Source organism: Leptotrichia sp. oral taxon 498, assembly GCF_002240055.1.
Lineage (GTDB): Bacteria > Fusobacteriota > Fusobacteriia > Fusobacteriales > Leptotrichiaceae > Leptotrichia > Leptotrichia rugosa.
On record NZ_CP016753.1, the window covers coordinates 1,095,758 to 1,326,443 of the forward strand.

At 29.4% G+C, this 230,686-nt stretch carries 226 protein-coding genes, 6 tRNA genes, 3 rRNA genes, 4 pseudogenes, 1 CRISPR repeat array and 1 riboswitch (2 of these 241 cut by a window edge); of the genes and pseudogenes, 159 read left to right on the top strand and 80 right to left on the bottom strand.

Annotation, left to right across the window (positions count from 1 at the left end):
• The 8 genes in view from BCB68_RS05410 to BCB68_RS10525 are tightly spaced (at most 17 nt apart) and all read left to right on the top strand, a layout consistent with a single transcriptional unit that may run on beyond the window.
• Positions 1–255: the 3' portion of a hypothetical protein gene (locus tag BCB68_RS05410; protein ID WP_094079855.1), read on the top strand. Its footprint begins 75 nt before the window's first position; 255 of the gene's 330 nt are visible here — the last part of the coding sequence; its start codon lies off the left edge, out of view; it ends in the stop codon at positions 253–255.
• 12 nt (positions 256–267) lie between these two features.
• Positions 268–840 carry a hypothetical protein gene (locus BCB68_RS05415; RefSeq protein WP_094079856.1) on the top strand — a complete coding sequence of 191 codons (573 nt, stop codon included), beginning with the start codon at positions 268–270 and terminating at the stop codon, positions 838–840.
• The gene (locus tag BCB68_RS05420) at positions 837–1,301 is read left to right on the top strand and encodes a hypothetical protein (RefSeq protein WP_094079857.1); all 465 of its coding nucleotides are present in this window, start codon (positions 837–839) and stop codon (positions 1,299–1,301) included. The genes BCB68_RS05415 and BCB68_RS05420 overlap by 4 nt, the downstream gene beginning before the upstream one ends.
• The gene (locus tag BCB68_RS05425; RefSeq protein ID WP_018450284.1) at positions 1,301–1,540 is read left to right on the top strand and encodes a hypothetical protein; all 240 of its coding nucleotides are present in this window, start codon (positions 1,301–1,303) and stop codon (positions 1,538–1,540) included. Before BCB68_RS05420 ends, BCB68_RS05425 begins: the two co-directional genes overlap by 1 nt.
• A complete protein-coding gene (locus tag BCB68_RS05430; RefSeq protein ID WP_094079858.1) occupies positions 1,540–2,985 on the top strand; it encodes a phage tail sheath protein in 1,446 nt (481 codons plus the stop codon). The genes BCB68_RS05425 and BCB68_RS05430 overlap by 1 nt, the downstream gene beginning before the upstream one ends.
• A gap of 13 nt (positions 2,986–2,998) precedes the next feature.
• The gene (locus BCB68_RS05435) at positions 2,999–3,526 is read left to right on the top strand and encodes a phage major tail tube protein (protein WP_094079859.1); all 528 of its coding nucleotides are present in this window, start codon (positions 2,999–3,001) and stop codon (positions 3,524–3,526) included.
• Positions 3,527–3,536: 10 nt separating this feature from the next.
• On the top strand, positions 3,537–3,866 hold the full coding sequence (locus BCB68_RS05440) for a hypothetical protein (protein ID WP_068154658.1): 330 nt from the start codon (positions 3,537–3,539) through the stop codon (positions 3,864–3,866).
• Between the two features lie 17 nt (positions 3,867–3,883).
• Positions 3,884–4,039 (top strand): hypothetical protein, encoded by a 156-nt coding sequence (locus BCB68_RS10525; protein ID WP_157697353.1) that lies wholly within the window; start codon positions 3,884–3,886, stop codon positions 4,037–4,039.
• A 10-nt stretch (positions 4,040–4,049) separates the two neighbouring features.
• Here the strand turns inward: BCB68_RS10525 and BCB68_RS10530 are convergent, their stop codons facing one another.
• Positions 4,050–4,256: a hypothetical protein gene (locus BCB68_RS10530; RefSeq protein WP_157697354.1), complete on the bottom strand. Its 207-nt coding sequence runs from the start codon at positions 4,254–4,256 to the stop codon at positions 4,050–4,052.
• 63 nt (positions 4,257–4,319) lie between these two features.
• Between BCB68_RS10530 and BCB68_RS05450 the strand changes: the two genes are divergently transcribed.
• The 11 genes from BCB68_RS05450 (at position 4,320) to BCB68_RS05500 (ending at position 14,103) form a co-directional block, all read left to right on the top strand.
• Entirely contained in the window at positions 4,320–7,397 is a 3,078-nt protein-coding gene (locus tag BCB68_RS05450) for a phage tail tape measure protein (protein WP_094079861.1), read from the top strand.
• Positions 7,397–7,618, top strand: coding sequence for a tail protein X (locus BCB68_RS05455; RefSeq protein ID WP_094079862.1), 222 nt, complete (start codon positions 7,397–7,399; stop codon positions 7,616–7,618). Before BCB68_RS05450 ends, BCB68_RS05455 begins: the two co-directional genes overlap by 1 nt.
• Positions 7,619–7,620: 2 nt before the next feature.
• A complete protein-coding gene (locus BCB68_RS05460; RefSeq protein WP_094079863.1) occupies positions 7,621–8,484 on the top strand; it encodes a phage late control D family protein in 864 nt (287 codons plus the stop codon).
• 9 nt (positions 8,485–8,493) lie between these two features.
• Positions 8,494–9,045, top strand: coding sequence for a hypothetical protein (locus BCB68_RS05465; protein ID WP_094079864.1), 552 nt, complete (start codon positions 8,494–8,496; stop codon positions 9,043–9,045).
• 132 nt (positions 9,046–9,177) lie between these two features.
• Positions 9,178–9,954, top strand: a complete 777-nt coding sequence (locus BCB68_RS05470) for a hypothetical protein (RefSeq protein WP_094079865.1) — start codon at positions 9,178–9,180, stop codon at positions 9,952–9,954.
• A gap of 157 nt (positions 9,955–10,111) precedes the next feature.
• Positions 10,112–10,570: a phage baseplate protein gene (locus tag BCB68_RS05475; RefSeq protein WP_237048565.1), complete on the top strand. Its 459-nt coding sequence runs from the start codon at positions 10,112–10,114 to the stop codon at positions 10,568–10,570.
• Complete coding sequence (locus BCB68_RS05480) at positions 10,567–11,097, top strand: phage tail protein (protein ID WP_018450268.1); 531 nt, start codon at positions 10,567–10,569, stop codon at positions 11,095–11,097. Before BCB68_RS05475 ends, BCB68_RS05480 begins: the two co-directional genes overlap by 4 nt.
• The gene (locus BCB68_RS05485) at positions 11,081–11,395 is read left to right on the top strand and encodes a hypothetical protein (protein ID WP_094079867.1); all 315 of its coding nucleotides are present in this window, start codon (positions 11,081–11,083) and stop codon (positions 11,393–11,395) included. The genes BCB68_RS05480 and BCB68_RS05485 overlap by 17 nt, the downstream gene beginning before the upstream one ends.
• Positions 11,388–12,506, top strand: coding sequence for a baseplate assembly protein (locus tag BCB68_RS05490; RefSeq protein WP_094079868.1), 1,119 nt, complete (start codon positions 11,388–11,390; stop codon positions 12,504–12,506). The genes BCB68_RS05485 and BCB68_RS05490 overlap by 8 nt, the downstream gene beginning before the upstream one ends.
• Positions 12,503–13,141 carry a phage tail protein I gene (locus tag BCB68_RS05495; RefSeq protein WP_094079869.1) on the top strand — a complete coding sequence of 213 codons (639 nt, stop codon included), beginning with the start codon at positions 12,503–12,505 and terminating at the stop codon, positions 13,139–13,141. The genes BCB68_RS05490 and BCB68_RS05495 overlap by 4 nt, the downstream gene beginning before the upstream one ends.
• Before the next feature lie 8 nt (positions 13,142–13,149).
• Positions 13,150–14,103 (top strand): phage tail-collar fiber domain-containing protein, encoded by a 954-nt coding sequence (locus BCB68_RS05500; RefSeq protein ID WP_237048566.1) that lies wholly within the window; start codon positions 13,150–13,152, stop codon positions 14,101–14,103.
• Here the strand turns inward: BCB68_RS05500 and BCB68_RS05505 are convergent.
• Positions 14,100–14,375, bottom strand: a complete 276-nt coding sequence (locus tag BCB68_RS05505; protein WP_094079870.1) for a hypothetical protein — start codon at positions 14,373–14,375, stop codon at positions 14,100–14,102. The two genes, BCB68_RS05500 and BCB68_RS05505, sit on opposite strands and share 4 nt — an antisense overlap.
• A 49-nt stretch (positions 14,376–14,424) precedes the next feature.
• On the opposite strand from BCB68_RS05505, the gene BCB68_RS05510 reads away from it, so the two are divergent.
• The 11 genes from BCB68_RS05510 to BCB68_RS05555 all read left to right on the top strand — a co-directional run bounded on the left by BCB68_RS05510 (position 14,425) and on the right by BCB68_RS05555 (position 20,543).
• Complete coding sequence (locus BCB68_RS05510) at positions 14,425–15,378, top strand: tyrosine-type recombinase/integrase (RefSeq protein WP_094079871.1); 954 nt, start codon at positions 14,425–14,427, stop codon at positions 15,376–15,378.
• 236 nt (positions 15,379–15,614) lie between these two features.
• Positions 15,615–16,181 (top strand): hypothetical protein, encoded by a 567-nt coding sequence (locus BCB68_RS05515; protein WP_094079872.1) that lies wholly within the window; start codon positions 15,615–15,617, stop codon positions 16,179–16,181.
• Between the two features lie 90 nt (positions 16,182–16,271).
• Positions 16,272–16,790: a glycoside hydrolase family 108 protein gene (locus tag BCB68_RS05520; protein WP_094079873.1), complete on the top strand. Its 519-nt coding sequence runs from the start codon at positions 16,272–16,274 to the stop codon at positions 16,788–16,790.
• A 183-nt stretch (positions 16,791–16,973) separates the two neighbouring features.
• Entirely contained in the window at positions 16,974–17,147 is a 174-nt protein-coding gene (locus BCB68_RS10630) for a hypothetical protein (protein WP_169720573.1), read from the top strand.
• A gap of 112 nt (positions 17,148–17,259) precedes the next feature.
• Positions 17,260–17,559, top strand: coding sequence for a hypothetical protein (locus BCB68_RS05525; protein ID WP_094079874.1), 300 nt, complete (start codon positions 17,260–17,262; stop codon positions 17,557–17,559).
• 12 nt (positions 17,560–17,571) lie between these two features.
• The gene (locus BCB68_RS05530; RefSeq protein ID WP_094079875.1) at positions 17,572–18,273 is read left to right on the top strand and encodes a Rha family transcriptional regulator; all 702 of its coding nucleotides are present in this window, start codon (positions 17,572–17,574) and stop codon (positions 18,271–18,273) included.
• A gap of 77 nt (positions 18,274–18,350) precedes the next feature.
• A complete protein-coding gene (locus BCB68_RS05535; protein ID WP_094079876.1) occupies positions 18,351–18,677 on the top strand; it encodes a universal stress protein in 327 nt (108 codons plus the stop codon).
• Between the two features lie 8 nt (positions 18,678–18,685).
• Entirely contained in the window at positions 18,686–19,060 is a 375-nt protein-coding gene (locus tag BCB68_RS05540) for a hypothetical protein (RefSeq protein WP_068154687.1), read from the top strand.
• Complete coding sequence (locus tag BCB68_RS05545) at positions 19,038–19,349, top strand: hypothetical protein (protein WP_232052747.1); 312 nt, start codon at positions 19,038–19,040, stop codon at positions 19,347–19,349. The genes BCB68_RS05540 and BCB68_RS05545 overlap by 23 nt, the downstream gene beginning before the upstream one ends.
• A gap of 163 nt (positions 19,350–19,512) precedes the next feature.
• Complete coding sequence (locus tag BCB68_RS05550; RefSeq protein ID WP_157697355.1) at positions 19,513–19,881, top strand: helix-turn-helix domain-containing protein; 369 nt, start codon at positions 19,513–19,515, stop codon at positions 19,879–19,881.
• 62 nt (positions 19,882–19,943) lie between these two features.
• The gene (locus BCB68_RS05555; RefSeq protein WP_094079879.1) at positions 19,944–20,543 is read left to right on the top strand and encodes a BRO family protein; all 600 of its coding nucleotides are present in this window, start codon (positions 19,944–19,946) and stop codon (positions 20,541–20,543) included.
• Here the strand turns inward: BCB68_RS05555 and BCB68_RS10535 are convergent.
• Positions 20,524–20,673 carry a hypothetical protein gene (locus tag BCB68_RS10535; RefSeq protein ID WP_157697356.1) on the bottom strand — a complete coding sequence of 50 codons (150 nt, stop codon included), beginning with the start codon at positions 20,671–20,673 and terminating at the stop codon, positions 20,524–20,526. The genes BCB68_RS05555 and BCB68_RS10535 overlap by 20 nt on opposite strands.
• 304 nt (positions 20,674–20,977) lie before the next feature.
• On the opposite strand from BCB68_RS10535, the gene BCB68_RS05560 reads away from it, so the two are divergent.
• Positions 20,978–21,304, top strand: a complete 327-nt coding sequence (locus tag BCB68_RS05560) for an FxLYD domain-containing protein (protein ID WP_094079880.1) — start codon at positions 20,978–20,980, stop codon at positions 21,302–21,304.
• Between the two features lie 37 nt (positions 21,305–21,341).
• Here BCB68_RS05560 and BCB68_RS05565 read toward each other — a convergent pair whose 3' ends face one another.
• The 6 genes from BCB68_RS05565 to BCB68_RS05590 form a co-directional block, all read right to left on the bottom strand.
• Positions 21,342–22,088: an amino acid ABC transporter ATP-binding protein gene (locus BCB68_RS05565; protein WP_094079881.1), complete on the bottom strand. Its 747-nt coding sequence runs from the start codon at positions 22,086–22,088 to the stop codon at positions 21,342–21,344.
• On the bottom strand, positions 22,088–23,659 hold the full coding sequence (locus BCB68_RS05570; RefSeq protein WP_094079882.1) for an ABC transporter substrate-binding protein/permease: 1,572 nt from the start codon (positions 23,657–23,659) through the stop codon (positions 22,088–22,090). The genes BCB68_RS05565 and BCB68_RS05570 overlap by 1 nt, the downstream gene beginning before the upstream one ends.
• An 8-nt stretch (positions 23,660–23,667) precedes the next feature.
• Entirely contained in the window at positions 23,668–24,669 is a 1,002-nt protein-coding gene (locus tag BCB68_RS05575; RefSeq protein ID WP_094079883.1) for an aspartate-semialdehyde dehydrogenase, read from the bottom strand.
• 235 nt (positions 24,670–24,904) lie between these two features.
• Entirely contained in the window at positions 24,905–26,002 is a 1,098-nt protein-coding gene (locus BCB68_RS05580) for an RNA-guided endonuclease TnpB family protein (protein ID WP_094079884.1), read from the bottom strand.
• 4 nt (positions 26,003–26,006) lie between these two features.
• Positions 26,007–26,405 carry an IS200/IS605 family transposase gene (gene tnpA, locus BCB68_RS05585; protein WP_094079885.1) on the bottom strand — a complete coding sequence of 133 codons (399 nt, stop codon included), beginning with the start codon at positions 26,403–26,405 and terminating at the stop codon, positions 26,007–26,009.
• A 289-nt stretch (positions 26,406–26,694) separates the two neighbouring features.
• Positions 26,695–26,868, bottom strand: a riboswitch (Lysine riboswitch).
• A 207-nt stretch (positions 26,869–27,075) separates the two neighbouring features.
• Complete coding sequence (locus BCB68_RS05590) at positions 27,076–27,600, bottom strand: PepSY domain-containing protein (protein ID WP_094079886.1); 525 nt, start codon at positions 27,598–27,600, stop codon at positions 27,076–27,078.
• A gap of 591 nt (positions 27,601–28,191) precedes the next feature.
• On the opposite strand from BCB68_RS05590, the gene BCB68_RS05595 reads away from it, so the two are divergent.
• From BCB68_RS05595 to BCB68_RS05630, 7 genes are all read left to right on the top strand, one after another.
• Positions 28,192–29,289 carry an RNA-guided endonuclease TnpB family protein gene (locus BCB68_RS05595; RefSeq protein ID WP_094079887.1) on the top strand — a complete coding sequence of 366 codons (1,098 nt, stop codon included), beginning with the start codon at positions 28,192–28,194 and terminating at the stop codon, positions 29,287–29,289.
• Positions 29,290–29,536: 247 nt separating this feature from the next.
• Positions 29,537–29,830, top strand: a complete 294-nt coding sequence (locus tag BCB68_RS05600) for a hypothetical protein (RefSeq protein ID WP_094079888.1) — start codon at positions 29,537–29,539, stop codon at positions 29,828–29,830.
• Positions 29,827–30,342, top strand: a complete 516-nt coding sequence (locus BCB68_RS05605; RefSeq protein WP_094079889.1) for a hypothetical protein — start codon at positions 29,827–29,829, stop codon at positions 30,340–30,342. The genes BCB68_RS05600 and BCB68_RS05605 overlap by 4 nt, the downstream gene beginning before the upstream one ends.
• Before the next feature lie 401 nt (positions 30,343–30,743).
• Entirely contained in the window at positions 30,744–32,012 is a 1,269-nt protein-coding gene (locus BCB68_RS05610; RefSeq protein WP_157697357.1) for a hypothetical protein, read from the top strand.
• Complete coding sequence (locus BCB68_RS05615; RefSeq protein ID WP_018497864.1) at positions 31,993–32,262, top strand: hypothetical protein; 270 nt, start codon at positions 31,993–31,995, stop codon at positions 32,260–32,262. The genes BCB68_RS05610 and BCB68_RS05615 overlap by 20 nt, the downstream gene beginning before the upstream one ends.
• 574 nt (positions 32,263–32,836) lie before the next feature.
• Positions 32,837–33,136 carry a hypothetical protein gene (locus BCB68_RS05625; RefSeq protein WP_157697358.1) on the top strand — a complete coding sequence of 100 codons (300 nt, stop codon included), beginning with the start codon at positions 32,837–32,839 and terminating at the stop codon, positions 33,134–33,136.
• Positions 33,137–33,144: 8 nt separating this feature from the next.
• Complete coding sequence (locus BCB68_RS05630; protein ID WP_094079893.1) at positions 33,145–33,552, top strand: hypothetical protein; 408 nt, start codon at positions 33,145–33,147, stop codon at positions 33,550–33,552.
• Between the two features lie 114 nt (positions 33,553–33,666).
• Here BCB68_RS05630 and BCB68_RS05635 read toward each other — a convergent pair whose 3' ends face one another.
• Positions 33,667–34,392 (bottom strand): phosphatase PAP2 family protein, encoded by a 726-nt coding sequence (locus BCB68_RS05635; protein WP_094079894.1) that lies wholly within the window; start codon positions 34,390–34,392, stop codon positions 33,667–33,669.
• Positions 34,393–34,566: 174 nt separating this feature from the next.
• Between BCB68_RS05635 and BCB68_RS10870 the strand changes: the two genes are divergently transcribed.
• From BCB68_RS10870 to BCB68_RS05645, 3 genes are read left to right on the top strand one after another with little or no spacing between them, the layout of a single operon-like run.
• A complete protein-coding gene (locus tag BCB68_RS10870; protein ID WP_237048567.1) occupies positions 34,567–34,974 on the top strand; it encodes a response regulator transcription factor in 408 nt (135 codons plus the stop codon).
• Between the two features lie 36 nt (positions 34,975–35,010).
• A complete protein-coding gene (locus BCB68_RS10875) occupies positions 35,011–35,214 on the top strand; it encodes a helix-turn-helix domain-containing protein (RefSeq protein WP_237048568.1) in 204 nt (67 codons plus the stop codon).
• Positions 35,211–36,524, top strand: coding sequence for a sensor histidine kinase (locus BCB68_RS05645; RefSeq protein ID WP_094079895.1), 1,314 nt, complete (start codon positions 35,211–35,213; stop codon positions 36,522–36,524). The genes BCB68_RS10875 and BCB68_RS05645 overlap by 4 nt, the downstream gene beginning before the upstream one ends.
• A gap of 58 nt (positions 36,525–36,582) precedes the next feature.
• On the opposite strand, the gene BCB68_RS05650 is transcribed toward BCB68_RS05645, so the two are convergent.
• Together BCB68_RS05650 and truA are read right to left on the bottom strand one after the other, a co-directional pair.
• Positions 36,583–37,053 carry a GNAT family N-acetyltransferase gene (locus BCB68_RS05650; protein ID WP_094079896.1) on the bottom strand — a complete coding sequence of 157 codons (471 nt, stop codon included), beginning with the start codon at positions 37,051–37,053 and terminating at the stop codon, positions 36,583–36,585.
• Between the two features lie 120 nt (positions 37,054–37,173).
• Positions 37,174–37,911 carry a tRNA pseudouridine(38-40) synthase TruA gene (gene truA / locus BCB68_RS05655; protein WP_094079897.1) on the bottom strand — a complete coding sequence of 246 codons (738 nt, stop codon included), beginning with the start codon at positions 37,909–37,911 and terminating at the stop codon, positions 37,174–37,176.
• Positions 37,912–38,141: 230 nt separating this feature from the next.
• Here truA and BCB68_RS05660 point away from each other — a divergent pair, with 230 nt between their 5' ends.
• Complete coding sequence (locus BCB68_RS05660; RefSeq protein WP_237048724.1) at positions 38,142–39,125, top strand: S66 peptidase family protein; 984 nt, start codon at positions 38,142–38,144, stop codon at positions 39,123–39,125.
• Between the two features lie 57 nt (positions 39,126–39,182).
• Here the strand turns inward: BCB68_RS05660 and BCB68_RS05665 are convergent, their stop codons facing one another.
• Positions 39,183–39,854 (bottom strand): DUF3298 domain-containing protein, encoded by a 672-nt coding sequence (locus tag BCB68_RS05665; RefSeq protein WP_094079898.1) that lies wholly within the window; start codon positions 39,852–39,854, stop codon positions 39,183–39,185.
• Between the two features lie 168 nt (positions 39,855–40,022).
• On the opposite strand from BCB68_RS05665, the gene BCB68_RS05670 reads away from it, so the two are divergent.
• From BCB68_RS05670 to queA, 13 genes and pseudogenes are all read left to right on the top strand, one after another.
• Positions 40,023–41,036 (top strand): DUF3829 domain-containing protein, encoded by a 1,014-nt coding sequence (locus tag BCB68_RS05670; RefSeq protein ID WP_094079899.1) that lies wholly within the window; start codon positions 40,023–40,025, stop codon positions 41,034–41,036.
• Positions 41,037–41,312: 276 nt separating this feature from the next.
• Positions 41,313–42,824: ribosomal RNA gene (locus tag BCB68_RS05675) — 16S ribosomal RNA — on the top strand.
• 38 nt (positions 42,825–42,862) lie between these two features.
• Positions 42,863–42,939: transfer RNA gene (locus BCB68_RS05680), tRNA-Ile, on the top strand.
• Between the two features lie 9 nt (positions 42,940–42,948).
• Positions 42,949–43,024: transfer RNA gene (locus tag BCB68_RS05685), tRNA-Ala, on the top strand.
• A gap of 68 nt (positions 43,025–43,092) precedes the next feature.
• Positions 43,093–45,995 (top strand): 23S ribosomal RNA (locus tag BCB68_RS05690).
• 51 nt (positions 45,996–46,046) lie between these two features.
• Positions 46,047–46,159, top strand: a 5S ribosomal RNA gene (gene rrf / locus BCB68_RS05695).
• Together the 16S, 23S and 5S rRNA genes with 3 tRNA genes alongside form the textbook arrangement of a ribosomal RNA operon.
• A 14-nt stretch (positions 46,160–46,173) precedes the next feature.
• Positions 46,174–46,250, top strand: a tRNA-Asn gene (locus BCB68_RS05700).
• 86 nt (positions 46,251–46,336) lie between these two features.
• Positions 46,337–47,416, top strand: a complete 1,080-nt coding sequence (gene prfA / locus BCB68_RS05705) for a peptide chain release factor 1 (protein ID WP_094079900.1) — start codon at positions 46,337–46,339, stop codon at positions 47,414–47,416.
• Positions 47,409–48,512 (top strand): peptide chain release factor N(5)-glutamine methyltransferase, encoded by a 1,104-nt coding sequence (prmC, locus tag BCB68_RS05710; RefSeq protein WP_094079901.1) that lies wholly within the window; start codon positions 47,409–47,411, stop codon positions 48,510–48,512. The genes prfA and prmC overlap by 8 nt, the downstream gene beginning before the upstream one ends.
• Before the next feature lie 93 nt (positions 48,513–48,605).
• Positions 48,606–49,610, top strand: coding sequence for a hypothetical protein (locus BCB68_RS05715; RefSeq protein WP_094079902.1), 1,005 nt, complete (start codon positions 48,606–48,608; stop codon positions 49,608–49,610).
• Between the two features lie 79 nt (positions 49,611–49,689).
• Positions 49,690–49,953: pseudogene (locus BCB68_RS11050) on the top strand (S-adenosylmethionine:tRNA ribosyltransferase-isomerase); the annotation flags it as partial.
• Positions 49,954–50,620: 667 nt separating this feature from the next.
• Entirely contained in the window at positions 50,621–51,868 is a 1,248-nt protein-coding gene (locus tag BCB68_RS05730) for an RNA-guided endonuclease InsQ/TnpB family protein (protein WP_094079904.1), read from the top strand.
• 66 nt (positions 51,869–51,934) lie between these two features.
• Positions 51,935–52,723 carry a tRNA preQ1(34) S-adenosylmethionine ribosyltransferase-isomerase QueA gene (gene queA / locus BCB68_RS05735; protein WP_335621981.1) on the top strand — a complete coding sequence of 263 codons (789 nt, stop codon included), beginning with the start codon at positions 51,935–51,937 and terminating at the stop codon, positions 52,721–52,723.
• 198 nt (positions 52,724–52,921) lie between these two features.
• Here the strand turns inward: queA and BCB68_RS05740 are convergent, their stop codons facing one another.
• Positions 52,922–53,755, bottom strand: coding sequence for a TetR/AcrR family transcriptional regulator (locus tag BCB68_RS05740; RefSeq protein WP_094079905.1), 834 nt, complete (start codon positions 53,753–53,755; stop codon positions 52,922–52,924).
• Between the two features lie 276 nt (positions 53,756–54,031).
• Here BCB68_RS05740 and BCB68_RS05745 point away from each other — a divergent pair, with 276 nt between their 5' ends.
• The 3 genes from BCB68_RS05745 to BCB68_RS05755 are packed head-to-tail and all read left to right on the top strand — an operon-like array spanning position 54,032 to position 55,979.
• The gene (locus BCB68_RS05745; RefSeq protein ID WP_094079906.1) at positions 54,032–54,952 is read left to right on the top strand and encodes a manganese-dependent inorganic pyrophosphatase; all 921 of its coding nucleotides are present in this window, start codon (positions 54,032–54,034) and stop codon (positions 54,950–54,952) included.
• Between the two features lie 24 nt (positions 54,953–54,976).
• Positions 54,977–55,324: a hypothetical protein gene (locus tag BCB68_RS05750; protein ID WP_094079907.1), complete on the top strand. Its 348-nt coding sequence runs from the start codon at positions 54,977–54,979 to the stop codon at positions 55,322–55,324.
• A gap of 13 nt (positions 55,325–55,337) precedes the next feature.
• Entirely contained in the window at positions 55,338–55,979 is a 642-nt protein-coding gene (locus tag BCB68_RS05755; RefSeq protein ID WP_094079908.1) for a peptidylprolyl isomerase, read from the top strand.
• An 82-nt stretch (positions 55,980–56,061) separates the two neighbouring features.
• Here BCB68_RS05755 and BCB68_RS05760 read toward each other — a convergent pair whose 3' ends face one another.
• Entirely contained in the window at positions 56,062–56,811 is a 750-nt protein-coding gene (locus tag BCB68_RS05760) for a gamma-glutamyl-gamma-aminobutyrate hydrolase family protein (RefSeq protein ID WP_094079909.1), read from the bottom strand.
• A gap of 262 nt (positions 56,812–57,073) precedes the next feature.
• Here BCB68_RS05760 and carA point away from each other — a divergent pair, with 262 nt between their 5' ends.
• The 11 genes from carA (at position 57,074) to BCB68_RS05815 (ending at position 68,908) form a co-directional block, all read left to right on the top strand.
• Positions 57,074–58,156, top strand: coding sequence for a glutamine-hydrolyzing carbamoyl-phosphate synthase small subunit (carA, locus tag BCB68_RS05765; RefSeq protein WP_094079910.1), 1,083 nt, complete (start codon positions 57,074–57,076; stop codon positions 58,154–58,156).
• Between the two features lie 130 nt (positions 58,157–58,286).
• Positions 58,287–61,469, top strand: coding sequence for a carbamoyl-phosphate synthase large subunit (carB, locus tag BCB68_RS05770; RefSeq protein WP_094079911.1), 3,183 nt, complete (start codon positions 58,287–58,289; stop codon positions 61,467–61,469).
• Positions 61,470–61,533: 64 nt separating this feature from the next.
• The gene (locus BCB68_RS05775; protein WP_094079912.1) at positions 61,534–62,283 is read left to right on the top strand and encodes a glycosyltransferase family 2 protein; all 750 of its coding nucleotides are present in this window, start codon (positions 61,534–61,536) and stop codon (positions 62,281–62,283) included.
• A 28-nt stretch (positions 62,284–62,311) separates the two neighbouring features.
• On the top strand, positions 62,312–62,986 hold the full coding sequence (locus tag BCB68_RS05780; RefSeq protein ID WP_094079913.1) for an HAD family hydrolase: 675 nt from the start codon (positions 62,312–62,314) through the stop codon (positions 62,984–62,986).
• A 237-nt stretch (positions 62,987–63,223) separates the two neighbouring features.
• Entirely contained in the window at positions 63,224–64,522 is a 1,299-nt protein-coding gene (locus tag BCB68_RS05785; protein ID WP_094079914.1) for an adenylosuccinate synthase, read from the top strand.
• An 85-nt stretch (positions 64,523–64,607) separates the two neighbouring features.
• Positions 64,608–65,096, top strand: coding sequence for a hypothetical protein (locus BCB68_RS05790; protein ID WP_094079915.1), 489 nt, complete (start codon positions 64,608–64,610; stop codon positions 65,094–65,096).
• Positions 65,097–65,129: 33 nt separating this feature from the next.
• Complete coding sequence (locus tag BCB68_RS05795) at positions 65,130–65,813, top strand: tetratricopeptide repeat protein (protein ID WP_094079916.1); 684 nt, start codon at positions 65,130–65,132, stop codon at positions 65,811–65,813.
• 32 nt (positions 65,814–65,845) lie between these two features.
• Positions 65,846–66,046 carry a hypothetical protein gene (locus tag BCB68_RS05800; protein ID WP_060917939.1) on the top strand — a complete coding sequence of 67 codons (201 nt, stop codon included), beginning with the start codon at positions 65,846–65,848 and terminating at the stop codon, positions 66,044–66,046.
• Positions 66,047–66,068: 22 nt separating this feature from the next.
• Entirely contained in the window at positions 66,069–67,511 is a 1,443-nt protein-coding gene (gene purB / locus BCB68_RS05805) for an adenylosuccinate lyase (RefSeq protein WP_094079917.1), read from the top strand.
• Positions 67,511–68,371 (top strand): GIY-YIG nuclease family protein, encoded by an 861-nt coding sequence (locus tag BCB68_RS05810; RefSeq protein WP_094079918.1) that lies wholly within the window; start codon positions 67,511–67,513, stop codon positions 68,369–68,371. Before purB ends, BCB68_RS05810 begins: the two co-directional genes overlap by 1 nt.
• A gap of 39 nt (positions 68,372–68,410) precedes the next feature.
• Positions 68,411–68,908, top strand: coding sequence for a very short patch repair endonuclease (locus tag BCB68_RS05815; protein WP_094079919.1), 498 nt, complete (start codon positions 68,411–68,413; stop codon positions 68,906–68,908).
• 280 nt (positions 68,909–69,188) lie between these two features.
• Here BCB68_RS05815 and BCB68_RS05820 read toward each other — a convergent pair.
• The 3 genes from BCB68_RS05820 to BCB68_RS05830 all read right to left on the bottom strand — a co-directional run bounded on the left by BCB68_RS05820 (position 69,189) and on the right by BCB68_RS05830 (position 69,429).
• Positions 69,189–69,264: transfer RNA gene (locus BCB68_RS05820), tRNA-Phe, on the bottom strand.
• Between the two features lie 4 nt (positions 69,265–69,268).
• Positions 69,269–69,345, bottom strand: a tRNA-Asp gene (locus BCB68_RS05825).
• Positions 69,346–69,353: 8 nt separating this feature from the next.
• Positions 69,354–69,429, bottom strand: a tRNA-Val gene (locus BCB68_RS05830).
• Between the two features lie 212 nt (positions 69,430–69,641).
• On the opposite strand from BCB68_RS05830, the gene BCB68_RS05835 reads away from it, so the two are divergent.
• The 3 genes from BCB68_RS05835 to BCB68_RS05845 all read left to right on the top strand — a co-directional run bounded on the left by BCB68_RS05835 (position 69,642) and on the right by BCB68_RS05845 (position 73,069).
• On the top strand, positions 69,642–70,139 hold the full coding sequence (locus tag BCB68_RS05835; RefSeq protein ID WP_094079920.1) for a hypothetical protein: 498 nt from the start codon (positions 69,642–69,644) through the stop codon (positions 70,137–70,139).
• Positions 70,140–70,393: 254 nt separating this feature from the next.
• Positions 70,394–71,734: an electron transport complex subunit RsxC gene (rsxC, locus tag BCB68_RS05840; protein ID WP_094079921.1), complete on the top strand. Its 1,341-nt coding sequence runs from the start codon at positions 70,394–70,396 to the stop codon at positions 71,732–71,734.
• 3 nt (positions 71,735–71,737) lie between these two features.
• Positions 71,738–73,069, top strand: coding sequence for an RnfABCDGE type electron transport complex subunit D (locus BCB68_RS05845; protein ID WP_094079922.1), 1,332 nt, complete (start codon positions 71,738–71,740; stop codon positions 73,067–73,069).
• Between the two features lie 158 nt (positions 73,070–73,227).
• On the opposite strand, the gene BCB68_RS05850 is transcribed toward BCB68_RS05845, so the two are convergent.
• A complete protein-coding gene (locus BCB68_RS05850) occupies positions 73,228–73,464 on the bottom strand; it encodes a hypothetical protein (protein ID WP_094079923.1) in 237 nt (78 codons plus the stop codon).
• A 160-nt stretch (positions 73,465–73,624) separates the two neighbouring features.
• Between BCB68_RS05850 and BCB68_RS05855 the strand changes: the two genes are divergently transcribed.
• The 3 genes from BCB68_RS05855 to BCB68_RS05865 all read left to right on the top strand — a co-directional run bounded on the left by BCB68_RS05855 (position 73,625) and on the right by BCB68_RS05865 (position 76,829).
• Complete coding sequence (locus tag BCB68_RS05855) at positions 73,625–75,169, top strand: flotillin family protein (protein ID WP_094079924.1); 1,545 nt, start codon at positions 73,625–73,627, stop codon at positions 75,167–75,169.
• Positions 75,170–75,381: 212 nt separating this feature from the next.
• Positions 75,382–75,807, top strand: coding sequence for a hypothetical protein (locus tag BCB68_RS05860; protein WP_094079925.1), 426 nt, complete (start codon positions 75,382–75,384; stop codon positions 75,805–75,807).
• A gap of 116 nt (positions 75,808–75,923) precedes the next feature.
• Entirely contained in the window at positions 75,924–76,829 is a 906-nt protein-coding gene (locus tag BCB68_RS05865) for a CorA family divalent cation transporter (protein ID WP_094079926.1), read from the top strand.
• Between the two features lie 316 nt (positions 76,830–77,145).
• Here BCB68_RS05865 and BCB68_RS05870 read toward each other — a convergent pair whose 3' ends face one another.
• On the bottom strand, positions 77,146–77,889 hold the full coding sequence (locus tag BCB68_RS05870; RefSeq protein ID WP_060918378.1) for an SDR family oxidoreductase: 744 nt from the start codon (positions 77,887–77,889) through the stop codon (positions 77,146–77,148).
• 175 nt (positions 77,890–78,064) lie between these two features.
• On the opposite strand from BCB68_RS05870, the gene BCB68_RS05875 reads away from it, so the two are divergent.
• The 10 genes from BCB68_RS05875 to BCB68_RS10885 all read left to right on the top strand — a co-directional run bounded on the left by BCB68_RS05875 (position 78,065) and on the right by BCB68_RS10885 (position 86,138).
• Positions 78,065–78,772: a GntR family transcriptional regulator gene (locus BCB68_RS05875; RefSeq protein WP_094079927.1), complete on the top strand. Its 708-nt coding sequence runs from the start codon at positions 78,065–78,067 to the stop codon at positions 78,770–78,772.
• A 211-nt stretch (positions 78,773–78,983) separates the two neighbouring features.
• Positions 78,984–80,222 (top strand): pectate lyase family protein, encoded by a 1,239-nt coding sequence (locus tag BCB68_RS05885; protein ID WP_094079928.1) that lies wholly within the window; start codon positions 78,984–78,986, stop codon positions 80,220–80,222.
• 285 nt (positions 80,223–80,507) lie between these two features.
• Positions 80,508–80,756, top strand: coding sequence for a type II toxin-antitoxin system Phd/YefM family antitoxin (locus BCB68_RS05890; RefSeq protein ID WP_094079929.1), 249 nt, complete (start codon positions 80,508–80,510; stop codon positions 80,754–80,756).
• Entirely contained in the window at positions 80,740–81,015 is a 276-nt protein-coding gene (locus tag BCB68_RS05895) for a Txe/YoeB family addiction module toxin (RefSeq protein ID WP_094079930.1), read from the top strand. Before BCB68_RS05890 ends, BCB68_RS05895 begins: the two co-directional genes overlap by 17 nt.
• A gap of 177 nt (positions 81,016–81,192) precedes the next feature.
• Positions 81,193–82,401, top strand: coding sequence for an ATP-binding protein (locus BCB68_RS05900; protein ID WP_094079931.1), 1,209 nt, complete (start codon positions 81,193–81,195; stop codon positions 82,399–82,401).
• 162 nt (positions 82,402–82,563) lie between these two features.
• On the top strand, positions 82,564–83,229 hold the full coding sequence (gene deoC, locus BCB68_RS05905) for a deoxyribose-phosphate aldolase (protein ID WP_094080786.1): 666 nt from the start codon (positions 82,564–82,566) through the stop codon (positions 83,227–83,229).
• 38 nt (positions 83,230–83,267) lie between these two features.
• The gene (locus BCB68_RS05910; protein WP_094079932.1) at positions 83,268–84,089 is read left to right on the top strand and encodes an SH3 domain-containing protein; all 822 of its coding nucleotides are present in this window, start codon (positions 83,268–83,270) and stop codon (positions 84,087–84,089) included.
• A gap of 153 nt (positions 84,090–84,242) precedes the next feature.
• Positions 84,243–84,956 carry a DNA-3-methyladenine glycosylase gene (locus BCB68_RS05915; protein ID WP_094079933.1) on the top strand — a complete coding sequence of 238 codons (714 nt, stop codon included), beginning with the start codon at positions 84,243–84,245 and terminating at the stop codon, positions 84,954–84,956.
• A 69-nt stretch (positions 84,957–85,025) separates the two neighbouring features.
• Entirely contained in the window at positions 85,026–85,760 is a 735-nt protein-coding gene (locus tag BCB68_RS05920) for a DKNYY domain-containing protein (RefSeq protein WP_094079934.1), read from the top strand.
• A 213-nt stretch (positions 85,761–85,973) separates the two neighbouring features.
• Complete coding sequence (locus BCB68_RS10885) at positions 85,974–86,138, top strand: hypothetical protein (RefSeq protein WP_237048569.1); 165 nt, start codon at positions 85,974–85,976, stop codon at positions 86,136–86,138.
• Positions 86,139–86,383: 245 nt separating this feature from the next.
• On the opposite strand, the gene nagB is transcribed toward BCB68_RS10885, so the two are convergent.
• Positions 86,384–87,220 carry a glucosamine-6-phosphate deaminase gene (gene nagB / locus BCB68_RS05930; protein WP_094079935.1) on the bottom strand — a complete coding sequence of 279 codons (837 nt, stop codon included), beginning with the start codon at positions 87,218–87,220 and terminating at the stop codon, positions 86,384–86,386.
• Between the two features lie 147 nt (positions 87,221–87,367).
• Positions 87,368–87,916, bottom strand: coding sequence for a hypothetical protein (locus BCB68_RS05935; RefSeq protein ID WP_094079936.1), 549 nt, complete (start codon positions 87,914–87,916; stop codon positions 87,368–87,370).
• A gap of 220 nt (positions 87,917–88,136) precedes the next feature.
• Between BCB68_RS05935 and mnmA (BCB68_RS05940) the strand changes: the two genes are divergently transcribed.
• The 7 genes from mnmA (BCB68_RS05940) to BCB68_RS05970 all read left to right on the top strand — a co-directional run bounded on the left by mnmA (BCB68_RS05940) (position 88,137) and on the right by BCB68_RS05970 (position 95,762).
• Positions 88,137–89,201, top strand: coding sequence for a tRNA 2-thiouridine(34) synthase MnmA (gene mnmA / locus BCB68_RS05940; RefSeq protein WP_094079937.1), 1,065 nt, complete (start codon positions 88,137–88,139; stop codon positions 89,199–89,201).
• A 141-nt stretch (positions 89,202–89,342) separates the two neighbouring features.
• Positions 89,343–89,810 (top strand): precorrin-2 dehydrogenase/sirohydrochlorin ferrochelatase family protein, encoded by a 468-nt coding sequence (locus BCB68_RS05945; protein ID WP_094079938.1) that lies wholly within the window; start codon positions 89,343–89,345, stop codon positions 89,808–89,810.
• Between the two features lie 33 nt (positions 89,811–89,843).
• Entirely contained in the window at positions 89,844–90,812 is a 969-nt protein-coding gene (gene hemB, locus BCB68_RS05950) for a porphobilinogen synthase (RefSeq protein ID WP_094079939.1), read from the top strand.
• A gap of 113 nt (positions 90,813–90,925) precedes the next feature.
• On the top strand, positions 90,926–92,278 hold the full coding sequence (gene trkA / locus BCB68_RS05955; RefSeq protein WP_094079940.1) for a Trk system potassium transporter TrkA: 1,353 nt from the start codon (positions 90,926–90,928) through the stop codon (positions 92,276–92,278).
• A 37-nt stretch (positions 92,279–92,315) separates the two neighbouring features.
• Positions 92,316–93,764, top strand: coding sequence for a TrkH family potassium uptake protein (locus tag BCB68_RS05960; protein ID WP_094079941.1), 1,449 nt, complete (start codon positions 92,316–92,318; stop codon positions 93,762–93,764).
• Between the two features lie 127 nt (positions 93,765–93,891).
• Positions 93,892–95,076: an elongation factor Tu gene (gene tuf / locus BCB68_RS05965; RefSeq protein ID WP_094079942.1), complete on the top strand. Its 1,185-nt coding sequence runs from the start codon at positions 93,892–93,894 to the stop codon at positions 95,074–95,076.
• A 209-nt stretch (positions 95,077–95,285) separates the two neighbouring features.
• Positions 95,286–95,762 (top strand): lysozyme inhibitor LprI family protein, encoded by a 477-nt coding sequence (locus BCB68_RS05970; RefSeq protein ID WP_094079943.1) that lies wholly within the window; start codon positions 95,286–95,288, stop codon positions 95,760–95,762.
• A gap of 168 nt (positions 95,763–95,930) precedes the next feature.
• Here the strand turns inward: BCB68_RS05970 and BCB68_RS05975 are convergent, their stop codons facing one another.
• The 4 genes from BCB68_RS05975 to BCB68_RS05990 form a co-directional block, all read right to left on the bottom strand.
• Positions 95,931–96,566: a GyrI-like domain-containing protein gene (locus tag BCB68_RS05975; RefSeq protein ID WP_094079944.1), complete on the bottom strand. Its 636-nt coding sequence runs from the start codon at positions 96,564–96,566 to the stop codon at positions 95,931–95,933.
• Between the two features lie 140 nt (positions 96,567–96,706).
• Positions 96,707–97,189 (bottom strand): GyrI-like domain-containing protein, encoded by a 483-nt coding sequence (locus tag BCB68_RS05980; RefSeq protein WP_094079945.1) that lies wholly within the window; start codon positions 97,187–97,189, stop codon positions 96,707–96,709.
• Between the two features lie 101 nt (positions 97,190–97,290).
• Entirely contained in the window at positions 97,291–97,866 is a 576-nt protein-coding gene (locus BCB68_RS05985; RefSeq protein ID WP_094079946.1) for a hypothetical protein, read from the bottom strand.
• A 186-nt stretch (positions 97,867–98,052) separates the two neighbouring features.
• A complete protein-coding gene (locus BCB68_RS05990; RefSeq protein WP_237048570.1) occupies positions 98,053–98,958 on the bottom strand; it encodes a helix-turn-helix transcriptional regulator in 906 nt (301 codons plus the stop codon).
• A gap of 125 nt (positions 98,959–99,083) precedes the next feature.
• On the opposite strand from BCB68_RS05990, the gene BCB68_RS05995 reads away from it, so the two are divergent.
• The 4 genes from BCB68_RS05995 (at position 99,084) to BCB68_RS06010 (ending at position 104,449) form a co-directional block, all read left to right on the top strand.
• Positions 99,084–99,761 carry a hypothetical protein gene (locus BCB68_RS05995; RefSeq protein WP_094079947.1) on the top strand — a complete coding sequence of 226 codons (678 nt, stop codon included), beginning with the start codon at positions 99,084–99,086 and terminating at the stop codon, positions 99,759–99,761.
• A gap of 162 nt (positions 99,762–99,923) precedes the next feature.
• Complete coding sequence (locus BCB68_RS06000; RefSeq protein WP_094079948.1) at positions 99,924–100,970, top strand: hypothetical protein; 1,047 nt, start codon at positions 99,924–99,926, stop codon at positions 100,968–100,970.
• 197 nt (positions 100,971–101,167) lie between these two features.
• On the top strand, positions 101,168–102,799 hold the full coding sequence (locus BCB68_RS06005) for a L,D-transpeptidase family protein (RefSeq protein WP_237048571.1): 1,632 nt from the start codon (positions 101,168–101,170) through the stop codon (positions 102,797–102,799).
• A 21-nt stretch (positions 102,800–102,820) separates the two neighbouring features.
• The gene (locus tag BCB68_RS06010) at positions 102,821–104,449 is read left to right on the top strand and encodes a L,D-transpeptidase family protein (RefSeq protein ID WP_094079949.1); all 1,629 of its coding nucleotides are present in this window, start codon (positions 102,821–102,823) and stop codon (positions 104,447–104,449) included.
• 90 nt (positions 104,450–104,539) lie between these two features.
• On the opposite strand, the gene BCB68_RS06015 is transcribed toward BCB68_RS06010, so the two are convergent.
• The 15 genes from BCB68_RS06015 to BCB68_RS06080 all read right to left on the bottom strand — a co-directional run bounded on the left by BCB68_RS06015 (position 104,540) and on the right by BCB68_RS06080 (position 124,046).
• Positions 104,540–105,994 (bottom strand): ComEC/Rec2 family competence protein, encoded by a 1,455-nt coding sequence (locus BCB68_RS06015; protein WP_094079950.1) that lies wholly within the window; start codon positions 105,992–105,994, stop codon positions 104,540–104,542.
• Positions 105,995–106,537, bottom strand: coding sequence for a type II secretion system protein (locus BCB68_RS06020; RefSeq protein WP_094079951.1), 543 nt, complete (start codon positions 106,535–106,537; stop codon positions 105,995–105,997).
• 167 nt (positions 106,538–106,704) lie between these two features.
• Complete coding sequence (nifJ, locus tag BCB68_RS06025; protein WP_094079952.1) at positions 106,705–110,274, bottom strand: pyruvate:ferredoxin (flavodoxin) oxidoreductase; 3,570 nt, start codon at positions 110,272–110,274, stop codon at positions 106,705–106,707.
• Between the two features lie 284 nt (positions 110,275–110,558).
• The gene (locus BCB68_RS06030) at positions 110,559–111,392 is read right to left on the bottom strand and encodes a sulfate ABC transporter permease (RefSeq protein ID WP_237048572.1); all 834 of its coding nucleotides are present in this window, start codon (positions 111,390–111,392) and stop codon (positions 110,559–110,561) included.
• 96 nt (positions 111,393–111,488) lie between these two features.
• Positions 111,489–112,352: a sulfate ABC transporter permease subunit CysT gene (gene cysT, locus BCB68_RS06035; RefSeq protein WP_094079954.1), complete on the bottom strand. Its 864-nt coding sequence runs from the start codon at positions 112,350–112,352 to the stop codon at positions 111,489–111,491.
• Between the two features lie 43 nt (positions 112,353–112,395).
• Positions 112,396–113,433 carry a sulfate ABC transporter substrate-binding protein gene (locus tag BCB68_RS06040; protein ID WP_094079955.1) on the bottom strand — a complete coding sequence of 346 codons (1,038 nt, stop codon included), beginning with the start codon at positions 113,431–113,433 and terminating at the stop codon, positions 112,396–112,398.
• A gap of 16 nt (positions 113,434–113,449) precedes the next feature.
• Positions 113,450–115,138: a sulfate adenylyltransferase subunit 1 gene (locus tag BCB68_RS06045; protein WP_094079956.1), complete on the bottom strand. Its 1,689-nt coding sequence runs from the start codon at positions 115,136–115,138 to the stop codon at positions 113,450–113,452.
• Complete coding sequence (gene cysD / locus BCB68_RS06050) at positions 115,138–116,040, bottom strand: sulfate adenylyltransferase subunit CysD (RefSeq protein WP_094079957.1); 903 nt, start codon at positions 116,038–116,040, stop codon at positions 115,138–115,140. The genes BCB68_RS06045 and cysD overlap by 1 nt, the downstream gene beginning before the upstream one ends.
• 707 nt (positions 116,041–116,747) lie before the next feature.
• Entirely contained in the window at positions 116,748–116,876 is a 129-nt protein-coding gene (locus BCB68_RS10970; protein ID WP_257789796.1) for a hypothetical protein, read from the bottom strand.
• 134 nt (positions 116,877–117,010) lie between these two features.
• The gene (locus BCB68_RS06055; RefSeq protein WP_094079958.1) at positions 117,011–117,337 is read right to left on the bottom strand and encodes a 4Fe-4S dicluster domain-containing protein; all 327 of its coding nucleotides are present in this window, start codon (positions 117,335–117,337) and stop codon (positions 117,011–117,013) included.
• The gene (locus BCB68_RS06060) at positions 117,321–119,018 is read right to left on the bottom strand and encodes an adenylyl-sulfate reductase subunit alpha (RefSeq protein WP_237048573.1); all 1,698 of its coding nucleotides are present in this window, start codon (positions 119,016–119,018) and stop codon (positions 117,321–117,323) included. Before BCB68_RS06060 ends, BCB68_RS06055 begins: the two co-directional genes overlap by 17 nt.
• A gap of 24 nt (positions 119,019–119,042) precedes the next feature.
• The gene (locus BCB68_RS06065; RefSeq protein ID WP_094079960.1) at positions 119,043–120,107 is read right to left on the bottom strand and encodes a sulfate/molybdate ABC transporter ATP-binding protein; all 1,065 of its coding nucleotides are present in this window, start codon (positions 120,105–120,107) and stop codon (positions 119,043–119,045) included.
• A gap of 24 nt (positions 120,108–120,131) precedes the next feature.
• Positions 120,132–121,841 carry a nitrite/sulfite reductase gene (locus BCB68_RS06070; protein WP_094079961.1) on the bottom strand — a complete coding sequence of 570 codons (1,710 nt, stop codon included), beginning with the start codon at positions 121,839–121,841 and terminating at the stop codon, positions 120,132–120,134.
• A 176-nt stretch (positions 121,842–122,017) separates the two neighbouring features.
• Entirely contained in the window at positions 122,018–122,689 is a 672-nt protein-coding gene (locus tag BCB68_RS06075) for a potassium channel family protein (protein ID WP_094079962.1), read from the bottom strand.
• 16 nt (positions 122,690–122,705) lie between these two features.
• Positions 122,706–124,046, bottom strand: a complete 1,341-nt coding sequence (locus BCB68_RS06080; protein ID WP_094079963.1) for a TrkH family potassium uptake protein — start codon at positions 124,044–124,046, stop codon at positions 122,706–122,708.
• A 199-nt stretch (positions 124,047–124,245) separates the two neighbouring features.
• Here BCB68_RS06080 and BCB68_RS06085 point away from each other — a divergent pair, with 199 nt between their 5' ends.
• Together BCB68_RS06085 and ppc are read left to right on the top strand one after the other, a co-directional pair.
• A complete protein-coding gene (locus BCB68_RS06085; RefSeq protein ID WP_157697359.1) occupies positions 124,246–125,622 on the top strand; it encodes a carbohydrate porin in 1,377 nt (458 codons plus the stop codon).
• Between the two features lie 229 nt (positions 125,623–125,851).
• Positions 125,852–128,665: a phosphoenolpyruvate carboxylase gene (ppc, locus tag BCB68_RS06090; protein ID WP_094079965.1), complete on the top strand. Its 2,814-nt coding sequence runs from the start codon at positions 125,852–125,854 to the stop codon at positions 128,663–128,665.
• Between the two features lie 92 nt (positions 128,666–128,757).
• Here ppc and BCB68_RS06095 read toward each other — a convergent pair whose 3' ends face one another.
• Together BCB68_RS06095 and BCB68_RS06100 are read right to left on the bottom strand one after the other, a co-directional pair.
• The gene (locus BCB68_RS06095) at positions 128,758–133,296 is read right to left on the bottom strand and encodes a PolC-type DNA polymerase III (RefSeq protein ID WP_094079966.1); all 4,539 of its coding nucleotides are present in this window, start codon (positions 133,294–133,296) and stop codon (positions 128,758–128,760) included.
• An 85-nt stretch (positions 133,297–133,381) separates the two neighbouring features.
• Complete coding sequence (locus tag BCB68_RS06100) at positions 133,382–134,128, bottom strand: class I SAM-dependent methyltransferase (protein ID WP_216639341.1); 747 nt, start codon at positions 134,126–134,128, stop codon at positions 133,382–133,384.
• A 257-nt stretch (positions 134,129–134,385) separates the two neighbouring features.
• Here BCB68_RS06100 and BCB68_RS06105 point away from each other — a divergent pair, with 257 nt between their 5' ends.
• From BCB68_RS06105 to BCB68_RS06115, 3 genes are all read left to right on the top strand, one after another.
• Positions 134,386–135,255 (top strand): tetratricopeptide repeat protein, encoded by an 870-nt coding sequence (locus tag BCB68_RS06105; protein WP_094079967.1) that lies wholly within the window; start codon positions 134,386–134,388, stop codon positions 135,253–135,255.
• A gap of 20 nt (positions 135,256–135,275) precedes the next feature.
• On the top strand, positions 135,276–136,223 hold the full coding sequence (locus BCB68_RS06110) for a DUF4037 domain-containing protein (protein ID WP_094079968.1): 948 nt from the start codon (positions 135,276–135,278) through the stop codon (positions 136,221–136,223).
• Positions 136,224–136,332: 109 nt separating this feature from the next.
• Positions 136,333–136,965, top strand: a complete 633-nt coding sequence (locus BCB68_RS06115; protein ID WP_094079969.1) for a DUF4125 family protein — start codon at positions 136,333–136,335, stop codon at positions 136,963–136,965.
• Positions 136,966–137,026: 61 nt separating this feature from the next.
• Here the strand turns inward: BCB68_RS06115 and BCB68_RS06120 are convergent, their stop codons facing one another.
• The 3 genes from BCB68_RS06120 to BCB68_RS06130 form a co-directional block, all read right to left on the bottom strand.
• Positions 137,027–138,082, bottom strand: a complete 1,056-nt coding sequence (locus BCB68_RS06120; RefSeq protein ID WP_094079970.1) for a hypothetical protein — start codon at positions 138,080–138,082, stop codon at positions 137,027–137,029.
• Between the two features lie 164 nt (positions 138,083–138,246).
• The gene (locus BCB68_RS06125) at positions 138,247–138,813 is read right to left on the bottom strand and encodes a cob(I)yrinic acid a,c-diamide adenosyltransferase (RefSeq protein ID WP_094079971.1); all 567 of its coding nucleotides are present in this window, start codon (positions 138,811–138,813) and stop codon (positions 138,247–138,249) included.
• Between the two features lie 77 nt (positions 138,814–138,890).
• Positions 138,891–140,438, bottom strand: a complete 1,548-nt coding sequence (locus tag BCB68_RS06130; RefSeq protein WP_094079972.1) for a YifB family Mg chelatase-like AAA ATPase — start codon at positions 140,436–140,438, stop codon at positions 138,891–138,893.
• 202 nt (positions 140,439–140,640) lie between these two features.
• Here BCB68_RS06130 and guaA point away from each other — a divergent pair, with 202 nt between their 5' ends.
• The gene (gene guaA / locus BCB68_RS06135; RefSeq protein ID WP_094079973.1) at positions 140,641–142,194 is read left to right on the top strand and encodes a glutamine-hydrolyzing GMP synthase; all 1,554 of its coding nucleotides are present in this window, start codon (positions 140,641–140,643) and stop codon (positions 142,192–142,194) included.
• Positions 142,195–142,350: 156 nt separating this feature from the next.
• Here the strand turns inward: guaA and BCB68_RS06140 are convergent.
• Positions 142,351–143,557, bottom strand: a pseudogene (locus BCB68_RS06140) (IS256 family transposase).
• 223 nt (positions 143,558–143,780) lie between these two features.
• A pseudogene (locus BCB68_RS06150) lies at positions 143,781–145,371 on the bottom strand (malolactic enzyme).
• A gap of 245 nt (positions 145,372–145,616) precedes the next feature.
• Here BCB68_RS06150 and mnmA (BCB68_RS06155) point away from each other — a divergent pair.
• Positions 145,617–146,402, top strand: a complete 786-nt coding sequence (gene mnmA / locus BCB68_RS06155; protein ID WP_442915278.1) for a tRNA 2-thiouridine(34) synthase MnmA — start codon at positions 145,617–145,619, stop codon at positions 146,400–146,402.
• Here the strand turns inward: mnmA (BCB68_RS06155) and BCB68_RS11055 are convergent.
• The 22 genes and pseudogenes from BCB68_RS11055 to coaE all read right to left on the bottom strand — a co-directional run.
• A pseudogene (locus tag BCB68_RS11055) lies at positions 146,400–146,504 on the bottom strand (hypothetical protein); the annotation flags it as partial. The gene mnmA (BCB68_RS06155) and the pseudogene BCB68_RS11055 sit on opposite strands and share 3 nt — an antisense overlap.
• A 23-nt stretch (positions 146,505–146,527) precedes the next feature.
• A complete protein-coding gene (locus BCB68_RS06165; RefSeq protein ID WP_157697360.1) occupies positions 146,528–147,160 on the bottom strand; it encodes a hypothetical protein in 633 nt (210 codons plus the stop codon).
• A gap of 107 nt (positions 147,161–147,267) precedes the next feature.
• Positions 147,268–148,290 carry a hypothetical protein gene (locus BCB68_RS06170; protein ID WP_094079976.1) on the bottom strand — a complete coding sequence of 341 codons (1,023 nt, stop codon included), beginning with the start codon at positions 148,288–148,290 and terminating at the stop codon, positions 147,268–147,270.
• Positions 148,291–148,304: 14 nt separating this feature from the next.
• Positions 148,305–149,510: a hypothetical protein gene (locus tag BCB68_RS06175; protein WP_094079977.1), complete on the bottom strand. Its 1,206-nt coding sequence runs from the start codon at positions 149,508–149,510 to the stop codon at positions 148,305–148,307.
• 225 nt (positions 149,511–149,735) lie between these two features.
• Positions 149,736–150,368 (bottom strand): NUDIX hydrolase, encoded by a 633-nt coding sequence (locus BCB68_RS06180; protein ID WP_094079978.1) that lies wholly within the window; start codon positions 150,366–150,368, stop codon positions 149,736–149,738.
• A 142-nt stretch (positions 150,369–150,510) separates the two neighbouring features.
• Entirely contained in the window at positions 150,511–150,738 is a 228-nt protein-coding gene (locus tag BCB68_RS06185; protein ID WP_094079979.1) for a hypothetical protein, read from the bottom strand.
• A gap of 241 nt (positions 150,739–150,979) precedes the next feature.
• Positions 150,980–152,077, bottom strand: coding sequence for an RNA-guided endonuclease TnpB family protein (locus BCB68_RS06190; RefSeq protein WP_094079980.1), 1,098 nt, complete (start codon positions 152,075–152,077; stop codon positions 150,980–150,982).
• Between the two features lie 229 nt (positions 152,078–152,306).
• Complete coding sequence (locus BCB68_RS06195) at positions 152,307–152,822, bottom strand: hypothetical protein (RefSeq protein WP_094079981.1); 516 nt, start codon at positions 152,820–152,822, stop codon at positions 152,307–152,309.
• 53 nt (positions 152,823–152,875) lie between these two features.
• Positions 152,876–153,679, bottom strand: coding sequence for a hypothetical protein (locus BCB68_RS06200; RefSeq protein WP_094079982.1), 804 nt, complete (start codon positions 153,677–153,679; stop codon positions 152,876–152,878).
• Positions 153,680–153,837: 158 nt separating this feature from the next.
• Positions 153,838–154,935 carry an RNA-guided endonuclease TnpB family protein gene (locus BCB68_RS06205; RefSeq protein WP_094079983.1) on the bottom strand — a complete coding sequence of 366 codons (1,098 nt, stop codon included), beginning with the start codon at positions 154,933–154,935 and terminating at the stop codon, positions 153,838–153,840.
• A gap of 137 nt (positions 154,936–155,072) precedes the next feature.
• Entirely contained in the window at positions 155,073–156,197 is a 1,125-nt protein-coding gene (locus tag BCB68_RS06210) for a phosphopentomutase (protein WP_237048574.1), read from the bottom strand.
• Between the two features lie 131 nt (positions 156,198–156,328).
• A complete protein-coding gene (locus tag BCB68_RS06215) occupies positions 156,329–156,907 on the bottom strand; it encodes a hypothetical protein (RefSeq protein WP_094079985.1) in 579 nt (192 codons plus the stop codon).
• A 21-nt stretch (positions 156,908–156,928) separates the two neighbouring features.
• Positions 156,929–157,426, bottom strand: a complete 498-nt coding sequence (locus tag BCB68_RS06220) for a DUF2262 domain-containing protein (protein WP_237048575.1) — start codon at positions 157,424–157,426, stop codon at positions 156,929–156,931.
• A 22-nt stretch (positions 157,427–157,448) separates the two neighbouring features.
• Complete coding sequence (locus BCB68_RS06225) at positions 157,449–157,847, bottom strand: immunity 51 family protein (protein ID WP_237048576.1); 399 nt, start codon at positions 157,845–157,847, stop codon at positions 157,449–157,451.
• 171 nt (positions 157,848–158,018) lie between these two features.
• Positions 158,019–158,906 carry a hypothetical protein gene (locus BCB68_RS06230; protein ID WP_094079986.1) on the bottom strand — a complete coding sequence of 296 codons (888 nt, stop codon included), beginning with the start codon at positions 158,904–158,906 and terminating at the stop codon, positions 158,019–158,021.
• 95 nt (positions 158,907–159,001) lie between these two features.
• Positions 159,002–159,688: a hypothetical protein gene (locus BCB68_RS06235; protein WP_094079987.1), complete on the bottom strand. Its 687-nt coding sequence runs from the start codon at positions 159,686–159,688 to the stop codon at positions 159,002–159,004.
• Between the two features lie 81 nt (positions 159,689–159,769).
• Positions 159,770–160,771 (bottom strand): Fic family protein, encoded by a 1,002-nt coding sequence (locus BCB68_RS06240; RefSeq protein ID WP_094079988.1) that lies wholly within the window; start codon positions 160,769–160,771, stop codon positions 159,770–159,772.
• A 7-nt stretch (positions 160,772–160,778) separates the two neighbouring features.
• The gene (locus BCB68_RS06245; RefSeq protein ID WP_094079989.1) at positions 160,779–162,104 is read right to left on the bottom strand and encodes an ATP-binding protein; all 1,326 of its coding nucleotides are present in this window, start codon (positions 162,102–162,104) and stop codon (positions 160,779–160,781) included.
• A 297-nt stretch (positions 162,105–162,401) separates the two neighbouring features.
• Positions 162,402–162,605 carry a winged helix-turn-helix transcriptional regulator gene (locus BCB68_RS06250; RefSeq protein WP_237048577.1) on the bottom strand — a complete coding sequence of 68 codons (204 nt, stop codon included), beginning with the start codon at positions 162,603–162,605 and terminating at the stop codon, positions 162,402–162,404.
• Between the two features lie 174 nt (positions 162,606–162,779).
• Positions 162,780–163,370 (bottom strand): ribosome biogenesis GTP-binding protein YihA/YsxC, encoded by a 591-nt coding sequence (gene yihA, locus BCB68_RS06255; RefSeq protein WP_094079991.1) that lies wholly within the window; start codon positions 163,368–163,370, stop codon positions 162,780–162,782.
• 109 nt (positions 163,371–163,479) lie between these two features.
• Positions 163,480–164,289 carry an LCP family protein gene (locus tag BCB68_RS06260; protein WP_094079992.1) on the bottom strand — a complete coding sequence of 270 codons (810 nt, stop codon included), beginning with the start codon at positions 164,287–164,289 and terminating at the stop codon, positions 163,480–163,482.
• A 1-nt stretch (position 164,290) separates the two neighbouring features.
• Entirely contained in the window at positions 164,291–164,896 is a 606-nt protein-coding gene (gene coaE, locus BCB68_RS06265) for a dephospho-CoA kinase (protein ID WP_094080791.1), read from the bottom strand.
• A gap of 210 nt (positions 164,897–165,106) precedes the next feature.
• On the opposite strand from coaE, the gene BCB68_RS06270 reads away from it, so the two are divergent.
• From BCB68_RS06270 to BCB68_RS06285, 4 genes are read left to right on the top strand one after another with little or no spacing between them, the layout of a single operon-like run.
• Positions 165,107–165,646, top strand: coding sequence for a hypothetical protein (locus BCB68_RS06270; RefSeq protein ID WP_094079993.1), 540 nt, complete (start codon positions 165,107–165,109; stop codon positions 165,644–165,646).
• A 24-nt stretch (positions 165,647–165,670) separates the two neighbouring features.
• Positions 165,671–166,558, top strand: a complete 888-nt coding sequence (locus tag BCB68_RS06275; RefSeq protein ID WP_094079994.1) for a hypothetical protein — start codon at positions 165,671–165,673, stop codon at positions 166,556–166,558.
• A 28-nt stretch (positions 166,559–166,586) separates the two neighbouring features.
• The gene (gene pfkB / locus BCB68_RS06280) at positions 166,587–167,504 is read left to right on the top strand and encodes a 1-phosphofructokinase (protein ID WP_094079995.1); all 918 of its coding nucleotides are present in this window, start codon (positions 166,587–166,589) and stop codon (positions 167,502–167,504) included.
• A 34-nt stretch (positions 167,505–167,538) separates the two neighbouring features.
• Positions 167,539–169,515: a PTS fructose transporter subunit IIABC gene (locus BCB68_RS06285; RefSeq protein WP_094079996.1), complete on the top strand. Its 1,977-nt coding sequence runs from the start codon at positions 167,539–167,541 to the stop codon at positions 169,513–169,515.
• A gap of 403 nt (positions 169,516–169,918) precedes the next feature.
• Here BCB68_RS06285 and BCB68_RS06290 read toward each other — a convergent pair whose 3' ends face one another.
• Positions 169,919–170,311 carry a hypothetical protein gene (locus tag BCB68_RS06290; RefSeq protein ID WP_094079997.1) on the bottom strand — a complete coding sequence of 131 codons (393 nt, stop codon included), beginning with the start codon at positions 170,309–170,311 and terminating at the stop codon, positions 169,919–169,921.
• Positions 170,312–170,817: 506 nt separating this feature from the next.
• Between BCB68_RS06290 and BCB68_RS06295 the strand changes: the two genes are divergently transcribed.
• From BCB68_RS06295 to BCB68_RS06375, 17 genes are all read left to right on the top strand, one after another.
• Entirely contained in the window at positions 170,818–171,564 is a 747-nt protein-coding gene (locus BCB68_RS06295; RefSeq protein ID WP_094079998.1) for a class I SAM-dependent DNA methyltransferase, read from the top strand.
• An 18-nt stretch (positions 171,565–171,582) separates the two neighbouring features.
• Complete coding sequence (locus BCB68_RS06300) at positions 171,583–171,939, top strand: AtpZ/AtpI family protein (protein ID WP_094079999.1); 357 nt, start codon at positions 171,583–171,585, stop codon at positions 171,937–171,939.
• A 9-nt stretch (positions 171,940–171,948) separates the two neighbouring features.
• A complete protein-coding gene (locus BCB68_RS06305; protein ID WP_094080000.1) occupies positions 171,949–172,341 on the top strand; it encodes a hypothetical protein in 393 nt (130 codons plus the stop codon).
• A gap of 237 nt (positions 172,342–172,578) precedes the next feature.
• Positions 172,579–173,484 (top strand): F0F1 ATP synthase subunit A, encoded by a 906-nt coding sequence (gene atpB, locus BCB68_RS06310; RefSeq protein ID WP_094080001.1) that lies wholly within the window; start codon positions 172,579–172,581, stop codon positions 173,482–173,484.
• A gap of 78 nt (positions 173,485–173,562) precedes the next feature.
• The gene (atpE, locus tag BCB68_RS06315) at positions 173,563–173,808 is read left to right on the top strand and encodes an ATP synthase F0 subunit C (protein ID WP_068156643.1); all 246 of its coding nucleotides are present in this window, start codon (positions 173,563–173,565) and stop codon (positions 173,806–173,808) included.
• 24 nt (positions 173,809–173,832) lie between these two features.
• A complete protein-coding gene (locus tag BCB68_RS06320; RefSeq protein WP_094080002.1) occupies positions 173,833–175,164 on the top strand; it encodes a hypothetical protein in 1,332 nt (443 codons plus the stop codon).
• A gap of 30 nt (positions 175,165–175,194) precedes the next feature.
• The gene (gene atpF, locus BCB68_RS06325) at positions 175,195–175,689 is read left to right on the top strand and encodes a F0F1 ATP synthase subunit B (RefSeq protein WP_094080003.1); all 495 of its coding nucleotides are present in this window, start codon (positions 175,195–175,197) and stop codon (positions 175,687–175,689) included.
• A gap of 4 nt (positions 175,690–175,693) precedes the next feature.
• Positions 175,694–176,218 (top strand): ATP synthase F1 subunit delta, encoded by a 525-nt coding sequence (atpH, locus tag BCB68_RS06330; RefSeq protein ID WP_237048578.1) that lies wholly within the window; start codon positions 175,694–175,696, stop codon positions 176,216–176,218.
• Positions 176,219–176,235: 17 nt separating this feature from the next.
• Complete coding sequence (gene atpA / locus BCB68_RS06335) at positions 176,236–177,741, top strand: F0F1 ATP synthase subunit alpha (protein ID WP_094080005.1); 1,506 nt, start codon at positions 176,236–176,238, stop codon at positions 177,739–177,741.
• 14 nt (positions 177,742–177,755) lie between these two features.
• The gene (gene atpG, locus BCB68_RS06340; protein WP_094080006.1) at positions 177,756–178,616 is read left to right on the top strand and encodes an ATP synthase F1 subunit gamma; all 861 of its coding nucleotides are present in this window, start codon (positions 177,756–177,758) and stop codon (positions 178,614–178,616) included.
• A 42-nt stretch (positions 178,617–178,658) separates the two neighbouring features.
• Positions 178,659–180,056, top strand: a complete 1,398-nt coding sequence (gene atpD / locus BCB68_RS06345; protein ID WP_094080007.1) for a F0F1 ATP synthase subunit beta — start codon at positions 178,659–178,661, stop codon at positions 180,054–180,056.
• Between the two features lie 73 nt (positions 180,057–180,129).
• Positions 180,130–180,519 carry an ATP synthase F1 subunit epsilon gene (gene atpC / locus BCB68_RS06350; protein WP_094080008.1) on the top strand — a complete coding sequence of 130 codons (390 nt, stop codon included), beginning with the start codon at positions 180,130–180,132 and terminating at the stop codon, positions 180,517–180,519.
• Between the two features lie 49 nt (positions 180,520–180,568).
• Positions 180,569–181,579, top strand: coding sequence for a DUF4912 domain-containing protein (locus tag BCB68_RS06355; RefSeq protein WP_094080009.1), 1,011 nt, complete (start codon positions 180,569–180,571; stop codon positions 181,577–181,579).
• Between the two features lie 68 nt (positions 181,580–181,647).
• On the top strand, positions 181,648–182,403 hold the full coding sequence (locus BCB68_RS06360; RefSeq protein WP_237048579.1) for an NAD-dependent protein deacylase: 756 nt from the start codon (positions 181,648–181,650) through the stop codon (positions 182,401–182,403).
• A 69-nt stretch (positions 182,404–182,472) separates the two neighbouring features.
• Positions 182,473–183,525, top strand: coding sequence for a phosphomevalonate kinase (locus tag BCB68_RS06365; protein ID WP_094080010.1), 1,053 nt, complete (start codon positions 182,473–182,475; stop codon positions 183,523–183,525).
• 99 nt (positions 183,526–183,624) lie between these two features.
• Positions 183,625–184,626 (top strand): type 2 isopentenyl-diphosphate Delta-isomerase, encoded by a 1,002-nt coding sequence (gene fni / locus BCB68_RS06370; protein ID WP_094080011.1) that lies wholly within the window; start codon positions 183,625–183,627, stop codon positions 184,624–184,626.
• A 14-nt stretch (positions 184,627–184,640) separates the two neighbouring features.
• Positions 184,641–185,303, top strand: coding sequence for an HAD-IB family phosphatase (locus tag BCB68_RS06375; RefSeq protein WP_094080012.1), 663 nt, complete (start codon positions 184,641–184,643; stop codon positions 185,301–185,303).
• A gap of 131 nt (positions 185,304–185,434) precedes the next feature.
• On the opposite strand, the gene alr is transcribed toward BCB68_RS06375, so the two are convergent.
• The 6 genes from alr to recA all read right to left on the bottom strand — a co-directional run bounded on the left by alr (position 185,435) and on the right by recA (position 189,732).
• Entirely contained in the window at positions 185,435–186,574 is a 1,140-nt protein-coding gene (gene alr, locus BCB68_RS06380) for an alanine racemase (protein ID WP_094080013.1), read from the bottom strand.
• Entirely contained in the window at positions 186,574–187,170 is a 597-nt protein-coding gene (locus BCB68_RS06385) for an XTP/dITP diphosphatase (protein WP_094080014.1), read from the bottom strand. The genes alr and BCB68_RS06385 overlap by 1 nt, the downstream gene beginning before the upstream one ends.
• A 47-nt stretch (positions 187,171–187,217) precedes the next feature.
• Complete coding sequence (locus BCB68_RS06390) at positions 187,218–187,961, bottom strand: lysophospholipid acyltransferase family protein (protein ID WP_094080015.1); 744 nt, start codon at positions 187,959–187,961, stop codon at positions 187,218–187,220.
• A gap of 42 nt (positions 187,962–188,003) precedes the next feature.
• Positions 188,004–188,267: a hypothetical protein gene (locus BCB68_RS10890; RefSeq protein ID WP_442915273.1), complete on the bottom strand. Its 264-nt coding sequence runs from the start codon at positions 188,265–188,267 to the stop codon at positions 188,004–188,006.
• A 95-nt stretch (positions 188,268–188,362) separates the two neighbouring features.
• The gene (locus BCB68_RS10895; protein WP_237048580.1) at positions 188,363–188,563 is read right to left on the bottom strand and encodes a hypothetical protein; all 201 of its coding nucleotides are present in this window, start codon (positions 188,561–188,563) and stop codon (positions 188,363–188,365) included.
• A gap of 53 nt (positions 188,564–188,616) precedes the next feature.
• Positions 188,617–189,732, bottom strand: a complete 1,116-nt coding sequence (recA, locus tag BCB68_RS06400) for a recombinase RecA (protein WP_094080016.1) — start codon at positions 189,730–189,732, stop codon at positions 188,617–188,619.
• A 183-nt stretch (positions 189,733–189,915) separates the two neighbouring features.
• Between recA and dapB the strand changes: the two genes are divergently transcribed.
• The 3 genes from dapB to BCB68_RS06415 all read left to right on the top strand — a co-directional run bounded on the left by dapB (position 189,916) and on the right by BCB68_RS06415 (position 192,646).
• Complete coding sequence (gene dapB / locus BCB68_RS06405; RefSeq protein WP_094080017.1) at positions 189,916–190,659, top strand: 4-hydroxy-tetrahydrodipicolinate reductase; 744 nt, start codon at positions 189,916–189,918, stop codon at positions 190,657–190,659.
• 91 nt (positions 190,660–190,750) lie between these two features.
• Complete coding sequence (gene dapD, locus BCB68_RS06410) at positions 190,751–191,449, top strand: 2,3,4,5-tetrahydropyridine-2,6-dicarboxylate N-acetyltransferase (RefSeq protein WP_094080018.1); 699 nt, start codon at positions 190,751–190,753, stop codon at positions 191,447–191,449.
• A gap of 54 nt (positions 191,450–191,503) precedes the next feature.
• Positions 191,504–192,646 (top strand): tetratricopeptide repeat protein, encoded by a 1,143-nt coding sequence (locus BCB68_RS06415; protein ID WP_094080019.1) that lies wholly within the window; start codon positions 191,504–191,506, stop codon positions 192,644–192,646.
• 386 nt (positions 192,647–193,032) lie between these two features.
• On the opposite strand, the gene BCB68_RS06420 is transcribed toward BCB68_RS06415, so the two are convergent.
• From BCB68_RS06420 to BCB68_RS06430, 3 genes are all read right to left on the bottom strand, one after another.
• A complete protein-coding gene (locus BCB68_RS06420; RefSeq protein ID WP_094080020.1) occupies positions 193,033–193,449 on the bottom strand; it encodes a MarR family transcriptional regulator in 417 nt (138 codons plus the stop codon).
• A 180-nt stretch (positions 193,450–193,629) separates the two neighbouring features.
• Complete coding sequence (hcp, locus tag BCB68_RS06425) at positions 193,630–195,288, bottom strand: hydroxylamine reductase (protein WP_172826465.1); 1,659 nt, start codon at positions 195,286–195,288, stop codon at positions 193,630–193,632.
• A 176-nt stretch (positions 195,289–195,464) separates the two neighbouring features.
• The gene (locus tag BCB68_RS06430; RefSeq protein ID WP_094080022.1) at positions 195,465–196,961 is read right to left on the bottom strand and encodes a UDP-N-acetylmuramoyl-L-alanyl-D-glutamate--2,6-diaminopimelate ligase; all 1,497 of its coding nucleotides are present in this window, start codon (positions 196,959–196,961) and stop codon (positions 195,465–195,467) included.
• Positions 196,962–197,116: 155 nt separating this feature from the next.
• Between BCB68_RS06430 and pepT the strand changes: the two genes are divergently transcribed.
• The 32 genes from pepT to BCB68_RS06590 all read left to right on the top strand — a co-directional run.
• Complete coding sequence (gene pepT / locus BCB68_RS06435) at positions 197,117–198,349, top strand: peptidase T (protein ID WP_094080023.1); 1,233 nt, start codon at positions 197,117–197,119, stop codon at positions 198,347–198,349.
• 3 nt (positions 198,350–198,352) lie between these two features.
• Positions 198,353–199,105, top strand: coding sequence for a hypothetical protein (locus BCB68_RS06440; protein WP_094080024.1), 753 nt, complete (start codon positions 198,353–198,355; stop codon positions 199,103–199,105).
• Positions 199,106–199,126: 21 nt separating this feature from the next.
• Positions 199,127–199,879: a 3-oxoacyl-ACP reductase FabG gene (gene fabG, locus BCB68_RS06445; protein ID WP_094080025.1), complete on the top strand. Its 753-nt coding sequence runs from the start codon at positions 199,127–199,129 to the stop codon at positions 199,877–199,879.
• Between the two features lie 169 nt (positions 199,880–200,048).
• Positions 200,049–201,524 (top strand): IMP dehydrogenase, encoded by a 1,476-nt coding sequence (gene guaB, locus BCB68_RS06450; RefSeq protein ID WP_094080026.1) that lies wholly within the window; start codon positions 200,049–200,051, stop codon positions 201,522–201,524.
• 78 nt (positions 201,525–201,602) lie between these two features.
• Positions 201,603–202,190: a viral A-type inclusion protein gene (locus BCB68_RS06455; RefSeq protein ID WP_094080027.1), complete on the top strand. Its 588-nt coding sequence runs from the start codon at positions 201,603–201,605 to the stop codon at positions 202,188–202,190.
• Positions 202,191–202,363: 173 nt separating this feature from the next.
• Positions 202,364–202,645 carry a cupin domain-containing protein gene (locus tag BCB68_RS06460; protein WP_094080028.1) on the top strand — a complete coding sequence of 94 codons (282 nt, stop codon included), beginning with the start codon at positions 202,364–202,366 and terminating at the stop codon, positions 202,643–202,645.
• A gap of 39 nt (positions 202,646–202,684) precedes the next feature.
• On the top strand, positions 202,685–203,314 hold the full coding sequence (locus BCB68_RS06465) for a TraX family protein (RefSeq protein ID WP_237048726.1): 630 nt from the start codon (positions 202,685–202,687) through the stop codon (positions 203,312–203,314).
• 37 nt (positions 203,315–203,351) lie between these two features.
• Positions 203,352–203,996 (top strand): endonuclease III, encoded by a 645-nt coding sequence (nth, locus tag BCB68_RS06470; RefSeq protein WP_094080030.1) that lies wholly within the window; start codon positions 203,352–203,354, stop codon positions 203,994–203,996.
• Positions 203,997–204,027: 31 nt separating this feature from the next.
• Complete coding sequence (locus tag BCB68_RS06475) at positions 204,028–205,491, top strand: D-alanyl-D-alanine carboxypeptidase family protein (protein WP_094080031.1); 1,464 nt, start codon at positions 204,028–204,030, stop codon at positions 205,489–205,491.
• A gap of 125 nt (positions 205,492–205,616) precedes the next feature.
• A complete protein-coding gene (kdsB, locus tag BCB68_RS06480) occupies positions 205,617–206,363 on the top strand; it encodes a 3-deoxy-manno-octulosonate cytidylyltransferase (protein ID WP_094080793.1) in 747 nt (248 codons plus the stop codon).
• 99 nt (positions 206,364–206,462) lie between these two features.
• Complete coding sequence (locus tag BCB68_RS06485) at positions 206,463–207,101, top strand: hypothetical protein (RefSeq protein ID WP_094080032.1); 639 nt, start codon at positions 206,463–206,465, stop codon at positions 207,099–207,101.
• 26 nt (positions 207,102–207,127) lie between these two features.
• Entirely contained in the window at positions 207,128–207,700 is a 573-nt protein-coding gene (locus tag BCB68_RS06490) for a hypothetical protein (protein WP_094080033.1), read from the top strand.
• Complete coding sequence (locus BCB68_RS06495; RefSeq protein WP_094080034.1) at positions 207,697–208,281, top strand: hypothetical protein; 585 nt, start codon at positions 207,697–207,699, stop codon at positions 208,279–208,281. Before BCB68_RS06490 ends, BCB68_RS06495 begins: the two co-directional genes overlap by 4 nt.
• A gap of 9 nt (positions 208,282–208,290) precedes the next feature.
• On the top strand, positions 208,291–209,739 hold the full coding sequence (locus BCB68_RS06500; protein WP_094080035.1) for an alpha-amylase: 1,449 nt from the start codon (positions 208,291–208,293) through the stop codon (positions 209,737–209,739).
• Positions 209,740–209,786: 47 nt separating this feature from the next.
• Entirely contained in the window at positions 209,787–210,005 is a 219-nt protein-coding gene (locus tag BCB68_RS06505) for a hypothetical protein (RefSeq protein WP_094080036.1), read from the top strand.
• A gap of 44 nt (positions 210,006–210,049) precedes the next feature.
• Entirely contained in the window at positions 210,050–211,192 is a 1,143-nt protein-coding gene (gene proB / locus BCB68_RS06510) for a glutamate 5-kinase (protein ID WP_094080037.1), read from the top strand.
• A 146-nt stretch (positions 211,193–211,338) separates the two neighbouring features.
• Positions 211,339–212,598, top strand: a complete 1,260-nt coding sequence (locus BCB68_RS06515; RefSeq protein WP_094080038.1) for a glutamate-5-semialdehyde dehydrogenase — start codon at positions 211,339–211,341, stop codon at positions 212,596–212,598.
• 58 nt (positions 212,599–212,656) lie between these two features.
• Positions 212,657–213,463 carry a pyrroline-5-carboxylate reductase gene (gene proC / locus BCB68_RS06520; protein ID WP_094080039.1) on the top strand — a complete coding sequence of 269 codons (807 nt, stop codon included), beginning with the start codon at positions 212,657–212,659 and terminating at the stop codon, positions 213,461–213,463.
• Between the two features lie 292 nt (positions 213,464–213,755).
• A CRISPR array of direct repeats spans positions 213,756–214,530; the repeat unit is 37 nt; unit sequence GTTAAAGTAGTTTATCCATTAAAACAAGGATTGAAAC.
• Between the two features lie 314 nt (positions 214,531–214,844).
• Positions 214,845–215,537, top strand: a complete 693-nt coding sequence (locus BCB68_RS06525; protein WP_094080040.1) for a GTPase family protein — start codon at positions 214,845–214,847, stop codon at positions 215,535–215,537.
• Between the two features lie 324 nt (positions 215,538–215,861).
• On the top strand, positions 215,862–216,866 hold the full coding sequence (locus tag BCB68_RS06530; protein ID WP_094080041.1) for a GTPase: 1,005 nt from the start codon (positions 215,862–215,864) through the stop codon (positions 216,864–216,866).
• A gap of 113 nt (positions 216,867–216,979) precedes the next feature.
• A complete protein-coding gene (locus tag BCB68_RS06535; RefSeq protein WP_094080042.1) occupies positions 216,980–217,180 on the top strand; it encodes a hypothetical protein in 201 nt (66 codons plus the stop codon).
• Between the two features lie 169 nt (positions 217,181–217,349).
• The gene (csx2, locus tag BCB68_RS06540; RefSeq protein ID WP_094080043.1) at positions 217,350–219,464 is read left to right on the top strand and encodes a TIGR02221 family CRISPR-associated protein; all 2,115 of its coding nucleotides are present in this window, start codon (positions 217,350–217,352) and stop codon (positions 219,462–219,464) included.
• A 107-nt stretch (positions 219,465–219,571) separates the two neighbouring features.
• Positions 219,572–219,955 (top strand): CRISPR-associated protein Csx20, encoded by a 384-nt coding sequence (csx20, locus tag BCB68_RS06545; protein ID WP_237048581.1) that lies wholly within the window; start codon positions 219,572–219,574, stop codon positions 219,953–219,955.
• Between the two features lie 45 nt (positions 219,956–220,000).
• A complete protein-coding gene (locus BCB68_RS06550) occupies positions 220,001–222,133 on the top strand; it encodes a TM1812 family CRISPR-associated protein (RefSeq protein WP_094080044.1) in 2,133 nt (710 codons plus the stop codon).
• 111 nt (positions 222,134–222,244) lie between these two features.
• Entirely contained in the window at positions 222,245–224,377 is a 2,133-nt protein-coding gene (locus tag BCB68_RS06555; RefSeq protein WP_094080045.1) for a hypothetical protein, read from the top strand.
• A 187-nt stretch (positions 224,378–224,564) separates the two neighbouring features.
• Entirely contained in the window at positions 224,565–225,026 is a 462-nt protein-coding gene (locus BCB68_RS06560) for a 4Fe-4S single cluster domain-containing protein (protein WP_094080046.1), read from the top strand.
• On the top strand, positions 225,016–226,614 hold the full coding sequence (gene nrdD, locus BCB68_RS06565; protein WP_094080047.1) for an anaerobic ribonucleoside-triphosphate reductase: 1,599 nt from the start codon (positions 225,016–225,018) through the stop codon (positions 226,612–226,614). The genes BCB68_RS06560 and nrdD overlap by 11 nt, the downstream gene beginning before the upstream one ends.
• A 162-nt stretch (positions 226,615–226,776) precedes the next feature.
• The gene (locus BCB68_RS06570) at positions 226,777–227,889 is read left to right on the top strand and encodes a GTPase family protein (RefSeq protein WP_094080048.1); all 1,113 of its coding nucleotides are present in this window, start codon (positions 226,777–226,779) and stop codon (positions 227,887–227,889) included.
• 146 nt (positions 227,890–228,035) lie between these two features.
• Positions 228,036–228,650, top strand: coding sequence for an EcsC family protein (locus BCB68_RS06575; RefSeq protein ID WP_094080049.1), 615 nt, complete (start codon positions 228,036–228,038; stop codon positions 228,648–228,650).
• A gap of 139 nt (positions 228,651–228,789) precedes the next feature.
• Positions 228,790–229,761, top strand: coding sequence for a CRISPR-associated endonuclease Cas1 (gene cas1 / locus BCB68_RS06580; RefSeq protein ID WP_094080050.1), 972 nt, complete (start codon positions 228,790–228,792; stop codon positions 229,759–229,761).
• 59 nt (positions 229,762–229,820) lie between these two features.
• Positions 229,821–230,111 carry a CRISPR-associated endonuclease Cas2 gene (cas2, locus tag BCB68_RS06585; protein ID WP_094080051.1) on the top strand — a complete coding sequence of 97 codons (291 nt, stop codon included), beginning with the start codon at positions 229,821–229,823 and terminating at the stop codon, positions 230,109–230,111.
• Positions 230,112–230,126: 15 nt separating this feature from the next.
• On the top strand, positions 230,127–230,686 hold the 5' portion of the coding sequence (locus BCB68_RS06590) for a CRISPR-associated protein Cas4 (RefSeq protein WP_094080052.1). It continues 88 nt past the right edge of the window; the window shows 560 of its 648 coding nt (coding positions 1–560); its start codon is at positions 230,127–230,129; the stop codon falls past the right edge of the window.

Consider the following 230,686-nt stretch of genomic DNA (forward strand, 5'->3'; position numbering starts at 1 on the left):
AATTTGAATGGGACTGATGTTATTTGTGTGACAGATGAGGACAGTTTTCAAGAAAAAGAAATTAGTGGAAAATTAACAATAGAAAGTGGATTTTACAAGGAAGGGATTACGGTGTTTATTGATAAAAAATATTTGAAGTATAAACCTGAGGGTAATATGAGGATAGATTTTGATGATAAAGAATGGATAGTTGCAAACTGCAAGGAAAACTTTGGTATGTATGAACTCGATTTGTATAGATACACTGATTATTAGGAGTTGATTTAGATGTTTACAATTCAATTTGATGAAACTTTATTAAGTAATATAGAACAGAAGTTTGAGGAATTTCCAGAAGAAGCGCATCGAGGATTTGCACTTGCCATAAATAGAGTTTCAAACATGGCTAAAACTCGAATGATAAGGAATGCGACAAAAACATACACAGTAAAATATGGCGAATTATTGAAAAATTTAACTGTCAGAAAGGCTTTTCCACATCAATTGATAGGGCAAATTCATTCGCGTGGAAACTATTTAGGATTAGATAATTTTCAATTAAATCCAAGTACTAGGCAAGGGCGAACATCTGTTACAGCAGCTGTGAAATCAGGAAGTGCATTTTCTTTAAATGATAATACATTTATAGCTTATAGAGATGGGCATTTGGGAGCATTTGAAAGAACAGGAAGTGGAAGATTGCCAATTCAAAGAAAATATGGACCTTCTGCTCCACAAATGTTGGGACCTACGAATTCTTTGCCTGATTTGGAAGAATTTATAAATAAAAAAACTGAAGAAAGATTTTTTCATGAACTTTCTAGAATTTTATTAGGAATAGGTGGAAGAAAGAAAATATGAGTATTAAAGCAATTGAAAAAAGTTTGTATGATTTTTTGTGTGAGGAATTTAAGGAAGCTGAATCTCAAATACAAATATTTCGTGGAGCATTGCCTATCAGGAGATATAGTGAGATTGATAAAAATAGTGGACAAAGAAAGCCACTTTTTCCTTGCGTGACTTTGAGATTATTAAATTCCAGACAAATTACGGAAGGAATGGACAGTTATGATTGCGATGCTACTTTTGAAATAATCGTTGGTACTAAAAATGAGGATTATATTGACAATCTTTATAGATGTGAGGAAATTAGAAAAAAACTTTTAGGTAAAGTTTATGATGAAAACGGCTGGGCGATACGGGAAGATAAAGAATTTAAGTATGAGTTATATTGTGACGAGTTTGGAGATTTTATATTTTCAAGAATTACATTTACAGTTTGGGATTATCCTGTCGAGCCTGAAATTTTGAAGGAGGAATAATGGAAGATAAAAAGCAATATATTTATTTGGGAGATACACTTGAATTTAAAGATATTAGATTTACAAAAGGTGTTATTTACTACAGCAATGAAGTAATTGAAGCAAAACTTGAGAAATATCCGCTTTTGAAAAGAACTTTGGTGGATGTTAATCAAGCTAGTGAAGCATTACAAAATGAAAAATTGCTTGAAACGGTAACACAGCAAATTAAAGACCAAATAAGAGAGGAGGCTGAATAATGGGTTACAAACACGGAACTTATCAAACTGAGACATCGAGTGACATATCACTACCGATAGTGCTGGATTATGGGCATTTTATTGTAGGGACTGCACCGATGAATAAAGTGAAAAAAGAAAACAGAAGAGTGAATGAAATTGTAAGGCTAGGAACTTATAAAGAAGCTATTCAGTATTTTGGAGACACTTACGATTTGGATTTTTCAATTTCACAAGCGATAAAAGTATTTTTTGAGTTGTATAAAGTAGCGCCACTTTATGTTGTGAATATCTTGGATCTCGAAAAACATAAAACGGTTAAAAAAACTCAAAATGATTTGAGTTTAACAAATGGTAAAGTTGTTATTCCAAACCACAAATTGATAACAGATACATTAGTGGTTAAAGAAAATGCGACATCACAAGTTATTTCAGACGCTGTAACGATGTGGACAGATGAAGGACTTGAAATATATGCTAAACCGTCAAATGGGACTAAAATTGATATTGAATATGAAGAAATTGACTTGTCAAAAGTAACGAAAGCACAGGCTTTAGGCGGATACGATATTTCAACAATGAAAAGAACTGGATTAGAATTATTAGATGAAGTTTATTTAAAATATTCGGAATTACCAGCTTTCATTGATATTCCAGATTTTTCAAGCGATAGTGAAGTTGCTGCAATTATGCAAACAAAAGCTAAAAATATAAACGGGAATATGTTTGAAGCAGTTGCATTGATTAATGCGCCGATTGACAAGCCTTATGACCAAATCCCAAAATGGAAAGATGACAACAATATTAACGGAAATGACCAAATTGTGTTGTATGGAACATTGGGATTGGCTGGTAAAAAATATATTCAGTCTATTCAGTATGCTGCTTTGTCGTTATCAGTAGATAATGAAAATGGTGGAGTGCCATCACAAACTCCGTCTAATTATTCATATAAATGCGACAGTTTATATTGGAAAAATTCGAGTGGAAATCTTGAAGAAATAATCTTAGACAAAGAGCAACAAGCTAATTTATTAAATAAAAATGGAGTGGTAACTGCTATTAATTTTAAAGGTTGGCGTTGCTGGGGGTCTGAAACAGCACTTAATCCAATGGCAACAGATCCGAAAGACAAATTTATATACACTCGTAGAATGTTTAAGTATATAGGGAATGAATTGGTTATAAGCTATTTTGATAAAGTGGATAAGAAATTTTCTAAAAAATTAGCCGAAACAGTAACAAAATCAATGAATATTAGATTAAATGCTATTGTGGCTAGAAATGATTTGTTAAGTGCAAGTGCGACTTTATCAAGCGAGGATAACGACCCTATTAACGTTATGAATGGTGATATAACTTGGGTTATTAAGCTAGGAGTAATTCCAGGCATGAAATCAGCAACATTTAAGAAAAAATATGATGTAGACGCATTGACTGAGTTTGCGAAGAGTTTAGGAAAATAGGAGGAATGAAGAAATGGCTAAAAAGAAACTGCCTTTAGGAATTGTTGACGCTGACCTTTATGTCAATGGTTCAAACGCATTAGAAGGAGTTGGAGTAGTAGAACTTCCGAATGTAGAATCAGCAACAATAACAACTGAACAATTTGGTATGGCTGCTGAATTTGAAGCTCCGTTAATTGGACATTATAAAAAGATGTCGGCTAAGGTAAAAATGGACAGTATGAATGACACATTATTAAATTTTAATAATAATGACTCAATCACACTAGAGTGTTTGGGAGCTTTGCAACAGTTAGATAGAATGACGCACTCACCAAAAATAACTGGTGCAGATGCAACATTAAAGGGATTTATCACAAAATTTGATGGTCCAAAAGTTGAAAATGGTAAAAAATTTGAAGGTTCGTTTGATTTGAGTATTACTTATTATAAATTAACGATAAATGGTAAAACAATCATTGAAATTGATGTATTGAACGGAATTTCAAATGTAAATGGAAGTTTTAACAATATCATAAGACAATTATTAGGACATATTTAGGAGGATAAGAATGATTATAAAATTAACAAAAGAATATGAATTAGGAAGTAAAAAATATAAAGAAATAGATTTAAAACTGGATAATTTAACAGGAGCAGATTTATTAGAATGTGGAAAAGATTATAAATCAAGAATGAAATCTAATGCTGAAAACTTTAAAGATTTTGATGACGCTTGGGCATTGACTGTAGCTGAAAGGGCATCAGGTATTAAATATGGGCATTTAATGACCTTAGGTGCTGAAGACTTTTTAAAAGTGGTAAATCAAACTAAGAATTTTTTAGTAAAAGGTTGGGGAACGGACGAAGACAAGGACGAGAAAGCTCCAACGGAAGCATAACAGATGATTTTTTAGACTTGATTACAGATTTATTGAGCGGACTTAACTATTTTAAAATGAATATCAGTTATGAAACGCTTATGAAATGTACATTTGATGAGCTGGATTACTGGATAGCAAGGGCTAATAAGTTGATTGAGGATGAAAAGGCAAGGCAAGAAGAGAGTGAATAAAAAAAGGGGATTAGTCGTCCCCACCAATGAAAACTGATGAAAATTTAAATAGAACTACGATAAGAGCTATAACTGTGATTACAGGACTTATAGCAAACATAAATGATATAAATATAAATAAGAAAAATAATGATGGAATAGATACAACTAGACCAAATAATATTATTAAAGTCATTTCTAGCGGAGTATATTTTTTATCTGATTTATTAATTTTCATAAAAATCACCTCTTTGATTTATTTAATATATTATACCATATTTAAGAGAAAAGGAGGAATATTGTGGCAAAAAATTTGGAACTGAACATAGTTCTGGGTGCGGCAGTAGCTAGTGCTATTAGTGGAATGAGCCAAGTTGCAAATGCTTTAAAAAATACGACGAAATCTGTCAAAGAATTTGAAAAAGAAATCAAAAGCATGGAAAAAGCACAAAAAGCGTTTCAAAATATGGACAAGGCTCGTGACGGATTAAATAAAATTAATTCGGAGTATAAAAAGGCAGCTGAACATTTGCAAAAATTGAAAGCCGAATATGAAAGAACTGGAAGCAGTAATAAACAACTGGCTAAGGAAATAGAACAGGCTGAAAAAAATGTTGGAAAATTGAATAAGCAAAAAGAACGACAACAGCATGTATTTGAAGCTGCAAGAAGCAAGATAGAAGCGGAAGGCGCTAGTTTATCTAACTACAGAAACAAGGTTCAGGAAGTTGAAAAAGAAATCGAGAAAATGAACAAACTGAAAGAAGCTCAAAAAAGATACGATGCTAGACAAGAAACTGTTGGAAAAATGAAAGACTTTGGAGATAAGCAAATAATGCAAGGTATGGGAATGGCTGGAGCTTTGGCTGTTCCTGTTAAACTGGCAGTTGATCTAGAAAATGCTCAAGCAGACTTAAAAAAAGTTGCTGATTTTAGTTCTAAAAAAATGGAAGATGGATTTTACAAAGCTATGAGAAACTTTAGTGAAAACAGTCCATTATCTCAAGTAGAATTATTTCAAATTGCAGGAGCAGGGGCTCAAGCGGGAATAAAAACAGATGAATTGGAAAGATATACTAAAGATGCAGCTAAAATTAAAGTTGCTTTTGATATGAACACTGAGGCAGCAGGAAACTTTTTGGCGAAAACAAGGGCACAACTTAATTTGGATCAGAATGGAGTAATGCAGTATGCTAATGTAATTAATTATTTAGCAAACACCGTGGCTGTCACAGCTCCAGAAGTAGCAGATATTTCAAGCAGAGTCGCAGGATTAGGTGGAATGGCTGGTATTTCCAAAGAAGGAGTTGCGGCATTAGGAGCAAGTTTAGTATCATTTTCTGTTCCATCTGAAGTTGCGGCTACTGGATTAAAAAATATATCACTAGGATTAATGGCTGGAAGTTCGGCAACAAAAAGTGCAAGAGCAGCTTTCAAATCTTTAGGATTAGACGCAGAAGATGTAGCTAAAAGAATGACAAAAGACGGAGAAGGAACTTTAGTTGATGTTTTTCAAAGAATAAAAAAACTTCCCAAGGATGTTCAAGCTGCGACACTTAAAAATTTATTCGGTAAAGAATCTATTCAATCAGCATCTGAATTAGCAAACCATATTGATGATGTTAGTGCGAACATGAAAAAAGCTCATGACAGAGCAAAAACAGCCGGAAGTGTCGATAAGGAATACAACCAAAGATTAAAAACAATGGGAAATGCTTTTTCAACTTTAAAAAATAGAGTTGTAAACATGGGTGTAGATTTAGGTTCGGCATTAGGTCCAAGTTTAGTTCAAGTTGCAAATTCTATTGGTCCACTTATTACTAAATTTTCTCAATTAATACAAAAACATCCGCAATTAACTGCAAATATTCTAAAAGCTGTAGCGGGATTTGCAGCATTTAAAATAGGTATTGGTGGATTAGCTAAAGGATTTGCACCAGTTTTTAGTGGAATATCTAAAGGAATTCATATATTTGATGAGTTTAAAGCGGCTGGAAGTTTTGCTGAAGGATTTAAAACGGCATTTCCGACAATATCTAAAATTGGCTCAATGTTCAAAAAAGTAGGCTTGGCGATCAAAGCGGCTTTTATGGCAAATCCTGTTATTTTAATAATTGTTGCAATAGTGGCTGTTATAGCAATTGTTGTAGTTTTATATAATAAATGTGCTTGGTTTAGGAATGGAGTGAATGCGATATTTAAAGCAGTAGCTAACTTTATAAAACAAGTCTGGCAAGGGATCAAACCAACTGTAATGAACGTGATAACAGGAATAAAAAATATTGTTAAACAAGGTGTTGATTTTATTAAACTAGTTTGGAAAATAATTAAACCGACAGTAATGGAGGTGTGGAATGCTATTAAGATGGCAGCAAGTGTTGCAATGAAAGGAATAACGATACTTGTAAAAGCATCTATCGCTGTTTTAAAAGCTATATGGAGAGTTTTGAAACCTGTTGTGGTTGCTGTTTGGAATGCAATCAAAGCAGTTGTGCTTGTGGTGATTAAAATAATAGCTGTATATATTAAGACATACATTAATATTATAAAAGTGGCTTGGAAAGTATTGACAATAGCTGTAAAGGTTGTATGGACCGTGATAAAAGCTGTAATTTTAGTTGTTATTGTTGCTATTGTCGTTGTAATCAGGACAAATATTATGATAATAAAAACTATATGGAAAGGTTTAGTTGCAGTTGCACGATTTGTTTGGAATGCAATTAAAGGTGTGGTTATTCCTGTATGGAATGCTATTAAATCAACGGCAATAGCATTGTGGAACGGTTTGAAATCCGGAATAACAGCAGTAGGTTCATTCTTTAAATCAACCTGGGAAGGAATAAAAGGAGCTGCAATCGCTGTATGGAATGGTATTAAATCAGCATTTGATGCAGTTGCTTCTGGATTGAAAAGTGCAATCAGTGGTGTTGTAAAATTTTTCACGGATAAATGGAACGGATTGAAAAATATGGTTTCAAAAGGACTTGGAGCAGTTGGAGGACTTTTAGGATTTGGGAAAAATGCAGCAGGAACTAACTACTGGAGTGGAGGACTTACAACAGTAGCAGAACGTGGAGCTGAATTAATTCAAATACCTGGTAAACCAGCATTTTTAGCGGAACACGAAATGTTATTGAATTTACCTCGTGGTACTCAAATATTGAATAATCGTGAAACTAGAAATAGTTTTAGAGATAAAATTAGTGAACTAAAAGAGAGAATGTCAGGGCTTAGAAGCAATGAAGGTTCAAGCAGCGGAGATGTTATCAATATTAGCATAACAGTAAATGGAAATGCCGATACAAGTGCAATTGAGAAAGCAGTAATGAGGGCATTGGCGAAAGCTAAAAATAAAAAAGAAAGGACGGCGTTTGGATAATGGCTAACGTTAGAGTTTACAGGACACAAAGTGGTGACACTTGGGATTTGATAGCTTATAGAGTTTACGGAAGTGAAGGATATTATCATGACCTTATTAGAAGTAATTTAGCTTTAATCGACATCGCCGTTTTTGACGCAAATGTTCCAATTATTCTTCCTGAAATTGCTGAAGAAAGTGATAATGATACAAGTTTACCGCCGTGGAAGAGAGGTGAATAGGAATGGCTTTTGCTAGAAATATTAGGGTTATAGTTATATTTAATAAAGTTGATATTTCTGAAGAGGTAGCGCATTCTATTTCATCTCTTAACTACACGGACAATTCCAAAAATGCTATAGATGATTTAGAAATAGAACTAGAAAATTTAGATTATAGATGGCTTAAAGAGTGGTATCCTGATGAGAACGCTCAACTACTTGTTGGAATCCATGAGGAACTGGAAAACGAAACTAATTTTTTGGATTTGGGAACTTTTTATGTGGATGAGCCGACTTTTGAAGATCAGAAACTTACTTTAAAATGTTTAGCTTTACCGCTTGATCAAAATATTAGAGACCAAAAAAATAGTGTTGCTTGGGAGAGAGTAACATTAAAAGAACTGGTAATGCAAATTGCTAATAAGCATGAAATGAATGCAGAGCTTTATGCAGAAAATGTATTTTTTGAGAGATTAGATCAAAACAAAGAAACTGATTTGGCTTTTATTAATCGAGTTGTTAAAGAAATCGGATTAAACATGAAAGTGTCTGACGACAAAATAATTATTTTTGATGACGAAGAAATGGAAAAGAACGATACCATTGAAGTTTTTAATATTAAAGATTATCGAATTAGAAGTTTCAGCTTGAAAAAGAAAAATAAAGAGATTTATGATAAAGTTGAAGTTTCTTACTATGATCCTGATAAGAAAAAAGTTGTTAAGGAAATTATTACAAAAGAGGAACTTGACAAGCGTAATGAAGTAACTACTGGGGATTCGGAAGAAAAGGAATCTAAAGCTAAAGATAGTAAGAAAACAAATAAGAAGAGTCAGAAAAAGACTAACAAAAAGACAATTAAAAAGGTTAAATCTAAGAAAAAATAAGAGGTTGAAATGAAGAAAAATACAACTGGTAAGAAAAAAGGTAAAACGATTAAAGAATCAAAAGAAAAATTACAGAAGAAAGCTGAAAGTAAGAAGAAAAGAACTAAAAAAGAAAAAACCTTGAAAGTTAAAACTAAAGGGAAAACAGAACCAAAAAAAGTTGCAAAAAAGACTTTGAAAGACAATCTTAAACAAGAATATCAGATAACTTTAAATGTTGATGGAAGTACTAAATACTTAGCTGGAGCAATAATTGAGCTTGATGAAAGCTGGGGAAAGTTTGAAGGCAAATATGTAATTGACAAGGTAACGCACGAGATAAGCGGTGATTATACTTGCGAAATTACAGCAATGAAACTTGGAGCGAGAGAAAATGCAGAGAAAAAAGCAATAGCTCAAACTAAAGAAGAACAAAAGAAAAAAGAAGCTGAAAAAGCTAAGAAAAAAGGTTCTAAGAAATCAAAAGCTAAAACAAGTTCTAAGAGCCGAAAAACTGTGAAAAAATCGACTAAAAAAGTAAGAGATAAGAAAAACACTAAAAGATCTAGTAAAAAGAAATAGAATTTTATAGGACAATGACAATCAAATAATGACTGTGAAACTAAAATATTTGTTTTTGAGAGATAACAAGCAATTTTAATTTTTCTTAAAAATAAGGTATAATATAATAAAATTATTTTTAGGAGGAATTTTATGGCAATTTTTGTAATATTGTTTTTAGTATTATTTTTAATTCTAATATTTCAAATAATCAGATTGATTTATTTTGCAATCAAGAAAAAGGAACTATCTAAAGAAGTGAAAAAAACTTGTATTGTATTTTTGTGTAATATATTTGCATTTATCTTAGTTGGGATAACAGTACCCGAAAGCACAAAAAATGCAATTAAAAAAGAAGAAGAGTTAAAGAAAAAAGCTAAAGAGGCTAAGGAAACTAAAAAGAAAGTTGACAAAGAGAAGAAACAAGTTAAATTGGCTAGTCAAGACGACTTAAAATATGAAGTATTAAAAAATTCAAGAGATACAAGTAACTTAACTAAAAAAGAAAATACAATAGATATATTAGTTAAAGATAATATTTCTGAAGAAAATCTAAAGAAAGTAATGAGAAAAGCAGGAAAAGAGCAAATAAAAGATGCGGATATTCTGTTTATTCGTGCTTATGGAGATAAAAAGTTCTTTAATCTTGGTGGTGAAACACATGGAATGATAACTTATTATCCTGATGGAACTGTGAAAAATGAAACTTATACAGCTAAAAAAGAAATTCCAAGTGATAAAGAAAAAGATATTTATATTGATTATTCAAAAACACTTCATGAAACTTTAAAATCAAAAGGAAACTATACTAAACAAGAAGAAGAAAATATTGAAGAAAAAATCAATAAAAAAATAGCTAAGAAGTATGGAATTTCACCAGAAGAAGTAGAAAAAATCTTTGATAAAGTTGTTATTTATCAAGGTATGTAGTTTATAAAAAGGGAGATTATTTGTTCGTACTTTGTTAGAAACATTAGGAATAAAAGCAAATATGGATAGAGAAAAAGAAGGAGCATAAGATTTAAAAGAAAATCACAGTCATTAATTTGATTGTGATTTTTTTGTTACAAAAAAAGTGATAAGGCAGGTGGTTAAATTGATTGAAACATTAAAATCTGGAGAAGTAAGTGCAATAGATTCAAAAACTGGAAAAGTAAGAGTGCTATTAAAAGGCGACGACGATAAAACAACGGACTGGCTTAATGTATTAGTACCTTACTCTGAAAGTCATAGTGATAATTATACACTCAGTCTAGGTCAAACTGTTTATTGTTTATTTTTCTCAGAAATGCCTGAGCAAGGAGTGGTGCTTGGCTGTCCTATGCGAGGTGCTTCTAGCAGCGAAAGCGAAGTTAAAAGGACCTTTTCTGACGGAGGTAATTGGACTTATGACGGCAATACATTGACTTTAAATATTGGTAAAGTTGTAATTAATGGAGATTTAGAAGTGAGTGGAACGACTACAACTGGTGGAAGTATTAATCTTAACACACATAAACATGATGGAGTAACTGCTGGTGGAGATATGAGTGGAGGTCCGAAATGATAGGAAGTTTTGGAGATGTAATTTTTGAAGCGTCAGAAGATCAGATTGTATCGCTTAATAATCAAATAAGCAGATCATACAAGGCTAAAATATCGGAACATCAAGCAATTTACGGTCCTGGAATGTTAAGATTCCAAGGTAGAGATTTACTAGAAGTTAGTTTTACAATGACTTTAGTATCATCTTTAATACAGCAGACTACTTTAAAAGAAGAACTAGATACAATCAAGAAAATGTTTGAACTTGGAGAGTATGCTAATCTAGTCTTTGGTGGTCAAGTATTTGGCGAATACCCTTTTTTGATAACAGAATTATCAGAAGAAAGCAGTTATTTTAATAAAGAAGAGGGGGGATTTGATGTTGTTAAGTTGAATATTACGCTTAAAGAGTATATTGAAAATCCTAAGTTGTATAATCAATTAATTGAACAAAGAAAAATACAAAAAAATCAGCAAGTCACTGAAGAAAATCAAGACGACATCGAGAATGAGCAGAAGGAGGCTGTAAATAATGATAACAGTAAATAGCTCTGAAGAAATAAATTATAATCCAAAAAATGTTTTAGAAGAAGTAGTTACAAATGTAGGAATGATTTTAAGAGTTTGCAAAGAAGAACAGCCACTCAATCGAGATTTTGCATTTGACAGTGATTTAATTGATAAGAACATTAATGTTGTGCAGAATAGGATCACAAGCCACTTGACTAAAATTATAAGAGAATATGAGCCAAGAGCTGTTTTAAGACAAACTAGAATCATTATGAAAGATACATATAATAATGATTTTGACATTGAATTAGGGATTGAGGTGATAAATATTGAGTGAAATATCAAATGAAGAATATGAAATTATAGATGCGGATTCTTGGGAGCTTAAAAGAGATATGATTAATAAATTCCAAGAATTGAGCGGAAGAAAATTGACAGAAGCGAGTCCAGAAACACTTATTTTTGAAACAGTTGCTTACATGATTGGATTGAGAGAAGAAAAATACAACGATGAAATGAAACAGAATTATTTAAGATTTGCAAGAAATGAGCGGTTAGATTTGAAAGGAGAATTTTACGGAAATAGAGGTAAAAGACTCGTAGAACAACCAGCCGTGGCAACATTTAGATTTTATATTACTGATATTCAAGCGACGGACATAATAATTCCAAAAGGGTCAAGGATTCAATACAATGAGTTGTATTTTTCGACAGATGAACAATATAAAATAGAAAAAGGTGATTTATATGTAGATGGAATTGCAACTTGCAACACATCAGGAACTGTTGGGAATGATATTCCAGTTGGACAAATTAACACAATGGTCGATATTTTCCCGCATTATGACAAGGTTGAAAACATTACGGCATCAAATAACGGAGCTGAAATAGAGCAAGATGACAATTATAGAGCTAGAATCAGAGAAATCCCTGAATCGTTTACAACAGCTGGAAGTAAAGGAGCTTATGAATTTTGGGCTAAGTCAACAAGTACGAATATTGTCGATGTTGTGGCATACAGTCCAAGCGCAACAAATGTGGATATTTATGTTTTAACTGATTCCTTGACACTTACTAATGAACTCAAAAAGAGAATCGAAGAAATGTTGAATACTGACAACATAAGACCACTGACAGACAATGTGACAATAAAACAGGCAATAAAGACATCATACACAATTGATTTTGACTACTACATTGATAAGTCTAATGAAACGCTTGTAAATGTTATTAAAAATAATGTTGAAAAAGCTGTAAAAGAATATAAGACTTGGCAACAAAATAAAATGGGGAGAGATATTAATCCTGATGAGCTAATAAAATTATTAAAACTAGCTGGAGTAAAAAGAGTTGTGTTAAGAAATCCCGCTTTTAAAGTTTTAGATTTTAATGAGATAGCAGAGAATACAGGTGTTACAAGCAATTACTTAGGAGTTGAAAATATATGATAACTATTGATGATTTGAATTTAACGGATATAGCAGCTAAGTCAACTTTGAATGATAAAATAACACTTTGGATTTATGAATCTATAAATTTTGCTATCAAAAAGAAGCATGATGCGATTAAAAGGAAATTTTTCTTGGAATTATCAGAGTTAAATGATGTAGAGTTAGACTTTTTGATGTGGGAATACCATGTTGATTACATTGACGCAAATATTTCAAAAGAAACAAAGGTTAAATTGATTAAAAGAGCGGTTTTTTCACATTTTAATAAAGGAACTGTAGGCGGAACGAAAGAAATATGTGAAATATTATTTGACGGAAAAGTTGGAATAACAGAATGGTTTAAATATGGAGGAAAGGCAGGTTATTTTAAACTTAGCACAGATGGAGGAATGTCAAATGACAAAGAGTATAAAAAAATATTAGAAGTGGTAGAACAATATAAAAATATCCGTTCCTGGCTTGATGGAATAAGATTTTTAAGAAAAAAAGAAAGAAAAATTAGTTATGGTTTTGTAAGAAGAAGCAAAATAAAATATTATTTAGCTTCAACTGATATAAATATTCCAAATGATTTATTAAAAGCAAATTTTGGAACAGTGCATAGAACAAGAATACTAAGAGAAATAAGATAGGAGGAATCATGGCAAAATTTAAAGGATTTATATTAACAGAAAAAGGGAGAGAATTGTTAGCAAAAGGATTGGCGGGAGAAACAATAACATTTACTAAAATGGCAATAGGAGATGGAACTACAGCAACTTCTGAAAGAGAAATGACAGCGTTGGTTAATCAAATCACAACATTGCCGCTTTTAAATGTAGATACAAAAGGGAATGGAACTTGTGAAATTAACGCTTTATTGACAAACAAATCAGTAACGACAGGATTTTATATAAGAGAGCTGGGGATATTTGCTCACGGAAATGATAATGTTGAAATACTTTATGCTTACAACACTTCAGCAAATGCGGACTATTTGCCACCTTTTTCAGCAAATAATGTAGTTGAGATAGAGTATATAGATACGATAATTGTGGATCAAGTGGAAAATATTACTGCTACTATCGACCCAGCTGTATCGTATATAACAAAAAAATATGCAGAAGATAATTTTTTAACATTGAAAGATAAGATGAAAATGTTGGGGCTAGAATTTGGTGGAAACATACAGGACATTGGCAATAAAACGAAAGGTAAATTTTATTATGACAGTGTAACAAAATTTTACTACGAATGCATAGAAGATAACAGTCTAACTTACAACGATTCAGGAAAATTTAGAGCTATTTCTAATAAGCCAATTTCGGATAAAGTGGAAAATTTATTCACATTTGGAAAAAATTGGATAAAATTTCCTTTTGGGCTAACAATACAATGGGGAACTAATACAGCACCGAATGGAAATGATTTAATAAATCTAAACACACCTTTTGAGTCAACAGATTATCAGATTGTTGTGTCCGATGACGGTCCCGGAACACATGTAATTGGAACAGTTCCTGTTACCAATGAAGTTTTCAGACTATTTGGAACAGACCCTGGCAGTTTAAAATACACGAAAACTGGATTTCGCTGGCTGGCAGTTGGATTTTAATATCCTATAGCAAGCCACCAGAATGTTGTATCAGAAAAAATTCCATCTTTTTTTGCCCACGAGCTGAATCCGAAGTTTCCGTCATTTTTAAGACTTACTGAATTTGCTCCACCGCCTATATCTGTTGCTGAAAGAAAAATAGTGGCGTTAGGAAACGGCACGCTGTAAGAAAATGGTGTTGCTCTAATTCCGTCTCTTGCATAATAATTTGTAATTCCAAATTTAAAAATTATGTTTCCAATTTTAAACTGTCCGTTTTTAAATTCAAACAAATTTTCCATTCTATAATATTAGTAAATATTATAGAGGAGATGATAAAAAATGGAATTGAAATTAATCAAAGGGAGAAATGCACAGATATATTTAGAGTATCTTAACAGTAGCATAGCAAAGAACGAAGCAACTAAAAACACGACTTACAAGACATATCTTAACAACATGAAACAGTTTGTTAAGTATATCAAGAAGTATGAAAACAATCGTTACTTGCTTAGTAAAGATACTTTGAAAATTATTGTGAGCGTATTGGAACGATATATTCGTTATTGCAGGGAAGTGAAAGGGAATAATGCTAGAACTATCAATAATAAGATAACAGCGATTAGTAGCTTTTACATTTGGTCAGTTAAGCGTGATTTAATAGCAACACATCCATTTAGGGATAAATTAGACCGTTTGAAAGTTACAGATGTGGAAAAACGGAGAAATAGTTATTATCTTACAAACAAAGAGATAATAGAGATAAATATCAAAATGGAAATGGACAAACGGCATGATTTACAAGACAGGATTATATTTAATTTGATAATCGACACAGCTTGTAGAATTACTGCTTTGCAGTCAATAAAACTAAAAAATATTGACTTGGAGAATGGGATAATAAGTGGAATCGTGGAAAAGGAACAAAAGATTGTAGAGTTTGCGATATTTGAAGAAACAACAGAACTAATAAGGGAGTGGTTGAGATGTAGAAATGACAGCGTTGAATACTTACTAGTGACTAAATACAACGGAATATTTAAGCAAATGAGCAAAAGCACAATAAGAGATAGAGTTAGAAAAATTGGAAAGTTAGTCGGAATAGATAATTTATATCCGCACTCACTAAGAAAAACAAGCATTAATCTTATTGCAAAAACAGCTGGGATTGACTTGGCAAGTGAGTTTGCAAATCACAGTGGAACAGATGTAACTAAAAAGCACTATGTTAAGAAAACAAGTGCGAGAGATAGAAAAAACAAACTGTTAGAAATTCGCAAAAAAGCAGGATTTTAACAGTAAAAAGTAGAGAAATTTATGAATTTGCACGAAATTTAAAAATACAAATAGTGATTTTCAAAGACTTTGAGATGATTTTAGTTTATGCTTGCATACATTTTTTATTAAATTACTAAAATCTAAAACACACATAAAGCCAATAAAATCAATAAATATTTTTCAAAATTCTGTATAAATTCATAAGTTAGCACAGAATAAAAATCATAAAAAAATAAAGAAATGGAGTGATAAAAATGACAGTAATTTACATTTATTTAATTGCGACAATGGAGTGTATAGCAAAACCAGTTGTCACAACAGTGGGAGAATTCAAAGAAAATCCTATATTATTTTACCCAGACTGGAATGACGAAACAATGAAATGGTCTGAAGCATTATTGACTAATCCAGTTGTTGACAAGGAAACTGGGCAATTAAGAGAGATGAATGAATTTGAGAAAGTTAAAGCTGGGAAAAGAATTTTAGATGACGGAAGTTATTTAGACGAAGAACATAAAACAATTGTAACAATAACAAAGCCGAATGAATATAGCAAATGGGATAAAGACGGTAATACTTGGATTGAGGATAAAGCTTTGAAATTGCAATTTTTAAAAAATGAAAGATATAAGAAGCAACAGTCTTATCTGGCATATAAAAAAGAGCTTGCAGAAAAGGAATCGGAGAAGACAGAGTTTGAGGATTTAGGATTTGATACATCTGAAACAGAAGAGAGAATTATAGAAATAAATTCAGAATTGGACTTATTAAAGACTGAGATAGCAAAAATGACAAAAGAAATTAAGCAATTAGAAAAATAAATTGAACACAATATATTGTGATTTAATATTTTTATATTTTATTTTTAACCAATATATTGTGTTTTAAAAAAATTAAAAGGAGTGATTTAAATGGACAGATTTGAGAAAATTTTTGAATATCTCTTAAAAGTAGAAGGCGGATACTCAAATGATAAATATGACACTGGAGGAAAAACAAAATATGGTATTATAGAATCAGAAGCTAGAGAATATGGGTACAAAGGTGATATGAGAGATATGCCGCTTGATATAGCGAGAGATATTTATAATAAGAAATACTATCATAGAAATGGACTTGATACTTTAAAATCGGATAAGATAGCTTTATCAATTTGCGACTTTGTAGTAAACGCTGGAAACTGGGGAACTAAAAAAGCACAGGCTGCACTTAATGAATTAGGATTTGATTTGAGAGTGGACGGAATTTTAGGAGAAAAAAGTTTAGCTGCGTTAAATGAAGTTGATGAAAATAAATTTTTAGAAAAATATCACGATTTGCAGAGAAGATATTATAAAGTGATAGCAGCAAACAGACCATCGCAAAAAGTTTTTTTAAAAGGATGGCTAAACAGAGTGGATAGAAAAGAAAATTATTTAAAATCTCTCTAAAAACGGCTTTGACACAGGCTGAATAAGAGCATAATAAGAAAAAGGACAATGACAATTGAATAAATGACTGTGAAAACTAAAATATTTGTTTTGAGAAAATAGTATAAAAATTTTTAAAAAAAGTTCTTGACTTTTTACACGGGATAATATATAATATATTCACGGGTAGAAAGTGGGTGGAAAATGAAAAAAATCGGACGACCAAAAAGTGATAATCCAAGAAATATAAGATTGGAAATTACTTTGAATAAAGATGAAAATGAAAAATTGAAAAGAATGTCAGAAACTTTAAAATTAAGTAAGACAAGTACAATTGTAAAAGGATTAGAACTTTTGGAAAAAGAATTGGATAAATAAAAAAATACCCTCTATCCAAAATGAACAGAGAGTATATAGATAATAGATATCTAACCAATACTATTATACTATATATTCTCTTAAAAAACAAATATTTTAGGAGGAAAATTTTATGACACTTAGACAAGAGCTAGGATTTGAAATTACAGAAAGTTTATTGGATGAACACAATCACAAGTTAAAATCAGCAAAAAAGGTGGTATTTGATTTATTAGAGGAAATGTACGAAATGCTGTCTAAAGAAAATTTAGATAAATTAATGGATTTGGAAGATGCTTTGGGCGAATATTATCAAACAATTAAAAGAGAATACTACGAAGCTGGTTCAAATATAGACGCATTAGTTCAAAGAAACTGTGAAAAGGAAGTTGCTGAAAAAGTGGCAAGAATTGAAAGAAAAAATATAGTATAACGGAGGATAAAAATGGAATTAATTAAAGTATTAGTGGAAAATCAAAACGGAGTATTAGTAACAACAAGTAATAGAGTGGCACAGGAATTGGGAGTAAAACATTATGATTTACTTGAGAAAATAGACGGATATATAAGTAAATTTAGTTCAACGGAACTTTCCGTTCAATTCTATATACCTAGTAATTACAAGGCTTTGAATGGTAGGACAGTAAAAAATTACTTAATCACGGAAAAAGGAATTGCACAATTGGTTGGAGGATATAATGCGTCAGTACCTATAGCATTTGATTTAAACGTGGCATACATCAATGAATTTGAGAAAATGAAAAAGGCATTAAAACAACCAAAGCCAATGTCAATACCTGAATTAATAGTAATGCAAGGGCAATGGATGGTAGAAGCTGAAAGCAGAATGAATAATATCGAGAACAATGTAATTGGACTTGCAAACACTATTGAGAATAATGACAAGAGCATAAAAAGATTGGAAAATAATCAAAGAAGAACAGTAACAAGCAACCATTTAACAGTAATAGCCTATGCTAATATAAAAGGAATAAAGCCAAAATCATATCACGCACCTTCGATAGGAAAGAAAGCGACTAAGATATGCAGGGAAAAGGATTTATTAATAGGAACAACGGTTGACAGCCGATACGGACTAATAAATACTTATCCTGTTGAAGTTTTAGATGAAATATTTTTTGAATAATAATTAACACTAAATCACAGTCATTAATTTGATTGTGATTTTTTTGTATGAAAAATAACAAAATAGGAGATGATAAAATGGATAAATTAGCAGCAAAAATATATTTAACAGGTAAAATTTTAGAATTGGGAAAGACTTTAATCTATAAAACAGAAATAGCTGCAAAAGGAAAAGCTGGAGCAGAAAAGTTTAAGCAGGTATATGAAGGCTTCTGGGATAAGCTGGAAGATCTGTTAAAAAAAGAAAAATCAATTGACAGAAAATGGATTCCTGACTTTGCAGAAGAAATTGGTGAAGAAGTTCTAACAGAAGTTTTAAAAGAAGCCAGAAAGACGTTTGACTTAAAAGTTATACTGCAACAAATTTTCGATGAGGAAAAAGCAGGGAACAAAAACATATTGTAGGAGCATAAATGATAGAGGACTTAAAAATAATAATTGACAATCACGGACTTTTCTTGATCTTATTTTTTAGCGGAGTATTATTTGGTGTAGTGGCTCAAAAAATGGTTGACAACAAGCCTGTCAAGCCATATTTGAAAAGAATAGCGGTTGCTGGGATGACTATGTCAATAACATTGTCTTTAAACAAGATAATAGGACATTTTTCGGCAGAATACCTGTATCCGTGGAGTCCAGTTTTTGGATTTTTTGGAGAGGCATTGCTGGAAACGATAAACCAAAAAAGATATGGCATTAGTACAGGCTTTTTAGAATTGCTGCTGGAAAAGCTGGGGTTTGTCAAAAAGGATAAAGGTGATGATAATGGAAAAGCATCGCAAAAGTAGAAAATTAGCGTTTATTATGCTAGCCGTTATATTTTTAAATTCGGTTTTGACATTGAAGTTAAGAAATTATCAAAGACATCAGAACTTGAATTTATTAAGAAGCAGGTTAAAAAGTGAAAGTAATAAAGAGATTTTTGATAATATCGAAGAAAAATCAAAAAAAGAGGATATGTTGCTTTTGATAGGAACAAATATAGTGGCATTGATAATTATTGCTGGATTTGATAGACAAAGAGTAATTGATGAGAATAAAGATAAAGAAAGAGCTGTCAAAGTGTTTGGGAGATAGCCAGAAATGGCTATCTTTTTTTGTGGAATGAAAAAGTCACAATATTTTAAAAATAGAGTGAAAAGTATATTTTACAAATTTGTAAAATTTTTTTTCAAAATTGTTGACAAAAATAAAAATACTTGATATGATGTATTCAAAAGAAAGAAAGCAGGGAGTAGATATGAAAACTAAAGGAGTTACAAATTTAGGAAAAAAACTTAGAAAAATCAGAATTGACAATGATGAAATTTCTTCTGATATGGCTCGTAAACTTGAAATTTCTGTTTCGTATTTATCAGCAATTGAAAACGGAAAAAGAAATATTCCAAAGGATCTTGCAGAAAAACTTTTCAAAATTTATCAGCTAAGTGATAATGATAAAGAAAAAATTTTACAGGCTATAAGTATTTATTCAGGTGAAATGAGAATAAGATTAGATTCATTAAACGAAAAACAGCAGAAATTAAGTTTATTGTATGCTAGAGAAATTAGTAAGCTGAGCGACAGGCAAATAGAAAAGATAACGGGGTATTTGAATGGAAAGGAATAGCATAACAGAATCAGAAAGAATACACATTGTTAATAATAAAATATAGAGGAGAAATTATAATTATGGGTGATTTAAGAGAATACAACGTTAGTATGTTTGAAGACATTAAACACATGGATGAAAATGGAATTGAATTTTGGTATGCAAGAGAACTGATGACAATATTGGAATATACAAATTGGAGAAATTTTGAAAAATTAATTAATAAATCTATAACTTCATTAGAAAATAGTAATATTAAGGTTTCCGACCATTTTGATGTTGACATCAAAATCGTAGAAGCGGGAATTTCAAAAAAAACTATAGAAGATTATAAACTGACAAGATATGCTTGCTATATACTTGTACAAAATGGTAATCCAAGAAAAAAAGCCATTGCATTAGGACAACAATACTTTGCCATTCAAACAAGAAAACAAGAAATTGCTGAAACTGATTTCAAAGAACTTTCAGAAGATGATAGAAGATTAAAACTAAGAGAAGATGTAAAGGACTTTAATAAAAAATTGGCATTTGAAGCTCAAAATGTTGGTGTTCAGAATTTTACAAAATTCCAGAATTCTGGTTATCAAGGATTGTACAACGGAGAAACAGCTGGAGATATAAAAAAAAGAAAAGCAAATAAAGAGCCTAATATGGCTCTTATTTTTCTATATTCTTAATAGCTGTTCCAATTTTTATTTTCAGAATTTTCAAATCCTGAAGTTTCATTTCTTCCAGCTCTATAGTTTTAATTTCTTTTAAATTCCGAATATCTTTTTCATCTAAGTTTTTGATTTTTAAATTTTTCATTTTAACTCCATTGTATTTTCAAGTTATCTGTGATAAAATGGTATATGGAAGTCAATTAAATATCGTTCTAAAAACGTGTGGTTAAGATTAGTGCGTACTTTCGCACCATAAAGTAGTTTTGTTTATATCAATCCTTACGGTATTGATATTTTTTTTTAGAATATTTTAGAAAAAATGAGGAGAAAATTATAAATAAAAAAATAAAGAAAAAGTAAATAACATTACAAATAATGTCCAATCTAATGATATTTCTGTTCCGTCTAAATCTAACTCAGAAAAAAAGAATATGAAATAAAAGATATAGATGTTAAAAGAGAATTTAACAGCCTATATAAAAGGAACTTTGGTTAATACTGGAGGAGAAAAAGGACATTTTTTAAAAATTTCGATTCCTTGTTATGATGATGCTGGAAATGAATTGGGAAATGCACAGACAGAAGATACAGTTGACAATGTTGAAGTAAATGGAAAGTGGGAATTTAAAGCTGCATTCATGGGAACAAAGCTAGAAAAATGTGATGTCGAACAAGCGAAAGTATCAGGATTAAAAAAAAGAAAGCTTTATAATTTAAGAATCTTTTTGCAATTTTTATTTTTGTATGTTTTTAAAAATTTTTTTCAAATAAAATAGAGTGGCTATGACCACTCTGAAATTATATTTAAATTTATTACTTTTTCAACATTCTAAATAAAAATTCTTTCGTCCTATTGTGTTTTGGTTTCTCAAAAATAATTTCTGGCTTATCATCTTCTAGAATTATCCCTTGATCCATGAAAACTACTCTACTTGAAACATCATGAGCAAAATCCATTTCGTGTGTAACAACGATCATTGTAAGTCCACTTTTGGCTAAATCTTTCATTACTTTTAAAACTTCTCCAACCATTTCAGGATCTAGTGCAGATGTTGGTTCATCAAATAGTAGTACTTCTGGTTCCATTGACAAGGCTCTTGCAATTGCAACCCTTTGCTTTTGACCACCTGAGATTTGATTTGGTTTTGCATTAATAAATCTTGACATTCCAACTTTTCCTAAAAATTTTTTTGCCACTTTTTCAGCTTCTTGCCTAGTTCTTTTCAAAACTTTCATTTGTCCAATAACGCAGTTATCTAGGACACTCAAATTATTGAATAAATTGAATTGCTGAAAGACCATTCCAACTTTTTCTCTCAACTCAACCAAAGGAACATCGCCATTCAATACATCTTTTCCGTGGATTAAGATTTGCCCACTAGTAGGCGTTTCTAGTAAATTTATACATCTTAAAAGCGTAGATTTTCCACTTCCAGAAGAACCTATTATACTCACGACTTCTCCTTCGTGTACATTAAAGTTTATATCTTTTAAAACCGTTCTATTCCCAAAATCTTTTCTTATATTCTTAATTTCTATTACTTTTTGTTTATCTGACATTATTTCTCTCCTTCTTCAACTTCTTCTAAAAATTCAAATGTTTGAGGCCCATCTATTTTTTTCTCAAGTTGTTTTAGAAGTAGTGATAATGTAAATGTTAAGAAGAAGTAAATCACACTTGTTATGATAAATACTTCATAGTATCTCGAATATGTTCCTGCAACAGATTTTGAAATAAAGAATAATTCTGTAACGCTGATTACGTTTAGTACAGAAGTATCTTTAATATTTACAATAAATTCATTTCCAATCATCGGTAAAATATTTCTAAACATTTGTGGGAAAATTATGCTCTTCATTGTTTGGAAATTTGTCATTCCAATCGCTTTTGCGGCTTCAAATTGCCCTTTATCAATTGAATCAATTCCACCTCTTATAATCTCACTCATATAAGCTCCAGTATTTATCGAAACAATAAACAACGCAGCCACAATTGGAGATAAATTTAATCCAAACACTTGCGACAATCCATAATAAATTACCATTGACTGCACCATCATCGGAGTTCCTCTAAACACTGCAATATATATTGCAAATAATTTATTTAAGATATAAAATCCTGCTTTTTTGGCTTTAGAAGTTCTGTTATCTGCTTCAGCTTCCACTTGTCTTGACAAGGCAACCACCATTCCAATTAAAAATCCAACCACAGTTCCTGTTAATGAAATAAATAGTGTCATAATTGTCCCTTTAACAAATTGATGCCAGTTTTTTTGAATAAAGAATGCAACCCATTCAAAAAATGATCTTGAAGTATTCCCAGGTTGTGTTTTTATCGCCTTTTCCATTATTTTTTGTCTTGCTTTTGGAGTCAAATCTTCATCAAGTATTTTATTTACTTTCTCTTCTAATTCTGTATTTCCCAGTTTCATTCCAATCGCAACATTTACTTCTGAAGTTTCATACTTAAATCCTGTATTTTTATCAAATGATATAAATGTTAAATTTGGATTTGAATATTGAGCTGCCATCGCTCCTGGTCTTTCTGATACATATCCATCAATTTTATTGGAATTTAGAGCAACTATCATCGCTGGGAAACTTTCCATCGCAGTCTGCTTACTAACACCTTTCATTTGATCAATTACATCATAGTGCAATGTGTTTAACTGTCCTGTAATTCTTGCTCCCGAAAAATCATTGATTGATTTTGCTTTAGCATATTTTCCATTTTTCTTAACAACTACTACTAAATCTGATTCATAATACGGTTTGGTAAATAATAGACTTTGTTTTCTTTCAGGCGTTGCCGACATACCAGCTATTACTAAATCAACTTTCCCAGATGTCAGCGCGGGTCCTAACAAAGCATCCCATTCTGTTTTTACTATTACTAACTTTTTCCCTAATTTTTTAGCTATAACTTTAGCTATTTCAACATCGTAACCGCCACAGTATCCACCATTAGTTGGTACTGCACCATTTTTATTCGTGTCTTGGAACCAGTTGAATGGAGCGTACCCACACTCCATTCCCACTTTAATTTCATTACTTGCACTATACCCTGTTACGAATGTCAACATAAAAATTAAGAATACTATTAATCTACTTTTTATCTTGTTCATTCTCATTTTTATTCTTACAATGCTCCTTCTTTAATTAATGTTTCGGCAATTTGAATTGTATTTGTTGCCGCACCTTTTCTTATGTTGTCTGCAACTACCCATAAATTTAATCCATTATCAACAGTATCATCTCTTCTTATTCTACCAACATAAACTTCATCAGTATCTTGTGCTGTTATTGGCATTGGATAAACTTTGTTTTTACCATCATTTTGAACGATTACACCTTCTTTTTCTTCAAATGCTTTAACTACATCTTCTAATTCAAAAGGTTTTTCCAATTCAACATTTACAGAAACTCCATGTCCAAATTTAACTGGAATTCTAACACAAGTTGCTGTAACTTTTAAATCTGGTAAACTTAAAATTTTTCTTGTTTCATTTATCATTTTTTCTTCTTCTTTTGTATATCCATTTTCTAAAAATACATCAATGTGTGGCAATGCATTGAAAGCTATTTGATGAGGGAAATTTGTTGATGGTTTTCCTTGTAAATTATTTTCTAAATCATCTAATCCTTTTTTTCCAGCTCCTGCAACTGCTTGATAAGTTGAGTAAATTACTCTTTTTAATCTATATTTATCTTGCAATACTTTTAAAATTGGCATTACTTGAATTGTTGAACAATTTGGGTTTGCAATAATTCCTCTGTGATTTTTCAATGCTTCTGGATTTGCTTCAGGTACAACTAAAGGAATGTCTTTATCCATTCTCCAAGCACTACTATTATCCACTACTACAGCACCTTTATCTCTAAATTTAGGTGCGAACTCTTTAGAAATTCCTCCTCCTGCTGAGAATAAAGCTACATCAATATCTTCTTTAATATTTTCGTCTTTCAATTCGATTACTGTGTATTCTTTTCCTCCCCAATTTACAACTTTTCCAGCCGATCTAGCCGATGCATAAAGATATAAATTTTCCACTGGGAAATTTCTTTCTTTTAATACTTTTAAAAATGTTTGCCCTACTAATCCTGTTGCTCCAACTACTGCTACGTTATATTTTTTACTCATTATACTTTCTCCTCCTAGTAATTTTTATTATTTATTAAAAATTTTGTTTTTACTGGTTAAATTATATCACAAAAATTTTATTTTTTCACTTTTTTTTAGAAAAAAGCAATTCATTTCCTAAGTGAACTACTCCCGCTTTTAGAAGCGGGAGCTTCTTGGGAAGTATCTGCTTTTGCTAGCCAAATATATTTACCAAGCTCTTCGGGTAGTTCCTACCCTGTCTTCTTTTATTTTCTTAATATTTCAACATCGCTTTTCCAATGTTTCTTATATTCAATGCCGCATTGTAATCTCTGTCAATTTCAATTCCACAGCACTCACATTTATAACTTCTTTCTGATAATTTCAGCTCCTCTTTAATATTTCCACATTTACTGCAAGTTTTCGACGATGGAAACCACTTATCTATCTTCAAAAATTGTTTCCCTAAAAACATCAACTTGTACTCAAGCATTTTCAAAAACATTCCCCATCCATTGTCTCCTACACTTTTACCAAAATTTAATGCCTGACTTATCCCTTTCATATTCAAATCCTCAACAACCACAGCATTATACTCTTTAGATAATTTTTTCGATAATTTATGTAGAAAATCTCTTCGACAATTTTTGATATACTCATGCAATTTTGATATTTTTGATTTTTGCTTATACCAATTTTTAGAAAATTTCACTTTTCTTGACAATGATTTTTGTAATTCTTTCAATTTTTTCTCCAATATCCTAAAATATCTTGGATAATCAGCCCTTTGGTTTTCAGAACTGACAAATAATTCAGACATTGAAAAATCAAGTCCAATCACTTTATCATTACTTGGATTTTTTTTGATTTCTTTTTCAAATTTCGTCAAAATAGAAACATAGTAATTTCCATTACTGTTTGTCAATGTTACCGACTTTATTCTGTAATCCTTTGGCATTTCTCTATGATATTTCAATTTGACTTTTTTCAATTTTGGCAAAACCAAATATTTGTTTTCTTCAATTCGTATCGAATTATTCACACAATTTGTCGTGTAACTTTTAACATTATTCTTTTTAGATTTGAACCTTGGAAACTTCGCTCTTTTCTGAAAAAAATTTGTAAACGATCGTTTTACATTCAATTGAGCATTTGAAAGTGCCAGACTGTCCACTTCTTTTAAAAATTGATTTTCACTTTTCAAACTGGCAGGTGTAATTATTTTATTTTTTCCAGTTTCTTCATAAAATTTATTTGCAGCATATAAAATCGTATTGTAAACAAAACGAACACATCCAAAAGTCTTATTTATCAATAATTCTTGTTCCTTATTTGGGTAAATTCTATATTTGAATGCTAAATTATATTTCATAAAATTACACCTCCTTTTGATTTTGAATATATTTTTTAATTATCTCTAACGGTGCACCTCCAACACTTACAACTAAGTAACTTCTACTCCAAAAATATTCTTCCCACAATCTTCCCCTTATTTCAGGAAATTCTTTTTTTATCAACCTGCTGGAAGCACTTTTGTAAGTATTTACAAACTTAGAAAGTTCAGTATTAGGCATAGCATTAATCAACATATGAATGTGATCAACATCATGTTCCCATTCTTTAAGAACAATGTTATACTTCGGACATATTTTTTCAAAAATCTCTTTCAATCTATTAGAAATTTCATCATTAATTACTTCTCTTCGATACTTTATACAAAAAATCATATGATAATTTATATCAAATACTGAATGATAATTGCTATTATATGACATTATTATTACCTACTTTTATATTATTTCACTGAATAAATTATATCATAAATATATCCTTTTTTCAATTTTTTTTACAAAAAAAAGCAATTCATCTCCCGCTTGTAGAAAGCCTACGACTTCTTGCTATCTTTTGTTAAATGAAAAAACTTCTTGCCAATATTTGTTAGAGTTCAAAAATTTCATATTTTTACAAAATTTCCTTTTCTAAAAGTTTTTTTATATAAATAAAAAATGCTGATAACGAACATCAGCATATAAAATATATAATCTAAAATAAAATCACATTTATATATCTGACAGCTCACCATTACATGTTATAATGGCAGTTCTATAGATATTCTCCATAGACCCAGCAGCAAAGTTCATCACTCTTCCTGCTTCGGCGATTTCCCCTTTCAAATTATTTCATTGAATTGACTTTCTCAATAAATCTACTCTTAAAAACCGCGCCTCTATCTTGTAACATTATACTAAATTTTTTTTAACTTGTAAACAGTTCAAAGAAAGTTTTTTCTTAATATAGAAATATCAAATATAAAAAAGTCTACATTTTACTTTCTTTCTTTTTAAAAAAGTAATGAAAATTATCAAAATACATATTTAATCAAAATTTATTTTGTTAAATATTAATATTATTTAAATAATTTTTTCTAATTTATTAATAATTAATTTAGTCAATTTCAAAATCTAATATTTCCCCTGTATTTGCATCAATTTTATATTCTTTTTTAGTATTTCCTTCTATAAGATCTACTTCATAGACCAGCTTTCCTTTTTTTCTTTCAAGTTCGATACTTTTGAAAGTTGCATTTGGAGCTTGTTTTTTTGCTATGCTTTTTGCCTGCTCAACTGAAATTTTTGTATTTGTTATCGCAGGATTTAGTTCATCATCATCTGTATCTGTTTTTGCTCTAAAAATCTTCCCTGTATTTGCATCAATTTTATATTCTTTTTTAGTGTTAGTGTTTCCTTCCCACAATTCAATGTCATATACAGATCCTCTTTTTGTATTTTCTAATTTCACTTTTTTTAATTGTCCATTCGGTGTATTTTTTTTAGCGATTTTGACAGCTTCTTCCCGACTGATTTTTGTTGCAATATTTCGATTATTTGAAGTTGCACCGTATGCAAGTAATCCTCCTAGTAATAAAAAACTTAAAATTCCTGTTTTAAAAAAATTTTTTTGATTTTTCATAGCACCATCTCCTTATAATTTTTTTTATTTTAAATATCAAAATTATATCTTTTTATTTTTTTAAATAAAGATATAATATTCTTGATATAACTATAATATCATAAAAAAGATATTTTTTGAATGAATTTAAACTGAATAAATTTTATAAAAAAGAAACTTGAAAAACTGAAATTTGTCTTTTAAAAGATTTTAGCTATTATTCTCTAAATTTTAAATTATTTAACATATTTTATGCTTAAAAATTATAAATTAATCGGTACATACATAAGAAAATTTGCAGTAGCAAGATTTTTAATTTTTTCTTTAAACAGATATTTACTTTGTATATGATTAATGTTAAAATAATAAAAAAGAAAGGAATAGAAGTTGGAATAAACAAAAATTCATTATGGATGACTATATGCCAGATGAAATGTATAGATTATTTAACAAAAGATAGCAAGAAGTCGTAGGCTTTCTACAAGTGGGAGATGAATTGCTTTTTTTGTAAAAAAATTGAAAAAAGGATACACCTATGATACAATTTTTGTGTAAAATATTGAAGAGAAGTCATTAAAAATAATATTCAAAATCAAAAGGAGGTGTAATTTTATGAAATATAATTTAGCATTCAAATACAGGATTTATCCAAATAAGGAGCAGGAATTATTGATAAATAAGACTTTTGGATGTGTTCGTTTTGTCTACAATACGATCTTGTATACTGCTAATAAAATTTATGAAGAAACCAGAAAAAATAAAATAATTACACCTGCCAGTTTGAAAAGTGAAAATCAATTTTTAAAAGAAGTGGACAGTTTGGCACTTTCAAATGCTCAATTGAATGTAAAACGATCGTTTACAAATTTTTTTCAGAAGAGGGCAAAATTTCCAAGGTTCAAATCTAAAAAGAATAATATTAAAAGTTACACGACAAATTGTGTGAATAATTCAATACGAATTGAGGAAAACAAATATTTAGTTTTACCAAAATTGAAAAAAGTAAAATTAAAATATCATAGAGAAATACCGAAGGATTACAAGATAAAGTCAGTAACATTGACAAACAGTAATGGAAATTACTATGTTTCTGTTTTGACAGAATTTGAAAAAGAAATTCAAAAAAATCCAAGTAATGATAAAGTAATAGGACTTGATTTTTCAATGTCTGAATTATTTGTCAGTTCTGAAAACCAAAGGGCTGATTATCCAAGATATTTTAGGATGCTGGAGAAAAAATTGAAAAAATTACAGAAATCATTATCAAGAAAAGTGAAATTTTCTAAAAATTGGTATAAGCAAAAAGCGAAAATATCAAGATTACATGAATATATTAAGAATTGCCGAAGAGATTTTTTGCATAAATTATCGAAAAAATTGTCTGAAGAATATAATGCTGTGGTTGTTGAGGATTTGAATATGAAAGGGATGAGTCAGGCATTAAATTTTGGTAAAAGTGTAGGAGATAATGGATGGGGAATATTTTTGAGGATGCTTGAGTATAAGTTGATGTTTTTAGGGAAACAATTTTTGAAGATAGATAAGTGGTTTCCATCATCGAAAACTTGTAGTAGATGTGGAAATGTTAAAGAGGAACTGAAATTATCAGAAAGAAGTTATAAATGTGAGTGCTGTGGAATTGAAATTGATAGAGATTACAATGCGGCACTGAATATAAAAAATATTGGAAAATTGATGTTGAAATATTAGGAAAATAAAAAAAGACAGGGTAGGAACTACCCGAAGAGCTTGGTAAATATATTTGGCTAACAAAAGCAGATACTTCCCAAGAAGCTCCCGCTTCTAAAAGCGGGAGTAGTTCACTCGTTTTATATATGATTTTTATAATTTTACAAAATTTTTTGATTTTATTTTTTGGAATTGGAATTGAAGTTAAAGAAATTAAATAGAATTACTTATTTTAAGTTAGTAAAAGAGAAGGAAATAAAAAAAGGTAATGACAGAAACTTTTATAAATGGAACTTATGGAATAAGTGGATTTCTTAATGTAGGAATGAGTGTAGGACTAAAAAATCCTCTTTTGCCTGAAAAAATCAGTATAGATTTAGAAAAAATAATTAAAAAAGAAATAGAAAATGCAATAAAAAGTCAATTAAAATTAAGTAAAATTACTGATTCAAAAAAAGTAAATTTAAAGATGCAAAAAGCAATAAAAGTTCCTGATAACATAGCTAAATTTTTAAATTTATTACCAAATCCATCTAATTTGTGGAGGGCTATCACAAAATGAATAATAATTTATTTACAAAAATTTTTATATTTATTTGGCTTTTTAGTTTTTTATTTATTTTGATTACATTAATAAGTTTAGGTGCTTTTAAAGAAGATATTGATGTTAAAAATATTAAAGATAAAATTTTAGAATATATTGATGAAAAAGATACGGAAATATATTTAGAAAATCAAAAAATAGAAGGTAAGGAAAAAGAGATAATAAATGAAATTTTTACAGGAGAAAATTACGATGTTTCTCCGTTTCAAGAACAAGTATCTAGCGATCTTAAGGATATGAAAGGAATTGAAATAAAATTAAAGAGAAAAAATACAGAAATAAATTTTGAAATATTTAAAAATTTTGATTGTGTTGATAGTAAAGATTCAAAAGGAAATATTTGTGATATGGATGACATACTAAAAATTAGTTATAATGGTCAAATTAAAAAAATAAACCTTTATGTTGCAGATGAAGCAAATGAAATTTTAAAAAAATATTGTACCCAAAATTTTGGACAATCAAATTAGTTTTCTTTAATATAAATTTCAAATATAATACTGCATTTTTTAAATAAATTAGATGATGTATTTTCTAAACCAGTTTTCAAAATTTTAAAATAATCATTGTTGTAAGACAGCGGTTATTTTTTGCCTATATTTTTATAAATTCCAAATAATTAATGTAAAAGATTTTGATTATATCAAATTCGCCTATATAACCTCTACAAGTCAAAATTTTCATTTGAGGCATAGTTTTTTTTTTACCGAAAATTGACTTTTTGAGCTGTTTGGATGTTATATGAGCTTTTAAAATGATATTTTTTAAAATTTATAATAAAAGTTAAAATTTTTAATTTTTTTCTTTAAGCAGATATTTACATTTGTATATGATTAATGTTAAAATAATAAAAAAAGAAAGGAATATTAGTATGGCAAACAGCAATTTCTTTGGACAGTTAAGAGAAACTAGACTTTCTGAGACTGTAGAAAATATTGCTGGTGAAAGGTTGAAAGTCGCAAGTACTCAAAATGAGATTAAATCAGCTTTTGAAGAGGCATATTCTGATTTAGGTTATAAGGCTGAAATTAAATTTAGTACACCAGAAGAAACTCCTGAATTAAAAGACAAAGCAGGAACTGCTTATGTTTCATCTACTGGAGTACATACGATGATAATAAATATAAATGCCAAAGAAAATAGTACAAAATCGGGGCTTATTGGAACAATTTCGGAAGAAGGGAGTCATATTATAAATGGAGCCAAAGGAAGACAAATAGAAACAGGAACTGAAGAAAAAGGACTAGAAAGTACAAGAAGAGCAACTAATTCATATTTTCAGGATAAGTATAAGGATGACAAGACTACTATTTCTATGAAATCTGATGGCGCTATTGATACTAGTAAATTGGGAGTTAATGTTGGAGATCGTCCAGAATATGAAGATATTTTCACTATAAAAAATTCTTTATATAAAGGATTAAGCGATAATCAAATAGTTGAAAAGGTTGGTAAAGATTATAATTGGGAAGGAGTTAATTATCGAAATTTAGTAGAAGAAATAATGCAAAAAGATCATGATAATTCACTATTAAGTTATATTAAAGATCATGTTGGAGAAAAAATAACAATAGCAGTTATTTCAACTTTAGCAAGGAAATATTTAATTGGAAAAGGATTTTCTGATGCAGCTGCAACAAAAGCAGGAGGTTGGATTGCATTTGGATTATTTACAGTTAATGAAGTAAGTAAATTGAAAGAATTTAGAAATTTTGGTTCAAATGGTAGAGCAGCTTTAATTTTAGCATTAGGAAAAGAAAGAGAGAGATTTAATAGTGCTGTAAAGGCAGCAAGTTGGGAAAGTAATTATATAAAAAATAATTTTTATAATGGAGCAAAGAAAATTGAGAATGAAAATAATTTTGATATATTTTACCAAACTGAATATTTATTATGGCAACAAACATATGAAAAATGGCCAAAAGAACATCAAGAATTTTTTAAAAATGCTATAAATGCTTCAGGAAAAGGTAAGGAATTAAATACTATCATAAAATCTCAAAAAAGATATTACAGATTTATAAATAGTGGATATTATAAAAATTCAAATGGTAAAAATATCTATTATCCCGCTGGAAGTCCTAATTGGTATAATAGAAGAAATGGAGAAACTAATTGGAATGTTTGGAATAGTTTTTAAATTCATAAAAAATAATGAATATGTATATTATTCATTGTATTCAGTGTTAAGTTTAGCAATAATATTTATATTTTATAAATATATAAAATTATTTGAAAAATTTAATGATTTAAAAAAAATATTTTTATGGTATTTAGTATTCTTTGGAATTTATGGACCTTATAAAAAATTAAAAGTTAAAAATTATTTAATTAGATTTTTAATATCGACATCTATTTTAGTTATAATTTCAATAGGTGATAAGCTATGAAAATATTAATTGTAATTATTTTTTACTTAAGGATATTTATTTTGATTAAATTGTTGTTTTTATCTAATTCAAATATTCCAAAAGAAAATGAAATATATACATATTTAAAATTTGTAAATTTTGAATATACGTTATTAATTTTTAGTAATGACAAAAAAAATATATTGAATTTGTTTATAAATATTTGCTTTCTCTTTTGGCTTTTAAAAATTATGTAAATATATTCTAAATTATATACATATAAAAAATGTATCAAGGAATAACTTATGAAAATTATAAAATAATTGAAGAAAAAGGAAGTATTTGTAAATTAGTTGATAAAGATTTTCCACTTTCTTCTAGAACAATAATACATCTTATAAAAAAAATATCTGATAATATGCAGTAGCACGAATATTAAATAACGATAGATATATGGTTATTGATAACGTTACAGAACATTTGATGAAAAAATTATAATAGATGATTAATGATATAATTCCTACTCATTTAATAATAAAAAATTCAGACACATTAATCGAAAAGCAAATTTTAATACCAAACAAGTTTAAAATTTGTGAGAGTGTCCAAAATTTTGTGTAAACTCATGAAAAATGGAATCTTAGATTTTTCAAGTAATGGAATAGGAATTGGATTAAGTGCAGAAGCATTTGCTGGAATGGGAACAGAAGGAATGGGGGCATCATCAAATTATTCAACAGGAGTAAGTGCTTGGAAAGATTTTAGTGGGAAAATGGCAAACATGATATCAAACAAAATAGAAAAATTAAAAAAAGATTACAATTTAACAGGACTTACTAACGAAGCAATGAAATATTTAAAAGGACATAAAAAAGATATTGAGAAACTTTTTAAAAAGAAAGGAAAAAGGTAAATACTATTATGCAATTAAAAATAAAAAATAATATTTTTTTAATGCATTATGATTATGTTACGATATGGATTAATCAAGAAAAATATAATTTAAAATATAATTTTGAAATTACTAAAAATATTTTAAACACGGATGAGAAAATAGAAATTGTATATGCTATTTTTTCAAGAAAAAGTAAAAAAATATACATAAGTTGTAAAAACAAAGAAGTATTGAGTTTATCTTTAAAATTAAATTTATTTAGTTTAATTTTAGATATAATTAATTTTATTATGCATATTTTGATATTTATGATAGCTTTTACTATTTTTTCATCTGGCTTTAATTGCTTATTTTTTATAGTGATCTATATATTTTTTAGTTTTTTTATAAATTTCTTCTTAGCAGTAAAAAGAATAAGTTTAGTAGAAAATTGAAAAATAAAGTGAGATGTTAAGATGTAAGTAAAATGCAACAAGAGAATGTCCAAAATTTTATATAAACTCAAAATATAATATATGGTGCAGGATGATATTTTTATCATCCTGTTTTTAAATTTCTATTTTTTTATTTTTATAATTTAAAGTATTTGCCATTATATCTTTTTTTAAGATTCCAATATTTGTTTTTCTGTCATAAGAAAATAATCTTGTTTTTCTAATTCTTTCTTTATTCTCAAACATCTTTTTATGCACAAATTTTGCGATAAAATATGAAAGAATAACACTTGCAACAACATCAGTAGTCCAATGACGCACCAAATAAATACGGCTCATTCCTACTAAAATTCCCAAGATGAATAACGGTATTTTTATTGCTTTGCTTTTTATGATAAAAGATAAAATCCAAATTGTTCCCCAAATAGTAATTGTATGTCCTGATGGAAAAGATACATAACTTCCTTTCCAAAATGAACTATTTTTAATCAAAGTCATTATTCCATAAAATTTATCAGGATTTATAGTTATCGACGGTCTTGCTCTTGCGAATAACACTTTCATTATATTCAATATAATTTGAGTAGAAAGCAAAGTAAAAATTACTGCTAAAATATATTTTTTTAAAAAATTATATTTCTGTTTATTGATTAAAAAGAATGATAGCAATACAACTGTAAGCATTAATTCCAAATATCCTTCTCCAAGTTTAGTAATTAAACGAAAAAATTTTTCAATACTTTCTGAATGTTTAAAAATGCTGAAATTTGAATTATAAGATAAATGTTTAAAAAAGAATTTATCTACAGAAAAAATATAATTTGTTAGTTTCAATTGCATCACATCTCCTTCTTTATTTTTATTTTAGATAATTAGTAATTTCTAAATTTATATATTCTTATTTTTATAAAACCAAGATATAATATTTTCGATAAGTAATGGTATCATAAAAAACAAATTTTAAACTGAATTTAAACTGAATAAATTTTAGAAAGGAAAAAATAGAAGAAAAAAATGGGAAAGATATTAGTTGTTGAAGATGATAAAAAAATATCGAGAATTTTGAAATTACAGCTGGAGCGAAAAAATCACGAGATTACGATAATTGAAAATGGGATTGATGCTTTGAATGAAATTGATAAAAAGAGGGATTTTTATGATCTGATGCTTTTGGATTTGGGACTTCCTTCGATGGAAGGAAATGAAGTTTGTAAAAATGTTAGAAAAATATCAGAAGTTCCTATAATTGTTGTTTCTGCGAAAAATAATACGGAAGAAAAAGTTGAATTATTAAAATCAGGAGCGAGCGATTATGTTACAAAACCTTTTGATTTTTTGGAGCTTGATGCAAGAATTGACATAAATATTAGAAAAGAAAAAATTTCTGAAATCGTTTATAAAACTTTAAAGTTAAATACATAAAATTATTCTGTTTATTTGGAAGAAACTCCTGTTTTATTGACAAAAACAGAATTTGAGCTGGTTAAACTTTTGACTGAGAATAAAGAGGAAATTGTTTCACGGGATAGAATTGTTGAAAAAATATGGGGTTGGGATGCAAGCGACAATCTTCTTGACAGCACAATAAAAAAAATTAGGCAAAAATTGGGAAAAGAAAAAATTAAGACTGTGAGAGGAATTGGGTATATTTTAAAAATATGAAAAAAATAAGATTAAAAAAAATAAAAGACAAAATAATTTTTGCAAATACGGTAAGTCTAGTTTTTATCTTGTTTATAATTATCTTGGGAATGACCATATTTTTAATTCATAAAGCTGTTGAAGCTGAAACTAAAGAAATGGATAAACTTGTCTTATCTGCCATTGAAAAATTAAATAATGTTCCGATTGATAAGTTGAAACAGACTTACAAAAACTACGATTATGCCGATAAACAATACATTTCTCTTGCAGTTGAAAAAAATGGGAATTTCATTTATTTGACAGACGACGAAAATCATTCGGATTTTAAGAAAATTGAAGAGAATAAACTTGAAACAAAATGGGACAGATTTGTCTACAAAAGAATTTACACCGTGAATAATACAAAATATTATGCAATAAGAAATTTTAAATTTATGGAAGCACATGAAATCTTGTATGTTATGCTTGTAATGTTTGTTTTAATCACAATTTCGATTATTATAATTTCAAAAATTGTAGCAGAATATGTATTAAATCCGTTGTCAAATATAATTTTTCAAAGTAAGGAAATAAATAATCATAATATTGATGCACAATTGACCAAAACAAGAGATGACGAAATTGGAGAATTGATTGATGTGTTGAATGAAACTTTTAAGAAAAAAGAGGAGATTATAAAGAGTCAAAAGACTTTTTCTTCTGACGTGTCGCACGAATTAAAAACGCCACTTGCCATAATGAAAGCTTATTTAGATATATTAGAATGGGGAAAAAATGACAAAGATTTATTAAATGAAGCCATTGAAAATTTGAATCTTGAGGTAAAAAATATTGAAAGAATAATAAATACATTATTTTTAAGTTCTAATCTCGAAAAAATTACTATTAAAAAAGAAATTATTGATGTAAAACAACTTTTTGAAAAAATAAAAAAAAATTATGAACTTTTGAATATCAAAAGGAAAATTTTAGTAAAATCCGATGGCAATGTGAATATTTTTGTTGATAAAAACTTAATTTCAGAAGTTTTACGTGGATTGATTGACAATAGTATAAAATATTCTGTCGGAAATATTGAATTAATTGCTAAAGAAAATAAAATGGCTGAAGTTATCGTAAGAAATTATGGAGAAGGAATTCCTGAAGAAGAAAAGAAAAAACTGTTTAATCGTAATTTTCAAGGGAAAAACGCTAAAAAAGGAGCAGGATTTGGACTTTCAATTATAAAAGATATAATTTTGTTAAATGACGGCGAAATTTATTTAGAAAATAGAGAAAATGGACTTGATGTAAGAATGATATTTAAAAAAATTGAATTTGAAAAATAAAAGAGAGTATGCAAAATTTTGACACTCTCAAATAAAGTTACTTATTAATAGCTTTTTTTTAATTTTTTTCAATACATCTCATCAAATATCTTTTTACATTGTCTCCATATTCATTTTCCAAATTTTCCACAATTTTAAAATTTAATTTTTTATAGATTTTTTGTGCGGCAAAATTGTCAATATCAACGGTTAGTTCAAATTTTTTAATTCCTATTTTTTTTAAATATTGAATTGTATATTCCAAAAGTTTCGTTGCGTAGCCTTTTTTTTCAAATTTTGGAACTGTAGAAACTCCGTAGATGTAAGCTAATTCTTTGTCAAAACTGCTAAGAACTTCGATTACTGAGATAAGTTCTTCCTTTTCATCATCTGTCATCGCAACAAAAACTTTTCCATATTTTGCAAATGGCTTTATATTCCAATTTCCAACCGTCGCTTCTCCAAATACTTCATTTTCGTGTTCTACTATTTTAAACAGCAAATCTGAATCTTTTTTCGCATCTAAAACTTTTATTTTATAGTTTTCCATAAACCTTCCTTCCTTTCTTTTTTACTTTAATTTTCTTTTCTATCTTATCTTATTTTATCTTTTCTTCTCTTTTTAATTTAATTTAATTTATTCGATTGAATTAAGTTATAATTTAAAATTTTAATAATTAACTTTATATAAATATAGTCCTTCAGAACGAGACAATATTTTTTTACAGTTTTCATCTGGATTTTCAAGTCTTTTTTTTATATAGTCAATATTTTCTTTTCCAAAATAAATAGAAAGCGCTGAGCCAATCATTATTCTAACCATTGTTTTCAAAAATCCATTTCCACAAATCTCAATTTTTATTGCATCATTTTCAGAGTAACATTTTATGTAAAAAATTTCTCTCACAGGATTTCTATACGCCTTATCTTTTTTCATAAAACTGCTGAAATTATGAATTCCAATAAATTCATCCATAATTTTTTGAAACTTTTTTATTTCAATTGATTTTGTAATCGGCGTGACATAAGAACTCTCAAACGGTGTAATTTTATCTTCTAGTTTCATAATGTAGAGATAAGTACGACTTTTTGCATCAAATCGAGCATTAAATGTATCAGAAACCTCGTTTATTGCTAAAATTTTTATCTCGCCTTTTAAACTTTTATTAAGCTGTCTTTTTATTGGCTCAATCGGTATATTTTTGTCAATAAAAAAATTCGATACTTGCTCATAAGCGTGAACGCCTTTATCTGTCCGCCCCGATGAAATCATATTTATTTCTTGAGAAAAAGTATTTTTTATAATCTTTTCAATTTCTCCTTGCACAGTTTTTTGTAATTTTTGTCTTTGAAAACCAGAAAATTTACTTCCATCGTATTGGTAAATTATTTTTATGTTTTTTTTCATATTTTTTTTCTTTTCTTTCTTTCTTAAAAAAAATTATTATTTTAATTATTATTTTATTCTTTTTAAAATGGTATAACATATTTTAAAATAAGTCAAGAAAAAATAACTTTCATATTTTTAATTTTTCTTTTATTGTGATAATCAATTTTTTATGTTATACTTTTTTTATAGTTTGTAATTAATTTTGCAAATATGAAAAAAATTTAATAAATGGAGGAAGAGTTTTGAAAGTGAAAAATAAATTGTTATTTTTTTTTATGAATTTATTATTTAGTGTATGTGCATTTACTGTTGAAAGTAATGAAGTCATTATTCCGAAAGGGTTAAAACCTGGTGATACAATAGGATTAGTTGCGCCTGCTAATTATAAAGGAGATAATGCAATGTATGAAGTTGAATATTTAAGAAATAGAGGCTTTAATATAGTTTTTGGAAGATCATTTGATTCAAAGTGGTATGGATTTGGAGGGAATGACGCTGTGAGAGCAAAAGATATAAATGATATGTTTGCAAATCCTAGAATTAATGCGATTTTTGCAATTAGAGGAGGATATGGAGCGATCAGATTTATTGATAAGTTAAATTATGATGTAATTAAAAAAAATCCTAAAATTATTTCTGGATTTAGTGACATCACAACTTTATTACTTGCAATTAATGAAAAAACAGGACTTGTAACTTTTCACGGACCGATGGCGGATAATTTAAAAGAAATTCCATCAACAACAGAAAATTCATTTAATAAAGCATTTATGAGCAATTCTTCGTATAATTTATTGGATTTTGACAACAGTTATACAATTATGAAAAGTGGGCGTGGCAGTGGAAGAATAACAGGTGGAAATTTGTCGTTAATTGTTGCGACTTTGGGAACCGACTACGAAATAAATACAGATGGCAAGGTTTTATTTTTGGAAGAAGTGAATGAAGATAGCTATCGTGTAGATAGAATGCTACAGCAGCTTAGGTTAGCTGGAAAATTTAAAAATCTAAAAGGGATAATAATAGGAGATTTTAGAAATCCTAAAAAGGCTGATCCAACTGATATGAGCATAGATGAAGTTTTTTACGACAATTTTGGAAAACTTAACATTCCAATAATCAAAGGGTTAAAATCAGGGCATGTAAGACCATTTATTACGATTCCTATTGGAGCAAATGTAAAAATTGACACATATAAAAGAGAAGCGATTATTGAAAAATCAACTAAATAAAAAAATAAAACTGTCAATAAGTTTATTGACAGTTCTTTTTATTTTAGGTTTTTATAGTTATTGCTGAATGTTAAGAAGACCTATTAGATCTTTAAATAAAAATGGAATAAATGCTTGTCCATCGGCAAAATTAGTTCCTAAATTTTTGTTATAAACTAAAATTAGAGCATCATCTTCTAGATAAAAATTTGTTTTTTTAGAAACTCCTTTAAATCTTGTTTCATCTGATTTTTGCAATCCTAATTCTGCAAATTTACCAGTAATCAAATTTTCCAATTCTTTTTCATAACCAGGAAAAAATAAATCTTTTAACAATAATGGCTTACCACTTTTGACATTGAACGAAATACCATCAGTTTCTTTAGACAACATTCCGACTTTTGAATTTTTTTCAACTGCATCAAAAGCAACACTCACAAAATAACCATTATTTCCAGTTACTCTTGAAGTAACAGTATAGGTTTTGTCTTTAGTTGATTTAAATTCTTGAATAAATTTTTCCATTGATTTATTCATCTGTCTGACAACATCTGATTTTTTACCTGTGAATGCAAAATATTCAACTCTTGATTTTCCTAAAATTTTTGTTCTTTTTAACGGAGTTATACCACTTTCTGATTTGGCATCAAAGTTTGTAAATGTAAAAGTTGTATCCACTTTTTCTTTTTGTTTCGCAAATGACAAGTTAAACATAAGCAATGCCATGAATAACAATGTTAGTTTTTTCATTTTATAATCACCTCAAAAAAATTTTTTTCATTTGCTATATTATATACTAAAATTTACAAATAATCAAATATATTATTTTTTCATTTGCTTGACATGGTCTTTAAAAATTATTATAATTGAAAAGCGAGAGAAATTTTAAGAATAAAAAAAAGGACGGTATAAAAATTAATGAAAAAAATAGGCTTACTTATACTTGTTATGCTTAGTTTAGTAATAATGACAAAATTTGTAAAAGTGGAAAAAGTCCAAAAAAATGTCAAAACGAAAGAACAAGTACTGCTTGAAACTAATAAAGTAAAATATAACAAACATATAAGATTTTATAATAGAATCTTGAGTATAGACAAAGGATTGCTATATTATTTTGAAGATGCAGGAATGGAACGAACAATTGACAGGTCGCAGTCAGAAGATATAGAGTTAAATATTCCAATAGATCAGGAGTTTATAAATAAATTAAAAACTTTAGAAGAAAGTAATGATAAAAAAGATGATTTGGATAAAAAAGCAATAGCTATGTTACCAGTATTAGAAAAGATGTTGCCTATAAGTGAAAGTATGAAAAATTATTATAAAAATAAACAATATCTAAAAGATAATTTTTCATTGGGAGAAAATTTACATGGACAATTATTAGATAACCTTGAAAAATACAATAGTGTTGCGAAAGCTTATAAAGAAGCCTTTGAGAAAAAATCAAAAGAAGTAAAAAATTTGATGGAAAAAGATTATGACAAAAGAAAATTTTTCATTACATATAGGCAGTTAGTTTATATAGATAGTGGAGAAGATTTTATAAATGAAATTCGTAGGCAAAAATTAGATGCAAGCAATTTTACAATTAAAGGAAATGATAAAGATTTAAAAAAAATATTTGATAAAATCGACAAGTCACTATTAAAGCTTGAAAAAAGTGTAAAAAATGGAAAACAGATGAAAAAAGAAGGGTTTGACTTAAACGACCATAATGTATTCATCACAAAAGCCAAGATTTTTAAAGATTCTGCAAATAGATTTATAACAAGGATTAAGAAAAAAGAAAAAGCAACTTACTCATCAGTAAGTGATGGATTTTATGCGCAAACAGAAGAAGGGACACCAGAAAACGTAGTAGCAACATTTAATGAAGTTGTAAAAGAGCATAACAGACTCTTGGCGAAACAGTTAAAAAATAAAAAATAAAAAATATCTTGTGAAGTCAGTTGTTGATTTTACAAGTTTTTTTTATACATTTTAATGTTACACTTGATTATATGTTATTCCCAATTTAAAAAATTTTTTTAAAAAAAGAGTTGACAACGGAAATTTTTTTTGATATAATATATTCCGTCGATTGGGAAAAGGTCGGCGGAAGGACAATGGAAAGAGAAGAAGAAAAAGCAGAGTGATAGATAAGAAAATAGAAGTCAAGGCTTAGCAATAGGCCTCGTCAAGGAACAATAAGGTGAAATATAATGTTGAATGAAGAGTTTGATCCTGGCTCAGGATGAACGCTGACAGAATGCTTAACACATGCAAGTCGATGGGGAAGCGGCGCTTGCGCCGTGGCAACCATGGCGGACGGGTGAGTAACGCGTAAAGAACTTGCCGGATGGACCGGGATAACAGCTGGAAACGGCTGGCAAGACCGGATACTGTGGGCTGGCCGCATGGCTGGCCCATGAAAAGGGATGCCGTCCGAGAGCTTTGCGTCCTATTAGCTGGTTGGTAAGGTGACGGCTTACCAAGGCGATGATAGGTAGCCGGCCTGAGAGGGTGGACGGCCACAAGGGGACTGAGATACGGCCCTTACTCCTACGGGAGGCAGCAGTGGGGAATATTGGACAATGGGGGCAACCCTGATCCAGCAATTCTGTGTGCACGAAGAAGGTTTTCGGATCGTAAAGTGCTTTCAGCAGGGAGGAAGGAAGTGACTGTACCTGCAGAAGAAGCGACGGCTAAATACGTGCCAGCAGCCGCGGTAATACGTATGTCGCGAGCGTTATCCGGAATTATTGGGCATAAAGGGCATCTAGGCGGCCGGGTAAGTCCGGGGTGAAAACTGCTGGCTCAACCAGCAGCCTGCCTTGGAAACTACCCGGCTTGAGTGCTGGAGAGGTGGACGGAACTGCACGAGTAGAGGTGAAATTCGTAGATATGTGCAGGAATGCCGATGATGAAGATAGTTCACTGGACGGCAACTGACGCTGAAGTGCGAAAGCTAGGGGAGCGAACAGGATTAGATACCCTGGTAGTCCTAGCTGTAAACGATGATTACTGGGTGTGGGCATGAAGAGTGTCCGTGCCGAAGCTAATGCGATAAGTAATCCGCCTGGGGAGTACGGCCGCAAGGCTGAAACTCAAAGGAATTGACGGGGACCCGCACAAGCGGTGGAGCATGTGGTTTAATTCGACGCAACGCGAGGAACCTTACCAGATCTTGACATCCTCGGAAGGCGGCGGAGACGCCGCTGTGCCCTCGGGAGCCGAGTGACAGGTGGTGCATGGCTGTCGACAGCTCGTGTCGTGAGATGTTGGGTTAAGTCCCGCAACGAGCGCAACCCCTATCGCTAGTTGCCATCATCAGGTTGGGGACTCTAGCGAGACTGCCTGCGAAGAGCAGGAGGAAGGTGGGGATGACGTCAAGTCATCATGCCCCTTATGATCTGGGCTACACACGTGCTACAATGGCTGGTACAGAGAGATGCGACGCAGCAATGCCAAGCCAACCTCTAAAGCCAGTCCAAGTTCGGATTGAAGCCTGCAACTCGGCTTCATGAAGTTGGAATCGCTAGTAATCGCGGATCAGCAATGCCGCGGTGAATACGTTCTCGGGTCTTGTACACACCGCCCGTCACACCACGAGAGTTGTCTGCACCTGAAGCTGCCGGTCTAACCTTTCGGAAGAAGGCATCTAAGGTGTGGACAGTGATTGGGGTGAAGTCGTAACAAGGTATCCGTACCGGAAGGTGCGGATGGATCACCTCCTTTCTAAGGAGCATGTTTTCCTGCACTTCTTCTTTTGATTTGGGCGTGTAGCTCAGGTGGTTAGAGCACTGTGCTGATAACGCAGGGGTCGCTGGTTCGAGTCCAGCCATGCCCACCATTACTTTTTGGGGATATAGCTCAGTTGGGAGAGCGCTGCCCTTGCAAGGCAGAGGTCAGCGGTTCGAACCCGCTTATCTCCACCAATTTTAAGGACAATGGGAAATGAATAGTAGGTAAAAGATTACAACAAAATAGATTATTCTGTTTGATAAAAAAAGCTAATTAAGAGCACACGGAGGATGCCTGGGCAATAACAGCCGAAGAAGGACGCGATAAGCTGCGATAAGTCAGGCCGAGATGCACATAATCAATGACGCCTGAATCTCCGAATGGGGCAACCCGCATGCTTGAAGAGTATGCACGAGAGTGGTAAGCCTGCGAACTGAAACATCTAAGTAGCAGGAGGAAAAGAAAGTAAAAACGATTCCCTGAGTAGCGGCGAGCGAACGGGGAGAAGCCTAAACCGTGCCGGTGCCAAGCTGGCAGCGTTGCCGGCGCGGGGTTGTGGGATTTCATACGACTGACGCCATAATGTCTAAGTGGCCTGGCAGCAAGTAGAATCAGCTGGAAAGCTGAACCGTAGAAGGTGACAGTCCTGTACACGTAAATGCTGAGCCATGACTTGAAACTCCCGAGTAGCGTCAAGCACGAGGAACTTGGCGTGAATCAGCGTGGACCATATCACGCAAGGCTAAATACTGTTATTGACCGATAGTGAAGAGTACCGTGAGGGAAAGGTGAAAAGAACCCTGTGCAAGGGAGTGAAATAGAATTTGAAACCGTGTGCTTACAAACGGTAGGAGCCCTTCGGGGTGACTGCGTGGATTTTGGTTAATCATCCTGCGAGTTATGATCAGTGGCAAGGCTAATTAATGAAGCCGAAGGGAAACCGAGTCTTAACAGGGCGGCTAAGTCGCTGGTCATAGACGCGAAACCTAGTGATCTAGGCCTGTCCAGGCTGAAGCTGAGGTAAGACTCAGTGGAGGGCCGAACTCACCGCCGTTGAAAAGTTGGGAGATGAGATAGGTCTAGGGGTGAAAAGCCAATCGAACTAGGAAATAGCCCGTTCTCTCCGAAATGCATTTAGGTGCAGCCTGAATCTTAGATAACTGGGGGTAGAGCACTGTATGATCTAGGGGGCGTACTGCTTACCGAAATCAAGCAAACTGCGAATACCATTTATTACTGATTCGGAGTGAGTCCGTGGATGACAAGGTCCGTGGACGAGAGGGGAACAGCCCAGACCACCAGCTAAGGTCCCAAATTATGTCTAAGTGGGAAAGGAGGTGGATATTCACAGACAACCAGGAGGTTGGCTTAGAAGCAGCCATGCCTTGAAAGAGTGCGTAATAGCTCACTGGTCGAGAGTATCTGCGCCGAAGATGTAACGGGGCTGAAGACATAAACCGAAGCTGTGGAAGCGGCCATACCGCTTGGTAGGAGAGCGTTCTGTAGGTCTGCGAAGGCTGGCCGGAAGGCCTGCTGGAGACATCAGAAGCGAGAATGCAGGAATGAGTAGCGAGAAGGAGGGCGAGAATCCCTCCGGCCGGAAGTCCAAGGTTTCCGGGGGAAGGTTTGTCCGCCCCGGGGAAGTCGGGACCTAAGCGTAAGCAGAGATGTGATTGCGAATGGGAAACAGGTTAATATTCCTGTACCGCTGTCAGTCGCCTGAGTGACGGAGTGACGCAGCAAGGTATGTGAGAAGGCTGACGGAATAGCCTTTCTAAAGGCGTAGCCTGGGCACGCAGGAAAATCCGCGTGCCTAAAGGTGAGACCCTATGGGCAAGTGCTCCTGCACAAGTCACAGATCCTACACTGCCAAGAAAAACTTCTAGCGAGACTGGACAGCGCCCGTACCCTAAACCGACACAGGTGGACAGAGTGAGAAACTTAAGGCCGACAGGATAACTCTAGCTAAGGAACTCTGCAAAATAGCCCCGTAACTTCGGGAGAAGGGGTGCCTGACATACCTGAGGGGAGAAGCGCCTCAAGGGGAAACAGGCCGCAGTGAAGAGTCTCAAGCAACTGTTTACCAAAAACACAGGTCTATGCTAAGCTGGAAGGCGACGTATATGGGCTGACACCTGCCCAGTGCCGGAAGGTTAAGAGGAGGAGTGAGAGCTCCGATTTGAAGCCCCGGTGAACGGCGGCCGTAACTATAACGGTCCTAAGGTAGCGAAATTCCTTGTCGGGTAAGTTCCGACCTGCACGAATGGTGAAATGATTTGAGAGCTGTCTTGGCTGGAGACCTGGTGAAGTTGTAATGCCGGTGAAGATACCGGCTACCTGCAGTAGGACGGAAAGACCCCGTGGAGCTTCACTGCAGCCTGGCATTGGGTTCTGGCAATGTGTGTATAGGATAGTTGGGAGACTGCGAAGTTGAGGCGCCAGCCTCTTCCGAGTCGCTGTTGGAATACCAACCATATGCTGCCGGAATTCTAATCCGCTCGCGGAGACAGTGCTAGGCGGGCAGTTTGACTGGGGCGGTCGCCTCCAAAAGAGTAACGGAGGCGTTCAAAGGTTCCCTCGGGCTGGATGGAAATCAGCCTTCGAGTGCAAACGCATAAGGGAGCTTGACTGCAAGACCGACGGGTCGAGCAGGTACGAAAGTAGGAGTTAGTGATCCGGCGGTCCCTCATGGAAGGGCCGTCGCTCAACGGATAAAAGCTACCCCGGGGATAACAGGCTGATACTTCCCAAGAGTCCATATCGACGGAAGTGTTTGGCACCTCGATGTCGGCTCGTCTCATCCTGGGGCTGGAGAAGGTCCCAAGGGTTGGGCTGTTCGCCCATTAAAGAGGCACGCGAGCTGGGTTCAGAACGTCGTGAGACAGTTCGGTCCCTATCCACTGCAGGCGCTTGAGCACTGAAAAGATCTGACCTTAGTACGAGAGGACCGGGTTGGACAGACCTCTGATGTATCAGCTGTCACGCCAGTGGCACGGCTGAGTAGTCACGTCTGGCCAGGATAATCGCTGAAAGCATCTAAGCGAGAAGCCGGCTTTGAGATGAGTGCTCGCAGTATCCACAGAGAACATGTGGTCGATAGGCTGGGGATGTAAGCGCAGCAATGCGTTCAGTTGACCAGTACTAATATTACTTGGGCTTTTTTAATCTTTTGCTTGCCTGCTATTTATTTCCCATTGCCCTTTACATCCATTCTTGTTTGGTGACCATTGCGGCAGGGATACACCCGGTGACATCCCGAACCCGGCAGTTAAGTCTGCTTGCGCCTACGATACTTGGCATGTGCCAGGGAAAATGGGCAGTCGCCAAACTTTTCTTTTTCTGCGTCTCCGTAGCTCAGCTGGTTAGAGCATCTGACTGTTAATCAGAGGGCCGCTGGTTCGAGCCCAGCCGGGGACGCCATTTTTTATTGAAAAACTAAGAAAGATATGTTATAATAAAAATTGTTGGAAGTAGAAAAAGAGAAAAAATAGGAGTGAAAAATAAATATGTTTCAAAAATTAGATGATGTTGTTTTAAAACATAAAGAACTTACGGATTTACTTATGAGTCCCGAAGTTACTAGTGATCCTAAAAAAATTATGGAATATAATAAGGCTTTGAACAGTATTGATGAAGTGGTTCAAAAATATACTTATTATAAAGAGCAAAAAGAAGAAATGGAAAATCTTAAAGAAGATTTGAAAACAGAAAAAGATCACGAGATGAAAGAAATGATGTTGGAAGAAATTCATTTGATTGAAGAAAAGATTCCTATATTAGAAGAGGAATTGAAAGTACTTTTATTACCTAAAGATCCTAATGATGACAAAAACGTTATTATGGAAATTAGAGCAGGTGCGGGTGGAGATGAAGCTGCACTTTTTGCTTATGATATATTTAGAATGTTTATAAGATATGCTGAGAGAAATCGTTGGAAAACAGAAATTATTGATAAAAGTGAAATTGGAGTTGGTGGACTAAAAGAAGTGACTTTTCTTATTAAGGGGCATGGAGCTTATTCGAGATTAAAATTTGAAAGTGGGGTTCACAGAGTTCAAAGAGTTCCTGCGACTGAGTCTTCTGGAAGGGTTCATACTTCAACAATTACAGTTGCAGTGCTTCCTGAAATTGATGATGTGAGCGAAGTTGAAATTAATCCAAGTGATTTAAAAATTGATACTTATAGATCGAGTGGAGCGGGTGGACAACATGTAAACACTACAGATTCAGCGGTTAGAATTACACATTTGCCGACAGGGCTTGTTGTTACTTCCCAAGATGGGCGTTCACAAATTAAAAATAAAGAAGCTGCGATGAAAGTGCTGGCTTCAAAACTTTATGAAATGGAATATGAAAAACAGAGAAAAGAAGTGGAAAATGAAAGAAGATCTCAGGTGGGAAGCGGTGATAGATCTGAAAAAATTAGAACTTATAATTTTCCACAAGGAAGAGTTACAGATCATAGAATTAAATTGACTTTGCATAGACTTGAAGCAGTTTTGGACGGAGATTTGGACGAAATGATTGATGCACTGATTGCTTATGACCAGGCTGAAATGCTTAAAGCTGTTGGTGATAATGAATAAATTGCTTGATATATTAAATAAATCTGTTGAGTATTTGAAAAAAAAACGCATAAAAGATGCAAGATTAAAGGTCGAAAGTATTTTTTCAGAAGTATTGAAAATGCCAAGAATAATGCTTTATGCAAATTTTGAAAAGGAACTTTCGCAGTTTGAAATTAATAAAATAAAAGAAAAATTGACTGATGCATTAAAAAGAAATAAAGATATTTCGAGTTCAATTGAAGTTAAAGATGACGATAGTTTAAAAAGTTTACTTGTTAAAAGTGTTGATTTTTTAAAAAAAAATCATGTGAATGAAGCTAAGCTAAAAGCGGAAATTATATTTTCAAGCGTTTTGGAAATTGAGAGAATGATGCTTTTTACGAAGTATAATGAGAAAATATCTAAAGAAAAAAAAGATAAATTAAGAAAATTTATTTCAAAAGTTGGGAAAGAAAATTTTCCGATACAATATCTTTTAAATGAACAAGAATTTTATGGAAGAAAATTTTATGTGGATAAGGGTGTATTAATTCCACGTCAGGATACTGAAGTTTTGGTTCAAAAAGCCATTGAAATTTTAAAAAAAAATGGAAAAGAAAATAAAAATTCAAAAAAAATACTTGATATTGGCTGTGGAAGTGGTATAATAGGAATAACAATAGCGTTAGAAATCGAAAATAGTTATGTTTTAGGTGTAGATATATCGGAAAAAGCATTGGAAACATCTGAAAAAAATAAAAAAATGCTGAATTCAAAAAACATAAAATTTATAAAATCGGATTTGTTTGAAAATGTCGAATTCAATAGTTTTGACATGATTGTGTCAAATCCGCCGTATATTTCTTTAGGTGAAATGGGAATAATGTCTGATGACACTTTACACGAACCGAGCGAAGCACTTTTTGCAGAAAATGATGGATTATATTTTTATTTGGAAATTTCTAGTAGAGCTAAAGATTATTTGGCAGAAAATGGATTTTTACTTTTTGAAATTGGATTTAGGCAAGGCTATAAAGTGAAAGAAATTATGGAGAAATTTGGATTTAGAAATATTGAAATCATTGAAGACTTAAATGGAAACAATAGAGTTATAATTGGACAGAAAAATTCATAAATATTTTGGTTTAGAAACAAGCCATTTATCTTGTGATAAAAAAACAGTTTCAAAAAAATTAAATTGAAAAAATAAAAAAGAGGAGATGAGTTAATGATTAGTGACAGGAAAATCATAAAAACAGCAGGAATCTTATTATTAGGACTTACATTATCAGTATCAGCGTTTGGAGGACAAGTAAAATCTGCAAGTGGAAATTCTCAATTAGAAAATTTAATAAAAAATCAATATAATAATCAAAGTATCAATTTAAATGTAAATAGCAGCGTAAAAAATATGCAACAGACTGGAAGTTATACAAAACCAAGCACCACAGAATTTATTTCTACTACAAATGGAAAATCTCAAGATGGAATGCCTGAATTAAAATTGACTAGAGAGCAATTGCTGTCAGTTGCAAACAAAATTTTTCAAAATGAAACAGGCGGTTCGGTAAGTAATTTAGTTGACTGGAATGATGGAGAAAATTTTCCTTCGCTTGGAATAGGTCATTTTACTTGGTTTAAAGCTAGTGGTGGAAGAAGTGGATTTGGAGACAGCCTTCCTGATATGGTTGCTTATTTTAGAAGCAAAGGTATTAAATTGCCGAAAATTTTAGCAGAAAATAGATTTTCACCTTGGGAAAGTAAATCTGAACTTATGAGCAAAAAATCCAGAGGAGATAAAGATATTCAAGAATTAATTTCTTTTTTTGATAATACAAGAGATATTCAAGTGATGTTTATTTATGAAAGATTAAAATCCTCATTAGGAAAAATGTTAAATGCATCATCAAACAAAGAAAATTTAAAAAATCAATTTAATAGAATGGTGGAAACCCCCAACGGACTTTATGCTCTAATAGATTATGTCAATTTTAAAGGAGAGGGATTGTCAGGCGTTTCTTCATACAATAATGTTGCTTGGGGACTAAGACAAGTACTGGAAAATATGAAAGGAACGGCTACAGGTCAAAGTGCTTTAGTAGAATTTAGTAATTCTGCAAAATATGTACTACAAAGAAGAGTAAAAAATGCACCAAGAAATGAAAGCAGATGGTTACAAGGCTGGTACAACAGAGTCGATACTTACAAGACATTTGTAATAGGTAGTTTATAATTTTTTTTGGCAGAGACTTTTTTAGTTTCTGCCATCTTTTTTAATTCATAAAAAATTTAAAAATAAAAAGGAGAAAAGAGTGAAAATATCAGATTTTGATTTTGAATTGCCAAAGGAATTAATTGCACAAAAAGCAATGGAACCTAGAGACAGTTCCAAACTTTTAGTATTAGATAAAAAAGAAAAAACGCTTGAACACAGACATTTTTTTAATATAATTGATTATTTGAAAAAAGGTGATGTGCTTGTCATAAATAGGACAAAAGTTATTCCTGCAAGAATTTTTGGACATAAAAAGTTGTATGGAGATGAAATTGGGGCTTTGATGGAATGTTTTTTATTAAATAGTGCAAGAACACTCGCGACGCAAGGAGTGAGATGAATTGCACGAAAATTTTAGTAAGCATATAGGGAAACTTGTATGTAGACACGGAGCAAAAACCGTGCAACAAAGAAACTGAACTGCTGGGAACTCTTAAAGCTAGTATAACCACAACATAATACCTAAGTGAGAATATATGGTATAAGTGTGATGGTGGCGAAAGCAGAAAAAATATACTAGATGGTGCAAGGTTAAATCCTAAACACTGAGCCATATAGAAAGGTATACAATAGACAATCAGCAGCTAATCCTGAAAAGGAAAGTTCAACGACTATCCCTCGTGAGGGGAGTACAATACAAGCGATTGGTATTGGAAGTGGTTTCGCCTAAATCTTAGGTAGTAACAAATATAATTGTTATGAATATAAGATATGGATAAGATATAGTCTGTGCTTGTTAGAGATAACAAGAAGTTCAAGATATTCTTTTCTCCTTAACTTGTTAAGGAGTGAAAATATTAGGAGAACTGCATAAGTAGTAGCGCACTTATGTGAACGACGCTTCCCACTGTTGTGGGGTTTTAAAAACTTTAAAAATATTTAAAAATAAATAAAAGATATTACTTTTTTGACAGATAAAATGTAGAATGCATGGTATAATATCTCTGATGAAAAGGAGGTGATTATATATGTATTTAACATTAAAACAACAGGTAAAACATCTTAGCAAAAAGGAGTTTAGGAATTTAAAATATTTATCTCATATAGCCAAGAACTTAACTAATGAAGCTATATATAATATTAGACAGTATTATTTTAACAAGAAAAAGTATTTAAGTTATAATGAAAACTATAAAATGCTTAAAAATAGTGAGAACTATAAGAAGTTAAATTCTAATATGGCTCAACAAATTCTAAAAGAAGCAGATGGAAGTTTTAAATCATTTTTTGGGCTTTTAAAACTTGCTAAGAATGGTCAATATGATAATAAAAAAATAAAATTACCTAAATATCTTGCTAAAGATAGTTTTACAACTCTTGTTATAGGTTTTGTTAGATTAAAAGATGGTATGCTGATAGTTCCTTATTCAAATTCATTTAGAAAGACACATAAGGAAATCGCAATAAAACTGCCACCAGTATTAAAAGGCAAGAAGATAAAAGAGATTAGAATAATGCCAAAACAACATTCTAGGTACTTTGAAATTCAATATACTTATGAGGTAGAAGAAGTTCAAAGGGAATTAAATAAAGAAAATGGACTAGGAATAGATTTAGGTATAGATAATCTTTGTACTTGTGTAACTAATAATGGAGCATCATTCCTAATAGATGGTAGAAAATTAAAATCTATTAATCAATACTATAACAAGACAAATGCAAAATTGCAAAGCATAAAAGATAAGCAAAAGATTAAGCGGACAACATTAAGGCAAAAGAGAATAGCTAGAAGGAGAAATAATCGCATAGAAGATTATCTTTCAAAAGCAGCAAGAATAATTATAAATTATTGTCTTAATAATGATATAGGAAAAATAGTTCTGGGATATAACGAGAATTTTCAAAGAAATTCAAATATAGGAAGCATAAATAATCAGAACTTTGTAAATATACCATATGGAAAATTAAGAGATAAATTAATATATCTATGTAAACTATATGGAATAGAATTTAAACTGCAAGAAGAAAGTTATACATCAAAAGCAAGTTTCTTTGATGGAGATGAAATTCCGATATATGATAAAGAAAATCAAAAAGAATATATATTCAGTGGAAAAAGAATAAAAAGAGGACTATATCAAACAAGTAAAGGCTATCAATTAAATGCAGACTGTAATGGAGCATTAAACATATTAAGAAAAAGTAAAGTTGTGGACTTAAGCGTCCTATACAATAGAGGTGAGCTGAACACACCTAAAAGAATAAGGGTAGTGTAAAGCTATCAAACTTCTTAGAAAATTTTTAAATATTCTTAAAGATTTTAGAACCCTGCGACTTTAGTCGTGGGAGGTTCAGTAAAAAGATATGATTTGAAAACTTGGGAAGTCTTGCTAAAACCTGCCAAAAAGTTGAAAATAGGACAGAAAATTGTGTTTAGCGAAGGACTACTGGAAGCTGAATTAATTGAGATTAAAGAAGACGGAAATAGAGTTTTGAAATTTGAATTTGAGGGAAATTTTGAAGAAATATTGGATAAATTGGGAGAGATGCCGTTACCACCTTATATAACTGAAAAACTTTCAGATAAAAATCGTTATCAGACAGTTTATGCAAAACAAGGAGAATCAGTTGCAGCACCAACTGCAGGGCTTCATTTTACAATGGAACTGCTTGAAAAAATAAAGAAAAAAGGAGTCATTTTGACAGAAGTATTTTTGGATGTTGGACTTGGGACTTTTAGACCTGTGCAAGTTGAAGATGTGACAGAGCATAAAATGCACAGTGAAAAATACTGGATTCCTGAAAAAACTGCAAAAATTGTAAACGAAGCTAAAAAAAATGGGAATAGAATTATCGCGGTTGGGACAACTTCGGTGAGAACATTGGAATCTTGTGTAGATGAAAATGGTAAACTTCTTCCAAAAAATGGAGCTACAAATATTTTTATCTATGGAGACTATAAATTTAAAATTGTCGACGCGATGATTACTAATTTTCATTTGCCAAAATCTACACTTGTTATGCTAGTTTCAGCATTTGCTGGAAAAGATTTTGTGTTTTCTGCATATAAGGAGGCGATTAAAGAAAAATACAGATTTTATAGTTTTGGAGATTCAATGTTTATATATTAAAAAACGAGCCGTGTGCTCGTTTTTTTTGTATGAAAGAAGTCTAAATGTAGAGATGGGGCGTCTCTTCTAGACACCTATTTATACCATATAAATGTGGATTTGTCAAATGAATTAAAAGTTTTAAAAGTCAAAATATTTTTTTGTTTTTTTAAGATATTTTAATAAGATTATAAAATTTATATTTTTTATCTATTTTCATTATTTTTTATAAGTATTTTTGAAATAGTTATTCAAAGCGCCATAAACATTTCCTAAATTTTCCATTTTTTCTATTTCTTCCATGTCAGGTTCTTTAAAATCTTCGGTATTATCTTTGTTTTTTTTTGTTTCTTCGATACTTTTTAAATTATCGGAAAAGTTTTGAGAGATGGAAATTTCTTCTGAAAAATTATTCTCATCTTTTAATTTTTTTGTTTCAATTTCAACTTTCGTTTTTTTGATTTCTGGCTTTTCTTTTTTTTCATAAATTTTAAAGGTCTGATCAAAAAAAATAAAAAAATCATTTATTGCATTTTCTTCTTTTTCAGTTTTTAAAAGAAGAATTGTCCCCTCAAAAATCGCAATTAAAATTCTGGCTAAACTTTCGGGAGGAATGTCAGAAAACTTTTCCAAAGAAGAATACTTTAGAGTTGTTATAAAAAAAGAAAATCGCAATTCTATTTTTTGGTAAGATTTAACGAGTTCTTCTCGAATTTGATTATTTATATCAGACAATTCCAGTGACAAATTCCCAAGTGGACTTCCGCCATGAAATCTATTGTTCTTTATATTTTCAAAATATTTTTGAAAAAAATCTCTAAATTTTGAAATTGACAAATCATTTACAATTGTGTTAAAAAAATTTATCAAATTTTCAGTATGATATTTTATTACTTCAAATAAAACTTCTTCCTTTGTTGAAAAAAATTTGTAAAAATAGTCATTTGGAATTTTACATTCCTGAAAAATATCAGTTAATTCGGTATTCAAATACCCTTTATAATAAAATAATTTAGCACTTTGCTGAATTATAATTCTTTTTTTTCTTTTCATAAAAGTTTTCCTTTCTTAAAAAACAACCCTTTAGTGATTATCTTATAATATATTTCAGATCATAAAACAAATTTAACACTAAAAAATTGACTAGCATGCCATTATTAGTATACTAAAAAAATTAATTATTAGCAAGAAAAAAAATTTTATTTATTTTATTAAAATAATTTAAAAAATAAATTTTTAAAAATTCTATTTTAAAAATAAGATAAATAGGTTATAATATAAAAGAATAAAATTAGAAAAATTTATAATAAAAAATTAGGAGGAAAAATAATGTCAATATTAATTTTTGGACATAAAAATCCAGATACGGATACGATTTGTTCGGCATTAGCTTATGCTGAATTAAAAAATAAACTTGGGAAAGATGTAAAACCTGTGAGATTGGGAGAACTTAATGAAGAGACAAAATTTGTTTTGGACTATTTTAAAGTTGGAAAACCTGAACTTGTGACGAATGTCGCTGGGGAAAAAATCATTTTGGTGGACCACAACGAAAGAACTCAAACAGCCGATGGATTTGAAGAAGCAAAAGTTTTGGAATTGATTGACCATCACAGAATTTCTAACTTTAACGTGGACGAACCACTTTATGCGAGAGTTGAGCCAGTTGGATGTACTGCTACAATAATCTTAAAATTATTTAAAGAAGATAATTTAATACCTTCAAAAGAAGTAGCAGGACTTATGTTAAGTGCAATTATTTCTGACACATTGTTATTTAAATCACCAACTTGTACTCCACAAGATACAAATGCAGGGCTTGAGTTAGCGAAAATTGCTGGAGTTAATCCAAACGAATATGGACTTGAAATGTTAAAAGCTGGAACTGCATTAGGTGATAAAACAGAAGCTGAATTACTTACAATGGATATGAAAATTTTTGAAATTGATGGACAAAAAATTGGTGTGGCACAAGTAAATACTGTTAATGAAGCAGAATTGCTGGAAAATAAAAAAGCGTTACTAACAGAAATTAACAATATTATTTCTAAAGAAAACTTGAAATTTTTCATGTTTGTAATTACAAATATTTTGTCAAATGATTCTGTTGCAATTGTTGAGGGGAATGGAGATGCAGTTATTGAAAAAGCGTTTGGACAAAAAGTGGAAGATAACGAAGTTGTTTTAAAAGGGGTAGTTTCTCGTAAAAAACAAATTGTTCCACCTTTGACAAAAGCTATTCAAGATTAAATTTTAAGACAGGGAATAGAAAAAATGGCGATAGTTAAATTAAAAAAAAGAGAAGAGTTGAAGATACTTTTTGCGGTCAGAATGCCTGAAATTGTGTCAGAACTTTATAAAGAAATAAAAAATAAGAAAATAGCTAATTCAAAATTAAAAGAGATTTTGAACATAAAGAAAGACAGAGTTATTAATATTATTGAGTTAGTTGATAGCTTTGAAAATATTTTTTCAGTGCTTGTAATTTATGACAATATTTTAACAGAAAAAGAGCTTTTAAAATATGATTTGGAAATTGAAAGTATTAATTTTAGAATTTTGGATTTAAATTTTAACGGTAAAATTGAGATGGAAAAAATTATTGAGAGCGTTAAAGGTTAAAAAAGGAGGATTTATGAAATTAAGAAAATTGACATTGTTAGTCGGTGCAATGATGTTGTTTGTATTAAATATAATAAATGCAAAAAACATAAAAGTTGGTGAAAAGACAAAAGGAGAAAAAAATTTTGAAAAAATAATGAAAAAATTTGACTTGGAAGCTACAATTCACACAACAAAAGGAGATATTAATGTATTTTTGTATCCTGAAGCAGCTCCTGTAAATGTGGCAAATTTTGTGTTTTTAGCAAAAAAAGGATTTTATGATGGATTGACTTTTCATAGAGTTATTCCAAATGGAATTGTGCAAGGTGGAGATCCAAAAGGAGACGGGACTGGAAGTGCTGGATATAATGTCGACGATGAATTTGTAGATTGGTTAAATTTTAATAATAGTGGGATGTTAGCTATGGCAAATTCAGGAGAAAATACGAATGGGAGTCAATTTTTTATATCATTACAAGGAATGCCATCTCTTAATGGAAAGCATACTGTAATTGGTAGTTTAAAAACAGGTTCTGATCTAGCGATTGCAAAAGTTATAAGACAGGGGGACAAAATTTTGAGCATTGATATAAAAGGGAAAAAAGTTGATGACTTTTTGAGTTATTTTTCTGTAGAAACAGCTGACTGGGAAAGCAAGATGCAAAATAATTAAATATTAAATAAAGTAAACGAAAAAGATTGCCTTAAATTTTTAGCAATCTTTTTTTATATTATTTTTTACATTTCCTTATTTTTTATATCTCATCTTTTTTCTTGCTTTTTACATAATCAATAAATTTTTTAAATATTTTGTGGGCATATTTATCTGCAGCTGACATCATTTCAGGATGCCACTGGATTCCTAAAATAAGATTTTGTGTATTTAAATTTTCAATCGCTTCAATAACTCCGTCGCTACTTTTAGCAATCGGCTTAAATCCAGGTGCTATTTTATTTATAATCTGATGATGAAAGCTGTTTACAAATCCAATTCCACTCTCAAAAATATCGTTTAAAAAACTATTTTTATCAATTGAAATTGAGTGAGTAAAGACATTCCATTTAGCTTTCTGAAAATGTTTAATTGAAATATTTTCTGCATATGATAAATCTTGATGTAGCGTTCCGCCAAATATAACATTTATTAACTGGTGTCCACGGCAAATTCCTAAAATAGGCTTTTTTAATTTTTCTGCAGTTTTTATTAGGATTGTATCAAAGTGGTCTCTATCTGGAAAAATCTCACCAAGCTTTTCCTTGGGCTCTTCTCCATAAATTAGCGGAAACACGTCGTTTCCTCCTGACAAAATAATAGCGTCAACATTTTTTACCATTTCTTCAATAACTTCATCGTCTGTGTTGAATGGCAAGACATATGGAACTCCTCCAGCACGAATAACAGAATCAATGTAGTTTTGATCTAAAGAACTGCGCTTATATCCTGCAAAAAGACCATTTTCAAGATGTGTTGTACTTCCTGAAATACCTATGAGTGGTTTTTTCATATTTTTTTCTCCTCTTTTTATGTTATATATATTAATTTGTAGCTTAATTTTAACATATTTGCAAGTAAAATACAATTTTAGACAAAATTCTACAATAAAAAAATTCTTAATTTTTAAAAAATTCAAAATATTGATAAAACTAAAAAAATATAGTATAATTAATAGATTAAAGAAGTTCAATTTCTGAAAATCGCATAAATAAATTAATAAAAAAATTTTGTGAAAAATAATGTTAAAAAAATTAAAAATATGGAGGTAGATTATGTACTCATTGGATAAACAGCTAGTTTTGGAAGATGGCAGTGTGTATAAAGGGTATGGAATTGGTGCAGATATAGAAATGGCGGGAGAGGTTGTATTTAATACAGCGATGACAGGGTATCAGGAAACGCTTTCAGATCCATCATATAACGGACAAATTATTACATTTACATATCCACTAATCGGAAATTATGGTATAAATAGAGATGATTATGAAACTATTAATCCTAGCATAAAGGGAATAGTTACACGTGAAATATGCAGAAAACCTTCTAATTTTAGAAAAGAATTTACTTTGGATGAAGTGCTAAAAGATTTGAATATTCCAGGAATTTCCGGGATTGATACAAGAAGTCTGACAAAAAAGATTAGAGAGCACGGAACAATAAAAGGAATTATTACAGGGATTGAAAAAGATGCGCAAAAAGTTGCAGAAAGTTTGAGAAAAAATAACTTGCCAACTAATCAAATTGAACAAGTGTCGACAAAAAAGGCATTTTTGTCTTCAGGGCTTGGAAAAAGAGTTGTGCTGATTGATTTGGGGATGAAATCTGGAATTATGAGAGAGCTTAATTTAAGAGGCTGTGACATTATCGTTATGCCGCACGATGCAAGTGCAAAAGAGATTTTAAGGCAAAAACCAGATGGAATAATGCTAAGTAATGGACCTGGGGATCCTGTAGATGTGCCAGAAACAATTAGTACAATAAAAGATTTAATAGGAAAAGTTCCAATTTTTGGAATTTGTATGGGACATCAGCTAATTTCACTAGCTTGTGGGGCAAAAACATATAAGTTGAAATTTGGACATAGAGGGGCTAATCAGCCTGTGAAAAATCTAATTACTGGAAAAGTTGATATTACAGCGCAAAATCACGGCTATGCAGTTGATATTGACTCGCTTAAGGATACAGATTTGGAGCTTACTCACATTGCAGTAAATGACGGGACTTGTGAAGGTGTCAGACACAAGAAGTATTCGGTATTTTCAGTGCAATATCATCCAGAAGCGTCACCTGGACCACACGATCCGAACTACTTGTTTGACCAATTTATTGAAAATATGAAAAAATATAAATATTAAATATGAAAAAGTATATATAATTTTTTAGAAAATATTCTTAAATAAAATGTAACATATTTAAGAGAAACTTTTTTAAATAAAATAAAAATTGAGAATTACTATTTTAAAAAGATTAGGAGTTGTTAAAAAAATGCCAAAACGAAAAGACATAGAAACAATATTAGTAATTGGTTCAGGACCAATAATAATAGGACAAGCTGCGGAATTTGACTATGCGGGAACACAAGCTTGTCTGTCACTTCGGGAAGAAGGGTACAAAGTAATACTTGTAAATTCAAATCCAGCGACTATTATGACAGATAAGGAAATTGCAGACAAAGTATTTATCGAGCCTTTAACTGTAGAATTCGTTTCAAAAATTATTAGAAAGGAAAGACCAGATGCATTGCTTCCCACGCTTGGCGGACAAGTTGGACTAAATCTTGCTGTAGAACTTCACAATTCAGGAGTTCTTTCAGAATGTGGAGTGGAACTTTTAGGGACAAAGCTATCTTCTATTAAACAGGCTGAGGACAGGGAACTTTTTAGAGATTTGATGAATGAGTTAAACGAGCCTGTGCCAGAATCGGACATCATTCACAATCTTGAACAGGCTAGAGAATTTGTTTCAAAAATTGGGTATCCAGTAATTGTCAGACCTGCTTTTACAATGGGTGGAACAGGTGGAGGAATCTGCCATAACGATGCTGAACTTAAAGATATTGTAAGTAATGGGCTTCGTTATTCGCCAGTGACTCAATGTCTTTTGGAAAAATCTATTGCGGGATATAAAGAAATTGAGTATGAAGTTATGCGAGACAGCAATGATACGGCAATTGTAGTCTGCAACATGGAAAATATTGATCCGGTTGGTATTCATACAGGGGATTCAATAGTTGTGGCACCATCGCAGACATTGACAGATAGAGAATATCATATGTTAAGAGATGTTTCATTAAAAATAATAAGAGCATTAAAAATTGAAGGTGGATGTAATGTGCAGTTGGCACTTGATCCAAATTCATTTAAATACTATATAATCGAAGTAAATCCGAGAGTTTCCCGTTCATCAGCTCTAGCTTCCAAAGCTACAGGTTATCCAATCGCAAAAATTGCAGCAAAAATCGCAGTTGGACTTACGCTTGATGAAATTATAAACCCTGTTACAAAAAATTCTTACGCTTGTTTTGAGCCATCACTAGATTATGTCGTAAGTAAAATACCAAGATTTCCATTTGACAAATTTGAGAAAGCTGATAGACATTTGGGGACTCAAATGAAAGCAACTGGAGAAGTTATGGCAATTGGGAGAACTTACGAAGAAAGTTTATTAAAAGCAATTCGTTCGCTTGAATATGGAGTTCATCATCTAGGACTTCCAAACGGAGATGAATTTCAGTTGGAATATATTTTGCGAAGAATTCAAAAAGCTGGAGATGAAAGACTATTTTTCATTGGAGAAGCGCTAAGACGGGGAGTTACACCTGGTAATATTCACGAAATGACAAAAATAGATATGTTTTTCCTTGATAAAATGAAAAATATTATTGATATTGAAGTGGAATTAAAAGCAAATGTTGGAAATCCTGATGTACTTTTATTTGCCAAAAAATTTGGATTTTCGGACAAAGTTATTGCACATCGTTGGAATACGACTGAAGAAGAAGTTTACAAGCTTCGTGAAGAATATAGTATTAAGCCAGTTTTTAAAATGGTAGATACTTGTGCTGCAGAATTTAAGTCAGAAACACCTTATTTTTATTCAAGCTACGAAGATGAAAATGAGAGTATTATTGGAGATAAGAAAAAAATTGTTGTATTGGGATCAGGACCAATTAGAATTGGACAAGGAGTGGAATTTGACTATGCGACAGTTCATGCTGTAAAGGCAATAAAAGAAATTGGATATGAAGCAATTATTGTAAATAATAACCCTGAAACAGTTTCAACTGACTTTTCAATTTCAGATAAACTTTACTTTGAACCGCTTACAGAAGAAGATGTTATGGCAATTATTGAATTAGAACAGCCTGAAGGAGTCGTAGTTCAATTTGGAGGACAGACTGCGATAAATCTTGCTGAAAAATTGGATAAGCACGGAGTAAAAATACTTGGAACTGCACTTGAAGAAATTGATAACGCTGAAAATAGAGATAAATTTGAAGCATTACTTCATAAATTAAACATTCCACAACCGCTTGGAAAAACTGCGTTTGATACAGAAACAGCTGTAAAAAATGCTGCGGAAATTGGTTATCCTGTGTTAGTAAGACCGTCTTATGTACTTGGAGGTCGTGCGATGGAAATCGTTTACAGGGAAGAAGAGTTAAGACATTATATGGAAAATGCTGTAAAAGTGTCGCCTGATCATCCAGTTTTGACAGATAGATATTTAGTTGGAAAAGAAATCGAAGTGGATGCGATTTGTGATGGAGAAACTGTTGTAATTCCTGGAATAATGGAGCATATCGAAAGAGCGGGAGTTCACTCTGGAGATTCAATTGCTGTTTATCCGCCACAAAGTTTGTCACAAGAGCATATTGACACATTAGTTGATTATACAGTTAGACTTGCAAAAGGACTTAATATAGTTGGACTTCTTAATATTCAGTATGTAATCAGTCACGGAGAAGTTTTTGTTCTGGAAGTAAATCCAAGAAGTTCGAGAACTGTGCCATTCTTGAGTAAAATAACAAAAGTTCCGATGGCAAACTTGGCTATGAAAGGAATTTTGGGAGAATCATTGGCTTCTAAGGGTTATAAAACTGGATTGATACCTACTGGAGATAAAGTATATACAAAAGTTCCGGTATTTAGTTTTCAAAAATTAAAAGATGTGGATACAACACTTGGGCCTGAAATGAAATCAACTGGAGAAGTTATGGGAAGTGATGAAAGCCTTGAAAAATCACTTTACAAGGGATTAATTTCTGCGGGAATAAAAGTAAAGGATCAAGGAAGTGTGCTATTTACAATAAGTGGCGTGGCAAAAGAAGAAGCGTATAAACTTGCTCAAAGATTTTCAAATTTGGGATACAATTTGATGGCGACTGAAAAAACAGCTCAGTACTTTAGAGACAGAGGACTTAGAGTAGAAACTGTCGGAAAAATTAATGAAAATAAATACAAACACAATGTGCTTGACGTAATTTACAAAGGTCATGTGGATATGATTATCAATACCGCAGCTAAGAAAAAAAGTGCGACAACTGACGGATTTAAAATTAGACGAGCTGCGAGTGAACAGGAAATTGCGTGTCTAACTTCACTTGACACAGCTGATGCGCTATTAAAGGTGCTGGAATCTATTTCATTTAATGTAGCATCGATATAAAATAAATTTTTTCAAAAAGAAATAATTTGAAAAAGTTTTTAAAAATAAAAAAATTGGAGAAAAGATGGAAAAAGACAAAGTTTCAATTATAATTCCAATGTATAATGCAGAAAAGTTTATCGCAAGAGCAATAGAAAGTGTGTGCTCACAAACTTATCAAAACTGGGAGCTGCTTATAATAAATGATAAATCGAAGGACAAAAGTTTTGAAATTGCGAATGAGTTTGCAAAAAAAGACGACAGAATTAAAATTGTAGATTCAAAAGAAAATGTCGGAGTTGTGAGAGGAAGAAATCAGCTGATAGAAAAGGCAACTGGGAAATATATTGCTTTTCTTGACGCTGATGACTTTTGGCACAAAAAAAAATTGGAAAAGCAGATAAATTTTATGAAAGAAAAGGGTGCCGCTATAAGTTGCACTGAATATACGAGAGTTAGAGAAGACGAAACAAAAATAAACGAAGTTGTCATAAAAGAGAAGATTTCTTACAAAGATATGCTAAAAAATAACTATCTAGGCTGTCTTACGGTGATTTATGACGCACAAAAATTGGGAAAAAGATATTTTAAGCAGAGAGATAAAAATGAAGATTATGTGCTGTGGCTGGAAATTGTAAAAGAAGTAAAAGTAATTTATGGACTTAAAGAAAATCTGGCATTTTACAGAGTTTTGGACAATTCTCGCTCGAGTAATAAATTTAAAACAGCAAAAGTCAGATGGGAAATCTACAGAAATGAAGAAAAATTATCATTTTTTAGTGCGATTTACTATTTCATTCACTATGCTTTTTTTGCGTTAAAAAAAAGTAAATAAATTTTTGAAAATAAAGAAGGAGGAAGAAATGGGGGAAAAATTTTTTGACGAAATTGAATTGTTTTTATTTGATATGGACGGCTTGCTATTCGATACAGAAACAATCTATGTGGAATATGGACATGAAGTGGCTAAAGAAAAAGGTTATACAATAACAAAGGACATTGTGGAAAAAACATCAGGTGTTACAAATGACAAAGCAAGAATATTGTTCAAGGAAGCATTGGGACAAGATTTCCCATATGATGAAATGATGGGTACCGTTAAAAATTATATACTGGAAAAAGCTCTAAAAGGGGAAGTTCCGCTAAAACTTGGTGCGTTGGAATTACTTGAATTTTTGAAGAAGAATAATAAACAGATGATTTTGGCAACTTCATCGGATTTACATTTGGCAGAAGCATTGACGGAAGGAAAGGACGTAAAAAAATATTTTTCTCATTTAATAACTGCGGAAGATGTCGTTCACGGTAAACCTGATCCGGAAGTGTTTTTAATAAGTGCCGAAAAAGCTGGAGCATCTCCTGAAAAAACAGTTGTATTTGAAGATTCGTTCAACGGAATAAGGGCAGCGCACGCAGCTGGAACATTTCCCATTATGGTGCCAGATAAATTGAAACCGACTGATGAAATTTTAAAATTGATTTATAAAAAATTCGACAATTTATTGGAAGTGCTTGATTACTTTAAGGAAAAGCAATAAATTACTAAAAAGTAAATGGAAATTGATTAATAGAAGTTATTTTAGGAAAATTAAGATAACTTCTATTTTTTTATAAAAATTCTTTTTTTAAGAGATTCAAATTAATTGAAAAAAACTAATAAATATAGTAAAATAAATAGTAAAAAGATAAAATTTTAGTAAGGTAGATTTTTTAGTTTTTTACGGTTCAGTTTTTTTAAGGAGTAAGAAAATTCTAAAGATTTGGGAGGAATGAATATGGGAAGTAATACTTTTGTAATAGTGGGAACGCAGTGGGGAGATGAAGGAAAAGGTAAAATAATAGATGTGCTGTCTCCAAAAGCGGACTATGTAGTGAGATTTCAAGGAGGAAATAACGCAGGACATACAGTTGTCGTAAATGATGAAAAATTCATTTTGCACTTATTGCCATCTGGAATAATAAATTCAGCTGGAAAGTGTATAATTGGAGCTGGAGTTGTGATTGACATTGAAGTTTTATTAAAAGAAATTGAAGAATTGGAAAAAAGAGGAAGAAAATTAGATAATTTATTTATTGATGAAAGAGCACATATAATAATGCCTTATCATATTGCAATTGACAAAGCGAAAGAAGAAGCTATGGGAGAAAATAAAATTGGGACAACTCAAAGAGGAATCGGGCCTTGCTATATTGACAAAATCGCAAGAAATGGAATTAGAATCGGAGATTTGCTGGAACCAGAAAGATTTAGAGATAAATTAGCTTGGAATGTGGCAGAAAAAAACGACATGCTCACTAGATATGGAAAAGAAACTTTTGATTTGAAAAAACTTTATAATAAATTTATGAAACTTGCTGAAAAGATTAAATTTAGAATCATTGATGCAGTTGTGGAAATTAACGAAGGGATTGAAGCTGGAAAAGTGGTGCTTTTTGAAGGAGCTCAAGCGTTAATGCTGGACATTGACTACGGAACTTATCCTTATGTAACTTCATCATCGCCAACATCTGGTGGAGTAACAGTTGGAACCGGGGTTGCACCGACAAAAATTTCAAGAGTTCTTGGAGTTATGAAAGCATACACAACAAGAGTTGGAGAAGGACCTTTTCCAACAGAATTGGAAAATGAAGATGGAGAAACTTTGAGAAAAGTTGGACATGAATTTGGTGCGACAACTGGGCGTCCTAGAAGATGTGGATGGCTTGATTTAGTAATCGGAAAATATGCGGTTCTAATTGATGGATTGACAGATATTGTGTTGACAAAATTAGATGTATTGACAGGATTTGAAAAAATTAAAGTTGCAGTTGGTTATGAAATTGATGGAAAAGTTTGTTATTCATATCCTGGAAACTTGAGAAAATCTAAAGACTTGAAAGTAATTTACAAAGAATTGGATGGATGGAACGAAGATATTACTCAAATAAAAAATTACGAAGATTTGCCTGAAAATTGTAAAAAATATATTGAATATATTGAAAATAAATTGAAATGCCGTGTTTCAATGATTTCAGTTGGACCTGAAAGAACTCAGAATATTTATAGATATGATTTGGGAGAGTTTGTAAAATAGAAATTTTTGAATTAATTGAAATCTATAAAAATATAAGAGAATAAAAGATATCTTTTGAAATTAACTTTAAAGAAAGGAATGATTAATGAAAAAATTATTATTAGTATTGATGTTAGTTATAGGAGCAATTTCATTTTCAGCTAAAGCGCAAAATAGTAAAAAATCAAAAATTGATAAAACTGTGAGTGAAAGTGTTGCACAAAATTTATCTTTTGATACAATTACTTTAAAATTAGTTGGACAAGGATTATCGAAAGATGATGAAAATAAAATAGAATTAGAATATGAAAATTTTAAGGCAATTGGAAAAAATAAAAAAGTTTATACAGAAAAAGATTTTCAAGTAAATGGTAAAAAGCCAAGAATTATAATAAGTAAAATAGTTTCTACCAAAATGATAAGAAATTTTATTGAAAGTGATGAAGAAATACAAATAATTGGATTTTTAGACGAAACTAATGAAAGAGATAAAGGAATTAGATATAAACCATTTGATGTTAAATTTACTGAAAATCAAGATTGGGTAAAGAAAATTTATTTTAAAGATGGAGTAATTTATATTTGGGATAATTAATTTTATAATCTTTTGTCAAGAAAGGAATGAGAAATGAAAAAAGTTTTAATTTCAATTGTATTTTTAATTTCAATAGATATATTTGCAGATATTAATAGTGAAATAAAAAATTTGAAGCAACTTAAAGTAGATAATGAATTTATTGAAGGATATAAAAAGGCAGTAAATGAATTTTCTTCTACGAAAAAATTATCTGACAAATATATGGCAGAATATCTTAATATCGGTATGATTTATTTAAAAAATTCAAAATATGATGAAGCAATAGAGCTGTATAATAGAATTTTAAAAAGTAATTTAAAAAATGTAAGTACTAATTATTGGGCTTATTATGGAATTTCATCAGCGTATTTTTACAAAAAGAATTTTAAAAATTCATTTGAGTATGGGAAAAAAGCGATAGAAATGGATATTAAGCAGAAAAAAGAATTACCGTTCATTCCAAAAGATAAAATGGAAGATTATAGAAGAAGAAATTTAGCAGAAAGAACTTTTTTATCAGGGTACTCACAAGAAAAATATGAAGAAATATTAAATATATTTTTAGAAACAATCAAAGACGAAAATTATAAAAATGTCATTTCAAAAGATGAGATAATAATAAAAGCGTTAGTGAGTGCAACGATGCAAATCAGGAAAAAAGATGAAAAACTTTCTGATAAGTATTTGAAAGAATTAGAAAAGTTAAAAATTTTTAAAGTTGTCAAAGTTGATTAAAAAAGTAAAATTTGTGTACATGAAGGAGAATTATGAATAAAATGTTAATTATATCATTTTTAGTTTTAGGAATTTTATCATATTCTTCTGAATTTCAAATAATAACATGTTGTGAAAATTGTTATCGTAAAAACTCAAAAATAAAAAATAAAAATTATGATTGGGACAAATTAGGGACTGAATTTAACTGGAATTTAGGTTCAGAGTATAAATTTACAGAGAAAGGTAAATAAAAATAACTAGGAGGAATTAGAAATGTCAGATATGAGCATATATTCAAATCCGTTGGCGGAGAGATATTCGAGTAAGGAGATGTTGCATATTTTTTCACCTGAGTTTAAGTTTAGAACTTGGAGAAAATTGTGGATAAATTTGGCTGAGGCTGAAAAAGAGCTTGGGCTTGATTTTATTACTGATGAACAAATTGAGGAACTTAAAAAATATAAAGATGATGTGGATTTTGAAGTTGCAGCAAAATTTGAGAAAAAGTTAAGACACGATGTGATGGCTCATGTGCATACTTATGGAGAACAGGCGAAAAATGCAAGAAAAATTATTCATTTGGGAGCGACAAGTGCATATGTTGGGGATAATACTGATTTGATTCAAATTAAGGAAGGGCTTTTGGTTGTTAAAAGAAGAATGCTTACTTTGATTGAAAAAATGAGAGATTTTGCATTGGAATATAAAGACTTGCCGACTTTAGGATTTACTCATTTTCAAGCGGCACAACTTACAACGGTTGGAAAAAGAGCGACATTGTGGCTTCATTCTTTGCTTCTTGATTTTGAAGAATTGGAATTTAGATTAGAGCACTTGAGATTTAGAGGAGTTAAAGGGACTACTGGGACTCAGGCTAGTTTTAAAGAATTATTTGAAGGAGATTTTGAAAAAGTAAAACAGTTGGATGAATTGGTTACTGAAAAAGCTGGGTTTAGCAAAAAACAAGGTGTTTCAGGACAAACTTATGATAGAAAAGTGGACGCACAAATCTTGAATTTATTGTCAAATATTGCTCAGTCTTCACATAAATTTACAAATGATTTTAGATTGTTGCAACATTTGAAAGAATTGGAAGAACCGTTTGAAAAAAATCAAATTGGGTCAAGTGCGATGGCATACAAGAGAAATCCAATGAGAAGTGAAAGAATTTCATCACTTGCAAAATATGTAATTTCAAGCTCACAAACAGGTGCATTAGTTTTTGCAACACAATGGTTTGAAAGAACGCTGGATGATTCTGCAAGCAAGAGACTTTCGATTCCACAAGCATTCTTGGCAGTGGACGCAATTTTGATTATTTGGCTTAACATTATGGATGGAGTTGTTGTTTATCCGAAAGTAATTGAAGCGAATATTCAAAAGGAATTGCCGTTTATGGCGACTGAAAACATTATTATGGAATCAGTGAAAAAAGGGATGGATAGACAAGAAGTTCATGAAATCATAAGAGAACTTTCAATGGAAGAAACAAAGGAAATTAAGTTGAATGGAAATCCCAATAGATTAATTGACAGAATTATAAAAGATGGTAGATTAGGACTTAAAGCAGAAGATATGGAAGGAATCTTGGTTTCTGCTAATTATACTGGATTTGCTGGTCAGCAGACTGAGGATTTTGTGAAAAATGAGATTAATCCGATTTTGGATAGATATAAGGATGAGATTGTTGAGGATAGGGAGGAATTGAGAGTTTAATGAAAAAAAGAGGAAAAAATATAAATGTATTTCTTATGGATGGTGATTCTAACGGAAGAATAAAATGCACCTTATCGAATTGGACAGGAGTAGCATATAAAATTCCAAGAATTGAATTGGAGAAATGCAAGGATAGAAAAGAATTAAAACAAAGTAGTGTATATTTTTTATTTGGTACATCTGATGACAATGAAGATTTTGTTTATATAGGAAAAGCAGGTTCAAGAAATAATGGGGAAGGTATTTTAGATAGACTTCAGGAACACAATAGAAATATAAAAAATGAAGAATGGAAAGAATATTGGAGAGAAGCAGTTGTTTTTACTACTTCAAATCATTCTTTTGGGCAAACAGAAATAGGATATTTGGAACATCATTTTTATGAGTTGGCTAAAAAATCTAAAAGGTATGCTACTAAAAATTCAAATTCAACTAATCCTGGAAACATTACCGAAGAAAAAGAAAGTGAATTAGAGGAATACATAAATTATGCAAAAATAATAATAGGTGTATTAGGGTATAAAGTATTTAAACCATTAAATGAGATTGGAATTAATAATCATAATTATGAAAAAGAAATTCTTTATTTGAAAAATTCAAAAGTAGAAGCAAAATGTAGACAAAGTTCAGAAGGTTTTGTTCTTTTAAAAGGAAGTAAGATAAGTAAGGAAGCTAAAAATTCTTTAGGTCCAAATTTAATTAAACGTAGAGAAAAAGTAAAAAATAATATTTTAGAAGAAGATATGTTATTTTCTAGTATTAGTTCTGCAGCAAAATTTGTTTTGGGTTATAGTGTAAATGGTTGGGATGTATGGAAAAATAAAGAAGGAAAAACGTTTAAAGAAATAAATAATTCATAAAAAACTTGAAAATAATAAAAGATCATTAGGAATAAAAAAATGAAAAAGAAAAAAACTCTCACAAGAAACCAGAACATGGCAAGAATAAAATCTAAAAATACTAAACCTGAAATTTATATTCGGAAATTGCTTTATAAGATGGGATATAGATACAGAGTAAACTATTCACAGCTTCCAGGAACACCTAATATTTTTATTTTGAAATATAATACTGCGATATTTGTAAATGGATGCTTCTGGCATAGGCATGAAAATTGTAAAATTGCAACTTTTCCTAAGACACATGCTGAATATTGGGAAAAGAAGTTTAGGAGAAATGTAGAGAGGGATATTGAGGTTCGTGAGAATCTTTTTGAGATGGATATTAGTGTTATTACGATTTGGGAATGTGAAATTAATAAAATGCAGCGAAATGAAGAATACAAGGAAAAATATTTGAAAATTTTGAAGGACAGGATTGAAAGAGTCTTTAATTATGAAGAAGAGGATATTTCGATGCAGATGGAAGTTGCAGAGGAAAGTGGGAAATATACTTAAATTTTCTATAATTATCAGGCTATGGAAAATATTGCCTCGAATATTTTTTTAATTGAAGTAGTCATAATTTTTGGATTCGGTTTTATTGTAAGCTAAGTTCAAAATTGTGGCTATTTTTTAGAATATATCCAATTTATTGGAATTGATTTAGAATAAATAAAATATAAAATTAGGAAGAATTTTTGTAAATAAAAATTTAAGTAAGTTTGAAAAATTAAGTATAAAAAAAATACCCCCTAAAAGGTATCATATCTACTTGTATGTTCTTACTAATTAAACATGGTGCCCAGACGCGGAATCGAACCACGGACACAGGGATTTTCAGTCCCTTGCTCTACCGACTGAGCTATCTGGGCTAAATGGCGGAAGTGACGAGACTCGAACTCGCGACATCTTGCGTGACAGGCAAGCACTCTAACCAGCTGAGCTACACCTCCAAAAAAAATGGTGGTCACAATTGGGCTCGAACCAATGACCCCCTGCTTGTAAGGCAGGTGCTCTCCCAACTGAGCTATGCGACCATCACATTATTTATTACTTGCTTATTATATCAAATAAAAACTAAAATGTCAACACTTTTTTTGAAATTTTTATGTAATTAAAAAAAACTTTATTGTATAATTAAGTGCAACAAAAAAGTAAAAATTATTATAAAGAAAATTTAAAGATTATTTAATATAAAAACTGAGAGTTATAGTTTAAAATTATAAAAAGGAAAAAAGGAGAAATAATAATGAAAAGAAATAAAAAATTGATTATGACAATTTTATTAGTAATGGGCGTAAGTTATATTGGAAATGCAAGAATAAAAAATAGAAAATTTAAAAATATAGAAAAAACTTCAGTTGAATTGAAAAATATAAAGAGTAATTCAAAAGAACTAAATAGCCAAGAATATGCAAAAATTTTGGAAAATTTTAGAAAAAAAGCTGATAAATATCTTGAAACTGGAGATAAAATTCAGCTTGTGGACGATTATATAAATGACATTGAAGATGCTAAAGTTTCTAAAAAGGCATTGAAAGATAATTATGATGCTGATAAAGAGACTTTTGGGATTGTTGAAGTGGCAATATTTATGAAAAGCTCGTATTCAGATGGAGAAAACGCTAAAAAATTGACAGATGAAGATTATAAAAAAATGCAAGAAAAGTTTGTAAAAACAAATAAATTTAAACAGTTGGAGGGATATGTAGAAATACAGCCAGTACAACCACTACAAAATAAATAATAAAAAAGCTCAGATTAAAGTAAATTATCTGAGTTTTATTTTTTTATAGAAACAATTATATAAAAGATTTTCATTTTTAATAACTTTTCATAATAAAATATTAAAAAAATATATAATATAATAAATAGTTATGATATAATAAACAAAAGCAAAGTGTAATTCTAAAAATTTATGTAAATTTAATAAAAAAATAGAAAAATTAATAAGATAAAAAAATTAAGAGAATAAAAAGATAAAAGGATAAAATAGAAAAAATGGAGTTTAAAGAAAAAAATTTTTTTAAAAAAGGTAAAATTAAAGATAATCAAATTGAAGATATGAAAATTGTCACTAAAAATATGAGTTTGAAAAAAATTTCAGAAAGTGAGATATTTTTTGTTCCGCTTTTGCAACATAAGGGAGAGAGAGCTTTTGAGATTGTGAGAGTTGGTCAAGAAGTTAGAAAATATGAGAAAATAGCACAAGGTTATGGAAGTATTTCGGCAAATGTTCATTCGCCTGTTTCAGGGAAAGTTATTAGAATTATGAAAAATTTTTTGCCTGATGGAAGCAAAGTTAGAACGATAATTATTGAAAATAATTTTAAGGAAGAGCGAGTAAAACTTGTAAAAAGAAATATGAGAGAGCTTCAGATGGCAGGAAGTGAAGAAATTTTAAAAATTATTGAAGAGGCTGGAATTGTAGGGCTTGGTGGGGCAGGATTTCCTACGGCATCTAAATATGATATAAAACTTGAAAAAATTGATACATTTATTATTAATGGAATGGAAAGTGAGCCATATTTGACAGCGGACTATTTGCTTATGAAAAATTATGCAAAAGAGATTTGCCGTGGAATTAAAGTGGCTGAGAAAGTTTTAAGACCAAGACATATGGTTATCGCAATCTCAGAAAAAAATAAGGAGTTAGTCAGTGTTTTTGAGAGAATGGCAAGAGAAGTGAACATAGATTTGCAAATTAAAATTTTGTCAGCTGATTATCCACAAGGAAGTGAAATTTTATTAATTGATAAAATTACTGGGAAAAAAATTCAAAAAGGGAAATTGACTATTGAAAGAGGAGTCATTGTGAGTAATGTTGGAACAATTAAGGCAATTTATGACGCTTTTTTTAATGGAAAACCTTTAATTGAGAGAATTGTCACAATTTCAGGAGAAGAAGTTCCAAATGCTGGAAATTATAAAATTAGAATTGGAACGCCACTGGTTCACATAGTTGATTCTTTGAATATCACAAAAACAGATAAAATTATTTTTGGCGGACCGATGATGGGAAATAAAGTGAAAGAACCCAGTACGCCAATTATTAAAGGAACCTCTGGAGTTATATTTTTAAATGAAGAAAAAATTGAGTCAAAAAATTGTATTTCGTGTGGAAAATGTGTTGAAGTTTGTCCGATGAACTTAATTCCTTTTGACTTTTCAAAATATTATGAAAAGGTAAGGTATGTTAAAATGTTAAATGCAAATATTTTTAATTGTATTGAGTGCAGTGCTTGTGAATATGTTTGTCCATCTAGAGTGCCTTTGATTGAGAGTATTAAAAATGGAAAAGAAATTTTGGTGGAACTTATCAATTTGGAGGTGGAAAGTTAATTTATGGATGAAAAATCTCTGATGGAAGAAATTTTAGGAATACGCTCTAAAAAAGATAGGGGAGAAACTCTCTTATTTGAAGATGAAACTGAGAAAAATCCTAAGTCTAACGAAGATAAAAAAAAAGAAGAAAAAGATAATTTAAGAAAAAAAAATAAGAAAAAAGGCAAAGAAAAAGAAATTTTGAAAAAGGAAAAAGAAGAAAAAGAACTGTTGGAAAAAGCAAAAAAAATGTTAAAAATCGCATCAGACATAAAATCTAAAAAAAGATTTTTTTCTCCGTTTATTTACGCTAGTGATACTGTGGAAAAAATAATGATAGATGTTATTTTGGCATTACTTCCAGCTATTTTAGTTTCAATTTTTTTATGCGGAATAAAATCGCTTTTATTAATCTTGATTTCAGTTGTTTCAACAGTTTTGACAGAAAAAATCATCACAGCAGTTTTTTTAAAAAAAGAAAAAAATTCGATAAAAGATTTTTCGGCGGTAGTCACAGGAATAATATTTTCTTTGACACTTCCAGTTTTTGTGCCATATTATTTTGCAATTTTTGGCGGAGCGTGTGCTGTCATTTTTGGAAAAATGTTATACGGCGGACTTGGAAAAAACTTGTACAATCCTGCAGTTGTTGGAAAATTTTTTGTATTAATATTTTTTGAGAAAGTATTTTTAAAATTTAAATTTTCAAATGCAAATTTCCAAATTTTAAATTTAAAATTATTCGGAAATTTTTTGGATTCATCATTCACAAGATTTTTGGACGGTTTGATTTTAAGTCGGTCAAACTCAATCGGAACTTTTTCTGGAATGACATTAATTTTCGGGGGAATTTATTTAGTTATAAAAAAAAGAATATCCCCGTCCACTCCTTTGAGCTTTTTTTTGTCGTCAATAATTTTATCATTTTTTGTCCCTGAAATATCTAAAATTCCAATAGGAGAGATATTGCTAGTTGGAATTTTTATGGTGGCGGATATGCCTACAACTCCTGTTTTTTTGATTGGAAAAATATATTTTGGAATGATGTTGGCACTTGTATCATCAATACTTTTATCACAAAAAGTTCAAAACGAAGTGCTGTTTTATGCAATAATAATTTTAAATAGTTTCACTCTGCTTATAAATAAGGTACTAAGACCAGTCACTTTTGGAAAAAATTTAGAAATTGAAGCCATAAAACAGTTTTTACAGTTAATTGTGTTGACATTTTTGATTGTAGCTGCAACTATTATTTTGATAAACTTATATAATTTTGGATTATTTAAATATTTGATTTATGGTTATAGCATAATTATGATTATTACTGCATTTATTTTCTTGAAAAACGATTAATATTATAGTCATAGGAAATTAAAAAAATATATTGATTTAAGAAAATTTATTAAATAGTGGAAATAGGGATATTTTTAGGATTTGTAAATTAATTTGAGAAACTGTAAAATAAAAAAGCTATTCAGAAATAGAAACTATATTCTGAATAACTTTCCTTTTTAGTCGGCTAAATACACATCGGTTAATTCTAAGTTATGGTAACCTGACCCAGTAAATTCAACTGTCCAATATCCATCATAAAATAATGTTCCAAAGGGATCACCTTTAAAATGAAATGTTTTTCCAGTATCAGCACTTACACAAGTGTTTCTTGATGTAACAGAACATCTTTCAACATATCTAGAAAATCCTAAAACTCCAAATAAAAGAAATGCCGATAAGATAATTTTTTTCATAAAAATCAACTCCATTTATTAAAATATATTTTTCACATAATTTGCTATATTATATCCTAAAAAATAAAAAAAAACAATAGGAAATTTATATTTAATCTTGCTTAAATAAAATTATGTGGTAAACTAATAGTGAAAAAAATTTTGAAAGGGAGTAAAAAAGATGAGAGTGATTATATTTTATGGACTTATTATTCTAATTGTTCTTGGACTTGTTTTATCATTGTTTGCTTATGTGAGAGTGCCGAATGATAAAATGGCGTTTATTTCAGGATTTAGAAAAAGAATGGTTAGCGGAAGACTTGCATTTTATGTGAGAGCTTTTGAGAGAGTCGATTATCTTGATTTGGCAGTATTTTCTGTCGATGTGGATACAAAGCAGTTTGTGCCTACCAATGATTTTATTAATATAAAAGCTGATGCAATTGTAAAATTGCAGGTGGGAACGGCACAGGAGATAATGCTTATTGCAAGTAAAAATTTTTTGAATAAAAATCATGAGTATATGAGTAATGCGATAAAAGATGTTCTGGAAGGTAATTTAAGAGAAATTATCGGACAGATGAATTTAAAGGATATGGTTCAAAATCGAAAAGTTTTTAATCAGAAAGTTGAAGAAAATGTAATTGACGATTTGAGAAAGATGGGACTTGAGCTAAAATCGTTTAATGTACAGTCGTTTACTGATGAAAAGGGAGTTATTGATAACTTAGGAATTGAAAATACAACTAAAATTTCAAAAGATGCAAGTATTGCAAAAGCCAATTCAGAAAAGGAAGTTGCGATTGCGAAAGCACAGGCTTATAAAGAAGCGCAGGATATTGAAATAAAAACTCGGGAAGAAATTGCGGAAAAGCAAAATGCACTGAAAATTAAACAAGCGGATTTGAAAATAGAAAGTGATACAAAACAAGCTCTTGCAGATATAACTTACGATATTCAAAAAGAAAAAAACCGTAAAGAGTATGAAGAAGTTATAGGAGATGCAAATTTCACTCAGCAAGATCAAGCAATTCGTGCAAATAAAGCAAAACTTGAAAGTGAAATTAAAATTGATCAGCAAATAAAAGCCGATGCAAAATTGTACAATATGACAAAAGACGCTGAAGCAAGATTAGTTGAAGAACAAAGACAAGCAGATGCTGAACTTTATAAACGGCAAAGACAAGCTGAAGGAATAAAATTACAGGCTTTGGCAGAGGCAGAGGCAAAGAAAATTCAGGCGGAAGCAGAAGCAAATGCAGTAAAAATTAAAATGTTAGCAGAGGCTGAAGGAATAGAAGCTAGAGGTAACGCTGAAGCTGGTGCAAAAGAAAAAATGTTGCTTGCAGAAGCTAGAGGTAAAAAAGAAACATTATTAGCAGAAGCAGAAGGACTTGATAAAAAAGCGGAAGCAATGAAAAAATACGGAGAAGCAGCAGTTGCAGAAATGTACTTTAAAGCACTTCCTGAAGTTGCAAAAAATGTGGCAGCGCCATTAAACAATATTGATAAAATAACAATGTACGGAGACGGAAATACAAGCAAATTGATTTCTGACATCACTCAAAGTATCGGAAAAATCAATGATGGAATTTCTGATGGAGCAGGCATTGATATAAAATCGCTGCTTGCAGGATTTTTGGGCGGAAAAGTGCTGGATAGTATTAAAAAAGATGATGTCGTTAGAAAAGGAAAAGAAGGTGAAGAAGAGAACAATAAGGGATAATCTTTTTATTAAAAATATTTAAAGATAAAAAAAATCACGATTATTGATTTGATTGTGATTTTTTTAGTATAATTTAAAATTTTGTATGAAATTTAGTTTAAAAAAATATTTTGAAAATTGAAATAGCCTCTGTTTTTTGATATAATTTATTCATAAAGTAAAAATTTTAGGAATAATCGAGGTTAGAAAAATATAAAAAGGAGAAGTAAAAATTGGATGATAAAAAATTAATGATTTTGGAAGAAAAATTAAAAAATGAGTTGTCAGAAGATAAAATAAATTATATAAACAAATATAAATTAAAATTAAATGATAAAAGGCAATGGATGACGACTAAAAATAATGTTCCAGAAAGAGTCTATTTTTCGCATAATTTTATCTTGAAGAATACGATATTAGAAGTTATTTTTAGAAAATATCAGCTATGTTATGCAAAATTAAAATACTTCAGAGAAAACCTTGATAAATTTTCATATTTTAAATATGATCCAAAATTAGGATTTATTGAAACAGAATTTTGGGATATTGAATTCTTTTGTCATAAAAAATCTGGGAAATATATTGACTTGAGATATTTGCAACAAATAACAGAAATAGAGGTATTTTTAGAATTTGTGAACTGGCTTGAAAGTTTATAGGATAAAAAAGTCATTTGGATATTAAAAAATATTTTGAAAATTGAAATAGCCTCTGTTTTTTGATATAATTTATTGATTAAAGTAAAAAATTTTAGGAATAATCAAGGAAGGTTGCTATGATAAAAAGAATAGATACAAAAAGTGGGAAAACAATTTCTTACGTATATAATTTGAAAGATGAAGATTATAGAATTGTGTCTGAAAGATTGGAGATGGATGAGGAAAAGATAAAAAATGTAATTGATGAAGAAATTTTTACTCCGAGGATCTCAAAATCAGACTGGGAAATTTATAAATTGTATTATCCGACTGTGAAGAAACCTGTGATAGATAAAGAGGTTACATCTTACGAAATTAATCCAATTGTAATTTGTATGAGGGAGAATAAGGTTGTTATTTTAGATGATGACTATTTTGAAGATTTTTATAATTTTGTTGAAGAGTATGCTGAATTGAGAGATGATATTCTTGAGGAAAATCGTTTTTTTCTAAATATGCTTCATAAAATTTCTCAAAGTCTTTATAAATATGTGCGAATTTTGATTGGAGAACATGACAAGATTGAAACAGTTTTGAGGGAGCAGCAAAGCAATGAAAAATTGATTTCATTATCAGAAGTGGAGCAAGGTTTTTATGTTTACAATATTGCTATGAGAAACTTGAATTATGTTGTTGAAAATTTGAAAGAGGATGAGCAATTTTCTCAATATGAAGAATATATGACAAGAATTTTGCAGGAGATAAACTTTACACTTGATTTATCGTCTTCATACTGTGAAATCTGTAAAACAACACGAGAAACATATTCATCATATATTGGCAATAATATGAATATCACAATGAAAGTTTTGGCAGCGGCGACAATACTAATTACAGTTCCAAATATGATTTTTGGATTTTACGGAATGAATGTGAAGTTGCCGCTTCAAGATACAGGATTTTTTGCACTTGGAATAATTTTTGTGATAATGGTGGCTTTGATGGTTGTATTGTGGAAGTATTTGAAAAAGAAAGTTTTGTAAAATATAAATGTAGTATAAAACAAAAAAAAATTCCCACAATATTAAGATTTGTATTTACTTATTGAAAAAATCTATAATGAAAATCTTATTGTAAGATTAAATAAAGGTTGAAAAAATAAGCTGCACCTAAAATTTTGGACATAAACAAGATTAGAGGTGCAGTCCAAAGAATAATATTTAGTTTAAATCAAGAATAGTCTATTTAAAAAAATGTACATTTAAACTAATAACATATTTTCAAGAAATATTTTAAATTAAATCAAAACAAATAACTTTATCAATCAAAGTATTCTTTTAAGAAAAAGTTTAAATAAGTTTATAATTGTGCTGTTGGGTAAAGCGTGATTTCGTTCATGCTAACTTCTTCTGGCAAATCAATCGCAAATTTTACAGCTTCGGCAACTATTATAGGATCTGCTCCAATTGTGTCGTAAAGAAATTCAATTCTTTCCTTAATTGCTTTATTTGTGATACGTGTTGCAAGTTCAGTTCTGAATGCTCCTAAATATAAAGTTGTTGTACGGACATTCATTTTTTCATTGGCACTTTCTTTTCTTAGTACTTCCATTAGTGCTTTTACACCGTGTTTTGTGGCACAGTATACTCCTGCTCCAAGATATGTGTTTAGTCCAGCAACAGAAGATGTGCTAATAACATGTCCAGATTTTTGCTTGATAAAATGTGGAAGTACAGCTTCAATACCATTTAAGACACCTTTTAAGTTCACATCTATCATTTCATCCCATTCACTATTTTTTAGTTCTGACAATGGTGCGTTTGGCATTAATCCCGCATTATTGAAAATAACATCTATTTTTCCGTATTCAGAAATTGCAAAATCAACCAATGCTTTTACTTCCTCTCTTTTTGACACATCTGTCACTTTGTAAGCTGCTTCTCCTCCTTTTTCCTTTATTTCAGCAACAGCTTGCTGTAATTTGTCTTCATTTTTTGCAGCAAGTACGACTTTTGCGCCACTTTCTCCTAGTAATTTTGCAGTAGCTTTTCCAATTCCTGAAGAAGCTCCTGTAACAATAACGACTTTGTTTTTAACAGCCATTTTAAATCATCTCCTTTGAGTAGTTAATTTTTCTTGCAAACTTATTATAACATATCTTTTTAAAAAGTCAATACATATATATAGATGTTTTGGAAAATAAAAAAGATATATTCTGGTTGTTATTTTAAATAAATTAAAGTATAATATATTAATTACTATGGAAAGGTATTGCGAAATGAGTAAATATAAGGAAGTTTATGAAAATATAAAAAAACAAATAAAAGATGGAAAATTAAAGTCAAAAGACTACTTAAAAAGTGAGGCTGATTTGGCGATAGATTATTCCTGTTCGGTACTTACTGTTAGAAAGGCACTTGCATTATTGGAGTCTGAGGGATATATTCAAAAAATAAAGGGAAAAAAGTCGATTGTGCTGGAAAAAGGAGATTTGAAAAATATTTCGCTTACTTCGATACAGACGTTTCAAGAATTGAATAAGATAAAAAATATAGATGTCAAGGCAAATTTAGTTAGTCTATACATAGTACAAGGTGCCGAGGAACTAATGGAAAAATTTAATGTCTCTAAAACGGCTGATTTTTATAAGGTTGTTCGTACTTATTCTTTGGATGGTGAAGTTGTGCAGTATGCCATTTCTTATTTTGATAGAAAAATCGTCACTTATTTAAATGATGAAATAGCCAGTAAATCTATCTATGAATATCTGGAAAATGAACTAAATTTAAAAATATCCTATTCAAGGCGGGAAATAAAGTTCAGAAGTGCAACAGATGAAGAAAGACGGTATATAAATCTGGAAAATATTGACAGAGTTGTAGTTATTGAAACTTATGCTTATTTATCTAACGGAAATCTTTTCCAATATGAAACAATAACTTATCATCCTGATAAATTTACTTTTACGGCAATTGCTAAAAGATAGTTGCTAAAAATTGAAATATGAAAAAATATTGACCTTTTTATTTATGTATTATATTATGTACATATATGGAAAGAGTAATTTTTATGACAAATACAAATGTAACTAATTTAAGAAAAACTTTATTTTCTTGTTTAGAATAAGCAATTGATTATAATGATTTAATGTAAATGCAAAGAGAGGATACTTTAGTAAAATGTAAAGGAGACAAAAAATGAAAAAAATAGTTTTAGTAATTAGTTTAATGATTTCTTTAATCTTGTGTTCGGCTGAAAAAACTGATTTTATACGAGAAGTATTAGCTAAAAATGATGGATTTGCTTCAGAAGGTAAAGGAACTACGGGTGGAACTCAAGCTGTTCAGAAAAATATATTCAAAGTTACAAATAAGAAAGAATTTGTTGCAGCACTTGGAAACAGAAAAAATACGGAACCTAAGATTTTGATGATATATGGGACAATAGATTTTGATACAGATGATAATGGTAAGAGTTTAAAGATGGAAGATTATATGGCTAAAGGGTATGATTTTCAAAAATATTTGGAAACTCATGCTTCTAAAAGTTCAGCATCTAAAAGTTTGAAAGAAGATCAGGAAGCAAAAAGAGAACAATCTCAAAAAAATCAAAGTAAAAGTATTACAGTCCATGTTCCTGCCAATACAAGTATAATTGGGATTGAAAATGCAAAATTAAAAGGTGTAGATTTAGTCCTAGATTCTAATAATATAATTATAAGAAATATAATGTTCGAGTCCCCTTATGATTATTTTCCATCATGGGATCCAAAAGATGGAAAAGAAGGTAACTGGAATTCCGAATATGACAGTATTTCAATAAAGGGCGGTACTCATATTTGGATAGATCATTGCCATTTTCAAGATGGACCTGAAACTATTGAAAAATATTTTAATCGTAAATATGAGCATAGGGATGGTTTAATTGACATATCAAATCAATCAGATTATATAATTTTGTCATATAATATTTTTGAAAATCATAATAAAGCGATTTTGATAGGAAATAGTGATTCAAAAATGACAGATGAAGGGAAATTAAATGTAACTTTGCATCATAATTATTTTCATAATTTAGTTCAAAGAGCACCAAGAGTGAGATTTGGAAAAGTTCATGTATATAATAATTATTATCAATCAGACAATAAAAATAGTGAATACAGTTATTCTTATTCTTTAGGAGTTGGAAAAAATTCAAAAATATATGCTGAAAACAATGTTGCAGAAGTAAAAGGCAAAGATTATAAAGATTTTGTAAAAGTCTTTGGTGGAAAAGAACTTACAACTATTAACAATATTTTCAATGGACAAAAAATTGATAAATTTAATGAAAGTTTATCAAAAGTGAATTGGGTTCCTACATTATATCAAAAAATAGATGCTACAAATGAAGTAAAAGATAAAGTTTTAAATAATGCGGGAATATTTAAAAAATAAAATGTAGTTTGTTTTAATTGAAATAAAAAATATATAATAAATAATTGATAAAATAATAAAATAATAAAAATTGTTAAGGATTAGTTTTTGCATAATGTGAAAGCTAATCTTTTTTAATTTTCATATTTATTTATTAAGTTATAACTGATAAAAAATTTTTTAAAAATTGAGAGTACAAGCATTTCTGTATAAACAAACTAAAAAATAAAAATAAAGATATGAAAAAAATCTTGACTTTTTTATTTATGTACTGTATTATGTACATAGGTGAAAGGAGTGATTTTTGTGACAAATACAAATGCAACTAATTTGAGAAAAAATTTATTTTCTTATTTAGAATCAGCGATTGACTATAATGATGTTATTAATGTGAATACAAAAAAAGGAAATGCAATTATTATTAGTGAAGCTGAATATAACGGTTTACTAGAAACTTTATACTTGCTGTCAGATCCAAATATGAAAGAAAAGATTGAAACTGCAAAGAATGCTACTAGTGATGATTATGAGGTTTTGAATGGTAGAAGAATATAAGATTTATATTTTAAAGAAAGCTAATAAAGACAAGGAGAAAATAAAACAATTTCCAGCATTAAAAAATAATGTAGATAAATTGATAAATCTTATAAAGAAAAATCCTTTTCAAACGCCACCATCTTACGAGATCTTAACGAAAGATTTGAGGGGATATTATTCAAGAAGGATTAATAAGCAACATCGACTTGTATATGAAGTTATTGAAGAAGAAAAAAGAATAAATATTATCAGTATGTGGACACATTATGAATTTTAATGAGTTAAATAAGGATTAGTTTTTGCATAAAGTGAAAGCTAATCTTTTTAAATTTTTATATTTATTTACTAAGTTATAACTGATAAAATTATAAAAAAAGATATTTTTGTTAAATATAGCTGATGAAAATATTGATTTTTAATTTTTTATAAGTTATAATTGAAAAGAGGTGATAAGATGTTAAAAAGAGATGAGTATATAAAACAAATAGTACCTTTTATTGATAAAGATGTGATAAAGGTTTTGACAGGAATAAGGAGAAGTGGAAAATCGGTTATGTTGAAACTTTTAATGGAAGAATTGAAAAATAGAGGAATAAATGAAAATCAGTTTATTTATATTAATTTTGAAAATTTGAAATATAGAAATCTAAAAAATTATGAGAGATTGTATGATTTTATTTTAAATAAAGTTGATGATAAATATAAGAGCTACTATATTTTTTTAGATGAGATTCAAGAAGTGGAAGAATGGGAAAGATGTGTGAACTCTTTGAGGGTGGATGAAGACTTTAATTTTGATATTTATATCACAGGTTCAAATGCTAAGCTGCTTTCAGGGGAACTTTCGACATATCTGGCTGGGAGGTATATTGAGTTTGTTGTGTATCCGTTTTCATTTAAAGAGTTTTTTGAAATTATACAGGAGAAAAATCAAGAAATAAAAGTCAAAGAAGCATTTCAAAAATATGTAAAATTTGGAGGAATGCCGTTTCTTCATAATTTGGATTATAATTTTGAAGCAAGTATGCAATATTTACAGGATTTGTATGCTTCCATTATATTAAAGGATATTACCCAGAGAAATAATATTAGAGATACAGATTTGCTAGAAAGAATAATAAATTATATTGTTATGAATATTGGAAATACATTTTCAGCGACATCAATTTCTAAATTTTTTAAAAGTGAGAATAGAAAAGTGGCAACAGAAACAATACTGAACTATATAAAGGCATGTGAAGAGGCATTTTTAATTTATAGAGTTGCTAGAAATGATTTATTAGGAAAAAAGATACTGAATGTGAATGAAAAATATTATATAGCTGATCATGGAATAAGAGAAGCTATAATGGAAAATAATCAGAAAAATATAAATCAAGTGTTGGAAAATATTGTGTATTTTGAAATGCTAAGAAGAGGATATAATATAAAAATTGGAAAGGTAGATAATTTTGAAGTAGATTTTGTCTGTAAAAAAAATGATGAAACGATATATATTCAAGTAAGTTATTTATTAGCTTCAGAAGATACAAAAGAAAGAGAATTTTCAGTTTTAGAAAATATTAAAGACAATTATCCAAAATATGTGCTGTCGATGGATGAATTTGATATGTCAAGAAATGGGATAAAGCATGTAAATTTGATAGAATTTTTAGTAAAATAAGCTAACCGTAAAAATTGAATAATTGTAAAGAACAATATTGATTAAAAATAATATTTTTCAGTATTTTTTGTTATATAAAATAGTGTTGCTAAAAGAAAAAAAGTAGGTATACTTATAGTAGAATAAAAACAATAAATAATAAAAGAGAAAGGAATGGTAATGATGGAAATAAACAAATTTATCGATCATACAATTTTGAAGGCGAGTACTACGAGAGAAGATGTAAAAAAATTATGTGAAGAGGCTAAAAAGTATGGATTTTATTCAGTTTGTGTAAATGGGGCGAATGTTGAATATGCTTTTAGTCAAGTTAAAGACAGCGATGTGAAAGTCGCAGCGGTAGTTGGGTTTCCTTTGGGAGCGATGGCAACAGATGTGAAGGTGTTTGAAGCGAAAAAGGCGATTGAAGATGGTGCTTCAGAAATTGACATGGTTATTAATATTGGAGCATTAAAAGATAAGGACTATGAATTGGTGGAAAACGAAATTAGAAGAATTAAAGAAGCAATTGGAAAAAATGTTTTGAAAGTGATTATTGAAACTTGCTATTTGACTGATAAGGAAAAAGTGAAGGCTTGTGAATTGGCTGTTAATGCGAATTCTGATTTTGTGAAAACTTCGACAGGTTTTGGAACTGGAGGGGCTACATTTGATGATGTGGAACTTATGAAAAAAGCAGTTGGAAATAAGGCAAAAGTTAAGGCAAGTGGTGGAGTGAGAGACTTTGAAACTGCGAAAAAATATATTGAACTGGGTGCTGAAAGATTAGGAACAAGTTCTGGAATTGCGATTGTGACTGGGGCTGAGAACGAAGGTTCTGGATACTAAATTTTTAGATTTTCTTAAATAAAAAAGAGGTGGGAAAGATGAAATTTAAAAATTATTTATTTTTTGTGTTTTTACTATTAATTTCTGTAATTAGTTTTGGAAAAAATACGAATGCTCAAGAAATTTTATTGACTGATAACGGTGTAATTTTAAATTTAAGAGGGATTTTTAAGATGGATTGGGACAAAAGTGATCCAGATGTTCCTTGTTTTGCAACAGGATATGGTGAAATGCTATTTTATCCTGAAAATAAGGATATTGTGAATGGGAAACCCTTAGTTTTGAGGCTTAGAGATTTTGACTATAATAATCCAGATGTGAATGTGGATTATGAAAAGGAAGCAGCTAAGGAAGAAAAAATTATTACTGAAACATTGAAGAAAAATTTTCCAGAAGAATACAAAAAAATGCAAAAAATTAGTAAAGGGAAATTTGAAGTTCCAGCGACAGTTAAGATAAAAAAGGTTTTGCCTTATACAGAATGTGATTTTACGACTGTTTACGCTTATGCTACAGAATTAAAGAGAGTTGATGGTGCGAAATCGAAAATTACTGAAGTTAAAACAAAAAAATCAAAGGATTTTGAAGAAGAGTTTGCAGATCCTAATGAACCTTTTGATTTGAAAAAATATAAAGTGAGTTCAAAGGATGGATATGCGAATTTGCGTGAAAAACCGACAACAAGCTCAAAAATTATTTCAAAAATGGATAATGGAGCTATTGTAAAATATATTACAAAATCTGGCGACTGGTATTATATTTTTGATGTTGAATATCCTGATGAGAGTAATAAACTCTCAAAAATAAAGGAATATCGAGGTTTTATTCATAAAAGCCAGTTGAAAAAATATGTTGATTAAAAATTTGAAAATACAAAAATTTTATACTAAATACCATTTGAAAAATAGGAAAATATTTTATTTATTTTCTTGAAAAGAGTCTTGCTCTCTTGTTAAATAGAATTCATATCTAATGGGAAATAGTATGGAAATATAGAAAAAGGAAGAGAAAAAATGACTTTTGAAGAAATAGAAAAATTTTATAAGAAAGACACTATTACGGTAGCAAAGGAATTACTCGGAAAAATTTTGATTTCAAAAAATGAAAATGAGATATTTGCTGGATATATTGTTGAAACGGAGGCGTATTTGGGGGAATTTGACAGAGCGGCTCACGGTTACGGGAAAAAGCGGACTCCAAAAGTAGAAGCGTTATTTGAAAAGGCTGGAACTGTCTATATTCACTCGATACACTCTCATAAAATGTTAAATATTGTGACTTGTGAGAAAGGGAATCCACAAAGTGTGTTAATCCGAGCGATAGAGCCAATTTTGAATATTGAAAGAATGGAAGAAAATCGTGGGAAAAGTGGAATTTTAGTGAGTAATGGTCCGGGAAAATTTACAAAGGCATTTGGGATTGATGATAGATTTTATAAGATGGAAATTCAGATTATTGAGAAAAATATGTTTGAAATTGAAAATTTTTTTGAAAAATTAGAGAATAAAAATTTTGGAATTAAATATGACATTTCTAAAATAAATGAGAAATATTTGTATCTTGATTTTGAAAATGCTAAAATTCCTAAGAAAATAGGTACTTCTGCGAGAATCGGAGTTCCGAATAAAGGTGTTTGGACTGAGAAAAAGTTGCGATTTTTTGTGGAAGGAAATAGGTTTGTTTCTGGGACGAGGAAAGCGGATATGAAAGATGATGTTTGGGAGTGAAATATTTTTATTGTAATTTTTGTTTGAAAAGAAATTTATAAAATTGAGTTTGAATCGAAAGGAGAATATGTGAAGAAAAATATCTTAAAAGTATTGTTATTTCTAGTTTTGGCAAATGTGGGATTTGGAGATGCTGCTCAAATTTTAGGAGATTATTATTCGATAGACAACGGAAAAGTTTATTATAGAAATGAAATTTTGGAAGGAGCAAATCCGAAAACTGCTGAGTTGATAGGATTTTCTCTTTTAAAAGATGATAAGAATGTTTATTATATGGGTGAAAAAATCAAAGATGTAAAAATTAAAAATTTTGAGAAAATAGGTAAAAATTATTGGAAAAATGATAATAAAATTTATTATTTGAATAAAAAAATAGAAAATGCTGATATTATGAGTTTTAAAGTTTTAAATGAAGATTTTGCGAAAGATAAAAATAATGTTTATAGCGGGAATGAATCAATAGGTAGAGGAATTAAAGATCCTAAAACATTTGAATTTTTGCCAAATGGAATAATAAATGCTACATTGTATGGAAAAGATAAAAATAATGTGTATTATATTGAAAATAAAATGATAAATTGTTTTGATACATACTATTCTATTTATGAAGTAAAAGGAATTAATAAAGATAAAGTAGAAGTTATGAATAAATGGTTTATAAAAGATGATAAAAACATTTATTTTAAAGGTGAAATTCTAGAAGATGCAGATTATAATACATTTGAAGTACTTCCAAATGGAGATGGAAAAGATAAAAATAGAAGTTATGAATATTTGACTAAAGATGAATTGAAATGGTTTTAATCAAGGAAAAATTAATTTTTTATACAGATAAAATAAAAAAGATAGGAAACAAAAATAGAATTTAGAATTATAACATACAGTATTTTTGGGGCAAGACTTACCAATGGAAGGGAACTTGCTCGGAGCTTAAAAAAGTATAATCCAGATTTTATCGGACTTCAGGAAGTCGATAGAAATACAAAAAGAAGTAAATTTCGGGATGTTGTACAGGAAATGGCACAGGAAGGTGATGTAAAGTTTTTGTGCGGAGATTTTAATCTTTTGTCAACGACGGAATATTATGCGAAAATTAGGAAAGATTGGAATGACAGCTATTTTCAAGGTAGAGATTTGGAAAATAAGAAAAATTCTGAAAATAGGAAGCTTGAAAACATCTAGAATTGATTATATGATGGCAAAAAAAGAGGATGATTGCAGCGTTAAGAAGAGTTTTTATATTAATGATGATTCGAGGATTGGACGTATATGGCGATTCTTGAGGTGGAGTAAATTTGTTGGGAGAGTGTCCGAAAGTGTAAACTTTTTTGTGTAAATAAACTAGAGAATCCTTATATTACTGAATTTGTATATATTTACACAAAATTCTGGATACTCTCTCTGGGAGAAATATTTTTTATTTTTAACTATTTTTTTGACAATTTTATTATTTCATCTTCACATCTTTTCAAATTGGAACTTTCTTTTCCGATTTCTTTAAAATATCTATAAGTTTTTACTTTTATATCAGAAGCCGCTTCCTCATCAATAACTAATACAGAATTTTTATGTAGCTGCAATGCCGAGATTGTCCAAAGATGATTTACTCCACCTTCTATTCCGTGATAAACTGCTCTCGATTTTTTATAGCCATCTGCAAGTATTATAATTTCATCAGAATCAGTTAATGTGCCAACTCCAATTGTAAGTGCAGCGGTCGGAACTTTTTTCATATCATTTTCAAAAAATCTAGAATTTGCTAAAATCGTATCATATGTTAAATCCTTTTTTCTAGTTCTGGAAGAAAGTGAAGAACCTGGCTCATTAAAGGCTATATGACCATCTTCGCCAACTCCACCCAAAAATAAATTAATTCCTCCGACTTTTTTTATTTTTTCTTCGTATTCATAACATTCTTTTTCCACATCTTGCGTCATTCCATCCAAAATATTAATATTTTCTTTTTTTATATCAATATATTTGAAAAAATTTTCATTCATAAAATAATGATAGCTATTTTTATGATTTGCATTTAATCCAACATATTCATCCATATTAAAAGTTACCACATTTTGAAATGAAATTATTTTTTTCTCATTTAATTCTATTAACTTCCTATAGGTTTTAAGGGGAGTTGCTCCAGTTGGAAGTCCTAGCACAAAAGGTTTTTCTTTTGTAGGACTAAATTTTAAAATTCTTTTTGCTATTTTATAAGCAGTCCAATTCCCTATTTCTTCACTATTTTTTAAAATCATTACTTTCATTTTTTTCACCTTAACTTTATTTTATTGCATTACACATTATATAGTATAATCTATATTTTACCATTGTCAACAAATAATTTTTATTAATTTATCAAGAATTATTAAATTTTTCTTACAAATTTATATTATTTTTTCTGTTAAAAAAAATTAATTGTTGTTATGAAACAGCCAATCTAAAAATACTCTTGTATTTTTTTCTGTTTCAGGGCTAAGTCTTTTAGACTTTTTAGATTTTAACAAAGCGTCTAATTCATTTTCTGAAAGCATTTGAAAGTCACTTCTTTCATATCTTTTACCTTTTTTTGTTTCCGCTCCCGGACTAATTACATAATCAATTGTAATTCCGTAAGAATCTGTAACTGGTGTATCCTGTTTCTTTCTGCTTTTTACATAATATTTTTTTTCAGTTCTGTATCTTAATATAGGATATTTTTCTTTATCATAGGATTTTACATCATCAAGCGGTGTATATGAAACTCTATATTTATTTCCAACAGGAACTACATTCACAAAATAGTTAAATTCTCTGCAGTCTATTTCATCTGTTCCCGGCACTTCGGTACAAAACAAGTCTTTTTGATTTGAAACATAAATCTGCACCTTTGGCAAGAAAAAACTTTCTACTTCACTAGTTGTCATTTCAGAAAAAGCAAATGTTCCAAAAATAAATACTAACATTAAAATAAATTTTTTCATAATTTAAAACCTTCTTTCTTTTTTATATTTTTTCTATAATAAAATTATATCACAAAAATTTTATTTTTTCATTTTTTTGATTAAAAAAAGCAATTTTTCTTAGTTTCTTACATTACAAGTATTTTTATATTATTTTATAAAAAATTATGAAATTTTTTTATATTGTGATAAAATATAATGAATATAAATAAAAAAATAAAACTTTTTAAGAAAGGCAAAAATGAAAAAAGAAAAAGTTGTAGTCGGAATGAGTGGTGGAATCGACAGCTCTGTTGCGGCATTTTTATTAAAGCAGCAAGGATATGAAGTAATTGGCGTAACTTTAAAACATTTACCTGATGAACTTTCAGAAAATCCAGGAAAAACTTGTTGTTCACTGGACGATATTAACGATGCGAGATACACTTGCTATAAACTTGGAATTTCCCACTATGTGATTAATGTTACAAAAGAATTTCAAAGTGAAGTGATGGACTATTTTATAAAAATGTATAATGCTGGTAAAACTCCGTCGCCGTGCATAATTTGCGATGAAAAGGTAAAAATAAAAAAAATTGTGGAATTTGCCGATAAAATGGGAATAAAATATATTTCAACTGGACATTATTCTAAAAAAAGTTTGAACGGACTGCTTTTGTGGGATAAAAACAATAGAAAAGATCAGTCATATATGCTTTATCGACTCAACAAAGATGTTGTAAAAAGATTTTTGTTTCCACTCTCAGAATATGAAAAATCACAAGTTCGTGAAATTGCAAGGCAAAATGGGATTCACACTCACGATAAACCTGACAGCCAAGGGATTTGTTTTGCACCAAACGGTTATATTCCTTATTTAAAAAAAGTTTTGGGAAATGAAATCAAAGAAGGAAATTTTGTGGATAAAAACGGAAAAATAATTGGAAAACATATCGGTTACCAATTTTACACAGTTGGACAACGAAGAGGACTAGGACTTAATTTGGGAAAAGCGTTTTTTGTTGTGGAAATAAGACCTTCTACAAATGAAGTTGTCGTCGGAGATTTTGAAGAAATCCTAATTGATAAAGTTGAAGTTATAAATTACAAATTTCATTGTGAAATAAAAAAAATTCTTTGCAGAGAACTTACTGCAAGACCAAGATTTTCGTCTAAAGGATTAAGTGGAAAACTATATTTTGAAAACAGGAAATTATATTTTAAATTTAACGAAAAGACGCATGAAAATTCACAAGGACAACATATCGTGTTTTATTTGAAAGATGAGTTGATAGGTGGCGGAGAAATAAAGAACTTTGAAAAATAAGTTTTTTATTAAAAAAAGACTAATTCAAAAAAATTATGATGTTGTAAAATAAACAATATATTTTTTATTAAAAAAATTTTTTAAAATAAACTAAAGAAAAAAATAAATTAAAATAAATAAAGCAAAGAAAGAAGGTATAAAATGTTTTTTCCAATGTGCATTAATTTAGAAAACAAAAAGATTTTAGTAATTGGCGCTGGAAAAGTTGCTGCTAGAAAAATTAAAAAAATTGCTGATTATGGCACGGATATTACGGTTTTGTCAAAAGAAATAAAAAAAAGCGAAATTTTGGAAATTAAAAATATAAAGTTTGAAAAAAAGACTTTGGAAAATAATCAAAATGAAATTGAAAAAATTGTAAAAAATTATTTTTTGGTAATAGCTGCGACTAACGATGAGAATTTGAACGAAAAAATTGCAGTAATTTGTGATAAAAACAATATTTTAGTGAACAATGTTTCTTCAAAAACTACGATGAATGCAATGTTTACAGGAATCGTAAAAAATGATGAGTTTCAGATTTCAATTTCTACAAATGGAAAAAACTGCAAGCGAAGTCGAGCAATGAAAGAAGAAATTAAAAAAGTTTTGAATAAAATTGAAAATTAAAAAAATTTAGAAAATAAAAAATGGAGAAAAAAGATGTTTAAAAGACACAGAAAATTGAGAAAAAACGAAATGATTAGAAATCTTGTAAAAGATATATATTTGGAAAAATCTGATTTGATTTATCCAATTTTTATTGAAGAAGGGGAAAATATCAAAAGTGAAATTCCGTCAATGCCAGGAATTTTCAGATATTCGATAGATAGACTTTCAGAAGAGTTAGATGAGCTTGTAAAATTGGGAATAAATTCCATTTTGCTCTTTGGAATCCCAAAACATAAAGACGAATGTGCGACACAGGCTTACAACGAAAACGGTGTCATTCAAAATGCAATAAGATTTATCAAAAAAAATTATGACAATTTTTTAGTAATTTGTGATGTTTGTTGCTGCGAATACACAAGTCATGGACATTGCGGGATTTTGGATAAAGATGGATATGTGAAAAATGATGAAACGATAGAAGTCATTGGGGAAATTGCACTATCTTATGCAAAAGCTGGAGCGGACATTGTAGCGCCATCAGATATGATGGATGGAAGAATTGAAAAGATTAAAGAAGTCTTGGAGCAAAATCATTTTGAAAATATACCGATAATGGCTTATTCTGTCAAATATTCTTCAGCATTTTATGGGCCTTTTAGAGATGCAGCTGATTCAGCACCGCAATTTGGTGACAGAAAATCATATCAGATGGATTTTAGAAGAAATAAAGATATAACTAGTGAAGTCTATGAAGATTTAAAACAGGGAGCGGACATCGTTATTGTAAAACCAGCACTTGCTTACCTCGATGTGCTAAAAAAAGTAAGTGACTCTTTTGAAGTGCCAACTGTTGCATACAGCGTTTCTGGAGAATATTCGATGACAAAAGCTGCAGCACAAAATGGCTGGATAGATGAAGAAAAAGTCGTAATGGAACAGATGTTTGCGATGAAAAGAGCGGGTGCAAGTTCGATAATAACTTATTACGCAAAAGAAGTAGCTAAAAATCTAAAACAATAAATTCTTTTATTTTTTTAAATACAGATAAAAATTTTATTCCTTTTTATAATGAAAATATGTTATAATATTTTTAAAATTCATAAATTTTTAAATATAAAGAAAGTGGGAAAATTATGAAAATAATTATAGTTGGAGCTGGTGTTGTAGGAGAATCTCTTTGCAGTGAATTATCTGAAGTGGGAAACGATGTCATATTAGTTGAAAAGGAAGAGCAAAGACTGAATAAAATAGTTGAAACAAATGATGTAACAGGATATATAGGAAACGGAGCCTCATATGAAACACTGCTTGAAGCTGGAACTGATACAGCGGATATTTTCATCGCAACAACACCAACTGATGAATTAAACATAATGGCTTGTATTATTGCCAAAAAAATGGGAGCAAAATATACGATTTCAAGGGTAAGAAATCCTGAATACGGTTCAAATTTGAGTTTTGTCAGAGATGATTTAGGTATTTCGCTAATAGTGAATCCAGAAATGGAATCAGCTAAAAACATAGCAAATAAATTATTCTTTCCAAATGCCTTAAGTGCAGAAAGTTTTTTTTGGCAAAGAGCGAATATGATTTCACTAAAAATTGAAGAAAACAGTTTTCTAAAAGATATGCACCTAAAAGACTTGGATGTAGATCAAAGTGAAAAAGTTATAATCTGTATTGTTGAAAGAGGAAACGATGTGTTTATTCCATCTGGAGATTTTCAAATTTTGAAAAATGACGTAATTTATGTTATGGGACCGACAGAAGCCGTTAGAAAATTTTACAAAAAAATGGGATACAGCCGATATGTAAATTCTTCGATGATCATTGGTGGAGGAACAATTTCTCATTATTTGATAGACATTCTTTTAAGAGAAAAAAAACAAGTGAAAGTCATTGACAGCGATATGCAAAAATTAGAACATCTAAGTCAAACATTTCCAAATGTTTGCGCAATTTATGGAGATGAGACAGATCACGAATTTTTAATAGATGAAGGAATTAAAAATTTTGATTCCATTGTTATGCTTAGTGACAGTGATGAAGAAAATATGGTTTTATCAATGTTTGCAAGATCACTCACAGCTTCAAAAATAGTTACAAAAATAGACAGGACATTACTTCTTCCAATTATTGAAGATTACGGGGTAAAATCAACTGTAATTCCTAAAAAAGTTATCGCTGACATCATAATAAGAGTAGTCAGAGCTAGAATAAATACAAGAGGCTCAAAAATGAAAACGCTTCACAGATTGTGTGAAAATAGAGTAGAACTTATTATTTTTGAAATAAAAAAAGAAAGCCATATAGTTGGAATTCCACTAAAAGATTTAAAATTAAAGACAAGTGTAATAATTGCAGGTATTTTTAGAAATGACAATTTAATTTTTCCTGGTGGAAATGATACGATAGAAACTGGAGATTATGTAATGATTATAACAACAACTCCAATAGATGACTTTGAAGGAATTGTTTTAAAATAAATAATTAAATAACAAATTAATTACAAGGAGCAAGAAAATGAACAAAAAAATGATAAGTTTTGTAATTGGAAAAATTTTAATACTAGAAGCTGGACTGATGCTTTTGCCATTAATTATAAGCTTTTTATACAAAGAGGATATTTTACATATGATGTCATATGGAATAGTGATTTTACTACTTTTGGCAGTAGGTCTTCTAATGTCGCTAAAAATTCCAATTGATAAAAATATTCAAGGGAGAGAAGGTTTCGTAATAGTGGCTTTATCTTGGATATTTATGTCAGCTTTCGGAGCACTCCCGTTTGTAATATCGAAAGAGATACCGTCATTTGTAGATGCCTTTTTCGAGGTTGTCAGCGGTTTTACGACAACAGGTTCGAGCATAATTACAGACTTGACCAAAATTAGTCACTCAAATTTATTTTGGCGAAGTTTTACTCACTTTGTAGGAGGAATGGGAGTGTTAGTTTTAGCACTTGCAATTTTGCCAAAATATTCTCCAACTTCTGTCTATGTAATGAAAGCTGAAGTTCCAGGACCAACATTTGGTAAAATAGTTTCAAAATTGTCATCTACCGCAAGAGTGTTATACAAAATATACACAATTATGACAATAGTTTTAATAATTTTACTTCTATTTGGAGGTTTAAACTTATTTGAAGCAAGTTTACTAGCATTTGGAACAGCGGGAACAGGTGGTTTTGGTATAAGAAATGGAAGCATTCTACCGTACCATAGCGCTTACATTGATGTCGTGCTGTCAATTGGAATGTTAGTTTTTGGAGTGAACTTCAATGTCTATTATTTCATTTTAATTGGAAAAGTAAAAGAAGCGCTAAATAACGAAGAACTAAAATATTATTTACTAATTGTATTTATTTCAATTGCATTAATAGTTGCAAATATCTCAAAATCATATAGTTCAATATTACATTGTATAAGAGATGTACTGTTTTCCGTATCTTCCGTGATGACAACAACAGGTTATTCAACGGCAGATTTTGGGAAATGGCCACTTTTCTCGCAAGTAATTTTGCTAATTTTAATGTTTTTTGGTGCATGTGCTGGTTCTACTGCAGGTGGGCTAAAAATTTCCAGAGTAATTTTAATGATAAAAATACATTTTGCAGAAATAAGACAAATGATAAGTCCGAATCGTGTTATTTCAATCTCTTACGAAGACAAACCTGTAAGTTTGAAGATGCAAAAAAGCATAGCAGTATATTTTGTTGTTTATGCAATAGTTTTTATGGCCATGCTTCTACTGATTTCATTTTCTACAGATGACTTTTTAACAGCATTTAGTGCAGTTGCTGCAACTTTTAACAACATAGGTCCAGGACTCGGAAAAGTGGGTCCTGCATACAGCTTTGCCAACTTAAATGATTTTTCTAAAGTTGTATTAAGTTTCGCAATGTTAGCTGGAAGATTAGAAATTTTTCCAATGCTAATACTATTTTCACCACTAACTTGGAAATTAAAATAAGAAAATTTTTATAAACTAAAGATTTTAGGAGAAAATTTGAAAAAATTATTTATCACTCTTGCATTTTTTTTGTAAATATGCTAATATTAAGACAAGAAATAAAAAAATATGGAGGAAAAAGAGAAAGATGGCAAAAGCTAAATTCGAGAGAAGTAAACCACACGTAAACATAGGAACAATTGGTCACGTAGACCATGGAAAAACTACTTTGACAGCAGCAATTTCAAAAGTGTTGTCTGATAAAGGGCTTGCAGAAAAAGTTGATTTTGAAAATATCGACCAAGCTCCTGAAGAAAGAGAAAGAGGAATCACAATTAACACAGCTCATATTGAGTATGAAACAGCAAAAAGACACTACGCACACGTAGACTGTCCAGGACATGCGGATTATGTAAAAAATATGATTACAGGAGCAGCTCAGATGGATGGAGCAATCCTAGTAGTATCAGCAGCTGATGGACCAATGCCTCAAACAAGAGAACATATCCTATTGGCAAGACAGGTTGGAGTACCTTACATTGTAGTATTCTTAAACAAAGTTGATATGGTAGACGACGAAGAATTACTAGAATTGGTAGAAATGGAAGTAAGAGAATTATTAAATGAATACGGATTCCCAGGAGATGATGTACCAATAATAGCTGGATCAGCATTAGGAGCATTAAATGGGGAAGCAAAATGGGTAGAAAAAATAATGGAATTAATGGATGCGGTAGATACATATATTCCGACACCAGAAAGACCAGTTGACCAACCATTCCTTATGCCAATTGAAGATGTATTCACAATTACAGGAAGAGGAACAGTAGTAACAGGAAGAGTAGAAAGAGGAGTAGTAAAAGTTGGGGAAGAAGTAGAAATCGTAGGAATTAAGCCAACTTCAAAAACTACAGTAACAGGAGTAGAAATGTTCAGAAAATTATTGGATTCAGGACAAGCTGGAGATAATATAGGAGCATTGTTAAGAGGAACTAAGAAGGAGGAAGTGGAAAGAGGACAAGTACTTGCAAAACCAGGAACAATCACTCCACATACAGGATTCAAGTCAGAAGTATACGTACTTACAAAAGATGAAGGAGGAAGACATACTCCATTCTTCACAGGATACAAACCACAGTTCTATTTCAGAACAACTGACATTACAGGAGAAGTAAACTTGCCAGAAGGTGTAGAAATGGTAATGCCTGGAGATAACATTGAAATGACAGTGGAATTGATTCACCCGATTGCAATGGAAGAAGGATTAAGATTTGCGATAAGAGAAGGTGGAAGAACAGTAGCTTCAGGAGTTGTTGCAACTATTACTAAATAATTGATTTATTAAAGTCATCATAGTCAATAATAAAAAAGAGCTAGATATTATCTAGTTCTTTTTTATTGATTAGAAAATTGAAATTTTTATAAAACTAGGATTTTCATAATTTATTACAATTTTTTTGTTTTTAAGGTATAATATTAACGAAAGGAGGCTATAAAAATAACTATTCTATGAAAGAATTTTAAAAAAATAAGGTGATAAAAATGAAAAAAAAATTTTTTAATGTGATAATTATATTATTCTTAACAGTTTCTTCACTAATCTTTTCAAAAAATTTGATATATAGCGATACAAATGAAATGACAGGAAGTTATACCAATGAACTAAAATTAAGAATGAGTAAAATTGAAAAAAATGTTATTTCAAAATATAAAGATGTGAGTGGGAATGACTATAACTTTAGAAGAGCAGCTCAAGAAATTTATGATTATTGGGATAAAGAATTAAATATTATTTATAATAAATTGATGGAAAAATTAAATCCTAAAGCAAAAGAACGTTTGATTCAATCACAAAAAGACTGGATAGAATACAGAGATGATGACGGAACTTTCAGATATTGTATAGAAAATGAAGAAGGTGGGACACTTGGAATTAATCGTGCAATTTCAGCAAAAATAAGAACCGTGAAAGAACGAACTTTAAATTTAGCTTATATATATGATAATTTAAATGATTAAAACTTATTAATAAAATATGATTAAAAAATCTTATTTTGGGGGAATTAGAGAGTGTAAATTTTTTTTATGTATATAGCAAAGAATTCCTATATTATTGAATTTATATATATTTAAAAAAATCTAGACACTCTCTGAATAATTTTTCTTTTTTCTATTAATTTCTACAGACTATTTTAGTTTTTTTATCGGATACCGAATGATTATTTTCATTTTACTCACATCAACTTTTCTAGGATCGCTCAAATATATTTCATGATGAGGTGTTTTTTCTGTTATATTAAAAATATAACCTTTTTTTCTAGCATATTCCTCCATTGATGAAATAGTTTTAGGCTCATCATCATAGGAACCTATGTGTACACATTGTACGCAAATTCCTTCTTTATAAGTAAAAAACTCAACTTTGGAAAAATCTTTTTTCTTTTTGTCAGTTGCTACTTTTATAGCCCATTCAAAATCTTCTTTTTTAATAAAATCAGGCAATCTTATTAAGGAAATCCAGCTTAACTTTTCTTTTTCCAATTTACTATTTTCCTGTTCTTTTTCCGAACACCACAATCCTTCAAGCGGTGGAACAACATAATTAAAAAATCCTTCGATTTTATAATCACTTTTATAACTCATTTTTAATGTGTAAGCGATAGCATATATTAATTCAAGTGCTTTCTTGTATTCTCCATTTTCTTCATTTGGATTGCCTTTCCCTCTGATGGAAAGAAAATTCATTTCAGGAATTTCTACTATAACAGGTTTTTTCCCAGAATTGTAAAATTGTTTTTCTTCTTTTTTAAAATCAAATGTCATAATTAATCATTCTCCTTTGTTCTAAATTTTTTTTATTACTTAATAAACATTTATGAATATTATTAATGCAATATTCATAGTTTTAAATTTTTTCAAAACTATTTGTTTTTTTAATATTTTTTTAAATAAGATTCCAAGAACTATTTTACTGCGATATAAATATTAATTTCCATATTTTTAGGATCGTCTCCAGCTATATATTCTTCAAAATCATAAGTATAAGTTCTTTCTAATTTTTCTCCCTGTTCTCCAAAATTCTTCCAAAAATTAATCCAGAAATTAGTAACTTCTGTCTGTGGATTTCCAAAAAGAGAAAATTTTGCGTATTTTCCGCTTGGAATGAATATTTTTGTCAATTTTTTGCTAATATTTTTACTTTCCTTTTTCACTTCACAACCCACAAGATTTCTATATTCAAAACTATTTTTAGTATTATAATCGAAATAAACTGCCATTGTATTTTTATTTACTCTGTCTTTTATATTTTTTATTTCTCCTCCATTTTCACCACGAAACTCATTCCACATTTTTCCAATTTTTTTTGATGTATTTTTGTCATTTTTCATTCTTTCAGATAATCCAACCACTGTTTTTTCTTTAATTTCCACTATTTCGTATTTCATTTTAATCGATCTCCTTTGTACTTTTTATTTTTTAAAAGTTTCCAATTTATAAAAAAACTTTTTAATTTTAAATAATAATAATAATATTTATATTTTGAAAATTAATCATTTTTTTTAGAAGTGTAAAATAATATATAAAGACCTAAAATACAGACTACAAGTCCAATAATTGCGGGTATAAAGATAGATTTTCCTACTTCTCCCGCAAAAATAACACTTCCAAACATTTTACTTATGGCAATTAACACTAAAACTGCAATTCCTAATTTTAAATTTCTTTTCCACAGTGCTTTCGACAATCCCCATAAAGAAATGAAGACTATAAAAATTCCTATTAATTTTGTATAAAAAGGACTATTTAAAAGAAATTTTTGTTCTAAATTTAAAAATTCATTTACTTGTGTGCTAACACTCGTTGGTTTGGGAAACCAAAACATACTCGTCAAAAGAAAAAAGATTGTCATAAAAATGCCCGTTAATTTTCTTTTGTATGAAAAATAACAAAAAGGTATTAGAAATAAAGGTCTTATATACCAGCTTAAAATATTATGATGCCGTTCAAATGTCCAATTTAAAAAAGATTTATTAAAAAAAAGCAAACATATAAATAAAATTGTTAATAAAATAAAAACCAAACTTCCCAGTTTATCAATATTATTTATTTTGTTTTTAGTCATTTTTGTCCTCCTGTATTCTTTAATATTTTTCTTTCGTTCGGTACCAATGCTACAAAAGATTTTTCCTATTCTGAAAATTTTTCTAAAATCATAATTACAATTTTTTTACTGATTTTTTTCAAATAAATTTATTTTCAAATTTATTATAGCAAAAAAAATATGACAACAGTATGTCATATTAAAAATTTATATTTTATAGTTTTCTCTCATTTTTTCAACTTTCTTTGCCAAAATTTCTCTGATTCTTGTAGGTTTTAAAACTTTTAAATGTTCTCCAAAAGACAGTAAATATCCGTATAACCATTCATTTTCAAAAATTTCTATAGTTATCTCAAAATTTCCATTTTCTTTTTTTGCGATATTTTCTTCAAAAAATTCGTCGTATACACGGTAAGCTTGAGATTTATCAACTTCAATCACTATTTTTGTGCCTTTTCCATTCACATTATTTTGATTTTTCAAATCTTCCTTTTTGAGTTCTCTTTCAAAATGTTCACAAGTCAATTCCAAATTTTTTATTCTAGCTATTTTAAACTGCCTAATATCTTTTTTCTTGCGACAATATGCAAAAAGATACCACGCTTTTTCTTTAAACCACAATTTTAGTGGTTCTACCGTTCTTTTGGACTTTTTTCCTTTTGTATTAAAATAGATAAATTTTATAACTTTTTTTTCAAGTATTGAATTTTTAATTTTTTCAAACAAAATACTATCATTTTCACCGTATCTTGAAAAATCAACTTCGATCCAGTCATCAGCCTTTCTATTAAAAATGGAGTTTAATTTTGTTAAAGTGATGTTATTTTTAGAATATTGGACCGCATTTAAGCTCTGAAGAGCAAATAAAATCTCATTTTGTTCATTCTGAGATAAAAAAGATTTATCTATCGTAAAATTTTTTATAAGTCCAATTCCTCCATATCTTCCTTTTTCCGAATAAACTGGAATTTGTGCTAATGTCAAAGTTTCAATATCTCTGTATATCGTTCTTTTGGACACTTCAAAATGACATGCTAGTTTTTCTGCTGTCACTTTCTTTTCCGTCAATAAAATTTGTACAATTTCAAAAAGTCTGGCTAATTTTATATTCATAATTTATCCTTTTTTTAAAATATTTTTTAGCTTAACAATATCTTAACAATTATACTCTATTTTTATAAAAAAGTAAAAAAATTTCTAATAAGATCTTGCAAATTTCAAATTATGAGGAGAAAAAAATGAAAAAGTTATTAGGTTTACTAGCAATGATATTGGTAATATCGTCATTATCTTTAGCGGAAAATGATCAAGATATTTTAAAGAACATTTCGTTAGATTCTAAATGGAGTCAGACTTATTATGATAAAGACGAGAATGACGCAAATAGACTTGGAAATGAAGGATTTAAGAAAAAAAATAAAGAAAGATTCAGATGGACTGAAGAAGTGGAAGGAACTTTGGGTCTTAACAACGAATGGGGATTAGATGCAAATTTCCATTATCGTGAACATAATGACAGATTTTATGAAGATGGGAAAAGAACACAAGCTAAAGGAGCAGAAAAATTTTCAGTTATAGAATTTGCTAAAGCAGCTCAATGGGGTTCTCTTGACACAACTACAAAATTAGGATGGAGAAACTGGACTTATCGTGAAAATGGTGGGGTTGGTTCTCAACATACAGTTGGACAGTCAAATGAATTTTCAGTTTGGACTAACTTAGGTTACAAAGCTGATATTGATACACCAGTTGGAGTAATTACAATTAATCCAAGAATTGGTTATAGACCAGTAGATAAAAATTATAAAAAAGGAAATGCTTGGAAATATGACTATTATAACTCTGACAGTAAAAGAAAAATCGAAGAAGAAAATGAGTTAAATTTTGGATTAAAAGTGGGATTAGCAGTTAAATAATAAAAAAGAAATATAAACTATTTGCATTTGAAATTTTAAATGCAAATAGTTTTTTTATAAAGAAAATTTGAAAAAGGCTTTACAAAAAGATTTAGTTATGGTAAAATAACATTAAATTACTAGATTAAATTAAAATTTTAGGTTTTTAGGAGGAACTAGAGTATGAAAAAATTATTAGGATTATTAGCATTTATGTTAGCAACTGTATCTTTTGCACAAACTGATCAGGATATTGTAAAAAATGCTTATTTTGATCAAGATTTTAGAGTAAAATACAATGACCAATATGGAGATAAAGCTAACCACATTGGAAATGGAGGATTCAAGAAAAAAAATATAAAAGGAGTAAAATCGAGAACTGAAGTTGGAACAACTTTAGGGTTAAATGATGAAGCTGGGTTAAATGCTAGCCTTTTATACAAACACGAAGTATTTGGAGAATTTGAAAATGGTAAAAGAAATCATTTCCTACAAGCAACTGATTTAGTAGATGGAAATTTATCTAAAGATATTACATGGGGAGATTTAGACACAACTACTAAATTAGGAGTTAGACACTGGACAAATAAAGAGGGTAAAAGACATACAAAAACAAATGGAGAATCAAACGAAATCTACTTTGGACCAACTTTCGGAATGAATGTATTAGGACAAAATATCAAAACAACTTTAGAAGCTGTTTATTTTGGACAAAGACAAAGTGGTAACCAAGATAACAGATACTATAGAAATGGAAATGATGGCGCTAGAAATGGTTGGGGAGCTAACTTATCATTAGGAACTGATGGTAAACTTTTGGATAATAACTTTGGAACAATCAGTTACGATGTAACATTAGATCACTTTTTAAGAGATGCTAGTGGAAAAAATAATAAATCAAATGTTAGACTTGACTATACAGTGGGAGTAGGTTATGATACACCTTCATTTGCTGGATTCTATGCATTTGTTAGACCTGAAAATGAATGGTCTAAACATACTGCAACTGATGGATATGAAAATGAATTCACAGTATGGACTGGATTTGGATATAAAAAAGAATTCGATACTTCAGTTGGAACAATCACTGTTAACCCTAGTGTACGATATTCACCAGTTAACAAATTAACTGACAAAGGTGAATACTGGAATAACGGTAGTGAAAAGAAAACTACAGTTGAAAATAATGAGTTAAGAGCTGGAGTTAAAGTAAGTTTAGATGTTAAATAATTAAAATAATAATAAAGTTGGCGGTGTAAGCTGCCAATTTTTTGTTACAAAAAAATAAAATTATTTCAAAATTGGTTCACAAATGCTTAAAAATTTAGTATAATATAAATGTTAAAAACTAATAATAAAATATAAAAAATGATTTTTAAAATAGGAGAAAAAAATGAAGAAAAAAATTTCAGAAGGGGGAACGCAATTTGAAAAATAGTTTAAAAAAGGTTTTGAGGGGAAAAATAGAAAGGAAAGATAAATCTAAAAAAATAAAAATAAGTATTTTTGCTCTATTAAACGTATTCTTTGGAATGACTTCTACTGCCAGCCAAAACATTAATTTACCTAAGGAATTCACTCAAAATGTAGCTGTTAGTGGGTATGAAAATGCAATTTTTGACTATGATTTTAACAATGATGGAACTGATGAAAAAGTTGTGGTTAGCTATAATGAAGAAAATAACTTTTTAGATGTAGTTGTTTCCATTTACACAAATCAGAATGGGAAAAATATGCTAAGTTATCAAATAACTTTTGATAAAAAGATAAATATTTTAAATTTAGACGAAATGCCTAAATTGCTTAACAAAGTGAAGGAATATTACGGTGAATATTCTAAGAATATGGCATCAAATGAAACTAGGCACATACTGATTTATGATGATAATAGAAATTCCAAAATATTATTTGATAAACTAAAATTTGATAAACATTCACCTAAAGATTTAGATAATTTTTTATTTATAAAAAGTTCATCGGAAATGCTTGATGCGCCGAATGGAAAATCAATTACAAACTTAAAATACAGTGAAAAACCAAAACTTCTATTTGAGATGGTATCAAATGAAAATCCACAAAAATTATACTACACTGAGATTACAAAAAAAGCGAGTACAAATGTAAATCACATTAAAGAAAAAAAATCCAAAATAAAACCTAAAACTTTTAAAGGATTTGTGGTAGATAGAGGAAGTAATGTAATAAAAAGAGGATTTTTTTGGGATAAAATGGTTGCAAAAATGGACAGCGTCAATAAATTTATTGAAGAAGCGATAAATGCTGGAGAAGATATTAATATAATCACGGAATACTCACCACTTTCTCATGATGTGGCAAGTAAAAAAGATAAATTTGGAAATAAAAACAACCAAAGTATAGTAGCTTACACAAATCCTAATAAAAAAGGAGAAATTATAAATGTGCCAGATCAAACTTTATTTAGGATTTTAGGCGAAGAAAAGGGAATGTTAAAAATTGAAACACCATTTTATGGCGGACCTTATTATATTTCTAAAAATCAGAATAATTATAAAAAAGTTGAAAATATAAATGGCGCTGTCAATAAATTCGTTGCTATTGACCCAAGCAGTCAAGCAGAAATGTTATTTGAAAGAGATCCAAAAACAAATAAATATAAAGTTGTAACTTATTCGTTTGTAACGACTGGAAAAGATGGAAGCGGTTCTTATGAAACACCTCATGGGGCGTTTTTAATTGCATTCACAAGAGGATATATGCCATTTACAAGAAAAGCTGGACCTGGAGATACGCCTCTTTCTGGACGACCTGATTTAACAATCGGAGGAGTTGCTAAATTTGCTGTGAGATTCAGCGGTGGCGGATATTTGCATGGAATACCTGTAAATACTCATTTTAAAGGTGAAACAGCTTTAACTGACACGGCTGCAAAAATAGGAACTTATAAAGAATCACATAAATGCGTCAGACATTTCGATGACCAAGTTGGATTTATTGTTGACTGGGTAAATGCGGGAAGTAAAATTAAAGATGGTGATAATACAATACCTGAAGAACCAGTAGTTGCAATAGTTTTATAAAATAAATAAAGGAGAAAAATTATGAAAATAAAAAAAATAAAATTTTTTATTCTAGCATTAGTTTCGATTTCAATGTTTTCGATAAATACTTTTTCAGCTTCTAAAAGCTCACAAAAAAATGATTGGAAAAAAGTAATCCTTGAACCAGATTTAGATGGAGATGGAGTTAAAGATAAGATAGAGGTTGAATATATGCAGTCTGGAGACAGTGTCAAAATGACATTTACACCATTTGTAACAAAGCAAAAAGGAAAATATACAAAAGGTGAAAAAATTGAGAAAACAATTAAAAAAGAAGATTTTGAAAAAGAATTCGACAATTTTACAAAAAGTTATATAGCTGAATATCCTAAAAATCAATCTGTGAAAAAAAAAACACAAAATGATAATAAAAAAGTAAATTCTAATGATGAAAAGAATAAAGATTCAGAAAATTTAGACAATATAAAAAAAGCACAAAATTCTGTAATAACACCTGACAATCAAGATAAAAAAGATGACAAAAAAATTCAAATAAAAAATTCAAATTCAATAAAAGGACCCTACAGTTATTCAACTTACTACTTAAAGGAAAGACCAAAAAATTTGACTTTTAATTATGTTTATGACAAAAATTCGCCAAAAGATATGGATGAATTTGTTTTTATCAAAACTAATTCAAATATTAGAAAAGAGCCAAATGCAAATGCCAAAGTTATAAAAGAAGCAAAATATGGAAATAAATTTAAAGTTGTCGGAGTTGTTAAAGGTAATGGCGATGGAAAAGGCGAATGGTACGAAGTATTTTTTGACGGCCAGCTTGGATATATTTCAAAATCTGTTGCTGAAAAAAGAGAATTTGACTGGGATGATATGATGAAAAAGGTGGATAAAACAAATGCTTTTATCAATGATGCACTTGCAAAAAGTAAAAAAATATATGTTTTGGACGATTATGTTCCACTAGGTGGAAGCAGTGGCGGGAATCGAGACAAATTTGGGAATAGAGCAAATCAAAGTGAACCAGCCTACTCTAGTTCAAGTTTTAAAGATGCGATAAATATACCTGATAGAACGATTATGACCATTGAAGAAGACAATGATAAATATACAAAAGTTAAAATAGACGCTTTTGATGAAGGAACTTATTACATAAAACCTTCAACTCGAAAGATGTTAAAAGATTCTGGAATAACTAAAGAAATCGAAAGATTTATCTATGTTGACAGAAGCAGCCAAAATGAAATGATTATTGAAAAAGCAGGAAATGACTGGAATGTAGTTACTTCATCATTTGTAACAACTGGAAAAGATAGTGGAAGTTCTTTTGCAACACCATATGGAACATTCTTAATCGCTTATTCAAAACCTGTTATGCAATATACTGGCTCTGATAATAAAGCTGTGGTAGGAGATGCTAAAAATGCCGTAAGATTTAGCGGTGGCGGATATATGCACAGCATCCCTTCACTATTTGAGCCAAAAAATACAAGGGAACAAAGAAAAAAAGCTACAGCTGCAAAAATTGGAACTTATCCAGAATCACATAAATGTATAAGACATTACGACGACCAAATCAAATTTATTTACGATTGGTTAGGAAATTCGACTCCTAATGATAAAAATGGACTTAGAACTCCAAGTAAACCAACTGTGATGTTAGTTAAATAAAATTATGTTTAAATTTTTAAAATAAAAAAGAAAATATCTTAAAAATTAGATATTTTCTTTTTTTCATTATTTTTTATTATTTTTTTTTTACTATTTTTTATCAAATATAAAAAATGGAATGATTTTGAAAACTAAAATAAACAAAATTATATAAAAACTAAAAATGAATAAAATCGAAAATTTTTGTGAAACTCCAATTTGAAGCAGTGGAATTTTACTTCCAGCGTAAATAAATCCTTCAAATGAACCAAAAACAATTTTTGTGATAAATACTAAAATTGAATTTAAAAATGTTATTTTTAATATATTTACAAGCATTATAAAAAATAAAATTTGAATTACAATCGTTCCAATTGGCACACCAATTATATTTAATAAGAAAGAAAATAATGGCAATTTTTGAAAATAATATAAAAATAAAGGAATACTCGTAAATTGAATTACAAAACTTAAAAACATTAAGTCAACAGTATTTCTTAAAATTTCATTTTTTATTTTAGAAAAAATTGACTTTTCAAAAAATTTTTTTATTGGTGGATACACAAAGATAATAGCAATTACCGCCATATAAGAAAGCTGCATTGAAATATCAAAAATCGAATAAGGATTTAGTACAACATTTACAACAAACGATATTAAAAGTGATTTTTTACTCTCTTCTTTCTCAAATAAAATTCTCGCTAAAATCATCATCGCACCCATGATATAAGCTCTTAAAATCCCTGGAGAAAATCCTATCAATGCACAGTAAAATGTCAAAATAACGAGAGCAAAAATATATTTTGGACGATATGCCAGCGAAATCATGTCCAAAAGTTTGACAATTCCAATGATGACAAGGGAAATATGCGTTCCAGAAATCACAATTAAATGTGCAAGTCCCGTATATTTGAATTTATCTTTCATATCTTTTGAAACTTCAGATTTTTCTCCTAAAATCGCTGCTTTTGAAAAAGCGTAGAGGTTGTCTTCAGTCAAAAATAAATCGTCAAAAATATTTAAAATATATTTTCTAAAAATATTTAGTTTTGACTCTTTCCAACCAATTATTTTTCCATCAAAAGTTGTATAATTATTTTTTGTCGTAATTCTTTTTACATCAAAGTTTATCAAATAAGTCCCGTATTCAAAATTTTTTGTATTTTTTATGGATGCCTGATTTTTTAAATATTTGTTATTTATTTTCAAAATGCTTCCACGACTTCCATCCATTTTTACATAAAGAATTTTTTCCCCTTTTAAATCACCTTTAAAAGTTACAAAATTAAGATAAAAAATAAAGATTATAACACCAACTAAAAATAAAATAATAATTTTAAAATTATTTTTTATCTCTTCAATTCCAATTTTTTTATTGAAAAAATTTAAAAAATTTTCTTTTTCTTTTTGAAGTCTTTTTTGTAATTCAACTTTTTTCTTTTCTTTTTCTTGAAATTTTTTCATTTGTAAATCATATTCTTCAAGAGAACTATTTTTTTGTGTTTTTTTATTTTTTTGAATTTCTACTTTTTTAAAATTAATTTTATCAAAATCCCTTTTTTTCATTTAAATTTCTTCTTCCCACAAACTTGCTTTCAAATAATCTTCGTTCAACTTTATTGGAATTTTTGCACGATAAATGCTTATAATCGGATATTTTGCTGCATTTATTGTGTTTGTAGAAATTCTGTAATATATTTTTTCGCCTTTTTTATCCAAAAGATAAATTGAAAATCCTTTTTCAAAATTGCCTTCATTTGTGGTATTTCTCAAAAAATCGGCATTTTTATTGGAATTGTTTGTCATATAAGACAGATTATCTGAAATTTTTAATTTATCAATTATCTCTTTTTTTCCTTTGACATTATCTAAAAAATATGCCATTTTTTCAGATATTTTGAAATCCAATGTATAAATTTTTTTATTATATTGCGCATATTGCTGAATCTTACGGATAAAGCTACTTATATTTCGCTTCTGGATTGCAAATTCTTGGAGCTGTTTTTGTTTTTGTAAATTATTTGAAATAGCTAAAAATAAAATAGCTACGATTGAAATGTATAACAAAACCTCAACAAGAGTAAATCCGCTTGATTTATTCTCGTTCATTTTAACCGTCCCCTTCTCTTTTTTATTTCTTTTTTTATTTCTCCCCTTGATTTTATTATACAATAAAAATTAATAAAAATCAATATATAATTAATTTATTTTTAACTTAAAAAACTATCTCAAAAATTTAAATTTTAAGATAGTTTTTTTGTATTATTATTTTTTTATTATTCTTCTACTGAATAGTCAATCGACGCTAGTCTTCTGTAATAATTCCAAGTTGCTCTTGAATCACTCATATTAGCTTCAAGTAATACTTTCGCTTTTTCTGGGAATTCTTTTGCAAGTGTTGCGTATCTTCTTTCACCCAATAAAAATTCCTCATATTTATCCCAAGCAGGACTTCTTGAATCTAATTGCAATGGATTTTTACCTTTTGCAACCAACTGTGGATCAAATCTGAATATTGGCCAATATCCAACTTCTGTAGCTAATTTTTCTTCTGACATAGCTTTACCCATACCTGTTTTAATTCCGTGTTCGATACAAGGCGAATATGCTATAATTATTGAAGGTCCTTTGTAATTTTCAGCTTCTCTTATCGCTTTTAATGCTTGGTTTTGATTTGCTCCCATTGAAATTTTTGCAACATATATATTTCCATATGTCATAAGCATTGCTGCCAAATCTTTTTTCTTAGATGGTTTTCCTGATGCGGCAAATTTTGCAACAGAACCTGTTCTTGATGATTTAGATGCTTGTCCTCCTGTATTTGAGTAAACTTCCGTATCAAGTACCAAAATATTTACATCTTGTCCTGACGCAAGTACGTGGTCAAGTCCGCCAAATCCGATGTCATAAGCCCATCCATCTCCACCAAAAATCCAAATTGATTTTTTAACTAAATATTGTTTTAATGCTATCATATCATCAATTTTTGCTTTAATTTCAGCATCAGTTGCAGCTTTACTTTCTTTTTCAAGCAATTCTACCAATTTATCTCTAATTTCAGCTGTTTTATCTCCATTGTCAAAATTTTCGATAAAGTTATTAAACAATTCTGCCAATTCTGGTGAAACTTTTTCTTTAATTTCTTCCATATTTTCCAAAATTCTTTGTCTGATCGTATCGATTGCGTGATGCATTCCAAATCCGTATTCTGCATTATCTTCAAATAGTGAAGAAGCCCAAGCTGGTCCACATCCACTCTCAGCTGTCGTATACGGTGTTGAAGGAACTGAAGCTCCATAAATTGAAGAACATCCTGTCGCATTTGCAACCATCATTCTTTCACCAAATAACTGAGTTACTAATTTTATGTAAGGAGTTTCTCCACAACCTGCACACGCTCCAGAAAATTCAAATAACGGTTTTGCAAATTGTGAACCCTTTACAGTATTTTTACCTAAAATTTTATCTTTGTATGAAACATTGTTAAATAAATAGTCTGTATATTCAACTTCATTTTTTTCAATTTGTGATTCAATAGGTTTCATAACGATTGCTTTTCCTTTTGGTGCAGGACAGACATCTACACAGACGCTACATCCTGTACAATCAAGAGTCGACACTTGAATTTTAAATTTCAAGTCATTCATTCCACGACCCATTGCTTTAATTGTAGGCATTCCTTCTGGTGCTTTAGATATTTCTTCTTCATCTATTAAAAATGGTCTGATTACAGCATGTGGACAAACATATGCACATTGATTACATTGTATACACATATCTGGCTGCCATTCAGGAACTTCTGAAGCAACTCCTCTTTTTTCATAGTTAGCTGTTCCGCTTTTGAATGTACCGTCGACCATTCCGTTTTCAACGATTGCAGATACCGGCAATTCATTACCTTTCATTAAATTAATTGGGTCAACGATTCTTTTTATAAACTCTGGTTTTGCTTCATCTATAATTTTTTCATCAACTTCTAAATTTGCCCATTCTGGTAATACTTCCACTTCTTCCAGTCCATCTGTTCCTTTGTCAATCGCATTCCAGTTTTTCTGGACTATGTCGTCCCCTTTTCTACCGTAACTTTTTTTAGCGTATTCTTTCATGTATTCTTTAGCTTCTTCATAAGGAATTACATTTGCTAAATTGAAAAATGCCGATTGCATAATTGTATTTGTTCTATTTCCCAAACCGATTTCTTTTGCCAATTTTGTCGCATTTATGATGTAAAATTTAGCTTTTTTAAGTGCTAACGCTCTTTTAACTTCATTCGACAGGTGTTTAACTAATTTTTCCTTGTCCCAAATTGTATTTAATAGAAATGTTCCACCTTCTTTTAATCCTGAGATCATATCGTATTTTCCAAGATATGCAGCCACAGAACAAGCGACAAAATCTGGTCTAGTTACCAAATATGTCGAACGAATTGGCTTTCTACTGAATCTTAAGTGGGAACGAGTAACTCCTCCCGCTTTTTTAGAGTCATATGCAAAATATCCTTGTGCATACAAATTTGTTTTATCCCCGATAATTTTAATTGAGTTTTTATTCGCCCCAACTGTTCCATCTGAACCAAGTCCATAGAATAGACATTCTTTTACATCATCATTTCCTGTAAACACTTCTTCTTCCAAAGCTAGTGAAGTAAATGTTACGTCATCAATAATTCCTATTGTAAAGTTATTTTTTATTTCTTTTTGCGCCAAGTTTTTATAAACTGCGACTATTTGTTCAGGTGTTGTATCTTTTGAAGAAAGTCCATATCTTCCTCCAACAATTTCAGGCGCATTTTCTTTTCCATAATAAAGCGCTTTAATATCTGTGTATAAAGGTTCTCCAACAGCACCTTGCTCTTTTGTTCTATCCAAAACTGCAATTTTTTTAACTGATTTTGGCATTGCATCAAAGAAATATTTGCTTGAAAAAGGTCTATATAAGTGTACATTTAAAACTCCTACATTTTCTCCTTTTGCGTTCAAATAATCTACTACTTCTTTTATTGTTTCATTTACTGATCCCATTGCAATTATTACTCTTTCAGCATTTTCTGAACCGTAATAAACAAATGGTGCATATTTTCTTCCAGTATATTCGCTTATTTTTTGCATATAGTCATTTATTATGTCTGGTACCGCTTCATAGTATTTATTTTGAGCTTCTTTTGCCTGAAAATAAATATCGTCATTTTGCGCTGTTCCACGAGTTACAGGATTTTCTGGGTTTAACGCTTTTTGTCTGAATTCATGCAAAGCATCTCTATCGATTAAACTTTCCAAAAATTTATAATCCATAACTTCCACTTTGTTAATTTCGTGAGAAGTTCTAAATCCATCAAAAAAGTGTAATGTTGGAACTTTAGATTTTAGTGCTGAAAGATGTGCCACTGCTGCTAAATCCATAACTTCTTGCACAGAGCTTGTTGCAAGCATAGCCCAGCCAGTCATTCTCGCTGAATAAATATCTTGGTGATCTCCAAATATTGAAAGTGCATGGGAAGATAGCGAACGAGCTGCCACATGCATAACTCCTGGCAACAATTCCCCTGCGATTTTATACATATTAGGCAACTTTAAAAGTAGCCCTTGTGATGCAGTAAAAGTCGTAGTCAGTGCTCCCGCTTGAAGTGAACCGTGAACCATTCCTGCAGCTCCTGCTTCTGATTGCATTTCCACAACTTTAACTGGTTTTCCAAATATATTTTTTTGTCCGTATGCCGCCCATTGGTCAATTACTTCAGACATAGTTGATGACGGCGTAATTGGATAGATTCCTGCTACTTCAGTAAATGCGTATGCCACATGTGCCGCAGCCATATTTCCATCCATTGTTTTCATTTCTTTAGCCATTTTTCCCTCCAAAAATTAAAATTTCATAGATTTTCTATGATTTTATCAAATACATTTTATAATTAAATTAATAGAAATAATTTCTATTATCTAATTTAATAAATTATCCACAATTTTATTAAATTTTATCTTCAAATATATATTTTTAGAAAAAATAATTATATAAAAATGATTTGATTTTTAACAACTACTAATACAAATTGTAATATCTTTTTTCTTGGTTGTCAAGTATTATTATATATTTTTTAAACTATTTTTGTCAATTAATTTTTTTATTGAAATTTTCAAATTTTTTCTGATTTATGTTCCACAATATTTTTTATTATAAGAATAACTATTGAAACTAAAACAAGTATTGATGATACTGCAAACGCTGAGGTTATCGCATCCGATGTTCCCGATAAATAAAGCGCATCTATTTCAAGCGGCAATGTAAATGTTTTTCCCCTTGCCTTTGACAGAGCATTTACTGCACCAAATTCTCCTAAAGCTCTTGCTGTACAAAGTATTATTCCGTAAAAAAGTCCCCATTTTATCTGCGGAAAAGTTATTTTTCTAAAAATCGTGAACCCACTTGCTCCCATCAACGCTGCTGCTTCTTCTTCAGCTTTTCCTTGTGCATTCAAAATCGGAATAATTTCTCTTGCAATAAACGGAAATGTGACAAAGATTGTAGCAAGAATTACTCCTGGAATTGCAAATACAATTTTTATATCTAGGACAAAAAATTGATTTATTTTTTCAATAATCGCATTTGCCCAGCCCATTCGACCAAAAGTCATAATAAAGGCAAGTCCCGCTATTAAAGGAGAAATTGAAAAGGGAATATCAATTAATGTCGCAAGAATATTTTTTCCACGAAAAGAAAATTTTGTTATTAGCCACGCAACTGTCACTCCAAAGACAGTATTTACCAAAACTGCTGAAACTGTAGCAATTATTGTAACTTTTAATGCTGATAAGACATTTTTATCCGTTATGCTGCTAAAATAAAACTTCCAGCCTTTTTGAAGTGAATTTAGAATTATTGAAGCGAGTGGCAGCAAAAGCATTGTAAATACAAATAAAAAACTTATTGTGATAAGAACATATTTTATTATATTATTTTCTTTTTTCATCATTATTTTCTCCATTTTTTATTTTTTAAATACAAATATGTTTATGCAAATAAACACAATTTTTTTTTCTTTTTCATTTTCTCTATTTTTTACTTTTTAAATATTATTTGTTCTTTTAAATTGTTTCATTTGCACCATATTTATTAAAAACAGCAAAATAAAAGAAATTACTAACATAAGTAAAGCTATTGCCGTTGCTGATGGATAATCCACATAATTTAATTTTTGCATAATTACATATGAAATAACTTGCGTGTGTTCTTTAAAACTGTTTCCAGAAATATAAATTACACTTCCATACTCGCCAATTCCTCTTGAAAAAGCCAATCCAAATCCTGTGAGAAGCGCAGGTTTTATCTCGGGAAAAATCACTTTAAAAAAAGTCGTAGTTTTATTTGCACCCAAAATATATGCGGCTTCTTCATATTGACCGTCCAGTTTTTCCAAAATTGGCTGGACACTCCTCACAACAAAAGGAATTCCGACAAATATTAAGGCTATAACAATCCCTATATGAGTGTACGAAATCTTTATTCCAAATTTTGCAAAATACTTTCCAACCATTCCCGTATTCGAATACATTTTCGCAAGAGTTATTCCTGCAACAGCTGTTGGAAGCGCAAAAGGAAGTTCTAGAAGTCCATCTAAAAATCTTTTTCCAAAAAAATCATATTTTACAAGAACCCAAGCTAAAATTAAGCCAAAAATGCAGTTTACAACCGCTGCTAAAAAAGAAAGTGAAATACTTGTAAACAAAGCATAAACAACTGATTTTTGCGAAATTAACTTCCAAAACTGACTCGGCGACAATTTAAACGAATAAATCAGTATTGAAACAAGCGGGATTAAGACCAAAACTGAAAGCATCGCAAGTGTTATTCCAAGTGATAAATTAAATCCAGGAATTGTCGCTTTAGCACTTTTTTTTACAAAAAAACTTTTCTTTAATTTTAATAACATCTTCCACTTCCTTTCTATTCTATTCTATATTTTAACCTATATTTTAATTTTCCATAATTTTGTCAAAAATTTTACCTTCTTCAAAAAATTTCTCATAAACTTTTTTCCATCCACCAAAATCTTTTATTGTTGTTAGTTTCATATTCAAATTAAATTTATCCTTATATTTCTCAAGTATTTCTTTATTATACGGTCTATATCCGCTTTGTGCTATAATATTTTGAGCTTTATCCGAATATAAATACTCCAAATATTTTTGGCTAATTTGAAAATTTCCATTTTTCTTTGCAATCTTATCAACTACAGCAACCGTCGGCTGAGCTAAAATACTTATAGTCGGATAAACAATCTCAAAGTCATTTGGATATTCTTTCACTGTTGCAAGTGCTTCATTTTCCCAAGAAATAAGCACATCTCCTTGTCCATTTTCCACAAAAGTTGTAGTTGCAGCTCTAGCCCCAGAATCCATAACCGCTACATTTTTATAAATTTTTTTCACAAATTCACTAATTTTATTCTCATTATTATTTCCAAATTTTTTCATTCCATAAGACCAAGCCGCCAAAAAATTCCAACAAGCTCCTCCACTGCTTTTTGGATCTGGAGTTATGACTTTTACTCCATTTTTTGTCAAATCATCCCAATCTTTTATATTTTTAGGATTTTTCCGTCGAACGAGAAACACAATTGTCGAAGTATATGGCGAAGAATTTCCTGGAAAATTATTTATCCAGTTTTTTCCTAATAAATCAACTTTTTCCAAAAGCGAAACATCATTTTCTAGCGCCAAAGTTACAACATCCGCATCAAGCCCTTCAATTACAGAACGAGCTTGAGAACCTGAACCACCGTGAGACTGCACAATTCTTACATCTTTTCCATATGTCTTTTTATAATATTCTGAAAATTCCTTGTTATATTTTTCATATAATTCACGAGTTGGATCATATGAAACATTTGTAATTTCTATTTGAGATTTTTTATTTTTAATTTTAGCATTTTGTCTTATAATTCCAATTGTATATAAAATTATTGCTGCAAAAATAAGAATTATTGGTATTTTAAAATTTTTTATTCCCATTTTTCCCCCTTTTGTGCTATATCACATAAGAGTAATCGGTGCTCACAACTCTTCTATAAGTTTCAAATTTCGCCCATTTATTATGAATTTCAGAAATATTTTTATTTTTTTGCCAGTCTTCTAAAAAGTCTTGCATATCCTGTTTTTTATTGATATTTAGTGCACATCCCCCTGTATCTACAAGCGGAAGTCCTGTGTAATGATAATCAGAAAGTTTAATTATATCAAAAATTTTATAATTTCTCACAAGCACTGCTGCGCCATCTTCAACTGAAATAATGTCAAAATATTCTGGATATTCAAAACTATCCCCTTTTCCAGTAATTTTGTCATCCACAAAATAAGTTTTTTTATTTTCTTCAGATTTAGAAAGTCTTGCGTTTTTTAAGTCAAAATACATTTCTTCAAAAATATAACCATTTTTTATAACTATGTCATCTTTTTGAAAATACGGTATTTCTTCGCTAACTTTCACATTTTCCACAACTCCAGCGGCAGCCGTCTGATGTGACAATCTATCAATTAAGATAAGTTCTCCCAAAACCTTATTTTTCTTAAATTTATCAACTATCACTTTATCCGAAAACTCTATTTCACAAAGTGCAATTTCATTTTTAGTTATTGAATCTATTTTTATCTTTTCTCCAGTATTTACATCAATTTGGTATTCAACTTTTTTAATTATCGCAGGAATTTTTTTAGTTCCAATTTTTGCCAAATACTCTTTTCCAATTGTCAATTTATCATCGTCCATCCAAAGCAATGTTGCACTTATATTTTTTGATGCAAAAAGTTCATTATTGTCAGTTATAACCGAACCACGGCTCACATCCACTTCCCTATCCAGCTGAATAGTTACTGCTTGTCCTACAAAAGCGCTATCTACGGTTTTATCTCCATTTAAAATTGATTTTACAACGGCAGTTTCATTACTTGGCAGCACAGTTACAGTTTGTCCAACTTTCACTTCACCGCTCTCGATTTGCCCTTGAAATCCTCTAAATTCATGATTTGGTCGACAAACTCTTTGAATTGGGACATAAAAAGATGAATTTTTATCTTCGCTTGTAACATCGACTGTTTCCAAATATTCAAGAACACTCTCACCTTTGTACCATTCCATATTTTTTGATTTTGTTGTAACATTGTCACCTTCAGTTGCACTCACAGGTATAATTTTAATATTTTCTAAATTAAGTTCTCTTGCAAGTTCATTAATCTGTGCCACAATTTCGTCAAACTTTTCTTTGCTATAATCTGCCAAATCCATTTTATTTACCGCAAAAACAAAATATTTAATTCCGACTAAAGAACAAATTCTTGTGTGTCTTCTAGTTTGAATTAAAACTCCTTTTGTGACATCTAAAAGTAAAATTGCAACTTGTGCAAAGGATGCCCCAACAGCCATATTTCTAGTATATTCCTCATGACCAGGAGTGTCTGCCACTATAAAACTTCTCTTATCTGTCGTAAAATAACGATATGCCACATCTATCGTTATCCCCTGCTCTCTTTCTGCAATAAGTCCATCCAGAAGTAGCGAATAGTCGATTGCACCGCCTCTTGAACCAACTTTACTGTCCAAAATAAGTGCTTCTTCCTGATCCGCATAAAGTAATTTGGAGTTGTATAAAATATTTCCAATTAAAGTGGACTTCCCGTCATCCACACTTCCGCAAGTTATAAATTTCAATAATTTTGCCATTAAAAATACCCCTCTCTTTTTCTTTTTTCCATGCTTCCAGCACCGTTATCGCTGTCAATGACACGGCTTGTACGCTCTGATTCCACCGAACTTAATGTTTCATCTATTATTTCTTCCAAAGTTACGGCATTTGATTCAACAGCACCTGAAAGCGGGTAATCTCCAAGCGTTCTAAATCTTACCATTTTCATTTCAGGAACTTCTCCGTCATTTAATCTCATTCGCTCGTCATCCACCATAATTAAATTTGATCCTCTTTTTACAACAGGTCTTTCCTTTGCTGAATAAAGCGAAACTATTGGTATATTTTCTCTTTTTATGTATTCCCAAATATCTTTTTCAGTCCAATTTGAAATTGGAAAAACACGGATACTTTCCCCTTTATTTATTTCAGTATTATAAAGTTTCCACATCTCAGGTCTTTGATTTTTTGGATCCCAAGCCTGATTTGAATTTCTAAATGAAAAAATTCTCTCTTTTGCCCGACTTTTTTCTTCATCTCTTCTTCCACCACCAAATGCGGCAGTAAATCCATATTTATTAAGTGCTTGTTTTAACGCCTGAGTTTTCATTATGTCTGTAAAAGACGAGCCGTGGTCAAAAGGATTGATATTTTTTTCAACGCCTTCAGGATTAATGTATTCAAGCATCTCAATCCCCAACTCTTTTGCCCTCCTATCTCGAAACTCTATCATCTCTCGAAATTTCCAAGTCGTGTTCACATGTAAAAACGGAAATGGCGGTTTTTCTGGATAAAATGCCTTCATTGCCAAATGCAGCATAACAGAACTGTCTTTTCCAATTGAGTAAAGCATAACTGGATTTTCACATTCCGCCGCTACTTCTCTTATGATATATATCGCTTCTGCTTCTAATTCATCTAAATGAGATAATTCTTTCATATTTTACTCTCCTTTTCTTTTTTTTATTATAAATAATTTTTACGTTTACTTTTATTTTTCATAGCTCATTATCGCATATAACATTTGTACAATCAATTGTATATACAAATTAATTAGACTTAATTTTACTTTGATTTTCAAAATTATTTTAAGATATATTATATTAAAATCATAATTTGCTATTTTTAAGAATAAAAATTAAATTATACTATTACCCATTTAAAAAGCGAAAATTATATCTTATACTAAACCCCATTTGAATAACGAATACATTATAAATCTTTTTATTAGATTAAATCTGATATTTTCTTTTAAATAATTAAAATAAATATTCACTTTTTAAACAGGGAATAGTATTAATTATTTAGAAATATTAAGTCTTTTTTCCTTGTTGAAAAAATTTTAATAAATTGGTTATTCAAATGAGATTTAGTATTAATAAAAAAAGACCGGTTAATACTATATTTAACCTAATCTTTTTACAAAATAAGTGAACTACTCCCACTTGTAGAAGAGGGAGCTTCTTGGGAAGTATCTGCTTTTGCTAGCCAAATATATTTACCAAGCTCAAAGGTCTGTCCCTGCCCTGACTATGAATATTATACCATATAAGAGCTGTTATTTCAAGCTATATTCTGCAATTCATCTCCCACTTATAGAAGAAGGAGACTTCTTGCTAAATATTGTTAAAATTTTAATGATAACTTTTATTTTTCATAATTGTGGTCGTATCTTATACACGCTGTTCTCGAACCCATTTCACATAAATATCCATCACAACCAACTAATGACATCATTGTTAGAATAATAACAATTAGTTTAAATAATTTTGACATTCTTATTTCCCCCTTAAAAATATAAAACGCTCAATTTATTTTAATTATATCACTTTAAAATTATATTTTTATTATTTTTTAATTTTTTATTAATTATAAATCAAAAAAAATTTTATTATCCAAAATTATATTTTCTAATATTTATTTGCATCTTTTCTATTGATGTCAATCACTTGAGTTGTACCATCCCTTTTTTCAATTATCCAGCTCAGAATATCGCCTTTTTCCTTCGTTACCATTGTACTTCCATTTCCTCCGATGTCAGCTCCTAAAAAAAATGAAATTGCTTGCACTGGACATTCTTTTACGCATGAAACGCAGCCCCAGCAGTCTTTTGGATATTTCATAACCGCTTTTTTATTATCCATTTTTAAATCAGTCATTTCTATCAAAGTTCCTGGACAGACTTGTGTGCATTTTGTGCAGCCTATACACTTTAATGGATCAATTACTATGCTCATAGAAATCCTCCTTCACTATTTCTCTTGTAAAAACTTCCAACTTATCATTTATCAATTTTGAATTAACATATTTAAAAAATTTCTCGTCCATTTTTGGATGATCCAAATTTTCATTAAATGTGTGCCATCTCGTCTCTTTTCGGTAAAGCAAATGTGCAATTAATGACTTACAAACTAAAAGTCTATCTTTTAATTCATATGCAAACATCAAATCATGCATATCTTCCGCTTTTGCACCTTTTGAAAGTTCGATTAGCTGAGAAATTTTTTCATCCGCCAATTTTAACTGTTTTTCATTAAACTGATAATTTGTAGAAATTCCTCCAGCGTATTCGTCCATCACTTTTTGCATTCCCTCTTCCAAATCTTCTATTGAAAATTCATTTATCTTATTTTTCTCAAAATTTAAAATATTTTCATATTCTTTTATTATTTTCTCAGATTGTTCAGAAAAATTTTGATTTTCTTTATTTTTTTCATTTTCCAAATTTATCTTTGAAATTACGTCAAGTGCAGCAATTTCCCCTTCTGCCAATGCTCCTGTGACATATTTTTGTGGAAAGCCTCCAGCTACATCTCCTGCTGCATAAAGACCTTTTACAGTCGTCTCTCTATTCGTATTTATCCAAAATCCACTCGCTGTGTGTCCTCCAACTATGTAAGGCTCTGTTCCTTGAATTTCAACATCCTGCTCATTTGGATTTTTCCCGCTCTCTATCCATTTAAGCGTCTGACTTGGCGCCATATTTAAATACGCTTTTAACAAACTTTTACTTTCTTCATCGGTAATTCCACTCGTCTTTAAATAACATGGACCATTTCCCAGCTGATTTTCCTTAACTGTTCCATAAACCCGCTCACTCGTTGTAATTCCGTATTTATCCTCATATACAAAGCCTCTTGAGTTTACTTGCTTTGCTCCAACTCCCTGTGCAATCGTTCCAGTTGGTGCAATCGTGTCTTTACATCTAAGCGCAATAAATCTCATTTCAAAAGTTGTCATCTCTGCTCCAGCTTTTATTCCCATTGCATATCCAGCACCCGTGTTAAATGGCGGATACCACATTTTATGTCTGGAAAAGCCTGGATTATTTGGCTTATAAAGTCCAGAAGCTCCTCCTGTCGCAACAATCACTTTTTTTGCTAAAATTTTATAAGCCGCATTTTCTATTATAGAAAAACCTACCGCTCCTTTAATTTCGCCATTTTCTGTGATTAAGTCTGTTATATTTACAGTATTTAATACTTTTACATTTTTAGACTTTTTCACAGCATTGGCAAGTATCGGTTTAAAATTTTCTCCATTTATTTTAATATTTCTATTTCCACGGTTGACATATTCCCCGTTTGCATCTTTCAAAATTACAAGTCCTAATTTTTCAACCTCAGCCGTAATTTCGTTGAATCTATTTGCAGCGGTTAAAACCAAATCTTTTCTCACAATTCCATTTGCATCTTTTATCGTGTAATCTACATAATCTTGCGGTACCCTGCCTTTCACATTATACGCATTAATGGCATTGATTCCAGCTGCAAGACATCCGCTTCTTTTAATATTCGCTTTTTCTACAACAAGCACCGATAAATCAGAGTTTTTGCTAATTGTTACAGCCGCATAGCAACCAGCTGTTCCACCCCCGATAATTAGCACATCCGTTTCAAGTTCTTTTACTTTTAGCACATTAAACCTCCTTTTTATAAGTTTTTAAATTACGACATCGTTTTGATTTCGAGTATTTGCATTTTCCAAAATTTTCACTTTTTCGTCATTATCAAAAACAAAAGCACGATAAATATATACATTCACTTCTTCATTATTGAAAACCGCATCTTCTTCAATTTTTCTATTCCCTTTTATTAGAATCCCGTTAACTCTAACTCCAACTTCTACTTCTTTTCCACGAAAAAGTGTATATTCCACAACCCCTTTTTCAGTCGAAGCCGAATATCTAAATCGCTCCCCATTTTTTATAATCGTAACATTTTCTGCTCTAATTATCGCTTTTGAATTATTTTCCAAATGTTCAAATCCCTTAAATTTATTTATGCTCTCAAGCTCAATCGGATTTCCCATAAATTTTGCCACAAATGCAGTTTTTGGATTACTGTAAATTTCTTTGGGAGAACCCACTTGCTCAATTCTCCCTTTATTTGTGACAATTATTTCATCAGCAACTTCTATCGCTTCTTCTTGGTCGTGTGTCACAAAAATACTCGTAATTCCAACTTTGTCAATGGTTTTGCGAAGCCAGTTTCTAAGCTCCTGTCTAACTTTGGCATCAATTGCAGCGAAAGGCTCGTCTAACAAAAGAAGTTCTGGATTTGGTGCTAATGCCCTTGCAAAAGCCACTCTTTGTCTTTGTCCACCAGACAGCTGATTTGGATAACGATCTCCCAAATTTTCAATATTTACAAGTTTCATAAGTTTTTTAACTCTCTCTTTTATGACACTTTTTTTTTCCTTCATAATTTTTAGTCCAAACGCAATATTGTCAAAAACAGTCATATACCGAAAAAGCGCATAATTTTGAAACACAAAGCCAATTCCTCTTTTGCTTGGTGAAATATCATTTACAACTTTTTTGTCAATGATTATCTCTCCTGAATCAGGAGTTTCAAGTCCCGCAATCATTCGCAAAATTGTTGACTTTCCACTTCCAGAAGGTCCTAACAATGCTACTAATTTTCCTTTTTTTATTCCTAAATTGATGTCATTTGACGCTTTGTAGTCATTGTACATCTTATTCACATCTTTTAATTCAACATACATGATTTTCCCTCCCTTTTCTTTATTCTACCAAGCCTTTTCGGCATCAATTTTACGAAATTCGTTAAAATCAACATTTTTTACTTCAATTTCTTTGTAATCTTCAATTAATCCAAGAAATCTATCTTCATTTGCAAATTTTTCAAATTCAATATTTTCATTTTTTATAATATTTGCAATATCTTCAAGAAAATATGGTATTTTATTTGCTTTTATTTCTCCCAAATTTTCATTAAGTTTAACAGTTTTTCCACTAAATTCTCCCCTTGCAAAAATTGCAAAATATTCCCCATCTTTTTTTCTTCTTCCACTAAAACCAAGTCTAGCGATTTGCGGAGTTGCACAAGAATTTGGACATCCAGTAACTTTTATTTGTGGCAAATAATTTGTAAGCTCTCTTTTTTCATCGTTGTCAAAAAATTCAAAAATGTAGTCCAAAATTGGCGGAGTATCCAAAATTCCAACATTACAAGTCGTACTCCCAATACAAGAATATGAACTGTAAAATTCATTTCCTCCGTAATATTCGCTCATAATTTCTTTTAATTTTAATACATCTTCTTTTTTAAGTCCACGAACCAAAATACTTTGAAAACTTGTAAGTTTCAATTCAACTTTGTAATCCAAATTTTTTACAAATTCAATTAATTTTTCTCCATCTTCCTTATAAATATTTCCTCTCGCAGGTCTTAAATAATATCCGTATTCTCCTTTATACTTTCCTGCCACGATATTTTTTTCATTTTTCAAGAATTCGTCGTTTTTAATACTTTCATCCGTATTTTCTTCACTAGAAAATATTTTTATTTTTTCTAATTCTTTTTCTCTATCCAAAATTTCTCTTTCTTCAAGCAATTTTCTCGTATAAATTTTAAGGCTGTCCCCTTTTTCTGCATAAAAATTAGAAATATATTCGTTACACAATTCCAAGAATTTCTCTTCCCCTAAATTTAGCAAAACATAACGAAGTCTTGCTCTAGCACGAATTTTACGATTTCCATGGTCATTAAACACATTTCTTATTGCATGAATATAATACAAAAATTCGTCTTCTTCAATAAATTCCCTTAAAACAATCGAATTAGTCGAAATTGGTCCAATTCCTCCGCCAACATACACTCTAAATCCTTTTTTCCCGTCTTGAATAACCGCTTGAAAACCAATGTCATTTATTTTCACATAAAGTGAATTTTCTTCTTTATTTGAAAAAGCAATTTTATATTTTCTCGGTAAGTGCATAAATTCGCGACCGTTTAAAATGTAGTCAGTAACAATTCTAGCATGAGGCGAAACGTCAAAAACTTCTTCTTCAAATCCAGTTGTTTCGGGAGTAATTACAGCTCTGGTTGAATCTCCGCAAGTCGCTTTTGTAAAAAATCCTCTTTTTGAAATAACCTCCAAAATTTTTGGTAAATTTTCTTTTTTCATTCCGTGTAGCTGAAAATCTTGTCTAGTTGTAAGATGAAGTCTTCCATCACAATATTTTTGCACAACGTCTAATAAATATTCAAAGTCTTCAATGTCTATTTTACTTTCAAAAAATCGAGGTCTTGTCATATAAGTATCTTTAATCCTACCTTCGGTATAAAGTGCAAACGAAGTTCTAAGTTTATTCCACTCCTTTTCTTTTTCCTTGTCTTCAAAAGATTCTTGAGTCAGATTTAAAATAAAATCCAGCTCTTTTTTCTCTCTCTCTTTCTGATAGTTTTCAATTTCCTTAAAATCATTCAATTTCATATTTTTCCCTCCAAAAATTTTTTTATTTAATAAAAAACTATTTATCCACAATTATTTTTTATTTATTATATACTTTTTTACATTATTTTATAATTGTATATACAAAAATAAGCCTATATTTTAAATTTGTATAAAATGATTGTCAAAGTTTTGTTTAACCTCGTTTTGTTTAACCTCTAATTCCCTAGATATTCCCTATTAAACTGTATCATTTTTTCAACATTTACAACGACCAAAAGCATATCATTTTCCAAAATTTTTTCATCTGGCAAAAGCGATATTCTCAGTTCTTCGCCTTTTCTTTTTATTCCAATTACATTCATTTCATATTTTTTCCTTAAATTCAGCTCGATAAGACTTTTTCCAATAATTTTTTTAGGCGCTTTAAATTCAAAAATCCTATATTTTTCAGAAAATTTCAAATGCTCTGTCACATCTGGCTTTAAAAATTCAAAAGCTAATTCTCTTCCAACACTTTCATCAGGAAATACAACTTTTTTCGCTCCAATTTTTTCTAAAATTTTTCCTTCAATTTTTGTAATAGCTTTACAAATAATTGTTTTTATGCCCAGCTCCTTTAACATAACTGTAACTAATGCGCTTGTTTGCAAACTTCCTTCAATGCAAATAAAAGCCACTTCAAAATCATCACTGCTCACCACTTTTTTTAGAGAATTTTCTTCTGTTACATCAAAAGAAACCGCTTCTCCAACAATTCCGTCATCTATTATCTGCTGTGTAAGTTCTTCATTTTTATCGATTACAAGCACAGTTTCGTTGTGATTATAAAGCGTCTTTGCAATACTTCTTCCAAATTTTCCCGCTCCTATAACTAAATATCCTGCCATTTTTTCCTCCTAAAAATTATCCTATTAAAATATTTTCCTGTGGATAAGTGTAACGTCCTTTTTTTAAATTTGACTTCGATAATGCCAAAGCAATTGTAAGTGGACCAACTCTTCCAACAAACATCGTAACTATAAGTATAAATTTTGAAATGTCCGCAAGGCTTGGAGTCAAATTTCTTGAAAGTCCAACTGTTCCAAACGCTGAAAACACTTCAAAAACCAAATCCAAAAGATTCTTATTCCTTTCAAATAAAATCAATAAAAATACACAAATTGTCGTATAAATAAGTGAAATGAATAATACAGTTATTGCTTTACTGTAGATCCTCCAGCTTACGCTTCTTTTATCATATTCAATCGTATCTTTATTTTTTAATGTCGCTAAAGTTCCTAAAATTATAAGTCCAATCGTTGTAGTCTTTATTCCGCCACCAGTTGATCCAGGGGAAGCTCCAATAAACATAAGAATAACAAATAATAGTGAAGTTGACCTCTTTAGACCCAAAATTGAAATTGTATTAAATCCTGCTGTTCTCGTCGTTACACTTTGAAAAAATGATGCTTCCAATTTTTGTCCAAAAGATAAATTTCCAATTGTACTTTTATTGGAATATTCCAAAATTAACATCGCAATCATTCCTATTATTACTAAGAAAATAGATATTTTAATACTTAATTTAGTTGTTGAAGTCAATCTTTTTTCTTTTTTCCGCAAAACATTATAACAATTTAAAATCGTTGAAAATCCAATTCCACCCAAAAATATCAGAAGCGGAATCGTCATATTTATTATAAAACTATTTTTAAATCCGTATAAATTATCTGAAAATAGTGAAAATCCCGCATTACAGAAAGCCGAAACAGAATGAAAGAAAGAATAATAAACTGCTTTTAAAAAACCAAATTTTTTTATAAATTCAAAAAATAAAATAACAGTTCCGATAAATTCAATGATAATTACAGAAAAAATAACTTTTTTCACATATTCTTCGATTTTAAAAGTCGTGTCAATATTTATATCTTCCTGAACGATTTTTTTCGTGTAATACCCAATTTTTTTGGAAATCATAATGATTATAACTGAGGTGAATGTTATAACTCCAAGCCCTCCAAGCTGGATCAATACTAAAATCACCATTTGCCCAAAAATATTATAAACGCTGCCTATATCAATACTGGAAAGCCCTGTCACACAAATAGCTGAAGTTGCTATAAAAAATCCGTCAATCAATTTCACACTTTTACCATACCTCATAGAAATTGGCAAAGACAACAAAATCCCACCTAAAATTGTAACTACCATAAATGAGAGCAATATTGTCATATATGGCGAAAAAGATTTATTTTTTAAAAACATTTTATTTTCCTCCATTCATTCACTTTTTACTTTTCTAAAATAAATTTATCACATTCATTTTTTTTTGTCAATAAAAGTAAAATATGAATTTTAGAAAAAATATTTATTTGGTATTGACAATGAAAAAATTTGGGATATACTTATATAAAGATTTGAATTAAATAGAATATTAATAAAAAATTATATGGAGGGATTTATTATGAAAAAAAGGCTATTACTGGCTCTAACAGCGTTTTTACTGGCTTGTACATTTGTAAATGCAGAAACACTTGAAGAAAGAGTGGATAGACTTGAAAGAGAACTAAGAGAAACTAAAGAAGAATTACAAAAACAAATTGCTGAAAAACAAGCTCCTGCTCCAGTTGTAGCAGAAGCTCCAGCATTAGACATATCAAAATTAACTGATGGATTTGAATTTCACGGTTATGGAAGAGCAGGACTTCTTATAAATCAAAATGGAGATAAAGGAAGCTCATTCAAAGTTCAAGATGAAGGATTTGCTCAAAAATATAGATTAGGTAATGAAGATGACACTTATGCTGAATTAGAATTGGTTAAAAAATTTGATGTAAATGGAGCAAAAGGTTCAGTTCACTATATGTTTTCAACAAAATCAGGTGCAGGAGACGAATATAAAACATGGACTTCAGGAAGTTCAACAAATCCAGGTTCTGAAAACGATTCATTTAAAACTAGACAATTTTATGTTGATATAACTCCAAATGATGGAGCTACTTATTGGGCAGGAAAAAGATATTATGCAAGAGAAGATATTCATATAAATGACTATTATATTAGAAACTATTCAGGAACAGGTGCAGGAATTCAAAATATTAAACTTGGTTCTGGAGCAGCTGATGTTGCATTAATTGCAAACGATCCTAGCGATCATCCTGAATATACACTTCATTCAAGATATTCAGTAGGACCATGGGCTTTTGAACTAGCAGGACACACAATGAAATCAGATTCTATAGATAAAGATATAACTGAATGGGGAGCACAAGGTTCTGTAAGTTATAGCCTGCCTGGTTTTTATGGATTAAAGGACAAAGGATCTTCTAAAATAGTTCTTCAAGGTGGTAAAGGACTTGGTTCTGGAAGTGGACTTGGAAGTGCTACTGCTTGGGGAGATACTAGAAAAGACGCTTACTCTGTGAATTTAGTGACATACGGTCAAGCAAATCTTTCAGACAGATGGCAAATTATGCCTGAATTAGGTTATAGATACGATAAAAATTTTGGTGGAAAAAAAGATCAAAAACAACAATGGGTAACAACTGGAATAAGAGTTGTCAATCCAATTACACAACATTTTGCTATGCAATATGAAACAGGACTGGACTATGTGAAAGTTGATAAAGGAAATACAAACTACGACAGCGGACTATTCAAATTAACAGTTGCTCCAACTTTGAAACTTGACACGGATAATTTCTGGGGAAGACCTGAAATTAGAGCATTTGTAACTTATGGACATGGATTGGGAGATAAGAAATTTATAAGAGTTGATTCGGATGGAAAAGAGCGTAATAAAGGTGTTCAGTTTGGAGTTCAAACAGAAGTTTGGTTCTAATTTATAACTTTTGATAAAAAATTATTATTTTAAAATTTTAGGGAAAATCATTTTTCAGTAAATAAAAAAATTATATTGTAAATGATTTTCTCTTTTTTTATAAAAAAACTATTTATTAATCAAATATTTTACTTAATCAACTAAAAAACTAAAATTGTATTTTAATTCTAAATGTGATAAAATGAATTATTAGAAACCATAACTATAATTATGAAGGAGAGTGAAAATTATGAGTTTAAAAAATTTGCCAATAACTCCGCTTTTATCGGTACAGCTCGATGAACAGCAAGAGGCTTTATTTGCAAATAATGAATTATTAGCTAACCTTTTAGGAGAAACTATATTCAATTATGCTGGACTACATATTTATCAGACTACTGAAAATCTTACGGCCGCCTCGAAAAATTACTATAAAACACTTAAGCATGTGGCTAGGGAAAATTTATCTTTATTTTGCTCTGATTTAACTGACAGTGAAATTCTACGTGTAATTAGAAGTTTTTCGATTGCAGCGGCACTGGCTAATATTGCGGAAGATGTATATCAGACGCATCAGCAAAGAAGAGTTCGTATTTCCAATAAATTACAAATCGGTACACTTGAAAAATCTCTGCAAAATCTAAAAACTAAAGGTATTTCACAAGAAAAAATACTTGAAGCAATGGAAAAAGTATCAGTTGTCCCTGTTTTAACAGCACATCCAACACAAGTTCAAAGAAAGACTATTTTGGATATTACAAAAAAAATAACTGATGTTTTAGATCAATATGAAAATGTAAAATTAAAACAAATTGATGAAAAAGAATGGATTGACAAATTGAACCGTGAAATTCAAATTTGGTGGCAAACTTCTATGTTGCGTGAATCCAAATTACGTGTTACAGATGAAATCAGCAATGCTCTAAGTTATTATAATATTACATTTTTTAGCGAAATTCCAAACTTGATAAATAAATTTCAGGAAATTTCACAAAAAATGGGAAATTCGGTACAAAATTCGCAATCTTTAATTCCGCTGACAATGGGAATGTGGATTGGTGGAGATAGAGATGGAAATCCTTTTGTAACAGTTGACACATTGGAAAAATCTGCTCAAGCACAGGCAATTACATTGTTTCAGCACTATTTCTCAGAAGTGGAAAAAATTTACAGAGATTTGTCAATGTCTATTACAATGACAAATGTTACAGAAGACTTACAAGCTCTGGCAGATGCCTCTGGAGAAGTTTCTCCTCACCGTACAAAAGAGCCTTATAGAAGAGCTGTTACAACAATAAGAGACAGACTTATTGCAACTGCTTATAACTTGTGTGACAAAAATATTAACTTGTTGCCACCAAAGAGAAAAAATGGAGTTGACGTTCCATACAGGAATTCAAAGGAATTTACAAAAGATTTAGTTATTGTCGCTGAATCACTTATCCGAAACAACAGTGAATTTTTAACTCATGGAACGCTTAACAACTTAATCTGTGCAACTGAAATTTTTGGATTTCATCTTGCCACAATAGATTTAAGACAGGATTCAAGTGTCCATGAAGTCTGTGTTGCAGAATTATTAAAAAGTGCAAATATTTTAGGAGATTATTTAAGTTTGCCAGAAGAAGCTAGATGTAAAGTTCTACTTCGTGAGTTGGAATGCGATCCTAGAATTTTAAGTGATCCAACTATCCCACAAAGTGAATTGCTTTCCAGTGAGCTTGCAATTTTTAAAAAAGCGAAATCGCTTCATGAAAGATTTGGGAAAAAAATTATTGAAAAAAATCTTATCTCTCATGCCACAAGCGTGTCAGATATGCTAGAAGTAGCTATTTTATTAAAAGAAGCGAACCTTGCTAAAGGAAACAAAGAAAATGAATTTTGTGATTTATACATAGTTCCATTATTTGAAACAGTTGAGGATTTAGAAGCTGCACCAGATATACTTAGAAAATGGTTTAGCCTTCCAATTGTGCAAAAATGGATGGAAAAGAATGGAAGAAAACAGGAAGTTATGTTAGGTTATTCTGACAGCAACAAAGATGGCGGATATTTGAGCTCCAGCTGGTCTTTATATAAAGCGCAAAAAGAACTTACAGCTGTAGGACATGAATTTGATGTACAAATTTCATTCTTCCATGGTCGTGGTGGAACTGTCGGTCGTGGTGGTGGACCAAGTTATGAGGCGATTTTGGCCCAACCCGAAGGAAGCACAGATGGAACGATAAGACTTACAGAACAAGGGGAAGTAATAGGAGCAAAATACGGAAATCCAGATTTAGGATTTAAAAATTTGGAGGCGTTAGTTTCTGCAGCGCTTGAATCTAGTGCTTTGACAGTGGAAGATGCCGCTTGGGAAGAATATGAAAATATTATTGAAGAAATTTCTAAATTAAGTTATCATTCTTACAGAGATTTAGTTTATAATACAGAAGGTTTTTCAGACTTTTTCTTTGAAGTAACTCCGATAAACTTTATTTCTGGTCTAAATATAGGTTCTAGACCATCATCAAGAAAGAAAAAACAGACACTTGAAAGTCTTCGTGCAATTCCTTGGGTATTCTCATGGTCGCAAGCTAGAATTATGCTACCTGGTTGGTACGGAGTTGGAACAGCTTTTACCAAATGGATAAGTGATGATGAAAAAAAACTTGAAGTTTTACAAAAAATGTATGCTGAGTGGCCATTTTTCAAATCTACAATCTCAAACGTAGATATGGTTTTATCAAAATCAGATGTATCAATCTTTGCGGAATATGTAAAACTTGCAAAAGATCAAAAAGTTGCACAGGAAATTTTAAAAGAAATTGTAACAGAATGGGAACTTACAATAGATGTTCTTAAAAAAATCACTAAAAACGATGTTTTATTAGCTGACAACGCAGAACTTGCAAGCAGCTTAAGAAACCGTTTGGCATATTTTGACTCAATGAACTTCTTGCAGATTGAATTGATAAAAAGAGCAAGAAAATTTGAATCTATAGATGAAATTCCGAGAGAGTTAAGAAAAGCCATTCACATTTCAATAAACGGACTGGCAACAGGACTTCGTAATAGTGGATAATAATAAATAATTAATTTATAAAACAAAAAGCTGCATCTAAATAAAAGATGCAGCTTTTTATTTAATTGATTTTAAGTTTTAGTGAAAAAATCTTAAAATAATTTTCCTTGATTTTCTTTTTGTATTCCTTCCACACATTCATAATCTTCCAGTATTTTTAATACAGTTTTATTTAACTTCGTTCTCTTCGTCAAATCTTCCAGTGACAAAAATGGGTCTTTTTCCCGCTCTGATACAATCTTTTCAGCAACAGACTCACCAAGCCCGTCCACAGCAATAAGTGGCAGCTGAATTTTTTTATCTTCTGTTATTGTGAAAAGCTTTGCGTTGGATGTCAAAACATTTGGCTTTGCAAGTTCAATGTTACGATAATTCATCTCTATTAAAATCTCATACAAAAATAATTCCTGCTTTTGTTTTGCATTCAAATTTGGATTTGATTCCAGCTCCCTTCTTAAATTTTTCAATTTTTTTAGAGAAGGTGAATCTTCTTCTGTACCAGATTTTTTCTTTTCAAAAAACATCGTAGTCATTTTAAAATCTCCGACTTTTCTATTTAAAAAAGCTGCATAAAATTCCACAGGATAATGAACTTTAAAATATGCAATTCTCACCGCCATCATAACATATGCCACAGCGTGTCCCTTTGGAAACATATATTTTATTTTTTCACAAGAATCTATGTACCACTGCTCAACACCTTTTTCTTTCATCAATGCTGAATATTCTTTCCATTTATCAGGATCTTTTGTAGGTCGTCCCTTTCTCACAAATTCCATTATTTTAAATGCTAAAGATTTATCCAGTCCGTCGTCGATAAGCTTATTCATAATGTCATCTCTCACCGTTATAATCTGGCTCAATGTTGCAACTCCACTTCTCACATAGTCCTGCGCATTATTTAGCCAGACGTCTGTTCCGTGCGAAAGCCCTGAAATTCTTACCAATTCCGCAAAAGTTTTTGGTCTTGTGTCAACTAACATTTGTTTTACAAAAGATGTCCCAAACTCTGGAATCCCTGAAGTTCCAGTTTGAGAACCTATATCATCTGGACTCACTCCAAGTGCTTGAGTTCCACTAAAAAGACTCATGACTTCTTTATCGTCAAGCGGTATCTTATAGATGTCAACTCCCGTCAAATCCTGTAAAATTCTAAGCGTAGTTGGATCGTCGTGTCCTAAAATATCTAATTTTACCAGTTGCTCGTCCATAACATGATAGTCAAAATGCGTTGTTTTAAAATTAGATTTCATATCATTTGCAGGTCTTTGTATTGGACAAAAATCGTAAATTGACTTGTCTTTTGGAACTACTATCATTCCTCCTGGATGCTGTCCAGTTGTTTTTCTCGCTCCTTCACATCTCATCGCAAGTCTTGTAACTTCAGCTTTTCTCTCTTTTATTTCTTCCGTTCTTTCACTTTCTTCCAAATATTTTTTTACATAACCAAAAGCATTTTTTTCTGCTAATGTAGAAATTGTTCCAGCACGAAATACATTTTCAGAAGTTTCAGGATATTCAGAATTTTTAGGATTTTCAAAATCTTCAAAATTTATAATTTTTTCAATATCTTCAATATTTTCAATATTTTCAAGAGCATCTGAATTAAATAGCCATTCAGTATATTTATGAATTTTCCCTTGATATTCTCCAGAAAAATTTAAGTCAATATCTGGCACTTTTTCTCCGTTAAATCCCATAAACACTTCAAATGGTATTGCATGTCCATCTTTTATATATTTTGTACCACATTTTGGACAATTCTTATCAGGATAGTCAACTCCATTTCCTTCTTCATTCATAAATTCAGTATGCTTGCAATTTGGACATCTGTAGTGTGGATAAAGTCCATTTACTTCAGTAATTCCCATAAGATAGGCGACAATAGACGAACCGACTGAACCACGGGAACCAACTAAATATCCTTTTTTTACCGATTTTTTAACCAATATCTGCGCAATTAAATAAAGTACAGAAAAGCCATTTCCAATAATCGAATTTAACTCTTTCTCCAGTCTTTCTTTCAAAACCTGATCAACATCATCGCCATAAAGCTCCTCTAATTTATCATAAGTCATTTTTCTTACTAACTCTTCAGCCCCTTTTATCTTTGGTGGATAAAATCCTTCAGGAACCGGTCTTATTCCGGCATCAATCATATCAGCAATTTTATTTGTATTTTCAACAACAATTTCATTTGCAATTTCATCGCCTAAATATTTAAATTCTTCAAGCATTTCTTCAGTTGTCCTAAAATATAGTTCTCTATCAAAAAATTCGTATCTTGAACCATCGACAAACTTAGTTTTTCTTAAATTTCCACTTCCTAAAAGTAAAACATTTCTATTAATTGCTTCTCTTTTGTCTAAATAATGTACATCTCCTGTAGCAACAACTATTTTTCCTAATCTTTTCCCCAAATCATAAAAATATTTATTCATTTCTTTTATTACTTCTAAATTCTCAATTTCACTCGTATTTTTTTCTACCAGTTCATTATATGTAATTGGTGGTTGTATTTCTATATAGTCATAAAATTTTGCCTTTTCTTCAATTTCTTCTATTTCTCCACGCAAATAAAGATTTATGAGTTCCCCTCTATTTCCATATATCCCAGTTGCTGAACTTGCAAGAAGTAAATTTTCTCTCATTTGTTTTAATAATGTTTTTGGAATTCGCGGTTTTCTCATCCCAAAGTAGTCAATGTGCGATTTGGAAATTAACTCATATAAATCCCTTAATCCTTTTTGATTTTTTACTAAAATCATCGTATTCAATGTTTCAGCATTTTGAATATTTGGTTGAAGATTCATATTTATATCTTTTAGTGTCAGAATTCCTTTTGTTATAATCATATTAAAAAATTTCTGAAAAACTTCAGCAGTTGCTCTTGCATCGTCAATAGCTCTATGGTGTGATTCTAATATTATTCCAAAATATTTAGTCAAATTTGCCAATCCAAATTTTTTTTCATTAGTAAGAAGTGCCCTTGCAAGTGGAAGGGTATCAACTACACTTGGGGAAAACTCTAAATTTTGGTCAATTGATTTTTGCTTAATGAATCCCACATCAAATTTTGCATTATGTGCAACAACTGTGGAATCGCCACAAAATTCTAAAAATCTTGGTAAAATTGTTTTGATGTCAGGAGCATCTTTTACCATTTCATCAGTAATTGAAGTAAGTTTTACAATTTCTTCAGGAATAGGAATTTTAGGATTTACAAATTCAGAAAATTCGTCAATAATTTCCTTCCCTTTCATTTTTACTGCCCCAATTTCAATTATTTTATCATTAAACGGATCAAATCCAGTAGTTTCTATATCGAATACAACATATGTTTCTTCTTCAATTCCCAAATCTTTCGGATTAGTAATCATTTGAGCTTCATCATCTACAACATATGCTTCCACTCCGTAAATAATTTTAAAATTTTCATTCGCTTCTTTAAATGCAAACGGGAATGAATGCACCACTCCAAAATCTGTTACCGCGATGGCACTATGCCCAAATTCTTTTGCTCTTTTTGCATAATCTTTAATTGACATAACTCCGCTCATTTCACTCATATTCGTGTGAGCATGAAGTTCAACTCTTTTTTTTGGTGCATTATCCTCTTTTTTAGTTTCTTCTGCTTCAATCGACTCCAAATCTTGCACTCCAATGTAATCTTCGGTATAAAAATCATCTTTTTTGTAATATCCTTTTACCTTTACCCAATCATTTACTTTAAGTATCGCAATTTGTGCTTCATCTTTAGGATTTAAAAAAATTTTACAATTTATCGAATCATTGTAATCGGTTATTAAAAAATCATACATTAAAGAATTATTTTTTGTTTCTCTTATATCGATTTTAAAAATTTTCCCTTCAACTTCAACAGGTTTTATTATTTTTCCATCATTTTTTACAATTTTTATATTTTTTAAATCTGAAATTTCAAATTTTTGCGCATTTTCTATTTTTTCACCTTTAAACTTACTTTTTTTAAAGCTGCTTTCTCCATTTAAGGCAGATGAATATTCAAGTGAAGAACCTTTTATAATATTTTCGGGTAAAACTTCTCCAACGAGTGGTTTTTTATTTTTTTTGTTATCATTATTTTCATTATTTCCGTCATTTATATTGCTTTCAAAATTTTTATCTACAATTTCTATTTTTAAATTTCTGTTTAACACTTTAGAAATTCTCATTTCCAAAGCTTTAAAAATTTCATCTTGTTTCATTTTCTTTACAGCTTCCTGCGACAAAAGCTCTAAATAAATTATATTTCCAAAAATTTTGATTTCATAATTTGTCAAATACACAGCATATTTATTTTTTTCTGTCTTTTTATACTCAATAACAAAGGTAATAAATCCTTTTACATCGTTAAAAATCAGTTCTTCATCCACGTCAAACTTTATTTCAATTTTGGTTTCTCTCTCTTTTTTACAAATCAATTTTCTTAATTTTGAAATATCATCAATTGCATTTTCGTAATCGCCAATGACAATACTCATAACAATTCTTTTTTCAAGTGCAAACATATTCACAAACTTTATTTCAAAACTTTTTATATTATATTTTTGTAAAAAACCTACGGATGGCTTTATTTTACGGTATTTTTCTTCTTTAATGCTATCTTCCATTTTATCCCCCTTAATTTTTTCTTATAGTTTACTTCGTTTGTTAGTTTACTCCTAACTTACATTTTTTTAATATTCTAAATACAATTTATTTTATTTTATCTCCTGTCATTATTAACGGCATTGAATTCTCAGCATTAAATTCTGATTTATCAAATCCACCATAAATTTTTATATTTTTGAATCCTATTTTTTCAAAATAATTTTTTAATTCACTGTATTCAATATTTAAAAGAATTTCTTCATTTTCTATTTTATTATCTAAAATCGTTTTAAAAATAATATTATTTTCTTCATTCAAATAATAGGCTCTCTCAAATTTTACTTTTTCATTTTCAATCAACGGAAGATTTCCAAGAAAATTATTTTTATTTTTATTCTTCTCTTTGTTCTTTATAAATTTTACAAAATTAATAATTTGAATTATAATTTTCCCGCCATCATTCAATTGGTTGTAGGAGTTTTCTAAAAATTCATAAATTTCTTTTTTACTGTTTAAATGTGGCAATGCATTTCCTATGTTTATTATTGTGTCAAAGTTTGGAAATTTATCTATGTTTAACATATTTTCATTTAGAATCAAAATTCCTTTTTCAGCTGCTTTTTTTATAAGCCTTTCGTTTAAATCAATTGAAGTTAGTTGTAAACCTTTTTCATTCAAATATTTTGTCACTTTTCCTGTTCCTGCTCCAACGTCAAGTATCTTTCTACCTTTTACTTCTTCATCTAAAAATTTTTTCTGCATTGATGATAGAGGGAAAATGTAGTCGTATTTATCTGCAATTGTGTCATAAAATTTTTTCATGCTTTTTTCATTTTCTTTTCTATTTGGCATAAAATCAGCTCCTTTTATAATTTTATTTTTATTAAAAATATTATTTTTTTATCTACAAATTTAATATTTCTTTTTGCAAAATAAATTATATCACAAAAATTTTACTTTTTCATTTTTTTTATGAAAAGAGCAATTTATCTTCCTCTTTTAAAAACCTGCAACTTCTTAATAAATTTCATTAAAAAAATTTTTAATTTCTTTTTTTTTAAAATATGTTATAATTCTAGTAAATATATAAAGAATGGAGAATTTTTAGCATGAATATATTTGAGAAAAAAATAAAAATTAACGAACTTACAAATTTAAGAAATAATCTTATGAAAGAAGGAAATGTCACAAAGGAAGTTGAAGTTTTAAAAGAATTGTCGCCACTTATTGAAGAAGTTTTCGGTGAGAAAAGTGATGAAAATATAAAAATTTTAAATGAAGTTGGGGGAACTCTAAAATATGTCGGCGAGTATGACAAAGCAAAAAACGCTCTTTTAAAAGCGCAAAAACTTATTATTGGGCGATATGGGGAAAATAGCGTTCCTTATGCGACTTGCAGTTTAAATTTAGCTGAAGTTTACAGATTTATGAAGCAATATGACCAGACGGAAGAAATTTATTTAAATGCAATGAGAATTTACGAAGAAAATAATTTGCAAAATGACTATGTTTACGCAAGTGTCTGCAACAATTTAGCACTTTTTTATCAGGAACTTTCACAATTTGAAAAAGCGATTTCTCTTCAAGAAAAAAGTTTAAAGATTTTAGAAGAAAAAGGAGAGAATCCGATTCAATATGCAATAACATTAAGCAATCTTGTGCAACCTTACATAAAAATAAAAAATATGGAAAAAGCGAACAAATATTTAAAAAAAGCGCTAAATTTAATCGAAATTGAAGTTGGAAAATCTCACAACTTGTATGCTGCTATTTTAAACAATGTCGCAAGTTTTTACTTTGAAGAAGGTGAATATAAAAAAGCACTTGAACTTTTTAACGAAAGTTTGGAAATCTGTAGAAATGCTTTTGGCGAAAACAGTAATAACTATAAAAATATTTTGGAAAATATTCAAATTGCAAAAGAAAAAATTGGAGATAATTCTGAATCTTATGATAAAACAGAATATATCAGCTGGTAAAAATGAAATTAGGAGAAAATATGGAAAAGATAAAAGGTTTGGAATTATCCAAAAAATATTTTGAAAAAGTTTATTTGCCAATTATAAAATCAGAATTTCCTGAAATATTGGAAAAAATGGCGGCAGGACTTGCAGGAGAAGGCTCGGAGTGCTTTGGTTTTGATGATGAAATTTCAAAGGATCACGACTTTGGTCCATCTTGCTGTATTTGGCTGGACAACAATGATTTTGAAAAATATGGATTAAACTTACAAAAAAGACTAAATGAACTTCCAAAAGAATTTATGGGATTTCCAGTTTTTTGTGAAAGCGAATTTGGAAGCAACAGGCGAGGTGTGCTAAATATCGACGACTGGTACTACAAATTTTTAAATCGAGCTGACTGTCCAAAAGATTTATATGAATGGCGACTAATTCCAGAAAAATTTCTAGCAACTGCTACAAATGGAGAAGTTTTTTTAGATAATTTAGGAAAGTTTTCAAAAATAAGAAATGAATTAAAAAATTATTTTCCAGAAGACATAAGACTAAAAAAAATTGCCGCAAGATGTATGAAAATGGCACAATCTGGACAATATAACTATTACCGATGTATGCGAAGAGGAGAAATCATTGCAGCTAGACTTGCTGAAAGTGAATTTATTTCTGAAGCAATCCACATGATTTTTTTACTAAACAAAACCTACAAGCCTTTTTACAAATGGATGGCAAAAAAAATGAAAGAACTTCCAATTTTAGGAGAAAAAATTTATTTTTTAATCGAAGAATTAATAAAACTTCCGACAGGTGCATTAAATAGAAAAGGAGAAATAATCGAGGAAATAAGCATGTCTGTAATTAACGAGCTGAAGCGTCAAAGTTTAGTTCCAAGACAAATCCCAAGCGATTTTTTACAAGACTACGGGCCTTTTGTCCAGCAAAAAATTAGCGATGAAAAACTTCGCAATTTACATCCAGCGTCAGATTAAATAAAATCAATAAACTAAATTTATTAATTAATTAAAAGAAAAATAAAAAAAATATTGTTGTTAGTAATATTAGTATTAATATTAATATTATTAATTAAGAAAGGAAAAGATGGATAGAAATATTACAAAAAAAGAAAGTTATATAAGACAAATTTTAAAAAGGGAATGGGAATTTTTCCAGCAAGTGCACCACACCGAAGGAAGAGCTGAATGTCAAAATAATCCCGCGGAATTTGAAATTATGAGAAGAAGCCAGTGGGAAACACTTCCTTGTGAAATTTTGGAGAGTTATTTAGAAGATTTAATTTTGGCAAAACATAAAAATCAAAACTTAGTTCAGGATAAATATGCCAGAATGATGGAATTTAGCTCTCCAAAAGAATTTGAACTGATAAAATCATATTTGCCAGAAATTTCTTTAGAAAAAAAAGAAATTATAAAAAAAATTGTGAAAATCTATTTAAAATGGGAACTTGAAATAATAGAAAAATATCCGCACTTGGCTTCTAAAGCAAGACCGCTTTACTCAAAAGATGATACGCCAAATTACACTTCAATTGAAACATACTTAAAAGGCGAATTAGCTTCATATTCCTTAAAAACTCTAAAATTATATTATAATTTTATTTTGGAATATTTAAATCAAAATAAAAATTTAGCGCTTGAAAATATTCAAAATATCGTTTTGAAAAAGGGATTTTCTTCGCTGGAAGAAGCTGAAAATATAAAAACAGAAATTTAAAAAAATAAAAATCAATATTTCTAAAAATTATAAATATTTTTAATATTGATTTTTTTTATTTTTAATTTAGTAAATTTTTATATTCTATTTCCGTTTTTCTTATAATTTCTACTTTTTTCTCATTTATCATTTGACGAAAAAATACATTTTTTATTTGGTTGCTCTGAGATGAAAAATAGTTTCTTACATTTTTTATAATATTTTTTAAATATTCTTCTTTTGTCTTTTCCTGCGCCTTTTTTAAAGCCTCTTTTTTTTCTTTCAACATTTCTTCCAATAACTCTATTTCTTCTCTTTTAATTGAGTCAAGTCTCTTCGCTCTCAAAACCTCTTCTTTACCAAACTCATCCAAAATATCCAAATTTTCTATATTCTCAGAAAAATCACTTTTTCTCTCGTCTTTCTGCATCTGTTTGTCGTCATCTTCTTGCAATGCTTCCACTTTTTCAGCCTTTTTCGCAAAAATTTTACTGCTCAATTTTGAAAAAAATCCACTTTTTTTATTTGGATTTTCCACTTCTTCTTCATAATTTATTTCAATTTCAATTTGTGTTTTTTTATCCAAATCTTCTAATTCTGCGTTTCTAATATTTCTAATTTTTTCCAGTCTTTCTTTTTTCATTTTAAATTTTTCAAATTTTTGAATTTCCCACTTTTCCCTTATCTTTTCGTTATTATAATCCATTTTTTTATAAAAGATTTCTTTTTTTAATTTTTCTATTTCATCTTTTTCACTTTTAAAATCTTCAATTTTTCTCTTGATTTCCGAATCAAAAAAAGAAATTTTACTAGTCTGATTCACTTCTTCCGAATAATTTTTTATAATAAGTTTCACTTCCAAAAATAAATCACTAAAATTTGTATTCAGAAATTTTTTATTTCTCTCTTTTATATCTTCTAAATTTTGAATCATATCTTTCTCTAGAAATTGACTCACATAAGTTTCGATGTTTTCCAAACTTTGATATGATTTTTCTTCTAAAAATTTTATAATTTTATTTTCAGATTTTTTAAGTTCTGATTCCAATTTTTTATTTATTGAATTTTCAATTTCATTTGTTCTAATTTCCAAAAGATTTTTTATATCTTGTAATTTATCCATTTTTTGTTTTTTCATTTCAACTCCAATTTTTTCATATTTTCAATATTTTTTCCTTATATAATTATACTAAAAAAACAAAAATAAAACAAAAATTTTTTGGAAAATTAAAGATTTCAATAAACAAATAAATAAATAAATTAATTAATATAATTTGAATTTTTTGAAAAAAATTTATAAATTTACTTGAATACTTTTGAACTTTTTTTATAGACAACTTCTTTGACACCCATTTTTACATTTGAGATACACGCAACTACAAAAAAATAATCCGATAATCTATTTATATATTGCATTCCATATTCATTCACATCTTCATTTTCTTCAAAAAGTTTTACTATTTTTCTCTCAAGTTTCCTAATATTAGCACGAATTAAATGAAATAAACTAGAAATTTCACTCCCGCCAGGAATTATGAAGCTCTCCAGTTTAGGCATTTGTGGAATATATTTATCAATCAAACTTTCCAGCCATTTCACATCTCCACTTTCCTGCTTGTACTCTCTAAGTTTATCTGGTGTTGCCAAATCACTTCCACAGTCAAATAATTGCTGCTGTATTTTCTCACATTCTTTTAAAATTTCTTCCAACTCAGTCACATTTCGCATTTTTGCAACAAGCACTCCAAGCATTGAGCAAACTTCATCTACAGTTCCATAAGCATCGACACGGCTGCTATTTTTACTAACTTTTTTTCCACCATATAATTTTGTAAATCCTTTATCTCCATATTTTGTATAAATTTTCATATTTTTTTATCCTTTTTTATTTTTTTTTAATTTTCTTTTTTATTTATATTTTTTTGTTTTTATGTCATTTAATTTTTTTATTTTTTTCGATAATTAAGTGCTTCTAATAAATGCTCTTTTTTTATATTTTCTTCTCCCGCAAGATCAGCAATCGTTCGTGAAACTTTTAATAATTTGTCAAACATTCTCGCTGACAACTTTAAGTTATCAACCGCTTCTTTCATTATTTCCTGAGTTTTTTTATCAATTTTACAATATTTATTTATTTGTCTTTTAGTCATTGCATAATTTAACATATTCGATTTAAATCGCTTTTTTTGAATTTCTCTGGCTTTAATTACTCTTTTTTGAATAACTTCAGATTTTTCTGATAAAGTTTCACAAAATAGCTCTTCCTTTTTTAACTGGCGCATTTCTACATACAAATCCATTCTATCCAAAAGTGGTCCTGAAAATTTTTTTTGGTATCTTTTTATATCCAAAGGACTGTCGTGGCAAAGCGGATTATCAGGAAAATATCCACTTGGCGTAGGATTTGAAGCTGTGATTGTTATACTTTTCACAGGATACGTCATCGTAAAATTTGCTCTGGAAATAACTATTTTCCCATCTTCCAAAGGCTGGCGCAAAGTTTCTAGTGTTTTTCCCTCGAATTCTCCAACTTCATCTAAAAATAGCACTCCATTTAATGCCAAAGTTATTTCTCCAACTCTTGTTGCACCTCCCGCAAGTGCCACTTCTGTAGCTGAATAATGTGGCGCACGAAAAGGTCTTTTCGTAATTATCGGATCTTTTTCACTCAAAAGTCCTGAAATGCTGTAAATTTTTGTAGTTTCAATTATTTCTTCTTCTGTCATCTCGGGAAGTATCGTCGTAAATCTTTTTGCAAGCATTGACTTTCCTGAATCAGGATCTCCTATTAAAAATACATTATGTCCTCCAGCGGCGGCAATTTCTAGCGCTCTTTTTGCTAAAAACTGACCTTTTACATCGCAAAAGTCTATCTTTTCATCTTCATTCTGAGAATCTTTTTCTTTTATTTCATCATTTTTATTTTTTGAAATCTCAATATTTTTTTCATCCGCATTTTTACATAAGTCTTCCACACTTATTTCTTTTTCAAAAAAATCTAAAACCTCTTGTATATTTTGCACAGGAACTATTTCAATTCCCGAAATAAGTTTAGCTTCGTTGTAATTTTCAAATGGTACAATCACTCCTAAAAAATTTTTTTCTTTTGCCAAAATAGCCGCATTTATTGCTCCAGTCACCGATTTTATTTTACCATTTAAAGAAATTTCTCCCAAAATCAAATAATTTTTAAAAATTTCAATATTTGGAATTTTCCCAATATTTGCAAGTATTCCTAAAAAAATACTTAAATCAAAATGACTTCCTTTTTTTTTAATATTTGCTGGAGATAAATTCACAAGAACTCTTCTGACTGGAAACTCAAATTCCATATTTTTAAAGCAGCTTCTAATTCTCTCCTTGCTCTCAGAAATTGCCTGATCCCCCATTCCAACAATATTAAACACAGGAAGTCCTCGTGACAAATCGACTTCCACTTCCACAATATATGTATCTATCCCAAAATAGCTACAACTAAATAAACTTATAGCCATTGTATCCCCCTTTTGTTTTTAATTAAATTTTAACAATGTTATTATACCATTTTTATTTTATTTTTTCAAATAAAATAAATATTTTTTTCTCAAATAATAGAAAAAATTTAAAAATAATGGTAAAATATAAAAAATAATGATAATAAATAAAAAATTTTATAAAATTGTTAAATAAAATAAAAAATATTACGAGGTGAAAAAATTGAACGAAAAAAAAGAGAAAATTTTAATTGTTGACTTCGGGTCGCAATATACTCAATTAATTGCAAGAAGAATTAGAGAAATGGAAGTTTACTGTGAAATCGTCCCATTAATTGATGTAGAAAAAATCAAAAATGGAACTGAACCTGTAAAAGGAATCATTCTTTCTGGAGGACCTGCTTCAGTTTATGAGGAAAACGCTCCAACAGTTGATAAAGCTATTTTTGATTTAGGATTACCTATTTTAGGAATCTGTTATGGAATGCAACTAATCACTCACTTAAACGGTGGAAAAGTTGAAAAAGCTGATTCGAGAGAATTTGGAAAAGCTATTTTAGAAGTTATAAACGGAGAAAATCCTTTATTTAAAGAAATTAAGAAAACTTCTAGCATCTGGATGAGTCACAACGACCACATTACTGAATTGCCTGAAGGATTTGAAATAATTGCACAAACTGACTCTTCAATCGCTGCAATTACAAATAACAATGGAATTTATGCATTGCAATTCCACCCAGAAGTAGTTCATTCTGAATGTGGAACTGAAATTATTGCTAACTTTGTTTTCAATATTTGTAAATGTGAAAGAAACTGGAAAATTACAAGTTTCATTGAAGAAAAAACAAAAGCGATTAAAGAAATCGTTGGAGACGAACATGTTTTACTTGCGTTATCAGGTGGTGTGGATTCTTCAGTTGCAGCTGTTTTGATTAATAATGCGATTGGAAAACAATTGACTTGTATGTTTGTAGACACTGGACTTCTTAGAAAAGACGAAGGTAAAAAAGTTTTAGAATATTATAAAGAACATTTTAATTTAAATATCGTTTTTGTTGATGCGAAAGATAGATTTTTAAATAAATTAAAAGGCATAGATGAGCCAGAAGCTAAAAGAAAAATTATTGGACATGAATTTATCGAAGTTTTCAATGAAGAAATTAGAAAATTAAAAGGTCAAGAAGGTGCAAAATTCTTAGCACAAGGTACAATTTACCCTGATGTTATCGAATCTCAATCAATAAAAGGCCCTTCTCATACGATAAAATCTCACCACAACGTTGGAGGACTGCCAGAAGACTTGAAATTTGAACTATTAGAGCCTCTAAAAGAATTGTTTAAAGATGAAGTTAGAAAAGTTGGACATGAATTGGGACTACCTGACACAATTATTAATAGACACCCATTCCCGGGACCAGGACTTGGAATTAGAGTAATTGGAGAAGTTACACCTGAAAAAGTAAGAATTTTACAAGAAGCTGACGACATTTTCATTAATGCTTTGATGGAAGAAGGATTATATGGAAAAGTGGATCAAGCATTCGTTACTTTATTACCTGTTAAAACTGTAGGAGTTATGGGTGACCAAAGAACTTACGAATATGTGGCAGCTATCCGTTCTGTAAACACTATTGATTTTATGACAGCAACTTGGTCTAAATTGCCTTATGAATTTTTAGGAGATGTTGCAAATAAAATTATCAATAATGTAAATGGTATAAACAGAATTGTTTATGATATTTCTTCTAAGCCTGCAGCTACGATTGAGTGGGAATAATTAATAAAATTAATTTTAATACTTTAATTACTGCCTTTGAGTATATCAATAAAATATAAAAGTACCAAAAAAGTACTAAAATTGAGAGTGTCCATAATTTTGTGTAAACTCAAAATATAATATATGGTACAGGATGGTATTTTTATCATCCTGTTTTTAAATTCTTCCTTCAAAATAAATACTTAACTGAGAATATATTTCTCCCCAGCCTGGTATTCTTCCAGCCCATTTCCTTGTTGCTTCCTTTAAACTTACTGACTTCATCAATGCTTCATCTGTTGAATAAAGTGATTTCGTCTTCGTATACTTTCTTAACTGCCTGTTTAAGCTTTCTATCGGGTTTGTCGTATATATCAGCTTTCTTATCTTTGTATCATATTTAAAGTATGTTGTCAACTTATTCCAGTTACTTCTCCAGGAATTTATCACTGCCATGTACTTTTTAACCCCATTTTTCTTCTAATTCATCTAATTTAAACTCTGCCTGTTCCAATGTTGGTGCATTGTACATTTCTTTTAAGTCTGATGTAAATTCCCTTACATCTTTGTAAGATATGTATCTTATGCTGTTTCTAATTTGATGAACCACACATTTTTGAATTTCTGTCTTAGGGAACACCGAAGATATTGCTTCGCTGAACCCTTTTAAATTATCAACAGACATAATTAGTATATCTTGAACTCCTCTGTTTTTAAATTCATTTAAAACATTTAGCCAGTACTTGCTTGACTCATTTTCTCCTATCCAAAATCCTAAAACCTCCTTTCTTCCTTCCTTATCTATTCCTATAGCTAAATATACTGCCTTTTTAACAACAACTCCATCTTTTCTTACACTGTAATGGATAGCGTCCATAAAAACTATTGGGTATACATCCTCAAGCTGTCTAGACTGCCATTCTCTAATTTCAGGTATAATTTTATCTGTAATTTTACTGATCATAGATGGTGAAACATTAATTCCATAAAGATTATTGAGATGGTCCTCGATATCTCTATTGCTCATTCCTTTAGCATAAAGAGAAAGAATCTGACCTTCAATGCCAGTAATTTCTCTTTGATATTTAGGGATAATCTGAGGCTCAAACTCAGCATTTCTATCTCTAGGAATATCTAAGTCAAGATTGCCATACTCACTTCTAACAGTTTTCTTGGAATGTCCATTTCTAGCATTAGAGGTAGCCTTATCTTTCATAGAATGTTTAGCATACCCCAGTTCATTCTCAATTTCAGCTTCAAGCATAGTTTGAATAGCACCCGAAAGCAAATCTTTAAGCAAATCCTTAATATCATTAGTATCTTTAATATTGTAGTCCTCAATCAGTATTTTAAAAATTTCGTTGTCAATTTTCTTTTTAGCCATAACAAAAACCTCCAAATATTATACAGTTATTTTACCATATATTATTTAGAGGTTTACACAAAAATTTTTACACACCCTAACTTCCGTTTTTTGTTAAATAAATCTTTAATTAAACATCTTTTCTAATATGCTTTTCGGCAATCGCTATAACCTTGTGACTCCAGCAATTCCTTAATTTCTTTTTTTAAATTAAATCCGGCGTGATCTCCAGCCATTGCTATTTTCATAAAATCATCTCCTTGTATTCAGGAATCCATTTTGCATTTTTTATTGCTTCTTTTAAATCGCTTATGGGTTCTGTATTTAATTTTTGATCTAGTACGCTTTGTCCAACTGACAGTGCCACAGTTTCAGAAAATTCTGTCAGTTTTGATACTGGAGGAAGTACAGCAGCTCCAGGTTTTGTTGTGTCGATGATTCCACCTAGTGAATGTGCGGCTGCTGAGATTATTTTGTCGTTTACAATCTTTGATTTTGTTGCGATAATTCCAAGTCCTAACCCAGGATAGATTAGAGCATTGTTTGCTTGTCCAATTTCATAGGTGATTCCGTTAAGCTCTATTGGATCTGATGGTATTCCTGTTGCAACGAGAGCTTTTCCGTCTGTCCAGTGGAAAAATTATTGGTCTTGCAGTGTGTTTTGCCATTTCCTGAACGATTTCCTTTGTGAAAGTCTTTGGCACTGTGGAAGTTCCGACAAGTATAGTTGGTTTTACAGCTTTTACAGCGTCTTCCAAAGTAGTTAATTCATTTGCATTTGTAAATTCGCTTCGTTTTCTTGCAAAAGTAGTTTGTTCTGGAGTTAGTCCTTCTGTGTCTTCAAATAATAAGCCTTGTCTGTCAACTAGATAAAACCGCTTTTTTGCTTCTTCTTCAGAAAGACCCTGTGCAACCATTTCATTAAAAATACGTCTAGCAATTCCAGCTCCAGCAGTTCCTGCACCAAAACACATATAAACTTGCTCAGTAAGCTTTTCGCCTGAAATTTTTAATGCGCCTAAGATTCCAGCTAAAGTGATAATTCCAGTTCCCTGTATATCGTCGTTAAAAGTTGCGATTTCATTTTCATATTTATTTAAAATATTTGCCGCATTTAATCTTCCAAAGTCTTCCCAGTGAAGATATAAATTTGGGAAAAGTTTTTCAGCTGTTTTTACAAATTTGTCTATAAAGTTATAATATTCATCTCCTCGAACTCTCTCAAATCTATTTCCCAGATACAAGTCATTTTCCAGCAGTTCTTTTCTATTTGTTCCAGCATCAATTACAACTGGCAGGACAGTAGCGGGATCAATTCCAGCGGCGGCAGTGTAAACCATCAGTTTTCCAACTGAAATGTCAACTCCGTTAGTTCCCCAGTCACCAATTCCAAGGATTCCTTCTGCATCAGTAACGACAATTAAACGGATTTTTCTGTTGTCAGCAGCATTTTTTAAAATAGTTTCTATGTTTTCTGGCTCTTTTACTGATAAATAAGCCGCATTTTGAGGATTTACAAATAATTCACTGTAATTTTCTATGCTTTCTGCAATTACAGGATCATAAACAATTGGCATAAATTCAACTACGTGTTTGCTAAATAAATAATAAAATAATGTTCTGTTTGTATTAAAAATTTCCATTAAGAAATGTCTTTTTTCAATTAACTTGTCTTTTTTCAGAAATTGCCCATAAGTCTGTTTTGCCTGTTCATCTATAGTTTGAATATACGGCGGTAAAAGTCCTAATAATCCGTATTTTTCACGCTCTTCTTTGGTAAAAGCTGTTCCTTTGTTGAGAAATGGATTGTTCAAAATCTCATAGCCTGATTTCATAGTTAATCACCTCTAAATAATATTTTAAATTTATTTTTTACAATAATCTGCTAACATTAAGTATAACACTGAAATATGAAAAAATCAATTTGTTTATCCTGTTACTTAAATTATTTTCCTTGTCTGTTGCAATATATTATGATATACTTATTTTTATAGAAAGAAAGGTTTTGAAAGAAGTTTAAGTTTTTGGAAATATAAGGAAAGGAAATATTATGGAAAGAAGAAAAAAAGTTGTGTTAGGAATGTCGGGCGGGGTAGATTCTTCAGTTGCGGCTATTTTGCTTAAAGAACAGGGATACGATGTAATTGGGGTTTTTATGAAGAACTGGGAAGAGAAGGACGAAAATGGAGTCTGCATGGCGGAAGAGGACTATAAGGATGTGATTGCTGTGGCAGAGCAGTTGGGGATACCTTATTATTCGGTGAATTTTGTGAAGGAATATTGGGATAAAGTTTTTACGTATTTTTTAGATGAATATAAAAAGGGAAGAACTCCTAATCCTGATGTGATGTGTAATAAGGAAATCAAATTCCGTGCATTTCTAGATTATGCGATGAAGATTGGGGCCGATTATGTGGCAACAGGGCATTATGCGAGAATTGTTCACGAGGAAAAAGATGGGAAAATCAAATCAACTATGTTAAGAGGAATTGATGATAACAAGGATCAGACGTATTTTCTTTGCCAATTAAATCAGGAACAGCTGGAAAAAGTTCTGTTTTCATTGGGAGAATATACAAAGCCACAGATTCGTGAAATAGCTGAAAAATATAATTTGGCAACGGCGAAGAAAAAAGACAGCACAGGAATCTGCTTTATTGGAGAACGTGACTTTAATAAGTTTTTATCGCAATACTTGCCTGCAAAAGGTGGAAATATTGTAAATACACAAGGAAAAGTGCTGGGGCATCATAATGGGCTTATGTATTACACAATTGGACAAAGAAAGGGAATCGGAATCGGAAATACAAAGGAAGGAACTTATGCTTGTTTTACCACTATTATTTTCTCCCACCAGTATTGTTAATCCGCTTCCTTCTTCTTTTTCATTTGGAATTGCAAATTCTATTGAACATTCTTTACTAAATCCTTTAAATCCCAATATTTTTAATTCTTTATAATAACTCATTTTTATATTTTCTCCTAAACTTTTTATTTCAATTCATAAATTTTATCTCTTTTTTGTGTTGTTAAAAATTGTCCTAGTTTTATATAATCTTTTTCATTATTATGAATTACAGTTTCATCGTCTATTAATTTGAAATTATGTATAAGTACTTTTTCTTTTTTCATATCGCACATTATTAAAAAGTCATTATATGTTTCTATCTGTTTTATATTCCAAAAAATACTTTCTCTTATCCCAAAAACTACATTTTTAATTTTTTTAGTTTTTAAATTAATATGTGTAACATCTACTGTATCTCCTTCATCCATATAAAATATTAGATAAATATTAGATAAATATTCACCCATTCTAAAAATCTTATATTCATTATTAAACCAATCTTTTTTATCAAATTCTAGCAAATAATCTTCCATAAATTCTGTTTCAACATTAAATCTTTTTAATTTCCATTTTTTGTCATTTGCAGATAAAAAATATATATTTTTTTCTTTTATTATAAAAAAATCTGTTTTTTCTATTGATTTACAAGTATAATTTTCTGTTTTATATTTTACAGAATACTCTTTTCCCAATGAAAAAAATTTTTTTGAATAATCATGACACTTATTGGATTTTTCTTCTATATTAAAATGTTTATAATTTTTTTGAGTATCCATTAAAAATATATTCGAATAATTATCTAAATAACATAAAATATTTTTATCCACTTTTATATTAAATTTTTCATATTCTGATTTTGGAACTTCTATTTTCCCACTTTTATTTATATATATATATTATGAAAATAAATTTCATTATCTTCACTAATTATGTATAATATATCGTTATATGAAGTTATTTTTTTACTTCCAAAAAGCTCTCCAGTTATATATTCTTTGGTCATTTCAAAATTCAATACAATATCTGTTTTTTCTTTTGTTTCTTTATTCAATGAAATTAATTTATCATTTTTAGGATAAACTATAAAATTTGTAGTTTCCACATATATATCATAACTTACAATCTCATAATATTTATTTTTTGCAGTATTATCATTGTAATCCTTTAAATATAATTCAAAAATTTCTTTTGTTATTTCTTTTTTTTCTTTTTCTTCTGTTTCTATGTAGTATTCTTTTATATTGATTTCTTCTTCAACTAAATTATTTTTTTTTATATTTTCAAAATCATAACTATATTTTGAAAATTGCTGATATAAAATTTCTTCACCAAAAATAATAACTTTAAATTCAACTTCATTTTCTATATTTTTATTATCTGCCAATCCATATACAAATAATGATAAATACTCAGCATATTTATTTCCATAATTATTGTTATCATTTTCTAAATACAGATATTCCTTTATAATTTTGTACATTATTTTTTCTGATTTTTTGCTACCAATATTATCTATTGCTTTTTTAAAGTTATTTTCCTTTAACAAATCTTCAAAATTAATCTCAAAATAAAGTGTTAAATTTCTTAAAAATTCTTTTTGATTACTATTACTTCCATATCTTTTTGAAATATCTACTAAAATTTGTAATAATATTATTTTTTCTTCTTCTTCCAAATCATTTGGATTTGATGTTTTCACTATGCCAAATAATTTTTCTATTTCTGAGTTTTCTAGACTTTTTATAACCTCTTCAAAGGTTTCCTTTAATTCTCTTGTATCTCCCGTTATATTTTTAAGTATTTCGTATAGTTTGTTTATTGCTCTTGTATCTCTTTTAACAATTTCTTCTGAAAGTCTTATTCCACTTTTCATTCCTTCATTAAAACTTTTTTTATTTCCAAACATACCTTATTCTCCTTCTAAAAACTATACTCTTCTCCCAAAAACTTATCATATAATCTATTTTCCAAATACTCTCTTCTTATTTTTTCTCGTACCGAAGAACTTTTCAAAATTTGATGAACTGCAACTATGTAACCTCCTAAATCAATTTTTTTCACTCCCTCTTTTATTAATGCAGTATTTCGTGTATACATTCCTATTCCTACATTAGCACCAACATATGCTATATTTAAAGATTCAGCTATTATATTGGAAACTTTTAATATTTTTTGAGTTCTTACATTATACAATTCTCTTGAAATATCATTAGTTTCATCATATAACAAATTATGAAGTATGCTAATTATAAAATTTATAACCATTGTTATAATTGCTGAAAAAGTAACTTTTATTATATTTCCTGTACTTACATATTTTGTTAAATTTTCTGCATTCTTTTTAGATAAAACTAAATTAGCACCTGGAATTTGAATACCTTTTGGCGTATACAAATCTGTTCCTATGTGTATTACCTGTTTAATTAATGCTAAAGCTACTGCTATTTTATCTTCTTTTATTCTTTCACCTACTTTTGAAAGCATTAATACTGTTGAAGCCAATTCGGTAATTTGAGGATTTCCATATATCTCATTATATTTAACATGATATGTTGATACTAAAGGAATTTGAACAGTCGTTATAGTATTTGTTAATATATTTGCAGTTCCAAATATGAACCCTAAAATTGGATCATGACCAAGTGTAGCAAATCTATGATTCGCTCCTTTAAAAAGTTCAAATTTTCCTCCTCCATTTGTAGCATCATAGGGTACTTTGTCTGTTAAAATTTGTTTTAATGAAGCTCTATATTCTTGATTTATTTGATCTTTTTTATCTTCAAAATTTTTAAATATTTTTTTTTGAAAATTTTTTAAAGAGTCTTCAAGTTTTCCTTTTCCTGCATTTTCTACCTTAGTTATCTCACTTATTATGTAAATTCTTGATACCTGTAAAGCAACTGCAGTCCATAAAAATATTTGATCTTTTTTGTTCAAAATTCCTGTTTTTTTAGCAAATTCTCTGTCAATATCTTCTAAAACCTTATCCAAATTTTCAAAATTATCGAGCATTCTATTATTTACTTCAATAAATTCTTTCATATTTTTATTAACTTCTTCTGATCTATTAATTATCTTTTCAAATTGTTTATTTACTTTTTCATTTAATTTTTTATATTTTCTCATTTTTTGCTCCCATAGATTATCTTATTAAACACATCATTATTTATTTCTAAAAACCATTGAAATTTCCATCAATTTTTCTATTTTTAATTCTGTTATATTAATTTCTCTTGGATAAAATTTTTTAGAAATACATTACTTCTTTCATCATAACTTCCTGTTATAAACAATATAAATCTTTAAAATAAAAAATCTACTTATTTTTAACAATTTATACACTTCGTACTCCTAATCAAAGACAACCTTCCATTTATCCTTATTCTTATTCGCCTCAAAACACATCTTTATCTGATCAACTGTAATTTTTTTCTCTTCCAGTTCAGGCAATTCATCAATCCCAAAATATCTGCTGCCAACCGTTTCAATATTTTTCTCAAATTTTCCACTCACATATTTACACAAAACAAATACTTTCGTTATACCATATGGAATCTTTTTCTTTTGATTTTTGGTGACATCCAGTAAAGCAATAATCATCTCAGCACTAGCCTCAATCCCAGCTTCTTCCTTAACTTCCTTCAACACATTTTCCTTCACAGAAAGATAAACATCCGCCCATCCACCTGGTAACGCCCATTTCCCGTTACTTTCCTGAATTAAAAGAATTTTATCATTTTCAAAAATCACGCCTCTCACATCAATCTTAGGCGTCTGATACCCACTTTCATTACAAAATAAATTCTTTACCTTTTCCACTGAAATCTCAGTTTTATGAGCCACCATTTCTGCCGAAATCTCCCTAATTCTCTCAAATCGCTCAATATCAAATTTATCTTTCCCATAAGCAAGTCCTGCTTGTGCTAGACTTTGAAGTTCAATTGCCCAGTCTAGCCACTTTTGTTCTTCTTCATTTTTATTCATTGATTATCACCTACTGTTTTAAAGTTATTAATTAATTATTATTCTTCAATATTAGCCTACATTATAAAAATTTAATTTAGAAAATCATGATAAAATCATTAATCAGGAATATAAATTAATGAAATTTTTTTATTCTTAAAATTTATATCTTCATCAATTTTTTTAAATAATCCTTTGCTATCTCATCATTTTCTATTAATCTTAGACTGTTTACTATTGATATTCTATATTCTTTATCTACATTTTCCAAAAATTCATTTTCCAAAAGCGGAATTATTTCATCAAATCCCTTTACACCTAAAAATCTAACTAAATTTTTTCTTGTATCTAAATCAAATAATTTTAAATATTTTTTAAAAATTGGAATCACATTTTTATGTTTTTTTTCTAAAAGAATTAAGTCATAAATTGTATTAAAATTATAACCTAAATTATTTATTTCTTTTAAAAAATTTTCCTGTAAATTATTTCGTTTTTCTCTTTTATATAAATATTCACTAGTGAACTACTCCCGCTTTTAGAAGCGGGAGCTTCTTGGGAAGTATCTGCTTTTGTTAGCCAAATATATTTACCAAGCTCTTCAGGCAGTCCCTGCCCTGTTTCTTTATTTCCTAATATTTCAACATTTCTTTTCCAACATCTCTTATATTCAGTGCCGCATTGTAATCTCTATCAATTTCAATTCCACAGCACTCACATTTATAACTTCTTTCTGATAATTTCAGTTCCTCTTTAACATTTCCACATTTACTACAAGTTTTCGACGATGGAAACCATTTATCTGTCTTCAAAAATTGTTTCCCTAAAAACATCAGTTTATACTCAAGCATTCTCAAAAACATTCCCCATCCATTATCTCCTACACTTTTCCCAAAATTTAATGCTTGACTCATCCCTTTCATATTCAAATCCTCAACAACTACAGCATTATACGCTTCAGACAATTTTTTTGATAATTTATGCAGAAAATCTTTTCGACAATTTTTAATATACTCATGCAACTTTGATATTTTCGCTTTTTGCTTATACCAATTTTTAGAGAATTTTACTTTTCTCGATAATGATTTCTGTAATTTTTTCAATTTTTTCTCCAACATCCTAAAATATCTTGGATAATCAGCCCTTTGGTTTTCAGAGCTGACAAATAATTCAGACATTGAAAAATCAAGTCCAATCACTTTATCATTACTTGGATTTTTTTGAATTTCTTTTTCAAATTCTGTCAAGATGGAAACATAGTAATTTCCATTACTGTTTGTCAATGTTACTGACTTTATCTTGTAATCCTTCGGTATTTCTCTATGATATTTTAATTTAACTTTTTTCAATTTTGGCAAAACCAAATATTTTGTTTCCTCAATTCGTATTGAATTATTCACACAATTTGTCGTATAACTTTTAACATTATTCTTTTTAGATTTGAACCTTGGAAACTTCGCTCTCTTTTGAAAGAAATTCATAAACGATCGTTTTACATTCAATTGAGCATTTGAAAGTGCCAGACTATCTACTTCTTTTAAAAATTGATTTTCACTTTTCAAACTGGCAGGTGTAACTATTTTATTTTTTCCAGTTTCTTCATAAATTTTATTAGCGATACACAAAATCGTATTGTAAACAAAACGAACACATCCAAAAGTCTTATTTATCAATAATTCCTGCTCCTTATTTGGATAAATTCTGTATTTGAATGCTAAATTATATTTCATAAATTACACCTCCTTTTGATTTTGAATATTATTTTTAATTATTTCTCTTCGATATTTTATACAAAAATTGTATCATAGGCATATCCTTTTTTCAATTTTTTTTACAAAAAAAGCAATTCATCTCCCACTTATAGAAAGCCTACGACTTCTTGCTATCTTTTTGTTAAAAACTAAAAATAAATTTAAAAGTAATATAATTTTTCTCATAAAATTCTCCCTATTCTTCATTTTAATAATCTTCATCTAAAAATTTCTCTTCAGAAACTGTTGGCACTCCCAAAGTGCTTCCATAAACTTCTACTAAATCTTCATCTACAATTTTAGCACCTTGTTCTTTTATATTTTTTGAAGTTATAGGTAGAATGAATCCATCTGGTAAATTTTTGTAAGCTGTTCCACGCATTTGCATGTGCATTCTTAGTATATTATTATCTGAATTATATTTTGCTTGAGCAAGAGCTGTAACAGGAATAAAAAATAATTTTTTTCTAATATCATAATTAGTATCCACATATATATAGTCAAACAAAACTGTAACATTCCTTACAACTTTATCATCCACTCTACATAAAGCGGCTCTAAAAGTTGTTGTTCCAGTATATTCATCAACTTTATCAACTTTTGCTTTCCCAATTCCTAAGCAATAACCACTCATATTATAATTATCATCTTTAATATTAAACGAACTATTAGCCTGTGTCATAAAAGTTAATATAAAAATCCCTAACAAAATAAATTTTTTCATCCCAAATCTCTCCTTTAAATTTTTAAAATTATTCTTAATTTCTCTCTCAAATTTTAATCTATCGCATGAAATTCCATTGTTAAAGGATCTTTTCCGATTTTTTCAGCCCACTGCATTGAATCTGTTTTTAATTTGCCTGTTTTCTTATTTACTTGATAACTAAATAATCGTGGTGCTACACTTGGATCTCCACCACATTTTTCATTATCACTGCGAATATCGAAATAATAATAATTCTCATCTTGTCCAGTATCTAAAGTCATTATACAGTTAACATCAGCTAAATCATGTTTAATGATAGATTTTCGCACTAACTGATATGCTTCTTCTGAACTGCTTATTGTTTTAGTCTTAGCAATTTTTTGTTTTCTTATATTTGCATCAGAAACTAAATCACTTTCTAAAACAATTTTCCATTCACCATTAATTTTTTCAAATACTAAATATGATGGATAATCTTTTATCCCTTCCTTTGTCGTAACTTCCTTCACAAACTCTGCTTTTACTTGTCTATCTGATATTTTTTCCACTTCAATATTTCCCTTTAAAACCTGTCCATAGACTGGATTTTTCTCAAAAAATTTCTTTTGATCCCTAATATAATAATCCTTTGATACTGTTGTCTGATAATATTCAATTTTATCTGCCAATATTTTTTCTAAAGTATCAAAATCCCCATTACTAGAGGCTTTATTCCAAATATTTACCATTTCCTTAATTTCATCTTCCATTGTTTTAGTTTCTAATTGGACATTGGGAATACGATTTTTTTTATTTATATTTCCAGTTCCCTGGCTTTTCTTCCCACAAGCAATTACACAAAAACAAAACAAAATAACAATCAATAATTTTTTCATCCTCAAATTTTCTCCTTTAAATTTTACTATTAATTCACATTCGCAAAGTGAACTACTCCCGCTTTTAGAAGTGGGAGCTTCTTGGGAAGTATCTGCTTTTGTTAGCCAAATATATTTACCAAGCTCTTCGGGCAGTTCCTGACCTGTTTTTTTATTTCCTAATATTTCAACATTTCTTTTCCAACATCTCTTATATTCAATGCCGCATTGTAATCTCTATCAATTTCAATTCCACAGCACTCACATTTATAACTTCTTTCTGATAATTTCAGTTCCTCTTTAACATTTCCACATCTACTACAAGTTTTCGATGACGGAAACCACTTATCTATTTTTAAAAATTGCTTTCCTAAAAACATCAACTTATACTCAAGCATTTTCAAAAACATTCCCCATCCATTATCTCCTACACTTTTCCCAAAATTTAATGCCTGACTCATCCCTTTCATATTCAAATCCTCGACAATCACAGCATTATGTTCTTTGGACAATTTTTTTGATAATTTATGTAGAAAATCTCTTCGACAATTTTTGATATATTCATGCAATTTTGATATTTTCTCTTTTTGCTTATACCAATTTTTAGAAAATCTCACTTTTTTTGATAATGATTTCTGCAATTTTTTCAATTCTTCTTCCAACATCCTAAAATATCTTGGATAATCAGCTCTTTGGTTTTCAGAACTGACAAATAATTCAGACATTGAAAAGTCAAGTCCAATTACTTTATCATTACTTGGTATTTTTTGAATTTCTTTTTCAAATTCTGTCAAAACAGAAACATAGTAATTTCCATTACTGTTTGTCAATGTTACCGACTTTATTCTGTAATCCTTTGGCATTTCTCTATGATATTTTAATTTTATTTTTTTCAATTTTGGCAAAACCAAATATTTATTTTCCTCAATTCGTATTGAATTATTCACACAATTTGTCGTATAACTTTTAACACTATTCTTTTTAGATTTGAACCTCGGAAATTTCGCTCTCTTCTGAAAAAAATTCGTAAACGATCGTCTTACATTTAATTGAGCATTTGAAAGTGCCAAACTGTCCACTTCTTTTAAAAATTGATTTTCACTTTTCAAACTGGCAGGTGTAATTATTTTATTTTTTCCAGTTTCTTCATAAAATTTATTTGCAGTATACAAAATCGTATTGTAAACAAAACGAACACATCCAAAAGTCTTGTTTATCAATAATTTCTGTTCCTTATTTGGATAAATTCTGTATCTGAATGCTAAATTATATTTCATGAAATTACACCTCCTTTTGATATTGTATCATATGTATATTTTTTTTTAATTTTTTTACAAAAAAAGCAATTTATCTCCCACTTATAAAAGTCGGAGACTTCTTGCTATCTTTTTGTTAACCCACATTTACCTATTTCCTAGTCTTCCAAAATCTCTTTGGCAAAACTTCCTTCTTTTTCAGTCCCCAATAAAATTTCCTCAACAGTCGCCGCAATATCAGCAAAAGTTTTTCTTGTTCCAATATTTATATTCTTTTTGACATTTTTTCCGTAAATCAATATTGGAATGTACTCTCTTGTGTGGTCAGTTCCTTTATAAGTAGGATCATTTCCGTGATCGGCAGTGATAATCAAGATTTCATCATCTTTCAAATTTTTCTCAATTTCAGGTAACCAATTGTCAAATTCAATCAAAGCATTTACATAACCTTCCACATTTCTTCTATGCCCATAAACTGCATCAAAGTCAACCAAGTTAGTAAAAATCAATCCTTTTGTATCTTCTTTTAATGCCACAATTGTTTTCTTAATTCCATCCAAATTATCTTGATTAGCTTTTCTATTGTCTGTAATTCCTTTTCCATTGAACAAGTCACTCGTTTTTCCAATTCCAACTACATCAAGTCCAGCTTTTTCCAATCTTTCAAGCATTGTTTCTTTTGGCGGATCAATCGAAAAGTCGTGTCTGTTTGCAGTTCTTTTAAATTCTCCAACTTTTTTACCAACATAAGGTCTTGCAATTACCCTTGCCACAGGCGATTTTTCATTACAAATTTCAAGTGCAATTTCACATGCTTTGTAAAGTTCTTCTAATGGTATAATTTCTTCATTTGCAGCAATTTGAAACACAGGGTCCGCTGAACCGTAAACTATCCAATTTCCTGTTCTAATTTGTTCTTCTCCATATTGGTCAATCGCTACAGTCCCTGAAATTGGCTTATTCAACATAGCTTTTCTTCCTGTTTTTTCTTCAAATTCCTTTATAACTTCATCTGAAAATCCATTTTTATAATTTGGAAACGGTCTTTCTAGCGGCACACCAGCTATCTCCCAATGTCCAGTCGTAGAATCTTTTCCATGTGATACCTCAATCGCTCTTCCATAGGCCCCTTCAGCATTTTCCACAGCTGGAGTCCCTTCAATTTCAGTAATATTTCCAAGTCCTAATTTACCCATATTAGGCAAACTCATTCCACCATGAGCTTTCGCCATATTCCCTAAAGTATTTGACCCACAGTCATCAAATAAATTCGCATCAGACAATTCTCCTGCTCCAACACTGTCTAAAACTATTATTGTTATTCTTTCTATTTTTTCATTTTCTTATCTTCCTTTCTTTTTTATTTAATTATATCTTTTATCTGTTTTAAAAGCAATTGATTTTAAGATTTTTTTTATTCATCAGAGCCATAAACAATCATTAATAAATATTCTTTATACCGTATTATTCCTGCTGAAAAAACATTGTATGCATAAAATTCACTTAAAATAGCTTCATATTTCTTTATCGCTACATAAAAATTTACAGGCTCACCAAACCAATGTGTTATTTGATTGAAAAAACATCTTACATTCCAGTATTGTTCCTTTTTATCTGCTTTATTTTCTAAATTTTCAATTATTTCCTCAACAGTAAATTCTGTTTGCAATTTAATAAATTCAGAAATTCTATCGTAACCAGCTTTTGTTTCATTTTGTTTTATCAATTTTTCATGTTTTCTATTTTTTTTGAAAACAATATTCAATTTTTCCAATTTTTTTCTAGTATTATCATCTTTTTTCTCAGATGAACTACTTTCATAATATTGCAATAATTTTTTCTTTATTATTTCATTCAAATCATTATTTTTATCATTGTCAATAAAAAATGTATCAATATATATTGCCGTATATTCAGGACAAACCTTCATCCCATCATTCCAACACATTAAGACACCTTCAATAAATCCTTCAATGTAATCCCTATTCTTCATTGTAATAATTCCTTTTCAAAATTATGATTTTTTATAAATATTTGTCAAATCATCAAAAACAACTTTCTCGTAAATCTCAGCATCAGTTATAAACATATATCCATTAAAAAGTACTTCATCGTAAGCCCACACACTAAATTGACTAATAGAATATGGCATTATTTCATCAATTGTTAAATTTTGGAAGAAAAAGTTTTCTGTAATAATTCCATTTCTAGCATTTTCTACATCGTATTTAGTTAAGCTATTTCCCAATTTTTGAATAACCTTCTCCAATGGAACAGACAATTTATTCTCTTTTAAACGGCTGTTCGCCATACCTAAATATTTTTTTACAATGCTATTCTTTATTTTGACATCCCATTCTTCTACACTATCAAGAATAAGAGACATCTGTTTTTCCAGTTCCTTATCATAAATTTCAGCTTCTTCTATTGATACGTATACTTTTTTCCCAAGCCAGTCAACTTCAAAATCCTCAATATCGCCATTATCATTTACATTAAACGCTATCTTCATTTTCCCTCATTTCTATTTTTATCTAAAATGAATCCCAGAAAATATCATCTCCATTTTCCTCAATATATTTATAAATTTTATCTTCATTTTCAATCAAATCCTCAACTATTTCAGCCACTTTCCGAATTTTTCCCCAGTTTTCCTTAGTATTTCCAAAATAGCGTCCAGCATATCCCCCAGCTTCAGGATCAGAATCATAGTCTTCATAAAGTTCTGGATAATTATTCTCCAAATAACTTTCAATTAAAGCCGCCCATCCATGGCCATTTAAATAAGCTTCTTCATTAATTTCAGATACTTTTTCAAAAATTTCATCAAATTTTTTATCATTATTCATTAGGCAAAAGGCTACTTGATCGTTAATGTCATCCTTTATTTCCTGTATTTCTTCTTCTGAAAGTTCCATTCCACTTTTTTTCAAACTTTCAATATATTCCTCAAACCCTTTTTCATCTTACTCATCAATTGCTACATATTTCATAAATTTCTCCTTCTTTTCTTCATTTTATTTTTAACCAATCTCCAAAAACGCCATGTATGATAAATAATCCAATAATTTCGTTCATTCCTGTAAATCATTATTTTTATAATTTTAATTATCATATTTTTTATAATTTTTAGGCATAACATTATTTTGAAAATAATAAAAATTAAATTTTACGCTATTAAAATTTGTATTTTCATAATTAACTATCACTTTTTTATCTGTTTCAAAAAAATCATCCATAATATAAATTTCTTTTTTCTTTTCAGAAATTGATATACTGTAATTACTATATCTTTTCATAATATAATCTTTTTTAAAAAATATTATTACAGTTATTACCAGTAATAATATTATTATTGTAAACAATTTAATCATTAAATTTAAATATCCCCAAGTAATTCCAACTGAAAAAATTATTATTATAAAAAATACTGCAAAACACATCATATAATACTTTTCAAAAATTGAATATTTTACATATAATTTTTCTCCATTCACTTTTTCACGAATTTCTTTTTTTGGATAACCTATTTTCTCCAATAAACATTCCAAAATTTCATCTTTATTTTTTATGTCACAAAAAATATAACTTTTTTTATGATTACTTTCTATTGAAACATCAATTATTAAATTACAGAAATACTTGTAAATATTCATTGAGCTGTCAAAATTTAAAAGAATGTCATACGAGCCTAATATATTTTTTCTCACTGTCAAAGTTTTTATATCATTATATGCAATCGTTTTCTCAAAAAATAGACCTTTTATTTTCACTTCATAATCAGAAAAATCAAATTTCATCTTATTTTTAATAATCATTACCAAAAGAAATCTATATATAAAATAACTTATTCCAATAGCTAAAAAAAATATCCCGTCCTTTTCTTTCTCATTAAATAAAATATCAATTCCTCCTAATAAATGTCCTAAAAACAGTATTAGAAAAAATATATCCCACATATTAATTTCAAATTTTGAATATTTTATTTCCATATAATTTATCTCCATATTTTACTATTTCTTTCAATACTTTCTCCCTTTCTTTTTTATTTAATTATATCTTTTATCCGTTTTAAAAGCAATTGATTTTAAGATTTTTTATAATACTTCTCTGCAATATCTGTTATATCTATGCTTACATCCAGTCCTGTATTCAAATATATTTTATCATCCTTTTTCAAAAATGCTTCCCAAATTTTTCCCGTATTCAAATAAGCCGTGACAATTTCAAAATCATTTTTTAAAATTTTTACTATTTCTCTATTTCTTAGTTTCGATATTTCTTTAAAAAAATTTTCAATATTATTATCTAATTTATCTATATCAACAAAATATATATCATAAAATAATTGTTTTTTATATTCTTCAAATGTATCAAAATATCCTTTAAAATTACTCAATCCTAACCACTGTAACAAAATATCTGAACAAGAAATTTTGTTTATTAAACTTATTTCTTCTTTAGACATCAACCTTAATAACTGATGTTCAGTAAATTTTAAAGGTAAATATTTGTAATTGTGTTGATAAATTTTTTCTCGATATGGAACCATCAAAAAATTATTCTCAAATTTTACTATACCTGTATCACATTTATTTTTTATATCTCCATAATTAAATTCAAACACAAACTTATATCGTACTTCTTCATTATAAGAAATTAATTCATACCAATATCCATAATAAACAATTTCATTATTTTTCATAATTTGAAGATAATCCTCGTAACAACTATCATAATAATTTTCATCCCAAGTAATTATACTTACATCCATTTTATCTCATCCTGTTTATATTAATTTATTCTTGAATTATCATAATTTTTTATAATTCTTAAATATTTAAAAATTTAAATTTTATTTCTTCCTATATTTTCTCCCTTTCTTCTCTCCAATCGCCTCCAAAATCCCATTTTTCACAAGTTTATTCAAAAATCTTCTTGCCGTAGAATCCGAAACATTCAAAATTTTTTGAGCCTCACTATTGTCAATATAATTATTTTTCTCAAAATACACTTCCAGTATTTTCAGCCTTTGTAACTCTTTATCAGTCATTTTATCAGTCAAAATATCAGTCATTTTTAAGTCATTTTTTTGCAATTCTTCCAAAGTTTCTTTTATTATTTCAAGAATAAATGTAATAAATGGCGTAGATTCTCCAATATTATTCGATAAATTTATCGCCTCATAATATTTCTGCTGTTTTTTCTGAATCAAAGTTTCAATTGGAAGCCAAGCAAAAAACTCTTTCCATTTTGATAGGATTAATGTATGCCAAAGCCGTCCTAACCTTCCATTTCCATCTTGAAACGGATGAATAAATTCAAATTCATAATGAAATACACATGCCTTTATTAGTGGATGAACTTTACTTTTTTTCAACCACGAAAAAAGCTGGTCGATTAATTCAGGAATATATTGAGGTGGTGTCCCTGCATGAATCAGCTGACTTCCCTGATAAACTCCTGCTCCTTTTGTACGAAATCTTCCATTTTCATTTATTAAATCAGCAGTCAAGATTTTATGTGCCTTGAGTAAATCTTTAATCGAATATGGATTTAATAAAGTTAATTTTTCATAGATTTCATAAGCATTCTTAACTTCTTTTATATCCTTTGGCGGAGCTAAAATTCTTTTCCCATTAATCACGTCCGTCACTTGTTCAAATGTTAGTGTATTTTGTTCTATCGCAAGTGATGAATAAATTGTTTTTATTCTATTTTCTCTTCTCAAAACTGGATTTGAAGATAATTTTTCTGAAACTATAATCATTCCTGTTAATTCAGTAATCTGAGCCACAAGCTCAATTATCTCATTTGTAATCTCAAATGGTGGATTATAATTATATTCTTTTCCCATTTTAAAACTATCCTTTATTATTTTTTTCTTTTTTCACAATATTTCCGATTTCTTCTGTCATATACAACGGTAAATTTAACAACCATTCTTCTTTTTTATAATCATTCATTGATATTCTTACTGATATTTCGGGGTTATATTTTTCTTTATATATTTTCAAACTTTTGGCTTTTAAATTTACTTCGGCTTTTACTTCGACAGGGATTATACTTTCTCCATTATCTAATAAGAAGTCAATTTCACATGAACCACGGTCATTTGTGTAATAATATATATTCAAATTTTCAATTGTAACAAGTTGTTGCAACACATATTGTTCTGTTAATGCTCCTTTAAATTCAACAAATAGTTTATTTCCTTCAATAAGTGTACTCTGATTCAATCCTGTCATGCAGGTAAGAAGTCCTGTATCAAGCAAGAACAGTTTAAAAGCCTTCAAATCTCCGTATGCTTTTAATGGAAGTTTAGGGTTATTAACTCTATTCACTTTATAAATAAGACCACAGTCAATAAGCCACATTAATGCCATTTCGTATTCTTTTGCCCTCGCACCTTCCCTAACCAAACCATAAATAAATTTTTTATTTTCTTTTGCAAGTTGTGATGGAATACTATTCCATAACATTCTCAATCTAGGCACAATTTCATTTGGAGCATGTTTTGAAAAATCCTGTTCATAAGCTAAAAGTATACGCTTTTGAATTTCCCTAACTTCATTAAAATCTTTATTTTCCGAAAAATGAAGTACGCATTCAGGCATTCCTCCTACAAAATAGTAGTATTTAAGTATATCTATAAATTTTTGCCTAAATACTTTTATCATCTGATAATCATTATTTTCAATAAGTTTTAAAAATTTCCCATTCCCTGTGGCAAGTAAAAATTCCTCAAAAGATAAAGGATACAACTTTAAAAAATCAATTTTCCCAACCGGAAACGATGTCCCCTCATGCAGTGCAACTCCTAATAATGAACCCGCACAAACAATATGATACTGCCGTGCATTTTCGTAAAAATATTTAAGGCTAGAAATTGCTCTTGGAACTTCCTGAACTTCATCAAAAATAATCAAAGTTTCTTTAGGCACTATTTTTATTCCGCTATAAAGCTCAATCCCCATAATTAGTCGGTCTACATCTAAATCTACTTCAAACAATTCTTTCATATTAGAATTAGAATCAAAATTTATATAAACTGTATTTTTATAAGCCTTCTCTCCAAATTCCTTCATAAGCCAAGTTTTTCCCACTTGTCTTGCCCCTTGTATAACCAAAGGTTTCCTATCTTTTTTATTTTTCCATTCATAAAGATTTTCAATAGCAACTCTATACATAAAACACCTCTTTTCACAACTTTATGTATAAAATATAGCACATCTTAACAAAAATTACAACGAAAAAATGTTCTCTTCATACACTTTTTACAACGAAAAATACAAATATATTGCAAAAATTACAACGATACTTTATCATTTTTAAATTTATTAAAAGCCATGCAACCCCCTTTTTTTCATTAAATAGTAGCTTTAACAACTCTATTATGATAGAAAATATTTTTTACTTGAAAATTTTGTTTCCGCATAACTTATTTTTAAACCTTATCTGTATTACTATCAATCAATTCCAAATAGTCATTTCCCCCAATCGCATAAAGTTTTTAATACAGGATCAATAGAACTACCTATGTCAGTTAGAGAATATTCGACTCTTGGAGGAATTTCAGGATAAATAGTTCTTTTTATCATTTTTTTATCTTCAAGTTCTCTCAATTGCTCTGTCAAAGTTTTTGTAGTAATATTCTCCAGATTTCTTTGCAATTCATTAAATCTGACCACTTTTTTAATATACAAATTCCGTAAAATCCCTAATTTCCATAATGTCTCTGTTGCTCATCCCTTTAGCATGAAGGGAAAGAATCTGTGTCAATTTTCTTTTCAGCCATAACAAAAACCTCCAAATATTATATAGTTATTTTACCATATATTATTTAGAGGTTTACACAAAAATTTTTATTCGTAATTTTGAGTTTTTTCTTCGATAAATTTGAGAAGTTCTTCCCGTCCAGTATTTTTTAGTGAAGAATAAAAAAATACATCTTCATTGTCAAAGACGAGCTTTTTCTTAATTTCTTTTAACTGCTTAAATTTTTCGTTATTCGACAATTTATCGGATTTTGTAAAAATTATATAATATTCTATTTCAAAGTGTTCCAGCCACTTTAACATCTCCATATCTTCATTTGACGGAATTCTTCTCAAATCCAAAAGCAAAAACACAATTTTTTTTCTATCTGAAGTTAAATAATCTTCTATAATTTTTCCCCAATTTTTTTTAACAGCTTGAGGAACTTTTGCAAATCCGTAACCAGGCAAATCGACAAAATGAATTTTATCATTTATCAAAAAATAGTTAATTAATTGTGTTCTTCCAGGAGTTTTACTTGTTCTGGCAAGGTTTTTCCGCTTTGTCAAAGAATTTATCAAAGAAGATTTTCCAACATTTGAACGCCCAATAAAAGAAAATTCTGTAAAATTGTTGAATTTTGGATATTCATTTGCATAGACAGCGGATTTTATAAATTCAGCTTTTTTAATTTCCATTTTTTTCCTTTCTTTGATTTTATAAAAATTTTATTATTATTATTATTATATCACAAAAGTTGTATTTTTATAAAATAATAATTTAAAAAAATTTCTTTAAAAAATTTATTTAATTTTGAAAATCATAAATTATGTCGTTTAGTGAATTATCGTTTAAAATATAGTAATAAACACCATTAATCATTCGTCCATCTCCCTGAAGTTCATGCTGTTCAATTGGATGATGCAATAAAATTGCAGGTGCAGCGCTTAGAGCTTTTATAGGATTTACTTCAATTTCCATATTTTTTTTTGTGTAGTCCAAAACTTTTGGAATGTATTTCCATCCTGAAGGAGCTGAAAGTTTTTGCACAATTCCTTGAATGACCTGTCTTTGTCTTTCATCCCGCTTAAAAGCAGTGTCACTTTTTCTATGTCTTGTATAAGCAAGTGCTTGTCGTCCTTTTAAGTTATAAACTTGCCCTTTGTTAAAGTGAAAAACTTCCTGATCAAAATAGTCTTGATTAAAAGTGTGATTTGCAACAACGTCAACTCCGTCAATCATCGTTGTGATGTCCATAACATTTTCAAATCTGAATAAAATGTGATAATCAACTTTTACATCAAGCAATTTTTCCACAGCTTCCACAGTACAAGGAGTTCCTCCAAAAGCGTGAGAGTGCGTAATTTTATCCATCTTATAGTTTTCGCAAGGAATTTCGGCATAAGAATCTCTAGGAATTGAAACCATTTTAATTTGAGCTGTAAGCGGCACAACTCTAACAAGAATTAAACCGTCGCTTCTTGAACCTTTTGTTGGCTGATTTGCATAAGCGTCACTTCCTATTATAAGAATATTAAACGGCACAGAAAGCCAAGCTATAAAACCAGCTAAACCAGCTAAAATAGCCAAAGTAATAAATAATATTATTTTTTTCATTTTACACCTCTTTTTTTTCAAAATTTAGTTTAGTTTCCAAAAAATTAATAAAATCATCTATTTTATTTTTTAAATCTTCTAAATTATCGTTGTTATTTTCAATGACATAATCGCTTTTTTTTATTTTTTCATCCAAAGAAATTTGAGAATTTATTATATTTTCCGTTTCATTTTCACTCCGCTTATCTCTAGCCAAAACTCTCTTAATTTGAGTATTTTTATCAGCCCAAACGAGTAAAATTAAATCAAATTCATTCTCCCATCCAACTTCAAAAAGCAGCTGAATTTCCACAAACACAAGATTTTTTTTGCTTTCATTAATTTTTTTTCGCATTCTTTTCAAAATTTCAGGATGCATAATGGAATTTAATTTTTTCAATTTTTTTTTATTCTCAAAAACAATTTTTCCCAATTTTTTTCGTGAAATCTCTTCTTTGTCAAAAATTTCACTTCCAAAATTTTTAAAAATTTCTGTTTTTATTCCTGGATCTTGAATGACTTCGTGAGAAATCGTGTCTAAATCGACAAAATAAAACCCTTTATCTCTCAAAATTCGGCTGACAGTGCTTTTTCCACTTCCAATTCCTCCTGTAATACCGACAATCATAGTATTTTCCCTTCTTTTTAAAATTTTTATACAATCTATTTTATATCTTTTTTCATTTAATTGCAAATTTTATTTACTAATTTCTTCCCTTGTAATTAATTAAAAAATATGGTAAAATTTCTTATGAATTAAAGGATAAGCTATATATTTATGCTAAAAAAATAAAAAAAGCAAAAATTTTATTCCTGGTGTTATAAGGAGAGTTTTATAATGAAAAAGTTTGTATTTTCGTTGGCATTGCTAATCTCTGGGATTTCTTTTTCGGGAACTTGCCATTGGATTAAAAATCCTAATTTTTATGTAAAAAAAGAAATAGATTTGATTAATAGCACAAATTTAAAAGGAAATGTCTATTGTGACATTGACAATGATTTTTTGACTTACTATATCGGAACTGGAAATTTAGAAATTGGACTTTTGTACAATGAAAAAGAAAAAAAAGAATTAACTTATGAAAATATTATGAATATCTTGCTAGATTTTGAAGGTGATATTGCAAAATTACTGCCAAGTAATATTTCATCAAGAGAGTTAAAAGATAAGCCTCAGTTTTATACATACAGATTATATATTTACGACGCTAAGCAAAATGATACATTTATGTTTTTCAAATATATTTTAGATACAACTAAACATGATGGGGATTGGAAGATGTATTACAACAGTGAAATTTTTTCTAAAATGAATGACAATGTAGTTGATCTATTCCAAAAAAATGGATATGGACCAACGGAAGATATTGTTTATTAAAAGGGTACTTAGGAAAGTAATAAAATGAATATAATTTTAGAAGAAGATATAACGTATAATACAAAAGTTAATGATTTTGGTGTGGAACCCATAAATAAAAGAATTATTACAACTGGTGAAAAGTTAATTTTTTTTAAAAAAGGAATATTTGAAAAAGAAAGCGGCGGAAAAGTAAAAAATAGTAAAATTATAAAATATATAAAAGAAAAAAATCAATTGTTTGTATCAAGCATATTTTTTGTGTCAACTCCAAATGGAAAAGTTTATAAATGTGATGGAAATAAAAAAAGAATAAAAGCGCTTGTCTTTGAAACAGATAAGTTAATCACGGCTATGAATTTTATAACGAGCGGAAGAATTGTATATATTGAAAATAATATATTATTTTCCTATGATGTTGACACAGAAGAATTAATTTTTACAAAAATAAATAAAAATAAAAAAACTGGAAATTATGATATTTTTACAAGTGGCGAAAATGTTATAATTAAATTTAGAGAAGAAGAAAAAGAAAATAATATAATCTACATTTTTGAAAATAAATTAAAAAAAATATTTGAAATAAAAACGGAAAATGATCACACCTATTCTAAAATAGTCGGACTAAAATATTTTGCTGGAACAGAAGATGGCGAAATAGAAATTTGGAATATTCTAGATAAAGAATTGTACAATTCTATAAAAGTAGCAAATGCAAAAATTAATTATATTGAAGAAAACGAAGGAAAGTTTTTTATTGGATTAGTTGATGGAACGATGCTAATTACCGATGAAGAGTTTAAAATATTAATAGAAAAAAAAGTTGCAGATAGCGAAATACGAAAGATATGTATAATCGAAGATGAAATTTATATTTTAATTTCAGACAAAAGAGTTATAAAGTATCGGATATTTAAAAAGAAAAAAAATTAATAATTTAAAAAAACTTGAGGAGGAAAAGATGATTTACACATTGACATTAAATCCTGCATTGGATTACGACATGTATTTGGAAAATGAATTGGAAGCAGAAAATTTGAACCTTGCGAAAAAAGTAAACTATAGAGCAGGTGGAAAAGGAATAAATGTTTCAAAAGTTTTGAAAAACTTAGGAATTGAATCTACAGCATTAGGGTATGTTGCGGGATTTGTAGGAGATTTCATTGTAGAAAATTTGCAAAAAGATGGAATAAAATCAGAATTTGTAAAGCTAGACGGAATCACAAGAATTAACGTAAAAGTTAATGGAAATGATAAAGAAACAGAATTAACTGGAGTTTCACCAAAAATAACAGATGAGAAATTACAGGAATTAGTGAAAAAAATGTCAGATTTAAAAGATGGAGATATTTTAGTGCTGTCTGGAAGTATTCCTTCATCAATTAGCAGCAAGATTTATAAAGAATTGTCAGGAAATGTAAAAGCGAATGTGGAAATAGTGCTTGATACGAGAGGAAACTTATTGCAGGACAACATTCATAACAATCTTTTCGTCAAACCGAATATCCATGAATTGAGAGATATGTTTGGTGAAAAATTGAAAACTAAACAGGAAATCGTTGAAAAATGTAAATATTTCTTGGACAGAGGGGTAAAAAATGTGATTTTATCTCGTGGTGGAGATGGAGCTTTGCTTGTAAACAAAGATTTTGTTTTAGAAGCGAGTGTTCCAAAAGGAAAACTGATTAATTCGATTGGTGCTGGAGATTCAATGGTAGCTGGATTTGTGGCAGGATTTGTCAAAGGAATGACTATAGAAGATGCTTTTAAATTAGCAGTTGCTTCAGGAAGCGCGACAGCTTATTCTTATGGAATGGCAGAAAAAGATTTAGTTGATAAGTTATATAGTGAAATTGAGATTTTAAAAGAAAAATTATAAAATTTAAAAATAAAAATATGAAAGGTGGAAAGATATGAGAATATCAGATTTATTAATAAAAGATAGAATAAATCTTGACATAAAATCAAGTGATAAGCCAAGTGTTATAAGAGAATTAGCAAGACTTCACGAAAAAACAGGTGTTTTAAATGATTACGATGGATATGTAAAAGCGCTTGAAGCAAGAGAAGAACAAAGTTCAACAGGAATTGGAGAAGGAATTGCTATTCCTCATGCAAAGACGGAATTTGTAAAAGAACCAGCTCTTGCAATGGGAAGAAAAATGAGTGGAATTGACTACGATTCATTGGACGGAGAACCTGCAACATTGTTCTTTATGATTGCAGCACCAGATGGAGCGAATAATACTCATATTGAGACATTAGCTAGACTTTCACAGTTATTATTGGATGATGATTTTAAAGAAGCTTTGGAAAAAGCTCCAACAGCAGATGCAGTTTTAGATATTATCAATAAAACAGAAGCGGAAAAATTCCCAGATGAAGCTAAAAAAGAAGAGATGAAAAAAGTGCCGGCATCGGTAGCTAACTCTTCGTCTTCAGATGATGAACCTTACATTATTGCAGCAACAGCTTGTCCAACAGGGATTGCGCATACATATATGGCAGCGGCAGCCTTGAAAAAAGCAGCTGAAGAAATGGGAGTAAAAATAAAAGTAGAAACAAATGGAGCAGACGGTAGAAAAGATGTTTTGACAAGCGATGACATCAAGAAAGCAAAAGGTGTTATTTTAGCGATAAATAGAAATATTGAAGTGGATAGATTTGATGGAAAACCGTTAATTCAAGTGGAAGCAAAAGAAGGAATTAATAATGCAAAAGCGTTAATTCAACAAGTCTTAGATGGAAAAGCACCTATTTTCCATGCAAGTGGTTCTTCGGAAGCTTCTTCAGGTGAAGAGGCTTCAAGTGAGAAAAAAGGACTTTACAAACACTTATTAAGTGGAGTTTCTTATATGTTGCCGTTGGTAATAAGTGGAGGAATTTTGATTGCATTGGCGTTTTTGGTTGATACGTTGACAGGCCATGCAAATGCAGGATCTAATTTTGGTACAACAAATGCAATGGCGAAATTGTTGATGACAGTTGGAAAAGCGGCATTTGGATTGTTCTTGCCAATTTTAGGTGGATACATAGCGTTTAGTATGAGTGAAAGAGCTGCGTTAACTCCAGGACTTGTTGCAGGATTCTTAGCAACTCAGCCAATAGTAAAAGATGGTCCAGTTTCAGGATTTATTGGTGCATTAATTGGTGGATTTTTAGCAGGTGTAGTAGTTAAACTTTTAATAAAAGTATTGTCAGGATTGCCAAGATCATTAAATGGATTAAAAATGATTTTATTATATCCAGTATTATCAGTATTAATAACAGGAACAATAATGTGGGTAGTTGTTAATCCGATAGCTACTTTCATAAATGTTTGGTTAAATAATGGTTTGGCTTCAATGCAAGGAGCAAGTGCAATATTATTAGGAGCAATATTAGGTGGAATGATGTCAGTAGACATGGGTGGACCTATAAATAAAGTAGCATATGTATTTGGAACAGGAACATTGACAGCAGCAACAATGACTTCGGGAGGAACTTTCTCAATGGCGGCAGTCATGGCTGGAGGAATGGTTCCACCAATAGCAATTGCATTGGCATCTACACTGTTTAAAGATAAATTTACTGCACAAGAAAGAGAAGCAGGACTTACAAACTACATTATGGGATTCTCATTTATTACAGAAGGTGCAATTCCTTATGCGGCAGCAGATCCTACAAGAGTAATACCTGCAAGTATTGTAGGTTCAGCAGTGGCAGGAGCTTTAATTGGATTATTCAGAGTTAAAATACCAGCACCACATGGCGGAATTTTAGTAATGGGATTAAGTAAGACTGCAAATGGTGGAAACGGTTTCTTCTTGTATTTATTCGCAGTTGTAGTTGGTGCGATTATATCAGCAATATTGCTAGGATTATTAAAGAAAAAAGTAGATGAAAAATAGATTTTATTTAATATAGTCGAAATTATTTTAATTGTTTTATTAATTTTGAAAAAGTGTAAAATAATTACAAAATAAAAAATGTACCAAAGAAGCGGAAGATGTGAAATTGGAAGATTTGGAGGTGCATTTTTTTTATTTATAGAAAAATTAAATTCATATTTTTAAAGAAAAAAAGATGAAGTTGCCTCATAAAGTAGTTAGAATTACTAAATATATGGAACAGACCCTAACAGTATTATATATATTTTCTTTTCTTTTTTCTTTCTCTTAATTTATGAACAAAGTATAACATAAAATATAAAAAAAATTATAATAATTGCTAAAATAAATAAGGATTAACTTATATTCTATGAAAAAGTTAATCCTTTTTAAATTAATTAAGATTAAATATTTAATTTTTAAATTACATATTTTTTGTTTTTAATTTTTTCAATATTTTTCTTAAAATATCATCACTGATTTTTTGTAAAAGTATTTCAAAATGTTCGTATTTTTCTTTTTCAGTTGAGTGGAAAATCAAGAAATATAAATCCGAATAAAAATTTTTCTTTTCTGAAAATATTTCAAATTCCCCACAATCTATCACCTTGTCAGTCTTTATTACTACAAACTCCCCATTTCTTTTTTTATTCTTAAGAAAATAAACTCCAAAAGCCAAATTTTTAATCTGTATTTTAATTATATTTTCATCTAAAATATCAAATTCATTTATACAGAACTTATTTTTTATTTTTTGCTTAAATTCTTCTAAATTAGCAATATTTAAACAAAGTGTCTTGTTTTCAATATTACTCATTAATCTCCTCCTTTTTCCTTATTTTTTATTTTAACAAATTCTAATATATTTATAAAAAATAGGCAAGGTATATTTTGTTATATTCTTAAATTATAAATATACTTTTTTATATGGATTATATGATTTATAAAAATTAATTTAAAATTAAAATATTAAATGTTATTATTCTATAGTGTATTAATACAGGATTATTAACATTAAAAAATTTTCAATTCCTTAAAATAAATTTTGAATTTTCAATTGTGAATATCTAAGCTTAAATCCAAATAGATAGCTAGGCTGTAAATTTACGGTGTCAAAGTAATGGTAGCACTTAAGCCTCATTTTTTATCTCTTTAGTATATTTTAATTAATTTTAAAATAAAAAAAGTCGAATAAAAATTCAGATGATTTTTTCGTATAATATGTTTCTTAATAATAATTTATATTATTATCAACGTGTTTTTTGCTAAAATTTTGTGTTATAATATAACTAAAATTAAAGAGAGAAAAGAAAGGTGAGAAATATGGAACATAAAGAATTTGCGGAAATTTATGATATATTCATGAAACACGTAGATTATGACAGCTGGTATAATTTTCTTAGGAGTTTTATTAGGGAAAAAGGAACTTTGCTGGATTTGGGATGTGGAACTGGGGAGTTTTCAGTTCGGTTTTTGAGAGATGGATTTTCAGTAACTGGAGTTGATTTATCGGAGAAAATGTTGGACATTGCGGAGAAAAAAATAGCTGATAAAAAACTTGAAAATTGCGACTTTAAACTTATAAAAGAAAATATTATAGATTTTGAGAGTACTTTTAAAAATGGTGAAATTTGCCAAGTTGACAATATTATTTGTAATTTTGACACGGTAAATTATTTGAAAAATGGAAGCGAATTTGAAAAGTTTTTGGAAAAATGTTCTAAAAATTTGAAAAAAGATGGATTTTTAATTTTTGATGCCGTCACGGAAGATATTTTTTCTGAAATTTTTGAAAATGATGTATTTTTGGATGAAGAGCCTGAATATACGAGTATTTGGCGTCACGAAAAACTTTCGCAAAGAAAACATCTTGTGGAAATAGATTTGTTTGTCAGGGAAAATTCCAATGATAATTTATTTAGAAAATACAATGATATTCAGTACAAATTTATTTATGATCCGAAGTGGATAATTAAAACTGCTCAAAAAAATGGATTTGAAATATTTGACACGGCGAGTAATCCTGAATTTGGGGAGAGCCGAATATTTTTTGTATTAAAAAAAATATAAGTTAGGAGAAAAGTAAATATGTCAGAAAATAAAAAAAATTTTAATATAAATGAAAAAAATACAGACAAAAAAAATATTGATGAAGAAGAAAAAAGAAAAGAAAGAATTTATGAAATTGAAAAAAAACTTGGACGGCACAATGAAAATGAGAAAAAAAATCGAAAAAGAAATAATAAACTTATAAAATATTTTGCACTAGCTACAAATATGGTTTATACTTTATCCGTGCCAGTACTTCTTATGTTAGGATTTTATATGCTTTTAAAAAAGTTTTTATTTAAAACTGATCAGCCGATAGTTTTAGTTATATTTCTTGTGATTGGCGCGGTTTCAGGTTATTGGTCTTTAATTAAACAAATTAATAATATAAAGTGAGGAGTAAAAATGTTTGAAAATATGCCTTGTGAAATAAGAAAAAATTATAAACTTTCAATTTATATTACAATAATTGTATTTTTTATTGGACTTGTTTTTAAAATTGTAGAACTTTACTTTGGATTTTTTGTGGGAGGAATAATTTCATTAATAAATGTTAGGCTTCTTATTTCGGGAATAAATAAGATTTTGTACTTTAAAAATAATCCAAAATTACGTGGAAATTTTGAGCTTTGGAAAAGACTTTTAGTTTTTTGCATCGGAATGTTTATTGTTGGAAAAGTCAGCCAGAGATATTTTGTGGGGCATGTACTGACAAATCTTTTATTTACTGGGATTGGAGCGACAAATTATAAACTCTCGATTATTTTGAATAATTATTTAAAAAAAATTAAACAATAATTATTTTTGTATTAATAAAACATTGTGTTATTTTATTGAAAAATAGATTAAAATATCTAAATAAAAAGACTTGATTATGATACAAAGTCAATAAAATCAAGAAAAAGTGAAATTTTAAACTAAAGAATAAAATTTGCAAAAAAAAAATAATTGGAGTATAATGAAAGTACGAGTGAAGTTTTTAATCTTTTTGCTCCAAAAATAAAAAAGAACTCTTAGAAGAAAGGAGGAAAATTGATGAAAAATAAAGTTTTTAAATTTATTGGACTCTTAATTCTTATGATGGTGATTGTAAATGTTATTTTGGCAATTGTAAGTACGGTTTTGCCGATTAATTTTGAATCGCCGAGTTCAGTTGTAGAGCCCCCGCATTATTTTAATTTTATTATCGGCAGCTTTAAATTCTCGCTAAGTCAGACAGTATTAAATACTTGGGTTTTAATGCTTGTAATAATGTTCATTATAAATTTGGGGACAAAAAATGCAAGTGTAAAAAATCCAAGCAAAATGCAAATTATAATGGAAGAATATTATAATTTTATTGAAAATACATTTCTTACAACTTTTGGAAAATATAAAAAGAAATATATTCCATTTTTTGCGGCACTATTTGCCTTTATAATGTTTTCAAATTTATGTGGATTTCTATTTCCGTTTGTGATAATGATTTTAAAAGGACAGCATGGAATGGAAATAAAACCATTTTTTAGAACGCCGACAGCTGATCCAAATACGACAATTGGACTGTCACTTGTAGTAATTGTTCTTTTTTTAACAGTTTCTATAAAAAAAGGCGGATTTAGAGCATATTTAAAATCGTTGTTTGAGCCAATGTGGTTTATGTTTCCGCTAAATATTGTTGACATCTTTTCAAAAGTTTTGAATACATCAATGCGTTTATTTGGGAATATGCTTGCAGGATTAGTAATCGTGGGACTTTTATACAGCCTTGTGGGGCATCAGTTGTTTCAGTCTATAACGAATAATTTATTAAAAGGAAATTTCTCGTTCGCAGTGGGTTGGACAATGATTTTACAACTATATTTAGATTTATTTATAGGAATTGTTCAAGCGTTTGTCTTTACAGTGTTGTCATCCGTTTATATCAGTGAAGGATTAGGCGAAGAAGAGGAAGATGAATAATTTAAGATAAATTTGAATATCAAAGAGTATAAAGAATAAAAAACTAATAAAAAAAATAAAAAAATAGGAGGATTTAAAATGGCAGCAACAGCAGAAATCATTAATGCAGCAGCATTATTAGGAGCAGGAATAGCAGCAATAGGAGGAGTTGGAGCAGGACTTGGGCAAGGAATTGCAACAGGATATGCAGTAGAAGCTATTTCAAGACAACCTGAAGCAAAACAAGATATTATGCAGACATTAATTACAGGATTGGCAATTACTGAGTCATCAGCAATTTATGCATTAGTAATCGCATTCTTATTAATTTTCTTAAAAGGATAGTTCTTATATTTTTAAAGAAAGGTTGTGAGTGTCATAAATTTAAAAAAAATAACAATAGGATTGTATTTAATTACATTTTTTAATATATCTTTTGGAGTGGCAGTAAATAACCAAACACAAAAAAAATCTGAAACTACAAAACCTAAAACAGTAACTCCAAAAAAAGGAACAGGAACGCTGAAAAAGGAGACTGGCGATAAATCAAAAGAAACAAAAGAGGTAACTAAGCAGACAACTACAAAGAAAACGGCTGGAAGTACCCAAAAAAATGACACAAAAATTACAAAACCAGCACCAAAAAGTTCAGCTACAACAAAGACAAAATCTGTTAAAACACCAGCAAAAACAGTTGATAAAAAAGTAGACACAAAATCGATGCCAAAAACTTTAAATCCAGTAAATAATAAAAAGCTTCCTAAAATAATGGGAAAAAAGACTTCTGATGAAAAAAATCCAGAAAATAAAAAGAATAACAATAAGTCATCTGGAAAAAAAACAACTGAGGGAAAGTCAAATAATAGTGGAATAAATAAACCATCGAGTACTAAGGGTTTAAGTGATGTAGAGATAGGAAAAGATATAAATAAAACTAAGAAATCAATTGAAAAAGAGTTTTCTGGTAAAAAAGAAAATATGAAAATTTTAGAGAAATCGCAAAAAATGGTAGATGATAAAATTGAAAAAGATAAACAAGTTGATAGGGTAAAAATAGATAAAATTACAAAAGTAAATCCTGAAAAAATATTGTCTTTCACTAAAAATTCGGAAGAAATTTTAGCAAGTGCAACTATGGTGTCAACTGAAAATTATAAAATTTTATTTACTGGAATTAATGAGGTCAATTCTGATGAAAGTAGTGAACTTACAAAATCTGATAAATTAAATACAAGTTTTGTTGCTGGTTTTCAGATAAAAAAACCAGAAATTGAACTGGAAAGCGTAAAAGTTTATTTGATTATATCTGAAAAAAGTGAAAAATTATTGATTTCTTCAAAAGTTCCAGAAAATAGAGTAAAGAGAGAAGAAAATAAACCTTTTGTGGAAGAATGGGGAACTGAAGTTGGTAAAAATTCTAAAATAAAAGGGTTTGGAAACGAGAAAGACCAAAACCCTGTCAGTTGGAATGGAGAATCGGACATTATTGGTACAGTTAGTTTAAGAAATTTGTTAAAAGATAATAAAATTGATTTAGAAAAAGTAAAAATTTCTAAATTAAAAGATCTGTTTGCATTAAGCAACAAAAAATATCGTTATTTATTTAAGTTTGTGATAAAAGCTAAAGGAAAAGAAGAGGAAGTTATTTTTCAACCTGGTATTTTGAATATAAAATTAATAGGGGGTAAAAATATAAAATAAAAAATAATTCTAAAAAATTAAGGAGAAAAAATGAATGAAGGAGCAAAATTAGTAAATATTGATTTTACAATGGCTATTCAAATAATAAATTTTTTAGTATTAGTCTATTTTTTCACGCGGGCATTTTCAAAAAAAATTGGAAAAATTTTGGAAGATAGAAAAAAAATGGCGTTATCAGAAATGGAAATCGTTGAAAATGAAAAAGAAAAATTGGAAGAAAAAAAGAAAAATATTGAAAAGTTAAAAAAAGAATCCAAAAGACGTGCAAATGACATTTTGATAAAAGCTGAAAGACAAGCTGATGAAAGAAAAGATCAAATTATAAATTTGGCTATGAATAACCGTGAAAGAATGATGATGAAAGCGGAAGCTGATATTGAAAAAATGCGACAAAAAGCTAAATTTGAGTTGCAAAAAGAAGTCGGAGAAATGGCTGTGGATCTTGCAGAAAAAATTATTAAAGAAAATATTGATAAAAGTCAAGATAAAACAATTGATAAATTTATTGATGGATTAGGAGATTAAAATTATGGAAGACGAGATTGCAAAAACATATGCCAAAGCTATCTATGATATAGCAAAATCTTCTAATAAAATAGATGAAGTTCGAGAAGTGCTTAATATTTTAATTGAAAAATATTCAGAAGAAGAACAGTTTAGAAGAATTTTAGAAAATCCGATAATTAAATTTTCTGAAAAGGAAGAGTTTTTAAAAAAATCTTTTAGTTTTGCTAGTGCAGAGTCAATTAAAGTGGTAAGATATATCATTAAAAAAAATAGATTATCTTCAGTAGCGAAAATAAAAGCTAAATTTTTGGAAATTTATTACAAGGAAAATAATAAACTTCCTGTGACAGCTATATTTGCAAAAAAATTATCAAATGAACAGGAAAAGAAATTAACAAAAAAATTGGAAAAAAAATACAATAAAAAAATTGTATTAAATTTAGTTGTTGATAAAAGTATAATTGGTGGAGGAATCATAAAGGTAAACGATGAAATAATTGATGGTTCAATAAAAAATCAAATAAGCGATATGAAAAAAGTTTTTTAGAAATGGAGGTGCTTTTTTTGAAGATTAAACCAGAAGAGGTAAGTAAGATAATTCGTAGCGAAATAGAAAATTACAAAAATAAAATTGATATTTCCAACACTGGAACAGTTCTCGAAGTTGGAGATGGAATTGCTAGAATTTATGGATTAAGTGATGCTATGTCTGGAGAACTATTAGAATTTGAGAATGGTGCAACTGGAATGGCTCTAAATCTAGAAGAAAGCAATATCGGAGCAGTTATTTTTGGAGAAACAATCGGAATAAAAGAAGGAAGTTTAGTAAAGGGAACAGGAAAAGTTGCACAAGTGCCTGCTGGAGAAGAATTACTTGGAAGAGTTGTAGATGCACTGGGAAATGCTATTGATGGAAAAGGTGAAATAAAAGCTAGTAAATATATGCCAATAGAAAGACAGGCTTCTGGAATAATAGCAAGAAAACCTGTAAGTGAACCGCTGCAAACTGGAATAAAAGCAATTGACGGAATGTTTCCAATTGGAAAGGGACAAAGGGAACTTATAATTGGAGATAGACAAACTGGAAAAACAGCAATAGCAATTGACGCAATAATAAATCAAAAAGAAAATGACACGATTTGTATTTATGTTGCAATTGGACAAAAAAGATCGACAGTTGCACAAATTTATAGAAAATTAGAGGAAACAGGAGCGCTTGACTACACTATAATTGTGGCGGCAACAGCGTCAGAATCTGCACCGCTTCAATATTTGGCACCATATGCGGGAGTGGCAATGGGAGAATATTTTATGGATAATGGAAAAAGTGTTTTGATAATTTATGATGATTTGTCTAAACACGCTGTAGCTTATCGTGAAATGTCTTTACTGCTTAAAAGACCGCCTGGAAGAGAAGCCTTTCCTGGAGATGTATTCTATTTGCACTCAAGACTTCTTGAAAGAGCTGCAAAATTAAGTGATAAATTGGGTGGTGGCTCAATTACGGCGCTACCGATTATTGAAACAAAAGCTGGAGATATTTCGGCATATATTCCAACAAATGTAATTTCGATTACAGATGGACAGATTTTCTTGGAAACTGATTTATTTAATTCAGGATTTAGACCAGCGATAAATGCAGGAGTTTCTGTATCAAGGGTCGGTGGATCAGCACAAATAAAAGCGATGAAACAAGTTGCTTCAAAAGTGAAATTGGAACTTGCACAATATAATGAATTACTTGCGTTTACACAATTTGGTTCAGACTTGGACAAAGCGACAAGAGATCAATTAAATCGTGGTTCTAAAATAATGGAAGTATTAAAACAAGGACAATACAGTCCGTATAAAGTGGAAGAACAAGTAATTTCATTTTACTGTGTAACAAATGGATTTTTTGACGATGTTCCAACAGAAAAAGTTCGACAGTTTGAAAGAGAATTAATTGATGCACTTTCAAGCAAAACGATTATTTTGAAACAGATTTTGGAGAAAAAACAGATTGATGATGAAATTAAAAATTCTTTAAATGACTTTATTCAAGACTTTAAAGAAGAGTATGTCTGGTAAGTAGGTGAAAAAATATGGCTGCAAATATGAAAGAAATAAAAGAGAGAATTGACAGCGTAAAAAATACGAGTCAAATCACAAATGCGATGAATATTGTTTCTTCTACAAAATTTAAAAAGTTTCAAGTATTGACGCTAAAATCTCGTAGTTATGCGGAGACACTGGATATAGCGTTTGATAACTTAGTTGCGGGATTAAAAGGTAATAAATTTGTAATATTCGATGGAAAATCTCAGGTAAAAAAAGTTGGAATTATTGTTATGACTTCAGATAGAGGGCTTTGTGGAAGTTTTAATTCAAATACGCATAGAAAACTTGAAGAAATGAGAAGAAATTTTCAAAAAGAAAATAAAGAGATTTCTGTAATTACAATCGGAAAAAAGGCGAAAGATTATTGCAAAACAAGAAATATAGATGTCGATAGTGAATACACACAAATGATACCTGAGACTATGTTTGAAAAAGCAAAAAAAATAAGTGAAGATGTTGTACAGTTTTATTTGGATGACTACTATGACGAAGTTTATTTAATTTACTCAAAATTTGTATCAGCGGTAGAATATAATATCCAGACAGAAAAATTACTTCCAATTGAAAAAAAGGAAGGGCTTCCAACAAAAGAGTATATGTTTGACCCATCGGAAGATGAAGTGCTAAATGCGTTTATTCCACAAGTTTTAAACATAAAATTGTATCAGGCTCTTTTGGAAAATTCTGCAAGTGAACATTCAGCCAGAATGTCAGCAATGAAGCAAGCCAATGACAATGCTGCAGATATGATAAAAAAATTGGAAGTGCAGTACAACAGAGAGCGTCAAGGACTTATAACACAGGAATTGACCGAAATAATCGGAGGTTCATCGGGAGTACAGTAGAAATTAAATTTACATAAACAGAAAGGAGAGCGAAATTAATCAATGAATAAAGGTAAATTAGTTCAGGTAATTGGACCAGTTATAGATGTAAGATTTGAAAATGAATTGCCAGACATTTATAACGCTTTGGAAGTCCAAACAAAGAGTGGTAAATTAGTTGCAGAAGTACACTCACACAACGGAAACAACGTAGTAAGAGCAGTAGCGATGTCTGGAACTGACGGATTAAGACGTGGGCTGGAAGTAATTGACACAGGAAAACCTATTCAAGTACCAGTTGGTAGAGATACTTTGGGAAGAATATTCAATGTTTTGGGAGAAACGGTTGATGATGGAGAACCACTTGATAATGAAAGCGTTCTAAAAGAGTCAATTCACAAAGAAGCACCATCTTTTGAAGAACAAGGAACAGACACAGAAATCTTGGAAACTGGAATAAAAGTTGTAGATTTATTAGCGCCATATTTAAAAGGTGGAAAGATTGGACTTTTTGGAGGTGCAGGAGTAGGAAAGACTGTGCTTATTCAAGAGTTAATTAATAATATTGCAAAAGGACACGGAGGACTTTCTGTTTTTGCAGGAGTAGGAGAACGTACAAGAGAAGGAAGAGATTTGTATAATGAAATGACTGAAAGTGGAGTTATAGATAAAACTGCCTTAGTATACGGACAAATGAATGAACCACCTGGTGCAAGACTAAGAGTAGGTTTGACAGCACTTACAATGGCTGAATATTTTAGAGATAAGGAAGGACAGAATGTACTTTTATTTATCGACAACATTTTCAGATTTACTCAAGCTGGAGCGGAAGTTTCGGCACTACTTGGAAGAATGCCATCAGCAGTTGGTTATCAGCCAAATTTGGCAACTGAAATGGGAGCGTTGCAAGAAAGAATTACTTCAACAAATGCAGGTTCAATTACATCAGTTCAAGCTGTATACGTACCAGCGGATGACTTGACTGACCCAGCACCGGCAACAACGTTTGCACATTTGGATGCAACTACGGTGCTTTCAAGACAGATTGCTTCACTTGGAATTTATCCAGCGGTCGATCCGCTTGATTCTACATCGAGAATATTGGAACCAGAGATTGTTGGAAATGAACACTATAAAGTTGCGAGAGATACTCAGAAAGTGTTGCAAAGATATAAAGAATTACAAGATATAATCGCTATTTTGGGTATGGATGAATTGGATGAAGAAGATAAATTAACCGTAAACCGTGCAAGAAAAATTCAAAGATTTTTCTCACAACCATTTTCTGTTGCAGAACAGTTTACTGGAATGAAAGGGAAATATGTACCTTTAAGGGAAACAATTCGTGGATTTAAAGAAATTTTGGACGGACTTCACGATGATTTGCCAGAACAGGCATTTTTATATGTAGGAACTATTGATGAAGCGGTTGCAAAAGCAAGAGAATTGATGGCAGAATAAAATGAGGAATTAGGAGTATTAATGTGCTCCTTTTTCGTGTTTATAAAATTTTTTAGTTGTTAAAGGAGGGAAGATGGCTACAGAATTTATTTTAAAAGCAGTAACTCCGGAAGGTCTTGTGTTTGAGAAGCCGGTAACTTTCGTGAAGCTTAGAACAGAAAATGGAGATATTGGAATTCTTGCCAAACATATAAATTTTATTTCCCCAATCGGTGCTGGAGAAATGGTAGTTAGGGAAAATGACAAAGAGGAAGTTACATATTATTTGGAAGGTGGATTTTTAGAAGTAAGACAGGATAAAGTTGTAATTTTGGGGGAAACTTTGGTTGAATCAACAAAAGCTGAAGCTGTCAAAAGAGCAAGAAATGCTGCAATTGAAATTGCAAAAAAACATAAAATTCAAGAAGAACGTGATATTTTAGGGACTAAAAAACGACTTCAAAGTAATTTGACAAGAAAGTAAATTTAATGTAAAATATAGGTATAAAAAATTTATGGGAGGCGGTGTTATCATGGTGCAAAAAAATCGTAGGGCAAAAAGAACACATTATAGAAATTATGTAAATAAAAAATTTACAATGAATAAAAAAATAGAAAGAGAATTAAGAAAAATATTAAACTTCGTTCCATTTGAAGTTGTTGAACGAATGTTGATAGTAAAATCTTTAAAAAATATTTTTGAAATAAAAAGAAGCAAAGTTTTTTATAGAAATTTTATAAATAAAAAACTAATAGGAAGTTTAGGTAAAAAATATAGAAAAATTTTTAGAGAAATATCCTTTAATTATGAAAGTATGACAGTAGATCAAATAAAAAAAAGACATACCGAAACAGAAATAAATCGTTCAAAATTTGCGATAGGAACAGAATTTGATGGAAATTCTAATCACGGAGATATTTATTTTGATAAATCACCGCTTCCATCTTCATACTTTGTAGATGAAATAGTTCTTATGCCAAAAAATCCAACAACATTGTTTGCTTATTGGGAAATTAGGGAAGATACATTTAGAAGATTGTCGAATGACAACAATGTAGTTGATAATATAATTATTAAATTGTTTAAAGATGGACAAGAATACAGAAAAATAGTAAGGCATGAAAGAATTGGTTCGCATTATATTACAGGAATTGATGTAAACGAGCATTATGAAGTTTCAGTTGGATATGAAGATATTTATGGAAATTTTTCTGAAGTAGCGCATTCAGTTGAGGCAATTTCACCAAATGATAAAATATCTGATAATTTAGACTTATTATGGGGAACTGTAAAAGAAGATAAAAATACTAATCAACTTATAAAATATATAAATATTCCTGTGATGACACCAGAAAATAAAGAGTTCTTGGAACTTTCTGGAGAATTTGAAGATGAAACAGGAGATGAATTTATTTATGAAATAATAAGAAGATTGAGAAAAGTTGGTTCATCTGAAATTTTAGTCGAAGAAGAAGCATTAAAAGGAAGAACATTGAAATCAAAACCAGATAGGCTTGATATGAGTGGAGCTAGAAGTAGTTAATGAGCAATTAATTTTGAGAGAATAAAATGTTCTCTCATTTTTTTTCGATTAAATCGCAAATAGGGGAGATGAAAATAGTGGATATGGAAAGTTTTGAAAAGACAAGCAAATTGAGAAAAATAATAGAAGAAAGTAAAAAAATTGTATTTTTTGGAGGAGCTGGAGTTTCCACAGAGTCTGGAATTCCTGATTTTAGAAGTGCAAATGGAATTTATAGTCAAAAGTTGAATAGACATTTTTCACCTGAAGAGCTGATTTCACACACAATGTATTTAAAATATCCAGAAGATTTTTATGATTTTTATAAAAAAAATTTAATTTATAAAAAAGCTAAACCCAATTTTACACACTTTTATTTAGCTAAACTGGAAAAAGAAGGAAAACTGAGTGCTGTTGTAACTCAAAATATTGACTGTCTGCACGAGATGGCTGGAAGTAAAAATGTTTTGAAAGTGCATGGCACAATTGATAGAAATATTTGTACAAAATGTGGAAAAGTCTATAATTTAGACGAGTTTTTGAGTTTTTGCGAAAGGGAAAAAATTCCACATTGTCCTGACTGTGGTGGAGTTATAAAGCCAGATGTGACTCTTTATGAAGAAGGTCTAAATATAGAAGTCTTTTCAGAAGCGATAAGACAAATTTCAAATGCTGATACTTTGATTATCGGCGGAACATCTTTAATCGTTCATCCAGCAGCTTCATTGATTCAATATTTTAATGGAAAAAATCTCGTTTTAATTAACAAAAGCTCAACTGATAAAGATTATTTGGCAAATTTAGTCATTCACGATAAAATTGGAGAAGTTTTTAAAAAATTATAATTGACAAAATATATTAAAATGGTAAAATATTATAAATAATTTAAATTTTTTGGAAAGTGAAAATTTTAGATGGAAGATAAAAATAATAATGGAAATAGGGATAAAAATAAAAAAATAAATATAAAAACTTGTGGAAAACTTTATATTGCTGGAGAATATGCCGTATTAAACTGTGGAAATAGTGCGATTATAAAAAATGTTGATATTTTTATGAATGCACAAATAAATTTTTCTAAAAATTCAGAATATCATATATTTTCAGATATGTTTGATTATTTAGTTACACTTAAATACGATAAAAATTATTCATTAATTCAAAATACGATAAAAAATGTAAATGATTTTTTGATTTTAAGTAAAATAAATCCAGAGCCAATTGATTTAAAAATAACTGGAAAAATGGAGAAAAATGGGAAAAAATATGGAATCGGATCAAGTGGAAGTGTTGTAATTTTGGTAATAAAAGCTATGTTTGAGTTATATTATAAAAAATTAAATAAAAAATTTTTTTCAAAAGAAATAATTTTTAAATTGGCAGCTTATACATTGCTAAAATTGGGAGATAATGGCTCAATGGGAGATTTAGCCTGTATTTCTTATGAAAATATGGTATTTTACACATCTTTTGACAGGGAAAAAATAAAAGAATTTATTGAAAAAAAAGATTTAAAAGAAGTTTTGGAGATGGACTGGGGATATAAAATTGAAGAGATAAAATGTGGAATTGAATGCAATTTTTTAGTTGGCTGGACGAAAAAGCCGTCAATTTCTAGTGAAATGATTAAAATTGTGAAATCTTCAATAGATAAAAAATTTTTAAGTGAAGTTCAAGATATTGTAAATAATTTGAGAGAAGCTATTATTAACGGAGAAAAAGAAAAAATAAAAAAATTGATTGAAAATAATGGAAATATTTTGAAAAAATTAAATGAAAATATTTATAGTTTAGAATTGTTAAAACTTGTCCAAGCTACACAAGGACTTGATATATGTGCTAAAAGTAGCGGTTCTGGCGGTGGCGACTGTGGAATTGCGATTTCTTTTGATGAAAATGACAGTAAAGAATTGATTAAGAGATGGGAAAAATTGGAAATAGAGATAATATTTTCTGGAAAATTATAAAAAATGGATAAATTAAATAAATAAATTAAAACTTAAAAATAAATAAATAAAAAATTTAAGAATTTAAATATTAAATAAAAGAAAGGAAAAAATTTATTTATGAAAAGAAAAGATGATCACATTAAGTTTGCTCTACGGTGTAAAAGTGATTATAATAGCTTTGACGATGTTCAGTTGGAGCACAGTTCACTGCCAAAATATAATTTGGAAGAAATTGATTTATCGACAAATTTTGCAGGACATAATTTTAAGTTTCCATTTTTTATCAATGCAATGACAGGTGGAAGTGAAGCTGGAAAAAATATCAACGAAAAATTGGCTAAAATTGCAAATGAATGTGAAATTTTGCTTGTAACTGGTTCATACAGCGCAGCACTGAAAAATAAAGATGACGATTCATTCAAAATTGTGCGAAAAAATAATAAAAATTTATTACTTGCGACAAACATCGGAATTGATAAAGATTTCACAAGTGGACAAATAGCGATAAAAGAATTAAATCCAATATTCTTGCAAATTCATATAAATCTTATGCAGGAGCTCATAATGCCTGAAGGAAGTCGAAATTTTAATGAATGGGAAAGTAATTTGGGAAATTTTATAAAAAATATAAAAGTTCCGTTGATTTTAAAAGAAGTTGGCTTTGGAATGGACAGCAAAACCATTGAAAAAGCGATAGAATTGGGAATAAAAACAGTGGATATAAGTGGTCGTGGCGGAACAAACTTTGCTTATATCGAAAATATGCGCCGTAAAAATCATTTTGAATATTTGAATGACTGGGGAAAGACGACGGTTCAAGCACTTTTGGATGCAAAAAAGTTTGATGGAAAAGTTGAAATTGTTGCAAGTGGCGGAGTGAGAAATCCGCTTGATGTAATAAAATGCCTTGTATTAGGAGCAAGTGGCGTTGGAATTTCAGGGACAATTTTAAAATTTTTGAGTGAATATTCTACAGATGAAATTATAGAAATTTTGAATAGCTGGAAACATGAGTGTAAAATGATAATGTGCGCTTTAAATACGAAAAATTTAAATGAATTAAAAAATGTGAAATATTATTTGTATGGAAAAACACTAGAGTATTATAAAAATTTATAAAGAGGAGCTGATTTATGAAAAAAAAATTAGTTGTGTATGATTTTGACAAGACAATTTACGATGGAGAAACTGGAGTTAATTTTTCGGTATTTTATTTAAAAAAATATCCGCTAAAATCTATCTTATTTTTGATTACTTATTCCAGATATTTATTTTTGTATCTTTTTAAAATTGTAAATTTGTCAAAAATAAAGGAAAAATATTTTAAATTTTTGGAATCTCATACAAAAAAGGAAATACAGGATTTGATTGATGAATTTTGGGAAACAAAAAAAAGTAAAATTTATCCTTGGGTAAAAGAAGAGTTAAAAAAAAATAAAAAAGAAGCCGACTTTGTCATTGTGAGTTCAGCAAGTCCGTTATTTTTAATCGAAAATTTTTTACTCTCACAAGGATTTGATGTGATTTTTGGAACAAAATTTGTGGGAGATAATCAAAAAAAATTTGTTGCTCAAATTAATGGGAAAAATAATAAAGGTGATGAAAAAGTAAAAAAATTAAACAGATGGGCAAAGCAAAATAATTATGAAATTGAAATAGTGAAATTTTATTCTGATAGCCTTGCTGACAAGCCTTTGTATGATATTGCAAAGCAAAAATTCTGGATAAAAAGGGGTAAAATTTTAGAAGGAATGCCAAAGAGAAAAACTTTAATTGATAAATTATTTTGGAACTAAAAAAATAAAAATATAAAAAATGAAAAGATTGTTCTAATTTTAGAGCAATTTTTTTATAAAAAAGTAAAAATAATAACAAAAAAAAGATTAATTTATAAAATTAATCCCAATTAATTATAAAAATCTTTTTTTCAATCAATTTTAAAGTTGGTCAAAACATCATCTTGTATAGTATTTGCCCATTTCGCCATCTGTCTTAATGTTATTTTATTTTTCCAGCTTTTCTTATTTCCAACAATTAAAACTTCATCTCCAATTTTTACATCTTGAATATCAGTTAAATCAATAAAAATCATATCCATACATATTTCGCCCAAAATATTTGCTTTTTTGTCATTTACAAGCACATACGCACAGTTTTTTTTATTTTCAATTTGTTTTGGAAGTCCGTGTGCATAACCTATTGCGACAATTCCAACTTTTGAATCTCTTTTCAAAATTCCTTTATTTCCATACGAAACTTTTTCATCTTTTTTCACTTCACGAATATTTATAATTTTTGATTCCACTAAAATGGCATTTTCCAAACCGACATCGTAAGAAAGCGGCTCTAAACCATAAATTGCCATTCCAACACGGCAAAAATCATAGTTATATTTTTTTTCGTATTTAAATAACAGCGGACTTGCTTGTAAATGTCTATATTTATATTTTATTTCGTTATCGTCAAAAATTTTTAAAATTTTTTCAAATTTTTTTACTTGCTTTTCAGTTTCGGTTTTATTTTCAGCTTCAGAAATATGTGAAAAAATCGAGATAATTTCCAATTTAAATTTTTTATCCTTCAAAAATTCAGAATTTATTTTTTTAATTTCTTTTATTATTTCAAAAACTTCATTTTCATCAAATCCAAGTCGATTCATTCCGCTATTTATTTTTATGTGAATTCTTAATCTTAAACAGACATTGTTTTTTAAATTATTTAAAATATCAATATAATCATAAAATTGTTTTTTACTGAAAACTGTTATTTCAAAACCATTTTTAATCGCTATTTCTAGCTTTTGCGGTTCCACATAGTTAAGTGTCATCACATTGCAACTATTTTTTTTGTCTAATTTTTTTAAAATCTTAAAAACTTTCATAGCTTCTTCAAGATAAGCTACCGCAAAATAATTAAAGTTATTTTTTATCAAAATCGGCAAAATTTTTTCTATTTTTAGACCGTAAGCATCATCTTTTATAACACAAATCACATTTTTATTAATAGAGCGAATTTTTTCCAAATTTTTTTTTATGCTTGAGTTATTTATTTTTAAATTTACTAACATTATTTTTTACTTTCCAAAATTTTTGATTCAATTAATTTTCTAAAGGCTCTTCCTCTGTGACTCACAGATTTTTTTTCCTCAGGCGAAGCAACACCAAAACTTTTTTTCAAATCATATGAATAAAACAGCGGATCATATCCAAATCCTCCATCTCCACAATTCTCAAACAAAATTTCCCCATCAGCTCTTCCAGAAAAAGACTCAACTTTGCCATCTGGAAAAGCAATACTTACAACTGAGATAAAATGTGCTGTTCTTTTTTCTTTTGGTACATCTTTCAAATTTTGTAAAAGTTTTTTGTTATTTTTTTCATCATTTCCATCTTCTCCCGCATATCTCGCTGAAAAAATTCCAGGCTCTCCATTTAATGCGTCAACGCAAAGACCAGAGTCATCAGAAATTGTTGTAATTTTTATAAATTTAGAAATTTCAAGCGCTTTTTTTTGTGAATTTTCTTCAAAAGTAGTTCCATCTTCCACCACATCTGGTATTTCTATATCGTCCAAAATCGACAAAACTTCGATATTCATTCCTTCAGTCAGCTTTTCAAAATCTTTAATCTTTCCTTTATTTTTTGTAGCTAAAAATATTTTCATTATTTTTCTCCTAAAAATTGCTTTCTATGTCTGTAATTTTTTTTAATTTACATTTTATATTTTTTTAAATTTTCTCTTATTATGTCATTCACGATTTTATGAATATTTTTTTGTTCTTGAATTGGCAAATTAGTAAGATCAATAGGTTTGTCAACTATTACTTTAATATTTTTGTTACCTTTAACTTTCAAGCTTTTTTTACTTTGAACTTCATAAGTTCCACAAATTGTTAACGGTAAAATTCTTACTTTGCTGTCTTTTGCAAGTTTAAAACTTCCTTTTTTAAATTCTCCGACTTCTCCATTTTTAGTTCTGCTTCCTTCTGGAAAAATTACATAAGAATATCCGTCTTCTACTTTTGAAATTGCATTTTTCATATCTTTCATTCCTTGACGAGCATTTTTTCTATCCAAAAAGATACAGTTTAATGCTTTCATCCAGCCACCGATAAGAGGCCAATTCTTCATTTCTTTTTTTGCAATAAAAGCAAAATCTAGTGGTAAATATCCAAGAAGAGTTGGAATATCTAAATTACTTTGATGATTTGAAATTAAAATGATAGGTTCTCCTGTTTCCTTTATTTTTTTTATTTCTTTTTCACAGTCATTTTCGTAAATGACTTTCACTTTACTCCCTGATGCCCAAACTAAATTTTTTCCCCAGTTTGTTCCAACTTTACGAGCAAAGTTGTGAGCATCTCGACCTTTTTTAAAAAGTAATGTCGGAGCCCTAAAAATCATTCCATATAGAAATGTTCCTACAAGTATAAAATGGTAAAATATTGTTCTCATTTTTTACTCTCCTTATTCAAAATTTATTTATAAAATTTTATTTTAAAAATGTGATTTATATTCTTTAATTTTTTCAAATATTTTGTCCAGTGAAAATCCTTGTCTTGCCAAAAATTGTATAAATTTTTGTTCTTCTTTTAGTTGTTTTAAATATTCTTCTTTTTTTAAGTCAGAATTTTTGTAAGCCAATTTTTTTTCATTTTTTTTGATTAAAGTCTCAAGCCTTTTGTCGTCAATGTTTTCTTCAGTTTCCAATTCTTCATATGCAAGTTCTACTATTTTTTTTTCAATTCCTTTTTGTATCAAATTGTAAGTAATTCTATTTTTTCCATATTTTTTATTTTTTATGTAGGAAATTGAGTAGTCTAAGTCATTTACATATCCTAGTTCTTCTAATTTTTTTATCGCTTTTTTATTGAATTTTTATTTTGATATTTTTCTTCTAATTTTTTGTAAAGTTCTTTTTTAGTTCTGTCTTTTAAAGAAATTAGAAAAATCCCTTTTTCTAAGGCAGCCTCATATGAAATATCATCATAGAGGCTAGAAATATCATCATTTACTTTTAATCCATATTTTTGCTTTATAAATGGACTTATATCCATTATCTCTTCCGTCGATAAATACAGTTTATTTCTTGATATTTTTTTTATTATCATTAATTTTTCATTTCATTGGAATCGCTAGAATTATTTTGACTTTCTGTATTTTCCATATTTTCAGAGCTTTCAGCCATAACATTAAGTCCCAATTTTTCTCTAATTTTTTCCATAACTTGAGCTTCGATTCGTGAAAATAACTCGGTATTTTCTTTTAACATCTTTTCAACATTAATTCGACCTTGACCTAATTTCTCATCTCCATAAGCAAACCAAGAACCACTTTTTGAGATAACTCCAAAATCAATTCCAGCGTCCAGTATTTCTCCAATTTTTGAAATTCCTTGTCCGTACATCACATTAAATCTAGCTTCTTTAAACGGCGGTGCAACTTTATTTTTAGTAACTTTGACTAAAACTTCATTTCCAACCATTTCATCCCCTTGTTTTACTGAACCAACTCTTTTTACCTCCATTCTCACTGTTGAAAAGAATTTTAGTGCACGACCTCCTGAAGTAGTTGTCTGAACTCCTGGAACAAATGAAAATCCACCAATTTTTTCTCTTATCTGATTGATAAAAATCATAACTGTATCAGATTTTGCAATAGTTCCTGTCAATTTTCTAAGCGCTTTTGACATAAGCCTTGCTTGAAGTCCCATTTGCTGATCTCCCATTTCACCTTCAATTTCCGCTTTTGGAACAAGAGCTGCAACAGAATCTACCACAATTACATCCATAGCTCCACTTCGTACAAGCATATCAGCAATTTCAAGAGCCTGCTCCCCTGTGTCAGGTTGAGAAATTAAAAGTTCGTCAATGTTTACTCCCAGCGCTTTAGCATAGACAGGATCAAGTGCATGTTCAGCATCAATAAATCCTACAACTCCGCCTTCTTTTTGAGCTTCTGCAATGATATGCAGTGCAAGAGTCGTTTTTCCAGAAGACTCAGCTCCATAAATTTCAACGATTCTTCCTCTTGGAACACCTCCTACACCAAGTGCTATATCTAAATTTATACTCCCAGTAGAAATGGCTTTTATGTTCATTTTATGATTTTCTCCAAGTTTCATGATAGCACCTTCACCGTAGTCTTTTTGTATTTGTTTCAGTGCTAAATCTAACATTTTCTCTTTATTTTCTTTATTTTTTTCATCAATTTTTTTCTTAGCCATTATAACAACCTCTCCTTTATTTTTTATTTTTTTCAATTTATATTATATCATAAATTTAAAGTTTTTATAAATTTATTTTTCTCTTAATCTTTTATTTTTTAAAATTGACCGACTGTACAAAATATTAAAAATTTAGTATAATATATTAAATTAAGTACTTTTTATTCAAAAAAAGGAGAAAATATGAAAATAGTAGTTTATGGTGCTGGGGTTATGGCACAATATGTAAAGGAATCTATAATAAACAGTAAAAATGAATTTGTAGGTTTTGTTGATCCACTTGGAAAAGGGGATTTTGTTAATTTAAAAGGAGAAAATTCAAATGTGGAATATGATGCAATAATTGATTTTTCGCATTTTAGCTTAATCGATGATGTCTTGGAAGCGGGAATTGCTAAAAAAGTTCCAGTTTTGGTGGCAACAACTGGTCATACGGAAGAGCAATTAAAAAAAATTGAAAAAGCTGCAGAATTAATTCCTGTAATTAAAGCAACGAATACTTCGCTAGGAGTAAATATTGTAAATGAAATAGTTGCATTTGCTACAAAATTATTAAAAGATTTTGATATTGAAATTGTGGAAAAACATCACAACAGAAAAATTGACGCTCCAAGTGGGACAGCTTCAACACTTTTAGAAATTGTAAAGGAAAATTTGAATGACGGAAATGATTACAGAACAGTTTACGGAAGAGAAGGATACAGTAAAAGAGCTGAAAAAGAAATAGGAGTTCATGCAATTCGTGGAGGAAATATTGTAGGAGAACATACTGTTATTTATGCAAAAAATGATGAAATTATTGAAATAAAGCACGAGGCGTTGTCAAGAAAAATGTTTTCTGATGGTGCAGTAAAAGCGATAGAATTTTTAAGTGGTAAAAATGCTGGAAAATATACTATGAGAGATGTTTTGGGAATAAACAAATAAAATATTTGTTGTAAAATTTTAAAAAAAGTGGTAAAATAAACAAAAAATGTAATATGATTAAATTTTGAAAATATTAAAAAATGGAGGGAAGATGACGGAGTTAGAAAAGTCAAAAGCTATTATTCAATATATCGCCGATGCAAAAAAGACAACACCTGTAGAACTTTATACAGATGAAGAAATAAAAGATTTTTATTCTTGTAAAGTTATCGGAAAAGATGGATTAAAAGTTGTTTTTGGTGATTGGGAAGAAATAGAAAAAATCATAAATGAAAATAACTTACAAAATTATTATTTAAAAAATGACAGAAGAAATTCTGGAGTTCCTATGCTTGATATGAAAAATATTAATGCTAGAATTGAGCCAGGAGTATTTATTAGAGATAAAGTTAGTATTGGTGACAGAGCTGTAATAATGATGGGTGCAGTTATAAATATTGGCGCTGAAATCGGTGAAGGAACAATGATTGATATGAATGTTGTTTTAGGCGGAAGAGCCAAAGTTGGTAAAAACTGTCACATCGGTGCAGGAGCAGTGCTAGCTGGAGTTATCGAGCCGCCTTCAGCAGATCCAGTTGTGATCGAAGACGATGTAGTTGTAGGAGCAAATGCAGTAGTCTTAGAAGGAGTCAGAGTTGGAAAAGGTTCAGTAGTTGCGGCAGGAGCAATAGTTACGCAAAATGTTCCAGAAGGTGTCGTAGTTGCAGGAACACCAGCTAGAATTATAAAGGGAGTTGACGCTAAAACAGCTTCAAAAACTGAATTAGTTGACGCTTTAAGAAATTTATAGAAATTTATCATTTAAATTATTTAAAAATAGATAAATCAAAATTAGGAGGAAATTATGAAAAAATTATTACTAATAGGAGCAATCTTAGTAACAGGAGCTTTATCATTTGCTGACTCAAAAGCTGACTATGAAAAAGCAAGAACCTTAGCAGGACAAAAGAAAACAGCAGAAGCAGTTAAAATTTTGGAAACACTTTCAAAAACAGGAGATGCAGAATATAAACAAAGAGCGAATTTAGAATTAGGTTCTTATTATTTGCAACAAAATCAAATATCTAAAGCAAAACCTTATTTGGTAACAGCTTTTGACGATGGAAAAGTTGTAAATGGCTACAGCGCTGAAGCGGCAAGATTGTTATATTTAGTGGGAATTGCTGAAAAAGACAAAAAGTCAGCTGAAAAATATATTCTTTGGACAGATGAAAAAACAGAAGGGAAAGATGCTGATATAACTTCAAGTTTAATCATCTTTTACTTCGATAATAACGAGCAATCAAAAGGAACTGCGAGATACAATAAAGCTATGAAGTCGACTGACAAAGCTTTCGTATCAGAAGTAAACTACAATGTGGGACAATATTATATGACAAAAAATAACAATGCTCAAGCCAAAACGTATTTACAAAAAGCATACACAGATGCGCCACAAAAAGTAAATGGAGCTGGAATCTTATTAGCTGAAATAGCTATGTCTGAAAAAAATACCGCTCAAGCTGAAAAATATTTAACTGAAATGAATACAGCAGCAGGTGGAAAAAATACTCAAATCTTAGGAATGCTTGGTACTTTCTACTTACAAAAAGGAGATGCGACAAAAGCTGAACAATTTTTATCAAAAGCAGTTGCTGCAGAGCCTAAAAATGTAGAAGCAAAAGTTTTGCTTTTAGGAATTTATGAAATGCAAAAGAATACAGCAAAAGTAAATTCAACATATAGTCAGTTAAAATCAGGAACTCCAAAAGTTACTAACGCTCAAATCGGTACTTATTTTGCGCAAGCTGGAGCTGGAGATTTAGCTGTTAAATATTTACAAAAATCAATTTCAGAAGATAAAAATAATGAAGCAAAAGTTGTATTGGGACAAGTTTATGCAGCGGCAGGTAAAAAAGCGGAAGCTGTAAAAGTTTTAGAGGAAGCTGTAAAAGCTAAGGTAAAAGGTGCAGCAGATGTTTTAAAACAAGTTCAATCAATGAAATAGTAGAAATGGTAAATGTAATGAATAAAGAAATAATAAAAAATAGTGAAATTTTTAAATTTCACTATTTTTTATTGTAATAATTTTTATTCTGAAGATCTTAAGTGAATTGATCTACTTATTGAATCTCTCACGACTGAAGTTGCGAGATTCTTAAGTACTATTTAGTTTCTTTTGAATATCTAGTATTCAAACACTAGCTAATTTCCTTAAGACTTTAATGGACAAGCTCTCCACCAAGAACATTAGCGTCCTGTTGACTCGGTTCAAAACCAGTTTTATTATTTAACTATTTCAAATTTTTTCGTTGCCAAAAAATATGCCATTCATCTCATTCCTTGCGTCGGGAGTGTCTGGCATAACTCATAAAAATATATAATTAAGAAAGTTTATTTATTTGTAGGTGCGACTGTTGGAGTTTTATTTTCTATTAAATCTTTTGGATATGATTTGTCATTTGTAAAAGCCCAAGTACCATTATAAAAATAGTTACCATTGTTATTAACTAGGTCTTTTCCAGCTTTTAAGTGCATAAATTTATATTTTTTTAAATAATTTTCAACTTTATCTTTATCTTGAATTAAAATTCCAATTTTTACATTTTCATAATTTTCGCCATCAAATATGCAGTTTTCAAAGTCGATGTCCACACGGCTGTCTTTTTCATTAATTTTTTTATAATCTCCATGTGATTTTGGAACTTTACAATAAGAATTTTTTTCTAATTTTGCAGTTTTTTCATGATTTTTTTCAGCAAAAGCTGCAAAAGAAAATAAGATTAATAATGCTAATATACCTTTTTTCATTTCATTATTCCTTCTTTCTATAATTTTTTATTATAACACCTGTCATATATTTTACATAATTATTATAACAGATATTCAAAGATTTTGCAATGATAATTTTAAAAAAATAAGAAAATAAGATGAAATTAATAAAAAAATAGTAAAGATAATATAAAATTATCATTACTATTTTGGATTTTTTTAACTAAAAAATATTTGTAAATCATTATCAACAGTAGTTATACCAGTCAGACCAAATTGTTCATTCAATAAACTTGCAACGTTTTTAGAAATGAATGCTGGTAAAGTCGGACCAATATGAATATTCTTAATTCCTAAGTAAAGTAACGCAAGCAGTACAATTACGGCTTTTTGTTCATACCATGCAATGTTAAATTCGATTGGCAAGTCATTTATATCGTTTGCATTAAAAATTTCTTTTAATTTTAGTGCCACAACTGCCCAAGAATAAGAATCGTTACATTGTCCAGCATCAAGCACTCTAGGTATGCCGTCAATATCTCCCAGATTTAATTTATTATATCTGAATTTTGCACATCCTGATGTTAAAATTACCACATCTTTTGGCAATTTTTTTGCAAATTCAGCATAATATTTTCTTGTTGTCTGTCTTGCATCACATCCGCTCATAACTATAAATTTTTTAATTGCTCCTGATTTTACTGCCTCGACAATTTTATCAGCAAGGGCAAATACCTGACCATGTGCAAATCCACCTGTGATTGTTCCACTTTCAATTTCGGTTGGCGATTTACATTTTTTTGCTAATTCTATAACTTCACTAAAGTCAATTTTCCCATTTTCGTCTGTTTTCAATTTTTTCCAGCCTGGAAGTCCTGTTGCATTTAATGTAAATATTCTGTCGTTGTAAGTAGCATTTTTCTTAGGCGGAACTAAGCAATTTGTAGTAAATACGACAGGTCCATTAAATGTTTCAAATTCTGTTGTCTGATGATACCAAGCATTTCCGTAATTTCCAACTAAATGCTTGTATTTTTTTAATTCAGGATAGTAGTGAGCTGGCAACATTTCTGAATGTGTGTAAACATCAATTCCAGTTCCTTCAGTTTGCTCTAAAAGTTCTTTTATATCTTTTAAATCGTGTCCAGAAATCAAAATTCCAGGATTTTTTCCAACTCCTATATTTACTTTTGTCATTTCAGGCGTTCCAAAAGCTGAATTATTTGCTCTGTCTAGAAGTGCCATCACATCTACACCAAATTTTCCAGTTTCAAAGACAAGGTTTGTAAGTTTTTCAGCACTCAAGTCGTTATCTTCAGTCGCAATTAATGCTTTTTCAAAAAAGTCAAAAATTTCGTTACTTTCAAATTTTAAGTTTAGTGCGTGAAAACCATAAGCAGAAAGCCCTTTTAGTCCATATAAAATTATTTCCCGAAGTGAACGGATGTCTTCATTTTCAGTTCTCAAAACTCCAATTTCATGGGCTAGATCTACTAAGTCACAGCTTTCATCAAACTCAAAAGTGGCAAGTCTTGAACCTTCAAATTTAGAATCAATCAAAATTTTTGTATTTTCCAATTCTTTTGCTAAAAATTTTCTTAATTTTATGCCTTCGTAGATATATTCTTTGATTTCCTCTCCATCAAAATTCGCATTTGTTATAGTTGAAAAAAGTGCACGATATAAATATTCATTTACATTTTCATAAATTTTATTATTTTGTCTAAGTTTGTTTGAATAAAGTGCAACTCCTTTTACAACAAAAATAAGCACATCTTGTAAATTTGAAACTTCGTCATTTTTCCCACAGACTCCCATAACTGTACAGCCTTGATTTCTACTTGTTTCCTGACATTGAAAACAAAACATGTTATTCATAATTTTCTCTCCATTTTTAATTTATTTTTTTTTGAAATATTTAATTTTAAAATCTCCACAATTTTAAAATTAATTTTTTATTATTTCAACAAAAAAATTATATAATAAATTAAAAATAAATTCTGTAACTTATATCACACTTTTTAATTTTTTTTGAAAATAAATTTTATATAAAATTATTTTTTTAAATATTTTTTTACAATTTCTCTATCGTCAAAATGAATTTTTTCTTTTCCAATTATTTGATAAGTTTCGTGCCCTTTTCCAGCGATTAAAAGGCTATCTCCTTTCTGAAGCATTCCTAGTCCTCTTTTTATCGCTTTTTCCCTATCGGCGACAATTAAATATTTATCAAATGGATAATCAATTTGAACAAGTCCTTTTTCAATTGCAGCTAAAATTGAAATTGGATTTTCTGTTCTGGGATTGTCAGAAGTTAAAATTATAAAGTCGCTAAATTTTGCAGCAGCTTTTGCCATTTTTGGTCTTTTATCGTGATCTCTGTCTCCACCCGCTCCAAAAATTGTAATCACTCTGTTGTCAGTAATTTTTTGCAAAGTTTTTCCAATATTTAAAAGCCCATCGTCTGTGTGAGCGAAATCTACAACAATTCTAGCTTCCAAATCATTTTTAATAGTTTCAAATCTTCCTGGAATTGAAGAAATATTTGATAATTTTTCTAAAATGTAGTCGATGTCAATTCCCATTGATAAAAGACCGGCAACGCATCCTAAAATGTTATAAAGATTGTAATCTCCAATTAAGTTCACTTCCACAACATATTCAGATTCATTTGAAATAGAACTAATTTTCTCGAAATAATTTTTAGCATTAATTTTTATTTTCATTCCGTCATTTGTGTAATTGATAATTTCTCCGTAAACATCGGCACTTTTATCATTTTTTGAAAATGAGATGTAGTTTCTTCCACGATTTTCTTCAAAAATTATTTTTCCATATTTGTCGTCAATGTTTATAATTCCAGCGCCATCACTTTTTAACAGTGTAAATATTTTTTTCTTGGCATTGAAATAGTTTTCCATTGTTTTGTGAAAATCTAAGTGGTCTTGAGTTAAATTCGTAAAAATTGCACTGTCAAATTTTAACATATCCACTCGTCCAATTTGAAGAGCATGGGAACTCACTTCCATTATAAAATATTTTGCACCCATTTTTACACTTTTATCTATTAATTTTATTAATTCAAGTGATTCTGGAGTTGTATTTACAGTTGGAAAATTTTCGTTTAGAATACGATTTCCAGTTGTTCCAATCCGAGCAGTTTTTTCTAAAATATTTTCTAAAATGAAACTTGATGTAGTTTTTCCGTTTGTTCCAGTGATACCGATTATTTTTATTTTATTTTGTGGAAAGTCATAAAAATTTGAAGCGATGATTCCTAATTTTTTTCTTATATTTGAGATGAAAACAAAAGTAATATTTTTTGAATTTTCATATCTTTCAGGATTTACCATTTTTTCAACGACAATCATTTTTGCACCTTTGTCAATTGCACTTTGAATAAATTCGTGTCCATCAACAACGCTTCCAATCATAGCGATAAAGACGAAGTCATTTTCTATTTTTCTGGAATCATATTCTATACCTTTTATTTCAAAAGTTTCCCCTTCGTGAAAAACTTCATAGTCAACATTTTCAAAAATTTTATACATTCATTATCATCTCCTATTTATCTTTTTAAAGATTTTAAATATTATATTTTTATTATATCACTTTTATTTAGTTTTTTTAAGTTTAAAAATTTTATTTTGTTGAAAAATAATAAAAAAAATTGTAAAATATATTAAATAAAAATAAGGAGAATTTTATGAGATATGAAAATTTAAAAGAAAGATTTTTTAGATATGTGAAATTTGAAACAAGGTCAGATGAAAATAGCGCTTCAATTCCATCGACACCTTCACAAATCAAATTTGCCAAAATGCTAAAGCGTGAATTGGAAGAAATAGGACTAGAAGATGTCAGCATAGACAGCACCTGTTTTGTAAATGCAACTCTCCCAGCTAATTTTGATAAGAAAGTACCAACAATAGGATTCATTGCTCATATGGATACAGCAGATTTTAATGCAAGAAATGTAAGTCCAAAAGTTTTTGAAAATTATGACGGAAATGATCTTTTATTAAATGAAAATTTAAAAGTGATTTTGTCGCCAAAAGAATTTCCAAATTTGAAAAATTATATTGGAAAAACTTTGATTACGACTGATGGAACAACGCTTTTGGGAGCTGATGACAAAGCTGGAATTGTGGAAATCATTGAAGCAATGAAATTTTTGATTGAAAATCCACAGATTAAGCATGGAAAAGTGAAAATAGCCTTTGGTCCAGATGAAGAAATAGGTAGAGGCGCGGATAATTTTGATGTAAAAAAATTTGGTGCAGATTTTGCATATACAATGGATGGCGGACCAGTTGGAGAACTTCAATATGAATGTTTTAATGCGGCACAGTCAACTTTTAAAATAAAAGGAAAAAGTGTTCATCCAGGAACGGCAAAAAATAAAATGATTAATGCAAATGTTGTAGCAATGGAAATTGCAGATAGTTTTCCAGAAGAAGAAGTGCCAGAAAAAACAGAAGGTTATGAAGGCTTTTATTTGCTTGAAAAAATGACTTCAAACATTGAAGAAGGGAAAATGTCATATATTTTGCGTGATCACGATAGAGAAAAATTTGAAGCAAAAAAAGAATTTGTAAAAAAAGTTGCTAAAAAAATAAATGAAAAATATGGTGATAAAATTGTAGAAGTTGAGATAAGAGATCAATATTATAACATGCGAGAAATTATAAAAAATCATATGAATGTTGTAGAAATTGCTCAAAAAGCTATGAAAAATGTTGGAGTTAAGCCAGTGATTGAGCCAATTCGCGGGGGAACAGATGGTTCAAAAATCTCGTTTAAGGGTCTTCCAACTCCGAATATTTTTGCAGGTGGGGAAAATTTTCACGGAAAATATGAATTTGTTGCACTTGAAAGTATGATTTTGGCAACTGATGTGATTGTGGAAATTGTGAAGTTGAATGGAGAAGGGAAATAATGAATGAGAAAAGCGTTAGTGAAAACATATATATATGAATTAATTTTTTTGTGTATTTATTTAACAGTTATGAATAAACTTTTGGAAATTTTTGAAGAAAAATTTATTTTAGGAGTTTTTATAATTTTAATAATAAACATAGTGGTGTTTTTTTATTTGATAATTTATTTAATAATTTCTTTAAGATCACAATATCATGTGTATAAATTGAATCTTTCAAAAAGTATTGTGATGGAGAAAAAATTATATAAGATTAAAAAAATTAATATTATGAAAGATATTCATAGAATTAATTTGTCAGCCTATTACTGGTTATTAGATAAAGAGGAAGAAGCATTGAGGTATTTGAATGAAGTGAGAATAAGCAGGTTTACATTGCCAATAGTGAGATATTGTTATTATATGAATTTAGCAGAATATAAATATTACGATGGAAAAAAAGAAGAAGCTAGAAAAATACTTGATGAGAATATTAAGAAAGAATCTAACAAAAACTTATTAGAAATTTTTTTAGATTATGAAGATAATCCTAAACAAAAGGTTTTTGAACTTGAAAAAATATTACCAAAACAGAGAAATAGATTGTATAAAATGCAAGTGGAGAATGCTTTGGCAATAGCATATGAAGAAATTGGAAATTTTGAAAAAGCATTGGAATTTTATAAGAAAGTGGCTGAAAAGGAAAGTGAAATTTATTTTATTAAAGTTGCGAAAGAAAAGGTTTTGGAGTTAAGTTTAAAGAATAAAGAAATGTAGCAGGAAAGGATATGAGATAAAATGTTTGATTTAGCAGGTGAGGTTGCTCTTGTTACAGGAGGAGCAAAGGGAATTGGAAAAGGAATTGCAAAAGCATTGAAACAGGCTGGGGCAAAGGTTATTATTGGAGATATTGATAAGGAAAAAGGGGAGATGACAGCAAATGAGCTGGATGGGGATTTTTACTATCTTGATGTTATAAATAAAGAACAAGTGCAGTATGTTGTTCAAAGCATTTGTGAAAAATATGGAAAATTGAGTATTCTTTGTTCAAATGCAGGAATTTTCCCGCAAGTGACTATTGAAAATATGACGGAAGAAGATTGGGATAAGGTTCAGAATATAAATGTAAAAGGAGCTTTTTTGGTAATACAAGCGACATTGAAACATATGAAAAAACAAAATTATGGACATATAGTATTAACATCTTCAATTACAGGTGATATTACTGGATATCCAGGATGGGCACATTATGGAGCGAGTAAAGCGGCTCAATTAGGATTTATGCGAACTGCAGCTTTAGAATATGCAAAATATGGAATTACAATTAATGCTATTCAACCAGGGAATATTTTGACAGATGGATTAATAGAAGCTGGAGAAGAATATATGAATAAAATGAAAAGTGTCATTCCAGTTAATGTTTTAGGAAAACCTGAAGATATTGGATATACAGCTGTTTTCTTGGCAAGTCGTGAAGCAGGATTTATTACAGGGCAAAGAATAGTTGTAGATGGTGGACAAATATTGCCAGAAACACCTGACTTTCAATAAATAAAATATTTTTATTTTCTTTTGAAAAAAGTGTTGAAATTATTGTATATTTCGTGTTAAAATAATATAATTAAAAAAAGTAATATAAAAAATATGGTTTAGTTAGGGAAATTTTGAAAGATAAGAAAAATAAACAAAGTTTAAAAATAAAATGAGGAGGAATCTTAAAATGAGTCAAAAAGATAAAGTTGTAATTTCTGAAGGATTGACATTTGACGATGTGCTTCTTATTCCGCAAGCGTCGGAAGTAGCGCCTAATCAAGTTATATTAAAGACAAAGTTGACTAAAAATTTGGAATTGAATGTGCCAATTTTAAGTGCAGCTATGGATACTGTAACAGAATCAAAACTTGCGATTGCTATTGCAAGAGAAGGTGGAATTGGGTTTATTCATAAAAATATGACCATTGAAAGACAAGCTGAAGAAGTGGCAAGAGTTAAAAGATATGAGAGCGGAATGATTACAAATCCTGTTACATTGCGGCAAGATGCCATTTTAGAAGATGCTAATAAACTTATGAGAGAATATAAAATTTCAGGACTTCCAGTAGTTGATGGCGAAGGAAATTTAAAAGGGATTATTACAAATAGAGATTTAAAATATAGAGAAGATTTGTCATCTAAAGTGACAGAAGTTATGACAAAAGAAAATTTAATAACAGCGCCAGTCGGAACTACATTGGATGAAGCAAAAACAATATTACTTCAACATAGAATTGAAAAATTGCCAATTGTAGAAGGAACAAAACTAAAAGGATTAATCACGATAAAAGATATTGACAATGTAATAAATTATCCAAATGCCGCAAAAGACAGTCAAGGACGACTTCGTGTGGGAGCTGGAGTTGGTGTTGGACCTGATTCTGTGAGAAGAGTTCAAGCTTTAGTTGAAGCTGGAGTTGATATAATTGCGGTGGATTCGGCTCATGGGCACTCAAAAGCGGTTATTAATAAAATTAAAGAAATTAGAGAAGCTTTTCCAAAATTGGACATTATCGGTGGAAATATTGTTACGAAGGAAGCCGCACTTGATTTGATTGAAGCTGGAGTAAATGCAGTAAAAGTTGGTGTTGGACCTGGCTCAATCTGTACGACGAGGGTTGTGTCAGGAGTAGGAGTTCCACAGATTTCAGCAGTTATGGACGTTGCTGAAGTTTGTAGTGAAAAAGGAATTGGAGTAATAGCAGATGGGGGAATTAAATTGTCTGGGGACGTGGTAAAAGCAATTGCCGCTGGAGCAGATTGTGTAATGCTTGGTGGAATGCTTGCTGGAACTGATGAAGCACCAGGAGAAGAAATTTTATATAACGGAAGAAAATTCAAAACTTATGCTGGAATGGGTTCGCTTGCAGCTATGAAAAGAGGAAGTAAGGACAGATATTTCCAATTGGAATCAGCCACAGAAAAATTAGTTCCAGAAGGAATAGAGTCAATGGTTCCATATAAAGGTGCATTAAAAGACACGGTTTATCAAATTTGTGGAGGACTTCGCTCAGGAATGGGGTATTGCGGAACTCCGACAATTGAAGATTTGAAATTGAATGGAAAATTTGTGAAAATTACAGGAGCAGGACTTAAAGAAAGTCATCCGCACGATGTAATTATTACAAAAGAAGCTCCAAATTACAATAATTCAAATAAATAAAAAAATAAAAGGCTGTCTTAAAAATTATTTTTAAGGCAGTCTGAAGTTTAAGATTAAATGGACTTTGAAAGGAAAAAAATGAAAAAAATAAAAAATTTGATTATTTATTCAGTGATGGTTTTTGGAATGAGCAGTTTTGTTTATTCTTATGAAGATTATTATGAAAAAGTTTACATTGTAAAAGTATCCAAAGGCGATATTTTTAAGAAGTTGAATGTGACAAAAAAACAACAGAAAAAATTAGAAAAAATATTTGATAAATATCAAAATAAAGCAAAAGATATTGAAAAAGAATTAATAACATTTGAAGAAAAAAAAGAAAAAATTGGAAAAATTGAAATACAAAGATACGAAGAAATTGCAAAAATTCTGACAAATGAGCAGTTAGAAGAATATAATTCTTATATAAATTCAAAAAAACAGTCTTTTAACGAAAAAATTGACAGAATAAAAAAACTTGAAGATAATGTGAGTTTGTCTAATGAACAAAAAGCAAAGGTACTAAAATTTGAGCGTGATTTTAAAAGAAACGTAGAAAAATTAAAAAATGATAGATTGAGTGTAGAAATGTTTACACAAAAATATGAAGAATTAAAACAAAAAAGAAATGAACAAATTCGTTCAGTTTTGACAGATGAACAAAGTAAATATTTTAGTGAAAATTAAAAGATAACAGAGTAGATTTTAAAAATTTACTCTATTTTTTGTTTAATTAATATTTTCACAAATTCTACTGTCATTTAATTGAGAATTCGGTTTTAAAAAAAATAAAAATAATCTTGATTTTTTTAGTGTATTTGATAAAATCAAAGTATAAAAAAAGTATTGGAGGAATTTTTATGGTTGGAAATGTAAAAAACGAAATTGGAGTATTATTTTCAAAAGATAATTTTATGTTGATTAAGAAAAAACTAAAAAAAGATGAGAAAATTGAAAAACATAATCACGAAAACGAAGAGATTATTTTTACGGTTCTAAAAGGAAAAGTGGAAGTGTTTTTAAATGAAAAAGAAAATCATATTTTAGTGCCAGGAGAAATTCTACAATTTGATGGAATAAACTTTATAAGTGCAGTTGCAATAGAAGATTCTGAATTTAGCGTCACGCTTATAAAAAAATAGATGAATTTATTTTGTCTAAAGATAATTGGCATAATAACAATGTTTATTGACCATTATCACTATATAATAGTTGGAAATCAAATATTTAACATAATTGGAAGAATTGCTTTTCCGATATTTGCGTTTTCCCTTAATGAAGGTTATTTTCACACAAGCAATTTGAAAAAATATTTAATTAGATTATTTACTTTTGCAGTAATTATACAAATTCCTGCAATTTTATTTAAACTTAATTATCCAGTTAATATATTTTTTACACTATTTTTTGGATTACTTGCAATTTATATTTTAAATTTAAAAAATAAAAAAATGCCTTTATATATTTTTGTTTTTTTAAAAATATTTTTGATATTCTTAATTTTTTATATAAGTAAAAAATTTAAATTTGATTATGGAATATATGGAATTTTGCTTATAATAATTTTTAATATATTTAGAAACAAAAAATTATTTTTATTCTTAGCGTTTTTTTTATTAAATTTGGCAGTTGTAGTTTTCCCAAATATTTTTGGATTATTTAAAATACAGTTTTTTTCAATGTTTTCATTGGTTTTCATATTTTCTTACAATGGGAAAAAAGGTAAAAGTTTAAAATATTTTTTCTATCTATTTTATCCGATACATTTTTTAATTTTAGAAACAATAAATTTTTTCCTTAAAAAGTTGTGATATGAAAAGTGAGAATTGAAATAAATAAGGTGATAAAATGACGAAAAAAGAAATATTTGATAAAGTATTTCCGATATTGGAAAAAAAGTTTGGTAAAGCAAAAGCAGCTCTGAATTACGAAACGCCATTTCAGTTTATGATTGCTGTAATACTTTCAGCACAATGCACAGATGCAAGAGTAAATATTGTTACAAAAGAGCTGTTTAAAGTGGTTAAAAATCCAGAAGATATTAGAAAAATGGATATTAAGACATTGGAAGAATACATTAAATCGACGGGATTTTTTAGAAATAAAGCTAAAAATATAAAATTAAATGCCCAAATGATGAAAGAAAAATATAATGACAAATTGCCAAGAACAATTGAAGAATTACTAGTTTTGCCAGGAGTTGGGAGAAAGACGGCCAATGTCATATTGGGAGATTTGTGGAATATAAGGCAAGGAATTGTCGTAGATACGCATGTTAAAAGACTCTCAAATTTAATTGGATTTGTTGAAAGTGATAATCCAGAAATTATTGAAAGAGAACTTATGAAATTTGTACCAAAAAAATATTGGTTTGAATACTCGCACTATTTGATTTTGCACGGTAGAGATAAATGCGTAGCCAGAAGACCAAAATGTTTGGAATGTGAAATAAATAAATATTGTAAACATGGACAAAAGTTAATTAATAAATAAAGATTGATAAATAAAAAAAGAAAGGAAAGTAATGTTTAGTAAAACAAAAAAAATTTTAATTTTAACAGTATTTTTTGCAGTTCTGTTGTATGGGGAAGGAGAAGGAACAAGTGAAAAGCAGGACAGCGGTAGTAGTAAAAGTGAAGCAGTAAAGGTGGTGAAAAGTGGTTCAGATGAAATAGAGCAAGCAACAAATCGTGGAAACAGCGCTCATAAGTACTCAAAAAAATCATCAAAACATAATAAAAAACATAAAAACAAAAGTGAATGGAATTCCAAAAATTCTAAAAATACATCTTCAAAAGCGTCAGATACATTAAACAGCAAAGGTAAAAACTCAAAATCCCAGACAGATTCTTTAACAAAATCGAAAAAAAATGTGAAAATTGTAAAAGCGGTAGAAAAAGAAAAAGAAGGGGAGTCAAAGTATAACGGAAAAGTTATAAAATTTATAGCAACAACAGATGGAAAAGTTATAAAAAATGAAGATGCAAAACAAAAACACCCAATAGCTTCGCTTACAAAAGTTATGAATATAATGGTTGCACTTGACCAAGTTGATAAAGGAAAGGTAAAATTAAGCGACAAAGTTTGCTTTACGCCTGATGTGGTTGATACAGGCGGAAGCTGGTTAAATGCAAAAGCAGGAGATTGTTTTACACTAAGAGATTTGCTTCGTGCAGAAATAATTTATTCAGCTAATAATGCGGCTTATATGGTTGCTTCCTATATCGGAAAAGGAAATCTTGACAACTATGTAAAACTTATGAATGAAAAAGCAAAAGAATTTGGAATGAAAGACACGCAGTATTTTACACCAGCTGGGCTTCCGACTTCGATGACTAAAAAGCAAATGGATATTTCTACAGCATATGATATGTATTTATTGGGGCGACAGGCAATTAAAGATGAAAGACTTAGGGAATGGATGAGTGAAAAAGAACTTGAATTATTGAATGAAAAAGGTGAAGAAGTTGTCTACAATAATCGTAATCACTTACTTGGACAATTCGGAGTTTTTGGGCTTAAAACAGGATTTCATGAACAAGCTGGATATAATATGATAGTTTCGAGTAAAATTGGAAATCTTGAAATAATTTCAGTTTCGCTTGGAAATAAAAGTGATGTTGAAAGAACAGAAGAGCAGAAAAAAGAATTTCAAGCGATAGAAAAAAATCTTGTGCCAATTTACAAAGCGGGACAAGTTGTGGCAAATAAATTTAAAATAAAAGATGCTGTAAAAAAAGAAATTACTGGAATTTTAGCTGAAAACGTGTATCAATTGGGAAATACGGATTATAAATTTGAAGTAAAAGATTTAAGGGTTACAGCAGAAAAAGATGGAATTTTAAAAGGAGACGTAATTGGGAAATTACAAGTTTTATCAAATGATAACAAGATTGTAAATACAATTGATATAGTTGCAAGTAACGACTACAAACGGTTATCGTTGCTTGGAAAAGTTTTAAGATTTGTAACTTTTGGAATGGCATAAAATAAAAAAATCACACTTTTATTAATTAATAAAAATTTAATTTTTAAAGGTGTGTTTTTTTTGTGTGCAAATTAATAAAAAATATGATAAAATTAAATATAAGAATTGAAAAAAGGGAGAAAAATATGAAAATATTGGGAGTGATACCAGCGAGATTTTTTTCAACAAGATTTGAAGGAAAGCCACTAAAAGATATAAATGGAAATCCGATGATTGAATGGGTTTACAAACGAGCTAAAAATGCTAATATTGATGAATTAATTGTTGCAACTGATGATAAAAGAATATTTGAGGCAGTTAAAAAATTTGGCGGAAAGGTAGTTATGACATCAAGCGATCACAAAAATGGGACTTCAAGAATAATTGAAGTTATAAATAAAGAAAAATATAAAGATTTTGATTTTGTAATAAATATTCAAGGAGATGAGCCGTTAATAGATATTAAGTCTATAAATATTCTGGCTGATAATTATAGAAGCCAAAATTCTGAAATCATTACATTAAAGCAAGAAATTATTGAAGAAAGTGATATTTTAAATCCGAATGTTGTAAAAGTTATCACAGATTTTTATGATAATGCAATTTATTTTAGCAGGCTTCCAATTCCATTTGAGCGGGAAAAAATACAAAATTTTAAATATTATCGACATATTGGGATTTATGGATATACGACAAAATTTTTGAATGAACTTAGTAATTTGAGAGATGGAATTTTGCAAAGAATGGAGTCGCTTGAACAGCTAAAATTTATGGAAAATGGTTATAAAATAAAAGTTTTGGAAACAGATTCCAAAGTTATTGGAGTTGATACAAAAGAGGACTTGGAAGAAGTTATAAAGTTTATCTGCAAAAATGGAATTATTTTGGAGTAAAAAAATTTTTAGAAAATTGAAAATTTATTGTAAATTAAAAAATTTAAATTCTGACTGAAATGATTTTTAATAAAATTTTATGAAAAGAGGTGCTTTTTTATGAAAAAGAGGATTCTATTTTTAATTTTCTCTGTCTTATTTTTAAATTCTTGTGCAGCGACTGCGGTTGCGACTGGACTTTTAATGACTTATGAACTTGGGTGTAATGAAGGGGAAATGAAAACTTGCGATTCAGATGATTCTGTTGTGAAAAGAGTGGCTAAAGGACTAACTTGGCCTGTGATAGAGCCAATAAAAAGTATTTCTGATGGTATAGAAGATTATCAGCCAAAAAGAAAAAATAGATATATGGCATATTCAAATAAAAGTCATAAGGAATCTGTTAGTCGTGTAACGTTACGAGTGATAGATAGAGAAATGGCGACACAAACAGTAAATATTTTGGGTAAAAATATACAAATTTCAGTTCCTAAAAATGTTGAATTAAAAGTTATAGATAATGATATAGAAATGATAGATGCACAGTCTGGTTATGGACTTCCAATAAAATTTTTTACTGTTTCAAATCCTTGTAATAATCAGGAAGAATGGAAAAATAAAGAGTACAAAGATAAATATTTGAAAAAAATATCTAAAGATGAATATTTTTATTTAAAATCTTATACCTATGATGGAAAAGAGCTGGAAGATAAAATTGTAAAAGCAAATAACATGGAAAAGATTTGTGAAAATAATTAAAAATTAATGATTGGAGAATTAATATTATGAAAAAAGCATTTTTATTAATTTTGAGTGCAATTTGTTTGAATTCTTGTCATGCTCTTGTTATAAGACCGCTGACAGAAGCGACAGTTGCAGTTATAGGAGCACCGTTTTATGCAGTTGGTAAGTTACTTCCTAAAAAAGATGAGCAGGATTATGGTAAATATAGAGAAGGTTATCGTGCCTATAAAGTCGAAGAATATAAAGATAGAATTGACAAATTGATGAGTGATATTTTACAAAGGGAATGGGAAAAAACGACATTTTTTTCTGGTTTTGTGGATACGGATTACCATACAGAACAAATTTTACTTCCTAAAGGTTTAGTTGTAGAAAAAGATGTGTTGGTTGATAAAGAAACTGGTTATGGATTGCCTGTTCATTTTTTAAAAGATGAGTACCCTTGTTATTTTGACAGAAAAAAAGGGATATATGATTTGAAGTCAAAAGAAGAATATTTTATAAAAGGGAATAGAAGAGATTATTTCAGAATTGAAAGTGAAACTGAAAAAGGAAACTTACTTGAAAAAATGATTTTGGAGAAAAATAATGTGCAAAGAGGGTGTAAGCAATGAAAAAATTGATACTTTTTTTGATAATATTTACCAGCTTTATCGTATTTCCTGAGCAAAAAGATAAAAATAGTGAAATTTATGAAAAAAGAAAATATTCAACCGTTTTAAAAATTGAGAATGATGACTATGATAGAGCTGTTGGGATAAGGACGAGCAATAGAAGAGATTTAAAAGGGGTAATGACGGTTATAATGGGAGGAAGTTTTTCTGTAGACAATGATGTGGCTAGTATATACAATCAAATATCTAAAAATGCGAATAAAGTTACATTGATTTATTTCGATGACAAAGATACACCTACTATAAAAAGAGTAATTGATACTTTAAAAAAGAAAAAATTTAGCGGAAAAGTTGAAGTTATTTCTTTTTTGAATAAAGAAAGCAAAATTTTAAAAAATAGTTTTGCAAAAAAAGATTGGAGTTACTCAAATTATTATAATTTAGATGATATTTCAGAATTAGTTAGTTATGATGGGGAGAAAAAAACTAAAAGTGAAGTTATAAAAATATTTTTAGAAAAAATAAAAAAATCTTTAGAAAATAACGAAGACGATATAAATAAATTTTATGAAACAAATTAGGAGAAAAATATGTTAAATGGAGTAATGATACAATATTTTGAGTGGAATTTAGCTGATGATGGAAAACATTGGGAAAGATTAAAAAATGATGCCGCTCATCTAAAAGAAATTGGAGTTTCAGCAGTTTGGATTCCTCCTGCCTATAAAGGAACTTTTTCAGGGGATGTTGGATACAGTGCTTATGATTTGTGGGATTTGGGAGAGTTTAATCAAAAAGGAACTGTGCGTACAAAATACGGAACAAAAGAAGAACTCATTGATGCGATTAATGAACTTCATAAATATGGAATAAATGTCTATTTGGACGCTGTGCTTAATCATAAGGGAGGTGCTGACGAAACAGAAAGATTTTTGGCAATAGAAGTGGATCCTGAAAACAGAAATGAAGAAATTTCAGAACCAAAAGAGATTGAAGGGTGGACAAAATTTACTTTTCCTGGAAGAAATAAGAAATATTCTGAATTTGAATGGAACCATGCTCTTTTTAGCGGAGTTGACTATGATAATTTAACAGGAAAAACTGCAATTTATAAAATTGCTGGAGAAAATAAAGGATGGGCAGAAAATGTGGATTCTGAACTTGGAAATTATGACTATCTTATGAATGCCGATGTGGATTATTCGCATCCTGAAGTGAGAAATGAAATTATAAACTGGGGGAAATGGGTTGTAAACGAATTAAATCTCGATGGATTCAGAATGGATGCTGTAAAACATATAAGCGAAGATTTTATCAAAGAATTTTTAATTGAAGTAAGAAAAGTTTATGGAGAAAAATTTTATTCTGTTGGAGAATATTGGAAAGGTGACTTGGATACTTTAAAAACTTATTTGGAAAATATAGGATACGAAACTGATTTATTTGATGTGGGACTTCATTTTAATTTCCACGAAGCTTCAGTAGAAAAAGAAAACTATGATTTAACAACAATACTGGATAATTCAATAATGCTTATGGATCCAATTAAAGCGGTAACATTTGTGGATAATCACGATTCGCAAAAGGGAAGTGCACTGGAATCTGAAATAGAAAGCTGGTTTATTCCACATGCCTATGCGATAATATTGCTTTCTGAAAAAGGTTATCCGTGCTTGTTCTATGGAGATTATTACGGTGTAGGAGATAATAAAAGTCCGCATGGATGGGTAATAGATAAACTTCTTTATGTGAGAAGAAATAACGCTTATGGAGAACAGATAAATTATTTTGATGATCCAAATATAATAGCTTTTTACAGAAAAGGTAGGGAAAATGAAATAAATACAGGATGTGTAGCTATTTTATCCAATAATGAAGATGGAGAAAAAGCTATTGAAATTGGAAAAGATAGAATAGGACAAGTTTGGGAAGAAGTTACAGGAAGCGGATTTGAAGACGTGGCAATTGATGAAGAAGGAAATGCCGCATTTAGAGTCGAAGGTCAAAAAATTGCAGTTTGGGTACCTAAAAAACAATAGTTTGAAATATGAAAAAATAAAAAAATAAAATTAAAGGAGAAAAAATTATGAAAAAAATAAAATTAGCATTAATATTATCGGTCTTAGTAGGAGCGCTTAATTCATGTACTGCAGTTGCGCTTGGAGCTGGAGCTGTTGCTGGAGGATACACTTGTACAAAAACAAATATCTGTAAAGATTTAATAAATAAAAAAAATAATACTAAAAATATTCAAAGTACACAGCCAAATACAGAACCATCAAGTATAAATGAGAGTGGATTATAAAATTATAGAAAGGAGAAGTTACAAAAAAACTGTAACTGCAAAGTATGAAAAAACAGAATAAAAGAGAAGAAATTTTAGAAGATATACAGAGAATAGTGATAAAAGTTGGAACTTCTACGCTTACTGATGAAAATGGACAGCTGGATTTGCAAAAAATGAAAAAAATAGTTGTGGAAATCAGCAATCTCCAAGACAAGGGATTTGATGTGATACTTGTTTCATCTGGAGCAGTTGGAGCTGGAATGGGGCTTCTTGAAATCGAAGAAAGACCGAAGTTGCTTTCAGAAAAGCAGATGTTATCAGCAGTTGGACAAGTGACACTTATGCAAGTTTATCAGACTTTTTTTAAAAAGTATGACAAGCTTATTGGACAGCTTCTTTTGACTAAAGGAGAATTTTCAAACAGAAAAAGGTATTTGAATGTAAGAAATGTATGTAACGCCTTTCTGGATAAAAAAATAATTCCGATTATAAATGAAAATGATGCAATTGTTTCAGATGAGCTTAAAGTAGGAGATAATGATACAATGTCAGCGCTTGTTTCAGGACTGATTGATGCAGATTTATTAATTATTCTGTCGGATATAGACGGACTTTACAACAAAAATCCTAAGAAATATGAAGATGCCAATTTGATTGAAGTTGTTGGAGATATAAATGAAGATGTAAAAAATATGGCTGGTGGAAAAGGCTCAAAATTTGGAACTGGTGGAATGATTACGAAAATAATGGCTGCAGAAATGGCAACAAAAATTGGGACAAATTTAGTTATCGTAAATGGAGATGACCCGAGAAACATCTCAAGAGTTGTGGAAAAAGAAAATATTGGAACATTGTTTGTAAGAAAAAATAAAAAAATTAGCTCTAAAAAATATTGGCTTGCTTATGGAACAAATAAAAAAGGTGAAGTCGTAGTTGATGAAGGTGCAGAAAAAGCTCTGCTTTCAGGAAAAAGTTTGCTTCCAATAGGAATTAAATCAGTTTTTGAAACATTTGACAGAGGTGGAGTCTTGGAAATAAAAAACTCTAAAAATAAAGTTATTGCCAATGGAATTTCAAACTATTCGTCAGATGAAATTGAACTAATAAAAGGGCAAAAAAGTGAAGACATCGAAAAAATATTGGGGCATAAATATGACGATGTCGTGATTCATGCGGACAATATTGTTTTGATTGAAAATGTATAAATTTAATTTAAAAAAATTTTGAAAAATAATTCATTAATGCAAAGTATTTAGGATTTTTTTTTAAATAAAATAAAATAAAGTAAAGTATATTTGAATAAATTTTTATAAATTATTAATATTAATAAATTGAAATAGGAGAAAAAATTATGAATAAATATATCGAAGAAATGGGAAAAAAGGCAAAAATTGCTTCTCAAAAACTTTTGACGCTTGATACAAAAATTAAAAATAATGCACTTCGTGCCATTGCAGATGAAATAATTGAAAAAAAGGAAGAAATAAAAGCGGCAAATAAAATTGATTTGGAAAATGGGAAAAAGGCAGGGCTTAGTTTTGCGTTGCTTGACAGAATGGAATTGACAGACGCTAGAATTGAAGGGATGGCACAAAGTTTGAGAGAAATTGCGGCATTTAATGATCCGATTGGAGAAATTTTAACTGGATGGAACCACAAAAATGGGATGTCGATTGCGAAAAAAAGAGTCCCACTTGGCGTGATTGGAATGATTTATGAATCAAGACCAAATGTTACGATTGATGCGGCAGGGCTATGTTTGAAATCTTCAAATGCAGTAATTTTGAGAGGTTCTGAAAATGCAATAAATTCAAATATTTATTTGAGCAGACTTTTCAGCGAAGTTGGGAAAAAAGTGGGAATTCCTGAAAATTCAGTTCAGTTGATTGAAAAGCCAGAACGGGAATTGGTAAAAGAAATGATAACTTTAAACGAATATATTGATGTTTTGATTCCAAGAGGCGGAAAAGGCTTAAAAAAATTTATGATTGAAAATGCGACAATTCCTGTAATTGAGACAGGAGCTGGAGTTTGTCATGTTTTTGTCGATGAAAGCGCAGATATTGAGATGGCTTTACCAATAATTGAAAATGCAAAAACTCAAAGACCTAGCACTTGTAATTCGATTGAAACGGTTTTAGTTCATAAAAATATTGCAAGTGAAATATTGCCAGAATTGACGGATATGATGATAAAAGATAAAGTTGAGCTTAGATACAGCAAAGAAGCGCTTGAAATTGTTGGAAACAGAAGTGATGTGAAATTGGCTCAAGATGAAGATTTTGGAACGGAATATTTGGATATGGTGATGTCGCTAAAATTGGTGGACAATGTGGAAGAAGCAATTTGTTACATCAATGAGCACGGAACACATCACTCGGATTCGATTATTACTAAAAATATTCAAAATGCTGAAAAATTCTTGAATGAAGTGGATTCGGCAGCGGTTTATTTAAATGCGTCAACTAGATTTTCTGACGGCGGAGAATTTGGATTTGGTGGAGAAATAGGAATTTCTACGCAAAAATTACACGCTCGTGGGCCTATGGGAGTGAGAGAGTTGACTACGACTAAATATGTAATTCGTGGAAATGGACAAATTAGAGAATAAAATTTTTTTATAAGAAAATAAAAAAATCATATTCAAGTTATAAAACTAAGGAGAAAAAATGAAAATAGGATTTATTGGAACAGGAAATATGGGGAGTTCGATAATTAAAGGAATTTTATCTTCAAAATTTGAAAAAAGTGAAAATATAAATATTTTTGATTTGGATAAAGAAAAAGTAAACAATTTAGTTAAAGAATATGGAGTAAATGCCGTAAATAGTGAAAAAGAGCTGGCAGAAAATTGTGATATTATTATTTTGTCAGTAAAACCACATATTATTCCTATAGTTTTAAAAAATTTGAGTGGAAATGTAAAAAAAGATACAATTATTTTGACAATTGCAGCTGGAATAAGTATTTCCATGATTGAAAATGCTTTGGGAGAAGATAAAAAAGTTGTTAGAACAATGCCAAATACTCCTGCTCAAGTACTTTCAGGAATGACAGCGGTTACATTTAATAAAAATATTGAAAATTCTGAAAAAGAAATAATTTTTAAACTTTTAAATAGTTTTGGAAAAAGTGTAGAAATTGAAGAAAAATTGATGCATGCATATACGGGAATAAGCGGCTCACTTCCAGCGTATGTCTACATGTTTATGGAAGCACTAGCTGACGGTGGCGTACTTTGCGGAATGCCAAGAAATAAAGCATACGAAATAGTTGCTCAAACTGTAGCGGGATCAGCAAAAATGCTTCTTGAAACAGGAAAGCATCCAGGACAGTTAAAAGACGAAGTTTGCTCTCCATCTGGAACGACAATCGAAGTAGTCAGAGTTTTAGAAAATGGAAATTTTCGTGGAAATGTAATTGAAGCGGTTGTAGCTTGTACAGAAAAGTCGAAAGAAATGGCAGGAGAAAAGTAAATTTACAAAGAAAAACTGAATTTTTTGTTTAGTTTTTCTTTTTTTTATAAAAAAATTTTGAAAAAAGAGAAAAATATGGTAAAATAAGTTTGTAGAAAAAGTTCCTACCACTACAAGAAATAAAAAAGTGTTAAGAAAATCCACTCAAAGCCAGTAAAAATGAGGATTAGGAGTTACGGAAAATGCTAAAAAAGCAACAAAAATTGAAAAAAATTAAGCAAAAAAAAGCAATTTTAATGTCTGAAAAAATCTCTATAACATTGATGAATAAAGGATTTTCTTGAAAGTACGGGTTAAAGTAGTTTATCCATTAAAACAAGGATTGAAACCATTTCTATTTTTATTAAAAAACCATTCTTCACTAAAGTTAAAGTAGTTTATCCATTAAAACAAGGATTGAAACAGAATTTAACAATGGGTATTCGTCTTCTCTTTTATCTGGTTAAAGTAGTTTATCCATTAAAACAAGGATTGAAACACTTCAACGTCGTTGAAAATATCGTCTAGGCTTTCAGTTAAAGTAGTTTATCCATTAAAACAAGGATTGAAACGATCATTCCGATTTATTATGTATCGCTGACGATCTGGTTAAAGTAGTTTATCCATTAAAACAAGGATTGAAACAGTTGTATTGTAATAACTCTAGATTGATTTGGAAGTGTTAAAGTAGTTTATCCATTAAAACAAGGATTGAAACCTAATTGATAGAATTATATATGTACTGAATGCTTTATTGTTAAAGTAGTTTATCCATTAAAACAAGGATTGAAACATTCAGCCGCCTATCAATCAGCCGCCATCTTAGTAGGTTAAAGTAGTTTATCCATTAAAACAAGGATTGAAACTCTTTACCCATCCCCAATACTGTTATTGTATTCATTGTTAAAGTAGTTTATCCATTAAAACAAGGATTGAAACAAGGTAACGATAGATACAAAGCGATAGAAGTATATAACCAGTTAAAGTAGTTTATCCATTAAAACAAGGATTGAAACTGTATTCGATATGTATAAATCTTCTTTTTATTATAGTTAAAGTAGTTTATCCATTAAAACAAGGATTGAAACAATAAATTTTGTATCGGGTGTCATTGTGGCACTCAAGTTGAAATAATAATTCTATTAAAATAAAGATAAAAAATTAAAAAATATTTAATCACAGTTAAGTTATAAAACTGTGATTTTTTTTTGGAAATAAGTTAATTAGTAAAAAAAATAAGTTATAAGGATTGGATATAATTATTGTGTAAAGAATGAGAGAGAAAAATTTTTGAAATTTAAAAATAAAAAGAGTTATTTTTAGGAAAAAATAGGTTAGAGAGAAAAGGTATAATGATTTTGTAAATGAGAAAGAGAATAAAAAATATGGAGTGTGATTGATTATGACGAGTTTTAAATATTATAGAAAAAATGATATAGAAAAGAAATTGGAAAAAGCTAGATTTAGACCTTTGGATGTGATGGTAACAGGAGTAACAGGAGCAGGTAAATCGACAACATTAAATACAATTTTTAAAAAAAATGTGGCAACGGTTGGTAACGGTGTGGATCCTGAAACAATGGATTTAGATTCTTATTCGTTAAATGATGTATTTAGATTGTGGGATACTCCTGGATTAGGAGATGGTGTTGCGAATGATGAGATTCATAAAAGAAAATTGGTAGATTTGCTGTATAAAACTTATTCATTAGATGGAAATATTTATGGTTGGATAGATTCGGCAATTGTGGTTTTAGAAGGTTTGAATAGAGATATGGGAAGTACGTATACATTGTTAAATGAGGTAATAGTTCCAAATATACAGGCAGATAGAATATTGGTAGTGATTAATCAAGCAGATATGGCGATGAAAGGCAGACATTGGAATAAGGAAACAAATAGACCGGATGAAGTGTTAGTAGATTTTTTAGAAAAACAAGCGTTATCTATACAAAATAGGGTAAAAGAAACAACAGGAGTAACAATAAGAAAACCAGTATATTATTCAGCAGAATATGGTTATAATATAGAAAAATTATTAGATTTCATAATAGATAATATGATTGTAGAGAGAAGACCGTTAGTTAGAGCATAATGTAGATATTAAATTTTCTTTGGAGTGGTGAATGCTGAAACTTGGGTATAAAAAATTGTTTTTGTAAGTTAATTAAAAAGAAAAATGAGTTATTTAAAAATGTTATCATAAGTTATAATAAAAATTTGATTTTTGGAGGAATGAAATATGGGAAGATTGATTAGGGAAAATGAAATGAGATATTATGGAGTTAAAATAAAAAGAGATAAACAAATTTTAGGAAATAAATTGATGTATTCAAGCAAAAAATAGGATAAATTTTTGAAAAATAGTTTATGGTTAGAGAGTTATAATAAAAATAAATAAAAGAAAGAGGTATTGATTATGGCAAGAAATATATTTAAGGAAATTGAAAGAAGAGTAATGAATGAACAAATGGATGAAACGACGAGACAAAAATTATTGGGTAATTTATTGAGAATGAAGGAGCAAAAAATTAATTTAATGATTACGGGTGCAACAGGAGTGGGGAAAAGTAGTACTATTAATGCGTTGTTTGGAGAAGAAGTAGCAAAAGTAGGAACAAGTGTAAATCCAGAAACAATGGGAATTGACAAATATGAGTTGGATAATTTAGTAATATGGGACACTCCAGGATTAGGTGATGGAAGAGAAGCTGATAACAGACATAGTAAAATAATAATTGATAAGCTTTATGAAAAAGATAGAAATGGGAATTTGTTAATTGATTTGGTTTTGGTAATATTGGATGGTAGCAGTAGAGATTTAGGGACATCGTATGAATTAATAAATAGTGTGATTATACCAAATTTGGGGGAAAATAAGAAAAATAGAATATTAGTGGCGATTAATCAGGCAGATGTAGCGATGAAGGGAAAATATTGGAATGCACAAGAAAACCAACCTGAGAGAAAACTACAAGATTTTTTGGAAGATAAAGTTGCATCAGTGAGAAGAAGAATTAAAGAAGCTACAGGAATAGATGTTGAACCGATTTACTACAGTGCTGGCGACAAAGAAGAAGGATATATGCAACAAAAACCGTACAATTTATCAAAACTATTATACTACATATTACAACATACACCAGAAGAAAAAAGATTAGTTTATGCACAAAATATTAATAAAGAAGAAGCTATGTGGAAAGACAATGATGATTTACAAGATTACAGAGCGGGAGTTTTAGAAAAATTTGTGGAATCAGTAACAAGAGGAATGGCAATAGGTGGAACAATAGGTCAAGCAATAGGAAGTTTAGTAGGATTAGGTTCAGTTGGAAGAGTAATAGGTACAGTAGGTGGAGCAATAGTTGGAGTAGGAGCAAATATAATTAGTGGAGTTGTTGATTTTTTTGAAGGAATATTTTAGAAGATAAATAGAGGGTTTGGGTGGGTGGGAATAAAAAGTTGGTGAAAAAATTACATAAATAAGTTATTGAATTAATATATAATGAATCTAAAATAAAAAAGGAGGTGATAAAAATGACAGGAATTGAAGAAACAGTAGGCACAGTATTATTAGTAACAGCAGGCGTAGTTGCAGTGGCAGAAGGTGTAAATGAAACAGCAAAATTATTGAATGAAACAGTGAATACAGCAGATGAAATGTTTACAACAATGGGAAATATGGCAGAAGATTTTTGTAACGAAGTGTCTAATTTTTTTGATAGTTTTTGTTGGTAGGCTTTAAGAAAAGTAGTGATTCTGCTTTAAAGGAGGATTTTATCTAAATTTGGAGTGGAATTGCTACGATTTAAATTGCCAGTATATTGATTTTTAAAATAAATGCGGTAAAATAATATTATTGAGAATAATTCAGAAAAAGAAAAATTATAATTAGAAGGAGAAAAAGATGGCTAAAATATTGATAGCAGGGTTGGGGAAAGGGATGATAGATCGTAACAGTGAAGAAAGAGACTACAGAAAAGCAGATTATAAAATAAAAATTGAGGAAACAGGAGAATATAAAATTTATAGAGATGAATATTTTGTAACATCGGTATTAGAAAAACATTATGATATAGATAAAACAATATATATTGGAACAGCAGGGTCGATGTGGGATAAACTTTATACACATTATTGTAAGAAAAATGGATTTTCCACTGAAAGTGAAGAATATGAAAAATATAGAGATGAATTGAGAAATGTTACTAAAAATGCGAATAAGAATACAGATGTTTTAAATATAAACAGTGAAAAATTTAATTCTATATTTGAGAATACAGAAAAAAAAGTACAAATAATAGTAACAAAATATGGAATGAATAAAAATGAAATATTTGAAAACTTTAATAAAATTATAGAAATCGTAAATTCTTTAAATAAAGAAGATGAAATTTATTTGGATATAACCCATTCTTTCAGATCAAATGCAATGTGGATATTTTTAGTGATGAACTATATTACAGAAGTTATTGATAAAAATATAAGAATAAAAATGATAACATATGGAATGCTGGAAGAAATGGATGATGATGAAACAGAAAAAGATTTAAATGGGAATCCTTTAAAAGTAGCTCCAATAATTAATTTGAAATCATTTTTTGACTTAATGAAGTGGATAAAAGGAGCGAATGCTTTTAAGCAATATGGGAATACTTATGAATTTTTAGATATGATTGAAGATAATAAGTTGAAAAATACATTGGAAGAATTTTCAAATTCAATGAATATGAACTATATTGGGAATATAAAAGAAAATATCGGAAAAATTAATCAAATGGAAAAAACAATAAAAACATTAGATGGACCTGCCAAACTATTATTACCAGATATTTTAGAAAGATTTGCACAAAATTTTGGTGAGAAGCAGGAGACATTTGAGATATTATTAGGTTTAGCGGAATGGCACTATAATCAAAAAAGATATTCAATGAGTTATGTAAATATTATTGAAGCTATTTATACTTTTACAGGAAAAATTTTAGAAGTTGAAGATATAAATAAAGGTAAAGAAGTATTGAGAGAATGGATAAATAGAATAACTGAAGAAAATAAAATAAAATATAAAGATTTGTCAGAAAAAGAAATAAATAATAGAATAAAATTAAGTGAAATTTTTGAAAGTTCTAGAGTTATTAGAAATAATATTTCGCATACATTGGAAAGTAGAGCAGAAATGCAAGAAATTATTTCAAAAATCCCAGAAAATATACAAAAATTAAGAGAAATATTTAAAACTGAATATAAAAAAGGTGAGATTCATAAGTCACAAGATTTGAAAATGCAACAGACATATACTTTTTTAGAAAAATTAGCTGAAAATGGTCAGTTTGCAGAAATTGGTAGAGTTGCATCTAATGGAATTTATGATTTTTTGTTTGAGGAACTTGGAGTACAAAAGTCAGGAGAGAATAAAAATGTTGTAAAAAATTGGCTGGATAATAAAAGAGGAAATTTTGAAAAAGAATTAGAAAAAGGGCAATTATCTGAATTAATGAAGTTGTTTTTAGAAGTTAAAAATAATAGTAGAAGTATTACAAGAAAAGAAATAATTAAGAAGATAAGACACTTACAAAATATATTAACGAAAAAGTCATTTTTGGAAGCCATTGAAAATGTAAATTTAAATGATAAAAGAAGTTCTCAAACACAACAAGTGCCTAAAATAAATGTAAATAAAGAAGACAGAAAAATTTTAGTATTTAAAGAAATATTTGGAGAGCAAGAAAAAAAAGAAGTAATAAAAAAATATAAGATAAAAAGAATAAGCAAATTGAGTAGTGAAATTGCAAAAGAATGGCAAAATCTTGAAAATGATAGCAACAAAGAAAAAAATATAAAAAGATTTAAAGATATAATAGACAGAAATATTGATTCAGGTGATATTTTATTGATAGAAGGAGAAGTTGGGATAACTTTTGAATTGGTAAATTGGGCAAAAGAAAAAGGAATTATTGCAATTTATGGAGTTGAGAAAGTGACTGATAATTTTTTACTTAAAGTAGAATTTTATGAATATTAAATTTCAAAATTATGTTATAGGAATTTTTGTGATTTTAAATAGTTATGTAAAATAAAGAAGTTTGAAAGTTTAGTTTGGAATATAGAAAAATTGAGGGAGATGATATTATGGAGAGAAAAGCACTTTTACTATTTTCACATCAGTTGACGGAAAACCAAGAAAAAGAATTGGTAGAAAATTTTAAGGTAAAAAAAATAATAAGTTTGTCTAGTGAATTACAAAAAATGTGGTCAAATGTATCAATTAAGGAAAATTATAAAGAAAATCTTGAAAAAATAAAAAAATATATTGAAGAAAATTTTAATGAAAATGATGTGATGTTGGTTCAAGGCAATTGGGGATATACATATAATATCGTTAAATGGTCGATAGAAAAGAAATTGGTTCCTGTGTATAGTTATACTGAAAGAAATGTTGAAGAAATAAAAGATGGGGAAAATGTGAAGAAGATTAGTTATTTTAAACATGTGAAGTTTATTGAGTATGAGTAGTAATAAAAAATAAATTTTCGATAAATTTATAGAAAGAAGGAAAAAATGGAAAATAATATTTTAATAATGTCTTTATCAAATAATCTTGAAAAAAATATAGAAAAAGCAAAAAAAAATAAAAAAGAATACAGATGGGAAAATAAAAAATATGATTTGGAAAAATATGAGTATTTGACAAAAGTATATTTAGAAGAATTAAAACCTAATAAAATAATAGTTTTTGGAACAGATCAAAGTAGTTGGAATTATTTATATAATTTATTAAACGAGTATTTTTATTCTGAAAAAGAAGATGTTGTTTTTCTAGAAGAACAAAAAAATGATGTTGAATATATAAGAAAAGTTTTTAAAGAAAGATTTCCAGATAAATGTAAAATATTTTTTATAGAAAGTAAAAATAAATTTGATAACGAAAATATTGTTTCAGATTTAGTTTTTCAAATAGAAGAGATAAAAAATATATTAGATGAACAAAGCAGAAGCAAAGTTTATGTTGATATAACTGGTGGTCTTAGAATAATGTATATGTCATTAGTTTCAATCATCAATATTTTAAAAATGTACTATAGTCAATTGAATTTAAAAGTACTGTATTCCCAAAATGACATAAATACAGATTATTTCCAAATAATAGATATAACAAATGTGCTAGAAAAATTGGATTTTGTAGACGCTGTTAGTTCTTTTACAAAATATGGAAGCATTGCTAAATTGCGAGATATCATTCAAAATGAAGCTTTATTGAATAAACTAGAAGAATTGTATATAAAGTTACAATTTAATTTAAAAAATATAGATGACACTTATAAAACTTTGACAGAAATAAAGGGAAAAAATGAAAATGAAAAAATTTTAAAAGAAAGAGTTAAAAAATTAAAAACATTAAAAAATGAGAAATACCATAATAAAGTAAAAAATTATGGTTTAGAAATAGTAAATAAGTATGAAAGTGATAATATAAAATATAAAAATTTAAAAGATAAAAGAAATAAAATTGTTCACCCACTAAATAAATTAGGGGAATATATAACAAATATTACTAATAATAAAAATTTACACAAAAAAAGAATTTTAATTTGGAATTTAGGATCAGGCGAATCAGGAAAAGGATACAAAGAAGTATTATATTCTTATTCAGATAACGAAAAATCAGCCGACATAATAACACGTTATACATTTGAGTCTTATCTAGAGGATTATAATCAAATTTATATTTTTGGACTTGAAACAGGGAAATGGGATATTTTAACAGAAGATTTTAAAAATAAAGGTATAATGTTACCAAACGATAAAATAAAATATGTTCAAATTGATAATTTCGGAGATATAGATGAATTGAATCTAAAGATAGAAAATGAAATAAAGATAAAAAAACAAGAAATAATAGAAATAGATATGGATATTACTCATTCATTTAGAAATATTCCGTTTAATTTGTTGACTTCCTTGAGATTGTTTGAATTGTTAAATGATAATATTGTACTTCGTTCGATTTATTATGGAGAAAGAATATTAAACTCTGAATATGGAAGTATTTATAAAATACCAATTTTAGAAATAATTAATTTGTATAAATCAATAGTAGAATTTAAAGATTATACGAAGTATACAAATTTTTTAGAAAATACTAAAATGATAGATGAAAAATTATTAAAAATTATGAGAAAAATTTCAGAAGCATATACATATAATGAATATAGAAAGATTATAGAAATATCTAAAGAATTTGAAAAAGTAAATAATAAAGAATTAGATTTAATAAATAAAAAAATATATGAAATTATAGAAGTAAAATTAATAAAAAATGAAACATATGAAGAATTAATGAAATTTGTAAAAAATCAGAAAAATTCTAAAAATTATGCATTGGCGTCATTTTTCTTAATAGATATTTACAAATATAAAATTTTTAAAATTGATTCAAAAGAAAAAAGCGAAACTTTTTATAAAAAAATAGAAAAGTTGAAAAATAAATATGTAGATAATAAATTAAAAAAATTAATTGATTGTTTAAATAAATTAAATAATATAAGAAATTATGCAGGACATATTAATATTAGAGAGGAAGTAAATCTAATTAATTTTTCAGATTCATTAGAAAAAGCAATTAAAATTATGAATAAATTAACTTTAAAAGATATTGAAAAATATGAGAAAGAATACGAAGCAATAGAATAAATAAAATAAAAAATTATTTAGTATTTTATTAAATAGTGCAAGAACACTCGCGACTTTAGTCGTGGGAGGTTCAGATAGTTTAGAATGATGATACATAGGAGGAATTAAAAAGTGGAAAAAAATAAAATCTCAAGAATAGAATTAGCACGAGAAATAAGAAAATTATTTGTAAAGAATAGAAATATTCAGGAGTATTCAAAAATAGATGATAATTTTTTAGTAGATTATTATTTTAATAGATATGATGAAAGAAATAATAAATCAGGGATGAAAATTGATGAAAATAATTTTAATTTGAAAATTTTTGAGGAAGATTTTAAGAATCATTTATTAAATGAAAAGAAACTGCTTGAAGAAGATGGAGTAGATACAAGCGAAATAACAAAAATAGTTTCAGCTTTTAGTCATAGTTACAGTGAAAACTCTATTCTTGAAGAATTACCATTTGAAAAAGATCTAAGAATATTTCCAAATATAAAAACACTTTATTTATTGTATACTGATCAAACTGAAAGTAAATTTTTGGAGTATAAGGAAGCAAGTAAATATAGAGATAAAATAAAAATAGAAGGTATTTTAATTGAGAACAGTATAGAAATGTTATATAAAGAAATAGTGAAGTTAATACAAGATGGAAAAATTTCAAAAAATAACACAGTTTTAGATACAACACTTGGTTTTAAGGAAATAGGAATTGTATTTTATCGAATCTCAGTTGAAAAACAAATTAAATCAATTAACTGGCGTGAAACAATGTTACCTAATTATAAGCCTGCTGCTGATAATAAAAATGAATTTGTAAAAGGAAAAGGTCAAGGACCTAGAATGAGTCTGGTTACAAAATTAAACTTGATGAAAGAGCCATTAGAAGAATCGAATAGAATATATAGAAAAATAAATGAAAATATTTTAAAAGTAAATTGTAAAGCTGTTTCAGATTTATATGAAGTAGTAGGAATTGATGACTTAAGATTTTTCTATGAAGAAATTGGAAAACTATTTAATTTTTTTAAAATGTTAGAGTATAGCGAAGATATTGAAAATTTTTATAGTGATTTAAATGAAGCATTGAAAAAAATATTTAAATATAAATTTTTATCAGAAAATATTTCAAGATTGCGAGAATATGTAAAGTATCTGGCGAGAGTAATTTATAGAGTTGAAAGCGATTATATAGATATCAAGTGGTTAAAATTTAGTAACAATATTTTTGGGATAACAGAAAATGAGATAAAAAAAGAAAAAGATGAAAAAATAGAAAGAAATGTGGAGGATAAAGAATTAGATGATGATGAAATAAAAAGAATAAAAGAAAAAAAAACCGAATGGGAAAATATAGATTTTTATTCAGATGAAGATGATGAAGGTAAAGATGCTCTAGAATTGGAGAAAAGTATCGAAATGGTTGACTATTTTTTGTATCTTTTATTAAAACAAGCTATTTTTGAAAAAATTTCGAATTATCATTTAAAAAGTATTTTAGAAGAGTATTATAAAGAAGAAATGATTCAAGAGATTATTGGAGTAAGAGATTCGGTTGATATAAGTGAAGATGAAAAAATTAAACTTATAAAAAATATCTTATTTGAAGAACTTACAGAAGAGTATGAATTAGAGGAGTTTGAAATACCTGATTTAGCAGATAAAAATGTAGGATTGCTTAAATATAAAGGCGGAATACTAGATATACCGTTTGAAGATGAAGGGAAATTGGAAATATTAAAAATTAATTTTAAAGAAGAATATTTTATAAGAAAAAGAGATAAAAGACAAGAATTTGATATTTCAAAAGTGGAAAATAGGATTAAACTAAATAAAAAAATAGAAATAAAAATGAAATTAGAAGAAATACTTGATAAAAATAATAAAGATGAGATAAACTTTCCTTTTAAAATTTCAGAAAAATCGGATATAGTTGAAATACAAAATGGTAAAATAGTTACGAAAAGTGATAGAAAGACTAAAGTAAAAAATATCTTTTTTAATAATTCTGATAGTATAATTAATGTTCCGATAGTAGAGTTATTTAAGAATATTGAAAAAAATAAATTTGAGATTTCTAAAAAAGATTTAGAATATAAATTTGGAATAAAAGATCAAAAAGTTACTAAATTAAAAGATATTATTTTTGGGATAAACCAAATAATCAGGAGAAAAATTGAAGAAAAATATCCTAAAAAAGACGATGTTGAAGATTTTATTATTTATGAAAATGGATTAAAGATAAATTTAAAATATAGATAGATTATACAGAAAGAACCATCTTGAAAAATTTAAGATGGTTTTTACCAATTATATAATTAAAAAATGATATTATTAGATTTTATAATAAGTAAATACTAAAGAGAAAAATGAGTTATTTTAGAGAAAAATAGGGGAAAAATATTTGTTAAAATTATTGATGTAATAGAGATGTAAGTGGAGGTATATAATGAAAGTAAAAATTGCATCAATTAAGAAAAACAGATATGAAGATGGGCCTGGAATTAGAACAACAATATTTTTTCAAGGTTGTAATGTAAAATGTAGAGGTTGTCACAATGAAAGAATACAAGATATACGATATGGAAAAGAGTATGAAGTGAGAGATTTATGTGAAGAAATATTATCGTATAACTTGCCAGTAAAAAAAATTACTATTTCAGGTGGAGAACCTATGATGCAAAAAGAAGCCTTAGAAGAATTTATTGATGAAATGCACAAGAAAAATTTTGAAATTGCACTTTATACTTCATATGACTTAGAGGAAGTTCCAAAAAACATTTTAGAAAAATTAAAGTATTTAAAAGTTGGAAAATATATAGATACATTGAGAATACAAGAAAAGTTTTATGGATCAAGTAACCAAAAATTTTATTCATTGGAAAAAGGAGAGATTGTAAATGAGAGTTAATCAAGCAAATGCAAATACAAATGCAGCATATAGAATTTTGAAAAATGAAGAATTTAAAAATCAATTGCACGAAGAAAGATGGATTCATATTCATGATAAAGAGTATACAGGGGTTTCATATAATTGCATTGGGATTGAATTAAGAGAAAAATTAAACCAACTGAAAGAAAATTTAGAAGAAATGGAAATTGATGATGCATTAGATTGTATTTTTCAAGTAATTGTAAATTTAACAAATGACCAATCAGGTGGAATAGGGTTTATTAATATTGACAGTGATTTGGCGGAATTTGTACAAGAAGTTTCAGAAGAAAAATTAATAACAAAAATTAGAAGATTATACCAAAAGTTGAATTTACCATTGAGAAATGGGTATGAAAAGGCGTATGTCTCATTTAATTTAGGATTAGATACTAGTGAAAATGGGAGAAAAGTAACTAGATGTTTTTTAAAGGCTTTTGAATATGGTGAAATATTAAATGGATTACCTTTTGTTTTTCCAAATATAATTTTCAAATTAAAAAAAGGTATTAATTTTGATTCGGATGACAAAAACTATGATTTATTTTCATTAGCAACTAAAGTGACAGGAAAAAGAATGAATCCAACATATTTTAATTGTGATAGCGTTTTAGTAAAAGATATTAATGAGAAAAAAGTTGGAATAATGGGGTGCAGAACATTAGTTGCAAAAAATGTAAATGGAGAAGAAGGAGCATTAAAAAGAGGGAACATTGCATCAATTTCAATAAATTTACCAAAAATAGCAAGAGAAAGTACAAATTTAAATAATTTTTATAAAAAATTGAGTGAAATCTGTGAAGAATCAAAAGATATCTTAATTCAAAAATATAAGGCATTGTGCAAATTAGAAATTGATAATTTTAGATATATTTTAGAAAATAATTTTTATGAAAATTCTGAAGAGGCAATAAACAATAATGATATGGAAAAAAGTTTTAAAAATGGTACACTTTCAATTGGATTTATTGGATTGGCTGAATGCGTAAGTTATTTAGTAAAAAAAGAAATATCTTTAGATATGATAGAAAATAATTTAGAATTGTCGAGAGAAATATTAAGATTTATGAGAAAAATGACGGATAAATGGACTAAAAAGTATAATTTGAATTTTTCAGTTTTGGCAACTCCTGGCGAAGGAATTAGTGGGAGATTTTGTGAAGATGAAGAAACTAAGGAATTTTATACAAATTCGTTTCATATACCAGTTTATCTTGAATTAGATGCATTTAAAAAATTAGAATTAGAATCAAATTTTGTTGAATATTGTAATGGAGGTTCAATTTCTTACATCGAATTTTCAACGCCTGTGTTAAATAATAGTGAAGCGATTATGGATGTTGTTAAATTTGGAATTTCAAAAGGTATAAATTATTTAGGAATAAATTTCCCGTTAGATTATTGTGAAAGTTGTAAAACTACTGGAATATTTGAAGAAAAATGCAGTTGTTGCGGAAGTATTGAAATAAAAAAATTAAGAAGAGTTTCTGGCTATTTATCATATAAAGAAACATTAAAAGGTGGAAAAAAAGCAGAGGAAAAAGTTAGAAAATCTCATTTGAAATAGTGTGAATAAAATACAAACTAATAAAAGAAATTGTTTCAAATTATTGGAGCAGTTTCTTTTTGTTTTAGAAATAAGTTAATTACTAAAAAAAATAAGTTAAAGAAATAGATTATAATTACAATGTAAAAAGAAAAAGAAAAAAGTAGAAAGAAGGTATTGATTATGAAACGTGACTTATTGAAAGAATTTGAAAGTATTATTATGAAACAAAAGTTGAATGAAAATGTGAAACAAAAATTGTTAGGTAATTTATTGAGATTGAAAAAACAGAAAGTTAATTTGATGGTTACAGGTGCAACAGGTTGTGGGAAAAGTAGTACGATAAATGCGTTATTTGGTGTAGAAGTGGCTAAAGTTGGAACAAGTGTGGATCCTGAAACAATGGATATTGAAAGATATGAGTTAGACAATTTAGTAGTATGGGATACTCCAGGATTAGGTGATGGAAAAGAAGCGGATAACAGACACAGTAAAAGAATGATTGATAAACTTTATGAAAAAGATGAAAATGGGAATTTGCTAATAGATTTAGTTTTGGTGATTTTAGATGGTGGTAGTAGAGATTTAGGAACATCGTATGAGTTAATAAATAATGTGATTATACCGAATTTAGGAAAAAATAAAGAAAATAGAATATTAGTGGCAATTAATCAAGCGGATGTAGCGATGAAGGGGAAATATTGGAACGAAGAAGAAAATAGGCCTGAGGATGAGCTAGAAGAATTTTTAGATAGAAAAGTAGAATCTGTAAAGAAAAGAATTAAAGAAGCGACAAGAATAGAAGTAGAACCAATATATTACAGTGCAGGATACAAAGAAGAAGGATATTTACAACAAAAACCGTACAACTTATCAAAATTATTATATTACATATTACAAAATACACCAGAAGAAAAAAGAGTAGTTTATGTGCAAAATTTGAATCAAGAAGAAGTAATGTGGAAAGATAATGATGATTTGAAAGATTATAGAAAAGGTATTTTGGAAAGTATTTTAGGAGCAGCAGTTGGAGTGTTAGCAGAAGGTGTGGCAAATGTGGTAAATGGAGTTGCAAATGTAGTTGAAGGTGCATCAGATGGGATTTCAGAAGGTAGTGATACAGGATCAGATGTTGGTGGAGCAATAGGTAGTATATTTGGAGAAGTTGGAGAAACAATAGGTTCAGCAGTGGGTTCAGTAGTTGGAGGAGTTGTTGGTGGAGTAGTAGGAGCAGTTAGTTCGGCAGTAAGTAGTGTGTGTGATACGATTGGAAGTTTCTTTAGTGGATGGTTTTAAATGAATTAAATAAAAAGTTGTTCTGCTTGAATCCCTTCAAACTGAGGGGATTTGAGTGGAAAAAAAAAAGTATGTTATTTTAGAAAAAGATGAGTTAAAAAAAAGTGATATCATAATCTTGTAAAAAATATTAGGAGGTATTAGCTATGTTAGAAAGAGAAATGATGAATTTGTTGGATGTGTGTTATGATAAGGCTTTACAAGGTGTATTGCCAGTAGAAAAATCAATTGAAGAATTAGCAGAAGATTATTTAGCAAAAACTAACAGTAGAGAAAAAGCAATAGACAAGTTAATAGGATATCAAACAGTATTGTGTGGAACAAATGGATTTATAACAGGATTAGGTGGATTATTAGTATTACCAGTAGCAATATCAGCAAATGTAGCAGGTGTGATTTATGTACAATTAAGAATGATAGCAGCAATAGCACACATAAATGGGTATGATATTTACAGCGATCAAGTAAGAACAATAGCTTATGCATGTTTAACAGGAAGTTCAGCAGCAAATATATTAAAAAATGTGGGAATAAAAATTAGTGAAAAAATGGCAGTTAATGCGTTAAAAAAAGTTCCAGGAGCAATATTGATAAAAATAAATCAACAAGTTGGATTCAGATTAGTTACAAAATTTGGACAAAAAGGTTTGGTGAATGTCATAAAAATGATGCCATTAGTAGGCGGAGTAGTAGGTGGAGTATTTGACACAGGGATGACATTAACAATAGGGAATATAGCAAAAAAAGTATTTTCGGAATAGTAAAGTAATTGTAAAAATTAATGCCAAATGTAACTTGGACTCTTGAAAAAAGATTTTTAAGGGGGAAGAATCAAGAGTTTGAGTCAAATTTGGAACTGGATTTAAAATTAAAAATTTATTTACGAAAGGATAAAAAACTATGGAACTATATATAACAGATTTAGGGACAGTGGTAAAAAAGAGAGATGATTTGTTTGAGATAACTACGAGTGAGAAGAAAGTGGCAGTGGCTCCACAAAAGATAAAATCATTAGTGCTATCTAAAGGGATATTTTTGACAACAGATGTAATAAAATTAGCAGTGGATAATAATATTGATATAGTGATTGTTGATGATTTTGGAAATCCTTATGGAAGATTTTGGCAAAGTAAATTTGGTTCAACAGCTAATATTAGAAGAAAACAGTTGGAAATATTTGGGACTCAAAAGGGAATTGAATTGGCAAAACAAATATTGATACAAAAAATTAAAAATTGTACAGAACATTTGGAAGATTTGAAGATAAAAAGAGAAGCGAAAAAAGCATTTTTGGATAAACAAATAAAAGAAATGAAAAGATATATTTATCAAATAAAATTAGTAGAAGGAAATGTTAGTGAAAAAAGAGGAACTTTGATGGGGTACGAAGGGAATGCAGCAAAAATATATTATCAAACATTGTCGGAATTGATACCAGAAGGATTTAAATTTGAAAAAAGAAGTATGCACCCTGCGGAAGATGAATTTAATGCAATGTTAAACTATGCTTTTGGAATACTGTACAGTAAAGTTGAAAAAGCTTGTATAATTGCGGGACTGGATCCTTATGTTGGAATAATTCATACAGATAATTATGGGAAAAAATCGCTTGTTTTTGATTTAATAGAAAGTTACAGACATTTGGCTAGTAGAACAGTATTTTCACTTTTTACACAAAAAAGAGTTCAAAAATATTTTTTCAAAAGAGAAGGAAATAGCGTTATGCTAGTAGGCGATGGAAAAAAAGTTTTGGTTGAGAGTTTTTATAACAGATTGGAAAAAAAGGTGCGTTACAATAACAGAAATATTTCGAGTTTAGATAAGTTACAGTTTGAATGTCATGAATTAGCAAATTTTTTGATATCAAAGTAAAATTAAAATTTTGGGGACTTGAGGACTAATTTTGAATTATTTATAGAAGGTGATTGAAAATGATGACTTGGTTGATATACGATATAACAGATGATAGAAATAGAAGAGAAATTATTAGAATAGCACAAAAGCATGGATTATACAGGGTTCAGAAGTCGGTATTTCTAGGAAATATAGAAAAAGATGAAGTTGATGAAATTATAGTGGAAACAAAAAAAGCAATTGATTTACGAGAAGATTCAGTATATATTTTCCCAGTTTGTGAAGCAGATTATAAAAAGGCAACATTACTGGGATTATCTTTTGAACAAGATATCGTTAAAGATGAGAAGCCAGTACTATTTTTTTAAAAGAGGTGAATAAAAATGGAAGTTATTAAATCTCAAAAAATATCAATATTTGAAGTTTTGGACTATATTTTTTGTCCTAGAATAATATATTATGAAAATGTGCTAAAAATGTTTGGAGAAAAAAAGGAAGATTCTAACAAGGAAGAAGAAGAAAGAGTGAAAGGAAAAAATCGTATAAATAGGAAATGGATATGGGATAGACTAAAATTAAAAAAACAAAGTATAGAAAAAATGATGAATTCAAATCAAGAAAACATATTATACTGGTATAATAGAGAATTTAACAAAGAATTGTCTTCAGAAAGATATCATTTTTATGGAAAATTAGACGACATACTTCTTTTAGAAGACGAAACAATAGTTCCAGTTTATTACTACAATGCTAAATATACAGCAAGAGAAGAAAATAGATACAAATATATAGTAGCCATGTTTTTAATATTAATTGAAGAAGAGTATAAAATTAAATCTCAAAAAGGGTATATTTTGTTTTTGGATGGTTTATCATTAAAGAAAATAGAATGTACAAATAAAGATTTGGAAAAAGTAAAAGAAAGTGCTGCTGAAGTATTAAA

Excerpts from the sequence above, each read along its gene's own strand:
- truA (WP_094079897.1), bottom strand. The coding sequence starts at position 37,911 with ATGAAAAAAAACATAAAAATAATTTACCAATACGATGGAAGTAAATTT.
- BCB68_RS05760 (WP_094079909.1), bottom strand. The coding sequence starts at position 56,811 with ATGAAAAAACCACTCATAGGTATTTCAGGAAGTACAACACATCTTGAA.
- BCB68_RS05795 (WP_094079916.1), top strand. The coding sequence starts at position 65,130 with ATGAAAAAAGTTTTAATTTCAATTGTATTTTTAATTTCAATAGATATA.
- BCB68_RS06495 (WP_094080034.1), top strand. The coding sequence starts at position 207,697 with ATGAAAAAATTGATACTTTTTTTGATAATATTTACCAGCTTTATCGTA.
- BCB68_RS06270 (WP_094079993.1), top strand. The coding sequence starts at position 165,107 with ATGAAAAAGTTTGTATTTTCGTTGGCATTGCTAATCTCTGGGATTTCT.
- BCB68_RS06110 (WP_094079968.1), top strand. The coding sequence starts at position 135,276 with ATGGAAAAGATAAAAGGTTTGGAATTATCCAAAAAATATTTTGAAAAA.
- BCB68_RS06205 (WP_094079983.1), bottom strand. The coding sequence starts at position 154,935 with ATGAAATATAATTTAGCATTCAGATACAGAATTTATCCAAATAAGGAA.
- rsxC (WP_094079921.1), top strand. The coding sequence starts at position 70,394 with ATGGAGTTTAAAGAAAAAAATTTTTTTAAAAAAGGTAAAATTAAAGAT.
- BCB68_RS05420 (WP_094079857.1), top strand. The coding sequence starts at position 837 with ATGAGTATTAAAGCAATTGAAAAAAGTTTGTATGATTTTTTGTGTGAG.
- BCB68_RS06200 (WP_094079982.1), bottom strand. The coding sequence starts at position 153,679 with ATGAAAAAATTATTGATTGTTATTTTGTTTTGTTTTTGTGTAATTGCT.
- guaB (WP_094080026.1), top strand. The coding sequence starts at position 200,049 with ATGAGTCAAAAAGATAAAGTTGTAATTTCTGAAGGATTGACATTTGAC.
- pepT (WP_094080023.1), top strand. The coding sequence starts at position 197,117 with ATGAGATATGAAAATTTAAAAGAAAGATTTTTTAGATATGTGAAATTT.
- prfA (WP_094079900.1), top strand. The coding sequence starts at position 46,337 with ATGTTTCAAAAATTAGATGATGTTGTTTTAAAACATAAAGAACTTACG.
- tnpA (WP_094079885.1), bottom strand. The coding sequence starts at position 26,405 with ATGTCATATAATAGCAATTATCATTCAGTATTTGATATAAATTATCAT.
- BCB68_RS05960 (WP_094079941.1), top strand. The coding sequence starts at position 92,316 with ATGAACAAAAAAATGATAAGTTTTGTAATTGGAAAAATTTTAATACTA.
- BCB68_RS05435 (WP_094079859.1), top strand. The coding sequence starts at position 2,999 with ATGGCTAAAAAGAAACTGCCTTTAGGAATTGTTGACGCTGACCTTTAT.
- BCB68_RS06285 (WP_094079996.1), top strand. The coding sequence starts at position 167,539 with ATGAGAATATCAGATTTATTAATAAAAGATAGAATAAATCTTGACATA.
- BCB68_RS06015 (WP_094079950.1), bottom strand. The coding sequence starts at position 105,994 with ATGAAAAAAAGGGATTTTGATAAAATTAATTTTAAAAAAGTAGAAATT.
- BCB68_RS05525 (WP_094079874.1), top strand. The coding sequence starts at position 17,260 with ATGACACTTAGACAAGAGCTAGGATTTGAAATTACAGAAAGTTTATTG.
- BCB68_RS05715 (WP_094079902.1), top strand. The coding sequence starts at position 48,606 with ATGATTAGTGACAGGAAAATCATAAAAACAGCAGGAATCTTATTATTA.
- BCB68_RS05610 (WP_157697357.1), top strand. The coding sequence starts at position 30,744 with ATGGCAAACAGCAATTTCTTTGGACAGTTAAGAGAAACTAGACTTTCT.
- recA (WP_094080016.1), bottom strand. The coding sequence starts at position 189,732 with ATGGCTAAGAAAAAAATTGATGAAAAAAATAAAGAAAATAAAGAGAAA.
- BCB68_RS06070 (WP_094079961.1), bottom strand. The coding sequence starts at position 121,841 with ATGAAATTGAATGATTTTAAGGAAATTGAAAACTATCAGAAAGAGAGA.
- BCB68_RS06420 (WP_094080020.1), bottom strand. The coding sequence starts at position 193,449 with ATGAAAAAAGGTATATTAGCATTATTAATCTTATTTTCTTTTGCAGCT.
- atpH (WP_237048578.1), top strand. The coding sequence starts at position 175,694 with ATGGAAGACGAGATTGCAAAAACATATGCCAAAGCTATCTATGATATA.
- BCB68_RS05520 (WP_094079873.1), top strand. The coding sequence starts at position 16,272 with ATGGACAGATTTGAGAAAATTTTTGAATATCTCTTAAAAGTAGAAGGC.
- BCB68_RS06475 (WP_094080031.1), top strand. The coding sequence starts at position 204,028 with ATGTTTAGTAAAACAAAAAAAATTTTAATTTTAACAGTATTTTTTGCA.
- carB (WP_094079911.1), top strand. The coding sequence starts at position 58,287 with ATGCCAAAACGAAAAGACATAGAAACAATATTAGTAATTGGTTCAGGA.
- BCB68_RS06075 (WP_094079962.1), bottom strand. The coding sequence starts at position 122,689 with ATGGCAGGATATTTAGTTATAGGAGCGGGAAAATTTGGAAGAAGTATT.
- BCB68_RS05465 (WP_094079864.1), top strand. The coding sequence starts at position 8,494 with ATGAAGAAAAATACAACTGGTAAGAAAAAAGGTAAAACGATTAAAGAA.
- BCB68_RS06030 (WP_237048572.1), bottom strand. The coding sequence starts at position 111,392 with ATGAAAAAAGAAAATAATATAATAAAATATGTTCTTATCACAATAAGT.
- coaE (WP_094080791.1), bottom strand. The coding sequence starts at position 164,896 with ATGATTGTCGGTATTACAGGAGGAATTGGAAGTGGAAAAAGCACTGTC.
- BCB68_RS06045 (WP_094079956.1), bottom strand. The coding sequence starts at position 115,138 with ATGGCAAAATTATTGAAATTTATAACTTGCGGAAGTGTGGATGACGGG.
- BCB68_RS10885 (WP_237048569.1), top strand. The coding sequence starts at position 85,974 with ATGGCACAGGAAGGTGATGTAAAGTTTTTGTGCGGAGATTTTAATCTT.
- BCB68_RS06505 (WP_094080036.1), top strand. The coding sequence starts at position 209,787 with ATGAAAAAAATAAAATTAGCATTAATATTATCGGTCTTAGTAGGAGCG.
- BCB68_RS05730 (WP_094079904.1), top strand. The coding sequence starts at position 50,621 with ATGTATTTAACATTAAAACAACAGGTAAAACATCTTAGCAAAAAGGAG.
- BCB68_RS06245 (WP_094079989.1), bottom strand. The coding sequence starts at position 162,104 with ATGTATAGAGTTGCTATTGAAAATCTTTATGAATGGAAAAATAAAAAA.
- BCB68_RS05600 (WP_094079888.1), top strand. The coding sequence starts at position 29,537 with ATGACAGAAACTTTTATAAATGGAACTTATGGAATAAGTGGATTTCTT.
- cysD (WP_094079957.1), bottom strand. The coding sequence starts at position 116,040 with ATGAAAGAATTATCTCATTTAGATGAATTAGAAGCAGAAGCGATATAT.
- BCB68_RS05480 (WP_018450268.1), top strand. The coding sequence starts at position 10,567 with ATGATAGGAAGTTTTGGAGATGTAATTTTTGAAGCGTCAGAAGATCAG.
- BCB68_RS05540 (WP_068154687.1), top strand. The coding sequence starts at position 18,686 with ATGATAGAGGACTTAAAAATAATAATTGACAATCACGGACTTTTCTTG.
- BCB68_RS06095 (WP_094079966.1), bottom strand. The coding sequence starts at position 133,296 with ATGGAAGATAGCATTAAAGAAGAAAAATACCGTAAAATAAAGCCATCC.
- BCB68_RS06215 (WP_094079985.1), bottom strand. The coding sequence starts at position 156,907 with ATGAAGAATAGGGATTACATTGAAGGATTTATTGAAGGTGTCTTAATG.
- BCB68_RS05790 (WP_094079915.1), top strand. The coding sequence starts at position 64,608 with ATGAAAAAATTATTATTAGTATTGATGTTAGTTATAGGAGCAATTTCA.
- BCB68_RS05845 (WP_094079922.1), top strand. The coding sequence starts at position 71,738 with ATGGATGAAAAATCTCTGATGGAAGAAATTTTAGGAATACGCTCTAAA.
- BCB68_RS05785 (WP_094079914.1), top strand. The coding sequence starts at position 63,224 with ATGGGAAGTAATACTTTTGTAATAGTGGGAACGCAGTGGGGAGATGAA.
- atpE (WP_068156643.1), top strand. The coding sequence starts at position 173,563 with ATGGCAGCAACAGCAGAAATCATTAATGCAGCAGCATTATTAGGAGCA.
- BCB68_RS06500 (WP_094080035.1), top strand. The coding sequence starts at position 208,291 with ATGTTAAATGGAGTAATGATACAATATTTTGAGTGGAATTTAGCTGAT.
- atpB (WP_094080001.1), top strand. The coding sequence starts at position 172,579 with ATGAAAAATAAAGTTTTTAAATTTATTGGACTCTTAATTCTTATGATG.
- BCB68_RS05545 (WP_232052747.1), top strand. The coding sequence starts at position 19,038 with ATGGAAAAGCATCGCAAAAGTAGAAAATTAGCGTTTATTATGCTAGCC.
- cysT (WP_094079954.1), bottom strand. The coding sequence starts at position 112,352 with ATGTTATTAAAATTAAAGAAAAGTTTTTTTGTAAAAAAAAGTGCTAAA.
- BCB68_RS06295 (WP_094079998.1), top strand. The coding sequence starts at position 170,818 with ATGGAACATAAAGAATTTGCGGAAATTTATGATATATTCATGAAACAC.
- BCB68_RS05810 (WP_094079918.1), top strand. The coding sequence starts at position 67,511 with ATGAAAAAAAGAGGAAAAAATATAAATGTATTTCTTATGGATGGTGAT.
- BCB68_RS05875 (WP_094079927.1), top strand. The coding sequence starts at position 78,065 with ATGAGTAAATATAAGGAAGTTTATGAAAATATAAAAAAACAAATAAAA.
- BCB68_RS05635 (WP_094079894.1), bottom strand. The coding sequence starts at position 34,392 with ATGCAATTGAAACTAACAAATTATATTTTTTCTGTAGATAAATTCTTT.
- BCB68_RS10970 (WP_257789796.1), bottom strand. The coding sequence starts at position 116,876 with ATGTCAAAATTATTTAAACTAATTGTTATTATTCTAACAATGATGTCA.
- BCB68_RS10535 (WP_157697356.1), bottom strand. The coding sequence starts at position 20,673 with ATGAAAAATTTAAAAATCAAAAACTTAGATGAAAAAGATATTCGGAAT.
- BCB68_RS06020 (WP_094079951.1), bottom strand. The coding sequence starts at position 106,537 with ATGAACGAGAATAAATCAAGCGGATTTACTCTTGTTGAGGTTTTGTTA.
- BCB68_RS06275 (WP_094079994.1), top strand. The coding sequence starts at position 165,671 with ATGAATATAATTTTAGAAGAAGATATAACGTATAATACAAAAGTTAAT.
- BCB68_RS06065 (WP_094079960.1), bottom strand. The coding sequence starts at position 120,107 with ATGTATGTTGAATTAAAAGATGTGAATAAGATGTACAATGACTACAAA.
- BCB68_RS05605 (WP_094079889.1), top strand. The coding sequence starts at position 29,827 with ATGAATAATAATTTATTTACAAAAATTTTTATATTTATTTGGCTTTTT.
- BCB68_RS06120 (WP_094079970.1), bottom strand. The coding sequence starts at position 138,082 with ATGAAAAAACAAAAAATGGATAAATTACAAGATATAAAAAATCTTTTG.
- BCB68_RS05740 (WP_094079905.1), bottom strand. The coding sequence starts at position 53,755 with ATGAAAAGAAAAAAAAGAATTATAATTCAGCAAAGTGCTAAATTATTT.
- BCB68_RS05460 (WP_094079863.1), top strand. The coding sequence starts at position 7,621 with ATGGCTTTTGCTAGAAATATTAGGGTTATAGTTATATTTAATAAAGTT.
- BCB68_RS05580 (WP_094079884.1), bottom strand. The coding sequence starts at position 26,002 with ATGAAATATAATTTAGCATTCAAATATAGAATTTACCCAAATAAGGAA.
- nagB (WP_094079935.1), bottom strand. The coding sequence starts at position 87,220 with ATGAAAGTAATGATTTTAAAAAATAGTGAAGAAATAGGGAATTGGACT.
- BCB68_RS05455 (WP_094079862.1), top strand. The coding sequence starts at position 7,397 with ATGGCTAACGTTAGAGTTTACAGGACACAAAGTGGTGACACTTGGGAT.
- prmC (WP_094079901.1), top strand. The coding sequence starts at position 47,409 with ATGAATAAATTGCTTGATATATTAAATAAATCTGTTGAGTATTTGAAA.
- BCB68_RS06530 (WP_094080041.1), top strand. The coding sequence starts at position 215,862 with ATGGCAAGAAATATATTTAAGGAAATTGAAAGAAGAGTAATGAATGAA.
- BCB68_RS06235 (WP_094079987.1), bottom strand. The coding sequence starts at position 159,688 with ATGGATGTAAGTATAATTACTTGGGATGAAAATTATTATGATAGTTGT.
- BCB68_RS06290 (WP_094079997.1), bottom strand. The coding sequence starts at position 170,311 with ATGAGTAATATTGAAAACAAGACACTTTGTTTAAATATTGCTAATTTA.
- BCB68_RS10895 (WP_237048580.1), bottom strand. The coding sequence starts at position 188,563 with ATGGATATAAGTCCATTTATAAAGCAAAAATATGGATTAAAAGTAAAT.
- BCB68_RS06230 (WP_094079986.1), bottom strand. The coding sequence starts at position 158,906 with ATGGAAATAAAATATTCAAAATTTGAAATTAATATGTGGGATATATTT.
- BCB68_RS05425 (WP_018450284.1), top strand. The coding sequence starts at position 1,301 with ATGGAAGATAAAAAGCAATATATTTATTTGGGAGATACACTTGAATTT.
- BCB68_RS05835 (WP_094079920.1), top strand. The coding sequence starts at position 69,642 with ATGAAAAGAAATAAAAAATTGATTATGACAATTTTATTAGTAATGGGC.
- BCB68_RS05885 (WP_094079928.1), top strand. The coding sequence starts at position 78,984 with ATGAAAAAAATAGTTTTAGTAATTAGTTTAATGATTTCTTTAATCTTG.
- BCB68_RS06490 (WP_094080033.1), top strand. The coding sequence starts at position 207,128 with ATGAAAAAAGCATTTTTATTAATTTTGAGTGCAATTTGTTTGAATTCT.
- BCB68_RS06080 (WP_094079963.1), bottom strand. The coding sequence starts at position 124,046 with ATGTTTTTAAAAAATAAATCTTTTTCGCCATATATGACAATATTGCTC.
- atpG (WP_094080006.1), top strand. The coding sequence starts at position 177,756 with ATGGCTGCAAATATGAAAGAAATAAAAGAGAGAATTGACAGCGTAAAA.
- BCB68_RS05590 (WP_094079886.1), bottom strand. The coding sequence starts at position 27,600 with ATGAAAAATCAAAAAAATTTTTTTAAAACAGGAATTTTAAGTTTTTTA.
- tuf (WP_094079942.1), top strand. The coding sequence starts at position 93,892 with ATGGCAAAAGCTAAATTCGAGAGAAGTAAACCACACGTAAACATAGGA.
- BCB68_RS05980 (WP_094079945.1), bottom strand. The coding sequence starts at position 97,189 with ATGAAATACGAAATAGTGGAAATTAAAGAAAAAACAGTGGTTGGATTA.
- BCB68_RS06190 (WP_094079980.1), bottom strand. The coding sequence starts at position 152,077 with ATGAAATATAATTTAGCATTCAAATACAGAATTTATCCAAATAAGGAG.
- BCB68_RS05550 (WP_157697355.1), top strand. The coding sequence starts at position 19,513 with ATGAAAACTAAAGGAGTTACAAATTTAGGAAAAAAACTTAGAAAAATC.
- csx2 (WP_094080043.1), top strand. The coding sequence starts at position 217,350 with ATGGCTAAAATATTGATAGCAGGGTTGGGGAAAGGGATGATAGATCGT.
- BCB68_RS06180 (WP_094079978.1), bottom strand. The coding sequence starts at position 150,368 with ATGAATAAAAATGAAGAAGAACAAAAGTGGCTAGACTGGGCAATTGAA.
- BCB68_RS05855 (WP_094079924.1), top strand. The coding sequence starts at position 73,625 with ATGAGAGTGATTATATTTTATGGACTTATTATTCTAATTGTTCTTGGA.
- BCB68_RS05440 (WP_068154658.1), top strand. The coding sequence starts at position 3,537 with ATGATTATAAAATTAACAAAAGAATATGAATTAGGAAGTAAAAAATAT.
- hemB (WP_094079939.1), top strand. The coding sequence starts at position 89,844 with ATGTTTAAAAGACACAGAAAATTGAGAAAAAACGAAATGATTAGAAAT.
- mnmA (WP_442915278.1), top strand. The coding sequence starts at position 145,617 with ATGTCGGGCGGGGTAGATTCTTCAGTTGCGGCTATTTTGCTTAAAGAA.
- BCB68_RS05915 (WP_094079933.1), top strand. The coding sequence starts at position 84,243 with ATGACTTTTGAAGAAATAGAAAAATTTTATAAGAAAGACACTATTACG.
- cas2 (WP_094080051.1), top strand. The coding sequence starts at position 229,821 with ATGATGACTTGGTTGATATACGATATAACAGATGATAGAAATAGAAGA.
- mnmA (WP_094079937.1), top strand. The coding sequence starts at position 88,137 with ATGAAAAAAGAAAAAGTTGTAGTCGGAATGAGTGGTGGAATCGACAGC.
- yihA (WP_094079991.1), bottom strand. The coding sequence starts at position 163,370 with ATGGAAATTAAAAAAGCTGAATTTATAAAATCCGCTGTCTATGCAAAT.
- BCB68_RS06535 (WP_094080042.1), top strand. The coding sequence starts at position 216,980 with ATGACAGGAATTGAAGAAACAGTAGGCACAGTATTATTAGTAACAGCA.
- BCB68_RS06000 (WP_094079948.1), top strand. The coding sequence starts at position 99,924 with ATGAAAAAATTATTAGGATTATTAGCATTTATGTTAGCAACTGTATCT.
- BCB68_RS05415 (WP_094079856.1), top strand. The coding sequence starts at position 268 with ATGTTTACAATTCAATTTGATGAAACTTTATTAAGTAATATAGAACAG.
- BCB68_RS06460 (WP_094080028.1), top strand. The coding sequence starts at position 202,364 with ATGGTTGGAAATGTAAAAAACGAAATTGGAGTATTATTTTCAAAAGAT.
- BCB68_RS06455 (WP_094080027.1), top strand. The coding sequence starts at position 201,603 with ATGAAAAAAATAAAAAATTTGATTATTTATTCAGTGATGGTTTTTGGA.
- BCB68_RS05755 (WP_094079908.1), top strand. The coding sequence starts at position 55,338 with ATGAAATTAAGAAAATTGACATTGTTAGTCGGTGCAATGATGTTGTTT.
- fabG (WP_094080025.1), top strand. The coding sequence starts at position 199,127 with ATGTTTGATTTAGCAGGTGAGGTTGCTCTTGTTACAGGAGGAGCAAAG.
- BCB68_RS05970 (WP_094079943.1), top strand. The coding sequence starts at position 95,286 with ATGAAAAAAAAATTTTTTAATGTGATAATTATATTATTCTTAACAGTT.
- BCB68_RS06240 (WP_094079988.1), bottom strand. The coding sequence starts at position 160,771 with ATGGGAAAAGAATATAATTATAATCCACCATTTGAGATTACAAATGAG.
- BCB68_RS05495 (WP_094079869.1), top strand. The coding sequence starts at position 12,503 with ATGATAACTATTGATGATTTGAATTTAACGGATATAGCAGCTAAGTCA.
- BCB68_RS06355 (WP_094080009.1), top strand. The coding sequence starts at position 180,569 with ATGGTGCAAAAAAATCGTAGGGCAAAAAGAACACATTATAGAAATTAT.
- proC (WP_094080039.1), top strand. The coding sequence starts at position 212,657 with ATGAAAATAGGATTTATTGGAACAGGAAATATGGGGAGTTCGATAATT.
- BCB68_RS06575 (WP_094080049.1), top strand. The coding sequence starts at position 228,036 with ATGTTAGAAAGAGAAATGATGAATTTGTTGGATGTGTGTTATGATAAG.
- BCB68_RS05975 (WP_094079944.1), bottom strand. The coding sequence starts at position 96,566 with ATGACATTTGATTTTAAAAAAGAAGAAAAACAATTTTACAATTCTGGG.
- BCB68_RS05515 (WP_094079872.1), top strand. The coding sequence starts at position 15,615 with ATGACAGTAATTTACATTTATTTAATTGCGACAATGGAGTGTATAGCA.
- BCB68_RS05910 (WP_094079932.1), top strand. The coding sequence starts at position 83,268 with ATGAAATTTAAAAATTATTTATTTTTTGTGTTTTTACTATTAATTTCT.
- BCB68_RS10870 (WP_237048567.1), top strand. The coding sequence starts at position 34,567 with ATGGGAAAGATATTAGTTGTTGAAGATGATAAAAAAATATCGAGAATT.
- BCB68_RS05945 (WP_094079938.1), top strand. The coding sequence starts at position 89,343 with ATGTTTTTTCCAATGTGCATTAATTTAGAAAACAAAAAGATTTTAGTA.
- BCB68_RS06300 (WP_094079999.1), top strand. The coding sequence starts at position 171,583 with ATGTCAGAAAATAAAAAAAATTTTAATATAAATGAAAAAAATACAGAC.
- purB (WP_094079917.1), top strand. The coding sequence starts at position 66,069 with ATGTCAGATATGAGCATATATTCAAATCCGTTGGCGGAGAGATATTCG.
- BCB68_RS05650 (WP_094079896.1), bottom strand. The coding sequence starts at position 37,053 with ATGGAAAACTATAAAATAAAAGTTTTAGATGCGAAAAAAGATTCAGAT.
- BCB68_RS05895 (WP_094079930.1), top strand. The coding sequence starts at position 80,740 with ATGGTAGAAGAATATAAGATTTATATTTTAAAGAAAGCTAATAAAGAC.
- BCB68_RS06525 (WP_094080040.1), top strand. The coding sequence starts at position 214,845 with ATGACGAGTTTTAAATATTATAGAAAAAATGATATAGAAAAGAAATTG.
- BCB68_RS05865 (WP_094079926.1), top strand. The coding sequence starts at position 75,924 with ATGATAAAAAGAATAGATACAAAAAGTGGGAAAACAATTTCTTACGTA.
- BCB68_RS05775 (WP_094079912.1), top strand. The coding sequence starts at position 61,534 with ATGGAAAAAGACAAAGTTTCAATTATAATTCCAATGTATAATGCAGAA.
- trkA (WP_094079940.1), top strand. The coding sequence starts at position 90,926 with ATGAAAATAATTATAGTTGGAGCTGGTGTTGTAGGAGAATCTCTTTGC.
- BCB68_RS06570 (WP_094080048.1), top strand. The coding sequence starts at position 226,777 with ATGAAACGTGACTTATTGAAAGAATTTGAAAGTATTATTATGAAACAA.
- BCB68_RS06260 (WP_094079992.1), bottom strand. The coding sequence starts at position 164,289 with ATGAAAAAAATAATATTATTTATTACTTTGGCTATTTTAGCTGGTTTA.
- BCB68_RS06055 (WP_094079958.1), bottom strand. The coding sequence starts at position 117,337 with ATGAGCATAGTAATTGATCCATTAAAGTGTATAGGCTGCACAAAATGC.
- BCB68_RS05750 (WP_094079907.1), top strand. The coding sequence starts at position 54,977 with ATGGCGATAGTTAAATTAAAAAAAAGAGAAGAGTTGAAGATACTTTTT.
- BCB68_RS06165 (WP_157697360.1), bottom strand. The coding sequence starts at position 147,160 with ATGGATACTCAAAAAAATTATAAACATTTTAATATAGAAGAAAAATCC.
- fni (WP_094080011.1), top strand. The coding sequence starts at position 183,625 with ATGAAAAGAAAAGATGATCACATTAAGTTTGCTCTACGGTGTAAAAGT.
- BCB68_RS05565 (WP_094079881.1), bottom strand. The coding sequence starts at position 22,088 with ATGTCAGATAAACAAAAAGTAATAGAAATTAAGAATATAAGAAAAGAT.
- csx20 (WP_237048581.1), top strand. The coding sequence starts at position 219,572 with ATGGAGAGAAAAGCACTTTTACTATTTTCACATCAGTTGACGGAAAAC.
- BCB68_RS06515 (WP_094080038.1), top strand. The coding sequence starts at position 211,339 with ATGAATAAATATATCGAAGAAATGGGAAAAAAGGCAAAAATTGCTTCT.
- BCB68_RS05995 (WP_094079947.1), top strand. The coding sequence starts at position 99,084 with ATGAAAAAGTTATTAGGTTTACTAGCAATGATATTGGTAATATCGTCA.
- BCB68_RS06115 (WP_094079969.1), top strand. The coding sequence starts at position 136,333 with ATGGATAGAAATATTACAAAAAAAGAAAGTTATATAAGACAAATTTTA.
- atpC (WP_094080008.1), top strand. The coding sequence starts at position 180,130 with ATGGCTACAGAATTTATTTTAAAAGCAGTAACTCCGGAAGGTCTTGTG.
- BCB68_RS06085 (WP_157697359.1), top strand. The coding sequence starts at position 124,246 with ATGAAAAAAAGGCTATTACTGGCTCTAACAGCGTTTTTACTGGCTTGT.
- BCB68_RS05615 (WP_018497864.1), top strand. The coding sequence starts at position 31,993 with ATGTTTGGAATAGTTTTTAAATTCATAAAAAATAATGAATATGTATAT.
- BCB68_RS05900 (WP_094079931.1), top strand. The coding sequence starts at position 81,193 with ATGTTAAAAAGAGATGAGTATATAAAACAAATAGTACCTTTTATTGAT.
- dapB (WP_094080017.1), top strand. The coding sequence starts at position 189,916 with ATGAAAATAGTAGTTTATGGTGCTGGGGTTATGGCACAATATGTAAAG.
- BCB68_RS05800 (WP_060917939.1), top strand. The coding sequence starts at position 65,846 with ATGAATAAAATGTTAATTATATCATTTTTAGTTTTAGGAATTTTATCA.
- BCB68_RS05575 (WP_094079883.1), bottom strand. The coding sequence starts at position 24,669 with ATGAGTAAAAAATATAACGTAGCAGTAGTTGGAGCAACAGGATTAGTA.
- BCB68_RS06485 (WP_094080032.1), top strand. The coding sequence starts at position 206,463 with ATGAAAAAGAGGATTCTATTTTTAATTTTCTCTGTCTTATTTTTAAAT.
- BCB68_RS06100 (WP_216639341.1), bottom strand. The coding sequence starts at position 134,128 with ATGCCAAATAGAAAAGAAAATGAAAAAAGCATGAAAAAATTTTATGAC.
- BCB68_RS05665 (WP_094079898.1), bottom strand. The coding sequence starts at position 39,854 with ATGAAAAAACTAACATTGTTATTCATGGCATTGCTTATGTTTAACTTG.
- BCB68_RS05815 (WP_094079919.1), top strand. The coding sequence starts at position 68,411 with ATGAAAAAGAAAAAAACTCTCACAAGAAACCAGAACATGGCAAGAATA.
- BCB68_RS05985 (WP_094079946.1), bottom strand. The coding sequence starts at position 97,866 with ATGACTAAAAACAAAATAAATAATATTGATAAACTGGGAAGTTTGGTT.
- BCB68_RS05670 (WP_094079899.1), top strand. The coding sequence starts at position 40,023 with ATGAAAAAAATAGGCTTACTTATACTTGTTATGCTTAGTTTAGTAATA.
- BCB68_RS05500 (WP_237048566.1), top strand. The coding sequence starts at position 13,150 with ATGGCAAAATTTAAAGGATTTATATTAACAGAAAAAGGGAGAGAATTG.
- BCB68_RS06040 (WP_094079955.1), bottom strand. The coding sequence starts at position 113,433 with ATGGGAATAAAAAATTTTAAAATACCAATAATTCTTATTTTTGCAGCA.
- BCB68_RS06365 (WP_094080010.1), top strand. The coding sequence starts at position 182,473 with ATGGAAGATAAAAATAATAATGGAAATAGGGATAAAAATAAAAAAATA.
- BCB68_RS05990 (WP_237048570.1), bottom strand. The coding sequence starts at position 98,958 with ATGAATATAAAATTAGCCAGACTTTTTGAAATTGTACAAATTTTATTG.
- BCB68_RS05935 (WP_094079936.1), bottom strand. The coding sequence starts at position 87,916 with ATGAAAAAATTTATTTTAATGTTAGTATTTATTTTTGGAACATTTGCT.
- proB (WP_094080037.1), top strand. The coding sequence starts at position 210,050 with ATGAAAAAACAGAATAAAAGAGAAGAAATTTTAGAAGATATACAGAGA.
- BCB68_RS05595 (WP_094079887.1), top strand. The coding sequence starts at position 28,192 with ATGAAATATAATTTAGCATTCAAATACAGGATTTATCCAAATAAGGAG.
- atpF (WP_094080003.1), top strand. The coding sequence starts at position 175,195 with ATGAATGAAGGAGCAAAATTAGTAAATATTGATTTTACAATGGCTATT.
- BCB68_RS05780 (WP_094079913.1), top strand. The coding sequence starts at position 62,312 with ATGGGGGAAAAATTTTTTGACGAAATTGAATTGTTTTTATTTGATATG.
- BCB68_RS05430 (WP_094079858.1), top strand. The coding sequence starts at position 1,540 with ATGGGTTACAAACACGGAACTTATCAAACTGAGACATCGAGTGACATA.
- BCB68_RS06415 (WP_094080019.1), top strand. The coding sequence starts at position 191,504 with ATGAAAAAATTATTACTAATAGGAGCAATCTTAGTAACAGGAGCTTTA.
- BCB68_RS06175 (WP_094079977.1), bottom strand. The coding sequence starts at position 149,510 with ATGAGAAAATATAAAAAATTAAATGAAAAAGTAAATAAACAATTTGAA.
- BCB68_RS06390 (WP_094080015.1), bottom strand. The coding sequence starts at position 187,961 with ATGAGAACAATATTTTACCATTTTATACTTGTAGGAACATTTCTATAT.
- BCB68_RS06560 (WP_094080046.1), top strand. The coding sequence starts at position 224,565 with ATGAAAGTAAAAATTGCATCAATTAAGAAAAACAGATATGAAGATGGG.
- BCB68_RS06375 (WP_094080012.1), top strand. The coding sequence starts at position 184,641 with ATGAAAAAAAAATTAGTTGTGTATGATTTTGACAAGACAATTTACGAT.
- BCB68_RS06360 (WP_237048579.1), top strand. The coding sequence starts at position 181,648 with ATGAAAATAGTGGATATGGAAAGTTTTGAAAAGACAAGCAAATTGAGA.
- BCB68_RS06305 (WP_094080000.1), top strand. The coding sequence starts at position 171,949 with ATGTTTGAAAATATGCCTTGTGAAATAAGAAAAAATTATAAACTTTCA.
- nth (WP_094080030.1), top strand. The coding sequence starts at position 203,352 with ATGACGAAAAAAGAAATATTTGATAAAGTATTTCCGATATTGGAAAAA.
- deoC (WP_094080786.1), top strand. The coding sequence starts at position 82,564 with ATGGAAATAAACAAATTTATCGATCATACAATTTTGAAGGCGAGTACT.
- BCB68_RS06130 (WP_094079972.1), bottom strand. The coding sequence starts at position 140,438 with ATGGCTATAAGTTTATTTAGTTGTAGCTATTTTGGGATAGATACATAT.
- BCB68_RS05555 (WP_094079879.1), top strand. The coding sequence starts at position 19,944 with ATGGGTGATTTAAGAGAATACAACGTTAGTATGTTTGAAGACATTAAA.
- BCB68_RS06550 (WP_094080044.1), top strand. The coding sequence starts at position 220,001 with ATGGAAAATAATATTTTAATAATGTCTTTATCAAATAATCTTGAAAAA.
- BCB68_RS05630 (WP_094079893.1), top strand. The coding sequence starts at position 33,145 with ATGCAATTAAAAATAAAAAATAATATTTTTTTAATGCATTATGATTAT.
- BCB68_RS06170 (WP_094079976.1), bottom strand. The coding sequence starts at position 148,290 with ATGTTTGGAAATAAAAAAAGTTTTAATGAAGGAATGAAAAGTGGAATA.
- BCB68_RS05645 (WP_094079895.1), top strand. The coding sequence starts at position 35,211 with ATGAAAAAAATAAGATTAAAAAAAATAAAAGACAAAATAATTTTTGCA.
- BCB68_RS05570 (WP_094079882.1), bottom strand. The coding sequence starts at position 23,659 with ATGAGAATGAACAAGATAAAAAGTAGATTAATAGTATTCTTAATTTTT.
- kdsB (WP_094080793.1), top strand. The coding sequence starts at position 205,617 with ATGAAAATATTGGGAGTGATACCAGCGAGATTTTTTTCAACAAGATTT.
- BCB68_RS06440 (WP_094080024.1), top strand. The coding sequence starts at position 198,353 with ATGAGAAAAGCGTTAGTGAAAACATATATATATGAATTAATTTTTTTG.
- BCB68_RS06125 (WP_094079971.1), bottom strand. The coding sequence starts at position 138,813 with ATGAAAATTTATACAAAATATGGAGATAAAGGATTTACAAAATTATAT.
- BCB68_RS10530 (WP_157697354.1), bottom strand. The coding sequence starts at position 4,256 with ATGAAAATTAATAAATCAGATAAAAAATATACTCCGCTAGAAATGACT.
- dapD (WP_094080018.1), top strand. The coding sequence starts at position 190,751 with ATGACGGAGTTAGAAAAGTCAAAAGCTATTATTCAATATATCGCCGAT.
- BCB68_RS05870 (WP_060918378.1), bottom strand. The coding sequence starts at position 77,889 with ATGGCTGTTAAAAACAAAGTCGTTATTGTTACAGGAGCTTCTTCAGGA.
- ppc (WP_094079965.1), top strand. The coding sequence starts at position 125,852 with ATGAGTTTAAAAAATTTGCCAATAACTCCGCTTTTATCGGTACAGCTC.
- BCB68_RS06385 (WP_094080014.1), bottom strand. The coding sequence starts at position 187,170 with ATGAAAATATTTTTAGCTACAAAAAATAAAGGAAAGATTAAAGATTTT.
- nifJ (WP_094079952.1), bottom strand. The coding sequence starts at position 110,274 with ATGGCTAAAGAAATGAAAACAATGGATGGAAATATGGCTGCGGCACAT.
- BCB68_RS05485 (WP_094079867.1), top strand. The coding sequence starts at position 11,081 with ATGATAACAGTAAATAGCTCTGAAGAAATAAATTATAATCCAAAAAAT.
- BCB68_RS06465 (WP_237048726.1), top strand. The coding sequence starts at position 202,685 with ATGTTTATTGACCATTATCACTATATAATAGTTGGAAATCAAATATTT.
- BCB68_RS05535 (WP_094079876.1), top strand. The coding sequence starts at position 18,351 with ATGGATAAATTAGCAGCAAAAATATATTTAACAGGTAAAATTTTAGAA.
- BCB68_RS05850 (WP_094079923.1), bottom strand. The coding sequence starts at position 73,464 with ATGAAAAAAATTATCTTATCGGCATTTCTTTTATTTGGAGTTTTAGGA.
- atpD (WP_094080007.1), top strand. The coding sequence starts at position 178,659 with ATGAATAAAGGTAAATTAGTTCAGGTAATTGGACCAGTTATAGATGTA.
- BCB68_RS06105 (WP_094079967.1), top strand. The coding sequence starts at position 134,386 with ATGAATATATTTGAGAAAAAAATAAAAATTAACGAACTTACAAATTTA.
- BCB68_RS10630 (WP_169720573.1), top strand. The coding sequence starts at position 16,974 with ATGAAAAAAATCGGACGACCAAAAAGTGATAATCCAAGAAATATAAGA.
- alr (WP_094080013.1), bottom strand. The coding sequence starts at position 186,574 with ATGTTAGTAAATTTAAAAATAAATAACTCAAGCATAAAAAAAAATTTG.
- BCB68_RS06430 (WP_094080022.1), bottom strand. The coding sequence starts at position 196,961 with ATGTATAAAATTTTTGAAAATGTTGACTATGAAGTTTTTCACGAAGGG.
- BCB68_RS05530 (WP_094079875.1), top strand. The coding sequence starts at position 17,572 with ATGGAATTAATTAAAGTATTAGTGGAAAATCAAAACGGAGTATTAGTA.
- BCB68_RS05470 (WP_094079865.1), top strand. The coding sequence starts at position 9,178 with ATGGCAATTTTTGTAATATTGTTTTTAGTATTATTTTTAATTCTAATA.
- BCB68_RS06010 (WP_094079949.1), top strand. The coding sequence starts at position 102,821 with ATGAAAATAAAAAAAATAAAATTTTTTATTCTAGCATTAGTTTCGATT.
- BCB68_RS05745 (WP_094079906.1), top strand. The coding sequence starts at position 54,032 with ATGTCAATATTAATTTTTGGACATAAAAATCCAGATACGGATACGATT.
- BCB68_RS05510 (WP_094079871.1), top strand. The coding sequence starts at position 14,425 with ATGGAATTGAAATTAATCAAAGGGAGAAATGCACAGATATATTTAGAG.
- cas1 (WP_094080050.1), top strand. The coding sequence starts at position 228,790 with ATGGAACTATATATAACAGATTTAGGGACAGTGGTAAAAAAGAGAGAT.
- pfkB (WP_094079995.1), top strand. The coding sequence starts at position 166,587 with ATGATTTACACATTGACATTAAATCCTGCATTGGATTACGACATGTAT.
- nrdD (WP_094080047.1), top strand. The coding sequence starts at position 225,016 with ATGAGAGTTAATCAAGCAAATGCAAATACAAATGCAGCATATAGAATT.
- BCB68_RS06220 (WP_237048575.1), bottom strand. The coding sequence starts at position 157,426 with ATGAAGATAGCGTTTAATGTAAATGATAATGGCGATATTGAGGATTTT.
- hcp (WP_172826465.1), bottom strand. The coding sequence starts at position 195,288 with ATGAATAACATGTTTTGTTTTCAATGTCAGGAAACAAGTAGAAATCAA.
- BCB68_RS05560 (WP_094079880.1), top strand. The coding sequence starts at position 20,978 with ATGTTAAAAGAGAATTTAACAGCCTATATAAAAGGAACTTTGGTTAAT.
- carA (WP_094079910.1), top strand. The coding sequence starts at position 57,074 with ATGTACTCATTGGATAAACAGCTAGTTTTGGAAGATGGCAGTGTGTAT.
- BCB68_RS06195 (WP_094079981.1), bottom strand. The coding sequence starts at position 152,822 with ATGAAAAAATTTATTTTGTTAGGGATTTTTATATTAACTTTTATGACA.